Origin of the sequence: Zhongshania aliphaticivorans, from assembly GCF_001586255.1 — a bacterium.
GTDB lineage: Bacteria > Pseudomonadota > Gammaproteobacteria > Pseudomonadales > Spongiibacteraceae > Spongiibacter > Spongiibacter aliphaticivorans.
Genome location: NZ_CP014544.1, coordinates 2,682,989 through 2,913,674, shown reverse-complemented (window position 1 = coordinate 2,913,674; position 230,686 = coordinate 2,682,989). Strand labels below are relative to the sequence as shown.

Below are 230,686 nucleotides of genomic sequence, written 5' to 3'. Positions count from 1 at the left end.
TTCGTCGAACAATCACCGAAGAAAACTGACATGTTGTGGCAGGCGCAAAAGAACACATTAAAGCTGCCATTTCGGTTTGTTGGGCTTACTAAAGACGCCGCGCCGAGTTTATATCAAGCGGCCAAAGGAATAATTAGCGGAAAACTCAAGCGCGTCAGCGGTATTCCGCGCACGCGATTCAATAGGAATGTATCGCCTCATAGGGTCGTTGATGCCTTGCGGGTAAGCTTTGAAGATATTCGAAGTATTAAAGCGGCCTATGCTCCAGTGACAATTAACGATGTGGCGCTGACAATAGTGGGCGGTGCATTGCGCCAGTATTTACTGGCTAAAAATGAATTGCCTGAATCATCGCTAGCAGCCTTGGCGCCAATTAATATCCGCACGGCAGATAAGCAGGGCGCGGCTGGTAATGAAGTCTCGCAAATGACTGTTCAGTTACGTACAGATATTGCAGACCCTAGAGAGCGTTTACTTGCCGTCAATGAAAGCACACGTAATGCCAAAGAATTAACCAATGCCATTGGCGCTAAGACCATGACGGATTACCTGCAGTTTACGCCGTCGACCTTAACCGCTTCTGCTGCGCGGCTATCAAGTTCATTGAGTTTGGCTAACCGAATAAGCCCATTTTATAACTGCGTTGTTACCAATGTGCCCGGGCCGCGCATACCACTGTATTTTTGTGGGGCAAAAATGTTGGTTAGTTTTCCGACCGGACCAGCAATTGATAGCGTGGGCTTGTTTCAAGCGATATCCAGTTATTGCGATGAGTTTACAATTACATTTACGGCTTGCCGAGAGATGCTGCCCGACCCTGAAATGTACGCGCAATGTCTACGCGACTCATTAGCGACATTGCTTGACGCCGCAAGACAAGAGGCGAAGCAAACGCCAAAGCTGAATAAGTCCGGCGCGCCAAGAAAGGCGAAAAGCGCAGCCTCAAAAAGGATTCATAAGGGCGCTCAAAATGACAGCCAGCAAGGACTAACTGAGCAACAGTGAGCGTCGCCTTTTGCTGGTATGGCGTTGCGTGAGCTTGTTTATAATGCAGACTTTTTGAACGTTTTGGCGAGCAGAGAGCCTAAAATGTTCGGCATTGTGCGCGCGACATAGTAAAGAATGTGAGCGTCTATTCCTACTCGTAGTTGCTTACGATTTTTACGCGCTGCATGCAATATTTTGCCTGCAACCATGTCGGCTTCTACACCCCAGCGAGTCGCCAGCGCGTAGTTTTTTCGAGCTTGGTCCATATTGTCAGATTCTTGTAGGGTCGCTGTCATCATCTCGGTCTTTATTGCACCGGGGTGAATGGTGGTAACACCAATGCCATCTGCTGCCAGTTCGGCACGGAGCGCTTCACTGTAAGCCAGTACGGCTGCTTTACTTGAACTGTATGAGGCCTGACTTGGCAGTCCATAGTAGGCTGCCATGCTCGATAAATTGACGATCTGGGCTTTGTCGGATTGTTTTAGTAACGGTAGAAATACACTGCAGCAATTTACCGTGCCCCACCAGTTAACATTGAATACTCGCTGCCAGTCTGCGTGGCTGTGGTTTGCCGCGCTTTTTTGCAGAGTAATACCAGCATTGTTAATCAGCAGGTTCAGCTTGCCATGGTGGGCCGACACTTCCGTCGCTAAACTTTGAACGGCCTCTAAATCGCCTATGTCACAATTATGAATGCTGACATTAACTGGGTGGGACTTTAGTTCCTGAGCAAGTCCGTTGAGCTTTTCATCGTTGATGTCGACGAGCGCTAAATGACACCCGGACTTTGCAAGGGCTTTGGCCAGGGCTGAACCCAGGCCTCCGCAGGCGCCGGTAATGAGCGCGACTTGATCGTTATATTTGCTGTGAACCTTAGGCATTTTAAAATTCCTTGCGCAGCTCTATACCAAAGGTGCGTGGGTCGCCTAAAGCGCGGGTAAAGGTACCGAGGGATTCAGCTGTACCGACCGCGCCAATGTCGTAACGTTTGTCAGCTAGGTTTTTAACGTAGGCCGATACGCGCAGATCGCTCATTGGGTCATTCCAGCTCAAACGTGCGTCTACCAGGCTATAGGCTTCTGCATAAATTAACTCGGGATTGGTTTGTGCAACTTGCCAAGAGCCGGCGTCTAGCCCCATATAGACTTCACTTTTATAGCTAACATCGATGCGCGGCGTAAATAGGCCATAGTCAGTAACGATGGTGTATTGCGCGCCAAATGATGCCGAGGTTTCGGGTGATACTGCAAAGTCTTCTTTAGAACGGTCAACGGGAACAAATTCACCGCGCAGTGCAAGGGCCGCCAAGTCGTTATCCATAAACTCATCGTATTTATAATTATTATTACTATAGGTAAAACTGAGCATCATATTTTCACTAGGCAGCCATAACACTTCGAGCTCGCCGCCATCGATGGTCGACTCACCGGCATTCTGCGAGGTAACAACCAAGGAGTTCGCGGAGTCGACGTTGACGGTGATCAACTGCATATTGGTGAAGCTCATAGAGTACAGCGCAATGTTCATACGCAGTGAGCGTTCTAGTGCATCGATTTTTATGCCAATTTCGCGGTTTTCCAATTCCTCTGGTGCTACTTCTGTTAAACCGTCTACCCCGCTGGGCTCATGGAAGCCGGATTTAAAGCCAAAGCTCCAGGTACCATAGACCATTGCTGAACTTAGCAAACCGTCGTCGAACCACTGTTCAGGCATTATCCAGGCCGCGGAGGTCATGGGTGTAAATTGTCGGAAGGTGCTGTCTCTGCTGTCGTATTGTGGCGCGCCGAGGGGCGTCTTTATCTCCCCAGGGAAATAGCTATTAAGTGCATCATTTGCGATTTGAATCGGGTCCTCGCTCCAGGTGCCGGCATAAGCAGCAACACCCATGTCTGGAACAACGGGTATGAAGCGCGGGTCGATACTGTTCAAGATGCTTAGCATCGCGCCGAGATCGGCTGAAAGCGTCACTAGGTCAGATTCACGAATTTCTTCGGTGTAGCGCCCACCCAAAGTCCATTCAATATTATCGGTGAGATGCCAGGTCGCTTGGGTGAACGCGGCGTAGGTTTGGCCGTTAATGTCGAAATCTTGCAAGGTGGCTAACGGAAGTATACCCGCAATCAACGGTAATGTTCCGCCAGGTATTAGGGTGCCAAGGTTAGGCAGATTTAATCCCGACTGGCCCGCGGCCAATGCGATCAAGGTTGATGACTCCGCGCCGACCAGCGGGTTACTGGTAAGAAAGCGCTCAGACTTGTACTCGTCCTGCCAGAAAAAGCCGGCGGTATAGTCAACGCTGCCGTCGAAGGCGCTGCCATTAAGTTGGAATTCTAGGGTTAGCGATTCCTGAATACTATCGTCAAGTACGAGTGCGCGCAGGAAGGGCTGCGGGCCACCTTCATCCGCCGCGCTTTGGGGGCCAAACTTAGTGGCATCTCGATAGCCAATAATGGTTTTCAGGGTGTTGTTTTCGCTGATCTGCCATTCTAGTGTCGTGCCCAAGAGCAGAATGTCCTGCGCTTTGACGGCGCGGAAACTGTCACCTTGATTGGTGGTGAGATCCGGCAGATTTTTACGATTATTAGCGGCGCAGTTGTCGCGGTAGGCGGTGGGGTTACTTGGGTCGGTATCGCCAGCCCAGAGTACGCCAAGACCATTTACAAATAGCGCATCCTCGTTAATGAGCTCGCAGTGGTAAGAGGGGTATTTCTCGCGAACTTTGCCATAAAAGGCGAGACCGTCAACAGTCAAATTGTCGGCGGCTTCCCAGCGAATTTGGCCAATCGCAGAAAGTCGGTCGATACTTTGGTTGCTGTCTGAGCCTAGGTTTTGTAGGAAGCCGTCTCGGCGGCGGCTGCTTACAGAGACTCGGCTTAGTAGGGTGTCCGAAATCGGTACATCAACTGCAGCGCGAACACTTTGTTCATTGTAATTCCCCATTAGCCCTTCGACAAAACCACCGACGGTGTCGCCGGGCTTAGTCAAATTAAAGACCAATGCACCGCCAGTATTATTTTTGCCAAACAGTGTGCCTTGAGGACCGCGCAAGACTTGAACGCTTTCAATATCGATGGTATCCAGCAGCTGGCCATCTGGGCGGGGAATAAAAATACCGTCGATATACACACTCACGGATGGGTCGAAACGCGCCATGTGTGCGCGTTGGCCAATGCCGCGGATGAATATTTGCGGTGAGGTGCTGTCGTTAATTTGCAGGCTTGGTACCGATTTGCTGAGCTCCTGGGTGCTCATAATGCCTTGCTCGCGAAGGGCATCGCCGCTGAAGGCCGTAACCGCGACAGGCGTCTCTTGAATATTTTCAGAACGCTTTCGAGCCGTGACGATCACTTCTTCGATTTGGCGCCTTGACGTTGCTTCTTCACGGCCACTGTCATCCTGCGCATAGCTGGGAATAGCGCTAGCTGAAAGTGCTAACGAGAGTGCCAGTAATTTATTGTTGTTCATATTGCAGCAGTCCTATTGTTGCGAGTAATTATATTTTTGCCAATGCATAGGGCAATAGGCGATTTAAGAGTGGGCGTAGTGGCGTAAGTCCAATGCGTACGGGCCGCATACGGCACGCCATTTCCCGCTCGTAATCTTCAAATGAATGGCGCTGAAACTGTAGAAGGCGCTGCGCTTCCGTGGAGTCCATCCAGTGGGTGTAGTAAATGCCGGTGCCCTTGTCGTTGTAGGGCAGGGTCAAAGACAGCGCGCTGAATGCCGTTTTTATAAAACGGTAGTGATTGATTTGGCAGTACTTACCACCGCCAATTAACAGCACTTTTCGGTTAGCTGCCGCTGATTGCGCGGCGTTGCACATCGCCAGCGCGACGTCCTTGGGGTGTACAAATTCTATTGGCGATTCGGGATTAATGTTAAGTAATTCATGTAGCGTGGCGCGGTCAGCTTTTAGCGTGCGTGCATCTACAGAAACACCTACTCGCAAAATCACCCATGACAGAGGCGAACCTTTTAATGTTTTCTCGATTATTAGCTTGTGACGAGTGTAATTGTCGCTCGCTGTTACACGGTCTGAAATACATTTGGCGGCTTCCCCAGGCAGCGATTTCCCGAATACGGTCACTGAGGAGGGGAAAATTAGACGTGGTGATGTCGAGCTGGCTTCCATGCTTTTTATCAGGTTTTGGGTCGCAACGACGTTAATCGCTTCAGCCAGTTCGGGCTGGTTCTCCGATAGTGGCGGAAGTAGTGAGGCGTTGTGGATGACGGCGTCGACACCCTCCAACAACTTTGGGTGCAGCGTCGTGTCGCAAATATCACCTAAGATAACTTCACAGCGATTGTGGTAACGGCGTTTTAATTTTTGGTTATTAGCGTTGTCCAGATCGAAACAGCGCAGTTGATGGCCCTGCTTTAGGGCCTCTTCAATACACATCTGGCCGAGATTACCAAAGGCGCCGGTAATAAGAATATTCATAGTACTGAGGCATCTGTAAATTGAGGGCAGTGGATGCCTTGGGGGCTTTCAATTGTGCCTACGCACAGATTGCAGTGGGTGCAGCGACTTTTAAAACTTGGCTCGGCTGCGAGTTTTTGCGGCAGGTCGGGGTCGGCTAGAAGCGTGCGACCTAATTGGATGAAATCGAAACCGGCGTTCAGTATTTCGCTAAAGTTTTCGCCGCTCGTGGCGCCGCCAATATAGACAAGCTTGCACTTCACCACATTGCGAATGCGTTTGGCGTGCTCTAGTAGATACATGTCGTAGAAGGGCAGGCTTGGGAACATTTTCTTACCCATGAGCCGCAGTAAGAATCGCATGATTCGATTGCGTTCATAGCGTAATAGCGCGGGTAGAATGCTGTCACCGCGAAACATCAGCATTGGGTTCATGGTGCTGGTGCCGTTGCTGGGGATGATGGCGTCAATACCAGCCGCATCAAGTGCTTTGCAGATTGCTAGCGAGTCGTCGTAGTGAAGACCACCTCGGCGCCCCTCTGACATGGTTATCTTCGCGAGAATAGGGAAGTCGTCGCCGACCGCGGCCCTAACCGCCGCAAGCACCCGCAGGGGGAGTCGTAGACGGTTTTCTAAACTGCCGCCATAATTGTCTTTACGACGATTAGTGAGCGGACTAAGAAACTGGCAGAGGCCGTAGCCATGGCCGAAGTGAATTTCTAAAGCTTCAAAACCTACCGACTTCATGAATTTTGCAGCCTCTCTATAGGCCTCTACCATGTGGTCAATGTCGCTCAGTGTCATGGTGTCGCAAAACCACATACCCTCGGCAAAACCCAGTAGATTTACGCCACCACTGGGCCCTTTAGGGCGGCCTTTCAGCGTGTGATTTTTGGAGAACGCGCCGCAATGGCCCATTTGCCCAGCCACTTTGCAGTCGTGTTTTTTAATCTCTTGTACGAGCCGAGTTATGTCACTGCGGAAATCCTCATGCATGGTGAGCATGTCGGCATTCAGGCGTCCGGCGTTTTCTACCGCGCAATAGCCGATGGTTGTCATGGCGATACCGCCACGCGCGAATTGCGTGTGAAAATCGATCAGGCTTTGGCTAGGAATACCGTTAGGGCTTCGGTTTTCAAAGGTACCGGCCTTAATAAGCCGGTTCTTCAGCTTAAGCCCGTTCAGGCTCGCATTACTAAGCGCGGTGTTGCTGCTGTCTGACATAGAGCCTCTGGTCTTATTATTACTGGTGGTGTGGCGCCGGCGGCCCCGCACAATACTAAAATTGCATGTTATATAGTCGTATTATATAAGTCAATTATATGGAATGTGCAAAAGCCAATCTGTATACTTTGCGCTGGTTCATTTGAAGTGGAAGTTATCTTGGGAAAAAACGCCGCAAGTCCAAAAAAGCTCGGTGCCAGTGCGGCGGCCGCTAAGCCAAAGCGACAGACCCAAGCAGAACGCCGCGAAGCTACTCAAGCCATGGTGCTGGAAAGTGCTTGTCGAATTTTTGGTGAAAAAGGCTTCGCTGATACGTCTCTCAAAGATATAGCTGAGGATCTAGGGCTTACCATTACGCCGATCTATCATTATTTTGGCAATAAACAGGCACTTTTTCTGGCGGTTACTGAGGCGATGGAGCTTGAGTTCACCCAGCAGATCGAGGGATTTTCCTTTAGTTCTGAAAAAATAGATCTCATCGAAATTTGGGATATGCTGATCGAAATGACTCAGCGCCCGAATTTTGTCCGAATTGTATTGCGTGATGCGCCGATTATTCTAGGTCGTGAGCGCTGGGAAGATACCAGCGTTGTTCAGGCCGTATCCAGAATATTCCAAGACCAATTGTCGCTCTTATACGAGAGCGGCAGTTTAACCAAGCCCTTGTCCGAAAATGACGTCGTGCTACTGCAGCGAATGTTAATTGGCTGCTTTTCTGAGGCGGCACTAATGCTTGTCGCAAACCCGGATTATGATAGTCGGCCGCTGATGTTGCGGGTATTGACGCTATTCGGCGGTGTGGAGTCGCAATAAACACCGTTTATCATTGGTCCGCTGCAGTAACAGTGTCAGTTTGCGGTCTGCCCGCCATCAATCGCCAATGTTGTGCCGGTTATATACCGAGCTTCGGCTGATGCCAAATAAGCCACTGATGCCGCAATTTCGTCGGCCTCCGCCATGTCCATCAAGGGCATTAAACGCATAAACATATCCATATTCGCGTTATCGGGCATGGTAAATTTCTCAGTTAATGCCGTTTTCACTGCTCCGGGACAAATCGCGTTAACACGAACGCCTCTGTCGGCAAACTCAACTGCCATTGACTTGCTGAGCATCACTACAGCGCCTTTGCTGGCGCAATACGCGGCGTTATAAATTTGGCCAACCAAGGCAGCGGATGAGGCCATATTAACGATATTGCCCTTTGTCGCAATTAAATGTGGCATCGCCGCTTGGCTGAGGAAAAACACGCTGTTTAAATTGATGCCCATCATGCGTAGCCAGTCTTCTTCGCTTACCTCCGCTAGGTGTTTAGCAACGGCAATCCCCGCGATATTGCACAGAACATCAAGCTTGCCCCACCTCTCTACGGTTGCAGTAACGGCGGCGCGGCACTGTTCAGAGCTGCTCACATCCAACTTGATAAAAGCGGCGCTTTCCGAATTTGTAAGTAGTTCAATAGTTTGCTGTAAGCCGGCCTCATCAATATCAGCCAGCATCAATACCGCACCTTCGGCGGAAAGTCGCAGTGCGGTTGCTCGACCGATGCCTGACGCAGCGCCGGTGATTAAGGCGACTTTGTTATGAAACCGCTTATCGAAAACCTGCATGATTAATCTCCTCGCGGGGAATGCACAGAGGTGCTATTGATAAAGTGATCTTAATAAACAGGCCTTAAGATACCTGAGAGGGGAGATTTAGATATAATCCTAACTGCTTAGTTTTAATTTTTTGTTAGGAGTGAATTTAACTTTATGACTAATATTGCAAGGCATTGCAGAAATAGGTAAAAATATCGCTACCAATATCACTTGCTAAAGTTGTTAAACGTAGTAATCTCCTAGCATGGACAAACGATCTTACTCTATTCAGCAAATCTCCTTTGGCGCACGGGAACTCTATCCCGTTAGTGCCTTCCTCCCTATTGGCGGTTAAGCGCAGTATTGTCTTAATCGCCCGAAAATAATCTGCCATACAAGCGACTAGCTCGGAGTATTGTCAATGCTCGAGCCTTATTTCTATATGCACTGCTTTTGCTAGGTGAGGGTTTGTTATGCCTATTGAAAATGAATTGATTATTTCTGAATCTGACTACGAAAAATTGTCTCGGTTAATTAAAGTCAGTCGATCAGAGGCGACCGTCGCCCTTGATGCTGAGCTTATGAAAGCGGATGTTTGCCCCGATGCACTCATGCCCGCCGATGTCGTTTCGCTATACAGTAAAACACATTTCAAAGATGTTAAAACGGGGGCGAAGCGTGTCGTGACAATCGTTATGCCCTGGGAGTCCAGTATCACGGAAATGCGCATATCCATTCTGTCACCGGTCGGAATAGCACTTATCGGTGCGCGGGTGGGGGCGATAATTGATTGGCCGTTACTGAACAGCAGTTCGGTGAGCCTGAAAATAGAAAAGGTGTTGCGCGCGGTGCCAAAGGAATTGTCCAATGCATAATTTGGCATTCTGGAATAATGCTGTGGAGTTAATCGACAGCTTGGCGGGTATTGATGCGGGTAAACGTGAGGTATGTCTTGACGAGGTGTTGAACACATTTACAGAGATGTATCGTGGTCGCTTTGATCCCAGCGAAGACTTTGAAGAGTATGTGTTGGTGACTCTTGTCGATAGGTTTAGTCGAGCGCTGCCCGATCCGAGTGGTACCGCACCACTAACATTTAGTGATGGTATATTCCGATAAAAAATATTTGTTCTAAAAATGACGAATAGGGGCGTAGAAGTACAGACGAGGGCACTTTAGATTCTGGACTTCTACACATTTTCACTGCTGCTATTTAGCCTAAAAATGCCTGGCCGCCGTCCAGAGCGATGCTCTGTCCATTTACATAGCGGCTATCATCCGAGCACAAGCTCACTACGAACTTGCCGATATCGTCTTCGCAATCGCCAAGACGCTGCATTGGAATACTCGCTAAGTACGCAGCGGCTTCTTCGGGCCTGTCTTTTATCCACCATTCAAGGCCCGGCGATAAGGCGTGGGGAAGAATGACATTCGTGCGGATACCGTCTTTACCCCATTCACAAGCTGCTGCTCTCGACAGTGAGCGAATTGCTTCCTTGGTCGCTGCATAGCCGCCATAACCCGACATGTCCCAGCGTTTTCCGGCACTGCTAGCTAGGTTGATGATACAACCATCGCCTTTTAGGTGCGGGAAACAAAGCTTCATTAGACGGAAGGTGGCGATTGGTCCGGATTCAAAGCCAGCACTCAATGTTTCGTCTTCTATTTCGTGCAGGCTGCCTAAGGGGACTTCTTGGGCATTGTTTACCAAAATCTGAATGCCGCCATAATGGGCAACGGTGGTAGACACCAATGATTCCAGCGCATTGCGATCTTTGATGTCGCACTCTACGGCTAAGGCGTCGCCGCCCCGCTTGGTGATCTCTGCGCAGCTTGATTCAAGTTTCTTAAAGGTTCGCCCCGTTACCACCACTTTGGCACCTTCGGCGGCCAATGCGAAGGCAATACCTTGCCCTACACCCTGACCCGCGCCGGTAACGATCGCAACTTTGCCTTCAAGTCTTCTCATTGTAATATCCTTTAAAAATTGGTCTAAGTTTGTGGTCAATTAATTTGCTTTCGCGTGTAAATATTGTGATTAAGACTTTATGAATTTGCTCGCGAACTTATGCATTTGCTCAATTTTTTGCTCCGTACTGAGGGTGTCTGGTGTGCCATCGTAGGCGTTGCGGAAGGCGATGTGGCATTCGTTAATGCCGAGTTTGGCTAGCGTATCTTGCCCAGCTGTGGAGTAAGCATCGGCGGAACTAACATGAATAACGAAGGGAAGGTGGTCGCGCTGATACTGTTTGCGAAATTCATTTAATTTACCTATCAAAACGCCGTATTCTTCTATGCTCGCACCGGCGCCAATCCAACCGTCGCCAAGGCGCGCAGCGCGTTTTAATGCCGCGTCTGAGTGTCCGCCAATAAGAATAGGGATGGGTGTTGCCGGGCTTGGGCAAAGTTGCATACTTGCTATTGATAGCTGCTTGCCGCTATAGCTAAAAAACTCACCGCTCAGTAGACCTCGTATGATTGCTATCTGGTCGTCAAGGCGCTGGCCACGTGCCTCCCATGGCACATGGCAACCTTCAAAGTCTTCGGGCCACGGGCTGATTCCCACACCGAAATCAAAGCGATCTCCGCACAGGGCTGCCAGTGTCGCCAGCTGTTTAGCGACAACCAGCGGCTGGCGAACTGCGAGCTTGTACACCGAGGTGTTAAAGCGTAGCCGTTTTGTTTGTCCCGCCAAAAATGGAATCGTCACCAAGGGTTCAACAAAGGGCATATCTTTTAAGAACTCCCGCGAACCGTCGCCGTTGTAGGGGTAGTTTGCCGATGAGTGTTCTGGGTAGCAGAGGCTGTCGGGAAAAGCCATGCTATTGAAGCCGAGCTCTTCTGCCGCTAAGGCTAGGGCTACATATTGCTCTGGAGGACACATACTTGGGTTATAGCTAAATTTCATTTTATTTATCTCGTCGTCTACAGCCCGTTGGCTGCTTCGTTCTAAAGTCAGGTTCTTATAGTAAAGATCCCGCTTCAGCTTGCTTAGAACAAATACGTTCAAATTTAATAACGAAATACACCGTAGCAATATGTCTCGCCGCTGGTCTGGGCAATATTTTTCGGTCATTTCCGAAAATTTAGCTGCGCGGCGGGGGTGAAGAAATGTATATAAAATTAGATGTTTTTGTCGGCGGAACCATAGGAGGCAGGCGATACCATGCTTGAAACATGTGCATAGCCTGAAATTCTGCAGATCAGTTATCTTGCCGTTGGCAGCAGTATTGAATGGTCTTTGAGTCCACCGTGCACTTTATTTGTGTTTCAACAAGGAGAACAGCTATGGGGAAATTCATTGTAACCGGCTCCGCCTCGGGTATTGGTGCCGCAGTCTGTTCACGACTTGAAGATGATGGCGAAATGGTGATTAAAGTCGATCGCCACAACGCTGATATCGTCGCAGACCTTGCGACAGCAACAGGGCGCCGAGCCGCGTTGCAGGCTTGCTTAGCGCTTTGCAAAGACGGTTTAGATGGTCTTGTTTGCTGTGCTGGTATTGGTAGCACTAGTCCAGATGTGGCCATGATTCCACAAGTTAATTTTTTCGGTTCGGTCGAATTGTTACGCGGCTTAAAAGATGCATTAGCCGCGCGGCGCGGATCGGCGGTGTTGGTGTCGTCAAATTCGGCGCCGCAAGATACAGATCCCGATTACGTCAGTGCCTTGCTTGCAGATGATCAAGAGCAGCTGCAAGTGAGTTTAGCGAATATCTCTGGTCACGCAGCTTACAGTGGTTCTAAGCAAGCCATTGCCCTTTGGATGCGGAAAAATGCCCCTGAGTATGCTCGCTCCGGAGTGCGCTTAAATGCGGTTGCGCCGGGCTATACCCGGACGGCAATGACTGAGGCCACGGAAAACGATCCAAACTACAGCGCCGCGATTAAAGACTTTTTAGCGACAATCCCTCTGGGCCGTGCCGGTAATGTGAGTGAAATCGCAAATGTCATCGGTTTCCTGCTTTGTTCAGAGGCGAGCTTTGTTAGCGGTTCGCTACTTTATGTGGATGGTGGTCATGACGCCATGTTTCGCCCCAACGCAATATAGGAATAGATAATGGCAACAGCGAAAGAATATGGGCTTGGGCCCCATCAATTTCCCCGTGGCTGGTTTGTTATTGCTGAGGCGAGTGAGTTGCAAGAAAAGCCACTGGCGTTGAAATTCTTTGCCAAGGATTTTGCGTTATACCGAGGGCAGAGCGGCAAGCCGGTTTTACTCGACGCACACTGCCCACATATGCAGTGTCACCTCGCCGCTGATAGCGCGATTATCGCCCGTGAGGGCGCGCAAATTGAAGGTGATTCTATTCGTTGCCCCTATCACGGCTGGCGATTTGCTGCCGATGGTAGCTGCGACGATATACCGTATTTTGACGGCCCCAAGCCCCGTTCGGCCAAGCTGGAAAGTTATCTGGTGGAAGAGCGACTAGGCTGCATATGGATGTGGCATGACCCCGATGGCAAGGAACCGGATTACCCGGTGCCAGATTTGCCGCACTGGCAGAATACGAGCTGGGTAAAATGGCAGCTGGATCATTTGGGTGAGTTAGAAGTCCACCCTCAGGAAATCATCGACAATATGGCTGATGCCCGTCATTTAGGGCCAACCCATGGCGCGCCGTGTGAATATTTTGAAAACGAATTTAAGGATCATGTTTATATTCAGCGTCAGGGCGGCTTGCATCAGGAGTACCAAGCGATGCTGCGCACCACCACCTGGTACGAGGGGCCTGGGATCCTGCTTTCGCATCAGATTTTTGGTGACATCGAGAGTATCGAAATGATCGCCAACACGCCGGTGGAAGATGGCTGCGTAAAATTATGGCATGGCTTAATGGTCAATAGTGGCAAGGAGAATCCGACCATGGCGGATGTCGACCGGGCGCGGGAACTGCAGGCCGGCGCGCTGGCGTCTTTGGCTGCGGATTTTGGTATTTGGAAACACAAAAAGCCGGCATTTAGGGTTTTACAGCTTAAAACCGATGGCCCATTTTCTCTTGGGCGCAAGTGGTATACCCAGTTTTACATGCCTCGTGAGGCTGTGATCGCGGTGCAAACAATGGTTAATGGCGTGCATGGCGTCCTCGGTTTGGCCGAACCGCCTCCAGAGTCACTGTTGCACAGACAGGTGTTGGCTGATACGTAGTGTGCGCTTACTCGACAGACGCCGCCCTGACCACTTATGCGCATTATTGTGAACGATTATGTTCTACCTAATTTGTGCCTTCAGAGTACTGTGATTACCGTATCACTAAGCAGCGGAACCGCATTATAAAAAGGTCCGTATTAGTGATCTGCTAACAATATAATATTAATGAAATTGGAGTTATGGCATGAAGAGATATTCATCTACTGGTGACTTTAAGTTGAAGGCGCTTCCCCTGGCAGTTTCACTGATGAGTGCACCGCTATTTGTGCCCGTTGCTTCAGCTCAAGTTTTAGAAGAGGTCCTGGTGACGGCCGAGCGCCGGGTTGAATCTTTACAAGATACCCCGATTGCGATGACGGCAATGACCAGTGACAACATAGAAAAGCGTGGTATTAGTAATACCGACGATATGTTTGCCTCATTGCCTGGCATGGGTGGTTATTCAGCGCCTGGCTCGCGGGGTATTACCAGTCTTAGTATCCGCGGTATATCTGGTGGCTCGCCAGCGAATATCTCGCTTGATCCTGCGGTGGGCATGTATCTGGACGGCGTTTATGTTGGCAAGATGCTCGGCTCTGCCTTAGATCTCGCGCAGATTGAACGAATAGAGGTCTTGCGAGGTCCCCAGGGCACTTTGTACGGCCGCAATGCCACGGCTGGTGCAATGAATATTATTTCAAGAAAGCCGCTGGGTGAGTTCGCGGTAGACGTAACGGCGGGTATTGGCAATTACGGTCAGCAAAGCCTGAAGACCAATATTGATTTTGATTCGATTGGCCAAATTGGTGAGGGTGCCGGTAAGTTGAATGCGGCTGTGAGCTTTTTAAGCAAAGAACGCGATGGCTTCTATAAAAATTATTCCGGTGGCGAAGACTTCGACACCATCGACCGTCAAGCCTGGCGTGCCGCACTACGTTGGCAGCCTAGCGAGGCACTTACCGTTGATTATGTGTATGACCACAGCGAGTTGGATGAGGTGAATACGCTGCAAAAAACGGTTGGCTTTACTGAAGGGCCGACGCTTGGTGGTGATCGACTAAGCTTCCTGCGTAACACGGTGTTGCCTGCGGCCACCGGCTTGGCTTCGGCGCCGGGCGCTGACCCGCGTATCAGCGCTCGTTGGTTACCTTCAATTCAGAAAACGATTGACGCCTATGAACGGATATTGGCTGCCGGTGAAGGCCGGCCAAGCGGTGGCGGGGTAGAGGTCACGCCGACGACGCAAAGTGAGGTCGACGGGCACGCGTTAACGGCCGAGTGGCAGCTAGGTGAACGTGGCGCCTTGGGTGACGTCACGCTTAAATCAATCACTGCGCAACGCGAGACCGAAACCTATGTTGCTGGCGATCTCGATGATATCGATAGTAGCTTAGATGCCAATGGTATTGGTGTTTATAACGACGGTTTACACGCCGTTTTACTTCAGTATTACGGTGGCAGCAGCGGTGCTTCATTCCCGGGTGTAGATGCGCTCTGGACGGCGGTAGACCAGCTTGGCGCTGGTCACAGCATGCAAGATACGCTCTCGGAATATGAGCAGCTCTCCCAGGAGTTCCAAGTTGTCGGTGCAACCCAACAGTTTGATTACGCCCTAGGTTTGTACTGGTTTGAAGATGAAGCAAACTACGACCGCCGCGCTGCCTTTTCAATGCCACTCGCGGGGCGCGATGCCCAGCGATATACACTGGAAACCGAGGCCTTGGCCATATATGGGCAAGGTACTTACCGCTTTGCTCAATTAGAAGATCGTCTCGCCTTGACGCTAGGGATGCGCTATACCGAGGAGGAAAAGGCAATTGCCTATGACTTCGGTGCGGTGGCTACGCCATTTGGTAATAAGCCAGCGCAAGCCCTATCGCGCGATGAGAATTTTTACAATTTTAGCTACAACGTAACTGTGGCATACGATATCAGTGACGATATTAACAGCTTTATTCGCTATGCAACCGGCTACCGCTCGGGTGGCTTTAATGGCGAAGTTTTTAATAATAGTTTTGATGAAGAAATTATTGAACAGCTGGAAATAGGTGTTAAGTCCGACTGGTGGAATAATCGCTTGCGTGTGAACGCTGGTCTCTATACTTACCAGTACGACGACCTGCAAACGAGCGTGTTAGAAAGCTCTGGTGGTGGCGTAACATCCTCGACCATTAATGCCGGTAAGGCAGATCGTTGGGGTAGCGAGTTAGAGGTATCTGTAGCACCGATTGAAGATATGATAGTGAGTTTGGCACATACCTACATCAATGGTGATTTTGAAAAGTACCCAGACACCTGCGCTAATAACCAGTGTATTGATGGCACAAAGGAAGCTAAACGAGGTAACTCACCAAGCAATAAGGTCAACGCCAGTGTGGACTATACCTTTGCGAGTACCGCGATTGGCGATTTCAATGTGTTTGCTGATGCCAGTTGGCAGGACACCTGGGAGCAGGTTGCGCTGTCGCCCTCGGTGGTTGCTAATACGCCATTTTTGTACACGAATAGCTCAATGGACGCACGAACGGTCGTTAACGCGCGCCTCAGCCTAAGTAAGATTCCTGTTACTACTGGCGATTTGATGGTGTCGTTGTGGGTGAATAATCTTACCGATGATGACTATCCGTCTTATGGCGTTAACTTTCAGGGCTTGGGTTTGATTAGTGAGCAGTATGGTGCACCACGCACCTTTGGTATGGATATTCGCTACCGCTATTGATTTGGATTTGCCAGCAGCTTAACGCTGCTGGCAAAATTACCTACATCGTGTTTTTAATTTTAAGAAATCGAAATCCCAATTTTACTTCTTTTCTCCTTTTTGTCTCTTCGCTTTTCCTTCAAGCTCTTAAGTGGGGCTTTTTTGTCAGAAACTTTTAACTTATCCTTTTTCATTTAATCACCTTTCGATTATTGATTTATTAAATAAGCTTCACTAAGCCACTTTTTAGTGAATTTTTGATGTGAAATGATCACGCTTATAGTGGCAAATTAGAGACTTCAAGGTGCTAACCCTCCTTATTCCCCTTTATGGATTTTGATCCACTGAAATTAAGCAGAATAGGCTTTCTGTGTTTCCGAAAAACAATCTTACAATCTCGCCTCTTTTTAAACCCAATAGAGCCGAGCCCAATGGCGACAGGACGCTAATTTTTCCCAGCGCGGGGTCGCTGTGTTGTGGAAGTGTTACCACGATGGATAGCTCAGTGAAATCGTGCATGCTCATCAAGCCAACCTTAGAGCCGAGCAATACTGTGCAATCGCTTATTTTTCTTGTTGGTAGGTCATAAATGCCTTGCAATTTTTCCAGTAAGCCTGCGAGCTCAACCGGCCTCAGCGTAATAGGACGGAACGCGACAATCCTTTCAAAGTCATCTTTAAGTGACGAGATAAATTGACGGACATCTATAAAAAAATCGGTATTCACAAAACCTCACCCATAGCAATATATCTACTTTTGGCTGGCGCCAGAAGTACAAAAATATAGTTTTTTAAAAGTATTTTTCCCGGATGTGACTGAGTGTCACATCCGGTTAAATGAGGAAGGCCTGGGGCGGAATCACATTGGGGAGGGGTAAATTTTTCATAATAAAACCAAGGTCCTATTTGAATATTAACTAAAGAGTTTACCTCGTGCTGTATTTATAACAAGGCTATTAATATAATTTAATGACTTATATAGCCTTGCTATACACAGCGAAATTTCTAATTTCATTTTAAATGACACCCATCGCCGTCATCGCTCCCGCTACCTTAATGAAACCGGCAATATTGGCGCCGGTAACATAGTTACCTCCCGCACCAAATTCAGCTGCTGTTTCATAACACGAAGCGTGTATGTCAACCATAATGTCTTGAAGACGCTTTTGGGTGTATTCAGATGACCAAGAATCGCGACTGGCATTTTGCTGCATTTCAAGTGCGGAAGTAGCTACCCCGCCAGCGTTTGCGGCCTTGCCTGGTGCGAAGTAAACCCCTGCAGACTGAAACAGTTGAATGCCCTCTGGTGTTGTGGGCATATTTGCGCCTTCAGCGACTATCTTGCAGTTATTCTCTACTAAAGTCTTGGCATCTCGCGCGGTCAGTTCGTTCTGGGTTGCGCAGGGCAAAGCGACGTCACATGGCACCGACCAAATAGAGGAACCTTCAATGTAGCGCGCCGATGAGTGCGAATCTAAATAAGTAGCGATTCGCCGACGTTCCAACTCCTTTATACGCTTTACGGTCGCGATATCGATTCCGTTTTCATCATAAATATAGCCACTTGAATCTGAGCAGGCCACAACAATTGCGCCTAGTTCCTGGGCCTTCTCCATAGCGTAAATAGCAACATTACCCGAGCCTGACACAACGACCTTCATGCCATCTAGGGATTGCCGCTGGAATTTAAGCATTTCTTGAGCAAATAGCACCACCCCATAGCCGGTGGCCTCTTTTCGCGCGCGACTTCCGCCCCAGCCAAGGCCTTTTCCCGTTATTACACCCGATTCATAACGGTTGGTGATCCGCTTGTACTGCCCAAACAAGTAACCGATCTCGCGGCTGCCGACGCCAATGTCGCCAGCGGGTACATCGGTGTACTCTCCTATATGACGATATAGCTCAAGCATAAGGCTTTGACAAAAGCTTTCTATTTCGCTGTCTGATCGGCCTTTGGGATTAAAGTCGCTGCCACCTTTGCCGCCGCCTATAGGCAAGCCCGTCAGCGCGTTTTTGAAAATCTGTTCGAAGCCAAGAAACTTAATAATACCGAGATACACCGATGGGTGAAAACGCATGCCGCCTTTAAATGGCCCTAGCGCACTATTAAATTCTACGCGGAATGCACGATTTATATGGATCTCGCCTTTGTCGTCGCGCCATGGTACGCGAAATATAATTTGACGCTCAGGCTCACAAATTCGTTGAATAATTTTTTTATCCGCAAACTCCGGATATTTCGCCAGCACTGGACCTAAGGTCTCTAAGACTTCACGCACGGCCTGATGAAATTCTGCCTCACCTGGGTTTCGGTACAGCACATCTTGGAGAATGCTCTGCAGTTTTTCATCGAGCTGCGGTTTCATAGATCAATGCCTTACATATAAGTCGGATGCTTTAAAAGAAAGTGTGTATTGGCCGCTGCATTATTAGGACCTAGCCTTATATAGATGCATTTTAGCGGTCATTTGGTTTTATTGGTCGAGTTCCGCTTCTGGGTGCAGAACGTTGTTTACTTTTATTTCGGTGAGCCTAGCGCCGGGCATAAGCCAATGTATGGTTTTGCCATTTTTAAGCCCGATTAAGGCTGCGCCTAAGGGCGAAAGTACCGACACCTTCATCTCTTTAACATCCGCTTCGCTAGGCAGAACAATGGTAATTCGGCCTTCTTCTTTGGTCGTTAAATCAGTAAATTCAACAACAGAGCCTATGCATACGGCATCCTTAGGGTATTCATCATCGTTGTACACCAGGGCCCGCGCCATTTCATTTTCCAGGCTGTCGCGCACGTCAAGAGACGAGCTCATTATCAATTGTACAATTCGCTTGTAATCACTTCTTTTTACGACGATGTCGTCGGTATTGTCTAAAACCATATATCTTACCCGCAGCAAAACGCCTCCACGAGGGAGTTAACTCGCGGTGACTAGAATATTGTCTGGTAAAAAATTTTAGGCGCTTAAGGCTTTTTTAGCTCAAGCGCCGACAACATGTCGGGCACAAAAGACCACAGGCAGAATAGCCTGAAAGAGAGGAGAACGTGGGTGATTTTTTTTGCTCATAGTAAGCAAGTATCCCATCGATTTATTTTTTGTCAAGCCAGTATGGGGCGGTCTGATTTTTGTGTGTGGATAATATTGTGTGGGGCGTTAGCATTTATACTTAGGGAATATTATTTATAAAATCGATGTTTATGTCCGGCACTTTCGGCCATTTGTCGTGTTTTAGACGTTTAGTCGCTCGTTGTGGACTTAGCTTGATCAATGTCATCTAACTGATCACGAAATTGTTTTGGCGTTAGGCCAGCCCAATTTCGGAAAGAGCGGATAAACGAGCTGGATTCTAAAAATCCTAATTGCTCGCCGATTTCGTGTATTTTTAGCATAGGGTTGCGCAGTTGGCGCATTGCGATATCGCAGCGATATTGGTCTTTTAGTTCTTGGTAGCTGGTGTCTTCGCTATGTAGCCTGCGCCGTAAGCTGGAGGGCGACATGTGCAAATCCTCGGCCATTGCCTCAAAGCTCGGCAAGCTGCCTGTGCCGCTATTGGCAAGCAGGGAGCGTATTGCGGCACTAGTACTAGCAGGCCGTGAGTCTTGGGTAATGAGAGAATAAACCGCGTGTTGTAGAAAAGCTTCCAGTGACGTCGGCGTGTGTACTGTTCTGGCGCGTAAGGCACTGCTGTTGAAAAATAATGCGGTGTGTTCTGCATTAAATTTAGGGGTAATTCCTAACAGAGACGCCATGCTCGTGGTGTAAGCCTCGGATACTGCTGGGGCAGATATAGTAAGGCCTGTTAGTTGCAGTTCTCTTGCTGTTAGCCAGCCGATAAAAGCAAACCAAACTCGTAGCCCAGAGGCCTTCGCGACCGCGTCGGAATGTTCATTGCGATCCCAGGATTTTGGGGTAAATTGGCTTTTTGAAAAATCGCTATTAAATTCGTAGCGCAGCTCGGTGATGTCTGCGCTGGTGTTTACCGTAATTTTGTAGCCGGTGATGGGGTAGAGCATTTTTTGGTAACGAGCGGCGCGATTTAAGGCCTCTTCTAAATTTTGGCAATTGATGATGCTGTAACACATAAACCGAAATACATCACTGCCGATTCCCGCTCCCCACGGCACCGCAATATCCATTTCCTGCATGGCTTCTGCCGCATTTTCGTAAAGGGCAGAGTACTTGTAGCCTGGCAGCGTGCCTTGCTCGGGAGCTGATAATAGCTTTTTGGCATCGAGCCCCGCTTGCTGGGCAATTGTCTTAGAGTCAATGCCGACATGCTCAAGGTAGTCCAATAGTCGTTGGAATTTCTTGACCGGGATGTCATGCAATCTATTGATGTCCGTCATACCTTCTCTCTTAGAACTACTGTGCGTGACGCTAAATGTCGACGCTTATGAAAGATTATGTGCTTTAGCGAATTATTGTTTGGCCTAATATGACGGTACAGCAATAACAATGTCAATTACGCATAAGGAGTAGGGCAGATGCAGTCAATACGGAGCTATTTATTGCGGGAGTCCCTCGTCAGTGGCTTGAGCAATGCTGTTATTAATGGCGGGTTTGCGTGGTATCTGAGTGCCGGGCGGGATCGTCTGCCTATTCTGGGTGGTGAAGGTGTATTGGCAGACTTCATTGCCACCGCAGTAATTCTCGTATTTGTTCTTAGTTTAATTGTACTGCCATTGCAGCAGAAACATGCCATGAAAAAGGTCACGGTTGGGGCAGAACCGCCACTAATTTTTCTGAAAATATTTTCTCATATTGCCATTCGTCGTAATTCGATTAAAGCCCTAATGTTAGCGATTTATGCAGGTGTAATTGCCCTGCCCATCGTTTTTTTGGTGTTTATTGCTTTTGACGTCGACGGGCTGAGTCGAGTGCAGTATGTGTTGAGCAAATCATTGTTTACCGGGGTGTTAGCGGGGCTGGTTGTTATGCCCATTGTGTACATGGCGCTTTACCCGGTGCGCAGTCAGCCGGTAATGGGCGTAAAGGAGTCGTGAATCAGATGTTAAAAGATAAAGTTGCATTAATCACCGGTGGCGCAGCGGGTATTGGTCGCGCAATTTGCCAGCAGTTAGGCGCAGAGGGGGCAAGTGTTGCGGTAGTGGATTTTAATCGCGAGGCTGGCGAGGAGTGCGTAGCTCAGCTACAGGAAAGTGGTATTGAAGCATGCTTTATCGCTTGTGATGTCAGTAATGAAGATCAGGTTCGCGCCATGGTTGCTGCGGTTGTGGAGCGCTACGGTCGCTTGGATATCGCCTGTAACAATGCGGCGGTGAGCCGTGGTAGTGGCCCAATACACCAGTTTACTCGTGAGGTTTTCGATCAAACCTTGGAATTGTGCTTAACGAATACGTGGCTGTGTATGAAATACGAGATAGAGACGATGTTGGCCACGGGTGGCGGCAGCATTGTGAATATCTCGTCAAATGCCTCGCTGCGCGGCCAAGCCTTTAATACCGCTTACGCGGCGGCAAAAGGGGGGGTAAATATTCTCACCAAGAGCGCGTCTACCGAGTATGCCAGCAAAGGTATTCGCATCAACGCAGTCTCCCCTGGTGTTATTCGCACGCCAGGTTTAGAAAAGTACTTTGAAGAGCAGCCTAAAATGGAAGATCAGCTGCGCAAAGTTGCGCCCATGCAACGTCTGGGTGAACCATCGGAAATCGCTCATGCGGTTGCCTTTTTACTGTCTGAGCGAGCGTCGTTTATCACCGGTCAATTACTGTCGGTAGATGGCGGCGGCGCGGTGCGGGGATAATGATGAATAAGACAAACGACACCATAGCAAAGTCTCACACTCGCCAAGCACAGCGAGTTAATTTGCCCATGCCCTTTGGTTGGTTTCAGGTTTTGTATTCCCATGAATTGGCGGTTGGCACTTCGCTGCCGCTATCTTATTTTGATCGGGAACTGGTCATTTTTAGAACTGAATCCGGTCTTGCCAAAGTGCTGGATGCCCACTGCGCCCATATGGGGGCGCACCTAGGCTACGGTATACGCGACAACGCTGGCGGCGGCTCTCGCGTAGTAGGCGAGAGTATTGTGTGTCCCTTCCACGGCTGGCAGTTTAACGGCGAGGGCGAATGCACGGGCATCCCCTACGCTAAAAATTTACCGTCGCGGGTGGCGCGCTGCGAAAAGCTGATTCCCAGCTGGCACGTTCGCGAACTGAACCAGTGTATCTATGTTTGGTATCACCCAGAGAATATCGAGCCGCTTTTTGAGCCGCCAGTGATTTCTGAAGCGGCAGCAGACAACGGTGAGTGGGGCCAGCTCAAAATTCACCAGTGGGACATCGACACCCATATGCAAGAGATCGGTGAAAACGCGGTGGACGCTGCGCATTTTTGCTTTGTGCACGGCACCCCAGAAATTCCAGAGCCCACTCGCAGCGAGTTTGATGGGTTTTTACGCCACGGCTTATTTGAGTCTGAAATGGTCACGCCCAAGGGCACTATTCAAGGCCGTATAGAAAATAGCAGCACGGGGCCGGGCTTGTCAGTTGTGCGTTTTAGCGGTATTTGCGACACCGTGCTCATGGCCAATATAACGCCCATTGACGCCCATCGTTCTCGCGCCCATTACGCTTTTATCCAGCGCGACGGCGGCGGTAAAACCATGGGGCGTGTCGCCCAAGCCATTGTCGATGACATTTGTCAGCAAATGGAAGAGGACAAAATCATTTGGGCGCATAAGGTGTATTTAGAGAAGCCATTGCTGTGCGATGGCGACGGTCCCTTTGCGAAATTTCGGCGCTGGTATGGCCAGTTTCTGATTGCGGATAGTTGCAATGATTAAGCTTAAAGAGCTGCGCGAGTGCCGTCACCCTGAGTTGATGTCTGAAGCCGCTATTGGGCGGATGCAGTTGCGTAATCGCACCGTATTGGCGGCAATGGGCACTGAGTTTATTCTCGACGACGGCAGTATTGGCGAGCGCGCTATGGCCTATTACGAGGCGCGCGCGGCGGGTGGCGTCGGCTTGATTGTGCTGGAAACCAGCTCGGTCGCTTGGCCTTTTGGTATGTCGATGCCGAAAATGCTGGGCTTATCTAAAGATGAGTTTTTGCCAGGCCTTAGCGAACTGGCTCAGCGTGTGCAGAAACATGATTGCCGCATCGCCGCGCAGCTAAATCACAGTGGTAAGGTGTCTGCATTTGATGTTGCCGAAGGGCGGGAAATACTGGTTCCCTCGCGCCCCAAACCCGCGCCCAATGATATGGGTGAAGGCCTTACGATGGCGGAGATGGCGAATTTCGTGCGCTCCGCCGGGCCAGATGGTAAAGGCCCGCGTTATAAGGAAATGGATCAGCAGGATATCGACTGGGTGGTTGGCTGCTTTGCCTCTGCGGCGCGCTTGGTTGCCGATGCGGGCTTTGATGGCGTAGAAATTCACGCTGGGCATGGCTACTTGCTGTCGTCGTATCTTTCGCCTTACGCCAACCGTCGTGATGATAATTACGGCGGCAGTTTGGAAAATCGCGCCCGTTTATTACTTGAGGTGGTTGCTGCGATCAAGGTTGCCGTAGGCGATGACTTTCCGATTATGGTGCGCATAGACGCCCATGAATATCGCACTGAAGGTGGTATTACCCTTGGTGATGCTGTCGCAGTTTCCAAGATGCTAGAGGTGGCGGGTTGTCACGCCATCAATGTCAGTGCTTACTCAAATAACAGCGCAATCGGCTTTACTGAGGGGCCATTGGTGCATGAGCCCGGCGGCTATATTGGTTTTGCCAAAGCGGTTAAGGCGGCGATAGGTATTCCCGTCATTGCGGTTGGTCGTATTGAGCCCGACGTTGCTGAGCGCCATATCGCCGCAGGGGATTTTGACTTTCTGGCCATGGGTCGGAAGTTATTAGCGGATCCAGAGTTGCCCAACAAGTTGCGGGATGGTCGCCAGAGCGATGTCCGCCCCTGTATTTACTGCTATATCTGCGTTAGCCAAATCTTTATAAATCAGCCGTTGCGCTGCGCCGTGAACCCCGCGGTTGGTCATGAAAATGCCTTAGGGCAGATCGTTCCAGCAGAAACACCGCGTCGCATTTTGGTGGTTGGTGGCGGTCCGGGAGGAATGGAGGCTGCCCGTGTTCTCGCCTTGCGTGGTCATCAAGTTCAACTTTGGGAAGGGGACTCAGTGCTCGGTGGTACCCTGCGGGTTGCTGCGTTGGCTTATGAGCCCAATGGCCAATTGTTGAGCTATCTCAAAAACGCTATTACTGAACTGCCGATTGCGGTATCGCTAAATAAAATGGCAAGCATTGAGAGTATTAAAGCGGCGCGCGTCGATGCCGTGGTGTTGGCTACCGGCGCGAAGCGCAGTGCGCCACTTATCGTAGGTAAAGATTTGCCCCATGTACTGGACGGCGAACAGCTCCGAGATATGTTATTCGCCGGCCGCGCGCCGAGTAAATTAACCTGGTATCACCGCGTGATGCTGCGTCTATCTCACATGCTGGGGCTGAGCCGCAATATCGACGTGCTCAGAAAGCTTAGTCATGTGTATATGCCGCTGGGCAAAAAAATATGCATTATCGGCGGCGGCCTAGTGGGCTTAGAAGTGGCGGAATTACTGGCTGAACGGGGTCGTCAGGTGACGGTGCTTGAGGCGGGTCGCGACTTGGGTAGCGAGCTGAGTGTCGTGCGCCGCTGGCGCGTGCTCCACGACTTGAAATCCCACGGTGTGGATCTGCGGCGGGGGGCGAGTGTGAGCGAGATAACAGCCGGTTCGGTCTGCTATACGCAGGGTGAAAGCCATGGCGAGATAGCGGCCGATAATGTAATTATTGCGCTCGGTGCAGAGCCAGATACGTCGATATTGAGTCAGCTATCTGCAATCAATATCGACGCACATAATATTGGTGACAGTGCAGAAGTCACGTATATCGATGGCGCGATACGCACCGCCCGTGAACTCGCAATTAGGCTTTAATATGAAAAAAATTGTCGTGGGCTTACTTGTCTTCATCTTGTTGTTAGCGGCGGTAGTGTTGTCTGTTGGCTATTACTATTTACGAGGCGCAACGCCCGCTTTGCCGCCGCTCCAGTTGTTCATTCACGGTCAGATTTTAACGATGGATAATAGTAATCGCGTGGTCTCAGCGATGGCGGTGCGTGGTGAGCGTATTGAAGCACTGGGCAGCAATGATGAAATTTTGGCCCTGCGTCAGGCTGGTACAGTTGTATATGACCTTAAGGGCAAAACGCTACTGCCCGGGTTTATTGATGCCCACGGGCATTTTCCCGGTACGGGCCTTAGCGCGGTGGGCAGCGATTTAAGCAGCCCGCCATTGGGCGCTGTTCGCAGTATTAGTGATATTCAACAGTACTTAGCTGAGGCAGCAAAAACAGGCAAGGACGAGGATTGGCTGTTTGGCTTTGGCTACGATGATTCGCTCTTACTAGAAAAGCGCCACCCGAATCGTCACGACCTCGATGCGGTGTCTACGACGCGACCTATTTACCTCATGCACAGCTCTGGGCATTTGGCGGTGGTAAATACGGCGGGTCTGCGCCGTGCCGGAATTAACGCGGAGACAAGCGACCCAGAAGGTGGTGTTATTGTTCGCGAGGATAATTCCACCCAGCCCAGCGGTTTATTACTTGAACACGCGACCGATCTGGTGGCTGCCCAAGCCATGGATTTCTCGGGCCTTGATTTTCTTGCCATGGTGGACGCCGCCCGGGATCAATACCTTGCTGCGGGGGTCACCACAATCCAGAGCGGCGGGGTCGATTCGCGCTTGCTCAATGGTTTGTATTGGCTTTCTAAGTTGCAGCGTATACCTCAACGGGTGTTGGTCTGGCCCTTGGCCGACAAAGTGGAAGCGGAGCTAAATAGCGGCGCGCTGAGCCTAGACGATTTCCAGTCAGATACGTTTGCGGCCTCGGCAATAAAAATCATTGTCGACGGCAGTATTCAGGGTTACACCGCATTTTTGTCTGAGCCCTATTACCAGCAGCAAACCGGCAGCACTGATCCCGCGTATCGGGGCTTCTCTCGCTATAAGCAAGATGAATTGAACGCACAAGTGAAAAACCTGCACTGCAAAAATTACCAGTTAGCGCTCCACGGTAACGGCGATGCCGCAATCGACATGGTGTTAACGGCCATTGAATATGCTCAGCAAGCTTGTCCGCGCGCTGATGCCAGACCGATTTTAGTCCATGGCCAAATGGCGCGTGCGGATCAAATTACGCGCATGAAGCAGCAGGGCATTACCCCGAGCTTTTTTAGCGCGCACACCTATTTTTGGGGCGACCGCCATCGCGATCAATTCCTCGGGCCTGAGCGCGGGGCGCGTATTAGCCCACTCGCCGAGGCGGTGGCGGAAGATTTGCGTTTTACCGTGCATCTGGATTCGCCGGTCGTACCCATGGACATGGCCAGATTGCTGTGGACCAGTGTCACTCGGCAAACCCGCAGTGGCGAGGTGCTCGGTGCCGACCAGCGTATTAATACCCTGCAAGCGCTGCGCGCGGTAACCATTGATGCCGCTTGGCAAAGTTTTAAAGAGCAGGACATTGGTTCACTCGAAGTGGGCAAGTTCGCTGATTTGGTGCTGTTAGATCGCAGCCCTTTGGCTAGCGAAGATAATTTACTGAACTTCAAGGTAGATCAAGTTTGGATTGCGGGTCGCTGTTATTTTCAGCGCGGCCGCAATGAATGTGACGTGATTTCAAATGAATCACGCTAATAAAGTATTAGGAGCCGTTATGACGAACAGACTACAGGGCAAGGTTGCCATTATTACCGGGGGCGGTCAGGGCATTGGCGCGGCTACGGCAATTCGCTTTGCTGAAGAGGGCGCAAAGGTGGTGATCTGCAGTCGACGTATAGAGCCGCTGCAAACCGTTGCCAAAACTATTCAAGATGCTGGCGGCGAATGCCTGCCGCTGTCGGTGGATGTCAGTGACGAGTTGGCGGTCAAAAAGCTAGTTGAAGATACCGTCGCCCATTTCGGCAAAATCGATATTATCGTCAACAATGCGGTGTTAATGGTGCCGGGCATGTTGGCTAATCACAAGACCAAGGCTTGGCATCAAAACTTTCAGGTGTCCCTCGATGGCGCCATGTTCTTGATGCGCGAATCCTTTAAGCAATTGCGTGCCAATGGTGGCGCGGTGGTGAATGTATCGTCGGTATGCGGTCTGGCTGGCTCCATGGGCACCGCCGGATACAGCGCCGCTAAAGCTGCGATGATCTCGCTGACCCGCAACGCCTCAATCGAATGGGCGCCCAAAATTCGCTGCAATGCGGTGGTGCCGGGGGCGTTTTTAACGCCGTCGCTGGAATCGGTAAACCCCGATGAAGACAGCCAAAAAGCCACGGGAAAAACGATTCCCCTGCAGCGTATTGGCGATCCTCGCGAATGCGCGAATGCGATTCTGTTCTTGGCCAGCGATGACGCGTCCTATATCACTGGTGCTGTTCTTCCGGTAGACGGTGGTCGCATGGCTGAACTCAATACCGGCGCAGCGGCCTGGGGAGATTGACGATGACGACTTCGCTAGAGCAGCGTATTGATCGACTGGAATCCTTAGACGAAATTCGGCAATTGGTAGCCAAGTATTCTTTGTCTTTGGATATGCGTGATCTCGACGCCCACGTGAATTTATTTGCCGAAGACATTCGGGTGAGTAGGGAACACAGTGGCCGCAGTCATTTAAAAGCCTGGGTAGACGATACCCTGCGCCACCAGTTTACCGGCACGTCTCATCACACCGGCAACCACATTATCGAGTTTAAAGATCCAGATAATGCCATTGGCGTCTTGTACTCTAAAAATGAACATGAGTGCGGCGGTGAGTGGGTGATCATGCAAATGTTGTACTGGGATGATTACCAGCGCATCGACGGCCGTTGGTATTTTCGGCGGCGCTTGCCCTGTTACTGGTACGCCACTGATTTGAATAAGCCGCCAATCGGCGATATGAAAATGCGCTGGCCGGGCAGAGAGCCCTACCACGGCGCATTTCACGAGCTATTTCCTAGCTGGAAAGAGTTCTGGCAAAACAGCCCCGTAGATGCGCCGGAGGTTGCCGAGCCCGCACCGGTCGACGAGTTTTTAACGCGTATGCGCCGCGGCAGTCCCGCACCAAAAATTAGGGTGAGATAATGCAATTACTGAGTCCCGTAAAGCTGGGCAGAATGAGTTTGGCGAATCGTGTGATTATGGCGCCCATGACCCGCTCCCGCGCTGATGCGCAGGGTGATATGCCTAATCAGATAATGAAGGACTACTACGCCCAGCGTGCTGGTGCCGGTCTCATTATTACCGAGGGTTGCCATCCTAGCGCGGAAGGCAAAGGTTATTGTCGCACGCCAGGTATGTACACTCAGGCTCAGCAAGCGGCATGGGCGGAGGTTTGCGATGCGGTGCATGCGCGGGGTGGCAAAATTGTGCTGCAGCTAATGCACTGTGGCCGGGTGGCCCACAGCGATAACAAAGCGGCAGGGATAAGAACCGTCGCGCCCTCGGCGATTCCAGCCCAAGGTCAAATTTATACTGAAGCCGGTATGCAAGACTTTGTAATGCCGGTGGCAATGAGCCTAGACGATATTGAACAAACCATTGCCGATTATGTAAGCGCGACAAAGATGGCATTTGCCGCCGGATTTGATGGCGTTGAATTGCACTGCACCAGTGGCTATCTTCCCGCTCAGTTTCTTAGCACTGGTACAAATCACCGCGGCGACCAATACGGCGGCTGCTTAGAAAATCGCTTACGTTTCGTGCTTGAGTTATTAGCGGCAATGACGGCGGTAGACGGCGCTGATCGTGTTGGTATGCGAATTTGCCCTGGCAACCCCTTTAATGATCTGCAAGATGACGATCACTGCGCGACATTCGCGGCCTTGCTCGATGCGGTCGACCAAATGGGCTTGGCGTATTTGCACGTCATTCGCATGCCTAAAATTCAAGATAATATCGCCTTGGCGAAAGCGCATTTTAGTGGTCCGCTCATTGTGAATGACAGCTATAGCCGCGATGAGGCAGAAGCGGCGTTGGCAGATCCGCAGATTGCGGCGGTGTCGTTTGGGCGGGCATTTATTGCCAATCCAGATTTACCACATCGCTTTGCAAATGAATTGTCACTGGCTGAGATGAACCCGCGTTTACTTTATTCGCCGGGCCCCGAAGGCTATTGCGATTACCCTGTAAGTCAGTAATAACTATGGCTTATAGCAAGCGGTAATACTTGTGTGTGCTCAGCGGCAGAACTTATAAGCCTGTAGTTGGGTGACACATTAGGATTAATATGAGCATTAGCTTGACCGTTTTTGCTGTGTTTGCTGGAAAGTAACTTCTTTACTATCTCCCTAATATTCTCATTAACACCTTAATAAAAACTACATTTCATGGGAGTGAAACTATGAAGTCCCTTGCTCATTGCGCACTAGCGCTTGGTTCGGTGTTTGCTTTAGTGTCGACATCCAGCTTTGCCCAGCAAAAGAATATGATGCTAGAAGAGGTCATCGTTACGGCCCAGAAAAAGGCGGAATCTTTACAAGACACGCCAATCGCGATGGATGCATTTAATGAAGAGGCCCTGGCGCGTGAGGGTATCGGTAGTATTGGCGATTTGGCGAATAATGTCCCCTCGTTAAATATTCAGCCGTTTCCAATTAACACCACCACCTTGCGAATTTATATTCGCGGTATAGGACTTGTTGACGCCCAGATAACCCAAGACCCGCCGGTGGGGGTGTATATCGACGGTGCCTATATTGCGCGCTCCTCGTCCCTGGCAACTGAGATTGCGGACTTAAGCCGTATTGAGGTTTTGCGCGGGCCGCAGGGCACCTTATACGGTCGCAACTCCACCGGCGGTGCGGTGAACCTCGTCACTCGCCGTCCTGATCCAGATGCGCTGTTGCTAAAGCAAAGCTTGACCTACGGCGACCGTAATCTGTTTACCAGTAAAAGCATGTTAAACCTGCCGCTTTGGCAGGGCTCGGCATTAAAACTTTCCTATCTTGAAAAATCTGTTGACGGCTATATTGAAAACACCGGCTTGGGTGGTGACTTTGGTGATTCAGCAACCACAGGTTACCGAGTCGATTTTGGCTGGGATATCGGAGACACAATTCGGCTTGATTACGCCTACGACAAGGCCGATGTGGCCAACACCAATATGGCTTATTCTGCGGTATTGCCGTCGGAAGATATTCCAAACCCCGGCGCAAATTCTGGCATCGCCATTACCAATTTGATTAACTCTGGTGCCCGCCAGTTTTACGACTTTAATGTGTCGGGGCGCCGCCCAGATAAAATGCATTCTCCGGTCGATCTTGTCGAGGCGGATAATATTATTGACGGCCATCAGCTGAGCCTTAACTGGGATTACAGTGAGCATTTAGCGATTAAATATATCTATGCCCAGCGTTCGCTCTTTGACAGTACGCCTACCAATTTAGGCACTGGTGCTCGCACCGACGGCTATCGCCTTGATAATAATGCTCTGCTTGGCTTTCCTGTCGCGCCCCTTGCGGGTGGTACTGCGCCATGTACCCCTGTTTGCATAGGCCGAAGCGTTTTCTATGATGGCTTTCAGCCCGACATCACCCAAGAACAGTCGTCTCATGAGCTTCAGTTCTCTGGCGGCCTGCTGGACGATCGTTTGTCTTATATCGCGGGTTTATATTATTTTGAAGAAACTGCGCACCAGGGGGCAGACGAAGTCGGCCATTTACTTTCTGCGCCGCTAGGCAGTGCTCAAGACGGCAATAATACCGGCAACCGCATTGAAGTTATGACTCAGCAGAATGCCTATATAGAAAACACCGCAATGGCTGCTTTCATGCAGTTGGCTTGGCGGCCGCAGATACTAGAGAATCGCTTAAGCTTTACCTTGGGCTTTAGGCATTCGCAAGACAATCGTAAAGCGCGTCAGCAGCGGCGGCAGATTAGCTTTTTAGTAACCCCTGGTGACGGTGACAATACTGACCGGGATGATATGGATATTGCTACCCAGCTTCCGGAAGTGTTTTACGATGCCTACGGTGACCGCGATTTTGACGACCAGTCCTATAGCCTGGTTGCCGCCTTTGACCTTAGCGATGAAATTAACCTTTATGCCAAGCGTAATGAAGCCTATAAAAGTGGTGGCTTTAATACGCGAGAACCCGTCAACGCCGGCGGCGCGGAGCGTTTTAGCCAAGGTTTTGATCCAGAGAAAGTAACGGCCTATGAGCTGGGTATTAAGTCGCGCCTGTTTGAGAATAGAGTGCAAGTTAATGCCGATGTGTTTGTGCAAATTTTTGAAGGCCAGCAGCTTAATTTCGGTATACCGAACGCGGTGAGCGATACCACCGTTGCGAATTCCGATGAATCTACCCTACAGGGCTTTGAATTTGATACAACATGGTTGGCCCACGAAGATCTGGTGCTGATTTTTAATTATGCCTATCTTGCTGCCAGTATTGACCCTAGCGCTAACCCGCTGTCTGGGGAAATTGACGACGGCTTTGTGTTTGACTCAGCGCCACGTCACGCCTATACCGCGGCCATGGATTGGAGTATTTGGCAGGGTAATACTGGTCAGCGCCTGGCCTTTAATGCGACCTATTCCTTTACTGATGAGCGCAATGGTGGGGTAAGAAGAGATACCTCGACCTTCCAAATAGACCGTCAAGCCGCGTTTGCGGTGCTGAACGCTCGCCTTGGTTTATACGACCTGACACTGTTTGATGGCGATGTTGATATTGCGCTGTGGAGTAAGAATTTGCTCGACGAAGAGTACAGCATCAATAATATTCACAATTTGCCGGAAGCGGGCCGTTCGGTCATGTTTGGCGAGCCGCGTAGTGTTGGCTTGGACTTCATTTATACTTGGCAGCGGTAAAGTTTAAATAGAGAAGTGACGCTGGGCAATCCGATTGCTCAGCGTACACAGCTCCCCATACACACTATTCCCCGTTACAGCCCTGTAAAAAATTCATCACGGCAGTTTCAATATTGTCGAGATAAACCTCACTCTCAAGCCACTCGGGCCTGTCCTTTAGCGCTGTGCTTATTAAGCCTTCAATGATATTCGCGCTTATAAACGCGGCCTGATCGAGATCACTGACGATAATTTCGCTTTTGTATTTTTTTAATAGATCAGGTAACCAATCTTGCCATGACGGTTGGTGGAAAACCTCGGTCATGTGTTTGTTGACCTTGCCGTGAAAATCAAAAAAATCGTGATACTCCCGATAAAAGCTGCCGTGCAGTCGTAGGTAGCGCAGATGTAATTCCGCGGTGACGTGAATGAGCTCGTGGATGGTGGCGCGCAGGGAAATCCCAATCTGTGCGGCAACCCGGGGCGTCACTTCTCGGCAGACTTGGTCACTTGCCGCAGCAAATTCTTCGCTGAGCAGATTGGCGAGTATGGCCTCTTTATTTGGGAAGTATTGGTAAAGGGAGCCAATGGTCACTCCGGCAACTTCGGCGATGCGGTTGGTTGTAAGGCGCTCTTCGCCCTCGTCGGCCAATACCTGTTTGCAGGCTTGGATAATGGCGTCTACCAATACTTTTGAGCGGCTCTGACTCGGCCGACGACGGGGTTCTGGTGGTAATTTTTTCATTGTCGAAACCCATTGTGTATATGAACCACCCAACTGTAGCAAATCGTGGCTACTTTGCGCCCTGCATTCGGGGTAGCTGTTGCCGATTTAACAGAAGGCGTAAACGTGAGTAGTTTCTTATTTGCACGTTGAAAGAGCTTGAAGCTCCCGTATATCAGGGGTTTGTGATTGAAGTGAATGGTCATAAACGCGAGTTGTTGCAGTCCTGGCGGGGACGTAAAGTCAGCTGACAGCTCAATTTAACGGACCCTTTATTATGTACTTTGATATTGAATATTACTGGCGGGTGCTACGCCATGTGTGGTCGCTAAAAGTTTGGCGTGGGCGTCGACGCATGCTATTCCGGCTTGTCTTTTTAGTGCCGCTGATAACCCTTATTCACGGTCTTTGTTTTGTATTGGACTACCTTTTTTTTCCGCGCTTGTGGCGCCAAAAGATTCGCCAGCCGGTCTTTGTGGTGGGGCATGCGCGCAGTGGCTCCACCTTGATTCATCGCCTATTGGCCGCCGATGGCGAAACCTTCAGTTACTTTCTGTATTGGGAGACCTTCTTTCCCTCGCTGCTCCAGAAAAAAATTATTCGCGGTCTCGGCTGGGTCGATCAATATGTGTTTGGTGGTCCGATTAAAAAGCGGCTAATGGCCTGGGATGAAAAAACCTTTGGCAAATATCGCCACATTCACGATATGAGTTTGTGGAACTCAGAGGAGGACCAATTCGTGATGCGCGGCGCGTTTCTTACCCAGCAGTGGGCCTTGGATGTACCGATGATGGACGTGATTGACCTTTTCCATGTTGACGAAATGCCAGTGAAAAAGCGTCGTCGTTGGTTGCGTCACTATCGCGAGTGCGTTAAACGCCAATTATTACTCAATGGTGGTAGTGGTATTCATCTCAGTAAAAACCCGGTGATGAGTGGTTGGGTAGAGTCGCTCATCGAGACCTTTCCTGATGCCCGTATCGCAGTAGTGGTGCGCGATCCTCGTGAGTGCATACCGAGTGTACTGAAATTGGTTGAAGTCAGCTGGAGAGCCAAGGGCTGGCGGCGGGAGGATTATGACGCGTCGTTGCGAGCCTTAACTGAAGTGTCATTCGAGACCTTTCAGCATCCGCGACAGGTATTGGCGCGCCATCCGAATACCCCACAAATCGTGCTTGATTATCGCCAGCTTACACGGCAGCCCCGGTCTACGGTGTTACAGGTCTACGAGGCATTCAATATGACCGTATCGCCAGAGTTCGATCGTTATTTACTTGCTCAAGAAGATAAAGAACGCAGTCACAGTACCCGGTTTGCCTACAGCATAGACGACTATGAATTGTCGCCAGAGCGTATCGAGAAAGAGCTAGCGGTGTTTTTTGATGACTTCGCGTGGCCGCAGGCCACGCAATGACGCGTTTTTTTGTTGTTCAGAAAACTGAACAGGAGAATATTAAATGACCATGGATGCAAAGACAGCGCAGCAAGCCTTGCGCACGGCTTGGGATGAGATGATTGGGTCTTTACAGCAAGCCCGTGAGGCTATCGACAATCCCGATCTCATGCCGCCGCCGACAAGTGATCGCAATTTGGCCGAGGGTTACCGCTATCTAATGGGCTATATGCACAGTGCGGTAGAGCGCGCATTTCACAGTGATCCCCAGCGCCCCCAATTTCGCAATGCTTTGAGTGCGATTAATCGCGGCACTATTGATAACGCCGATGGTATTTATTTTTTCACGCCTATCGACGGCCGCGCAAGCTACCGGATTCACGGCGAAATGGGGGACTCTCAACATTGGCGTGGCGGAGAGTCAAAGGCGGGGGTGCGCAAGGCGCCTCACTATCTTATTTTTGAAGCCACTGCCGGTGGCCTAGCGGGGGATTCCGGTGAGCTGAGTGAATTGCGGCCGGGAATGAAGGCCCAGACCGGGCGTCTTGACTCCTCGTGCATAGCGGTCAATGCCGACGGCAGTTTTGATATTTTACTGGCGCCGGAAAAGCCCGCAGGGTATGACGGAAATTTTATCTCGACCTTAAAAATCGTCGATAGGCCCCACCCAGCAGACCCTGAACTTGGCCCAGAGCGTTACGCCAACTATGTAAGCGGCCGTCAGCTATTTAACGACTGGGAATATGAAGAGGCTATTCATTTTGAGATTACCCCTTTAGCGGTAGCAGGGCCGTCGCCAGCGTATTCGGCAGAAAGCGCTGCAGCGCAGCTGCGTGAGCTTGGGCAATTGGTGCGCAATCAGGTGCATTTTTGGAATGCCTTCTGGACTATTCCAATGGGCACTTACGGCGAGCGCCCCGGTTCAATTCCGGGGGTGGCGTTTAAACGCAATGCCTTCAATAACATCAATGTCGCATCCGGCGCGACAGGCGGCGGTATGAGCACCAATCTCTACGCGGGCGGGGTTTTTGAATTGGAAGAGGGGGAGGCGCTAATTATTGAGAATCGAATTCAGTTGCCGCCCAACTATATCGGCTTTCAGTTAAGTAATCTGTGGGGTGAATCTATAGATTACGCCAACCGTATCAGCAGTTTAAACGGCCATCAAATGACAGCAGATGCGGACGGCGTCATCCGTTTGGTGGTAGCGCACAGCGACCCTGGGGTGCCAAACTGGTTGGATACCAGCGGCCACCGCGAAGGCTTTCTTGCGCCGCGCTGGGCTTACAGCGAAACGCCCAAGCCTGAGCAGTGGCCCAGCCTTACCGTGCAAAAAGTGGCTTTTGACAAAATTCGAGAGTACTTGCCGGAATCTACGCCCGTTGTTAGTCAGGCGCAGCGACAACAGCAAGTGGCATTGCGCCAACGGCATGTTCAGCGGCGCTTTCGCGTGTTTTAAGGTCGGATGGTCGAGAAACCGAATAATTTAGTTTCAACAAAGGAATAAATCATGAAGGTATTAGTGGTAGGCGGTACGGGCTTAATCGGCGGCGAGATTGCACTTTACTTGCAAGAAAACGGTCATGCGGTAACGCTGATGTCCCGCAAGCCGACGACAGTGCCGGGGCTGGCTGATATGCCGTTTCTCCAAGGCGACTACATCAATGACGATTTTTCTGATGGCCGCCTGAACGGCTTCGATTGGCTGGTATTCTCAGCCGCGGCGGATATTCGCAATATTCCCCAAGACGGCTCTGTTTCCCCTCAGGACTTTTACACGAAGGTAAATGATGAGGCAGTACCCCGTTTCTTTGCCGCTGCTCGGGACGCAGGGTTTAGCAGGGCAGTGATGGTGGGGACTTTTTACCCGCAAGTTGCGCCGCAGCAGATCGGCGTTTGCCCCTATGTCACCTCGCGCCATAATACCGACGTGGCCGTCCGCGCGCTGAGTAATGAAAAGTTCTCGGTGTGCAGCATAAATGCACCGTTTGTCCTCGGTAATATCCCCGGCATGGACGTGCCTTATATCAGTGCGCTGGAGCAATACGCGCGGGGCAATATTCCGGGCCTACCGGTATTCGCGCCCAAGGGAGGCACCAACCACATCAGTTCTCGTTCGCTTGCACAGGCGGCGCTGAATGCTTTGAATAAAGGCGAGCCGGGCAAGGGCTATCTCGTTGGCGACGAGAATTACAGTTGGAAGGAATATCTTGAGTTGTGGTTTGAGGCAGTGGGAAATCCGCTGGAACTTGAGGTTAGAGAAGACGATCACCCCATGTTCCCCAATGTCATTATGTTTGCAGGCGCCGGAGCTACGGTGAGCTATGAGCCAGCGGCTGAGGATATGGCGGTACTTAGCTATGATCGTCATCAGATCAAAGCTTTAATTAAACGTATTGTTACGCCATAGCGATAGGCTGAATTGACGGGATTTTATCTCGGAGCGGGTAGATGTCGTGGCGGGCGTCTACCCTTCGATGGGCTTAGATAAAGGACTCGGCGTGATTAAGCTCCTAAGTATTATTCGCGTCCGCTTAAAACATCTTTTGTACTTATGTGTAATAGGTGTCGGGTTTTAAGCCGCGGACACGTTTTGTCATTTGCTGGAATGTCGCTTGGCGACACAGCTGACATTGCTAAACAATCCTCCTGTGAGACATTGTGACACCATCCTGCTCAATAATATCGATAAGGAAGGATTATGCTGAACAGCAAACTACGGAGTGGCGCCTTGGCGCTGATGGTGATCCCCGCTGCCGGATTTGCAGCTGGAGAAAGTGGCCGCCCGCAGCTCGAAGAGGTGATTGTTACGGCCCAGAAACAGCAACAAAGCTTGCAAGACGTCCCGGTCGCGGTAGCTGCAGTTGACGGTGCCAAGATACGCGATGCGGGTCTTCAGCGTATTGAGGAGCTGACTGCCTATGTGCCTAACTTTAAAATGGCGGTCACTGGACAAGGGAACGCGGTGTATATCCGTGGCGTTGGCTCAGGTGATAACCGCGGATTTGAACAATCGGTAGGTATGTTTATCGACGGTATTTACGCGGGACGGGGCCAACAATTTCAGGCGCCATTTCTTGATATTGCCTTGGTTGAAGTACTGAAAGGGCCGCAGGGAACACTTTTTGGGAAGAACACCATCGCTGGCGCAGTGAATATTACTACTAGCCGTCCAACTGAAGAGCTAAGCGGTGAGCTGAGCTACCAGCACAATTCGGAGCTGGGTGCGAATGAGATGACAGCGGTATTGAATATTCCCATGGGGGACAGCTTTTCTGCCCGTGCGGCGTACAAGCGGCTTGATGAAGAGGGCTATGTCGAAAATTTTATTCTTGATCGCAATGAGGCGCAGCGCGCTGATGAATCCCTGCGTTTAGCACTGCGCTGGGACGCGAGTGACAAGCTAGACGTGAATCTTAAAATGGAGCGATCTGATTTTGGTTTAACCGGTACCAGCTTTCAGCTTACCGATAATACCGGTACGTTTAATTTGTACCAATCAAATATTGCCTTGCCGATTGATTTACCTATTTCATTACCTCTGCCCTTGCTGTCGTTTAATTTGGAGGACGAAATAGACCCTCGCGAGGATGGTCAGCTTGATCGTCGAAAATCCGACAAGCAGTTTGCTTGGCAGCCAGCGATGACCCAAAATAACAGTGATGCTGCGGTACTGACCTTAGACTATGAGGTGTCAGATACAATTACTCTGACAAGTATTACCGGTTATTCCCAGTTTGATTTTACCTTTAATTTAGATGCTGATTTTACTGATCTGGAGTTTATCGGCACTGAAAATACTGAGGATTTCACTCAGCTGAGCCAGGAGTTTCGAATTGCGGGTAGCGCTGGCGAGCGCATCGACTTTATCGCCGGTGTTTACGCGCACACCCAAGAGCTAAACAGTACACTATGGCTTAACTTGGACTTTGCTGCGCTGGGCATACCAAGTACCTTGCCGATTCCGGGTTTAAGCTTGTCGTTGCCAACCCAGTTGGCGACCTATACCGAATTTGATCAGACCACCGACAGCGTGGCGGTATTTGGGCAAGCAACATGGAATATCACCGAGACGCTCAGCGCGACCTTTGGTCTTCGTTGGGGGCAGGACGAAAAAGTGGCGAGCAAATATTTAGATGTTGCCGAGTTTCGTTCTAAAGAGCGCACCGTCAATCCGCTGTATGCGATTATTGCTGGTGCGTTAAATAATTCAGAAAATCACAATATTAGCAATGCGCGCAAAGTGGCTAATGTCTCTCCGGCGTTTAATCTGCAATGGTATGCCGTCGAAGACGTAATGACCTATTTTCGTTACGCCAAAGGCTTTAAAGATGGCGGCTTTAATGCCAGCGATACCACGGCTAGCCAAGATGCATTTACCTATGAAGATGAAGAAGCCGACACTTTCGAGTTGGGCATAAAAACCACCTTACTCGATGGTGCGGCAACATTTAATGCGGCCGTATTCTATACTGAATTTATGGATCGCCAAGTCAGTAATTTTACCTTAACAGGCTATGTGGCTGGCAATGCGGCTGAATCTATTACGCAAGGTGTTGAGGCTGATCTGCGTTGGGCATTGAGTGAGCGCTTAACCGTGGGTGCCTCAATGGCGTGGCTGGACTCTTACTTCACCTCGTTTGTGGATGGGCCGTGTAATGCAGAGCAAACCGATGCTGCCTACCGGGCCGGTAATCCTGATTGTCGTCAGGATCTGTCTGGCGCCGGGACGGATTATGCGCCTGAAGTGTCGGCGAGTTTAACCAGCCAGTATATTCAGCCTATTGGCGATGCAATGGAATTGCGTGTGCAGCTGGACCTGAATTACAGCGATGAATACTTTTACACCCAAGATCGCGACGAGTCTGATTTGCAGGAAGCCTACTACAAAATCAATGGTCGCCTGTCACTGCTGAACTTTGCCAAGGGTTGGGAAGTCGCGCTGATTGCCAAAAACTTAACGAATGAAATGACCCGCTCAAGCGGCAATGATGTTCCATTATTTGTTGGTGCTCACTTTGCGGCAACCGATGCGCCGCGCAGTGTTGCGGTAGAGGGTGTATTGCGCTTTTAAGTACCGCCGTTTTGTTGGTTTAGCCCAGCTTTTGCTGGGCTTTTTTATGCCTGGGGCGCTAACTTGCGGAGCGTTGCATTGAAACTGCACAGGCAATGTTCGTTTTGATTGAGCGTGCCACGGGTAAAGCCCATTCTTCCTGTTTCTTTCATTAGTTCGATATCGGCGATGATGTCCTGGCCGATCTCGCCGCCTTGGAAAAATTGCATATTGAAATCAATGGTGACAACGCGACCGAGCGCAACGCAGCGATCGGTGTACAAGGGTAAGTAGAACGCCTGTTCGGCGCAGGCTGCGAGGAAACCACCGTGCAAACCGTACTGAATATTTCGACTGTCTTCATTGGTGCTGAACCGCGCCTGCGCTTTACTCGTGGAAACTTTACGAAATTCAAAGGCGCCCATTTGGGCGTCGAAAGAGCGTCCGGCCACCATTGGCATGGTTTGCCAGTCAGATTCAGAACAGTGTGGAAAGAAGGTGTTTGTCATGGGGTGGTGTCCAATAGTCGGGCAATAAAAAACGGCGTCCGTTACCGGGCGCCGCGATTCGTTTGCAAGCAAGTAGGTTTTACAAAGGTATGAATGTCACTGGTAAGCCGTCTGCGGGGAAGATGAGGGGCACCCAGTTGCGCGGCATGTCGTAGCCTTCTTTAACCTGTATTTGGTAACGGGTCAGCAGATGGAAAAGGAATAGTTTGGTTTGCACTTCGGCAAAATTCAAACCCAAGCATTTATGGGCGCCACCGCCGAAGGGCACCCATTGGAAAAAGTGCTTCTTGTCTTCGGCGCGCGCTTTAGAAAATCGCTCTGGATCAAACTTAGTGGGCTCGCTCCAATATTCTTCCATGTAATGGGTGAAGAGTGGGGATATCGCTACCGCAGTATTTTTGGGTATGTGATAACCGAAAAGCTCCATGTCTTTTAGGGTGCGACGCGGAATCGCGGGTACCGGCGGGTACATTCGCAGGGCTTCTTTGAAGACCAGTTTACTGTCTTCCAGTTGCCCTAGGTCGTCGTATTCTAATTGGGGTTTGCCAAGGGCCTTGTACTCTTCTCGAAGTCGCTGCTGCCACTCGGGATTTTTAGCTAAGGCGAAAATGATCGAGCACAGCGTACTTGTTGTGGTGTCGTGAGCGGCAAATAGTAAAAAGATAATATGGTCGCGAACAGCTTCGTCGGAAAAATGGTTGCCGTCTTCATCTGTGGCGTGACATATTTGGGAAAAAATATCGCGACCCTGCTCGCGGCGCTTGGTGTCGATGTGCGCCATAACAAAGTCTTCTAAGTGCTGCCGACCACGCAGTCCCCGGTGCCAAAGGGTGCCGGGTATCGGCAACTTTACCACCGCCATTGACGCCAACATGGTATCGACAAACGCCTGGTTGACGCCGCTGGCCTCTGGGCCCATTTCAACGCCGAGAAAAACTTCGGCCGCTACTTCCAGTAGTAATTTCTTTACCGTGTGCTGGAAATGAAATTCTTGGCCTTTTGGCCACGCTGCTAAGCCGCGTTCTAGCTGGGGGTTCATGGTGTCTAAATAGCCTTCAATGGCACTTTTTTTGAAAGCACCTTGAAGGATTTTGCGATCATAGCGATGTGCCTCCGCATCTTTAAGCATCAAACCATTCGGGAATAAGCGGTCAAGCAGCGGGTTCCATGCCAGCATGCTGGAAAATTGTGCTTCGCTGTTTTTGAGTACAACTTCATTGGCCTCGGGGCCGAGTAGAGTAAGGCTGTGCTGGAAGAGGGTGTTGCCTCTGGAAATTTTTCCGTATTTTTTGAAGCGCAGTTCAGTTAAGGCTTTGTAATTGCGCAAAAAGCTAAAGGTCTGGCCAAAGACAGGAAGCCCGCTTGTTCCAGGAATGTGGGAAAGGCTGCGATTTGGACGTCGTGGAAGCTCTGCTTGATCAATACTCTGGCTATTCATTTTTTTCCTCATTACTGACCGTCGCCATTGGGTGGGGCGTGTTCTAGCGGGCACACTATGGCAGTGGCGTAATGAGGTCTAGTCGGCGCGCGACGGCCTTAGTCGGTATGTGCCAACAACGCCAAGGACGCGGCTAGCCGCAGCTATAGATGTGTCGTAGCTTATGTTTTTGGTCGGGCGATGCCAACTTCAGGCACCCCAGGACTAACCCCTAATCCGAGACACTGATAGCCTAGCTCTGTTGGTTTTTGCTTACTTATTAATAATAAAAAGTGACTTTTATATCCGCAATTTTTCTTAATGAGTTTTTTAAACGTGTAATTGCTATCACTTTTTTACCGTCAATTTGCCGCTCGCGTAATGATACAAAGAGGAATGAATAGATGTTTGATAGTTTTATGGATTATTTGGCCTTTCAAGTGAAAATGCGGCCCGATGCATCATTTGGCAGTGACGCCAACGAGCAGCTGACTTATGCCCAAGCCTGGCAACAAATTGGCCGGGTGGCAGCCCGCTTGCAGACTGGCGGTGTTGCTAAAGGTGAGCGGGTGGCAATACTCAGTAAAAATTCGCTGAAAAATTTCTTGGTTTTTTTGGGCTGCGCGCGAGCGGGCGTGGTGCCGGTTGGTATTAACTACCGACTTACCGCTGATGAAGTGGGCTTTATCGCGGAAAATGCCGAAGCGCGCGTGTTGTTCATTGACGGTGAATTTGCGCCCTTGGTCGGCAGTTATCTCGCGGGAGTTGAGCAGGTTTCGATTGTTGGCGAACTCGATGGGGCCACACCTTTAGACCGCTGGATTGGGAATGCTGGTGAGCCTGCCCCATTAATTATTCACGGTGATGATGTTCTCTTTCAAATGTACACCAGTGGCACCACCGGTCTGCCCAAAGGCACTTTACTAACTCACCGTAATTTGATCTGCAATAGTATCCAAGCCCCGCTGACAACTGGTCGTGCGCCACGGGCAGGGGATCGTGCCTTAATCATTGCCCCCACCTTTCACGCCCTCGGTTTGGTTGGCGCCTTAATGGCGATTTATTACGGCTGCGATCTCGTCCTACATCGGGACTATGATCCTGTGGGTATGATCGAAACAATGGCCAACGAGAATATAAGCTATGTGTCGGTTGTTCCCGTCATGCTGCAATTCTCTCTGGCGTGTGTGCCGGATATAGAGAAATACGATTTTTCTAATCTCCGTTGGATTAACTATGGCGCATCACCGATTTCGGTGGATTTGCTAAAGCGTTGTTTGGCGGTCTTTGACTGCGAGTTTTATCAAGGATACGGACAGACTGAGTCCACCACGGCCTTGACCTTTTTAACTAACGAAGACCATATGCGCGCTTTGCAGGGCAAGCCTGAACTTCTGCGCTCATGTGGTCGAGCGGTGTTTGGCACCGAGCTGCGGGTGGTTGATGACAAGGGCAATACCCTGCCTATCGGCGAAGTCGGCGAAATATTAGGGCGTGGTCCACAGGTGATGAAGGGGTATTGGAAATCTGAGGAAGCAACCGCTAAGACGCTTGTCGATGGTTGGTTACACACGGGCGATGCCGGTTATCTCGACGAAGATGGCTATCTTTTTCTTAAGGATCGAGTGAAGGATTTGATTATATCGGGGGGTGAAAATATCTACCCTGCTGAAATAGAGAACGTACTTATGAGCCACCCTAAAATTGCAGATGTTGCTGTGATTGGTGTGCCTGATGAGAAGTGGGGCGAGGTTGCATTGGCGGTTATAGTGGCTGGTGATCAAGGCGAGATTAGCATTGAGGAGCTGACTAGTCACTGTCGAGAGTCGCTGGCGGGTTTTAAAACGCCCAAATACTTGGAATACGTGGCTGCGCTGCCAAGGAACCCAAGCGGCAAAATATTGAAAAAAGAGCTGCGGGCTAACATTGTTCCCAAATACCAAGGCGAAGTGGTCTAGTGGCCACTAAGACACCTTAGTTTGAGCAACTTGATATCGCAATAAGTGAAGTGGTTTTCGGTCATTGACCAACTGGAGTTTAAAATGAGTAAGTTTTTAAGAACTTTATTACAGCGCAGCTATTTAGCATTGATAGCTATCCCCTTTAAACTGATGCCGTCGCTGGCATATATGGCGTTTACTGGCCAAGGTAGCACGGCGCAGCTATGTCGGCACATTGCACGCCAGGGCATCCGGAAAGTGCTAGTAGTGAGTGATAAACCCTTGGTTGAGCTGGGTATCGTTGCCCGTGCCGTTGATGTTCTGACAGAGGAAGGCCTTGTCTGTACGATTTACGATGGAACATTGCCCGATCCGACTTTTTCTATGGTCGATGCTGGCTTGGCGTTGCAAGCCGAATATAACTGCGATGCGGTATTGGCTATTGGTGGCGGCTCGTCAATTGACTGCGCGAAAACTATTGCATCAGCGGCGACTAATGGCAGAGACGGCAGGAAATTAGTTGGCTACTTTAAAGTGAAGAAGGCGCCCTTACCGTTATTTGCACTGCCAACAACGTCTGGCACCGGTTCGGAAGCGACGATAGCCGCGGTAATTTCTGATCAGCAAAGCCATGAGAAATTTTTTATTGCCGACCCCAAAATGCTGCCAAAAGCCGTCGCGCTCGACGCCGATTTGCTGCTCGGCATGCCGGCGGCGATCACCGCGGCAACGGGAATGGATGCCTTAACCCATGCAATCGAAACCTATATTAGTCTATGGGGCACCGACAGTAGTAATGCCTACGGTTACGCGTCGGTAAAAATGATTTTTGAGTATTTGCCCCGCGCCTATCGTGACGGTAGTGATGCGGTAGCGCGTGAGCAAATGGCGATTGCAGCCTATTATTCCGGCATGGCAATCAACGATGCTGGCGTGGGCAATGTGCATGCAATTGCGCATCAGCTGGGTCGTCAGTACGGAACGCCTCATGGCTTAGCTAACGCATTAGTAATGCCTGAAGTTCTGCGTTTTATGGCGAAGGCTGCACAGGAGCCGCTGGCGAAATTAGGCCGACTTATCGACGTGGCTGGCAGTGGTGATAGTGATGAAAAAGCGGCTGAGAAATTCATTGATGCTATCGCTGACTTAAATCGACGCTTAGGTATTCCTGGCCAGTTAGATAGTTTAAACAAAGCGGATATTCCGGCTATTGCTGCCGCTGCGGTTAAGGAAGGCGCGGCTTATCCGGTGCCTATTCTGATGAGCCGAGCAGAGTGTCAGGCTATTTTGGCGACATTGCTAAGCACTACCGAGAGAGCTGCTGCATTCGCCTAGTGTTAGTGTGCTGAGCCATAAAAAAACCGGCAATTGCCGGTTTTTTTATGGCTCAATTTTGTGCTATTTAAAACGAAATAGATTGTGTTGCTCACCGCTGGAGACTACGCCGCGTTGGCCTATTACGTCTTCGCTCATCAGCTGTGCAAATAGCGCATCGTCTTGCTCAGTATGGGCGACGAAGCGGGCGCCACTGTCTAGGCTGCCAATAATAATACCCTGCTGTGGCCCGTTGTTGTCGCAGACCACAGTGAAGCTGTCGACGTGGCCATGGCCGCTGGGGGCGCCGTCGATGTGGTGGTGGGGCTGAGCATCAATCTGAGCTTGCAAGGCGGCGTCGTCCCCGCGCTGCCAGTGCATCTCGCTTGGCTTTGCGCTGTAAATACCGATAGATTCTTTGGTCATATACCAGCCGTTAGCCGTGATTAGCCCCTTGTCATTAGGGCGTTCACGAAGTTGCTCTACCAGCGTGACAACGGCATGCAGGCTATAGCCGTGACCGGGGCCGCCAAAATAAGGCAGGCCGCCGGTTATACTGAGGGGGCGTTGGCCGAATGGGTCTATATTTAAAGCATCGCAGGCCATTTCTACCGCACTGGGGAAGCAGCTATAAATGTCCATTAAGGCGATATCGTCAATATGGCATCCCGCACGTGCAAGTGCGGTTTCGCCAGCGAGAGCGACTGCGCCAGAGCGCGATAAGTCCGCGCGTTCGGCGACGTACCACACTTCGTTAACGTCCGCGCAGCCGTTGAGGTATATCCACTGATCTTCATTTATACCCAACTCGCGGGCGGTAGCAACCGTCGTCATGATGACGGCGGCAGCCATATCGATATTCATCTGCGCGCAGAGATATTTGTTGTACGGTAGTGCGAGACAGGGGCTGCGCTCTTCGAAGCTGACGAGTTGTTTAGCACTGCGTGGCCGCTGGTATGACCATGCATCTGGATTGGCGGCGGCGGTGTCGCTTAGGCCCTGCATAATTTTACCCATGTGCTCTTGGTGCTCGCTTAAGCTGTGTCCATAGCGATGGCGCAGGGCATTTTCAAACAACGCGTACATATGGGTAGGCAGCCATAAATTGTGGCGGAGCTCTTCCGAGTGGGTCCCGCTGCGCTCAGCCCAAGGTTGTTGAGTATCGCCTTTTACGTCGTTTGGCCAGTGGCTGATGTCGCCACCACCACCGAGTAGGCTTTTGAAACTGGCCGTCAGTTCACCGCCGCAAATAGCCACAGCGCGGCGCTGGCCTTGGTTTAACTCCTTGGCGAAATGGTTAATTAGCATTTGCGGGCCGTTTCCGCCATCGGGGGCTTTGAGGCAGCGCGCATCCTTGAGTCCAAGGCGCTTAACGAGTTCTGGACCGGGAAAACGGCTGATTAATGCACCGAGTTCAGCAGATACCTCGAGCAGACTCGGTTCAGTGCACAGGGTGTCGATGGCACCGCGCAGTGCTTCGCCGCGTCCGCTATTTTGTAGCGCGAGCTCTAGGGCGTCGTGCAGGGCATCAGTGGGCGTACGATTCGGGTTGCCGGTGTCGCGATAAGTACGCTGGCTGACGCCGACCAGGATGGGGGTGTTGTCGGCTGCATTCATAAGGAGTCCCGTTTCAATAATATAGCGCGAATAAGCGCAGAAATTGGCGCCAATAGGCTGCATATTGTGGGGTTTTGAGCGCGGCAGCAGTAGCGCTTGTGATGCCAATTATGTCGCGCTGCGCCAAGGCTATTTACACTTGTTGGAAGGCGGCGTGATTGGCTCGGCGCATCGCTTGAGGTGAGTTTCCGTAGTAGTCACTGAAAGCTCGATTGAAGTTACTAGGGTGTTTGTAGCCCAGCTGGTAAGCGATTTGCTTCAGGCTCATACGCGTGTTGTATAAGTATTCACGGGCTAGCTCCATACGCACGTCGAGGCAGATTTTTCGGAAACTGCTGCCTGACTGATCTAAATGCCGCCGCAGACTGCGCGGACTTAAGCGCAGTAATTTGGCGGTGTTTTCTAGTTTAAAGCGACAGTCCTGAGGTCTTGCCATTAACAGGCGTTTTACTTGAGGAACAATCCCTGCACTGCGATAGCTGTCGCCAAACATTTGTTGGACGTGGTGAGAGCAAGCAATGAGCGCCTGCTCATTGCCGCTGGGGATGGGGCGCGACAACCACGCTATTGGCAGCGCGATAGTATTTCTTGGCGAGTCAAAATGTACGGTACAGCCCAGCAGCTCGCTATACCGGGCGGCGTGATCTGGTGGGCTGCAACTGAGCTCAACATAGTCGGGCACGGCTGACCGCCCCTCAGGCAATATGGCTTGGACATAGCGCCATGCGGCGACGCTGCACAGCTCTAAAATGAGCTGCTCGATGGGGAGCGCATTGTCGGTAAGTTGAAACTGGATTAGACCATGTTGCTCGGCGCGCTCGAGCTTGACCCTTACTAGAAAACTGGCTTCGCTGAATGCGTGGCAACTAATATTCGTTGCTTGCTCGCAATTGGCGGCTGTCAGCATGGCATAGCCAAGCAAGCCTAGATCACTGAGTTCCGCGAGATCACCCAGCTCTAAGGCAATGGCTGGTGCGTCGTGACTGCGCAACGCGTTTAGCAGCACCAAGGTATTCACCAGCTTGTTACTGCTTTGGTTCTGCCACCATTCCTCGCCAAGATTACAGCGTCGGCCTAGCTCGGCGCAGTCGATCTCGGGGTAGTGTTGTTGCAATAAGCGCCACAGAACCCGTAGTAATCGGGCGCCGAGCTGCTCCATTTCGATTAATTGCACAATGAATAAACTATTTTGGCCATAAATGATAAAAATTGACGGTCACTAATGATAATACTTTAGGGGGCGGAGGGGGACAAGTTTATCTCTTAACTTGTTAGTCTGTGGGTGACAAAGGCTTGTTTCAGCCGCCTACAATAATAGCTGCGTGTTGGTATGGCCGCGGCAGCAGTCATACTAAAGGGAGTGGAAAATGCGAACGCCTACAGTGTGTAAAGATTATCTCGATAACCTATTAGCGTATCTTGGTGCCCAGGGTGTCAGTGCTCGGCAGTTGCAGTCAGTGCTGCGCTTAGATCCACTGGACCATCTCAGTGAGCAGGGCAGGGTGCCGCTGCGATTATTTGAATTAACCCTCGACGCCGGTGCAAGTTTGTTGAATGACCCTTGTTTAGGTGCTCATGCTGGTACAGATTGTTCGCGCACGCCATGGGGGATGGTGGACTATCTCGGCATGAGTGCGGCAAATAGTCGCGAGGCGGTCGATGCTATGCAGCGTTATTCTCGCTTATTAATTGATCATGGCGATATGGTGCTCAGCGAGATTAACAGCGAAACAGCCTGTTTGAGTTGGCTACTGCCTGCGCGTAAACAAGCATCTCGCCATGTCGTTGAGTTTTTCTTTGCGAATTGGTACCGCGTGAATAAACCCATGTTAGATAAAGGCGCAACACGTCGAGAAGTGCATTTTGCCCATAGTGGGGGCGGTCGTGAGCAGCAAATGGCTGACTTGTTTGAGGCGCCGGTTAAATTTGGCAAAAAAGTAAATGCGGTGCATTTTGGCCGGGCATTATTGGACCAGCCAACACTGTATCCGCACCCCGCAATATACAAATCGTTAGAGCAGGCTGCCCGCATTGAGATGTCAAATTTGCAGTATGAAGTCCGTTTAATAAAAGAGGTGCGCGACTGTATTATTGACCAGTTGGCAGACGGTGTGCCTCGTCTTGAGGATATCTCGGCGCAGCTTGGCATCGGGACACGCACATTGCAGCGACGTTTAAACAGTACGGCAACAAGCTATAAAAGCCTCGTTGATGCGACTCGTCGTGAGCGCTCACTTAGGCTGATGTCGCAGAGTGAATTGGCTTTGTTGGATATTTCTGCGGCGCTAGGGTTTAGTGATCAGAGTGCTTTTCAAAAGGCATTTAAACGCTGGTATGGTCAAGCGCCAGGTCGCTTTCGGGCAATTTTACAAGCTGGCTGAGGGCTGGGCTGTACTTGGTTGTGACCGTAAACAGATCAACAGCCTTGTTTAGTATGTGATTTGTGTTTGATGGTTTGCTTCGGGTAGTTTGGCGTGACCCTCTGCAATAGAGTCACGCCAGACGTTTTTAGGTTTAAACGGCGTCCAATATCTGCTTTGCCGCCTTATGCAGAGACGGGATCAAAGGTGATCGGCATTGATTTAATTGTGTTAATAAAAAAGGAACGCATATAGGTTACGTCGCCGGCAAATTTCGGATTGGGAATACGTGGAATCAGTTCTTCAAAAATAATATTTAATTCCATGCGGGCTAAATTCATGCCCAAGCAAAAATGTTCACCAATGCCAAATGCGCGCATTTCCCTGCGTAGTGTCGGCATTTTTTTGGCGCGGTGAATATCAAATTTCATCGCATCTTCGCCGAATACATCTTCATCGTGATTAACTGCATGGTAATGTAATACGACTTTATCGCCCTTCTTTATATTGTAACCGTTCCATTCAATATCTTGGGTCGCTGTCCGGCGCATCGCAATAAACGCCGTGTTGTAACGGAGCATTTCTTCAACGGCATCGGCGATATCTTCTGGGTGGTCTACGAGGTGTTGAAGCTGGTCCGGGTGCTCCATTAAGAGACGCATGCCGTGTGCCGTCGCAGTGCGGGTACTTTCATTGCCGCCAACCATAATCAATATGAACATCCAGGCGAACATTTCTTCGGTGACTTTCTGGCCGTCGACTTCCCCGTTTAATAAAGCCTCAACAACCTGACTAGTGGGGTTTGCGCGCTGCTTAGCGGCGAGTTCAGCGGCGTAGCCCATGACCTCAAAGCTCACTGTGTTGGCTTCGTCGCGACTGGTGGCGAGGTCTGGATCATCGGCGAAGGCCATGATGTTTGTCCACTCAAAAAACTGCTTACGGTCTTCTTGAGGAACACCAAGTAGCTCAAGAATGGCCATTAAGGGCAGTTCTGCGGCAATATCTTCTACAAACTCACATTCCCCCTTGCTGGCGACACGATCAATAATGGCGCGTGCGCTCTCGCGCAACCACGTCTCCATATTGTTCACCGCTTTGGGCGTAAAGGCATCTCTGACGATTTTGCGGTACTTCATGTGCTTAGGCGGATCCATGGAGATAATGATGTTCTCCTGCATAATCGCTTGGATCTCTTTCTCGCTTTCGTGTACTTCCATTGGGAAAGCACCCTGCAAGTTTGACGAAAATAGGTCTGGGTTTTGCGAGACAAAGTCCAGTGCGTCGCGTTTAACAACGGCCCAATATGGCACGCCATTCTCTGGATCTTCCATGTACATCATTGACCCTTGCGCTCGAATTCGAGCGAGCTCTTCGTAGGGCATTCCATTTTGATAGGTATCCAAGCTCAGTAGATTGGCAAATGGGCACTGACTCATAATATTTCCTCTGCTGTGTTGCCGGCACGCGCGGCCTTTATTTTTTGATCGAGCCAAATTCTTGTCGGCGATAGATTGCGAACTTTATCAATGAAAGATGCGATAAGAGAGGGGGAATTAGGTCAATGAGCAAGCCTAAACGGCCAGTTTTGCTGTGATCAGCCGGCGCACTTGGTGAGACGCAGCGAGGTATGGCTAGTACTAATGAAATAATGAGGGTGAGACGATGTTTTAGGCGCTTTAAATGGCCGTAATGTCGTCAGCTCACACGCGGAAGAAATTGCCTTAGATTTAATGAATTGTAGGCGTCTGGCCGCACGGCTTAAAGCGAGTTTTATGTTGCAATGGCTAGGCTGCCACGGGTATTCACGGCATTATAGGGCGCTGATATATAAATAATAAGGAGCCACCCGCAAATGAAGGTGATTCGTGTGCTTGCTGTGGCGCTGCTGACGCTGGCTTTATCGGTCTTTTTTTTGGTACGCAATATTGGTAGCGGTCTTGGGGCAATGAGTGTGCATAACGGTAATTGGGTCACTAATGTGAGCACAGGCTCAACTGACGCCGGAATCATGCTAAAAGCAACTATAGCTATGGGCGGTTTGCTGGCCTCTACTCGCGAAAATTCCATGTACTACCGGCTGGATTCGTTGGACGGACAGGCGCTAAGTTTGAATTGTCGCTATCGAATAGAAGGTAAAGACTACGACGCCGACTGGTGGAGTGTCACAGCCTATGGTTGGGACAACTTTCTGATACCAAACCCGCACAAGCGCTACTCCTTCAATAACGAGAATATCCTCCGCAACCCAGACGGCAGCTGGGTGATTTATGTGGGTGCCGAGGAGCAAACTGCAAACTGGCTACCGGTCGGGCCTTCGGGGGCGGCGTCTTGGCGTAAGCGTTCAGGGCACGATTTTGATTTGTTATTGCGCCTCTATACGCCTGGTAAGGCTTATCTTGAGCAACCGCACTCGGCTCCCCTACCTAGGGTTACGTTGGAGAGCTGCTCATGAAGTTTCTCAAGTGGTGTCTCGGTATTCTACTCTGTGGCTATCTTGGCCAGTATCTTCTCGCCCTTGCGCTACCGAATCTTGTGATGGAAGTTCTCTACCATCGCGGTGGCGTAAAGCAGGCTTACAACACCTTGTATATTAAACCTCGCGCTGACGAAGCCAGCCGTGAGGTGGTGCGGCCCAGTCCAGATCTATTCTATGGCAGTTGTATTTACAACTTGGCAGAAAGGCCGCTGTTGATTGAGGCTAAGGTGCCGGAGCGCTATTGGTCTATGCAGTTTGACCAGATGAATACTGATAATTATGCTGGTATGAGCAATCGCGGCGATGGCCGGTACCGCGCTGGTACGCATGTTAAGGTGACTTTGATCGGCCCTAACAGCAATCCTGAGGACTATTCCGGCGAAGTTATCCAGTCACCGAGTCAGCGGGGCATTATGCTGCTGCGGGCATCGGCAATAGGTGAGGCCTCTGCCGCCTTAGCGGCGCTTAAACAGAGCCGGTGTGGGCCGGTTTAAATCACGCCGCCGCAAGGCCTGAGTTTTTGCCTTTGTTAGTGGCTCCGCGAGCGCTATAGTCATCTTGCGCCTTAATATAGGTGTATTTTGTATGGTAACTGTTTGCAGGGCGTGTGCTTTTAGTGGGGAAAGGCGGGCAGCCATTTTTTACTTTGCTTAGCATACCCTAGATGTATTTCCTTAGGTGCGGTAGCACCCACTATTCGAGGTCTCATGAACACTGAAAAGCGCATAAAAGTGGGTGATATTGAGCTGGCTGTTCAAGAGTTTGGCGACGCCGGACACCCGGCGATGGTGTTGATTATGGGCTTGGGCATGCAGATGGTGTCTTGGCCAGAGTCATTCTGTGTGGCCTTGGCGGCGAAAGGGTTTAGAGTCATACGGTTTGATAATCGCGATGTGGGTCTGTCTCATAAGCTTGGGGGTGTACGGGCACCCGGCGTCGTTAAAATGTTGTTGGCCTCTAAGCTGGGCTTTCGCTTAGCGGTCCCCTATCAGTTGACGGATATGGCCAAGGATACGGTATTGCTGTTAGATGCCTTAAATATTGAATCGGCTCATATCGTCGGTGCGTCTATGGGCGGGATGATTGCTCAATTGCTGGCCGCCAACTACCCGGAGCGCGTACTGACGTTGACCTCGATTATGTCGACAAGCGGCAATCCTCGTTTACCTCAGCCCCGCGCCAAAGTGTTGCTGAGGCTCGCGGCGGCGTCGGCAAAAGATGAGGCATCATATCTCAATACGGCAATGCAAACCTGGCGAATTATTGGCAGTCCAGCATACCCGCCTAGCGATGCTGAGTTGCGCGAAAGGCTGCTCCTCGCTTACCGGCGCAGTTATTACCCGGCTGGAATTGCTCGACAATTGGCCGCAATATCGTCCTGCGGTAGCCGAGTCGACGCCTTAAAAACGATTACTGCGCCGACCCTGGTGATTCATGGCAAAAGTGACCCTCTGGTGCCGGTCGATGGCGGTATAGACACCGCCAAACATATTCCCGGTGCTCGTCTTGAATTGTTTGATGGCATGGGCCACGATCTACCAGTACCGCTTTTACCAAAGTTTGTTGCCTTAATAAGCGCTCATTCTCGCCTGCGTTAACCTTCGGCGGGTGATCTCTGATAAAGGGCATTCCGCCATCTGCTTGCAGCTGAACCCGTCTGTGTAGGGGCATCATCCGCCGAAATAGTGATATAGCGGGTGCGTCGTCTGTCTGAATTAATTAATGTCGTACAGATTACTGCGGCGATCTCCCAGTGTCGGTACAATACGCACAGCATACCAGCTGAATAGCGTTTCAAAATGTTTCAATTGTTCTAGTGGAAATAATCTGCTGGTGGCATATTTTTTAATCAGATACGTGTTCGATATTGATTGGGGGCCGAATTGCTGTCAATTATTTATAATGAGTGGAGTAAGTAATGGTTGATGTAAGTACTGCGCGATTAAGTAATATCGTGGTGCATCGAGTGGGTAATAAAGTCCGCGAAGAGGGTATGCGTCTCGCAGAAAGTGAGTCGGAAGTCAGTGAGTCATTGGCTGAACTACTTATTAAAAGCTACTTAAGTCCGCTCGCAAAGCAGAAAGAGATATACGATTTCTTTCATGAGTCTGACTTATCACTGAATACTGTCTCTAATATTACTGGAAAGCTATTTGCTGAGCAGAGTGATTTTGTACTGCAAACACAGGCGATAGCCAAGCATTTATACGCAACATCAACACATCAAAATATATCTTCTGGTGATCTTGTCTTTTTACTCTTTACTGGGCTTAAAGTTGACGATGTAGAGTCTAGCGGCCTTGCAATATTGAAAATAGAAAATAAAGATTATTTTCTTGAAATAGCGGAATCATCGGATTCATTTGACATTATTGAAAGATCGGGTATATCGCTGAATAAAATTCAAAAGGGAGCCTTAGTGCTTCCTAATGAACAAGGTGTTTTTGTTGTCGACAATCTTGGGCAGAAGACCAAATACTGGAAGGATTCCTTTCTAAAGGTATCGCCAAGAGCAACGTCAAAATCCTACGCAAAGATATGTGGTTCTATATTGAAGGGGATAAGTTCGAAAATTGAAGATTCTCAAGATGTTGCTGATTTGAACGAGAAAATCACCGAAAAAATAAACTCCTCAGAAATTACATCGATAGCAGAGATAAAGGATATTTCCTCTCAATACATTGATTCAGAGGCCTTGTCTGAAGTGATATCTGGTGTGGTAAGCAGCACCGGAGTTGATATCGCCGATGATTACGAAATTAAGTCTCAAGACTTCGCGAAGCAAGCAAAGCCAATAACCAGTCGAGTCAGAGTAAGAGCCGGTGTGGGTCTGGTGATAAGTGATTCAAAATACTCCGTGTCGGGGGTTTCCATTACCGATAACCAAGATGGATTTCAGGCGGTAGTCAACATAAAAGCACGAAAAGAAACGTAATGGTCCTGTGAAATCGCTTCCCGAGTTCAAGTTAACTGAAAAGCTGGCGGACTCGGTGTGCTGGTCTATACTCAGCTTTAATGTTGGATATGAGGCTTATAGTAACTATTCTGAAGCGAATTGTTGGCAATACGTTGAGTGGCAATAATAATAGGAAATTTGCTGACGTACTCAGCTGTCGCGAATCAGCGTCACTAATGCTAAGGTGGTGGGGTGTCAGCGTTGGCGCTTACTTTAGATATTGTTGAAAATGAGCGTAGGCGTATAGATCGTTAGAAGAATGGCTAGGCGAGTAAGTAGATCGGCGACGAGACCTAATAATGCTATTTCGTCGCATAAAAGCAAGTTTGTCAAAACATCACTAATGTGAATGTCGAATTAATATTATGGCGCAGAACAGTTGATTTTTGAAATGAAAAGCCATTGCGTCCATTATTTTCGCTGAACCAAAAGCGCATTTCTTATACTCCGCTAAATGAATTTAGAAGTGATAGCCGATTCGCTAGCTTAGTCCAATTTTTAATCGTAGGAAATAATCATGAATAAGCATCGTTTATTATCGATTTTGCTCGCCAGTACTTTTGTTGGTCCTGTTTATGCTCAAACGGTGTCCGTTTCCGCCGCAGAGTTAGATAGCCTCAAAGCCCAAATTTCTGCCCTGCAGGCTAAACTGGCCGAAATTGAAGAGCAGGCCAAAGCCAATACGACAAGTGTGGCGGTAAATGCTCAAACACTTGCGGAGCAGAAGACAGATAATAGCGCTGCGCCGGAGAAAGCGAAGTCTGAGGATGGCATCACGGTAGGGGGCGCGATTCGTACCAATTTCAATTATACGTCCTATAGCGAAGGCAATAAGGATCGCGGTGGCGATTTCGATTTCGATATCTTTCGATTGAATCTGCGAGGCGAAATCGGCGATGTGTCGCTCAATGGCGAAATTCGCTTCTTTGATTATATGACGGCGATTAAATACGCCTATGTAGGTTATCAATTTAGCGAGAACTGGGAAGTGAACGCAGGTATCACTAAGGTGCCCTTTGGTAATAGCCCCTATAATTCGCAAAACTATTTTTTCAGCACCAATTATTATCTGGGTTTGGAAGACGATTTTGATCTGGGTGTCGTGTTCAAGCGTAGTGTTGCTAATAATTGGCAGTTAGATTTAGGCTTCTTTAAAAATGATGAGCTCGGTGGCGTAGACGGATACGTTGATAATCGCTCAGATCGCTACTCCTACGATATTGTCGGCGCTCGTACGGCAGGTGAAGGAATTTATGATGAACCTGGCCAAGCCTTGGCTGAATACAACACCTTTAGTGGGCGCTTTGCCTATCATTTTAAACAAGGCGAGCTAAGGACAGAAGTGGGCGTGTCTGCGCTGAGTGGCGGTATACATGACGGTCAGAGCAGGGCGGGCGATTATCAGGCTTTGGCATTACACGCCAATAGCCAATATCAACGCTGGCATTTGCAGTTACAGCACAGTGAATATCGCTACGACATTGATCAGCTAGAGCAAATTGCCGTTGGCGCCTACTCCTTCTACGACACCATTGCTGCAGAAGCGACGTCTACCACGCTAAATGTCGCTTACGATTTACCCGTCAACTTTGGCGCAGTAACAGGTCTGCAATTTTATAATAACTACGGCGTTGTTTACGACAAGTCAGATGACACCGCAAATACGGTTATGAACGTTACAGGAGTGTCGGTCGCGGCAGGTGGTCTGTTCACTTACTTTGACTGGGTGCATGCTAAAAATCAGCCCTTTGTGGGTGGCAGTGGTGCCGGTGATAGCGGTGATTACGAGCAGCGCTTTAATATCAATATCGGATACTACTTTTGAGCCTAGGAAATGCATACACACATAAACTAACACACGTACTAAGGATAATCTGATGACAGATAATAAGGATCCCATGGTTCCTGATGGCCAGGTCACTCCAATAGATACCGACTATCAAGTAGGCCAAGACAATATTGTGTTGAATATAGGGCCATTTGGCTTAGATATACACAATAGGGTGTTTGCTATCTCTGCTTTCGCGGTAATTGCCTTTGTTGCGCTTACGCTGTTTTTTCAAGAGCAAGCCGAGCCGATGTTCAGTGGCGTGCGGAATTGGCTAACGTCTAACTTAGATTGGTTTTTTATTAGTGCAGCAAACGTTTTTGTACTGATATGTTTGGTGCTAGTGGTCTCGCCACTAGGGCGTGTGCGCTTGGGTGGTACGGAGGCTACGCCAGACTATAGCTATTTAGGCTGGTTTTCGATGCTGTTTGCCGCTGGCATGGGCATTGGTCTGATGTTTTACGGCGTATCTGAGCCGCTGACGCATTTCACGACCTCATTTGCAGGTACCGCAGCCGAGAATGGCGTGCGCAGTGACTGGGCTCCTTTAGGTGGCGCCGTGGGCGATGCCGAGTCAGCTGAACGTTTGGCGATGGCGGCAACAATTTATCATTGGGCGCTGCACCCGTGGGCTATTTACGCGGTAATGGCCTTGGGCTTAGCCTTGTTTTCTTTCAACAAGGGCTTGCCGTTAACGATTCGCTCGGTATTTTACCCGCTCTTAGGTGAGCGGATTTGGGGTTGGCCTGGGCATATCATCGATATTTTGGCGGTGTTGGCAACGATATTCGGCTTGGCGACGTCATTGGGTTTAGGCGCATCTCAAGCAGCCTCGGGCTTGAATTATTTATTTGGTATTCCCTTGGGCGGAACCACGCAAATCCTGCTTGTCATCGGGATCACCGCCATTGCGCTGATATCTGTGGTAAAGGGCTTGGACGCCGGCGTTAAAAGATTGTCTGAAATCAATATGATGCTCGCGATGCTGTTGCTGGCTTTTGTAGTGATTGTTGGCCCAACGTTGGCAATCGCCACCGGCTTTATTGACAACATCATTGCCTATTTCCGCTACTTGCCGGAACTAGCCAACCCGGTAGGCCGCGAAGACAGTAATTTTGCCTCCGGTTGGACGGCATTTTATTGGGCGTGGTGGATATCGTGGAGCCCATTTGTGGGGATGTTTATCGCCCGAGTTTCACGTGGTCGCACGGTGCGGGAATTTATTATTTCTGTGTTACTGATACCGTCTACGGCCTGTGTATTTTGGATGACGGCATTTGGTGGCACTGCGATAAAGCAAGTTGTGACTGATGGTTATCAAAAAGTGGTTGAAGCTGATTTACCCTTACAGCTATTTGGCATGCTCGATGTATTGCCGTTATCCAGCATCACGTCGTTTATTGCTATTGTGTTGGTAATCGTGTTTTTTGTTACCTCGTCTGATTCCGGGTCGCTGGTAATAGACGTGATTTCTGCCGGGGGCAAGGTCGATTCGCCAACGCCGCAGCGGGTATTCTGGTGCTTATTTGAAGGCTTGGTTGCCGTCGCACTTATTTTGGGTGGCGGACTGGTCGCTTTGCAGGCAATGGCCGTGTCGACAGGCCTACCGTTTACTCTGGTGTTGTTGGTTGCCGCATTTTCGATGATTAAGGGTCTGATGTCTGAGCCCAGATAATAGTAACTTGGTGGGGCTCGTCTGGAAGAATTTCTGGCCGAGCCTAATAGTCAATCACGGAGTAGGATAATGCTGGCCGAGCAATCCGAAGTATTGGATTTTTTTAGGCGTCACCCGCCATTTGCAAATTTACCGGATGACGTGCTGGCTACGGTAGCTGCAAATGTTGAGGTCGCGTATTACCGGGCGCAGTCGGCTATTTTGGCCTTGGGGCAAGATAATCATCAATGGTATGTGATCCGCAGTGGTGCGGTTGAGGTTTTTCGACGAGACGGGCAACTTTATAATCGCTTAGGTGTAGGTGAATTTTTCGGCGAGCAAAGCTTAATGTTGAATCGCCCAGTTCGCTTTCCCGTGACAGCCCTAGAAGATACCTTGGTATACCTCATTAGTGACGAGACATTTAATTATTTATTCGATAATTTCGAGCATTTTGCTGACTTTGTTGAAGTGGAAGACCAGACGCGTTTGCGTCAATCTATTGCCAAAGGCGAAGACGACGACTCCTTGCTTACCGCTAAAATAAGCACTTTAATCACCACCTTACCCGTTACGGTGTCGAGCACCACGACCGTGCATCAGGCCGCGATTCGCATGACTGAGGAAAACGTATCCTCGTTGCTAATCACCCTTGACGAACAGGACTCGTCAGGGCGGCCAGCTCAGGTGGTTGGTATTGTTACCGACTTGGATATTCGCGGGCGCCTAGTGGCGATGGGCTTAAGCAGCGACATTCCCGTGGCTGATATTATGACCACCGAATTGATTTATGTGCAAAGTCATCAGTTTGTCTTCGACGCGATGATGCTAATGCTTAAATACAAGGTGCAGCATCTGCCCGTATTGAAAAAGGGCGTACCGGTTGGCTTGATTAGTCATCTTGATATTTTGCGTTACGAGTCGCAAAACAGCTTGTTTGTTGTCAAAAGTATTTTTAATGCCCAAAGTGTTGATGAGCTTGCCGTGCTTCTGCCAGAAGCTCAAGCCTGTTTCGCGCGCATGGTTCATCAGGACGCTAATTCCCAAATGATTGGGAGTGCGATGGCGGTGATAGGCCGCAGTTTTAAACAGCGCTTATGCGAGCTGGGCGAGGCGGAGTTGGGCGCCCCTCCCGTGCCTTATTGCTTTTTAGCCTTGGGCTCAATGGCGCGGGGTGAACAGCTTATTGTTACAGATCAAGACAACGCCCTTATTCTTGATAATAGCTTTGTCGCTGAGCAGCACGACGCGTATTTTAGCGCCTTGGCGAATTTTGTTAGTGACGGTTTGGCACGCTGTGGCTACAGTTATTGCACTGGCAATATAATGGCCAGCAACACGAAGTGGCGCCAACCTCTAGCCGTTTGGCAGCAATATTTTAATGAATGGGTTGAGAAACCCACCGCGGAGTCATTGCTACACAGCGCTATTTTCTTCGATTTAGAAGGCGTGTGGGGGCAGTGCCAATGGGCGGAAGAGTTGAATCAGTTGATTCGCCAAAAGGCGCAAACCAATGCGCGCTTTTTAGCTTGTATGGCCCGTAACGCCTTGCTCAGAACGCCGCCACTGGGTTTCTTTAAAGATTTTGTGATGGAAACCGATGGTCGCCAAACGAATTCAATCAATATGAAGCGTCGAGGTACCGGCCCCATTGCCGACCTTGTGCGTGTGCATACCTTGGCGGTGGGGTCGTCGGCGCGTAATACCTTTGAACGCCTAGAAGATATTATCGCAGCAGGGATATTACCCCCCGGTAGGGGCCTTGATTTGCGAGATGCACTGGAATTTATTGCGATGGTCAGAATTCGTCACCAAGCTTTGGATATTGAATTGAAGCGTGAGCCAGACAACAATATTGAGCCTGAGCATTTGTCGGACTTTGAACGGAAAAATCTTAAAGAAGCGTTTCAAATACTAAGCAATGCCCAGCGTTTTTTAAAATTCAGGTATCAGCCGGGTAGGATAAGTTGAGAGGCTTTTGTGTTTTATCTCGCTAAAAATCAACTTTCCGGTCAAGCCCAAGCGATGCCGCAGGGCAAGCGATTGGATTGGTCTAGTCGTTTTGCTTTTTTGGCTGAGGCGAGTAAACATCCAAGCTTAAAGGCTTTTTATCAACACGGCGTTGTTGCCGCGTCTACCCCAATTGCCGATGTGTCTTTGGTGGCTTTGGATTTTGAAACAACAGGCCTAGATCCGCGTCGCGACAGCATAGTTAGTATCGGTTTAGTGCCTATGACTATAAGTCGGATACGCTGCAACGGTGCAAGGCATTGGGTCATTAAACCAGAAACACGCCTGCATTCAAGCTCAGTCATGATTCATGGCATTACGCATTCTGTTGTAGAAGATGCCCCTGAGTTTTCCACCATTATTGATACTCTGCTCGCACATTTGCAGGGCAAGACAGTTGTTGTCCATTACAGCGCGATTGAGCGACGGTTTCTGCATGCGGCATTGATGCGCCATATCCAAGAAGGAATTGAATTCCCCGTTATCGATACGATGGAAATTGAAGCGAGATATACTCGTACCTGGCGGCAGACTTTGTGGAATGGCCTAATGGGGCGCCAGCCTAGCTCGATTCGTCTCACGGATAGCCGCACTCGCTATCATTTGCCCTATTATCGACAACATCATGCCTTAACTGATGCCTTAGCTTGCGGTGAGTTACTGCAAGCGCAATGCGCAACGCACTTTACGCCAAGTACTCCGCTCAGCGCATTATGGAGTTAAAACTATGGGCTATGGTGAATTACCTTAAATAGTGATTCAAACCTGCTCAGTGTTTGCATAGTATTCCTAGCTAATCAGTCAGTGATAAATTAGCGCGAAAGCGTATAGTGTGGATTCACTTAAATCTGTGCTGGCGTCCTATTTTAATTAAGGTAGGTTTAATCGGAATTTTAATAGCGATGGAGAAAATAATAGTGCGATTGGTATGTGTGATATTGGCCAGTGCTATCTTGGCAGCCTGCGGCGGCAGTTCAAATTCGGGTAGTTCAAACGCTGGCGGTGCGGCTGAGGCAGGTAGTTTGGCGTCGTGGCCAGCGTCTCAGCAGGGTGAAAATCCGCCGCCAGCGCCTGAACAGTTTGAGCCCATTGTCAGCAATGGCGATGAACTGGCTAGCATGCTGCCGGCTAATATCGCTAATCGCCTATTTGATCCCGTCGCCTTTGGGTACACCATAAACGATATTAGCGATCCGATTATTGTCGAGCACATGGTGCGCTCTACCTTTGCCCAGTTGCAAGATGGCTCACGTCTCCAGCACGCCTATCACTGGTATGGCCACCCTTATGAGAATGCCGAAGTCGCTTTAATCCCTGTCGAATTTCTGAATCGCTATGGCACTAAATTATATGGTGAAATTGTTTTGCCTTACGCGGCAAAAGGCAGTCCTAAAGAGGGGCCATTTCCCGTTATTTTTGCACTGCAGGGTTTGAATACCAATGTGGGTATGTACCGCTGGTGGCATCGTTTATTTGCGGACAATGGCTATATGGTGTTTGCCTTTGATTTTAGTGGCCAAGGTCATTCTGACGATGAGGTTGAAGGTGATCCCGGCAATAATTTACATGATGCTCAAGACGCGATGAATTATCTGTTTAAACAGTCGTCGGTTGCCAGTGTACTGAATGCAGAACAAGTAGGTGTCATCGGCCATAGCATGGGCGCAGGTGCGGTTCTGCGGGTTCAAGAGCAGGAGGCGGCAAACGCCACAGAGCCCAACCCGGTGCGCATTAAAGCTGGCGTGGCGGCTGCACCCGTGGGTGAGTCGGTGAGCGCGAGCCCGATTCCCATCATGATCCAGACCGGCGACCACGACGGCCCCATAGCCCCTATTCCATTTGCAAACCCGGCGGTGGTTAGGCCGCTTTACGATAGCCTTGCCAGTGATCGGGCATTTATTGTGGCGGAAGCTTCCAGTCACGGCCAGCACACCAATTACCCCTTAATACCCACCGCGACCTGGGGGCGGGAAATAGCTGCTAGCTACTCATTGGCTTGGATGAATTATTACTTGCGCGGTGACACCTCGGCATTGGCCATTTTAGAAGGCGGTCACCCGCATCTCTCTTATTTGCACGATAGTGCAACACGAATTAATGGTCTTGAAAAAAATTATCGTGGTAATGGCGTCGTGCCGGACCCGGCCGAGTTTCAATAAGGCATATGTTGGTACGTTAGCGTTAGCGGGTACTAAAACGATGGCGTGAATGACGCAGTGTTATTTCTTGAGTTTAACGCGCAGATATCTAGCGGCCCAGTATGACTGCGTGTGACAAAGAGCTCTGGCTGAGCTCTTTGTCTATAATATGAGATTTTTTCAGCTTATAGCGAATGCGTCAGACTTTGATTCCGTTACGGGGATGGGCTCCTGCCTACGCAGGAGCGACATTAAATTTAATGCCTACTACGCTACTACGATGTTATAGCTGTTGCTACGGAGTCATACCTGCGTAGGCAGGTATCCATATGAGCGCAGCGAATGCCCTTGGGGGCTACAAAGCCGAATAAATTCTAAGCCAGCAACTCCTTCAGCATTCCCTCATACATTAGTGACAATTTATCTAAGTCTTCGGCCTTAACGCATTCATCCACTTTATGGATGGTGGCATTTACGGGGCCGAGTTCAACTACCTGCGCGCCAGTGGGGGCGATAAAACGCCCATCGGAGGTGCCGCCAGCGGTGGATAGAATGGTGTCTTTACCCGTCACTGCTTTAATGGCGTGTTGTGCCGCCTCCACCAGAGGGCCTTCTGAGGTGAGGAAGGGTTGGCCGCTCAAATTCCAGTCAATGTGGTAATCCACCCCGTGACTGTCGAGTATGGCGTGGGTGCGGTCTTTTAATATCTCAGCGGTGAGTTCGGTGGAAAAACGGAAGTTAAAAATCACTTCCAGCTCGCCGGGAATCACATTGGTGGCGCCGGTGCCGCCATTGATATTGGAAATTTGAAAAGAAGTGGCGGGGAAGAAGTCATTGCCCTCGTCCCACTGCTCAGCGGCCAAGGCGGCCAGCGCAGGGGCCGCTTGGTGAATGGGGTTGTTCGCCAAATGTGGGTAGGCAACATGGCCTTGAATACCTTTTACCGTCATCACTGCGCCTAATGAACCGCGACGACCGTTTTTAATGACATCGCCAACGTGGTCAGTAGAAGAGGGCTCGCCCACCAAGCACCAGGTGATTTTTTCATTTTGCTGTTCTAGCCACTCAACCACCTTTACGGTGCCGTTGACTGCGGGGCCTTCTTCGTCGCTGGTGATTAAAAAGGCGATGCGGCCGCTGTGGTCTGGGTGGGCGGCAACAAAGTTCTCACAGGCGGTAATCATCGCCGCGAGACTGCCCTTCATGTCGGCGGCGCCACGGCCCCGCAGCATGCCATCTTGAATAACGGCTTCAAAGGGCTGGGTTTGCCAATTTGCCGCTGGGCCGGTGGGCACCACGTCGGTATGACCTGCAAAACAGAATATTGGCCCGCTAGTGCCGTGCACTGCCCAAAAATTGTCAACATCGCCAAAGCGCAGCGACTGGCACTCAAAGCCAATCGCGCTCAGGCGCGCCATCATAATGGTTTGGCAGTCGGCGTCGGCAGGCGTTACCGAGGGGCGTTCAATGAGTTCGCAGGCCAGTTGCAAGGTGGGGGAGAGCGCTGTCATAGGGTGTCGACTTCTGTAGCGTAAATAGGTGTTGCGGCGGGCGCAGATGTAAGCGGCGTATTCTAACAGAACTTTGCTGACTGACCGAATCACTCACTGGCGGGGGAATTGAGTGGAAATGTCATAGAGCCCATTTTCTGGCTTGGTTAAGATGGCTTATCTGGTCGCGCTTACGCCACGCGGCTGCAGTTTAGTCAGTGCATACAAATAACAGAGGAAGGCTTATGAGCATGGATTTGGATATTGCGGTTGGCGCCGCCGAATTTGACTTTGCCGATCAGGATATTCCCCAGCGGCTGCGTCACTGGGCGCGAGTTAAGCCGGATCATCCGTTTATGATTTGGGAACCGCGCTCCGGCGAGGACAAGCGTTGGACCTATAGCGCCTTTGATGCTGAGACAAGCCGCATTGCGGCGGGCTTGTATGCCAAGGGCGTACGCAAGCACGACAAAATCATGATTCACGCGGAGAATTGCCCGGAAATGGTTTTGGCATGGTATGCCTGTGCCAAAATCGGGGCTGTTGGTGTCACCACCAATACCCGCTCGGTGGGTGGCGAAATCACCTACTTTGCCGGCCACACCGAAGCGGTGGGTGCAATTACGCAGCCCAAGTTTTACGACGAAATAAAGGCCCACGCCAAAGAGCTGAAGTGGATTGTGGTTACCGACGATAATTCCGGCGAGGCGGCGGACGCGCCAAGTGGCGGCGATAAATTCGGCAGTCTGTATGGCGATGCGGCAAGCCTGCCGACACGTGCTGCAGAACCGATGTTACCTGCCGGCATTATGTTTACGTCGGGAACGACCTCGCTACCTAAGGCGGTGGTGCATACCCATGCCAATGCGCTGTGGTCGGGCACCATGGGTTCCAGCAGCATGGGAATGAATGGCGACAGCGTCTACCTTGGCTTTTTACCGTTCTTCCATGTTAACTGCCAAAGCTGGGCATTCTGGGGTTCGCTAGGGGTGGGCGGCACGGCAGTGTTAATGCCCAAGTTTTCTGCCAGCCGGTTTTGGGCAGTGATTGAGAAATACCAAGTATCTCACTGTTCTATGATTCCCTTTGTCTTTAAGGCGATTGGTATGGAGGCGGTGCCGGAGCAACACAGCTTAAAGGTCATGCCAATGGGCATTATCTGGAAAGACATTGAAGGCTGGCTTAAGGCCAAGTCATTTGCCAGCTGGGGTATGACTGAAACCGTTACCCACGCAACGCGATCTGATTTTGTCAGTGACTGGCCCCAGGGTTCTATCGGTAAACCGACACCGGGCTATCATCTTGCGGTTGTGAATCCAGAGACCGGTGCTACCTGTAAAAAAGGCGAAATCGGCGAGCTGTGGGTGCAGGGTACACGGGGTGTGAACTTGTTTTTGGAATACTATAAAAATCCCGAGGCCATGGCCAAAGCGTTTACACCTAACGGCTGGTTTAAAACCGGCGATATGGTGCATGTCGGCGACGAAGGTAACTTCTATTTCAGCGACCGCGATAAAGACGCTTTAAAAGTGGGGGGCGAAAATGTCTCTTCGCGTCAGGTTGAAGAAGTGTGTATGCAAGTGCCTGGTGGTGGTATTGGCGAAGTTGCTGTTGTTGCAAAAGCCCACGACATGTTAGACATGGTGCCAGTGGCGTTTGTAATTAAAGGTTGGGGCGCGCCCGAAGATAATGCGGTGTTCGCACAAACTATTATCGACCACTGCAAGGCGAATTTGGCCGATTTTAAAGTGCCGCGCGCCGTGTATATTGTTGATGAATTTCCCCGTGCAACCTTAGATAAAGTGGCTAAAAACCTCTTGCGGGAAATGGCTGACGAGATGCCTGCCGTGTAGTCTTAGGCTTAGGTCATTCTGCTAATAAAGGTCGCATTGCGGCCTTTATTTTTTAAAGCTGTCATAAAACCATCCCTAAAATGTCATTTCTTCCCTATAGCATTCTCTTTGCCGCTGAGCAGGTGGCTTGTAGGCTAAATTGTTAAGGGGTTGAGGTATGGATCGTTATATAAAGCAACACGGCACCCATTCTAATCAATATCAGCAAAGCTTGAGAGCGGAGATCTCTCGGCAGGTCGATGAGTTTTTAAACGGCGGCGGGAAAATAGAACAGTTAAACGGGCCGCAGTTTCAGCCTCATCGTGCGGTTCGCATCAGTAATGCGTTAATTACCGAAGCGGTATAAAACTCAGCAAGATTGAATAATAAGAAAGCGCTGCTAAGCCCTGCCGCTAGGTGGGCTTAGCCAGCGCCTTTTGCTGTCTCCGTGTTTTAAGACTTAGTAATAGTGCCTTAAAAGATGAGCAGGCAGGCTCTGGCCGCCATAATAATTAGCGCGATCGAGGTTATGAAAAACAGGCTGAAGCGCACCATAACCACGTTGCTTGTTGCGTGAACAAGGCTGTGTACAATACGGCCGCCAACATAAAACCATGCCAGCATTAGGTTAAAACCTTCTCCCGCGCCGAGCAGCGCTAAGACGATGGCGGTTGCATAGAAAATGGTCGGTTGTTCCATCAGGTGGTTGTAGTTGTCGGCCTTCCACTGAATATGGGGCGGCATTTGTTTGCCCAGGTCGCTAGTGCGTTGGCCAGCATCGCGGCCCAGTTTAAGCTTTGGGATTGCGGGTAGGCGGGTCACTGCCATCCAAATCATCATGACAAAGCTCCACATGACCAAAACCATAATGGGCGCGAGAATTGCTGAGGGTTCAAACATAGTGATTTCCTTCTTATTAAAGTCACGAGTTTAGGTAAAAAGGTATTGTCGCCTGAGTTACAGGTCAATAACAATATCGCGGCAACAATAGCTTGGGAAATGGGGTAAATATACTAAGCCCGTGAGGGCTTGCTTAGTGAACTTTGCGTTCGCTAGCCGTGCCCTTGCGCTTGCCTTTGGGGCTGGCAAGTTCAAACTCGATCCAATTCATATTATTGCCGGGCAAATAGCCGACACTGCGAAGTTTGTCGCGAATTAACTGCTTTAAGGCTAAGCCCTCTGGGCTGCTGCTTAGCGTCTTAAGGTCCGCATCGGCATCAAATACACAGCGCACGGTCAAGCTTTGCTGGATGTTACTGTAGTCCAATTCATGGCTGAGCCAGCGGAAATCGGCAATGGTGCTTAAGGCTTCATCACAGGCTTGGGTTAACACCTCTATGATGTCGTTTTCAGCTTTTTTGTCTTTTTTGCGCATAGTTCAGCTTAATCTTGGCGAGGATGGCCGCCCAGTATAGGGGAAATGCCGATGGCGAGCTAAAATTCCAGGTGCAGGCCTTAATAGCACTTAGTTCGCTATTGATGGTCTGAGCTGTGATAGCGATTTTTTCGACGTTCAATGAGGTTGGATCATTATGAAAATAACAGCGATGTTAGGCATTATTATGGCTTCTGGTTTACTGCTGGCGACAACGCCAGCCATGGCCAAACAAGAGGGTAAGTCACTGCCACCGGGCTTACAGAAAAAGGTCGCGGAGGGCCGTTCTCTGCCACCAGGTTGGCAGAAGAAGTTAGCGGTGGGCCACCATTTGGATCGCGATATATACAGCCATGGCCATATAATCGAGCCAATTGATAACTACGGCTATGTCACTGTTGAAATCGAAGATCGGCGTCTGCGCTTGCTTGCGGCAACCTTAGAAATTATCGAAATATTGAACTAAGCGTCTAGGCACAGCTAGCCGATTAAACGAGGTGGTACATGAATACTCACGGCAAACTCAATTATGTCGAACTAGCGGCGGCGGATATTGAGGCCACCAAAGCCTTTTTTAGCAAGGCCTTTGGCTGGTCTTTTACCGACTACGGTGCAGATTATACCGCGTTTGCCGATGAAGGCTTAGATGGTGGCTTTTACCGTGCGCCACTAAGTGCCAAAGTGGAAAACGGCAGTGCTTTGCTGGTATTTTACAGTGCGACCCTAGAAGAAACCCGCAACGAGGTGGTGCGGGCTGGTGGGATTATTCTAAAAGAAATTTATGACTTTCCCGGCGGTCGCCGTTTTCATTTTGCTGAACCCAGTGGCAATGAATTTGCGGTGTGGTCCGAGCCAGCCTAGCTTACGATGGCCTGAGGTGTTCAGGCCTTTTCGCCCAGCCACTCCGTTTTGACTGCCTTGTTGGCATAGACTTCGTCCACCCATTCAGGGTGCTTGTACAAAATTCGTAAATCTTTATAACGCCACACGTCCTGCGCCAATTCTACCCAGCCGTGAGTCTGTAAATACCAGGGGTTATAGGGCTTAGCTGGCATGTGCGTAACACCGTATTTGATTTCTCCGGCATCGGCCTCGTCGCGGAAGGTGTTGAATATTTTATCCCAGAAGATAAAAATGCCACCGAAGTTGCGGTCGATCTGCGCAGGGTTACTGCCGTGGTGAACGCGGTGATGAGACGGGGTGTTCATGACTTTTTCGACAAAGCCCAATCTACCTACTTGCTCGGTGTGTAAAAAGAACTGATAGAGTAAGTTACCTTCAATTGCCAATAGCACCCAGTCCTTGTCAAAACCGACTAAGGCGGCGGGCAGCCACCACAATACCCAGGTGCCCGACAGGGCAAAAGTAAAGTTTTGGCGCAGTGCGGTTGAAAAGTTCATGTGCTCGGAGGAGTGGTGGGTTATATGGCCGCTCCAAAACCAGCGCACTTTGTGCATCATGACGTGATTTACATAAAAGCAAAAATCGATAAACACAATGAGCGCCGCAATACTCAATACCGACGCCTCGGGTTGCCACTGCAAACCCCACTCGTAAACGCTTAGGTAAAAAGCCTGAATGAACAGTGCGATGGCAATACCGTCGACCACCTTATAGGACAGGCCCGCGGTCAAGTTGGCCAGCGTCTCGCGGGGGTGGTAAACCCCGGTTTGGCCGGTTTTACGCACATAGAGGTATTCCGCGCCAATAATCGCGAGAAAGAGAGCGCCAAAGGCCGTGACAAAAAACAGGGCGTGGAAAACGTCTTGCATGAGAAAGCCTCGTTAATAAGCAAACAGCAGAGTACATGATCGCTGGAGTGTTAAGAATAGGCGGTCTGGACGGAAATAAATTGACTAAGCCAGACACCTTTTTGACATTTCCTGCCATTGTGCCGATGATGTGGACTATTCAGAGTAAATAGTGGGAGTGCGACGGGTGGCGGCATTACAACTAGCAGAATTGCAGGTCAGCGGCGATTTGGCCGGTTTGCTTCGCGATTTTATGCGCAGCGAAGGCGATATTCACTGCGAATTATATGCCCAGCTGCAAAGCTTTAGCCCCAGTAGTCGGATTAGCTTTGGTCAATGGTGGGCTTTATTAGATCGTCTGCAACAGCGTTTTCCTCGTCGGCATATTGGTTTGGACTTAGGCCAGCGCGTACAGCCCGCCCATTTGGGCATGTTGGGCTATTTGACCCTCGCCAGCGATACGGTGGCCGAAGCGCTACTGGAGTTTCAGCGCTATCAAGGCCTGCTGCACGACGGCGACAAGGCCAGCATTGAATTGCAGGGCGAGCGCATGGTCTTGAGTTGGAGCGCAAATTACGGGCCGTCTACCCGCTTGTCGGACGAGGTGCTGGTAGGCGGATTACTGCGCTTTTTGCGGCTAATGACTGGCCGGCCCGACCTGCGCCCTCTGGCGGTGAATTTTACCTTTGCGCAGCCCGACGATGGCCAAGCCTATATCGACGTTTTTGGCGCGCCGGTGGGCTTTGCGCAAAGCTGTACCGCATTGGAATTTCCCACGGCGTATTTAGATTTGCCGGTAAGTAATAGCGACCCCGGCTTGAAATTACTATTAGAGCGTCAGGCGCAAGCGGCACTCGCCGTGCTGCCCGATAGTGAAGGGTTTATTCAAGGCCTGCGCAAAGCGCTGCTGCGGGCCATGCAAAGTGGTCGCGCAAATTCTGCGCAGGTCGCCGCGACTCTGAATATGTCGGAGCGCACCTTGTTTCGACGCCTTAGTGAGCAGGGTTTGAGCTTTAAGGTGATCTTGGCGCAAACCCGCACGCAGTTAGCACAGGAGTATCTGCGGGATAAGCGGCTAACCTTAAGTGAAATAGCGCTATTATTAGGCTATTCAGAACAAAGCGCATTTAATCGCGCATTTAAGCGGGAAACCGGTTTGTCTCCGCGGCGTTATCAGCAACAAATCTCGACTTAAGGTGCGTGCCCGGCATTAAACTGCTCGCGCAGTGCTTCGATGCGTTTGCGATTAACCCCAAAATCGTAATAGCCAATGCGTGATGCGCTGCGCACATCGACGCGATTTTCATTTGGGCTATAGCGCAATTCAATATCATCTTTGTAGCGCATAATTGCACTGTGACTCACCGCGTGGAGGTATTGGGCTTGGCGCTCGACGGCCTCGGTGCGGGGCATGGCTAAGAGTGTTGTTTGCAGCCGCTGCCACTCCTGAGCTGAATTAACCGAAATGGCGGCAATGTGTTTACTGTCAGTTGCTAAGCTGGATACACAGTGTGGGGCGCTGGGGCAGGGAGCGAATTGCGTGCTGGCCTGGCTTTTCATCGGGGCATTGCTACAGGCAGTTAGTGCGCTGACACCAATGACTATTAAAAAACGAAACATGTGCGCTCTCCTGTGCGCTCTTTAAAAGAGCCTTGCATAAGTGATTGAAGACCCAGGCTCTACGTTAACACTGTCATTTTAGAGCTTGGGTATTCTCATGTTTTTTGTCTAGCAGCGCTTAATCAGTTGTACGTCAACATTGCTGGTGGCGTCAGAAAACCACACCGAGCCTTCGTCGATTGTGCACTGTAGTTTCATGGTGCGCTGAGCCATGGCGGTGAGCACGGCGGAGTCTTCTGGGTTCACTTCAATGACCCGAACATTGCCGTAACGATCAATTTTAGCGCCGTGTTCGTCCCACCACATTTGTGCCGTGCGGCCGCCGTAAATTAACAGTACAACTTGTTTGGCAATACCCCGGGCCTTGCGCATGCGCTTTTCGCTGGGCAGGCCGAGTTCGATCCACAGGTCTATTTCGCCGGTGAGCGACTTAAGCCATAAATCGGGTTCGTCGTCAGTGCTCAGGCCTTTGGTAAACTCCAGATGCTCATCGGCATAGAGCGCAAAGGCGAGGATTCGCAGCATCATGCGTTCATCGGTTTCTGAGGGGTGGCGTGCCACCGTAAACTGATGGGTTTGATAATAGTGACGACGAATATCACTGACATCGAGGGTGGTTTTGAACAGCGTGGCATTTAAGGCCATGGTCTAACTCGCGGTATTTCAGGAGGCCTTATTCTACGCTGATTTGCGCTTAAAAGGCGGCTAAACCAATAATTACCAGGGCATAACGCACGCCTTTGCCGATGCCGACTAAGATGAAAAAAGCGGGGGCGGGTACCTTCATCATACCGCCAACAACGGTGAGGGCGTCGCCGCCAATGGGCATCCACGACATGAGTAAGGTCCATTTACCGTAGCGGGTAAACCAGTTTTGGGCGCGCTGAATATCGGCTTTGCGGGCCGGAAACCACCGCCGGTCAGCGTATTGCACAAGTTTTGCGCCCATCCACCAATTCACGCCGGCGCCCAAGGTATTGCCGGTGGTGGCGGCTAGCCATAGCCAGCCGGGGTGCAGGCCTTCGCGCAACTGGCTTACCAATAAAATCTCAGAGTAAAAGGGCAGCAGGGTGGCGGCGCCAAAGGCAACCGCAAACAAGAGTAGATAAGAGGAAATCACAGGCAGGCGCTCGCAACTAAGTGGCGAAACAAATGCAATTGCCGTAATTGAAATGGCAGGTATTCCGGATGCCATTGCACACCGATGCGGCAGGGGTGCTCAGGGTCTTCTACTGCTTGAATAATATAGTCGGCGTCCCGGCCCGCAACCCGCAAATCCTGGCCTAGGTCTTTGATTGCTTGGTGGTGGAGGCTATTTATTTTGCACTGCTCTTTGCCAAGAATATCGAAAAGCTTGCTATAGGTTTCTAGGTGCAGGGTTTTGCGTGGTAGCAGCATGCGCTTATTCGAGGTAAGGCGGCGCATTTCGCTGAGGTCGCTATGCAAGGTACCTCCTAGCACCACATTTAATAATTGCGCGCCACGACAGATACCCAAAATAGGTAAATTACGGCTGAGGCTGAGTTCCAAGGCGATCATTTCAAAGCGGTCACGGGCGCGATTGATTGGCGCAATTTCGGGTGCGTCGGGCAGGTAAAGGCGCTGATCAATATCATCGCCGCCACTAATAATAATACCGTCCAGATTTTTGGGTATAGCGCTGTGGCTGGGGGTGAGGCGATAGGCCTCTGCGCCACAGCGCTGTAGCGCTAGGCGAATAAACCACCAAGCCAGCGGCAGGCGCGTGTCGTCGCCGGTAACGCCAATTAATGGTCGACTCACAGCAGCTCCGGTATCAACCATTGGCTAACGCTGTGCGACCAATTGGTGAATAAATTGGCGGTTGGGTTATCTAAATAATTGCGGTAAGCCCGACACACCGTTTCGAGGCGGGCTTTGTCCATGGCCAAATTGTCCACTTGCAGCCAGTCTCGGTAGGGATGAATTAAGCCCCATTGTGGATCGTCAATTAAACTATTAGGCAGGCGATAGTGCAGGGTCGGCCGCGCTTTCACGCGGTCGTCATCCACTTTGGCGCGCAGCCGTGGCTCGTCGATATGGGCGAACAGGGGCAGCATATCCAAGGCGCGGTTGCGGGTAGGATTAAACTCCAAGTAATCGTCAATTAGCTCTTCGATTGTAGGTTCATAGCTGGGCTTGAGAATCTTGCGTATATAGTCTTTGCCAAAGGGGTCGACATAGGAGGTTAGGCGGCGACTGAAGTCGACATCGCAGCGCATTTTTAACCACTCGTACAAACATAAAAAGGCGCGCAAATAATTGAGAATAGTGGCGGCCTCGCAATCTGGCATCTCGGGGTTGAGCTGTAGGCCAAAGGCGTTTTTAGCCGAGGCGTGGGTGCCTTGGGCATCGCTATTACGCAGCGTCAGAAAAAGGTCTTCTAGCTGCCATAAGTCCGTCATGTCGATTGGCGGCGCGACAACTTCAAAGGGTACTAGCTGTTTGGCGATAGCGCCCACAATGGCCTCGGCCAATTCTTCGAGGTCGTTGCTGTCGGCAGATTCATGGCGCTCGCGGCTGATACGCTTGATGTATGAAAAATCCAGTTCAACACCAAATTGACCCAGCGACGTCTCCACAACATTAATCTCGTAATCAGAAAGGGCCTCGGCGCGGCCGCCGTACTGATTAATAATGCTGTCGACAATGGCGTCTATTTCCATCCCGGTAAATTCAATTTCTACCCCAAGGCGACGCACGTCGCCAGCACGGGTGTGCAGTTGCATAGGTAGCGGCCAAAGTTGCTTGCGATAGGCATCTAAGGGCTTAGTCATTGGTATTCCCTATAATATGGGCGATGGGGAGCAGGCGCTCTGTGTGTTGGCAAACAACCTGGAAAAGCGTGAGTAGCGGCACGGCCAGTAATACGCCAGGTGCCCCCCACAGCCAGCCCCAGAAAAAAATCCACAGAAACACCACAATCGGATTGAGGCTGAAGCGGAAGCCGTGCACAAAGGGGTCGACAAACTGGCCAATGCCAGCGGTAAACAGCCCATAACTCACCGGCACCACGATCATGGCTGCGGCGGTCGGGTAGCTCACCGCGCTTACTATGCTCAACAGAATCAAGGTCATACTGACCCCAAGATAGGGGATATAGCGCAGCAGTGCCGCTACTGCGCCCCACAACGCGGGGTCAGGAAAATCTAGCACATATAATGCAAGCGCCGTTATGCAGCCTACTGACACATTGACGGCGGTAATCGTCATTAAATAACGCGACATCTGCGTTTGGGCGCGCTCGGCTATACGGGTGACCACGGCTTTGTCGCGCTGGGCGGGTAGGCTGTGAATAAAGCGCCGCATTAAAGCTTCCCCAGACGTTAGCAGGAAGAATAAGAGAATAATACTCAGGGTGCCGTAAACCCCAAAATTCTTTGCGGTTTCGCCCAGTTCTGAGCGCCAGCCCGCATCGCTAATCACTACCTTGGTTAAGCCGGGGCTGCCGGGGGTGGTGCTGAGCTCTTTGGCGAGCGAGTCGATGCTGCGGGTGGCCGCGTCAACGTCGGGGCTGTCGGCATTGACGTTGCTGAGTTGCTCGCGAACTATTTCAACGGCCTCTGGTACGCGCTGGAGCCATTGGCTGGCGGGTTTGGCAAGAGCGTAAATGCCAGCACCGGCTATGCCTAGGCAAACGCCCATCACCAGCAGTGCCGCGAGGCTGCGCGGTAGGCGCAAGGCCTGTAAGCGACTTACGGCGGGGCTTAATAGCAGCGAGAAAATGAGCGCCAAGGTAATTGGCAGCATGACATCCCTAGCCACTTGTAATGTGTAGAGTATGGCCAGAATAGCAATGATTTTAAGCGGCCAATCAGCCGGTTTTTGGGGCATGGTTTCCACGGGAGGTTTATTCCCTAGCGTTGGTATAGGCATTTAAGGGCGAAATTAGCGCGGGTCGCGAGGACCGGCAAACCACCAGATGGCTAGGCCTAGCACGGGTAAAAACAGGATTAAAACTATCCATAATAACTTGGTGGCGGAGCTTTCTTTGCTTTGCACAATATTGAGAATGGCCCAAATATCGGCGATAAAAATAAGAAACCCGAGTACACCAGTGATCTGAAGGTCCATGTTTTTCCCCGTTTGAAACGTAAAAACTGCCGCTGAGTGATCAATAACAGCCGATGGTGACAACGCAGGCTTAGAGTCGCTTTGCCGCTAGGAGTTCACTGTTTTCAATCAGCGCCGTCAAGCGCAAGGCAAATCACATTGGCAATAAGCCTGCATCGCGCTGTTGTTATAAGGTATAGCAGCTTTGTTAAAAAGATGCGTTCCGAGATAAGAAACTTGAATTTGCCATAGCGAGAGTCCGATTGTCCTCGCGCTATGTTCTGGGGATTTAGTTGCCGTTAAGCGACGCAGATTATGTTTGCTGTCTGCCTATAGTCCGTGTTGCGTCTGAATTATTTTTTTAGAACCTGCGGGCAGACTGAACGCCACACCATCTTCGCCAATGGTGTAATTTTTAAATATTTTGTCTGCGCCATTCAGGTAAAGCGCTTTTTGCCCAGGAATCACGAGTGGCGGCACAATATGGTAATACACTAAGTGCCCAACGTTCGCATCTCGGGCGGTTTCTGCGGCTTCGATGGGGCTGGCGTGATAATTCAAGATGTCATGTGTTATATGCTCCATAACGGTATTGCCGGTCTTATGGGCGACTTCGTTCATCATGGTAACTAAGTTGGGCGCTAGCGCTTCGTGCACCAGTAGGTCGATATTCTTCGCAAATTTTTCAATGTTGGCTGATTTTACGGTGTCGCCGCTAATTAGCAGTGTGCGTCCTTTATAGCTAAAGCGGTAAGCAACTGCAGGGTCAATTGGGGCGTGGTTAACGGCCAAGGCTTCAATGGTCAAATGCTCATCTGCAAGAAGCACCGTAAGTTCACCCTGCGCTGGTTTGCTAAAGCCTTGCGCCATAAGCCCAGCGCCGCTCATTGGCGCGACGACGTCGCCGTGGTGGGCGTGGCGGTAAAGGGCATCTTGGCTGTAGCTGAGATTGAAACCGTCGACGACATTGTCGACGCCTTCGGGGCCATAAACGCGCAGTGGCGATGCGTTTGCGCCGCTCGCCCAGCGCAGCGTAGCCATTTCACCTAAACCGTCGATGTGATCGGAGTGAAAGTGAGTGAGGAAAACCGCTTCAAGCTGGTTAATCGGGTAGCCCATGCGCGCAATATTTCTAACGCCATCGGTGCCCGCATCAACAACAAACATACGCTCGCCAGCAATAACGAGTACGCAGGGGCCAGACGCATTGGGCGCTGGCATCGGTCCGCCTGCGCCGCAAAGCGCAAGATGCAGGCCGTCGTCGAGTTCAGCGAGGGTATTGGCCGACATGCGCGCTGTGATGCCTTTTTCAAGAATCAGTTTGCTCAGGCCCGAGGGCATGCAGCCAGTAAGTGCGAAAAGAAATAGCAGGCTTATTAATTTATTGTATTTTTTCATTATCTATTCCGGCATCAATTGGCGTTTATTCATATTAGAATACTTGTAATGGCATTGTGAGTGTCAATACTTGCGGGTAACATGTCATTTGTAAAGAAAGGAGTCAATGGCCGACTTATGTGCTGTGTTAAAAGTTGCTTTTCGACTGAATAATAATGATTGTCGCGCTATAACGTGACAGTGGATGAAAGAGGTCGACCATGTCTGAAAATTTTAAAAATCAGGGCGGCGTATCAAGCTCTGAACCGAGCCGACTATATCGCTGGCTGACCTCAAAACTGTTTATGTCAAGGCTTGCGAGTTTGCGCTACCAAGCTAAACTGCGCGCTAAATTTGAGCGCCGTCGTCATAGCGCTGGCTCTCCACATATTGTGGAATATTTTCATCAAGTTGATGATGGCTACAGCCACCTCAGCGCGCAGTTATTGTCGGCAATCAGTAAGCGCTACGACGTGACGGTGGTCTGCCATTTGGTATCCGCGTCACAAGACGCAAATGCCCCTGAGCCCCAATTGCTGAGTGATCTTGCTCGGCAAGATGCCATTCACATTGCGCCACACTACGGTTTGCATTTTCCCCATGGCAACACCCAGCCGCCTAAGGCGCTTGTGGATCAAGCGCAGGCGATACTGGCTAGGCAAACTGCGCAGGGGTTTATTGATTGCCTCGTTGAGGTGAGCACAGCGCTATGGAATCACGATCAGACGACGCTGGCCGCCCTTGCTGAGAGGCTAGGCGCTGCAAGCCCTGAAGTCACCGCGGCGCGTATTCAGCAGGGTAATGCGCAACGCGCTGTGCTCGGTCATTATTCCGGCGCGATGTTTTACTATGGCAAGGAGTGGTATTGGGGTGTTGACCGTCTCTACCATTTAGAAGCCCGACTGGCGACGCTAGGAGTCGATAAGCAGCCAGATGCCGCGCCGTTAGCACCACGTAAAGCGGTAGAAATCGGCGAGCTAAAAGATAATGGCTCGCTGACCTTTGAAATTTACCCCTCTTTGCGCAGCCCTTATACCGCCATCATCTTTGATCGGGCACTAAAACTGGCCGCAGACAGTGGCGTTAAGCTTGTAGTGCGGCCGGTATTGCCAATGGTCATGCGCGGTGTTCCGGCAACGCGAGTCAAGGGGGCTTATATTATGACTGATTGCGGTCGTGAGGCGCGGGCGAGCGGCGTGCCATTCGGCCCTATTTACGACCCTATTGGTGACCCAGTGCGGCGCTGTTACGCAATCTATCCCTGGGCGTGTGAGCAGGGCAAGGGCAATGCTCTGCTCTCCAGCTTTTTGCGGTTGGCCTTTGCGGAAGGGGTGAATACTAATAAATTGAGTGGTTTGCAGGAGGTTGTTGAGCAGGCGGGACTGGACTGGCAGATGGCTAAGGAGCAATTGGCGGATACGCGCTGGGAAGCGATGGTCGAACAAAATCGGCTGGCTATGTACGAGGCTGGTTTATGGGGCGTGCCGAGTTTTCGTTTGTTAGATAAGGACGGTAATCAAGTGATGGCGCTGTGGGGTCAAGATCGCCTTTGGTTATTTAGCCGCGAAATTCAGCGCTTGCTCAAGGCTGGCTGAGTTTCGCCGCGCTTGTCACGGCGCGGCGAATCCCTTGCTTGTTTAAAGCGTTAGACCACCGTCAACAACAATGCATTCGCCGGTGGTATAGCTGCTGGCGTTGGATGCCAAATACAGCACGGTGCCGGCCATTTCCTGTGGTTCGGCGTGGCGACGCATGGGGATTTTTTCCATGGCGGCTTCGTATATTTTATCGTGAGTAAAGAGTGCGCTGGCGAACTTGGTTTTTGTTAAACCGGGCAATATCGCGTTGCAGCGGATATTGTGTTTCGCGCATTCTTTGGCAAAGGTCTTGGTCATATTGACCACGGCGGCCTTGGTAATAGAGTAAATGCCCTGCATATCACCGGGCTGTAGCGCGTTGACCGATGCGGTGTTAATAATGACGCCACCGCCATTGTCGCGCATGATTTTGCCGCCTTCGACGCTCATAAAGAAATAGCCGCGTATATTTACGTCTACCGTTTTATTGTAAGCCGCCAAGTCGGTATCGAGCACGTCGCCGAAGTAGGGGTTGGCGGCAGCGTTATTCACTAGGATATCGAGCTTGCCATGTTGCTTACGAATTGTTTGAAAAATATCGGCAATTTGTTCCATATCACCAACGTGGCAGGCCAAGGCTTCCGCGCGGTGACCTGCGGCAATAATACTATTGGCGACGGTGTGACAGTCGTCAATTTTACGGCTAGAGACAATAACATGGGCACCTTGCTCGGCCAAAAGTCGGGCAATGGCTTCGCCGATGCCACGGCTTGCGCCGGTAACCAGCGCCACTTTTCCAGTTAAATCAAACAGATTAGTGCTCATATTATATGATCCTTGTTTTACGATGAGGGCTTACACCTTACGACCAAATATTGCTAGTCGAGGTGTTTAAGCGCTTTGGGTCAGGTTTAGTAGCAGGCCGTTAATTATCTCTATACAGGTTTTGACGCTTAGGCCCTGATGTTCTCTAAGCCGGTGCCACATCTCAAAAGAGGCAATAGCATCTATGGCTTCGCGTTGTGACGAGGCAATGGTCTTGAGTTCGGGTAGCCAGTTATCAAGATCTTTGCGCAGGCCTTTTTGCACGCGGGCGTAGTTTTGCTGTAGTACTTCAAGGCGCCAGCGCTGGGCAGTCGTCGCTAAGATTATATTGTAGTTTTGCTCGTAGACCTCGGCGTGACGCTCCACCGCATGCAGAATACGCTCCTCAAGTGTGCCGCTGCGGTCGGCGTCGAGCATGGCCGCTTCGTATTGCCCGCGAATACTTTCATCAACTGCTTGGGCGAGGGCGCCCATGTCTTCAAAGTGGCGAAAAAAGGTGCGAATGCCGACGTTGGCGCGGTCGGTAATTTGTTGAGCCGTCGCGATCAGTACGCCTTCTTCGATTAATTCGAGGGCGGCATTAATGATGGCGCTGCGGCTGCGCTCGGTGCGTTGACGGCGGCCATCACTTTCTACTGGTGTTGCGTCTTTAGGCATAATTAATCGCTTAGCGAGTATGATTGTTGGAGCCGCGATAGGCGCAATGAGACGCTGTATTACTACGCGGGCTTTGAATTTAGGGCATTGTAACTAGTGGCATTGTTACTGTCTATTTGACTGAGGTATGCCACTAGTTTACCGGGTGCCTATTTTTGTAAGAGCTTATTTGCGTTGTCGGTAAATTTCTTTTGGGCGTCTTTGTCTTCTAATAAATTATCGAGACTAAACGGCACTTCAATGCCTTTTTGCATGCCGGGCTGCTCGCCCATGGTATTTAGCCAGCGTCCTAAATGATCGAGGCCGTCGATAGATACCCCAGACCATTTGTGGGTGCGTACCCAGCACCAATTGGCGATATCGGCTATTGAGTAATCTTTGGCAAGCCATTGGTTTTCGCTCAGGCGTTTGTCTAATACTTCGAATAAGCGGCGACTTTCATTTTGGTAGCGATCAATTGCCGCAGGTATTTTTTCAGGGAAATAGCGAAAAAATACATTCGCTTGGCCCATCATTGGCCCTACGCCGCCCATTTGAAACATAAGCCATTGCATGACCATTGCACGGCCTTTAGCGTCTGTTGGCAGTAAGCGTCCCGCCTTTTCGGCGAGGTGAATCATAATGGCGCCAGATTCAAAAATCGGGAAGTCGCCCAAGTCGCGGTCGACAATGGCGGGAATTCGCCCGTTAGGATTAATTGCTAAAAATTCCGGCTTTTTCTGTTCGCCCTCGGTGATGTTTACAAAATGGGTATTGTATTCAAAACCAAGCGCTTCCAAGGTGCAGGAGGCTTTGTGACCGTTGGGGGTGGGGGCGGTATAAAGGTCGATCATTATTGTGACTCCAAAATTGCGGGTAAATAACTTTTAGCTAAAATAATGGCGCTGCGCGTTTATTTTGCCGTGCAAACTGAGTGGAGGGGGTTACCCCACACTTCTAGATGATTGTGACGCTCAACGCGCCGTGTTACTCGCAGTGTGAGTAAGTCAGCTAAGCCGCAGGCTTTGAAAGCGTTTTGGATGAGGGCTTTATCTGTCTGCGGCGCCGAGTCAAAATGATCCTGCAAATTTTGTAATAAATAAAAGCGATATGGCAGTACCGCGGTGCGTAGCTTTATGCCCCGCCATGCAAATTCGGCATTGCCTATAAAGCGTTGGCTGGGCTTGTCGCAGCCATTGCTGCCTGATTTAAGATCTGGCCTTTCGGCAAGCCAGTTGTTGGTGAATTGAATATGTGCGGACATCTCAGGTAGGAAGTCCACGGCGATGTAATGCATTAGCGATTTGAGGGTATCTGGCAGTTCATTGTCGACTTCAAATTCCGCTTGGTCTGCACAGTGGTCTGCCCAGTTATTCTCTGGGGCATTCATCCGCTCTACCCAGCGCGCCACCAGCGGTGCATGCTGACGCATCAATTGGCCTGGCTTAGGGTCGCGGTACAAGTGAGCGTAGAGCGGCGCCATAAGCGCGTAGTCGCCCAGCGTCGGCTTAGCGCCGAGTAAATAGGGGTGTTGCCGCAAATGGGCTGAGAATAGATCTAAAAATTCGCGGTAGGAAGATTCAACAAGCGGCGCGCTATTTTCATTTACCCCAAAGGAAAGCGCGGCCTTGCGCATGAGGCCACTGCTGAAGTCAAAAATCTGTTGGTAGCTGGCATCGTCGGTGCCAGGTGGCGCCAAGCAAGCGAATTCTGAATGGAGGTAGTGTAAATTCACATCGTCAAAACTCCAGCGATAATGCATGGCGGGGCGGAGTAAACCCTCACCACCGTATAACTCAAAAAGATGGGCAACAGCTTGTAATAGCGGTGTTTTCGGCAGGCTTGGCGATAAGCTTGCGTGCACGTTTTCGAGGTAGCGAATAATGTCTGCGCTGTCTTGAATAATCTCGCCGTTAGGCGCTTCAAGTACGGGCATAATCATTCGCCCTAGCTGCGGAATAATGTTTTTTTGGTAGTACGGATCAGATACCGCATACTCCACAAAGTCGATTTTTTGCTTGCGCAAGTAGCTACGCGCTTTCGCGGTATACAGCGAGGCGGGGATGCCGTAAAGCTTATAAGGTGTACTCATGCTTGCGCCTTGTGAGCGATAATCGTCGCTGGAAAATAACATTGTGGCACATTCTGTGTCAATATAATGCGGGAGCGATGGCCGCTACCGCTTCAGCGCCGTTAAAAGCGAATTAACAATACGTTTATGGCATCTATCTGCAGTGACTATAGTGGTGCTAAGTTCGAGTGCGACAAAGCGACTGTCGCGTACAGAGGAAAAGGTCTGTTGAATACCCCTTGGTTACGATTAAAAATATTGTGTCTTTTCGCTATTTTATACGCGCCCTTGGCCGTGGCCGATAGCGCTTGTGGGGCTTGCCATGCAAAAGAAGTCGCACTCTGGGAACAGTCCCACCACGCCAAGGCCATGTTGCCCGCGACGCAGGAAACCGTTGCGGGGGTGTTTGACGGCTCAGTTACCCGCTATAAGGACTTAGCGTTTCGCTTTACGATTGGCGAACTCGGTTATCAAGTGAGTATCGGTGAGGGCGCAACAGCCGAAACCTATGCTATCGACTACGTATTTGGTTTCACGCCCCTGCAACAATATCTTGCGCGTTTGCCAAGAGGCCGCTACCAGGCGATTCCCGTTGCCTGGGATACGCGACCACAATCTGCAGGCGGCCAGCGCTGGTATGCGCTGGAATCCGATCTTAACTGGGATCACCCTGGTTTTACTTGGAATACCTCCTGCGCGAGCTGCCACTCCACCAATTTAGTAAAGGCTTATGATCCGGCCAGCGATAGTTTCGCAACGCGCTTTGATGAAGTGAATGTGTCCTGCGCGGCCTGTCATGGCGACGCAAAAGCACACCTCGCTTGGGCGGCTGGCGCTAAGCCAAATACGCTAAATGCTGGTTTTGCCGCCAGTTTAAAAGATGGGGGGCAGTGGGCTTGGCATCAAGACCAAGCCATCGCCAGTCGTGAATCGCCGCCGGTGGGCGCGCAGCTTTCAAGCTGCGCCCAATGCCACACTCGCAGTGAGCAAATTGGCAGCTGGCATCCTAAGGCTGAGCTCTTTGACCATGTTAGTCCGGTTTTACCGCACCAGCCCTTTTACTACCAAGACGGCCAAATTCGCGATGAAGTCTTTGAGCTAGGTTCATTCCTGCAGAGCCGTATGCATGCCGCAGGCGTCGTGTGCAGCAATTGCCACGAGCCCCACAGCGCGAAACTGCGAGCCGAGGGCGATGGCGTGTGCATGCAATGCCACAAGGCCGATACCTTTGCCGTGCCCAGCCATCACCGCCACCAGACTGGCTCGGCGGGTTGTGTTGACTGCCATATGCCGGCAACCGTGTATATGGGCGTTGATGCGCGTCGGGATCACCGCTTTGTGATTCCTGATCCGGCTTTAAGTAAATCATTGGGCAGTCCCGATGCCTGCCGCAGCTGCCATGCTGAAATGCCAATGGCGAAGTTGTCGGAGCGCTTACCCAAAGTCACGAGTCCATCGCAGAAAAAGACTCGGGACTTTGCCACATTGGCGGACGGCGGGGTGGCAAATATGGCACTTTACCAAAGCATTGTTGATACCTTGTCGCCAATACGTGAGGCCAGTTTATTAGCGCAGCTGTCACCCTACGACTATGCCCAGCAAAATGTGTTGCTCAGCAAACTTCAAAGCCCATCACCGCTGGTGAGAGCAGCTGGCGTTCGGGCATTTGCGCAAGCGCCAAGTGCGGAGCGCTGGCGCCGCCTGTCCGCGCTATTGGCAGACAACAGTAAAATGGTGCGAATGGAATTGGCTCCGGTGCTGGCCGGTACCGCACCCGCGCAGCTGAGTCAAGCGCAGTCGGCTCAGCTGGCAGCGCTGTTTACGGAGTATGAGTCGCTGATGAACACCCACCTGGACAGCCCCCAAATTGCCGCTAATTTTGCCAACTACCAATTAGCGCGAGGGCGTCTGGCGGAAGCCGCTGAGCTATATCAGCAGGCTATTAAGTTGGATGCGGCGTTTGTGTACCCGTATCTGCAACTGGCCATGCTGACAAGGGGCAGTGATGCGGAATTGAGTTGGTTGCAAGAGGCTCAGCAGGCAGATGTTAAATCTGCGGATGCGGCGTACCAACTTGGCTTGTATTGGGTTCGGGCAAAAGATTATGCGCGGGCGCTGGCCGGTTTAAAGCAGGCTTTTGATCTCGCACCCCATCGCCCTGAGTTCGCCTATGGCTATGCGGTTGCTTTGGAAAATCGCGGGCAACTCGACGAGGCCATTACCGTGTTAAAGACCGTCGCGAGTCGAGGCCATGCCTCGCCCTTAACGAGCGATTTGCTATCGCTTTACCTGCAAAAGCGCAGTGGTCGCGACGCCGGAAACGCCCTAATCAAATAGTGACGGATGATAAATTAGACGCTCGCCTCTGGGCGGATTTCTAGGGGTGTTTACAGTACTTGAATAAAATGACACTATAAGTGCCATAATAATGCTGTCGCTGTTTTAATTTAACGCCAAGCGTGGAGCAGATAGTCCTAAGTCACCAGTTCAAACTAAGGTTTAGTGGCATAGCACTGTTCGATTTGGCAAAAGGATCGCTCAATGAAAAAAATAATAATTGCCTCCTTTATCGTGATTCCCGCCGCATTGGGCATCGCATGGCTGAACCGAATCGACCTTATGTTGGCCTTGGTGAAGTTCCAGACCGCCAGAGCTTATGAGGTTGCGCCCAACCGCGACATACACTGGCAGCAGGGGCCAGCGCAGGCAGACGCGGCGAGCCAAGATCGTCCGCCCAATGTCATTGTGATTTTGGCCGATGACCTAGGTATTAACGACATATCTACCTATGGCGGCGGTCTGGCCAATGGCCAGGTGCAAACCCCCAATATTGATGAGCTGGCCGCCAGTGGCGCTAACTTTAGCCAGGCCTATTCCGGCGCAGGGACCTGCGCGCCGTCGCGGGCCATGCTCTTAACCGGCCGCTACCCAACACGTACCGGATTTGAATTTACGCCGACACCAGACGGTATGGGGGCAATGGCAACCATGATTGCCTCGTCCCATGATAACGGCCTGCCGCCGAGCATTTACAATAAAGCCGGTGCGGACAAAATCCCATCCTTTGACGAGCAAGGTCTGCCGAGTTCTGAAATTACCCTTGCCGAAATCCTGCGCGATCGCGGTTACTACACCGCTCATATTGGTAAATGGCATCTGGGTCGAGGCAAAGGTTTTAGCCCAGAAGAGCAGGGCTTTGAGCAAAGTTTATTAATGCACAGCGGCTTGTATCTGCCGGTTGACCATCCTGATGTGGTCAATGCCAAAGTTGACTTTGATCCAATCGACCAATTTCTGTGGGCAAAAATGCGCTACGCTGCCGCCTTTAATGATGGCGGTCCGGTCTTTGAACCTAAGAGCTACCTTACTGATTACTGGACCGATGAATCGATAAAAATCATTAAAGCCAATAAAAATCGTCCCTTCTTTCTCTACCTCGCTCATTGGGGTGCGCACACACCTTTGCAGGCAACTCGGGAAGACTATGAAGCCGTTGGCGACATTAAGCCTCACCGGGCAAGGGTATACGCCGCCATGGTACGGGCAGTAGACCGCAGTGTTGGCCGTATTTTAGCAACGCTGAAAGAAGAAGGCCTTTCTGACAATACCATTGTGGTGTTCTCCAGCGACAACGGCGGCGCTGGCTACATCGGCATACCAGATATTAATGCCCCGTATCGGGGGTGGAAACTCACCATGTTTGAAGGCGGTATTCGCGTACCCTTATTTATGCGCTGGCCAGCACATATAGCGCGAAACACCAGCATCGACACACCTGCCGCCCATATCGATTTTCTGCCAACCTTGGTCGCTGCCGCCCAAGCTAAGCTACCGGAAGATCGAATCATCGACGGCGCAAATTTATTGCCACTGGCAATGGGCGAGCATACCGGGGAGTGGGCTAGAGACACCTTGTTTTGGCAAAGCGGTTACTACCAAGTCGTTCGTCACAAAGACTGGAAACTGCAAGTATCTGAGAACCCGAAAAAACAGTGGCTTTTCGACTTGTCCGTAGACCCCACCGAGCAAATTAATTTAGCCGCTCAGCAGCCAGACGTCGTGGCTGAGCTCACCGCGATGCTGCAAGAACATCAAGCCGGTAGAACTCCAGTCCTTTACCCCTATGTTGCTGAGATACCGGTGGCGATTGATAAGACCTTGGATGAGCCTGTAACGCCGAGCGATGAGACGCTTTATTGGCCGAATTGATATTGGCGTAGATTTCTGCGACGGTGGTAAATTACCTGTTCGCTTTTTTAGGAAAATAAGTGCTATACCACCTTGCGTTAATCTTGATAGGCCCCGTTCTTTTTCTTCAGGGCAAGCACGTTAAGCGCGTGACACCTAAACTTCCGGAACCGGAGGGACATCGTTACGGGCAATTGGGACAGGGCAAAGGGCTGAGTCTACTCATTGTTGGCGACTCGGCGGCTGCGGGTGTTGGCGTTGACCATCAGCAGCAGGCACTGTCTGGTAGACTTGTCGCAGCGCTCAGCAAAACCAGTGCAGTGAGATGGAAACTTATTGCGCAATCCGGTGACACCTCTCGTCAATTACTGGACAGGCTCCATGCAATGCCTCAGGAAGAGTTTGATACCGCGGTGGTTTCTATTGGTGTAAACGATGTGACCGGGCTAAATAGGGCGAGCGCTTGGGCTGAAAATGTGCGGCTTATCGTTCAGCTGCTCACTGAAAAATTCGGTGTGCGTAAGGTCTATCTGTCTTGCATTCCACCTATGCATCTGTTCCCTGCGCTGCCAAATCCATTGCGTTGGTGGTTGGGTTTGCGAGCGAAGCAATTTAATGTGTTGATGAGCGCTGTGGCGGAAAGCGAGCGTTCGTCTATCTACGTGGCTATTCCGTATTCGGGTGATCTTGCTGGGATCGCGGCAGATGGCTTTCATCCAGGTGCTGAGGCTTACACGGTGTGGGGTGATTATGTTGCTGAGCTTATTCAACGGGACGTGGATGAACAAACCGGCTAAAGTCCCAAACTTTACATAGATGTAAAAGATGAGACCTGAGCCGTTCTAAGCAATCACCCTAATCCCAGGGCCTTAGCCTCTTTAGCCAATACCGCTTTAACCTGCGGTTGCTCTTTCACTCTTGCGATCAATCCGGCCACTGCAGGCCAACGCGTGGCATCGACTTGGTAGCCAGCGTAGGCGGCGTTTATAAAAGGACTGATGACGCTAAGATCGGCCATCATGAAGTCGCCAAAGATAAAACCGTCGGCGGGGATTTGCGATTCTAAATAATCGAGCATCGGCGGCAGGTCGCGGGCGATGATTTTGGCGACCAGTACTTCGTCGGCTTCTTGCTTGAGGACAAAGGGCCGCATAAAGCGCTGGAAGAATATACCAGAGGCAAGCTCGGCGACGCGACCGGCGCAGAGGTCTTCGTACCAGTGTGCCCGTGCCCGTTCTTTCGGATCTTTGGGGTAGAGTGCAACCTCGGGGTAGGCGTCTTCTAAATACTGGCAAATTACTTTTGAGTCGCAAAGTATGAGGTCGTCGTCGACCAGTGCGGGGACTTTACCGAGGGGGTTGATTTTGAGATATTCGGCGTCGCGGGAAAAGGGCATTTGCTGCACGACTTCATAGGGAATACCCTTTATGTCCAGCGCGATAAATACTTTACGCACGAAGGGCGAGCCGTGTACGCCATAAACTTTAATCATTATTTTCTCCTGCTATTAAGGTCTTTTGACTCATATTCTGTTTTTGCAAAATAGGAGCATTTTAGGGGCAATTGTTTAATTTAAAACACGATTGTCATCGCGATCTATTTTCCAAAAATTGCAGCACTTCTGTAACGGCTTTCTCAAATGACGCGCGCATTAGCGCTGAATCGACAAGTTGTGGGTCGATATGCAGAAATAATTGGACCTCGCCATTGTAATTCGACCAGGCAAATTTACTGCGTTCAAAAGGTACCATGGGCACTCTTAGCGCGTGACTGACGAGTTTTGCATCATGAATGGCCAGTGGGATGTCCGCCAGTGGGAAATAGTTAGAGATATAATCTGGCATGGCAATTTTACGTAGTATCGGTTCTAGTAACGAGAATTGCCGGGCGATTTTCATGCTTTTGCCTGCGGTATTATAGGATGAGTCGCTAGGCGCCAAGGCAATAATACGCGTGTACATATCCGCTATGTTTTCTTCGGGGAATACAAAGGGAAACTGCTTTGTTGCGCGGTTATTGCCTTCGTCAAGGTCTAGGGCACTTGTGCGCAGGCTGAGTGGGGTTAAGACGGGGACGAGGTCGACATGCTCGGCATCTCCTAAAGCGGTATGGTATTGGGTGACTGCGCGCAGGGTAATGAAGGAAAAAATATCACTCATAGACAAGCCCGCTCGCTGAGCAAGACGATTTAGCGCTTGATCTTGTACGGGCAATACAAACTTTTCGACCTCGAAGCCGCTACCCTTAAAGCCAAGGGAGCGGTTGGTATTTAGTAATTTGCGTAGGGGCTTTAAGGTGTCTGCGCTGCTAGCGGTTTTGGTGTTGGCGTCTATTTGGTAGCCAAAATGTGTGCGCTCGCCCTGTTCGGCGAATAGGTGTTTAGCGTGTTTGTTAAACATGCCTTCTAGGTCGGAGATTACATGATGCCATATAAAAATGAGCTGGCGGCGGTCAGCTGACAGATAGGCGCGAAACAGTGGCAGGCCCTCGCCGGGTTTTGCTGCTTTGGAGAGCCGCGCGTCGGTTTCGATTCTGATGGCCTCGATGTTATCGTCTGCATTGAGTACGCGAAAATTTTCGCTCCAATCGGGCTTAACTGATTGCCAGTAGGGCAGACCGTCGATCTCGACTACATTGCGCTGAAACATTTGGTAGGTGTTTGCGAGCTCTTGTATGCGCAGGCGCACGGTCGCTTCGTCTAGAGGCTGGTCGAAGTTGTAGTAGATCGTGCAGGGCATATTGCGATCGCTGGGGCCGCCCTGCATTAACCAAAAGTGAGCATCGCCATCGGCGACTTCTTGGAATCGGGCATCGCTAATTGTCGAGCTGATCCACGTCCGATAAGCCAATACGATACCCACGGCGATGGTACAGAGCGTCATTAGTAAAACTATTTTTCTTAACATGCGCTAGTGTTCTCTATTCATTTGAGTGCAGTTACTCAGCCAGCCCCAGCAAGTGTCGGATACCTGACTGCCTAGGCCAGAGACTATCCAATGGGCGCTTTAAGTTGTGGCCGTGTCACTAAGACGATCGTGTCTTTGAGCCCCGCATCGCGATGAACTAAGGCCTGTTGGTAGACAGGGTCTGCAATCATATCTAGAAAGGCCGCAATATTTGGGTATTCCATGGTGGCTACGCGATGCCAAGGACCAGAGGATCCAATCACTTCGAGTTCAACTGTATTTAGGGTGATGAGTCTTCCGCCGCGTTGAATAATTTGCGCAAGTGCGACGGCGCCGTATTTGTCGTAGGCGTCGCTGCCGCTGAGTTTAGCCTTTGCGAGTTTATGCTCCGCCGGATATTCAGCCTCGTCTTTAAAGGCCAGAAAATTCACAAAGTGAAATGGGCCTTCGGGGTCAATAGCTTGCAGGGCTTTTAGCTGTTCGGCGCTGGGCTCGATTGAGTCGACGTGCAGGGTTTCACTCATAGTGGTTTTGCCGATAAATTGCGTAGAAAGACGTCAGAATGATAAGGGTGATAATGCCGATAATAATCTGGGCGCCAAAGCGGTCGCGCAGACCATTAAGGGCCACTTGGCGGGCACCGACAAAACCGGCAGGCATTGCTTGGATGTCGTTACGCTTTTCGTACTGTTGATACAGATTAAGCATTCGTTGTAGGCGTGGGGCGTCAACGCCACTTAGGTCGGTGGTTTCACCGGGATCAGTAGCAATATTGTACAAATGCCATTGGTTGTCACCGACCGGCGGCTTGTTGAGCACCAGTTTATAGTCGCCAAGAAACAGCGCGGCGTGCCCGGCCAGTTCATAGCCCACGGCGTCTTCGTCGGCGTCACCGTAGTGACGCTCAACGTCGCCTCGTATTAGCGGCAATAAACTGCGACCAATCATGGCTTCGACTTCGCGGCCACCATAGCGCAGCTTGCCATGCTTTACTTGGGGTGGTGTTACCCCCGTTAACTCCAGAATAGTCGGAGTGATATCGGTAACAAAGGAAAAGGCATGGCTGATGTGCCGTTTGGCGGCAATGGGTTGACCGGCAATAATCAGTGGCACCCGCATGCCGCCCTCGCCAGTGTGAAACTTGTAATAGGCAAGTGGCGAGGCCGAGGCACTGGCAAAGCTGGGGCTCAGGGAATTAAAGCTGCCCTTGAGGCCGAGGGTGTCGTAGTCGTTGCTATACCCCTGTTGGCGCAGCGCAAAGCGCAGTGCTGCGGCTTGGGCATTGGCTGGGCCGGTTGCCTCGCTGCCGTTGTCGGAGGCAAAGATAAAAATAGTATTATCGTACTGGCCGGTCTGTTTTAAATAGGCCACCAAGCGCGCGATGTGGAAGTCCATGGCTTCGACCATGGCGGCGTAAACGGCCATGCGTTTGGCTTCATAGCGTTTTTGGTCTGCGCTGAGCTGCTCCCAGTCCTTGGTGGTATTCATCATTGTGGTTGCGGTGCTCTGGGGCACAATACCGAGCGCAACGGCGCGCTTTAGGCGCTGTTCCCGCAGGGCTGCCCAGCCCGTGTCGTATACGCCCATATAGCGGTCGATAAATTCTTGGGGGGCTTGTACCGGCATGTGTACCGCTTGAAAAGGAAGGTAGGCAAAAAAGGGCGCACCGTCATTAATATTACTGTCGATAAACTCAATGGTTTTGTCGACAATAAAGCGCGAAGAGTAAAAGTCGTCTGGCAGGGTGTAGCGCTCGCCGTCGGCAAACCAATTGGCTTTTTCGTAGATGGCTAAATAGGGCTTTTGTTCCCAGTTGTCGGCGCCGGAGTCGGCCATGGCGATGGTGCGTTCAAAGCCGCGACTGCTGGGCAGCAGATCGGGTGTGGCGCCTAAATGCCATTTGCCCACCATATACGTGTGGTAGCCCGCGTCTTGAAGCAGTGTCGCCACCGTCACAATATTATTGCCGAGGGTGCCTTGGTAGTGGGGGTGGCTTTGTAGTTCTGGGGGCACCATCTCTGGAATATTGGACACGCCCGCGCGATGGTTGTCGACACCCGTCAGGAGCATGGCGCGTGTCGGCGCGCAGTTGGCGGCGGTGTGGTAATTGGTAAATTTAATGCCGTTGTCGGCGAGCTCAGACAATGCCGGGGTGCTTATTTCGCTGCCATAGGGCGCGCTGTCGGTAAAGCCTAAGTCGTCGGCCAAGATCAGGACAATATTGGGCCGTTTGCTCGTGTGATCGGCCGCCACAGTCGCCCAGACTTGGGTGCTGAGTCCAGCGATAAGTACAGCAGCGACGGTATAGCGCAGCAAGGCCTTGGGTCGGGGCCGTATAGTGTTAGTAAACATGGGCTGACCTCACTCGGCGTCTGACGTTGCTTGGTTCGCGGCTTTACTGGGCGCAGCGGGCGCAGGTAGACGGCTGGCGGCAAATAGAAAAAGTGCGGTGAAAATAATCTCGGGGGCAATTAGGTTTATCGCCAGCGCGGCGTCGTGGAGCAGCCATGCCAGTATTCTGCCCATGGCGGTGATGCTGGTGAGCATCGCGGCGGGATGAAACCAAACGCGTTTGCCGGTACTCACGGCAATAAGCACACATAGCCCGCAGGTCAGGAAAAAGCCTGCCATATCACCGATTTGGCTGCTGCGGCCGACACCGTCTAATAGCGGCATGCCGAATTGCTTTACCGCTGCTGCCGGATCTAAGAGAAATTGCAGACCGGTGACGATAAAAATAATGGCGGGAATACACACAATTGCGCGCAGTATTTTTGAGCCTAGGGTGTTTTTCACTGTGATCTCCTAACAGATTTATTTTTTATCGTTATGCCTATTTTGGGCGAGGAGCATCAGCACTTTATGAGCTGCTTCCAAACCGGAATTTTGGTTCTGACCAGTGACAAAGCGTTTTTCATCGTCGATGACCACGTGGGTGGCAAAAAAGTCGCGAAAGGCGGTTTTAGCTTCAAATTGTGCACCCGCTTTTTTGAGTTCGGTTTCTGGGTGCATCGGCGTTATGGCAACGCCCAGTTCTTTTATCTGCTTGTCGGTCACGCCGGTCATTCGGCGGCCCGCTATTAGTAGCTGACCGTCGCGGTCTTTGGCATTGATGAGTCCGAGTACGCCGTGACAAACCCCGGCGATTACCGGCTGGTGGTCGGCGTAGTAGGCCTCGCTTATTTTGTTGGCGAGTACTGGCGAATAGCCGAGATCATAGGCGGCGCCCCAGCCACCCGCGATAAAAATAATATCGTACTGGCTAATATCAACGTTGCCGATGGCGAGGGAATTCTGCATTTTTGCTTGTAGCGTTGGGTCTTCAAGATAGCGCTCATCGTGCTCGCTGATAATAAAAAACTTGAGGCTCATTGGGTCGACCGGGATTTCACCGCCATCAATACTGGCGACATCAACCAGCATACCGGCATCTAAAAAGCTGTAGTAGGGGTGGGTCACTTCTGAAATTGCGACGCCAGTGGCATCGCCGTCGGTTTCGCCCGGTGCATTTAGCGTTGCGTGATTGCTGCCGATGATAAGGGCTTTTTTACCGGCGGCGATGTCATAGCGCGGGCCGTTGTAGTCTGGGTGCAGGCCAGCTTTGTGGAGGGCCGTGGGCAGCGCTAAACGGCTTAAGGCTGCGATGCTAATTAGTATTGCGACGGTAATAATTATTTTGTTTTTCATGATGTGATCCGTCTGGCTCATATAATGACACTTAATGTGCCAATATATAGCAGGTAGTCTCATTATGGAAGCGTGGCCGTCGACGAAAGTGGGGATTTTGCTTAGGCAATATGCTTGCTAATAAAGGCGGCTGACTGTTTTAGGGCTGCTCGCGCTTCCGGTAAAAATTGGCTCATTACGGGAAAGGCATGGGGTGGTTTTGGCCATTCCAGGTAGGTGCTATAACCGTTTTGACGTTCCACCATTTGCTGCAGGCGCGTGGCGTCATCCAGTAATACTTCGGCGCCGCTGGCAATAATGAATAGCGGTGGCAGCCCAGCGACATTGCCGAACAGTGGCGAAATACGGGGGTCATCTCGGGATATGTTGGGGGCGTACAAGGCCACGGCTTCGTCGAGCAGGGTTTTGTTCAGTAGTACATCGCTGTGCGAATTGCTCGTGAAGGATTCACTGTTATGGCTTAAATCTAACCATGGTGAATACAGTATGGCGCCGGCCGGGCTCGGCTGATCTTCGTTACGCAGCTTTTGCAGAGTGGTGAGCGCCAGATTACCGCCTGCACTGTCGCCCGCAATGATTATTTTAGCCGCTGAATAGCCCGCGTTGATCAGTGCCAAATAGACCGCGACGGCATCTTCAGTTGCGGCTGGGTAGGGGTGTTCGGGGGCGAGCCGGTAGTCGACCATGAGCACCGCGATATTCGCGTCTACCGCAAGTTGGCTGCACATTTGGCGGTGGCTATTCATGCCGCCCATAATAAAGGCGCCGCCGTGGTAGTAAACGCACACTGGCGCATGCGGGCTACTGTCGACCCCCTTGGGTACGAGCCACTCGACCGCGACGCCGCTGATCTTATCTGCCTTGCTGGTAACTGCGGGGTTGGGCTTGCCGATAGCCATCGCCATAAACTTTCTTTGACGCTTGAATCTGTGCTCCGGCGTTAATTTCATTGTGCCCCGTTGGCGGCGGCGGATGACAGCGCTGAGAATAAAATTCTGCCAGCTCATATTGAAACCTCAAGTGTCGAATTCGGGTATGGCCTACTACTGCCTGCGGCGGGTACGAAATATTCTTACTGTCAGCAAGAGTATTACTAGGGCGCTGATAACACTAGCGTAAAGCCCCAGATTGGGTAGTCGGGCGTTGATGCCGTTAATGATGGCTTGCCGCTCGTGGTCGTAGCCCGCGGGCATGTCTAAGACCTGATTTTCTTTGGCGTACTGCTGGTATTGAACCAGCATCGCGGCGCGTAGTTCCGGCATTGCCTTGCTTAGGTCCTTGGTCTCGCCGGGGTCTTCGGCAATATTGTATAAATGCCATTGGCCGTCGGCGATCTTGCCGTTGATTTTGACCAGTTTGTAATCGCCGCGAAACAGCGCCGCGTTGCCGCCTAGCTCATAACCCACGGCGTCGTCTGGGCCGTAGACAGTTTCGGCCTCGCCTTTAATATGGGGTAGCAGGCTCCGGCCTATGATGAGTTTCTTGGCGTCGCTAGCAATTTCGGTGCCGGCAATCTCGATAATGGTCGGTGTAATATCGGTAACAAAGCTGAAGCTAGTGCTGATGGTCTTTTGTTTTAATTGCAGAGGTTTACCGGCGACGATAAGCGGCACCCGCATACCGCCTTCTCCGGCGTAAAATTTATAGAAGGCTAGCGGTGAGGCCGCGGCGCTGGCAAAGCTCGGACCAATGGTATTCATGCTGCCTTTTAGGCCAAGGGTTTCGTAGTCGTTGCGGTAGCCAAGAAACTTAACCAGCGCGCGGCCGTAGAGGTTACGGGAGTTATTGTGGCCGGTGGCTTCGCTGCCGTTATCGGAGGTAAAAATAAACACGGTATTGTCAAATTCACCTATCGTTTTTAAATGCGCGACGAGGCGACCGATGTGAAAATCCATAGCGTCGACCATGCCCGCATACACGGCCATGCGTTTTGCTTGATAGCGTTTTTGTTCTTCTGTCTGCGCATCCCAGTCGCCCATAGTGCTCATTTGCACCATATTACTGTTCATTGGCACGATGCCCAGCGCCTTGACCTTTGCCTGCCGCGCTTCGCGCAGTGCTTGCCAGCCATCGTGGTAGGCATCCGCGTATTTGTCGGTGAATTCCTGGGGCGCTTGCACGGGGATGTGTACCGCCTGAAAGGGAATGTAGGCAAAGAAGGGTTTTGCATCCGCAATATTTGAGTCGATAAATTCTATGGCTTTATCCACCAGAAATTCCGATGAATAAAATTTGTCTGGTAGCGAGGCCTCTTTGCCATCGGCGAACCATTCGGCGCGGTCGTAAATCGGCAGGTAGGGTTTGTCCTCCCAGTTGTCGGCACCGGTTGCGCCAAGCGCAAAGCTTCGCTCGAAGCCGCGCTGGCTGGGCAATTGCTCGGGCGTATTACCCAGATGCCATTTACCCGCCATATAGGTGTGGTAACCCGCCGACTGCAATGCCTCGGCGATGGTAAGCAGCTTGGTGTCTAGGGTGCCCTGATAGTGGGGATGACGTTTTTGCTCCGGAGGGATGGTCTCTGGGATATTGGGCACGCCGTTGCGGTGGCTGTCGACGCCGGTGAGTAGCATTGCCCGTGAGGGCGCGCAATTCGCGGCGGTATGATAGTTGGTGAATTGCATGCCCATCTCAGCGAGGGCTGAGATAGTGGGGGTTTGAATTTCACTGCCGTAGGGTGCGGTGTCGCTAAAGCCGAGATCGTCGGCGAGAATAAGGACGATATTCGGCGGCGTGGTAGCAGCTGTGCTATTAAGTTCATCTATTTGCGCGGCGCGAGCGTTGGCTATGCCAATGCTAAAGCTAAGACCAAGCCAGGCTAAAGCGAGCTTGTTCGTGGGCCAGCGTGCAGGCTTCATCAGTGCTTCTCTATTTGGAATTCAGACAGCTTAATCTTGCTTAAACGGCGCTGCATTTTCATGGTTGTCCAGGGCCAATTGACGCTATTGCGGCCGGTCTTATCAATAAAATAACTGGCACAGCCACTGTTCCAAACCGTGCCTTGCAGGGCATTTTGTAGGTCTTTATTGAGTTTTGCGCTGGTGTCGCCATCAACAGAAATTGTCGCAATTTTCTTTTTGCGGGCCTTGGTGATGGCGCTGAGAATATATTTCACCTGGGCTTCAATAATCACAAAGGCCGAGGTGTAGGTGTAGAGGTTGGGGCCTAAGGTTAAAAACAAGTTGGGGCAGTCTTCGGCCATGGTGCCTAAGTAGGCCGACGGTGACCCCACCCATTGCTCAGACAGACTGCGGCCATTGCGACCATAGATAAGTTTGCCAATGGGTGGGTCGGAAACCTCAAAGCCGGTGCCGTAAATAATCACGTCGACTTCGCAGCTGGAACCGTCACTGGCAATGAGCTTATTGCCTTGGATTTCAGTGATGCCCGATACTACTTCGACATTGTCTTTGCCTAGGGCTTTATACCAGTTGTTTGACAGTAATATACGTTTGCAGCCGAGTGAATAATCGGGCTTCAGTTTTTTTCGCAGGGCCTCATCTTTGACGCCTCGGGCAATGTGTTTGACCGCCGCTGTTTCTAAACGTTGGGAGAACCATTTGTTTTTGAGATTGTGATTGAGAAATTCAAACTGGAAAAAAAGTATTTTTCTGAATAATTTTTGAGTAAAGGGGAGGCGCGTAAAAATAGTCCGCCAGCGATCCGATATCTTGGTGTCGACTTTGGGCAGCACCCAAGGCGGCGTGCGTTGGAATAGCGTGATTTTTGTTACCTTGCGCTGGATCGCGGGTAAAAACTGAATGGCCGAGCCGCCGGAGCCGATGACCGCAACGCGCTTGCCGCTCAAATCGTAATCTGCATCCCACGTTGCCGAATGGAATGAAGTTCCCGGAAAAGTCTCGATGCCCTTAATATGCGGTATTAAGGGTATGTGCATTGGTCCGCAGGCCATAATCACAAAGCGTGCGCGATACACGCCGCCGCTGGTTTCCAATTGCCAGCATTTATCGGCTTCCAGCCACTCGCACTTGCTAAGGGCACAGTTGAAGTGGATGTGCTCGTCAACAGCAAAGCGTTTTACGGTGTCTTGGGTGTAGGCCTTTATTTCTTCTTGGCTGGCAAAAACACGGCTCCAGTTCGGGTTGGGCGCAAAGGAGTATGAATACAAGGCCGAAGGCACATCGCAGGCGCAGTCGGGATAGATGTTCTCGCGCCAGACGCCACCGACTTCCTGGGCTTTTTCCAGCACAATAAAATCGACCTTGGCTTCACGGAGTTTGATTGCCGCGCAAATGCCGGAAACGCCCGCGCCGATAACAATGGTCTCGTGAAACGCAATTTTGTTCTCTGCAGAAGTCTTTGTTGTCGACGTATCCATTATTCTATCAATCCAATTCTGGCCCGCGTTATAGTCGTTTTAGGGCGTTATTTTTGAGGGTGTATTGCTAGCCCTTGTTGAGCGGCCGATAAAAGTAACGGTAGAGCACGCTGTTTTCTTCTTTTTCATTTTTGCGCCAGCCGTAGATTTTAGGGCGCTCAAATTCAATGGCGAGTTTTTTCCAGAGCAGCCAATCGTAGAGTGCCAGCATATTTTGTAGATTGCAGGCCGAGGTGGGGCTGCGGCTGTGATGGTGATGGTGCTGGGTGGGAAAGGTCAAAACATGGCATAGCGCATACATGGTTTTCGAGATGATCGGATTTGGGTGGTTGAGCAGTTTTAAATCGTAGTCGAGGTTGGCGTGGGTGTGGATTCCCCAAATACTCTTAATGGCAGTGCCAATCGCCCAGACATGGAATAGACCAAGATATAGGCACAGATAACCAAACCAGTAATTGGGTAGGGTAAAAGCCCAGCCCCAGCCGACCACAATGGTTTGGCTTACACCTAGCTCGCCGCGATTATCGGCGCCGCCGTGTAAATGGTGGGTTCGGTGGGTCACTTTATACCAGCGCTGTAATTTGGCGAGCATGGTGTTTTCTGGGGTGCGTGAGTGAGAAAAATTATGTACCCAGCCATGTAATAACTCATCAATCATGACAAAGCTAATAACACCGACGAGGAGGTACTGATCGTCAAGCCATGCCAAGGCGCCAGCATGGCCTGGCATGAATAAAGTGAAGAGGCCAAAACTACACAGGATCAGCAGCGGCCGCTCTATAAAATGTAGCCAGGTAACGGCGATGCCCAGCATCTGCCAGTCTTTGCCAATTTTTTTACCATTTTTGGTGGCGCCTTTGGCTATTTCATACAAGATGAAAAAAACAATCACCCCGAGTGACCAATTGGTATAGCCATTCTCCACATTGTCCATTTCGGGCCTCGGTCTCGTCTCAAACACTGTTGCCATGGTGAGACCTTAAGCAATTTGCTAATATTAGTACAATTCAATAAAAGCATAAGTGATATGCATGAAGCTTAATTTACGTTCGGTTGATCTCAATCTACTCACCATCTTTGACGCGATAATGAGTCACGGCCAAATGTCTAAGGCGGCGCAGCAGCTGCATATGACCCAACCCGCGACTAGCCATGCGCTTAAGCGACTGCGGCAGACCTTTGACGACGAGCTGTTTATTCGCACCCGCAACGGTATGAAGCCCACAGCGCGAGCCCTTGAAATAGCGGGGCCGATTCAAGAGGTTTTGCTTAAAATCCGCGACACGCTTGATTCGAATAAGCATTTTGAGCCGACGGAGTCTGATCGCGTATTTAAAATTGCCTTTGGCCGTTACGGTGAGTTGAATTTATTGCCGCGTATTCTTGAAAAAGTAAATCAGGTGCAAACCGATATCAGCATATACTCCCACTTAGATGACCAGGAAACCGGCCTTGAATCACTTAAGGACGGCAAGATCGATTTTTGTTTTGACTTTGTCTCGCCCCAGGACAAACGTTTGGATTACTGCGAATTCAAACCGGAAGAAATTGTGGTAATTGCCCGCCGTGATCATCCCCGCTTAGGCGCAAAGTTGTCGATTAGTACCAAGCAGTTTTTCGGTGAAAAGCACATCGTCATGAGTTTTGGCAGCGAGCGCCGTGAGCCGCTTCAGCAGTTTATGGAAGAGCAGGGCGGCATTCGCAAGATACTCACCGAAGTAAATCAGTATATTGCGGTGCCAACGGTGGTGATGCAGTCTGACGGTATTGCTATTGTTCCTAGGCCAATGGCGGAGTTCTTTTTGTATAAAGACCGGCTAAAAATATTTAAGCTGCCCCTCGACTTACCGTCGCTGCCAATCTATTTAATTTGGCACCGGGCCATGAGCCAAGACAAGGGCCACAACTGGCTAAAAGCATTGATCATGGAGTGTGTTTGACAGCAGGCAGCCGTAAGGCTGCCTGTGTTGTGATTGCTGACCGGTTTAGTAAGTGTAGCGGGCGGTTAGGCCCAGTGATAAGGGCTGGCTGGTAAAGGCTTGGTATGAGCCGACTGGCGAGCCAACGCGGGTGTCGATAGTGGTAAAGATATTGGCGGGGGCGACTTGGTCGATATCAATCTCGTCGGTGAGATTCCGTCCCCAGAAGGCGACGTCAATATTGCTATTTCGCCAGCCGAGTCTGAGGTTGAGGGTATTGGACGCCGGTTGGTCAAAGCGTGGGTCTAGCGCCGAACTGGCATTGGCGGCGCCGGAGTAGGCGTAGTCCATGCGGGTGTAGATGTCGCCACTGCCAAAGGGGTAGCGCCAGTTAATGGCGATATTGCCTTTGAGTTTGGTGGCGGAGGCCAGCTCCTCGCCATCTAAAATACACTGTCCTAAGTCGTTATCTGGTTCGCGGCCGTAGTAACACTGACCGCCATCGTAGCTGTCGAAGACAGTGTCGATATAGGCGAAATTGATGGTCGTCGACATGTTCTCGGTGAGGATGATGGTCGAGTCAACTTCGATACCGTCAACGGTAACGAGTTCAGCATTGTTGATGATGAAAACCAAACCGGCAAAACTGGCGTTCTGGAAATTCTTATATTCCGTGTGGAACACCGACGCGTTGACCCGTGCGCGGCGGTCTAAGAACTCGGTTTTGGCGCCCAGTTCAAAGTTGATAACTTCCTCTTCACCGAAGGGACGCATTTCGTCAGTCGCGGTGCCGTTTTGTAAGCTGAAACCACCCGCTTTAAAGCCGGTGGATATCACACCGTAAAACATGGTGTCGGCATTCACAAAATAGCTGCTGGATATGGAGCCGGTGATGGCGTCGAAGCTTTGGGAATCGTCGAAATTATTGCCGTCTGGGGTAACGAGACAGATTAGGTTGGTATTTAAAGGTGGAACACAGCCGAGCGCAGACAGCTCGGTGGTTTGAATCACCACGCCGGCTTTTTTCTCATAGGAATAGCGCAGGCCAAGGGCCGCCTTCCAAGCATCACTAAACTCGTAATCGAGTTTAGTGAATATGCCAAAACTGTCGGTGTCTTGGGTGATGTCATAATCGCCTCGATCGCCCTCGACACCGAGTAGTGGCAATGCGAGGGGGGAGAGATTAATGGGCAGTACACCTCTTGTGATCAATTCGCCAGCGAGTGCTGCGCCATACTCTTCAATGTCTTGTTGGGCGAGGAACTCAGGTAGGTCTTTGTCGCCGCGACGGAACTCATTAGTAAAAACAAAGGTACCCGCGAGCCAGCTGAACGGGCTTTCGGTGTCTGATGCGATCCGGAATTCCTGAGACAGTGACTCGCCCGCTTGGCGGTCGTTAAAATCGGCGAGGAGTAAGCTCGCCTGCTCGACATCACTGAGAATAGTCAGGCCGTCGTAGTCATCGTAACTGCTTATTGAGGTTAATGAATAGCCATCGCCACTGTATTCGAGAGTGAAAATAATGTCGTTGGAATCGCCAATATAGCCGCTGCCTTCGCTGTATTCGATGAGCCTGTCAGAGGGGTCGTTGGGGATGGTTAAGCTAGCGCCAGCGTTCCCTAAGATTCGCCTGCTGGCGTCACTCAAAAATACATCACCGGTTGTGGTGTTCATGTCCTTGTCGGCGTAACCCACAATGAGGCGGCCATACAGGGCGTCGCTAAAGTCCATGCGCAACTGGCCGCGAATCGCGTAGCCGTTCAAACCTTCGCTTTTCGGGCCCGCTGCGTTCTCAATTAACTCGCTTCGGCCGGTGTCGACGATGCTGAGTCGACCTGCGACTGAGTCGCTAAAGGGCCCGCTCACATAGGCTTTTATTTGTTTCAGGTTATCGCTGCCAAAGCTGACTTCCGCCATGGCTTCAAAATTTTCAGTTGGGCCCTGCGTTGCGACGCTAATCACTCCGGCGGTGACGTTTTTACCGTGCAAGGTACTCTGGGGGCCTTTTAAGACTTCAACGGAACTCACATCTACCAAGTCGCCCATACCAATGCCTGAGCGAGACCGAAAGGCACCGTCGATAAACAGGCCAGTCGCGGGCTCAAAATTGGGAATGTTACCGGCGTTGCCGATATTGCGAATTCTGAAGGTGGTGGCTAGCGGGCTAATATTGGTGAGTACGATAAGCGACGGCACTTGCGCGGCGATGTCGCTAATGTCGTTAAAACCAATATCGGCAAGTTGGTCGGCTGTTAGGGCAGATACCGAGACCGGGACGGTCTGCATGTCCTCGGCGCGCTTTTGGGCCGTGACGATGACCTCCTCGAGCTGGGCGGCTGAGGTCGCAGCCGCGGGTCCGAGTAAGGCAGCGGATATACCGAATACCAGTGGCCGTAGAGAGAAGCTAACACTTGGCTTATTTTTATACATATTGAGTTCCAGAAAAGGCGGTCTTAAGCGCGCCGGACTTATAATTTTTATATTTACCGAACAGATCTAAGATGCAAGCTACCACAATGGGGCAAGAAGTAAAGTATTGGCAGTAATTATGTTATATTTATGTGGTCGATGTTTTGGCCCTGAGCCTTTAGCGACGAATACCACTGGAATGTATGGCGCGGCGAAAGGCCGATAGAACATAGGAAACCTAGATATGAACAATGAAGTCCATTACCGTGCACTTGAATCAATGTATAAAGCGGCGCCGGTGAATGCCTTTTACTTGCCGGAAATAGGCGTTACCGAGGGTGAGTCTGAGATTTCGATAGCGGTGTCGGAAAAACTATTCCACTCCGCTCGAGCGGTGCACGGCTCGGTGTATTTTAAAATGCTCGACGATGCGGCGTTTTTTGCAGCGAACTCATTAGAGCCCGATTACTTTGTGTTGACGACGTCGTTCACCACCTATTTGACAAGGCCGGTGTCTGAGGGCCGTTTGAGATCCGTGGGCAAAGTTGTTAATCGCACTAAGTCGCAATTTATCGTTGAGGCGATTGTTTATGATAGTGACGATAACGAGGTGGGTCGTGGCAATGGCATATTTGTGCGTAGCAAGATGCGCTTAAACGATGCGATGGGCTATGGTGAGTAGTTGGCGAGGCTAGCTCTAGCGCCAAGGAGCGCTAGAGCACAGTGAGCCGCGCTTAGTTGTGCGCGTGAAGCATCTCGTTGAGGGCGATAGCGGATTTATTGGTTAACACCTCAACCGCGCCATTTTTAGAGTTGCGACGGAACAGTAGGTCAGACTGCCCCGATAATTCGCGCGCCTTCGTCGTGCCAGCAACCGCGCCATCGGCGTCGATGATGGTGAGTACCGATCCGGCAGTGATGTACAGGCCGGCTTCAATGGTGCAGCGATCACCCAGCGGAATGCCAACGCCAGCATTGGCGCCGATGAGGCATTCTTTACCCACAGAAATAATAATATTGTTGCCGCCGGACAGTGTGCCCATGGTGGAGCAGCCGCCGCCGAGGTCGGAACCCGCGCCAACCATCACGCCTGCGGAAATCCGGCCTTCAATCATTCCCGGCCCTTCGGTGCCCGCGTTAAAGTTGACGAAGCCCTCGTGCATAATGGTGGTGCCTTCACCGAGGTAGGCGCCGAGGCGAACCCGCGCGGTGTGGGCAATGCGCACGCCACTTGGCACAACGTAGTTTGTCATCTTGGGGAATTTGTCTACCGACATCACTTCGAGCATTTCACCGCGAAGGCGTGCATCGAGCTGACGGCTCTTGAGCTCGCTGATATCAACCGCGCCCTTATTGGTCCATGCCACATTGGGCAGTGCGCCGAAGAGGCCGGTAAGGTTAATACTGTGAGGCTTTACCAAACGGTGTGACAGCAAATGCAGTTTTAAATAGCCTTCAGGTACTGAGCTTGGCGCGTCGTCGGTGGCGAGCAGGGTAACGACTAAGGGTTGGCTGCCGCTGGCCAACTGCACCGCGAGTTCCGCTTGGTCTTTGTTGCCTGCAGCCTTCAGGGCTTCAGCAATCTGCGCCATTTGGTCTTTTGTTACTGCGCTGGCGGTATTGCCTTCGACAGGCTCAATAACGCTGAGGATGGCATCGACCATTTTGGCGGCTGGGGCGAGTACGGGCTGGGCATAGAAGGTATCTAACCACTCGCCTTTGCGATTTTGGGTGCCGAGGCCGAGGCCGAGTGCGAAGTGTGCTTGAGTCATTGTAAGGTCTCTTAAATGGCTTAAAGGGTGTGATGAGTGAACAGTGACTGATAATGCTCGGCCTTAAAGCCGAGATGTAGCTCGCTGCCGGTGTCGAGCAGGGGGCGTTTCATTAGCGTCGGGTGTTCCAATAGTAGGGCAATAGCTGTGTCTGGGTTTAGCCCATCGCGTTGCGCGGGGCTGAGTTGTTTCCATGTGGTGCTGCGTTTATTGACTAGCGCGTCTACGCCCAATGCTTGCAGCCAGGTTTTTAGCTGTGCTGCTGTTAACGGGGTGTCGCGAACATCTTGAAAGCTAAAGTCGACGTTGTGCGTCTCTAGCCAGCGGCGCGCGGCGCGCACGGTATCGCAATTTTTAATGCCGTAGAGTGTGGTGCTCATGGTTCTGCTCTTGTTGCATGTGGGCTGAAAAATTCAGCCGCTAAGGATAACAAATTCTGGCCGGTGGTTCACGGCGCCATGTCGTCTACTAAGGTTTGTACACTGTTGGTGGCTTTTTGCGCTTGGGGTACAAGGTGGTGCATATCTCGCATACCGTGCCGTCGCAGCCTCTTGCGCTGCAGTATTCGCGGCCATAAAAAATAATTTGCAGGTGTAGCGAGTTCCACTTTTCCTTGGGGAAGAGGGATTTGAGGTCTTTCTCCGTCTGCACCACGTTTTTGCCGTTTGTCAGGCCCCAGCGCTGGGCCAAGCGGTGAATATGAGTGTCGACGGCGAAGGCGGGCACGCCAAAGGCTTGGGACATCACCACACTTGCGGTTTTGTGGCCAACGCCGGGTAGGGTTTCCAGTGCCGCCATATCCTGAGGGACAACGCCGTTAAACTTCTCGACCAGAATTTCTGACAGGCGTTTAATGGCGCTAGATTTTTGTGGCGACAAGCCGCAGGGGCGGATAATTTGGCGGATAACTTCCACATTCTGCACGGCCATATCAAAGGGGTTGTCGGCCAATTCAAATAGTGCGGGGGTGATTTGGTTTACCCGCGCATCGGTACACTGGGCTGACAACAAAACCGCTACCAAGAGGGTATAGGGGTCTTTGTGGTCTAGTGGAATAAGCTGTTCTGGATACAGTTCTTGCAGGCGTTTTTCAATAAATGCGGCCCGTTCTTTCTTTAACATGCGCCACGCTCTTTTAAGCTTTGCACATAGGCTTTTACGCGGTGGGCGGCCTCTGCGCATTGGGCGGCCTCAGCCACCAGCGCCATACGCACGTAGTTAGCACCGGGATTGTAGCCGTCGACTTCGCGAGATAAATAGCTGCCGGGCAATACCGTGACATGCTGTTGTTCGAATAGGCCCTTGGCGAAATCGGTGTCGCTGATCGGGGTTTTGGCCCACAAATAGAATGAGGCATCGGGCTGACTAACATCTAAGCAGCCGTCCAGAATAGCCAGTACCTCGGCAAATTTCTGACGATAGAGGTCGCGGTTGGCTTTAACGTGAGCTTCGTCGTTCCACGCGGCAACGCTGGCCAATTGGTGCTGAACTGGCATCGCGCAGCCGTGGTAGGTGCGGTAGAGCAAGAAGTCTTTGAGAATATTGGCGTCGCCCGCCACAAAACCAGAGCGTAAACCCGGCAGGTTAGAGCGCTTTGACAGGCTGTGAAAGACCACGCAGCGCTGGTAGTCATTGCGGCCAAGTTCGGCGCAGGCTTGCAGTAGGCCGGGAGGCGGACTAGCTTCGTCAAAATACAGTTCTGAATAGCATTCATCGCTGGCAATCACAAAGTCGTATTGATCGGCCAGCGCGATAAGCGCTTTTAATTGCGCGCTGCTCATTACGGCACCGCTGGGATTGCCCGGAGTGCAGATAAAAAGTAGTTGGCAGCGCTGCCACACGTCGGGGCTGACTGCGGCAAAGTCTGGGATAAAATTGTTATCTGCGCGACAGGCTAGGAATTCGGGTTGGGCGCCGGCCAGCAATGCCGCGCCTTCATAAATTTGATAGAAGGGGTTGGGGCTGCACACGAGTGCGTCGGGAGTGGCCGCAACCACGGTTTGGGCAAAGGCAAATAGCGCTTCGCGGGTGCCATTAACCGGCAGTATTTCAGTCTCTGGGTCGAGCTTGTTTAAGCTAAAGCGCTGAGTTGCCCAATGGGCAATGGCTTGCCTTAGTTCGGGAATGCCTTTGGTGGTGGGGTAGTTGCTGAGCTTGTCGATATTATCCTTAATGGCATTGGCGACAAAATCTGGTGAGGCGTGCTTGGGCTCACCAATAGACAGTGCAATATGGGCCATTGCGGGAGTGCGTATGTCGGCAAATAAGGCGCGCAGTTTTTCAAAGGGGTAGGCTTGCAGAGCCGTTAAGTTGGGGTTCATAGGGGCTTACTACTCGCTTTTTCGTCCAGTTCCCGGCAAATGGCCTGCTGAATTTCTTCGCAGAGTTTGGGGTCGTCAATGGGGCGCTGGTTTTCGTCAGTAATAAAAAATACGTCTTCAACGCGTTCGCCGAGGGTGGCGATTTTGGCGTTTTGCAGGCGAATATCGTACTGATTGAATATTCGCGCCAAACGCGCCAGTAAGCCCGGCCGGTCTGGGGTGATGACTTCGAGCACCGTGTGACCTTTGTTGAGGTCGGTGGCCATACTGGTGCGTGTGGGTATTGAGAACAAGCGCATTTGTCGGGGCGTGCGGCGCTCAATGGTGGCAGGGAAGCGCTCGGGGTGTTCCAAGTGTTCCTGCATGAACTCAATAATGTGAGCGATCCGGCTGGGATTGTCGCCAATGGATTCGCCATCGGCGCCGAGCACATAAAAGGTATCTAGGGTGTAGCCGGTGCCACTATTGTAAATACGCGCATCTTGAATGCTGAGGTCGAGTTGCTCTAGTGCCTCTGCGAGCAGGGCAAAGAGGCCGAGCTTGGCTTTGGTGTGCACAAAGATTTGGGTGGCGCCCTCGTGGTCGAGCAAGCCGCCTTCTTTGACTAATACTACGCTCGCACTGGGTTTGGTGCGCTGAGCAATGGCGCGGGTGTGCCACACAATGTCGTCGATCTGCTCGCGAATAAAATAGTCTTCGCCGGTGTCGGCCCACAGGGTGCGGATTTCGGTTTCGGTGAAGCCGTAGTCTTCGAGCTTTTCGATGGCACCCGCTTGGGTTTCGTCAATCCACTCTTGTTTGTCGATGGGGGTTTCGAGGCCACGGCGCAGTGCGCGCCGGGTTTCGGCGTAGAGCTGACGCATTAACGAGGCGCGCCAGGACGTCCACAGGGTGGGATTGGTGGCGTTGATATCGGCTACGGTAAGGCAGAACAGATAATCCAAGTGCTGAATATCGCCCATGGTGAGGGCGAAATCGCGAATGACTTCGGGGTCTTGAATATCTTTGCGTTGGGAGACCGAAGACATCTCGAGGTGTTTTTCGACCAGCCATGCCACTAAATTACTGTCGCGTTTGTTCAGGCCGAGGTTTTCACAAAACTCGCGGGCGTCGACTGCGCCGAGGCTAGAGTGGTCGCCGCCACGGCCTTTGGCGATGTCGTGAAACAAGCCCGCGAGATACAGTAGCTCGTGCTTCGGTAGGCGCTGCATTATCCGGCAGGCCATGGGGTACTGCGCCACCATGCTGGGGTAGCGGAAGCGGCTAATATTTTTGATTAGCTCTAGGGTATGGGCGTCGACTGAGTATATGTGAAAGAGGTCGTGTTGCATCTGACCGACGATGTGGGCAAAGGCCGGAATAAACTTACCGAGAATGCGAAAGCGTTTCATGCGCCGTAAATTCAGGGCGACCCGATTGGGGGAGCGCAGTAATTCCAGAAAATAGCGCTTGTTCTTCGGGTCGGCGCGGAAACGGTCGTCTATTAAATGGCGGGATTTACGAATGAGCCGAATGGTGCTGGCTCTCACGCCGTCAATACCTTCGTGATTTGCCATCAGCACAAAGATTTCCATGAGTGCCGAGGGCGTTTTGCTAAAGACTTTGTCGTTAGCGACTTCTATATGCCCGTTGCGAATGCGGAAACGCGGGTTTATCTCGAGTACGGTTTCGGCCTCGCAGGCGCGCAGTATGGTTTCATCAAAGTGCTGCATGAGAACGTCGTTCAGCTCACCAAGGTGCATGGCCCAGCGATAGTACTGCTGCATAAACTGTTCAACGGCGAGCTTGCCATTGCCGTCGGTAAACCCGAAGGATTCTGCCAGTGTGCGCTGATGGTCAAATAAGAGGCGGTCTTCTTCGCGACCACCAAGGAGGTGCAGTGCAAAGCGAACGCGCCATAAGTAATCTTGGCCTTCTTTTAGCGTGTCTAATTCGTCTTGGCTGAGGAATTGGCGCTCTAATAATTCGTCAATTGATTGGGCGCCAAAATGCCGCTTTACTACCCAACCAATCATCTGGATGTCGCGCAGGCCGCCGGGAGAGCTTTTGACGTTGGGCTCCAGATTGTATTCTGAATTGGCGAATTTGCGATGGCGATGGATTTGTTCATCCCACTTGGCGCGGAAGAATTCGCTGCTCGGCCAAATTTGATCGGGTCCAACTAGCGCCATTAACTCGGTGTGCAGGGCGTCGTTACCCGCCAGCGGGCGTGACTCCATTAAATTGGTGGCAACAGTAATATCTTCGGCGGCGGTCTTGCAGCACTGGCTAATGGTTCTGACGCTGTGGCCGATCTCAAGATTAATATCCCACAGCAGGGTGATTAAGCTTTCAATGTTGTCGCGGTAGTCACCGGCGTCGTCGGTGGTCAGAATCAGTAAATCGATATCGGAGTAGGGGTGCAGCTCACCGCGACCATAGCCGCCAACCGCGATTAGGCTGATGTCATCCTGCCATTGGTAGCTGGCCCAAATGTTTTGCAGTAGCGCGTCGATGCGGGCAGAGCGCAGCGCCACGAGTTCGCGAATGCTCTCCTTGGCTTCAAAGCGCTCTTTAAGGTCCTTGGCTAATTCTTTTAGGTAGGTCTTGTATACCTTGATGGGTTTGCTGGTGCTGGGGTCTTTCTGGCTTAGGAGCTGGGCATCCGGTAGAACCAAATTACTCATTTGGACTCCTGGTAAAAAGGTTCGTCAGGCCGGGCAGTTAATACTTCTACGCCATCGCTGGTCACCGCCATGGTGTGTTCCCATTGGGCTGAAAGACGGCGGTCTTTGGTGGTCACGGTCCAGCCATCTTTCATATTGAGCTTGGTGTGTTTTTTACCCGCATTGATCATGGGTTCGATGGTGAAGGTCATGCCTTCCTTTAATACCAGGTCATTGCGACGGTTATAGCCCTCGCCATAATGCAGAACCTGCGGGTCTTCGTGAAAGACCAGGCCAATGCCATGACCGCAGTACTCTTCGACCACACTGTAGTGTTTGCCGCGAGCGTGCTTGGCGATAATCGTACCGATATCACTCAGTTTGCAGCCGGGGCGAACGATTTCAATGGCTTGATATAAGCATTCTTGAGCTACAACGCACAGGCGTTTGGCGTGCTCGGGTACATTGCCAACATAAAACATGCGGTTGGTGTCGCCGTGCCAACCGTCTTTAATGACGGTGACGTCGATATTCAGGATGTCGCCATCCTTTATTACCTTGCTGTCCGACGGTATGCCGTGACAGATCACCTCATTGAGCGAGGTGCACACTGACTTGGGAAAACCGTTGTAATTTAGGGGCGCGGGGATGGCGCCCTGAACATTGACAATATAGTCGTGGCAGATTTGGTCAAGCTCGCCGGTGCTAATGCCTGGCTTGACGTAGGGGGTAATCATTTCAAGGACATCGGCAGCAAGGCGGCCAGCGATGCGCATGGCGGCAATTTGTTCGGGGGTTTTAATGCTTACATTCATAAAAGAGTACCGATATACGCAAGTGTCAGGCGATCAAAGCACGGTATTGTAAACCATCGCTTATAGTGTGGCGAAGGTGGCGGGGAATTTTAGCGTCAAAAGCGGTTTTGGCTTTATGTGGCGAGGGCTCTGTGGTATAAATACGCGCCCCAATTATGGCGTCTGCTGTAATTGGTTAAATGACGCGCAGAAACCGACACGTAATCCCGGGTGCTCCAGTAAAGCTGGGGTTGGCTTACGGGGTCTCTGCAAGTTTGTAACCCGATGTTAATTAAGGAAAAATCATGTCACATATAAGCATGCGTGAAATGCTGCAAGCCGGCGTTCACTTTGGTCACCAGACTCGCTACTGGAATCCAAAAATGGCACCGTATATTTTTGGTGCTCGTAACAAGATCCACATAATCAACCTTGAGCATACTGTTCCTGCGATGAATAGCGCGCTGGATGCAATTGCCAAGATGGCAGCAAATAAAAACAAAATCCTGTTTGTTGGCACTAAGCGTGCTGCAAGCAAGATTATTGGTGAGCAGGCAGCCCGCGCTGGCATGCCTTTTGTAAGTCACCGCTGGTTGGGTGGCATGCTGACCAACTACAAAACTATTCGTCAGTCAGTACGTCGTTTGCGTGAGCTTGAAGCTCAGCAATTAGACGGTACGTTTGACAAATTGACCAAGAAAGAAGCCCTGATGCGTCGCCGTGATATGGAGAAGCTAGAGCGCTCCATTGGTGGTATCAAGGATATGGCTGGCCTGCCAGACGCCCTGTTTGTTATTGATGTTGATCACGAGCGGATCGCGATTCAAGAAGCCAATAAGCTGGGTATCCCAGTTTTTGGTATCGTGGATACCAATAGCAACCCAGACGGTGTTGATTTTGTTATTCCTGGTAACGACGACGCGATTCGCGCCATCAAACTTTATGTTACTGCTGTTGCTGACGTGGCTATTAACGCCGCCGCCAACGACGCTGTAGCAAAAGATGAGTTTGTTGAAGTTGCTGCAAGCCCAGAAGGCGAAAGCGCTGCCGAGTAATACTCGCCGCCAAGCAGTCTGCGAAAGGGGGCGCGGCCCCCTTTTTTTGGATATATATTGAGTAGGGTCAGTTTGACGGGCCGTGCTTAAGCTCAAATACGAGGATTTTAGGATGGCTGTATCAGCATCAATGGTTAAAGAATTACGCGATCGCACTGGCTTGGGCATGATGGAGTGTAAAAAAGCACTCAATGAGTCCAATGGCGACATCGATTTGGCAATTGAAGAGTTGCGTAAATCAAGCGGCATGAAGGCGGCTAAAAAGGCTGGTCGTACTGCTGCTGATGGCGTTGTGACGACTAAGGTTGCCGAAGACGGTAGCTACGGCGTGGTTGTTGAAGTGAACAGTGAAACTGACTTCGCTGCACGCGAGCCGGGCTTTCAGGCGTTTGCCGCGCTGGTTACTGATAAAGTGTTCGCCACTAAAGAAACCGATATTGCTGTGCTGATGGCCGGTGAATTGGAATCTGCACGTGAAGCGCTGGTTCAGAAAATTGGTGAGAACATTGGTGTGCGTCGCGCATTGGTCGTTACTGCTGAAGATGGCGTAGTTGATAGCTATGTTCACTCTAATAACCGTATCGCGGTATTGGTTGCCCTGAAAGGCGGTGACGCTGAACTGGCTCGCGATGTGGCAATGCATGTTGCTGCGGTTAACCCGCGCGTTGCTAAAGCGGAAGACATGCCTGCGGAAGAAATCGAGAAAGAGCGTGAGATTTTCACTGCTCAAGCGGCAGAAAGCGGCAAGCCTGCTGAGATCATTGAAAAAATGATCGACGGCCGTATTCGCAAGTTCTTGTCTGAAAGCTCACTGGTTGATCAGGCCTTTGTTAAGGATCCTGAAGTAACAGTAGGCAAGTTGCTGAAAAGCAGCAGTGCAGATATACAAGAATTTGTCCGCTTTGAAGTGGGTGAAGGTATAGAGAAAGAAGAAGTGGATTTTGCCGCCGAGGTGGCTGCTCAGCTGAAAGGCTAAGCCACTCAGTAAAACGGGGCCTACGGGCCCCGATTTACTATAGGCGATATACAAATCTTAAAAATATCGTGCAATGTGGTGGGGTAGGAAATGTCTAGCGTAAGCCGGGATAAGAAATACAAGCGCATACTTCTGAAGTTAAGTGGCGAGGCTCTGATGGGGAGTCTGGGGTTTGGAATTGACCCCAAGGTCTTGGACCGCATGGCGCTGGAAGTAGGGCAATTGGTTGGTATTGGTGTGCAGGTTGGTCTGGTGGTGGGCGGCGGGAATTTGTTCCGTGGCGCGGCATTGCAGACGGCGGGGCTCGACAGAGTGACCGGCGACCACATGGGCATGCTGGCCACGGTCATGAATGCACTGGCGCTGCGTGACGCGCTGGAGCGTAGTAATATAAAATCTTCAGTGATGTCGGCCATACCCATGAGTGGTGTCGTCGATCACTATGATCGTCGTAAAGCGATTAGGGCCTTGAGCCGTGGTGAGGTGGTGATTTTTGCCGCGGGTACCGGTAATCCGTTTTTTACTACCGACTCAGCGGCGTGTCTGCGCGGTATTGAAATGGATGCCGACTTGGTATTGAAAGCAACCAAGGTTGATGGCGTTTACAGTGCAGACCCAATGCTTGACCCAAGTGCGGTTAAATACGATTACCTCAGCTATGATGAGGTCTTGGATAAAAAGCTCGAGGTAATGGATCTTACGGCCATCTGTTTGTGCCGGGATCATAATATGCCTTTGCGAGTATTTGCGATGGAGCAGCAGGGTGCTCTTTTGAATATTGTTGTTGGTGGCGAAGAAGGAACGCTAGTGGCCGCCACTAAGCGCGAGGAGAAGACAGCGTGATTAATGAACTGAAAGAAGACGCCAAAGTACGTATGGCTAAGGCCGTTGAGGCGCTAGGCAGCAACTTTAACAAAATTCGTACCGGTCGCGCGCATCCGAGCCTGCTCGACGGTGTGCGCGTGTCTTATTACGGTACCGATACACCGCTATCGCAAGTGGCTAATATTGGTATTGAAGATGCGCGGACTCTAACTGTCACGCCCTGGGAAAAGAATATTGTTCCCGACGTGGAAAAGGCCTTGATGAAGTCAGACTTGGGTTTAAACCCGAGCACCGCCGGTAGTGTTATCCGCATTCCTATGGCGATGCTGACTGAGGAGACCCGTAAGGGCTATATCAAGACTGCACGCCATGAAGCAGAGAGTGCGCGAGTGTCGATTCGCAATGCGCGCCGTGATGTGTTGTCTGATATTAAAGACTTGCTTAAAGAAAAAGAAATTAGCGAAGACGATGAGCGTCGCGCTCAAGACGAAGTTCAGAAAATCACCGACCAATTTATTGCGGAAGTCGACAAGGCGCTTGCAGCCAAAGAAACTGACCTGATGGTTATCTAAGCGGCGAAAATCCTTGTCATGGCAGTATCTACGCGGCCAGCCGCATCTCCAAGTATTCCTCGTCACGTTGCCATCATTATGGATGGCAACAATCGGTGGGCCAAAGGCCAGGGGCTCAAGTCTTCGGCTGGGCATCGTGCTGGTGTTGAGGTCATTCGGCCGCTGCTGAAGCTGGTTCGCGAACGAGGCGTCGAGATCGTGACCTTGTTTGCTTTTTCCAGCGAGAACTGGCAGCGGCCGAGTCTTGAAGTGCAGGCTCTAATGCGCTTGTTTTCAAATTACCTAGACTCGGAAACTAAACAGCTTCACGCCGATGGTGTGCGCATTCGTTTTATTGGCAAGCGCGATCAATTCTCGGCAAGTCTGCGCAAGCAAATGGACTACAGCGAGCAATTAACCCGGTTTAATCGCGATACCCAGCTGGTGATCGCTGTCGATTACGGTGGTCAGTGGGATATTGTGAGTGCAGCGAAATCGCTGGCAGAGCAAGTGCAGGCCGGCACACTGGCGCTTGACGATTTTGATGTCGCATTGTTTGATCGGCATATGTCTTTGGCTGATGTCCCCAAGCCAGATCTTTGCATTCGCACAGCGGGTGAGCAGCGTATTAGCAACTTCTTGCTGTGGCAGCTGGCGTATAGTGAACTGTATTTCACCGATTGTTTTTGGCCAGATTTCGACGCGGCGGAGTTAGATCGGGCTTTGCGGGCTTACGCTCAGCGGGACCGACGTTTCGGTGGGCGAGACGAAGAATAATAATGCGGCCATTACAGATTAAGGGAGTCAAATTATGCTAAAGCAGCGGATCATCACTGCGGTGCTGATCGTATTAGCGCTTTTTGCGGCCTTGGCATATTTGTCAGTGCCAGCGTTATCTGGTGTTTTTGCGCTAGCGGTATTAATGGCTGCATGGGAGTGGGCGAATCTTAGCGGTTTTGCTAGCCGCACGGGTCGCAGCATATATGTTGCGGTGTGCGCGCTGGGCATGGCTTTGCTGGCCTGGCAGTCTGGTCTGTACGCCGAGCAAAACTTTTTGGTGTTGCGCGAGATATTTATTGCCGCTTGTTTGTGGTGGGCTATTGCTCTGTTGTGGGTTAAAGCTTACCCCTTAAGCTCCGGTCTGTGGGGTTCTAAAGGGGCGCGCAGCGTAATGGGTTTGTTGGTGTTGGTGCCCGCGTGGTTGGCACTGAGCTATTTGCGGAGTTTGTCCGAAGGCGTCTATCTCATTCTGGTGGTGATTGGCTTGGTTGTGGCGGCCGATGTCGGTGCTTATTTTACCGGGCGGGCGTTCGGTAAGGCGAAGTTGGCGCCTGCAGTGAGTCCAGGCAAGTCTTGGGCCGGGTTTTGGGGCGGTTTGGCCAGTTGCCTGACCCTAATGGCGATTTTGTGGCGAATTTGGCCCGATGGTATGCCAATAAGCTTGCCAGCGGCATTGGGCCTAGCTCTGGTCACCGGTTTGGCGTCAGTACTGGGTGATTTGTTGGAAAGTATGATTAAGCGCCATCGGGGCATTAAAGACAGTGGAAACCTGCTGCCCGGGCACGGCGGCATTATGGATCGGATCGACAGTATTACTGCCGCCGCACCGGTGTTTGCGCTTGGGCTTATTGTCGCGGGATGGGTGTAATGCAGTCAGTTACAGTGCTGGGCTCAACTGGCTCCATTGGTATTAGCACGCTAGATGTACTTGCCCGTCACCCAGATCGTTATTCTGTTTACGCGCTTACGGCCAATACCAGTGTGGACGAGCTGTTTGCTCAAGTTATGGCGTTTGCTCCACGCTACGCTGTTTTACGTGAAGAGGCTGTGGCTGGGGCATTCGCCGAGCGGCTTCGCGCCGCAGGTAGTAAGGCAGAAGTGTTGAGCGGCGAAACGGGTTTGTGTGAGGTCGCGGCTGCGGCTGATATCACAATGGCGGCGATTGTCGGCGCAGCCGGTTTGTTGCCGACGCTGGCGGCCGTAGAAGCCGGTAAAAAGGTCTTGTTAGCCAACAAAGAGTCGCTGGTGATGGCCGGGCAGCTGTTTATTGACGCGGTCGCTAAAAGCGGTGCCACCTTGCTGCCTATCGACAGCGAGCATAATGCTATTTTCCAATGCTTACCCCTAGCGGCAGAGGGTGGCATTAAAGCCCAGGGTGTCCAGCGGATATTGCTAACCGGTTCTGGTGGGCCATTTCGTGCTACGCCCCTCGCTGACCTTGCTAGCGTTACGCCAGACCAAGCGTGTGCCCACCCTAACTGGTCGATGGGGCGCAAAATTTCGGTCGATTCTGCGACCATGATGAATAAAGGTCTTGAGCTCATCGAAGCCTGCTGGCTGTTTCAGACCGACCCCGCCACCATTGAGATTATTGTTCACCCCCAGAGTGTCATTCACTCCATGGTGGAGTATGTAGATGGCTCGGTATTGGCGCAATTGGGTAACCCCGATATGCGGACCCCTATTGCCCATGCGTTAGCATGGCCACAGCGTATTCATTCTGGGGTCTCGAGTCTGGATATCATAAGTCAGGCTCGTCTCGATTTTGAAGCGCCAGACGAAGAGCGTTTCCCTTGTTTACGCTTGGCCAGAGATGCCGCTATTCGCGGCGGCACAGCGCCAGCAGTATTAAATGCGGCAAACGAAATTGCAGTGGCGGCATTTTTGGATGGTAAACTCGCCTTTGTTGATATCGCGCAGGTCATTGCTGACGTGATGGCGCAGACAAATATTGGTGAACCCCAGTCTTTGCTTGATGTCCAAGCTGCGGACTCCGCAGCGAGGGCCTTAGCTGTTGATCTTATTAGCGCTAAAATTCGGACTTAGTACGTAATATAATGAAATGCTTTTTACCAAGGCTGCTTACAGGCTCAGATAAGGGACGACAGGCGTGCTAGATATTTTGCAAACAATTTTGGTCACGATAGCAACCTTGGCAATACTGGTTGCTGTGCATGAGTACGGTCACTTTTGGATGGCGAGACGCTGCGGCGTTAAAGTCTTGCGATTTTCTGTGGGCTTTGGTCGTCCCTTGCTTACCTGGACTGATCGCCGCGGTACGGAGTTTGTCGTTGCCGGTATTCCGCTAGGCGGCTACGTCAAAATGTTGGACGAACGGGAAGCCCCGGTTCCCGCTGAGTTGCAAAGCCAGGCATTTAATCGCGCTACCCCAAAATCACGGATTGCGATTGCGGCGGCTGGACCGCTGGCGAATATCGTATTGGCGATTTTTGTATACTGGCTGATATTTTTAAATGGTGTGACGGGCGTTGCGCCCATTGTGGCTGAAGTTGAGGCAGGATCTCTCGCGGCGCGAGCTGGGATTGTTGCAGGGCAGGAGTTTATCGCAGTAGATGGCACGGCGACGCCGACCTGGGAGACCCTGCAAATGCAGCTGTTAGAGCGCATTGGCGAGGACGGCGATATTCATTTGTCGCTCAAGTATCCCGACTCGGATCTGGTTTACGAGAGCACGGTAGCGCTAAGTGGCTGGATGCAAGGTGTCGAGGAACCCAATCCCGTTCGGGAATTAGGCGTGACCCTGTATACCCCGGCGCTGTTGCCAACGCTGGATAAAATTATGCCAGATAGTCCCGCCGAGCGTGCAGGCCTTCAGTCGGGCGATGTGGTATTGGCTATTGATGGTAAGGACGTTGCTAGTTGGTCTGAATGGGTTGAATATGTGCGGGGCATACCTGAGCAAAGTGCTACGCTCTTGGTTGATCGCAATGGTCAGCAGCGCCAGTTACAGATTACCCCAGAACGCAAACTCGACGAATCTGCCAATGCATACGGCTATGTGGGCGTCAGTGTTGCGATGCCAGAATGGCCGAAAGAGATGCAGCGCAAGGTAGAATACGGTCTTTTGGGGGCAGCAGTAGCGGCAGTCGATAAAACTTGGCAGATGAGCGCATTTACATTGACATCTATTAAAAAGATGCTGACTGGGCTGTTATCACCAAAAAACTTGAGTGGGCCTATAACCATTGCTAAAGTGGCCAGCTCCTCAGTGCAGTACGGCTTTTTTTCTTGGCTGACGTTTTTAGCGCTATTGAGTGTTAGTCTTGCCGTATTGAATTTACTGCCAATTCCAGTATTGGACGGTGGACATATAGTTTACGCGCTTTTTGAATGGCTGACCGGTAAGCCCGTCGCTGAACAAGTTCAGATCTGGGCGAATCAGCTGGGCTTGGTGTTGGTAGTTTTTGTCATGGTATTTGCTTTATATAACGATGTGTTGCGGCTGTAATTTTTGGTCTATGCGATGCTTTTTATCTTACATATTGGCGCTGTTGGTTATGTTTTGGCAGTCGCCCCGAGCCTTGGTTTTTAGCTGTTGATGAAACGCCTTTTAGCACTTAGTCTTTTTCTGTGGTCGGCGAGCTTTTTCGCCTCGGCCCAAGATTCACTCGCAGTGACGGATATCCGTATTGAGGGTTTGCAACGAATTTCATCGGAAACGGTGTTTTCGGCGCTGCCCATCAGTGTCGGTGACCAAATTGAACCCCGGTCTTTAGCGAATGCATCGCGGGCCTTGTTCAATACTGGTAACTTCGACGATATTCAAATTGGTGTCGACGGCGATGTGTTGGTGGTGCGGGTGGTTGAACGGCCTGCAATCAGCGCGATTAGCTTGGAAGGCAACAAAGCGCTAGCGACAGAGGCCCTGATGGATGGTCTTAAAGGAGCGGGGCTGGCGGAAGGTCAAGTCTTTAAACGTTCGACGCTAGAAACCATGGGCATGGAGCTGACACGGCAGTACGTTTCTCAAGGGCGCTACGATGCCAGCATTGAAACCGATGTCGTTGCTGAACCTCGCAACCGCGTGTCAATCAGCATTATTATCGATGAAGGTAGCAACGCCACTATCGAGCACATCAATATTGTTGGCAACACCGTTTACGACGACGAGACCCTACTCGATTTATTTGAGTTGAAGACGGGCGGCATGTTTTCCTTCTTCAGCAGCGCAGACAAATACTCCCGCGAGAAGTTAAAAGGCGATCTCGAAAAACTCAATTCCTATTACTTGGATCGCGGCTATTTATTATTTAATGCTGACTCGGTTCAGGTGGCTATTAGCCCTAACCGCAAGTCAGTGTATATCACTGTAAATGTGGAAGAGGGTGAGAAATACACCGTTAGTGGTGCAGAACTGTCTGGCGATTTAGTATTGCCAGAAGACGACCTATCGCGGTTTGTTTTAGTTAAAGAAGGTCAGGTGTTCTCGCAAGCCTTAGTGACCAGCACCGAAGAGTTTTTGACGAAGCGCCTTGGTAATGAAGGCTACAACTTTGCTAAGGTTCGCGGTATTCCTGAACGCGATGAAGACGCGAAAACCGTTGCCCTCAAATTCTTTATTGATCCAGGCAAACGCACCTATGTGCGCCGTATTGATTTTGAAGGCAACGCGAGAACGTCTGACGAAGTATTGCGTCGGGAAATGCGCCAGTTTGAAGGGGCGCCAGCATCGGCGGATAAAATTGAAATGTCTCGGGTTCGCCTAGAGCGGCTCGGTTTCTTTAAAGAAGCTAAGGTCGATACCTTAGAAGTGCCAGGCACTGATGATTTAATCGACTTGCACTATAAGGTGGAAGAGCAGAGCTCTGGCAGCCTTGGCGCCAGCGTCGGCTTCTCCCAGGACAGCGGTCTCTTGTTGAGTGCCAATATTCAACAAAACAACTTTTTTGGTACGGGGCAGCAGGTTGGCTTTGGTGTGTCGCGCAGTGACTTCGCCACCAGCGTGAATTTCAATTATTTGGACCCGTACTTTACTGAAGACGGAGTGAGCCGTGGTTTCTCCGTGTTTTATCGCACCACCGACTACGAAGAAATTAACGTTGCGAGCTATACCACAGATACCTACGGCAGTAGCGTAAACTTTGGTTATCCTATTTCTGAAACTGAGCGTTTAGGATTTAATCTAGGCTTTAACCGCACATTGATTGAGGCGGGTGTCAGCGCGGTTAAAGAAATTAAAACCAGCCCGCGTCTTCTCGATATTATCGACAATTACTTTGTCAGTACTCGGGACGCAACGACCGGTAAATACACCGTAGCGGAAGTGCTGGAAAGTGTTGATTTGCTTCCTCCTGAAGCGTTAACCACTCCTGATGAGGAAGGCTTTTTAGATAAATACGGCGAGGAGTTTAATAATTTCACTGCTGGTATGTCTTGGCGCCAATCCACATTGAACCGAGGCTTATTAGCGACCCGCGGTGCGTCACAGTCGCTGTCGATTGAAGTTGCCGTGCCAGGCTCTGATCTGGAGTATTTCAAGTTAGGTTACGAAGGCCAGTTGTATGTGCCGATAACGAATAGCTTCACCTTTCGTTTCCGCACCCAGCTAGGTTATGGCGACGGCTATGGCGAGCTCGATCAGCTGCCGTTCTATGAAAACTTCTACGCCGGTGGTTTTGGTTCGGTTCGTGGCTATAAGAGTAATACCCTGGGGCCGCGTAGCTCGACCGCCGATATTTACCGTATCAGCCAAGCGGCAACCGCCATTGATGCAGATGGCAATGCCCGTGCTTTGTCGGCGCAAGGGGCTTATGTTTTAGACCCCGCTACCGGACTGCTTGTGATTGATAGTGCCAATTCCTATAATCGCGACCCTGACCCCTTTGGTGGCAATGTGTTGGTTGAGGGCAGTATTGAATTATTGTTCCCACTGCCTTTTGTGAAAGATCAGCGCTCAGTGCGCAGCGGCTTTTTCTTTGATGCCGGTAATGTGTTTAGTACGAGCTGTAGTACGAGTCAGCTCAACTGTACTACCCCCGGACTTTCGGATTTACGTTTTTCTGCTGGGGTGGGTGCAACGTGGATCACCGGGTTTGGACCGCTGACCTTCAGCTTGGGCCGAGCACTGAATCCAGAAAGAATTGACGATACTGAAATATTTCAGTTCTCATTGGGTCGTAGTTTCTAACTGATAGTAAAATAATGGATAGGAGTTTTTCATGAAGTTTTATAAGGTAGTTGCCGTTGCTGTTATGGCTCTTTGGGCTTGCGGTGCTGTTGCAGAAGGTCGGATCGCAGTATTTGATGTAGAAGCTGCGGTATTAAATACCGATATGGCGAAAAAGCGCTTAACCGCTATGCGCAATCAAGCTGACTACAAAAAGAATGTTTCTGAATTAGAATCTTTAAAGAAGAACTACGACAAGATTGTTGAGCAGTTCCAGAAAGATTTCGACATTCTTAGCGCAGAACAACGTCAAGCAACTAAGAACAAAATAGACGCCGCGCGCGCTGACGGCGAGCATTTAGCCCGTAAAATTGAAGGTGCTAATCAGCAGGAAGCTCAGTCTATTTTGCAAGAACTCGGACCAAAACTGCAGGCAATTCTGCCGCAGTTGGTTAAAGACGAAAACATCGGTCTGTTATTACCTCGAAAATCAGTACTTCACGCTGATAGCAGCTACGATATTACCGCTAAAGTGGCTGATAAGTTGAATAACGCTAAGTAATGTCCGGGGCGAAAACATTCAGCCTTGCTGAACTTGCGGCGGTCTTGGAATTAAATTTTCAAGGTGACGCCGCAACCAAGTTGGCCGGTATAGCGCCTCTTGCTACCGCCAACGCTGGTGATCTTAGTTTTTTATCAAATAGTAAATTTAAAGCTGCGCTGCAGAATAGCTCTGCCAGCGCGGTCATTCTTCATCCCGAACTTGCTGTCAATTATCGTGGTAACTGCTTGATTGCAGTCGACCCTTATCTCGCTTATGCAAAGGCAAGCGCCTTGTTTAACCCTTTGGAAAAGCCGCAGGCTGGAGTGCACCCCAGTGCGGTTGTTGTCGCCGAAGATGTCGATGACTCGGCGAGTATTGGTGCAAATTGTGTTGTTGAGAAAGGCGCGGTTATTGGGGCTGGCACCGTGCTGGGACCCGGTACGGTTATTGGTGCTAACTCACGAATAGGTAATAACTGTTATATTCACGCTAATGTGTCGATCTATCACGGCGTGAGTATTGGTAATGATGTTGTTATTCATTCCGGCGTGGTGATCGGGGCCGATGGTTTCGGTTTTGCGGCTAGCGTCCAGGGCTGGCAAAAAATTCATCAGCTGGGCGGCGTTAGAATTGGCGATCGAGTCGAAATCGGTGCTAATTCCTGCATTGATCGCGGTGCCTTAGAAGATACGGTTATTGGCGACGGTGTAATTTGTGATGATTACACGATGATTGCTCATAACGTTATTGTCGGGAATGGCACAGCAATGGCGGCGGCATGCCAGATTGCCGGTAGTACGGTTATCGGGGAGCGCTGTACTTTTGCCGGTAATGTGGGCGTGGTGGGGCATATAACAATTGCTGATCAGGTGCATATTACGGCCAGAACTTTAATTACTAAATCTATTACGAAGTCGGGCTCCTATTCTAGTGGCACAGGAATGATGGAGACGGGTGTTTGGCGGCGGAACGCTGCGCGATTTGCGAAGCTCGACGAATTATTTCGGCGAGTCATGTTTCTGGAAAAAAAGTTAAAAAAACAAGTAAAGGATGAAAGCTGAGTCATGCTGATGGACATCAATGAAGTTAAAGAATACCTACCGCAACGTTATCCGTTTCTTTTGGTTGATCGGGTACTTGAGCTTAAGCTCGGTGAATCAATCGTTGCCCTGAAAAATGTAACCGGTAATGAAAACCATTTTAATGGCCATTTCCCCGAGTTGCCAATTATGCCCGGTGTGTTAATTATCGAGGCCATGGCCCAAGCGGCGGGAATTCTAGGATTTAAAACCCTCGATAAAAAGCCGGCGGAAGGATCTATCTACATGTTCGCTGGCGTTGATAAAGCGCGCTTTAAGCGCCAGGTGGTGCCTGGAGATCAGCTTATACTCAAGGCGCAGTATGTGTCAGATAAAAGCGGCCTGTGGAAGTTTGAATGTCAAGCCTATGTGGAAGACAAGCTGGCGGCGTCTGCGACGATATTGTGTATCGACCGGAAGAGTAAGTGATTGTGACTGAAAATATCCACGCTACGGCTGTTATAGACCCACGTGCGATTATTGATCCCAGTGCGGTGATCGGTGCTGGGGTTAAAATTGGTCCGTGGACGATGGTTGGTCCCGATGTTGAAATTGGCGAAGCTTGCGAAATTCGCTCCCATGTTGTGCTAATGGGGCCGACGAAAATCGGTAAAAACAATCGTATTTTTCAGTTTTCGACTATTGGTGACGACACCCCAGACCTGAAATACAAGGGTGAGAAAACTGAACTCATCATTGGTGACGATAATGTGATTCGTGAAGGGGTGACGATACATCGTGGCACGATACAAGATCGCGGGAAAACGATAATAGGAAGTAAAAATTTACTGATGGCCTATGTTCACGTGGGTCATGACTCGGTGATTGGTGATAATTGTATCTTGGTAAATAATGCCTCGCTTGCTGGCCATGTTGTGGTCGGGGACTGGGCGATATTAAGCGGCTACACTCTTGTGCATCAGTTTTGCCATATTGGCGCCCATAGCTTTGCGGGTTTTGGCTGTGGTATCAGTAAAGACGTGCCAGCGTATGTTACGGTGAGCGGCACCCCAGCCCAGGCGAAAACAATCAATAGCGAAGGCCTAAAGCGCAGAGGCTTTACTGCCGAGAGCATTGCCGCAATTCGTCGCGCTTACAAAATTATTTATCGCCAGAATAATACGGTGGAAGAGGCATTGACGGCATTGGCGCCGCTGATCGCCGAATTTCCCGACGTGCAATTATTGGCGGACTCCTTGCAACAATCCCAGCGCGGTATTGTGCGCTAAACTGCGTTTTTCTGCTGCGTAACATGGCAATTCTATGACTGCATTACGAATCGGTATTATCGCCGGAGAAGCTTCCGGTGATATTTTAGGCGCTGATTTAATTCGCGCAATCAAATCACGTTACCCCAATGCTGAGTTCGAAGGCGTGGGTGGCCCGCTAATGATTGAGCAGGGTTGCCGCAGTCTCTGTGAAATGGACCGTCTGTCGGTAATGGGTATTGTCGAACCCCTTAAGCGCTTACCTGAATTGCTGCGCCTGCGTCGTTTCTTGAAATCTCATTTTTTAAGTTGGCAACCCGCTATAGTTATTGGTATCGACTCGCCGGATTTCACCTTAAATATAGAGCGCTATGTGCGTGAGCGCGGTATTAAAACACTGCACTATGTGAGTCCGTCGGTGTGGGCATGGCGGCAAGGCCGGGTAAAGGGGATCGCGAAGTCGGTGGATCATATGCTGACTTTGTTTCCTTTTGAAGAGCGCTTTTATCAAGAGCATGGTGTGCCGGTTACCTGTGTGGGCCACCCCTTAGCAGATCAGATTCCACTCACCGATCAGCGCAGTTCAGCCCGAGCGGAGCTGGACGTTGAAGACGGGCACCCAGTTTTGGCCATTTTACCCGGCAGCCGCAGCGGCGAAGTCGCTCAGCTGATTAGGCCATTTCTGGAGACCGCGCAATGGCTGCGCCGTGCCCAGCCCAATATTGAGTTTTTGATTCCCGCCGCCAATGCCGAGCGCAAAATCCAAATTTTGCAGGCGATTGGCGCATTCTCCCAAGACTTGCCGGTGCGGGTGGTGAGTGGTCAGTCGCGCACAGTGATGGCTGCGTCAGATGTCGTATTAATGGCTTCGGGCACCACTAGTTTAGAGGCACTGTTGCTGCAGCGTCCTATGGTTGTCGCGTATCGCTTTGGTAAGTGGTCTTATAAATTGCTGTCGCGCTTGGTTAAAACGCCGTTCTTTTCATTGCCAAACCTATTGGCTCAACGCGCGCTGGTACCTGAAGTCCTGCAGGACGAAGTGCGGGCCGAGGTCATGGGGCCACTGTTGCTGGAGCAGTTAAACAACGCCAATCATCGTGAAAGTTTGATTAATGAGTTTCAATGCATTCATCGCCAGCTTGCGCAAGCCGCAAGCGAACGGGCCGCCGATGTTGTTTTGGCCTGCGCCGGAGTGAGTAATGCCTCAGATTAATGATTTGTTTGCTGAATTTGATGTGCCCGAATTAACCGCCGGTGTGGACGAGGTAGGGCGAGGCCCTTTGTGTGGCGACGTCGTCACCGCCGCAGTAATTCTCGATCCGGCGCGACCGATCTCGGGTTTGAATGATTCTAAAAAGCTCACTGAAAAGCGCCGCGAAGCGCTTTTTGTTGAAATTCAGGAAAAGGCCCTGAGTTTTTGTATTGCCCGGGCTTCAGTGTCTGAGATAGATGAAATCAATATTTTACAGGCGAGTTTACTGGCGATGCATCGGGCCGTCGCTGGTTTGTCGGTTCAGCCGGAATATGTCTTAGTTGACGGCAACAAGGTGCCGAAATGGCCCTATAAGGCGGAGGCTGTGGTGAAGGGGGATAGCCGTGTTCCCGCTATTGCTGCGGCGTCTATCTTGGCAAAAGTGACGCGAGATCGTGAGATGGTCGCGTTTGACAGCGTTTACCCCGGTTACGGCATGGCTGGTCATAAGGGCTATCCTACTAAGGTACATATGGAGGCGCTGCAACGCTTAGGCGTGACCCCAATTCATCGCCGTAGCTACGCGCCTGTGCGTGCAATGCTGGAGTCGGAACAATGATGAATGACAGCTTTGTGCATTTAAGGGTGCACTCAGAGTACTCGCTTGTCGACGGCTTGGTTCGGGTTAAAGAGCTGACCAAACGAGTTGCCAAATTGGGTATGCCCGCGGTGGCGCTCACCGATTTAAATAATTTTTACGCTTTAATTAAGTTTCAAAAAGCGGCGATGGCGGCTGGGGTTAAACCCATTTTTGGCTGCGATTTGCTGATGCGCGATGACGATGACCCAGATCAGACCACGGTTATCTGTCTTCTGGCGCAAAATGAAAAAGGCTACCGCAATCTTACCGAGCTCATTTCTCGCGCGTATCAAGATGGCCAGTATTTGGGCAAGGCCTATGCGTACCGCAGTTGGATTGAACAGGCTAGCGAGGGCTTGATTGCCTTGTCAGGCGGTCGCGAGGGTGATGTTGGGCAAGCACTGCTCGCCGGGAAGGCTGATGTTGCGCAGCACAGCTTGTCGCGCTGGTTGGCGGTATTTCCCGACCGTTTTTATTTGGAGCTGCAGCGCACCGGCCGTCAAAACGAAGACGATTACATCCATGCGGCGATAGGCTTAGCTGAGCGCAATAACTGCCCTGTGGTTGCCACCAATGATGTTCGGTTTTTGGATGCCGGTGAGTTTGAAGCGCACGATGCTCGGGTATGTATTCGCGATGGCCGGGTTTTGGATGATCCGCGCAGGCCACGTAATTACAGCGACCAACAGTATTTGCGCAGCCCAGAAGACATGGCCGAGCTGTTTGCTGATATTCCAGAGGCGCTGCAAAACAGTGTGGAAATTGCCAAGCGCTGTAATTTGACTATTCAGCTAGGCACGTATTATTTGCCGGAATACCCAATACCTGAGGGCATGACCCAAGAGACTTACTTTCGTCAGCTGTGTCATGATGGTTTGGATCAACGTCTCGATTTTTTGTTTGACCGTAATTCGCCGGAATTTGAAGCGCACCAAAGCGAATATCGCGATCGTCTGGAATTTGAACTCAATGTTATCTTGCAGATGGGGTTTCCCGGCTATTTCCTGATCGTAATGGACTTTATTCAATGGGCTAAGGATCACGATATACCTGTTGGTCCCGGCCGTGGTTCTGGTGCCGGTTCGCTGGTTGCTTATGCGCTTAAAATTACCGATCTTGACCCTATTCAATACGATCTGCTGTTTGAGCGATTCCTGAATCCTGAGCGGGTATCCATGCCTGACTTTGATGTTGATTTTTGTATGGAAGGTCGGGATCGGGTTATCAATTATGTGGCGGATAATTACGGACGCGATGCGGTAAGTCAGATTATTACCTTTGGCACCATGGCGGCCAAGGCGGTGGTGCGCGACGTCGCTCGCGTTCAAGGCAAGGCCTATGGTCTGGCTGATAAACTTTCGAAAATGATTCCCTTTGAAGTGGGCATCACGCTTGAGAAAGCCTTTGAGCAGGAAGAGATTCTTAGAGAGTTTTTAGCCGCAGATGAACAAGCCCAAGAAATTTGGGATATGGCCACCCAGCTCGAAGGTGTGGTGCGGGGCGTGGGTAAGCACGCCGGTGGTGTAGTTATCGCGCCGTCTAAACTCACCGACTTTGCGCCGCTATATTGTGACGACGCGGGTGGTGGTTTGGTTACCCAGTTTGATAAGAGCGATGTTGAAGAAGCTGGGCTAGTTAAGTTCGACTTCTTGGGGCTGCGTACCCTCACCATCATTCACTGGGCATTAAAAATCGTGAACGCTCAGCGTGCCAAGCTGGGTGAAGATCCCCTCGATATTATGTCGATTCCGCTGCAGGATCGACCGACCTTCGAGATGCTAAAGCGCGCAGAAACCACCGCGGTGTTCCAGTTGGAATCCCGTGGTATGAAGGATTTGATCAAGCGGCTCCTGCCAGATTGCTTTGAAGATATTATCGCACTGGTGGCCCTGTTTCGTCCGGGTCCATTGCAGTCGGGCATGGTTGATGACTTTATTAACCGCAAGCACGGCCGCGCTGAGTTGGCCTATCCTCACCCTCAGTATCAGCACGAGTGTTTGAAGCCCGTGCTCGACCCAACTTACGGCATTATTCTGTATCAGGAGCAGGTTATGCAGATCGCCCAGGTAATGGGTGGTGTAAGTCTTGGTGGTGCCGACTTATTGCGCCGCGCCATGGGTAAGAAAAATGCTGCAGAAATGGATAAGCAGCGCAGCTTGTTTCAGACCGGTGCCGTCGAAAAGGGCTTCTCCGAAGAGCTGGCCTCCAATATTTTCGACTTGATGGAAAAGTTCGCAGGCTACGGTTTTAACAAATCGCACTCCGCTGCCTACGCCTTGGTCTCCTACCAAACTGCCTGGTTGAAAACCCATTATCCCGCGCCTTTTATGGCAGCGGTAATGAGCTCGGAATTAGACAATACCGACAAGATCGTTATCTTCATTGAAGAATGTCGGGAAATGAAACTGGACTATAAGCTGCCCTCGGTAAACGAAGGCGAGTATATGTTCACGGTGAATGATCGCGGCCAAATTGTATACGGGCTTGGTGCCATCAAAGGCTTGGGTGAAGGCCCAGTTGAAAATATCATTGCTGCTCGCAATGGCGGTGGGCCTTTTAAAAACCTTTTTGAATTTTGTGAACGCACCGATCCGCGCAAAGTGAATAAGCGCGCTATAGAAGCGCTTATTCGCTCAGGTGCCTTTGACGATCTAGGTGAAGATCGCGCGGTACTTATGGCGGCTATGCCCGATGCCGTGCAGGCTGCAGAGCAGGCGGCAAGTAATGCCGAAAGCGGCATGATGGATTTGTTTGGCGGTAGTCTCGCGGTTGAAGACGAGGGCGGTGATGTTTATGCAAGCTTCAAGAATGTAAGGCGCTGGACAACCAAAGAGCGTTTGCTAGGCGAAAAAGAAACACTTGGCCTTTATGTTACCGGACATCCGATTGATGATTACGAGGCTGAATTACGTCGCTTTGTGCCAAGGAAGATAGTCGACCTTAACCCTGAGAAGCATCCTCAGACCATTGCTGGCTTGGTGATGAGTACTCGCACCATGAAGAATAAGCGCGGCGATACTATGGCCTTTGTGCTGCTTGATGACCGCAGTGCACGAATTGAGGTTGCCTTATTCAGCGATGCCTACGATGAATGTCGGGAAAAACTCATAAAAGACACCGTAATTGTGGTTGAGGGTGTATGTAGCAACGACGAGTACAGCGGTGGCAAAAAAATGCGGGTGAAGGCGGTGCGCAGTATTGCCGAGGCGCGGGATCAGCACGCCCGAGAGCTGCAGCTGTCGGTGAGTGCGGATTTAGTAAATGACGACGCCATTGCCCGTTTAAAGGGCGCATTAAGTGTTGCCAAGGGCGGCCGCTGCCCAGTAGTGATAAATTATCAGCGACCTGAGGGTAGTGGTAAAATTCGACTTGGTGACAATTGGCGAATCCTGCCAAATGATGAGTTATTACTGCGCTTAGGTGAGGAGTGTGGCGCAAATAACGTGGTCATCAATTACGATTAACGTATAATCACACTATTAAATGAGCCTATTTACCTTTTGGATAGTTATAGGCTTCACTGACGACAACAAGTGAATAAGTGAGCGATGAATCCCAATTATCTTGATTTTGAACAACCCATTGCGGAGCTGGAAGCCAAGATTGAAGAGCTTCAGTTAGTTGGCAGCGATAATGACCTGAATATTAGTGAAGAAATCGCTAAACTTCGGGAAAAAAGCAGCAAGTTAACCGAAAAGATTTTTTCCAATCTCACGCCTTGGAATGTCGTTAAAATAGCGCGGCACCCCATGCGGCCTTATGCATTGGATTATATTCGCCGAATTTTTACCGATTTTGACGAATTACACGGTGATCGTCATTTTGGTGATGATGCCGCCATTGTTGGTGGTATTGGTAAAATCAACGGTATGCCCGTCATGGTGATCGGCCAAGAAAAGGGCCGAGGCGTTACCGAGAAGGTTAAACGCAATTTTGGTATGCCCAAGCCCGAGGGTTATCGCAAAGCCCTGCGTCTAATGCAGCTGGCTGAACGTTATAAACTACCTATTGTGACCTTAATTGACACCCCTGGAGCTTATCCGGGTATCGACAGTGAAGAGCGTGGTATCAGTGAGGCCATCGCGCAAAACTTGGCGGTAATGTCGCGGTTAAAAACCCCAATAGTGTGTGTTGTTATTGGTGAGGGTAGCTCTGGTGGCGCCTTGGGTATTGGCGTAGGCGATCATATTGCCATGCTGCAATACTCAACCTACTTTGTTATTTCCCCAGAAGGCTGTGCCAATATTATTTGGAAGAGCACCGAGTTTGCGCCTGATGCGGCTGAAGCAATGGGCTTGACCTCAACGATTCTCGAAGAGTTGGGCATTGTTGATGCGACTATTCCTGAGCCTCAAGGTGGTGCGCACCGCGATATCGACAGCAGTGCCGAGCGGGTTCGCGAACATCTGCTTACCCAGATCAAGCGTCTTCAGGCTCTGCCTGAAAAAGAGCTGTTAGATATTCGCTATGACCGTCTGATGTCCTACGGCACCAGCTGATTAAGGCGGTAACGTAGTGGGGGGCGGGGAGTCGGCAATGGCAGAACTGCTGCCCCTCATCAAAAAATCACTCGCGCCGTATTTAACTCGGCGAGTTTGGTGGCTAGCCTTTAGTGGCGGCTTAGATTCTCAGGTTTTACTGCATTTAGTTTGGCGTTTGCGCGAGCTGGCGCACTCCAGCGATACCTCCTTTCCAGAAATTCGTGCTATTCACGTTGATCACCAATTGCAGGCTGCATCGACGGCCTGGGCTGAGCAATGTGAGCAGCAGTGTGTCGCTTATAATATTCCGTTTACCCTAAACGTGGTGAATGTTGAGGGGCGACGTCGCGGTATAGAGGACTTGGCGAGGGATGCCCGTTACCGAGCGTTCGAAGCGGCGTTAGGCGCCGGGGATTTATTATTACTGGCGCATCACCTTGATGATCAAGCTGAAACGCTATTGCTGCGCTTGCTTCGCGGTGCAGGGGTGACAGGTTTAGCTGCAATGCCGGTTAGGCGCGTCCTCGGTGCGGGTGAGCTGTATCGGCCGCTGCTGTCGACTTCGCGTTCCGAGCTTGAAGCTTATGCGGCGGCTCAGAAGTTATCCTGGGTCGACGACCCCAGCAACCTCGATACGCATTACCGCCGTAATTTTCTGCGCCAGCAAGTCTTGCCCCGGCTCACCCGGCACTGGCCGGATTACCGTCAAAGTTTTGGCCGAGCGGCGGCTTTGCAGGCAGAAACTGCCCAGCTCTTGCATGGCTATATTAGCCAAGATCTAGCCAATTTGGGTGCAGAAGATGGCTCGCTGAACTTACAGAAGTTGGCGGCGCTACCAGAAATTCGCCAGCGCGCGATCCTTCGGCAATTTATTATTAATCGCAGTGAGCTAGCGCTGTCATCGGCCCAGCTGGGGACGATAGTTGAGCAATTTCTTTGCGCGGGTGACGACCGTCAGCCGCAATTTCGTTTGGCTGCCGGTGTGTTGTTGCGCGCCTATAATCAGCAGTTGTTTTGTGAGCTAGGTGCGGTCGAAGCGCCAAGCTTGCTGCCGGATGAATTGGAGTGGAACTTACCCGGCGAGCTGCTTATTCCCGGAATAGGTCGCTTATTTGCAACGCCAGGTGGATCCTTTATGCCTCGTGGCTCGGTGTCGATACGGTTTCGCCGCGGTGGCGAGCGCTGTCGTTTGGCGGGCCACGCCCATCGCCGGCCGCTTAAAAAGCTCCTGCAAGAGTGGCGCTTGCCGCCCTGGCAGCGCGAGGTGCTGCCGCTAATCTATTGTGGAGGCGAACTGGCGGCGGTTGCCGACTTGGCTGTTTGTGAAGGTTTTAGTGCAGCAGTGGGCGAGGAAGGCTGGAAGATCCAGTGGGTGCCGGAGACGCTGACCTAATCGCTCGGGTCTGCTAGAATGCGCAGCTCGTAAAAAGAGCGCCAGCCATGACTACTGTAGAACAATCCGCTGTAAATCCTCTAGACAATATCCGCATTGTGCTGGTGAATACCTCCCACCCCGGCAATATTGGCGCAGTTGCCCGCGCCATGAAAAATATGTGCCTGAGTCAGCTGTATCTAGTTGAACCTCGTAAATACCCCCACGATGAAGCGACCTGGCGCGCCGCGAGTGCCGATGATGTATTGAATTCGGCGGTGGTGTGCGAGACCCTGGATGAGGCGATTGCCGATTGTCAGTTGGTAATTGGCACCAGTGCCAGAGAGCGCACTGTGCCGTGGCCGCTACTTGACCCGAGGCACTGTATGGAGCGGGGTTACGCGGAGGCCGCGGCTGGGCATAAAATTGCGCTCGTGTTTGGACGTGAAGACCGGGGCTTAACTAATGAAGAGCTGCAGCGCTGTAACTTGCACGTGCATATTCCGGCTAATCCAGAATACAGCTCCCTTAATATAGCGATGGCAGTGCAGGTTTTGGCCTACGAAGTGCGCATGCAGCACCTCAGTGGTGAGCTTAATAATAATGATATGGCCGACTGGGACGTGCCCGTGGCTGGGGCTCAAGACTTAGAGCGCTATTTAGTTCATCTTGAGGAAACCTTGCGGGATATTAATTTTTTACGTCCAGAAGCACCTAAGAAGCTAATGACTCGCCTGCGTCGTCTTTATCAGCGTACTCGGCTCGATGAAATGGAAGTGAATATTTTGCGAGGCATCTTAACGTCTACCCAGTACTGGGTGCGTAAAGCTAAAGCCGATGAGTCTGCAGAGGCTGACGGTACTGCGGCGCCTAATAGTGGTGTTGATAGAGCAGAGTGATTATAATCGCCGCTCCCGCGCGTTTTAAACCCTACTAAATTCCTCGGCTATATAGTTGACCATTTTGCTAGGTTATTGCATAATTGCACCGTAGATTAAACGGGTATAGCTATGCGATTGACGACAAAAGGACGCTATGCCGTTACAGCGATGCTGGATTTGGCGCTGTACGGCGACCGAGGTCCCATAAGTTTGGCTGATGTCTCTAGTCGGCAGGACATTTCCCTGTCCTATCTGGAGCAGCTATTTGCGAAATTGCGCCGCAAAGAACTGGTTTCCAGCAGTCGTGGCCCAGGTGGTGGTTATCGCCTAAGTCGCCCCAGTGAAGAAATTTTCGTTGCCGATATTATTGATGCGGTCGATGAGCGGGTGGACGCCACGGGTTGTGCCGGCAGCAGCGATTGTCAGGATGGGCACACCTGCTTAACCCATAATTTGTGGACTGATTTAAGTGATCAGATCCACCATTTTTTAAGCGATATCAGCTTGGCGAGTTTGGTTGAGCGGCGCGATGTGCAATCGGTTTCGGCGCGTCAGTTACAAAAGGCGCGCAATGCGCAGTCAATTATTCTGACTGCGGTAGATTAGTTATTAGCTCGGTGCTGAGGTAGTCACACCGAGATTTTGGAGAAGTGTATGCAATTGCCGATTTATTTAGATTACTCTGCAACCACACCGGTTGATCCTCGTGTGGCTGAGCAGATGATGGCTTGTTTGACCACGACCGGTACCTTTGGTAACCCGGCCTCACGCTCGCATATGTTTGGTTGGAAGGCGGAAGAAGCCGTTGAGAATGCCCGTCGCCAAGTGGCCGACCTGCTCAATGCTGATCCGCGTGAAATTGTTTGGACCTCCGGTGCTACCGAGTCAAACAACCTTGCGATCAAAGGTGCTGCGCACTTTTACAGTAAAAAAGGTAAGCACATTATTACCTCCAAAATCGAGCATAAAGCGGTGCTTGATACCTGTCGCCAATTAGAGCGCGAAGGTTTTGAGGTTACCTATTTAGACCCAACTGAAAAAGGTTTAATTACCGCTGAGGCGATTTCGGCAGCTTTGCGCGACGACACAGTTTTGGTCAGCATAATGCACGCCAATAATGAAATTGGCACCATTAATGATGTCGCCGCGATTGGCGAAGTATGTCGTGCCAATGGCGTAGTGTTTCACGTTGATGCGGCGCAGACAGCGGGTAAGGTTGTTATTGATATGGCGACCATGAAGATCGACTTGTTGTCGATGTCGGCTCATAAAATGTATGGTCCCAAAGGGGTTGGTGCATTGTATGTGAGCCGCAAGCCGCGCATTCGCCTAGAGGCGCAAATGCACGGTGGTGGCCACGAGCGCGGCATGCGTTCAGGTACTTTGCCAACCCATCAAATTGTGGGTATGGGTGCAGCCTGTCAACTCGGCCGCTTAGAAATGGCCAAAGATGCTGAGCATGCTTTAGCATTGCGTAATCAGTTTTGGGACGGCCTAAAAGACATGGAACAGGTATTTGTAAACGGTGATTTTGAGCAGCGTTTACCAGGTAACCTCAACGTAAGCTTGGCCTTTGTTGAAGGTGAATCACTGATTATGTCGCTGAAAGATTTGGCAGTGTCATCGGGCTCAGCCTGTACTTCGGCAAGCTTGGAGCCGTCTTATGTGCTGCGTGCGCTGGGCTTGAACGACGAGTTGGCGCACAGTTCACTGCGTTTCTCTTTTGGCCGCTTTACCACGGCAGAAGAAGTTGACTACGCGATTAAGCAGGTACGCGCAGCAGTGGAAAAATTACGGGAATTGTCGCCTCTGTGGGATATGTACCAAGACGGCGTCGATTTAGACAGTATTGTATGGGCAGCTCACTAAGCTGTTCAGATTGAGAGGACGAGATCATGGCCTATAGCGAAAAAGTACTCGATCATTACGAGAATCCACGTAACGTCGGTAAGTTTGACGACAGCGCGGATGAAATCGGCACCGGTATGGTCGGCGCGCCGGCTTGCGGTGACGTAATGCGTCTGCAAATCAAGGTAAATGAACAGGGCATTATTGAAGATGCCAAGTTTAAAACCTACGGTTGCGGCTCGGCAATTGCGTCTAGCTCGCTACTCACTGAGTGGGTTAAGGGCAAGACCCTTGACGAGGCGGCGCAAATTAAAAACACCGAAATTGCCCAAGAATTGGCGCTGCCACCAGTGAAAATTCACTGTTCAGTCTTGGCAGAAGATGCGATTAAGGCTGCGGTTGCTGACTACCGTCAGAAACGAACCGTATCCTGATTTGATCGCTCGCATTAGATATTAGGGGAGAGTGCATGCCAGTTTCAGTAAGCAGTGCAGCAGCTAGTCACATTAAAAAGCAAATGCTCGGCCGTGGCCGGGGTTTGGGAATTCGCATTGGTGTGCGGACTTCCGGCTGCTCCGGTATGGCCTATGTATTGGAGTTTGTCGACGAACCTCAAGCCGAAGATCAGGTTTTTGAAAAAGACGGCGCTGCGGTGTATATCGACCCTAAAAGCATGGTTTATTTAGACGGCACCGAATTGGACTTTGTTAAAGAAGGTCTCAATGAAGGCTTGAAATTTAACAACCCCAATGTGTCGGCTGAGTGTGGCTGCGGTGAGAGCTTCACCGTCTAGCGGCCTGCTGGCTGGCCAATACCTATGTCTGTATTTAATCCCCAAGAAAATTACTTTGCGCTGTTGGCGGTGCCTCAGGCCTATGAGCTTGATATCTCGGCCCTGACCAGCAGTTATCGCGCGCTGCAGCGCGAGGCGCACCCCGATCGTTTTGCCAGTGGCTCCGAGCGTGATTTGCGCATGGCGGTGCAACAGTCCTCGTTTATCAATGAAGCATACGAAACCTTGGTGTCGCCCACGCGGCGGGCTGCCTATTTGCTGAAATTGGCGGGCGTGAACAGTGATATGTCCTCGACTACTTTTCAGGATCCGGAGTTTTTGATGCAGCAAATGCAGCTCCGTGAAGAGCTGTCAGAATTACAGGATGCAAAAGATCCTGAGCAAGCGCTAGATGTATTTTATCGCGACCTTGATCAGGCGGCGAAGAGTCAGAAAGAGGCTTTTTCGCAAGCGTATAATCAACAGCAGTTCGATTTGGCTTTGGCGGCTTACGCCAAGCTCCAGTTTTTAGAAAAACTGCGCAGCGAAGCTGAACTGAAAGAGAGCGAATTGCTCGACTACTGATAAAAGGCGTGAAAATCGCCGGGAGTTCAGAAACCACTTATGGCCTTGATGCAAATATCAGAACCTGGACAAACCCCTGAACCGCACCAGCGTAAGCTGGCGGTGGGAATTGATCTGGGAACCACCAATTCGCTGGTTGCCAGTGTCCGCAATGCCCACGCAGATACCTTGGCAGACCTCGGTGGCGAGCATCTATTGCCGTCGGCTGTGTATTACGCTGAGACCGGAGAAACCTTAGTGGGCGCGGCTGCCTTGGCCGGCGCAAGTGCCGACCCGAGTAATACCCTGATGTCCGTAAAGCGCTTTATGGGGCGCTCCTTTGCTGATTGCGCGGCGGCTTCCGGGGCAAAAATGCTGCCTTATGAATTGCTGGATCAGGGGCAGGATATGGTCAAAATTCGCACTCGTGCTGGTGATATATCGCCGGTGCAAGTGTCGGCAGAAATTTTAAGGAGTCTCGCCGCTCGGGCGGAAGAGACGCTCGGTGGCGAACTGACGGGTGCGGTTATTACCGTACCTGCATACTTTGACGACGCTCAGCGTCAAGCCACTAAAGACGCTGCTAAAATTGCCGGAATTCATGTCTTGCGGCTGCTCAATGAGCCAACTGCCGCGGCAGTGGCTTACGGCCTTGATCAGCAAGATGAAATGGCGATTGCGGTATTTGATTTGGGTGGCGGAACCTTCGATATTTCGGTGTTGCAGCTCACCAAAGGTGTGTTTGAAGTGCTGTCTACCGGCGGCGATTCTGCTTTGGGCGGCGATGATTTCGATCATGCGATTGCCGACTGGTTTGTTGCTGCAACAGGTTTAGAAAATCTCGACATGTTTCAGCAGCGCAGCTTATTAACTGCTGCACGTCAGGCTAAGGAAGCCTTAAGTGATGCGGAAACTGTAAACGTGGTGTTAGGCGATTTGAATCAAAGCCTTAGCCGCGAGCAGTTTAATAGCTTGGTTGACCCCTTGATCGACACGGCGATTCGCGCCTGCAAGCGCGCGCTGCGCGATGCCAAATTGCGCAGCGAAGACATCGCCAATGTGGTGATGGTCGGCGGCTCCACGCGGGTGCCCCGCGTGCGCGAGCGGGTAGCGCAGTGGTTTGGTCGCGAGCCCTTGGTCGATTTAGACCCTGACCGGGTTGTTGCTTTGGGTGCGGCCCTGCAGGCGGATCAATTGGTGGGGAATCGCAGTGGCGACGAAATGTTGCTGCTCGATGTGATCCCGTTGTCCTTGGGTATCGAGACCATGGGCGGCCTGACGGAGAAGGTAATTCACCGTAACACCACAATTCCCGTGGCGATGGCGCAGGAATTTACCACGTTTAAAGACGGTCAAACCGCCATGGCCATTCATGTGGTGCAAGGCGAGCGCGAGTTGGTTGAAGATTGCCGCTCGCTGGCGCGCTTTGAGTTGCAGGGTATACCGCCTATGGTGGCGGGCGCGGCCCGGATCAAAGTAAAGTTTCAGGTTGATGCCGACGGTTTGTTACAGGTGTTTGCCACCGAAGAGAGTACTGGGGTCGAAAGCCATATTGCGGTGAAGCCTGCTTATGGTTTGAATGACACCGATATTGCCGACATGCTCAAGTCTTCCTGGGAAGCGGCGGCAGACGACAAAGACGCCCGCGCTCTGCGTGAGCAGCAAATTGAAGCGGACTCTTTATTACAGGCTTTGTCAGCGGCGCTGTTGCAAGACGGCGAAGCCATGCTTAGCGAGGCGGAGCAGCAGGATTTATTGGCTAAAATGGAAACTCTGCACCACGAGCGTGAGCAGGGCACTGTGGCCAGTATTGCCAAGCATATTGAAATCGTTGGCAAGGCCAGTGAGTTGTTTGCCGAGCGGCGTATGGACGCCAGTATTAACCAAGCACTCGCCGGCCGGCGAGTAGACGAATTGTAAGGATGTCACGATGCCGCGCATCATAGTATTGCCAAACGAAGCACTGTGCCCTGAGGGCGACGTAATTGAAGCCACCAGTGGCGAAACCATTTGCGATGTTATGCTCGCCAATGGCATACACATCGAGCATGCCTGCGAGAAATCCTGTGCCTGCACGACCTGCCATGTCATTGTTCGCGAGGGTATAGAGTCGCTGAATGAGGCCGACGAGCTTGAAGAAGATATGTTAGATAAGGCCTGGGGCTTAGAGCCGGATTCGCGTCTCAGCTGTCAGGCTGTGGTAACCGATCGCGACTTGGTGGTCGAGATTCCTCGCTACACGATTAACATGGTGTCTGAACAACATTAATGGCCCGCAGGGCGTGTGCTTAAAGAGAGGCTGGGTATGGGCTTAAAGTGGACAGATGTACTGGATATTGGGATTGAGTTGGCAGAGAAATTCCCCGATGTTGATCCAACTTACGTTAATTTCGTCGATTTGCGGCAATGGGTGATTGAGCTCGACGATTTTGATGATGACCCAAAGCGCAGCGGTGAAAAAGTGCTTGAAGCGATTCAAACCGCGTGGCTCGACGAGCAAGATTAAGTTTAAAGGCGACGGCGTAGGGTTAATTCCGGTAGAAAAACCATTCTGGGCCGAAACCCATGCCATATCCCGCTGTCTGAGCCTCACTCGCGTACCTATTTGACTCTAATACGCGTATAATTCGACGATTTTTCGCGCCGGGTAAATTACCCGTTGTTATTGTTCTACTTTTTGGAGAAAGACCGATGGGCGTTCAACGCACCCTTTCCATAGCCAAGCCTGATGCTGTTAGCAAAAACGTTATTGGTGAAATTTACAGCCGTTTTGAAAAAGCCGGTTTACGTATTGTTGCAGCGAAAATGCTGCGTTTAAGCCGCGATCAAGCTGAAGGCTTCTATGCTGAGCACAAAGGTCGTCCTTTCTTCCCAGCGCTGATTGATTTCATGACTTCTGGTCCTGTAACTGTGCAAGTTCTGGAAGGCGAAGGCGCGGTATTGAAAAATCGCGATCTGATGGGGGCAACCAACCCTAAAGAAGCCGCTGCGGGCACTATCCGCGCTGATTTCGCTGAATCTATTGATGCCAATGCGGTACATGGTTCTGACTCAGAAGAATCTGCAGCGCGGGAAATCGCGTTCTTTTTCGCTACCAGTGAGCTGTGCGACCGCGTTTAATTAGGTTCACACTCATTGCAGGGCACGATAATGGCATCAGAAAATCAAACCGAAATCACCGAACTTGTGCAGCAGCCCCGAGTAAATTTACTCGGCATGTCACGCAAGAATATGGAGGCTTACCTCAGCTCTATCGGTGAAAAGCCATTTCGTGCCCAGCAGATCCTCAAGTGGATACACCACTCGGGGATCGACAATTTTGATGAGATGACCAATCTCGGCAAACCCTTGCGGGCCAAGCTTCAGGAGCTTGCCGAGATTCGTCCTCCCACGGTGGTTAAACAACTCGACTCTATCGACGGAACCCGTAAATGGGCGGTAGAAGTGGGTGGTAATAACCTTGTTGAGGCTGTTTTAATTCCCGACGGCCAACGCGGCACCCTATGTGTGTCCTCTCAGGTTGGCTGTAGTCTGGATTGCAGCTTTTGCGCAACGGGCAAACAGGGCTTTATGCGCGACCTTACTGCCGCCGAAATTATCGGTCAGGTGTGGTTGGCGATTAAATCCTATGACGGCTTTAATAATGGCAATAAGCGCATCGTGACTAATGTGGTCATGATGGGTATGGGTGAGCCGCTGCTGAATTTCGACAATGTGGTCGAAGCGATGAGCTTGATGCTCGACGACTTCGGTTATGGTTTGTCAAAGCGCCGGGTAACCCTCAGCACCTCTGGTGTGGTGCCCATGTTGGATAAGCTCGGGGATGTGTCGACTGTGTCGCTGGCCATTTCACTACACGCGCCCAATGACGAATTGCGCAGCCAGTTAGTGCCTATTAACAAAAAATACCCCATTGCCGAATTACTTGCAGCAAGTAAGCGCTATATTGCTAAACAAGATGATACCCATCGTGTTGTGACCATTGAATACACTTTGATTGCAGGTGTTAACGACGGTGTCGAGCATGCCAAAGAGTTGGCCGAGGTGTTGCGAGACTTGCCGTGCAAAGTTAATTTAATCCCCTTTAATCCGTTTTCGCTGTCGAACTATAAGCGTCCAAGCAATAATGCGGTGAATCGTTTTTGGCTGGTGATGACCGAGGCGGGTTATGTAACGACCGTGCGGACCCCGCGGGGCGATGATATTGACGCCGCCTGTGGCCAATTAGCCGGTCAGGTTCAAGATCGCACCAAACGCAGTGAGCGTCATCGCCAAAAGGCAGAGCTAGCGCAGCCAATTCGTCTAGTTTAAATTTTTAAGGGAGCGTACTGCATGTCGTGGTTAAGAATAAAAGGCATCACCGTATTAGCCCGGGTCTTGTTTGTCGTGGTCGCTACAGCATCGATACATGGCTGTGTAACGACCAAAAATGGAGGCTTCGCCTCTAAAAAAGACGAACAAAAGGCCTTTGATACATCTCTTCAGCTGGCACGGAATTATATTTCCCAGGGCAACTGGAATCAGGCCAAGCGACATTTGCAGTATGTCGAAGAAAAAGACAAAAACAACCCGGAAACATTAGAAGCCTTAGCGCTGGTATTTCAGAATACCGGCGAGCTCGAAATGGCAGAAAAATACTATCAGCGCTCAATTGCCACGGCGCCGAAAGTGTCTCGGGTTCGCAATAATTACGCGGCTTTTTTGTATGCGCGAGGTCGTTATGCAGAAGCGGCGAGCCAGCTCGAGATAGTGGTGCAGGAATTGCTCTACGAAAAACGGGTTGAGGCGTTTGTCAATCTCGGCCGCTGCTATATGCAGTTGAACGAACTGCCAAAAGCTGAGGAAGCATTCAAGCGCGCGTTTTTGATGCAGGGTGACGACGCCAATGTCCTGATGTCCTTAGCCGAAGTGTATTTTCGTATGGGCCGTTTTGCCGAAGCCCAGCGCTATTACGATGCGTTTCGCACTAAAAATGTCAATCAATCAGCGAGTGCGCTGTGGTTAGGGATCCGCCTTGCCGATAAATTTGATGACAAAAATACCCATGCGAGTTTTGCGCTGGCACTCAAGAATTTATACCCTAAGTCTGAAGAGTACCTATTGTATAAAGCGTATATGCAGCAGGGTAACAGTGAAAGCCGTTAAGGAATCTTAAATGCCGGGAAAAGATGATTACTACCCGGGGCCACCGGGTTCAGTTTTACATGATGCGCGGATGAGCGCAGGTAAGTCTGTGCTCGAAACGGCCGAAGCGTTAAATCTACTTAATAGCTATGTAGAGGCGCTAGAAAACAATGATTACTCGCGGTTTAACTCACCGCTGTTTGCGCGCGGTTATATTAAAAGTTACGCCCGCTATATGGGCTTAGATGAAGAGCCCCTGCTAAAAGATTGTGACCGAATTTGTCGGCGCGAAGAAGATAACAAAGACCAGACACCCACTCGTCCACAAGGTATTGCTAAGGCGCCGGGTAATGCGCCGCTGATATCAGCCTTGCTGATATCAATATTTTTGTGGTGTGTAGCAATATGGGTGTTTGGTGGTAAGCCCGAGCCGGAGTTGGCTATAAATGTCTTGGCTGAGCGCTTTGCCCCCCTAAGCGCAATTAAGGTTGAGCCCTCGTTGGGTGAAGTGCTATTGGGGTCTGAAGGTGACGAGCTCAGTGTCGAGACGCCCATTTCTCAGCACAGTGGTCCTGCTCAGGCCGCGGAATTGAAGTTTGAGTTTGTCGAGGCAGTTTGGTTAGAACTGCGTGATTTTCAAAATAATATTGTGGTGAGCGGCGTACAGGAAAAAGGCGAAAAATTGCGTTTTGATGTTCAGGGTCCCGTCACGATCAGTTTAGCGTATTGGCCTGCTGTAATTAGTGAATATAACGGCCAGAAAATTGAGTTGAAGTCTTTGGTAAATAGTAACGCAGTGCGTGTACAGGTAGGTGAATTATGAAAATGGCCTCTCCGATAAAACGTCGAGTTTCTCGGCAGATTCATATCGGTAATGTCGCCGTGGGTGGCGATGCGCCGATATCTGTGCAGAGCATGACTAACACCGAAACCTGTGATGTCGCCGCCACTGTGGCGCAAATTAAGCGCTTAGAAGCCGCCTGTGCCGATATCGTGCGGGTCTCAGTGCCCAGCATGGAAGCTGCTGAAGCGTTTCGTGAAATACGCAAGCAAGTGTCGGTACCCTTGGTTGCCGATATCCACTTTGACCATAAAATTGCAATTAAGGTTGCCGAATACGGTGTGGATTGCCTGCGGATTAATCCGGGTAATATCGGCCGCGAAGACCGAGTGCGCGCAGTTATTGATGCTGCCAAATACCACAATATTCCGATTCGCATCGGAGTGAATGCCGGTTCTTTAGAAAAAGAATTGCAGCGTAAATACGGTGAACCAACGCCAGAGGCTTTGGTGGAATCCGCCATGCGCCATATCGATATTCTCGATAAGTTGGACTTTCAAAATTTTAAACTCAGCGTAAAGGCCTCTGATGTGTTTATGGCTGTTGCGGCCTACCGTCAAATTGCGGCACAAATTGATCAGCCACTGCACTTGGGCATTACCGAGGCAGGTGGTTTACGCGGTGGTACGGTTAAGTCGGCGGTAGGCTTGGGTTTACTGCTGATGGACGGCATTGGCGACACGATTCGTGTGTCACTGGCAGCTGACCCAGTTGAAGAAGTCAAAGTCGGCTACGAGATTCTTAAAAGCCTGAAACTGCGTACTAAAGGCATCAATTTTATTGCCTGTCCGAGCTGCTCGCGCCAGAATTTTGATGTTATTAGCACCATGAATGAACTGGAAGCACGCCTTGATGACGTGACCATTCCCCTTGATGTGGCGGTCATTGGCTGTATCGTCAACGGTCCGGGTGAGGCGAAAGAAGCCGAGATCGGTTTGACTGGCGGCACGCCTAATAATTTAGTCTATGTGGCGGGTAAGCCTGACCACAAAGTGAAGAACGAAGGCTTGGTGGATCATCTCGAAAAATTGATTCGGGAAAAGATTGCCGTTAAAGCCGAACAGGAAAAAGACCTTATAGCGCGCAGCTAAGGCTTTTCACATTTATTTAGCAGTGCTGCAGCAGCGGCAAACAGGAATCAGTTTTGGCACGTATACAATCGATTAGGGGCATGAACGATATTCTGCCCACAGAAACGCCACTGTGGCAGTATCTGGAAAGCCGCATTCGCGATGTGCTTAGCCGCTATGGCTATAGTGAAATTCGCTTTCCTATCGTAGAGCATACCGAGCTTTTCAAACGCTCTATTGGTGAAGTGACCGATATCGTTGAAAAGGAAATGTATACCTTTGAAGACCGCAATGGCGATAGTTTAACCCTACGCCCTGAAGGTACAGCCAGCTGCGTGCGTGCCTGCGATCAGAATGGCCTGTTGCACAATCAGCTACAACGGCTTTGGTATGCCGGTCCAATGTTTCGCCATGAGCGCCCGCAAAAGGGCCGTTTGCGCCAGTTTCATCAGGTTGGCGTAGAGACCTTTGGCATGACAGGGCCAGATATTGATGCTGAGTTGATTCTGCTTAGCGCGCGTTTGTGGCGAGAACTCGGTATTAGTGATGCCCTGACCTTAGAGCTAAACAGTATTGGTAATGCAGAGTCGCGTGCCAATTATCGGCAAGCCTTGGTCGACTATTTATCTGGCTTTAAAGACGACCTAGACGAAGATAGCTTGCGCCGTCTTGGCAGCAATCCACTGCGTATACTCGATACCAAAGACCCCAAGACCCGCGAAATCTTGGGGGCCGCGCCGGTGTTGGCCGATTACCTTGATGCGGTCTCTAAAGCCCATTTTGACGGTTTGTGCGCGCGTCTTGACGCTGCAGGAGTGCCCTATAAGCTCAATCCGCAGTTAGTGCGCGGACTGGATTATTATGGCCTGACAGTGTTTGAATGGACCACTGACAAACTCGGCGCGCAGGGCACCGTATGTGCTGGTGGCCGTTACGACGGCTTGGTTGAACAGTTGGGCGGCAAGCCAACCCCGGCGGTGGGCTTTGCGATGGGTATTGAGCGCCTGTGTTTATTGCTAGAAACCCTCGCGGTAGCACCAGCCATGCCAGCCTTGGCCGATGTTTTTATCGTTTCTGTTGGTGACAGTGCCGAAATTGCGGCCTTAAGTCTTGCTGAAGCGATTCGCACTGCGATACCAACTGCGCGAGTATTAATTAATTGCGGTGGCGGAAGTTTTAAAAGCCAGTTTAAAAAGGCAGATAAAAGTGGTGCAGCGCTGGCGATTGTACTAGGTGAAGATGAGCTGGCGCAGGGGCACGCGGCTGTAAAATCACTGCGCGATAGCCAAAGTGAACAACAGTTTGTGGCTTTGGCCGAATTGCCTGATTATATTGGTAAACATTTTTTTACTAAGTTTTAACATACTATTTTAAGGCACTGCCTACGTCGGAGAGGAAGTTAAGTGGAAACGTTTCGTACAGAAGAAGAACAAGTCGAAGCCATTAAAAGATGGTGGCAGGAAAACGGTAAATCGACGGTTTTCGGTATTGCTCTAGCATTGGCCATTGTTTTTGGATGGAAGGGTTGGCAGGGGCATGTCAAAGATCAGGGCGCCGAAGCCTCCGCTATTTTCGACAATTTAATGATTGCTGACGCGGCAGTACAGCGCGACGGCACTAGTCGTAATACGGCAGAGCATTTGGCCAATACCTTAAAAGACCAGTACGGCAATTTGAGCTATGGCCAGTTTGCGGCTCTATATAAAGCAAAATACGCAGTACAAGATGGCGAGTATGACGCGGCGGCCAGTGAGTTGGAATGGGTGCTGGATCAAGGTCCGGAGCCCGTATTAATGGCGCAGACGCAGCTGCGTTTGGCGCAAGTGCGCTTTGCACTTGACGACTATGCCGCGGCTTTAGCTTTGTTAGAAGATGTTGCCAGCAGCGGTTACGCCGCTCAGGCCGCCGAACTACGCGGTGATATTTTGTTTGCTCAGGGCGACAAGCCTGGCGCATTAAGTGCGTATCAGCAGGCTAAAGTTCTGGCGCGGGAGCAGGAAGTGCCGAGCAATAACGCGTTGCTAGATTTGAAAATCAGCGACTTAAGCGTTGCCGCTACTACTGAAAAAGGAACTAACTAATGGTTTTTATTCGTAAGCTCAGCCTTGTACTGGCTACGCTGATGGTCGTTGCCTGTGCTTCCGACCCGACCAGTCGTGAGCCCGCTAGGCTCACTGATTTTCAAGCCGAGAAAAAACTGAAAGAAGCTTGGTCTTATTCCCTAGGTGACGGCCAAGCTGAGGCTTACCATAGAATTACCCCGGTAATTGATGGAGAGGAAATCTTTATTGCCTCATCCAATGGCAAGATTGCTGCGCTAAATAAAGTAACTGGCAAAAAAATCTGGAAAAAATCCCACGATTTAAGGATCTCGGGCGGCATTGGTGTGTCGGGCACTATGTTGTTCGTCGGCACCTCTGACGGTGAAGTGGTGGCTTTGGATCGTCTGACAGGCCAAATAATTTGGACGACACCCGTTAATAGCGAAGTGCTAAGTGCGCCGCAAAGTGACGGCGACGTTGTCGTTGCTCAAACCTACAGTGGTGAAGTTCACGCTTTTAGTATTAGCGACGGCAAGCCCCTTTGGAATTATATATCACAAGTACCGCGCCTTACTTTGCGTGGTACTAGCACCCCTAAAATTGTGCGCGGCGTGGTTATGGTTGGCTTTGCCAACGGCCGCGTAGTGGCTTTTGACATCGAAAATGGCGCAGTGCGCTGGGAGCAGCGAATCTCTGTTCCTCAGGGCAGCACAGAAATTGAGCGTTTAGTTGATGTCGACGGCCGTTTATTAGTCTTGGAAGACGACCAAACAGTCATTGCCACAGGCTACCAAGGTCAGATTATGGCAATCGATATTGGCAGTGGTCGGCCGCTTTGGGGCAAAGAAACCTCAAGCTATGTTGGTGCGGCAAGCGCCTTAGGTAATATTTATGTCGTTGCAGCCGACGGCAGTGTGAACGCCCTTGATGGCAATGGCCAGGGTGCACGCTGGACTCAAACGGTGTTGGCTCGTCGCGAGTTAACCGAGCCCGTGGCCTTTGACGGTGCGATTGGCGTAGGTGACTTTGAAGGCTATTTACATATGTTAGCCCAGGTTGATGGCCATTTAATTGCGCGCACCCGAGTTGATAGCGACGGTCTACGTGCACCCATGATTGCAGACGGTAAATTATTGTACGTTTACGGAAATAGCGGTGAGCTTGCTGCTTATAAACTGCAAGACCTTTAATTCTTTTGATTAGTTTTATACCGGCTTAGCGCCGAGCAGAGTTGTAAAATATTATGGTTCCAGTAATCGCCTTGGTAGGCCGACCCAATGTTGGCAAATCAACTCTGTTTAACCGGCTAACAAAAAGCCGCGATGCATTGGTGGCAAATTTTCCCGGTCTCACCCGTGACCGCAAATACGGTGAGGCCAGCCATGGTAGTCGTCGCTATATTGTGATCGACACGGGCGGTATTAACGGCGATGAAGAAGGCATAGACGGACCTATGGCCCAGCAGTCTATGCAGGCCATCGATGAAGCCGATGCAGTATTGCTGATGTTGGATTCTCGCGCTGGCTTAATGCCGGCCGACGAAGGTTTAATCAAGCACCTGCGCAGCTGCTCCAAGCCCGTGTTCTTTGTTGCGAATAAGGTCGACGGCGTAGATGCCGAAGTGGCCAAAGCGGAGTTTTACAAAACCGGCGCGGAGCACATCTACCCGCTAACGGCTACCCAGGGCAAAGGCGTGCGGGCCTTAATGGACGACGTGCTTGCCAAGTTTCCTCAAGAGGCCGAAGACAAGCAAGCGTCATTGGCCACCGGTAAAAAAATTGCGATAGTCGGTCGGCCAAATGTGGGTAAATCTACCTTGGTTAACCGCATGTTGGGTGAAGATCGGGTGGTGGTTTACGACCAGCCGGGTACGACCCGCGACAGTGTTTATATTAACTATGAACGCGAAGGCGAAGACTACACCCTGATCGATACGGCGGGTATTCGCAAGCGCAAGCATATTTCCGAAGCGGTAGAGAAATTCTCTATTGTTAAAACACTGAAGGCGATAGATGACGCGCATGTTGTCATTCTGGTGATGGACGGTCGTGAGAGTATCGTCGATCAAGATTTACACTTACTCGGCCAGGTGGTGGATTCTGGGCGTGCGGTGGTGGTTGCCATCAATAAGTGGGACGGCCTCACCGCCGATCAGAAAAATCATATAAAAAGTGAATTAGATCGTCGTTTACAATTTATTGATTTTGCCGAGATTCACTTCATTTCGGCATTGCACGGTACCGGTGTCGGTCATTTGTATGAGTCGGTTGAGAAGGCCTATGAATCGGCTACTCGACAATTACAAACCCGTATGCTCACCACCATATTAGAAGGTGCGGTTCACGGTCACTCGCCGCCAATGATTAATGGCCGCCGTATTAAACTGCGTTATGCCCACCCCGGTGGTCAGAATCCGCCAATTATAGTTATTCACGGCAATCAGACTGAAAAAGTCCCTGGCAGTTATACGCGTTACTTGGAGAAGGTATTCCGTCGTGAATTGAAGATGATGGGTACGCCAATCAAAATTGAGTATAAGACCTCGGAAAATCCCTTTGAAGGCAAGAAAAATGTGCTGACAAAGCGGCAAGTAGAGCACAAACAACGCTTGAAGAAATTTACCGAGAAGAAGTCGAGCAAGAAGAAAAAATAAGGTATTTGGCTATTGGTGAATTGCATTAGAGGCTTAAGCTGCGAATCTTATGCCTCTATGTCTATCTAAATTATGATGTCTGATTCCACTACTAATACTCCCAAGCCTGATCTCGATAGTCCCGAACATATTGCGGCTTTTGTCGATGCTTTCTATGCGCGTCTACTTGCCGACGCGAGATTAGCCCCTATCTTTACTGATGTGGCGAATATCGACATCAGTGAACACTTTCCCCGTATTCAAGCGTACTGGCAAAAGCTGCTATTAGGCGATAATGAATACCAACGCCATACGATGAATATTCATCGGCAGTTACATGATAAAAAGGCCTTACAGGCCAGTGATTTCGATCAGTGGCTGCACTATTTTATCGCGACGGCTGATGAGAACTTTAGCGGTGAAAAAACCGAGCGCGCCAAGCGAGTTGCCAGTAGCATTGCGGCGAATATGGCTAAGGCTTTGGACGTCTGACGTCGCAGGTCTGGCAGGAAGGCCTTTACGTCCGACGTCCGACCTCAGACACCCGACGCTTTTAGCGTCTTCCGTCCAGCGTCCCGCAGCCACCGTCACTCCTGGGGCTCGGGCAGCCTAACAATATAAATAGAGACCGCAGCGGCAATCACCATCATCGTTACTGAAACCCACATAATCTTCACGATTAAAAATGCGCTACTCAAAATCATAATCCACAGCATACAGAGTATGAGTACTTTAATGCGTCGTGGAATTCCCTGTCCGTCTAAAAAATAACAAATATACCGGCCCCACCAGGGATGCTCCGTCAGCCAAACATAAAAACGCGGTGAGCTGCGTAAAAAACAGGCGGCGCTGAGCAATAAAAAAGGCGATGTCGGCACCACCGGCAGTAGCAAACCAATCATACCTAACACAAAGGAAATCCAGCCTATGCTGAACAGCGCATAGCGAACAATGGGGTTGCGGTGTTGGTATGGGGCTTTCGGCGGCATTGTCGGTCCTATAAGAAGCGGCTGGGCATGATCGTTTTTGTCAGCGACTTGATCAGCAGCGACATTGTCTGATTTTGGCGGCCCAGAGATACTCCTTACAGAATATCTCATTCTGGGCGACGCTGTTGTAACAATCGTTTTGTTAACAATTAAGGCGCGCCTTGGAATTTACCGTATTTAACTGTGAAGGAGAAATCAGATGGCTGCATCGGCTGAAGTGCTTAGCCAGGCCTTTACCCTCGGGTACACGTATACCCGTTCGACAGGGCCTATTGTCGGTCAGTTCCTGACCTCATTGCGCAATCGCAAAATGGTGGGTATTAAAGCTAGCGATGGCAAGGTACTCATGCCTCCGGTGGAGTTCGATCCAGTCAGTGCTGCAGCCTTGACTGAATTTGTCGATCTTCCCGACAGTGGTGTGGTCAAGACCTGGTGCTGGGTTAGTCATCCTCGCAAAGCTCACCCTAGTGATAAGCCTTTTGCTTGGGCAATGATCCAGCTTGATGGTGCCGATACCCCCATGCTGCATTGGGTCGACGCCGGTGAAGAAGCGGCAATGAGCACGGGCATGCGCGTTAAAGTGCGCTGGGCCGAAGAGACCAAGGGGTTGATGGGCGATATCAACGGTTTTGTGCCTGAGGCCGTGGCCTTATTGGGCGAATTAAAACCGAATGACGCAACTGACACCATCACCGGTATGGAAGCGCCTATTTATCTTACCTATAACTTTACGGCAGGCAAGGCGACGGCCCTGTATTTGCACTCAGTTAAAAAAGGCCAGTTGGTAGGTCAGCGTTGCCCTAATTGCCGCAATGTCTATATTCCACCGCGCGGCTCTTGTGCGGCCTGCGGCGTGCCCACAGTAGAAGAAGTGGTGCTGGGCAATAAGGCAACGGTTGAGTCTTTCACCATTGTTTATATCCCAATTCCTGGCAACCCTATCAAACCTCCTTACGTTATTGCCAACCTCGTTTTGGATGGCGCTAATTTAAGCTTCCTGCATTTGCTTAGCGAATGTAAAAACGAAGATGTGCGCATTGGTATGCGGGTCGAGGCGGTGTGGAAGCCCGAGGAAGAGTGGGGTTATGCCATGGAAAATATTAAATATTTCAAACCGATTGATGAGCCAGATATGGCGGTTAGTGAAATCGGTAAATTAATCGACGGGGGCAAATAAGATGCGTGATGTTGCGATAGTTGCCTTTGCGCAATCTAATTGCCAGCGCGATGCTGGGGCGCAAAACGAAGTAGAACTGATTATGCCGGTGCTGCAAGAAGTCTATAAGCAGGCCGGGATCACCAATGCTCAAGATGTCGACTTTACCTGCTCTGGTAGCTGCGATTACCAGCAGGGCGCGGCATTTGCTTTTGTTGCGGGCGTCGACGCCTTGGGCGCGGTGCCGCCGATTAAAGAATCTCACGTTGAAATGGACGCGGCATGGGCGCTTTATGAAGCGTGGTTAAAAATTCAAATGGGCCACGCGGAATCCGCGCTGCTCTACGGCTTTGGCAAGTCATCGCCGGGTGAGCTCCCCATTGTCTTGTCCCAGCAGCTCGACCCCTACTACCTAGCGCCACTGTGGGTAGATACCATCGCCTTTGCCGCGATGCAGGCGCGCACTATGTTGGACTCCGGTGCTATTACCGAATTAGACATGGCTGAAGTGGTTGCCCGCTCGCGTAATAACGCGCTGAGTAATCCCTACGCCCAGCTAAAAAGTGACGGTGATGCGGCAAGTCTACTGGACGAACCCATGTATATGTCGCCATTGCGTCGCCACGATTGCTGCCCAATCTCCGACGGTGCCTGTGCAATGATTATTTGCACGGTAGAAAAAGCCAAAGAGTGGGGCAAGCCCTATGCTGTGATTAAAGGTATTGATCATCGCATTGAGACTCACCATATCGGGTCGCGGGATTTGAGCCGCTCAGTGTCGACCGAAATTGCCGGTAAAGCGGCTGGTGTGGCAAGCGGCCCAGTGGATGTTGCTGAGTTGTACGCACCCTTTAGTCATCAAGAAATTATTCTCAAGCAGGCGCTTGGTTTGAGCGACGACACCGTGATCAATCCTTCGGGCGGGGTATTGGCAGGCAATGTGATGATGGCGTCGGGCTTGTCTCGCATCGGCGAAGTTGCCATGCGTATTATTCGCGGCGAAGCCAAGCGTGGGGTTGCTCACGCGACTTCGGGTCCGTGCCTACAACAAAATCTGGTTACCGTATTGGAGGCGAAATAATGGCCCAGTTAGCAGCGGTTGTTGGCGTAGGCCAAACCAAATATAAAACCAAGCGTAAAGACGTTTCTATTGCCGGTCTGGTGCGCGAGGCGGCAGTGGCCGCACTGGAAGACGCAGATCTTACTTGGAACGATATCGACGCGGTTATTCTCGGTAAAGCGCCAGATATGTTTGAAGGCATCGTGATGCCTGAGCTGTATCTAACTGATGCTTTGGGCTGCAACGGTAAGCCAATGTTGCGGGTGCACACGGCGGGCTCCGTCGGCGGCTCAACCGCGATAGTGGCGGCATCCTATGTGCAAAGTGGCGTGTTTAAACGCATATTAACTGTGTCGTTTGAGAAACAGTCAGAGTCGAATGCCATGTGGGCATTATCCAATCCACAGCCGTTTTCACCGCATTTAAATGCCGGTGCTGGTGGTTATTTTGCGCCGATTATTCGCGAGTATATGCGCCGTTCCGATGCGCCCTATGACGCGGGTATTAAAGTCGCAGTGAAAGATCGTCTACACGGGGCAAAAAACCCCTTAGCCCATTTGCAGCTGCCTAATATCACTATGAAAGAAGTGGAAGACAGCCCCATGCTGTGGGAGCCATTGCGCTTTTTGGAGGCCTGCCCATCTTCCGACGGGGCCTGTGCCATGATTATTGCCAATGAAGAGTTTGCGACGAAATCACCCCGTAAGCCCGCCTGGATTCGCGGCACCGCCATGCGCTCGGAGCCGACCATGTATGCCGGGCGTGAGCAGGTTAATCCTCAAGCCGGTATCGATTGTGCAAAAGATGTTTATGCCCAAGCCGGTATTCATAATCCACGGAAGGACCTAGACTGCGCTGAAATTTACGTGCCGTTTTCATGGTATGAGCCAATGTGGTTAGAAAACCTCGGCTTTGCGGACGTTGGCAAGGGCTGGGAATTGACAATGAGCGGCGCCACGTCACTTGATGAGGGTGGTGATATACCTTGGAATTGCTCGGGCGGGGTCTTGTCATCAAACCCCATTGGCGCTTCAGGTATGATCCGCTTTGCCGAAGCCGCTCAGCAAGTCCGTGGCGAAGCTCACGGCCATCAAGTTGAGGGGGCAAAAACCGCACTTGGCCACGCTTATGGCGGCGGCGCGCAGTTCTTCTCAATGTGGGTAGTCAGTGCCGACAAGCCTTAATTGTTACTATTGGCACTGCCGGTCGCTGGCCTCGTCCCTTGGGAGGATGGCCAGTGCTGACAGCGATTGCTACATTGGGCGCTATCGAAAAAGGTCTAATGATCGTTAACTACGTCAGCAATGATGCACTTAGCGGTAACAATAGCAATCACGCAAAACTGCAGGGCGCGACGATGTATCGCCTTGAAAATAAGAAAGGACTGCCTTATGGGAATGCACTTTAATCTTGCCGATTTATTCGAAGCCGTCGCCGACAAAGTACCTGAGCGCGAAGCCTTGGTTTGTGGTGATCGGCGCAGCAGCTTTGCGGCCTTAGATGCCGGTGCCAATCAAATGGCGCATTATCTTGCGGCGCAGGGTGTAAAAGCCGGTGATCATGTCGGTTTGTATATGTATAACTGCAGTGAGTATCTGGAAGCGATGCTCGCCTGTTTTAAAATTCGCGCGGTACCCATTAACGTAAATTATCGCTATGTAAAAGATGAATTGCTCTACATATTTGATAATGCCGACATGGTGGCCTGTATCCATCATCGCGAATTTATCCCCGCCATTGCTGAAGTTCGCAATGCGGCTAAAAAGCTGAAAATTTTTGTCTCGGTGGCCGACGAGACTAATGAAGACCTGTCTCTTATTGGCGCGGTTGATTATCACAAGGCTACCGAAACCCAAAGTAAAGCTCGTGATTTTGCCGAACGCGCTGATGAGGACTACTTTATTCTCTATACCGGCGGCACCACAGGTATGCCCAAGGGCGTAATGTGGCCTCACAAGAACGTCTTTTTTGCTGCGATGGGGGGCGGTGGTCACTTCTCACCACTGGGGCCATGCGAAAAGCCTGAGGACATTCGCGAGCGGGTAATGGAAAATCCCTTGCGCGGAATCGCCTTGGCGCCATTGATGCACGGCGCCTCTTGGTGGTATGCCTGTATTCAATTGCTCGCTGGCAACACCCTGGTTCTCAATCACAATCGTTCCTTTGACGGCGATAAAGTGTGGCAAATTGTTGCCGATGAAAAAGTGCATGCGGTGCAGATTGTCGGCGACGCGATGGCTATTCCTCTGCTGGACAGCTTGGCGGCAAACCCAGATCGCTGGGATTTGTCCAATGTATTCAATGTTGGTTCTGGCGGCGCGATTTTTTCCGAGGCCAAACAAGAGGCCTTTAAAAAGTTTTTCCCCAATGTCTTTATCACTAATGCCTTTGGCTCCTCTGAGGGCGGCCAAATGGGGATGGACAACGGCAGCAAAAAAACCGCTTCCGGTTTAGGAAATGTTAGCCGCACCGATTATATGGATGTCATTGTTGAAGAAGAAGGTAAGGCACCGCGCCATGCTGAAATGGGTGAAACCGGTATTTTTGCTCGCGCGGGTTATATCCCTATGGGTTACTACAATGACCCCGTTAAAACGGCAAAAACCTTCTTGGAAGTGGATGGCAAGCGTTGGCTACTGACTGGCGACGCCGCCAAGCTCGAGGACGACGGCTCAATAACCGTATTTGGCCGTGGCTCTAACTGCATCAATAGTGGCGGCGAGAAAATCTTCCCCGAAGAAGTTGAAGTCGCGCTCAAAGCCCATGAAGGTATTTTTGATGCCCTTGTAGTCGGTGTTGCCGATGAGCGCTGGGGTAGCCGTGTTAGCGCCGTTATTCAGGCGCGTAAAGGCATAAAACTAGACCTCAATAATGTGCAGGAACACTGCCGTAAGCATATCGCGGGTTATAAAGTCCCCCGCGAAATTCACATTATTGAAGAGCTGCCACGTGCGCCTAGCGGTAAGCCGGATTACAAAACGGCCAAGGCTTTTGCCGAAAGCGGCAAGGGCGCAGTGGCCTAGGCGGGAGACGTTTGACGGGAGACGCTAATTTAAGAAGAAGCTCGCATGTCCGTCGGGTTTTGCGTCTCCCATCTCCCGTTCAGTATCGAGCAATAATAAAACGGAGCGAATATGCCAACAGAATTAAACATTAGCACCAAACACTGCCTCGTAGAACAGGAGGGCAATGTCTTAATTGTTACCTTGAATCGTCCTGAGGCTAAAAATGCCTTTAGCTCAGAAATGCTGCTCGGTATGTACAAAGCGTGGCGCTTAGTCGACGAAGACGACAATCTTTATTGCGCTATTATCACCGCCAAGGGCGATACCTTCAGCGCCGGAATGGATTTAAAAGTCGGCCCGGATGGCGACCAAGCCACCGCGGAAGAGTTTATGACCATTATGGCCACGGTACCCAATGTGCACTGGCAGGCGCTATTGCGGGAAAATCGCCCCTGTAAGCCTATTATTCTGGCGGTAGAAGGCTATGCGCTGGCGGGTGGCACCGAGATACTACAAGGCACCGATATTCGTGTGGCGGCGGAAGACGCCATCTTTGGCGTTACCGAAGTGGCTCGCGGCCTTTACCCTATGTCAGGCTCGACTATTCGCCTGCGCAAGCAAATTCCCTACTGCATAGCTGCAGAAATACTCCTAACAGGTGATCGTGTCAGCGCCCAGCAGGCATTGGAGTTTGGTTTAATCAACCGGGTGGTGCCCAAGGGTGAAACCCTGAATGAAGCCAAGAAATTTGCCGCTAAAATTTGCGCTAACGGCCCCTTGGCCGTGAAGGCTGTGGTGCGCTCGTTACGTGAGCACACCGAGCACCTAAGCGAAGACGAAGCCATGCAGAAATCCGATGAACTGGCAGGCCCAGTATTCGCGTCTAAAGATGCCAAAGAAGGTATGCGCGCTTTCAAAGAAAAGCGTCCAGCGGTATTTAAGGGCGAATAAAAATAGCTTAATGCGAGACGGGAGAGGGGAGACGCAAGGGCTCCTCTTCTCTGGTTTTAGCGTTTGCCGTCTCCCGTACAGCATCTCCCGTCATTTTGAGGTTTCCTATGTCCGGCCCCCTAAGCGGTATCCGCGTTATTGAAATGGCAGGCATTGGTCCTGCACCCTACGCCTGTATGTTATTGGCAGATCTGGGCGCCGAGGTTATTCGTATTGACCGCGCCAGCGGTGGCGGCATGGGCGCGAACCCCGGCGATGTCACAGCACGCGGGCGGCAATCTATTGCCCTCGATCTCAAAAAGCCCGAGGCGGTCGATGTCGTTTTACAGCTATTAGACAATGCCGATGTGTTAATTGAATGCTTCCGCCCCGGTGTAATGGAAAAACTCGGGCTGGGCCCCGAGGTTTGCGCACAACGCAATCCGCGTCTGGTCTACGGGCGAATGACAGGCTGGGGGCAAGATGGCCCGCTGGCTAAAATCGCCGCCCACGATCTTAATTACATTGCGATAACTGGATTGCTCGACAGCTTTGGCAATGCCAATGAGGCGCCGCCCGTGCCCCTCAACGTGATTGGCGATTTAGGCGGCGGCTCCATGTTTTTGTTGCTGGGAATATTGTCGGCTTTATTAGAACGTCACCAATCTGGGCGTGGCCAAGTTGTTGATGCCGCCATCTGCGACGGCGCAATTTCACTGCTCAGCACTATTCACGGCCTCAAGGGCATTGGCTTTTGGGAAAACCAGCGCGAGCAAAATTTACTGGATGGCGGCGCGCCGTACTACCGAAACTACCTCTGCAAAGATGGCCGCTCGGTATCAGTCGGCGCAGTAGAGCCGCATTTCTATGCGCAGCTCCTAGACAAACTCGAGCTTGATTTTGGCGCCACCGACTATTTAAACCAAATGAATAAAGCGGCGTGGCCAGAGCGCAGAGCGGCGATGGCGGCGCGTTTTTTAGAGAAAACCCGCGAAGAGTGGTGTGTGATTTTCGCAGGTAGCGACGCCTGTTTTGCACCGGTCTTAGATCTAGATGAAGCGGAGACCTATCCCCATAATCAACATCGCCAAAACCTAGTGCGCCGCGATGGCGTATTACAATCGGCGCCCGCGCCGCGGTTTTCCCGTACGCCGGGTGAACTCAAACACGGCCCCATCGCAGAGGGGCAAGACTCCCGCGCACTGTTACAACAGCTCGGCTTTGATACATCGACAATTGCCGAGCTATTGGCGAACGGCGCCGTAAAACAGGCAAATTAAGATGTCCGAATCAGCAGCAATATTTTCAGCAGTAGTGCAGCAGCGCCGCTCGGTGCGCAGTTTTTTGCCCGCGCCAGTAGACCGCGCAATATTAGAGGCAGTATTTGCCACTGCGCAACAGGCGCCCTCCAACTGTAATACTCAGCCCTGGCAGGTCGCTGTGGCGAGTGGTGAGAGTATTGAGCGCTTACGTAATAAAATTCCGCAGGCGTTTAATAGTGGTGCCTGGACCATGGACTTTCCTTATGACGGGAAATACGCCGGGGTTTATAAAGAGCGCCAATACGCTGCGGCCGCAACATTGTATGGCGCAATGGGTATTAGCCGCGACGACAAAGCGGCCCGTAGCGAACAGTTTGCTAATAATTTTACCTTCTTTGGTGCACCCCACGTCGCCTTTCTCTTTTTGCCCGAGGGCTTCGGCCTGCGCGAAGCCGCCGATTTGGGTATGTATGCTCAAACCCTCATGCTTAGCCTAACTGCCCATGGCCTAGCCAGCTGCCCGCAAACTGCCCTGAGTTTTAATTGCGACTTGGTGCGCGAGGAGCTGGGTATCGACCCGAGTAATAAGCTTCTGTTTGGTCTGTCATTTGGCTACGAAGACACTAGCGACTCAGTGAATAGCTGCCGAACTGAACGGGCGGCCTTGCCCGACTGCGTGCGATTTTATGATTAAGGCTGGCTTTGTCGGACGTCCGACGTCAGACGTCTGACGCAAAATTCAGTACCTGTGCGTTGTGATAACACGGCGCGATTTCATATTAAAATAAACCCAAATTGAGGCCCTCAATGAGCGACACCGTACTACAACAACTCGATGACGATGGCGTATTGCTGTTAACCCTCAACCGACCCAAGAGAAAAAACGCCTTTAGTAATGAGCAGTGGCTGGCGTTTCGGGATGCCTTAATTGCCGCTGGTGAAAATCCGGCAGTTGCCTGTGTGGTGATCACTGGGGCAGGCAGCGATTTTTCCTCCGGGGTCGATCTCAATGATTTTTCAGAGTCAGATGGCGAGCACCCTTTTGCGATATCGGCAAAAGCGCTGGTCGATTTCGATAAGCCTGTGGTCAGTGCCGCCTGTGGTGTTGCGGTAGGCGGCGGCGCTACTTTATTGCTGCATACCGATGTGATCTATGTTGGCGAGAGTCTGCGTTTACGCTTCCCGTTCACCGCATTGGGTTTGGTGCCGGAGTGGGGCAGTAGCTATCAACTACAGGCGATTATCGGCGCGCGCAAAGCCGCAGAACTGATGTATACCTCTGAGTGGATAAACGCCGAACGTGCAGTCAGCTTAGGTATTGCCGCGGCTCAGTTTAGTGATGACGAGGTACTTGCTAAGGCCATGGACAAAGCCCGGGAAATTGCCCAGTGGCCGGTTAACTCCCTGGTGGAAACCAAAAAATTAATGCGCAATGTTCACCGCGCAGCCATTCACTCCGTCATGGGCGGCGAGACCGAAGGCATGGCGCGCTTAGCCGGTAGCCCAGAAAATATAGAAGCGGTAATGGCCATTATGGAAAAGCGCAAACCCGACTTTAAACAGTTTAGAAAATAGGCTAAGTCATCTGCTGCCAGCGCGGGTGTTATCCTCAATTTCTACGGGGAGTAAATGTTTTTGAAGTTAAATAGCCTTGAGCAGGTGCAGAGTAGGGTTGGTAGCTTGCCTGCGCCTCGAGACCTTAAAGTCATCGATCATATCGACGAGCATGCTCAGCGCTGGCTGTCATATACCTGCTTCGGGTTTATAGGCTTTGGTAACGCTGGGTATATTGATCTCTCAGCGGCGGGCGGCGAGGGCTTTGTATCTGTGCTCGATGCTAAGCACTTGCAAATTCCCTTAAGCGCTTTAGATTCGGGAAGTATCGTCGAGAGTGGTTTGTCCTTCGGTGCATTGTTTATCGTAAGCGGTATGGATGAAACCTTGCGCGTTAATGGCAAGGTCGCGAATGTCGCTGACGGACTGCTGAGCCTAGAAGTAGAAGAGTGCTATTTGCATTGCGCCAAGGCCTTCCGTCGCTCAAATTTTTGGGCGCCTCGCTCATTAGAACAATCAAGCCACGAGGTATCGGAATTTATACAGCAGGTGCAATTTTTAGCGCTGGCCAGTATCAACAGCAGCGGGCAAGCGGATGTTAGCCTCAAGGGCGACCTGGAAAACTTCTTGATACAAGAGGAAGAGGGCGTCATTTATTTGGCTGATCGGCCCGGTAATCGCAGAATTGACAGCTTTCGTAATATTATCGAGCAACCCGAAGTTAGCATGATCGGGATAGTGCCAGGCTGTACCGACATACTGACGCTGCGCGGCAGCGCCGAGCTTCGTACTGATGGAGGTCTTCTGCAGCGCTTTAAGGTCCAAGGCAAGGAGCCAAAGCTTGTTACAAAAATCAATCTTAGCTCAATAGAAATAAAGCCTAGCATAGCCCTAGCGAAGTCTGCGCTGTGGTCACCGCAAATAGCGCCTAAAGATCTGATTCCATCAGAAATATTCAAGTCCCACATACAACAAAGTAATGCGCGTTCCATACAAGCAAAAATCGCCCGTGCAGCGGTGTCTTTGCCTGGTGCGATGAAGAAGGGTTTGGAGATCGACTATAAAAAGAATATGTATTGAGTCGCAGCTGTTGCGACTGGGGTTAAATGGCGTGGCTAAATAGTTGGGCGACCTAAATTTGGTACTGGTTTAGGTCGCCGCTATAGGTGATTGTAAACTGTTAATTGTTGTCGCTTGTATTGTTGTGGCGTTTTTTTAGCTACCGCGCTTCTTACGCATAATACCCTCTTGGGTACTGCTGGCTACTAATCTTCCAGCGCGATCATAAATCTTACCGCGCACAAAACCACGGCCGTTAGAAGCGCTGGGGCTGTCCATGTCGTAGAGCAGCCAGTCGTTAAAATCAAATGGACGGTGATACCACATGCTGTGGTCGATAGTGGCCATGCGCATATCCTCGGTCATAAACGACACATTGTGAGGGTGGCTCGCGGTAGATAAAAAACAAAAGTCCGAAGCGTAGGCTAAGAGGTAATTGTGTACACAGGGATTATTGGGTAGCGGTCCGTTTGGTTTCATCCACATGCGCTTGTGATTGATTGGCATGCTGGGGTCGTCATGACCGACTGCGCGAAAATCGATGGCGCGAACGGCATTAAATTTTGGCAGCCACTCTTCGGGTGTTAAGCGTATCGCCTCTGCTGATAATTCCATTTCCTTCGGTAGGTTTTCTGGTGGCGGCACGTCAGGCATTTCTGATTGGTGATCAAAGCTGTCGATATTGAGCTGAAAGGAACTGGTCATAAAAAAGATGGTTTGGCCGCGCTGCACGGCTTTAACGCGACGGTTGGAGATGGTGCCGGCATCGAGATTGCTTTCTACTTCAAAAATAATCGGGTAATCGGGATTCCCCGGCCGCAAAAAATAGGAGTGAAATGAGTGGATGTGGCGCTCGGGGTCGACCTGTTGGGCGGCGGCAGAAAGTGCTTGCGCAATTACTTGGCCGCCATATACCCGACCCCAATCCGTGGCTTCTGACTGTCCCCGGTAGAGGTTTTCGTCAATTTTTTCTAGGCCGAGTAGCGCGATGACTTGCTGCAGTGGGTCTGACATGAATAGCTCTCCTTGTCGTCTTAATTGACGGTAATGCTTTTTAATACCTTGCGGACGGGGTCCGGTATGGGCACGGGCCGATTCGTTTGGCGGTCCACATAAACATGAACAAAACGACCGAGGGCCGCGGCGTCTGTGTCGTTATTGCGAAATAGCGCGGTTTCATAGCGCACACTGCTATTCCCTAAATGGACCACCTTTAGACCGACACTCACTTTGTCAGGAAAACTCACCGAAGAAAAGTATTGGCACTGAGTTTCAATTACTAGACCAATCGCGGTGCTAGTCGCAATATCCAAAACGCCGCTGTTAATTAAATGTTCATTTACGGCGGTGTCGAAGAAAGAATAATAAATTACGTTGTTTACATGCTGGTAGACGTCGTTGTCGTGCCAGCGGGTTTGAATTTCGCAAAAATAGCGATAGTCGTCACGTGTAGGCAGGGGAGCTTTGTCGCTCATAAGGCCTCCTTGTATAGTGCTGTTGCATCGGCCAAGCTTATTTCCCTAGGGTTGTTAATGAGTAGTCGTGTTTGCTTCATCGCGTCTGCAGCCAAACTGTCGACATCTTGTTCACTAATGCCGACGTCGCTAAGGCGCGTGGCAATTCCTAGCTCAGCGGGGAGGTTTTGCAGGTATTCAATCAACATGGTGGCGCGGCGAAAGCTACTGCCGCTGGCCGCGGGGTAGACCACCTCGGCGAGTTCGGCGTACAGGGCTTCAGCCTCGCTCATATTAAAGTGCAATACCGGCCCTAGCATTAATGAATTAGACAGACCGTGGGGAACGTGGAAGCGGGCACCCACGGGGTAGGCTAGTGCGTGCACGCCGCCGACAGGGGCGTTGGCGAAGGCCATGCCCGCCAAGCAGGCGCCGAGCAGCATATTTTCCCGTGCTTGAATATTATTGCCGTGTTCGCAGGCGGTATGAATATTGGCGGCAAGCAAGCGCAGGGCATCTTTGGCCAAAGCGTCGGAGATGGGGTTTTTAAGGCGTTTGCTGGTATAGGCTTCTATGGCATGCACCATAGCGTCGATACCGGTGGCGGCGGTAACGGCGGGAGGCAAGCCGAGTGTTAGTCTTGCGTCGAGCAGGGCAACATCAGGTAGCAGCAAGGGTGACACTACGCCCTTTTTTTCATTTGCGCCGGTGGTGACAATGGCAATGGCGGTGACTTCTGATCCGGTGCCCGCGGTGGTTGGTACCAGTATTAACGGTAGGCGCGGGCCTTTGGCTTGATTGACACCATAGATGTCAGCAAGCGCTTGGCCGCCGTAGGCAAGCAGGGCAACTAACTTGGCAACGTCCATGGAGCTGCCGCCACCAAAGCCAATAATGCAGTCGGCATTGGCGGCTTTGGCGGCAGCGATGCCCGCAAAAATGACTGATTCGGGGGGATCCGCAAGTACATCGGAAAACACACTGACCGCGACATTATGCTGTTTAAAGCTCGCTAGGACCGTCTCGAGTAAATGGGCGGCCAGCACGCCAGGATCAGTAACAATTAATACTGAATGGCAGTGCATATCCAAGACCCGAGCCCCAATATTGGCAGCCGCGTCGCGCTCAACAATAATAGATTTAGTGGTGTGGAACTCAAATGTGCTCATGCCCAGATTCCCTCCATAGCAGTGAAATCGTTATTATGTGGCGCTCACCGCGATACGATGTTTAGTTAGAAACGGTAGCCGATACCCAGTTTTGCTACTGGGAAAAGCTCAAGAGATTCCATGTCTTTTTCCAATTCTCGTTCTTCATCATCGAGCTGGGCGCGACAGGCGCTCGTGTCATTGCAAGAACCTGAAGATTGAATGTCGACATCGGCTGCACCTAAATAGGCAATACCTAGGTCGGCATTAAAATACCATTGCTGGTTGCGCTGAAAAGCCCAGCCAATCCCAATATAAGGTGCAATGCTTGCTTCAAAGTCGATGGCAATACGCAGCTCTCCAATATCGCTGCCGGGTGCGCTAGCGCCGCCAATTTCGCAGCTATTAGCAAGCGGTGCACCGGCGGTATTCGTTTGGCAGTTGGTTTTGAGCCTAGTGCCACTATTGTTCAGTAGTACGCCTGCGGTGAGCCGAAACCGGCCCTTATAAGGATACCAATCTGCCAGCAGGCTGCCATTTTCCAGGTTTAAATCACCCTCGTAGCGCAATTCGTCGCCGGGTACGCCATTCTCGTCCTCGGGTTTAAAATCAAAGTCAGTCGCAAATTTCTGCCAACCAGCCCGCACACCAAAAGCGGGGCTTAATTTATAGCCCAATTCAATGCCTGGGCCAATGGTGGAAATGTGCGTCGATACACTGACTTCTGCCTGTAAATTACTGGCCGCAGCGAGCATGATTAGCGCTACGCTAAGCGCTTTTAAGACCGGTGACCGCGAGCGATGAGTGTTGTTTAGTGATGAGCAGCGCAAGAAACCTCCAGAGTAAACCGCGGAATGTTAGCAAGACAAACATTATAGCCGAGTGTCGGTTCAGGTCTATGCTTACGGGGCGGGCTGCGCTAAACGGCCATGTTGGCGGCGGCGTAGAATTAAGCCTACCCAGTAGCAAGCGCCTCGCATACACTTAGATTTTTGTGCAGTGTCCATCATAATGCCAGTGTCAGATTTGCCAGCAGCGTCGGAGCGAGCAGTAAATAGCTCGGCCTTTAAAGCCTTGTTTCAGGCGGCGGAAGCCTTGGGCGCTGATATTACGGCATTGTTCACTGAGATGGGCGTCACCCTAAGTGAACTCGAAGACAGCGATCGTCGTTACCCTGTGAGCGATCTTTTTCGTCTTTATGAACTGGTGGCCCATAAAGTCGCAAGCCCAGATATTGGCCTTTATATTGGTCGCATAGACTACGTCAACCGCTTGAATCTCCAGCTCTACGCCTGTTCCGCCTGCACTACCTTTCGTGAATACCTTAATGTCATGCCAAGTGTATTGCGAATAGTGGGCGATATTGGCGAGGTTAAGGTGCGTCGGGAGGGCGAGTTTATTCGTTTAGATTGGCAGCCATTGGCGCCAGAGAGCGCCGCCCAGCGCTACCTGAGTGATTCATCGCTGTCGGTTGCGGCGGCGATTGTGAATTCCGTGTGCGTGCGGCCAATACCGATACGGGCTGCACATTTCAGCTATGCCGAGCCCGCCGATCTGGATTTGTTAAAACAGCAGTTTGGTGACTGTTTACGTTTTGATCAGCCTACCAGCTGCGTGTATTTAGACCGCGCCTGTCTTGATTATGCCCTGATCAAATTGGATGCAAATTGGGTTCAAGCCCTGGCCCAGCCGATTCGCTATTTGTTCGAAGACAATAGCAACAATAATGACTTTGTCCTTGCGGTACGTAAAACGCTGCTGCGCCTGCTGCCCAGCGGCGATATGAACATAGACCGAGCCGCTGAAGCCCTCGGTATTTCTCGCCGCACTCTGCAGCGCCGTTTAGCGGCGCAGGGCACGCAGTTCTTACAGGTTTTGCAGGAATTACGTGCAGAGCTGGCGATCCAATATCTCGGTGATGAGCGCTTGAGCATTACCGATATCGCCTTTTTGCTGGGCTATATGGATCAGAGCTCCTTCTCTGGTGCATTCCGCAGCTGGCATGGCCAGTCGCCGCGCGATTATCGCAAACAATAAATAGCCCCGCGCCTGTCATTGGCACTCATTCCCGACTCCGCTGGCACCTTTGCCCAAGCCTAATTCTGCCGAGCCGCTAGACTAGCTGGTAGTTTTAAATAACAAACTAAGGTGAGTGAGCACAATGTCATTAAATTTTGATAGCGCGCGTCTGTATAACCCCTATTTGCGCCCCGAACATGAAGAGTGGCGTACTCAGCTGCGCAAATGGTTAGAAAAGGAAGTCGTGCCATTTCTAGATGACTGGGAAGAAGCGGGCAAAGTACCCGACAGCCTCTGGCAGAAAGCCGCCGACATTGGCGTGTTGCAACTGGGTTACCCCGAAGCCTATGGTGGTATTTCAGAGGGTATTGACCAATGGCACGTCAACATCACCAATGAAGAGTTTACCCGCGCCGGTTCGGCCGGTGGGCTTATCAGCAATCTGCTTATTCACGGCATTGGTCTGCCGCCAGTAATGAATTACGGCAGTGAGGCGTTAAAGCAAATGGTGGCGCCGCCGGTTCTGGCTGGCGAGAAGCGTATATCGCTGGGTATCACTGAACCGTCTGGTGGCTCAGATGTGGCCAATATCACCACTACGGCTGTTCGCGACGGCGACTACTATATTGTTAATGGCAGTAAAACCTTTATCTCTGGGGTGATGGGCGCCGACTGGGTGTCTACTGCGGTGCGCACTGGCGGAGAGGGTGGCCGGGGGGTGTCGATGCTATTAATTCCGACCGACTTGCCGGGAGTGGCAAGAACGCCGCTAAATCGAAAACAGGGCTGGTGGTGCGCCGACACCGGCACCATTTATTTTGATAATGTGCGCGTACCTGCCGAGAATTTACTGGGCGAAGAGGGCCAGGGCTTTTGGGTTATTATGACCAATTTCAATCCAGAGCGCTTAAGTTTGGCGGTGACCATGGAAGCGGCTGCGCGCGCCTGTTTAGAAGACGCCGTAGAGTGGGCGCAGCAGCGTAAAACCTTTGGTAAACGTTTGGCCGACCACCAAGTGATTCGCCACAAGATCGCAAGCATGAAGCAAAAAATAAATGCCACACAAACCTATTTGCAATACCTCACTCAGGCCGCCATTGAGGGTCGCTGCGATCCTGGCGATTTAGCTATGGCCAAAGTTCAAGCTAGCGAAACCATGGAGTACTGCGCGCGGGAGGCGAGCCAGATACTCGGCGGCGCCAGCTATTTGCGGGGCAATCGCGTAGAGCGCTTTTATCGCGAAGTGCGGGTTAACGCCATTGGTGGCGGCTCCGAAGAAATTATGCGCGATCTTGCCGCGCGCCAATATAAGCTTTAAGGACACCAATTATGGCAGCAATATTGAGCCCAAAAACCAAACCAAAATTATGGCATTGCTATACCTCACGGTCCCTGCGCGCGCTGTGGGCGCTAGAGGAAATGGGTATTGAACATGAGCTAGAAGTACTGCCGTTCCCGCCGCGGATGTTTCAGCGCGACTACCTCGACGTTAATGCGTTGGGCACGGTTCCGTATTTTGTCGACGGCGATACCCACATGACGGAGTCCTCGGCGATTGGTCTGTATTTGGTAGAGCGCTACCAGCGTTATGACTTTGGCTTAAAGGTAGACCACCCGGAATATGGCGACTACCTTAACTGGCTGTTTCACAGCGATGCCACGCTCACCTTTCCGCAAACCTTGGTTTTGCGCTATTCCCAATTAGAGCCGCCGGAACGCCGTCAGCCCCAAGTGGTGGAGGATTATTACAAATGGTTTTTAGCGCGACTCAAGCGCTTGAATAACCATATAGCAGGGCGGGAGTTTCTCTGCGCCGAGCGCTTTACGGTGGCCGATATTGCCGTGGCCTATGCCCTATACCTTGGTGATGGTTTAGGTCTGTCGCAGTTTTATGAACCGCAAGTGCTAGATTATTTTCAACGTATGACGGCGAGAGCCGCTTTTCAAAAAACTGAGGCCGTTGGCAAAGAGACGTCCTTGTTTTCGCCAACACCGTATCCGTTTGCGAATGTACCCAATTTGTTCGGCTAAACGCTGCACATACAAATAATATGGAGTCATCATGAAATTTACCGAAGAACATAATGCCATACGCGAAACCATCGCCCGTTTTATTGACACCGAAATTAACCCCTATGCAGATCAGTGGGAGGCCGAAGGTATTTTTCCGGCCCATGAATTGTTTAAAAAAATGGGGAATCTCGGTTTGCTGGGCATTGCTAAGCCCGTGGAGTATGGCGGTATGGGCTTAGACTACAGCTACCAAATCGTGTTCTCCGAGGAGCTGGGTCGCATCGCCAGCGGCGGAGTGTCGATGGGCATTGGTGTGCAAACCGATATGGCCACACCCGCCTTGGCGCGCTTTGGCAGCGACGAACTGCGTCGTCAGTTTCTAGTTCCCGCCATTGCTGGTGATGCGGTATTTTCTATTGCTGTGAGTGAGCCCCACGCTGGTTCCGATGTGGCGGCAATTAAAACCACAGCTAAAAAAGACGGTGATGATTACGTCATTAACGGTACTAAAATGTGGATTACCAACTCCACCCAAGCCGACTATTTGTGCTTGCTTGCCAATACCAGTGACGATAAACCGCACCTCAATAAATCCCTGATTATTGTGCCCACCAATACCCCCGGCGTGTCATTTTCTGAGCGCCTTAATAAGCTGGGTATGCGTTCGTCAGATACCGCTCAAGTTTTCTTTGACGATGTGCGAGTGCCACAAAAAAATCTGATTGGTGAAGAGGGCCACGGCTTTATCTATCAAATGCTGCAATTTCAAGAAGAGCGGCTATTTGCCGCGGCGGGTGGCTTAAAGGGTATGGAAGATTGCATAAACAAAACCATTGAATATACTCGCGATCGCCAGATCTTCGGTCAGTCAGTACTCGACAATCAAGTAGTGCACTTCCGCATGGCGGAGCTGCAAACCGAAGTCGAAGCCCTGCGCGCCTTAGTCTACAACGCCGTAGAAGGCTATATCGACGGTGAAGACGTTACCCGCAAGGCCTCTATGGCTAAGCTTAAAGTTGGGCGCTTGCTGCGCGAAGTCAGCGACAGCTGCATGCAGTACTGGGGTGGCATGGGTTATATGTGGGACAACCCAGTAGCCCGTGCCTACCGAGATAGCCGACTCACCTCAATCGGGGGTGGCGCCGACGAAGTGATGCTCAGCATTATTTGTAAGACCATGGGGATTTTGCCTGGCCGTAAGAAATAAATCCCGCACTCAAAGCACATGGCCTAGCCAGGGATGGCTAAGCTAAGACCGGCAGTAAGCTGCGCGCAACGATATGGTGTTATTGCTACTTCCCAAACCATAATGTTGTGCTTTTTTACGGATTATAAAAAATCCAAATTACACCTGCTTTTTACCGTTAAATAACAAGATCTGTTACAGTGTCGCGCAGCTATCAGCGGCAGTAATCGTTGCTGCGTTTAGTTTAAGGGGTGTTCCGCTAACTGATGTGTGGCGTCGGATATTGTCTTTAGCAATGATGCCGAGAATAAAATATATGGAAACAGCAGAAAGCGTGGCGGTGATCTCCGCAGGAGTATTTTTCCTGCTTGGTTTATTGTCGGGTATCTGGAAATACCAGCAAATTATGGCCTCTGAAAATGGCCAAGCACACCCCTATGTTGATATATGTCATCGTTCCTCATTGCTTTATGCGTTTGCTGCTATCTTGCTGGCGAAATTTGTTGAAATAAGTCAGCTACCTAGCATTGTGGAGATCGTGGCGGTAAGCGCGGTTTTGCTTTACTTTGCCAGCGCTATATTTACTTATTTTATTCATGGGCTTTTACAAGATACTGATAATCAACTAAAGCCACCTTTTCGCGTTGGTAAAACTAGCATATCGGCAAAACTTATTTCGGTGCATATGTGGATGCTTATCGCTGCAGAAGTGTTTGGTTTTCTTGTTCTGTTTTACGGTGTAATAGTGGCGCTTATCTAGCCGCTACACAGCTTTAAATAAGTCCGGCCTAGTGGCCGGGCATTCAGTATGAAATATTATCTATTGCGGTAAATATATGAGTAACACCCTGATTTATTCATCAGTAATGCTGGTCGCTGGATTGGGTATCCCTGTTATGGCTGCGCTTAATGGTGGTCTGGGCGCAAGGCTGCAGAGCCCTGCCCACGCGGCGGCCATACTGTTTTTTATAGGCTTGATTTTAGCAACGGCCTACCTACTTGTAACTGAAGGCCTACCGTCCACTTTGTTTGCTACAGATACTCCCCTTTACTTGTATTTTGGTGGCTTTTTTGTCGTGTTCTATATTTTGAGTATAACGTGGGTTGCGCCACGCTTTGGTGTATCTAATGCGATTTCCTTTGTGTTGCTTGGGCAGCTCATCGCAATGACTATTATCGATCACTTTGGTCTTCTCGGTGTTCAAAAATATGCCCTCGGTACTCAGCGAGGCGTCGGTCTAGTATTAATGGCATTGGGTGTGTTTATGGTGCTAAACAAGGCGCCAAAGGTATAGCGGCGCGCGATTTTTGTATTACTTAGCAGTGGCAAAGCAAAATCTGACAATGACTAAACAATCACTATACGGTAGCATTTTTGAAATTTAATAAGAGTTATTACTAAGGAGAGAAATAATATGAAACTAGAGTCAATCGCCCTGCACCAAGGTTACACCTCGGAAGCAACGACAAAAGCCGCGGCAGTGCCAATTTACCAAACCACCTCGTATACCTTTGATGACACTCAGCACGGCGCCGATTTATTTGATCTTAAAGTGCCAGGTAATATTTACACCCGTATTATGAACCCCACAACAGATGTGTTGGAACAGCGTATTGCGGCAATGGAAGGCGGCGTTGGTGCGCTTTGTGTTGCCTCCGGTATGGCGGCGATCACTTACGCGATTCAGTGTATATGTGAAGTTGGCGACAATATTGTGAGCACAAGCCAATTGTATGGCGGCACTTATAACTTCTTTGCACACTCATTGCCGCGTCAGGGTGTTGAGGCGAGAATGATCTCGCACGACGATTATGCGGGCTTTGAAAATGCCATTGACGACAAAACCAAGGCTATTTTTTGCGAGTCTATAGGTAACCCCGCGGGCAATGTTGTTGATATTGTTCGTCTAGCTGAAATAGCGCACAAACATGGCGTGCCATTGATTGTTGATAACACCGTTGCTACTCCTTATTTATGCCGGCCATTTGAGTTGGGGGCAGATATTGTGGTGCACTCACTCACCAAATACATTGGCGGCCACGGCACCTCGATTGGCGGCGCAATAGTTGATTCGGGTAAGTTTGACTGGGTGGCAAATAAGAAGCGTTTTCCGATTTTAAACGAACCCGACCCGTCTTATCACGGTGTTGTATACACCGAAGCCTTGGGTGCCGCTGCCTATATAGGCCGCTGTCGTGTTGTGCCATTGCGCAATACTGGCGCAGCACTCTCGCCAATGAATGCCTTTCAGCTTTTACAGGGCTTAGAGACACTGGGTCTGCGTATGGAGCGTCATTGCGAAAATGCTGAAAAGCTTGCCGCTTTCCTGCAACAGCATGAGAAGGTTGCGTGGGTTAATTATGCTGCGTTGCCCGATAGCCCTTATTACGCAAGCTGTCAGAAAATCACTAACGGCAAAGCCTCTGGTATTTTAAGTTTTGGTGTTACGGGCGGGATTGAAGCCTGCACGCGATTTATTGATTCGCTACAGATGATTTTGCGCCTAGTGAATATTGGCGACGCAAAGTCGCTGGCCTGTCACCCGGCCTCGACAACCCACAGACAGTTGAATGAAAAAGAACTCGCTTCTGCGGGGGTTAGTGCTGATTTGATTCGAATTTCAGTGGGTATTGAACACATCGACGATATTATTGCTGACGTTAGCCAGGCGCTCGATAAGGCTTAACTAGTTCCTATCCTCCCTCCATGGCAAGTTCGCTCTGGGGGGAGCGTAGTATTAGCCTCCCTAACAAAGCGCGAATGCTACGCTTGGATTTTTGCTTTAGTGTTTCTGCACTTAAAAGGTGATTCCTATGTTGGTGCTTGATCGCCAATAGGCGCTTAACTCCTTGACCAACTGCCACGCAGGCAAGCCTCCATTGCCACGCGTCCTCCTGAAAAATGACATAATCTATTTGCTGATGAATGGCGTATGCTAAGCATAGCGTCAATTACCCAGCCAAGGTCTTGTCTATGAATTTTCTTATTACTGGCGGTACCGGTTTTATTGGCAGCGCATTATGTGCTCATCTACGCCAGCAAGGTCATTACATTGTCATTAAGACTCGCCAACCCGAATTGATTACCGACAATATGGCGGGCGTTAAGCGCCTTAGCGAGATTAGCTCGGATGTCAGCTTTGATGTAGTCATCAATCTTGCTGGGGAGCCGATTGCGGATAAGCGATGGTCAGTCTCCCAAAAACAACAGCTTGTAGATAGCCGGATTGCGGTGACAGACGAAATTGTCACCTATTTAAGCGATGCCAAAATAAAGCCTGCCGTATTTATTAGTGCGTCCGCTATAGGCTATTACGGCACTGGCGTCACCGACGGGGTCATAGATGAAAGCTGTGCGGGTGATGACAGTTTCTCCAGTCGCCTTTGCGCACAATGGGAGGCCAGCGCTGTAGCGGCCGAGGCTCTCGGTGTTCGCACGTGCGTGTTGCGCATTGGTATAGTTTTAGGTCGCAAGGGTGGGGCGTTGCAAAAGATGATACCGCCCTTTAGCGTAGGCGTAGGTGGACGAATTGGCACCGGAAAACAGTGGATGCCATGGATACATTTGCAAGACCTCATCGGGATCGTTGACCATTGCATTGAGAATAAGCGCATTCAGGGGCCAGTCAATTGCACCGCGCCGAATCCGGTGAGGAACAAGGATTTCACCACTACTTTAGGGAAGTGTTTAAATCGACCGAGCATCTTGCCGATGCCGTCCTTCGTCATAAACCTGTTAATGGGCGAAATGGGGCGAGAGTTGTTACTGGCTGGCCAGCAAGTGCGGCCTGTTAAGCTTGAACAGCTGGGTTTTAAATTTAAATACGAATATTTAGAGACAGCGTTGGCAAGTGTATTGTGAGCGCAAGCAGGAGTATATCAAGGTCATTTGTGTGGTATGCAAAGCCTTGATTAGCCAAATACCCTAATTTTATTGAAGCAATTTTCTATTCCTCCCAATCTCTAAAATAATTTATTAAATGATCGATCGCCAGTCGCGCCCGCATGGGCAAAAATCGCCGATTTTGGTAGACGATCCAGCTGCCGGCACCTTGGCTCCAATAGGGTTCTAGCACCGGACACAATGTGCCTGAATTAATCGACTGCAAAAAATTGATCTTTGGCATGTAGGCGATACCGAGGTGTTGCTCGCAGGCGTTTACGACTGCGTGGGCATTATTGCTTTTCCAGCGACCGTTCACTTTCACGTAAAGCGCGGTGCCATCGTGCTCAAACTGCCAGTGATTGTTGTTGGACACGATGCAGTTATGCGCCTTAAGTTGATTGGGATGAGTAGGGGTGCCGTGTTGCTTTAGGTATTGGGGGCTGGCAACGGCCATTAAAGGGCGGGGGAGCAGGCGCCGCGCCACTAAGCCGGAGTCCTCTAATTTTCCGTAGCGAATGGCGAAGTCTATGCCGTCTTCAATGAGATTGATTTTGTGGCTATTAAAGTCAATGTCGACAGTCAGCTCTGGGTGCTGCTGGGCAAACTCGATCAGCGCTGGTACAACATAGCGCTCGGCAAAGGGACCGGCCGCGCTGACTCGCAGGGTGCCATTGAGCTGCACTTGCTGAGCGTTGATTTGTTCATTGGCTTGTTGCAATCCGTCTACTAGGTCGCGGCACTGGCGGTAATAGGCCTGACCGGCTTCAGTGAGGCTTACGCTGCGGGTTGTGCGCGCGAGCAGTGCGCTGCCAAGCCGGGCTTCAAGACGAGAAACCTGCCTGCTCACGTGGCTGGTGCTGCAGTTCATCTGCTTTGCCGCCGCGGAGAAGCCTTGGCTTTCTGCCACTGCGACAAATTCGATAATGCCGTCAAAATTATCCATACCCGACTCGCTGTTGCTATATGGCAATAGTGCTTTGCCAGATTACTATATTGTTGCTAAAAACGCAGTCTAATAAGATGGCTTCATGGTGTAAAGACGCCAGCTCAACACATATAAGGCAGGAGAGTTGCAATGAAGAAAATACTGATTCCCGTGACAAACCACACAACATTAGGCGACACAGATCAAGCCAATGGCACGTATTCACCCGAGCTTACGCATGCGCTACAGGTATTTTTGGCGGCGGGACTAGACTACGATATCGCATCGATTAAAGGCGGTAAGGCGCCGTTATACGGAACCGATATTGAGGGCGACAGCGTTAACGAGGCGATTCTAAACAATGAAGAGTTTCAAAACCGGATCAACAACACACTACCAGTCTCGCAGGTAAATATTGCGGACTACGCTGCGGTGTTTTATCCCGGTGGATTTGGCTTGCTGTCGGATTTAGCCACCAACGAAGACTTTGCAAAGCTCAGCGCTAAACATTATGAGAGTGGCGGTGTATTGGCGGCGGTATGTCACGGCCCCGCGGCCTTGCTGCCAATTACATTAAGCACGGGTGAAAGATTGTTAGCCAGCAAATCGGTAACGGGCTTTACACGCGAGGAAGAAATTGATTACGGAACAATTGCTGATGTTCCCTTTCTATTGGAAGAGTCTCTGGCACGCAGCGCAGCCCGTTACAGCAAAGTTCAGCCCTGGGGTGTGTTCGTTATTGAAGCAGATCGAGTGATCACCGGACAGAACCCAGCAAGCGCCCATGCGGTTGGCGCAGCGCTCGTTAGACAGCTGGCTTAATACTGGCTGGCTTAGCAAGCCACCGTGTGTTCTACAGAGCGCTTGTCGATGTAAAAAACCGGCAAGAGGTTTATATTGCTAAGAACGTATTTGCCGTTGCCAAGTTTGCAGCTATTAAATGAGCTCAACGGCGTATCAACAAATTGAGGGGTATAACGATGAGCGATATTAAACTGCCAGATTATTTACCATCGTGGATGAGCGATCATGTGAATGCCTATCTTAACGATGGTGAGGCGGCTCATCTGTGGGATGCGAGCTTGGGTGGCGGCAAGGGGATGTTAACTACCCTGTTGCTGACGACTAGGGGTCGGAAGTCAGGAAAGGCCTTAATTATCCCGCTAATTTACCGGCCAACGGGCGATGGCGGCTATTGTGTAATCGCCTCGAAGGGCGGCGCGCCCGCACACCCCGCGTGGTTTTTAAATCTGCAAGCGAATCAAGATATCACTGTAAAAGTGGCTAATGAGGAGTTTAAAGCGCGTGCGAAGGTCGCCGCAGGTGAGGAGCGCACACGGCTTTGGAATTTGATGGCAGACTACTTTGCGCCCTACGCTACCTATCAGGCGGCAACTGATCGTGAAATTCCGGTGCTTGTGTTTTATCCGGCCTAATTTATTGAGGTCTTTGCTTTGGCTAACAATTGGGCATTGCAATAAGACGATGCTTTCGTTTTGATTGAATACTCCTCTAACAAGAGCGTACTTAATTATGAAAAGCCGAGGTTCTTGTCTCTGTGGTGAAGTCGCCTTTGAATTTACTGGTGACTTCCAAAAATTCTTTCTCTGTCATTGCGAGTATTGTCGTAAAGGTTCTGGCTCCGCTCATGGGGCTAATCTATTTGGCCGTGGGGGAGAATTGCTATGGTTGCGTGGTAAAGACAGCGTATCCGCTTTTGCCTTGCCAAATACCCAGCATCAGCGCAGCTTCTGTTCCGTCTGTGGTTCGGCGCTGCCCTATATTTTAAGTAGCAAGGACGTGGTTGTTGTTCCTGCGGGTAGTTTAGACGGTGATGTCGCGCTTATGCCCCAAGCTCACCTTTTTACGGGGAGCAAGGCAAATTGGGATAATGCGCTAGAAGCGATTCAGTGCTTTGCGGGATTTCCGAACTAATAGTGTAGTCGATTTGCGCTATTGATTTTGCTTCTGCAGTAAGTAGATCGCCACAGGAGGCGACCTACTTACGCTATTTTTTTAAAACTCTTGGCGCAAATCAATGCCAAACATACGAGGTTCGCCCCAACCTTCGTTGTAAACCCCAGACGAGTCCGCTACGGCAACTACACCGATTCGGTAGCGCTCGTCACTAAGGTTTTTAACCCATGCCGAGACACTCAGATCACCTTCTGGGTTTTGCCAGCTAAGACGAGCATCCAGCAGTTGATAGGCGGGTTGACCAGCGGATTTGGCGTCGCGTTTAAAGGCGGCGTAAGACGCGGGATCGAAGCCGTAGAAAATCTCGCTTTTATAGCTAAGATCGAGTCGTGAGATAAGTGAGCCGTAGTCTCCAGACCAACTATATTGCACACCAACCGCAGCCGATTTGTCTGGCGATACCGGGAAGGTTTCGTTGCGACGGTCGACGATGTCTTGTCTGCCGAGAATAGCGCCTTGTAAGTCCAGTTCGCTGAAGTCTGTGTAGCGATAATTGTTGAGGCTTAGACTGGCGTTAATCTGTAGCTGAACACTCGGTAACCAAAGTAGTTCTAACTCGCCGCCGCGAATTTCAGATTGACCGGCGTTGCCAAATACCACCACCACGTTTTGGGCCGAGTCGGCGCCAACGGCGATGAGCTGCTGATCTTCAAAGTCCATAGCGTACACCGCGCCATTTAAACGAACGCTGCGGTCAAAGGCGTCGATCTTGAAACCGAACTCGTGGTTGGTCACCACTTCTGGTTCTACGCGCTGTAAGCCGTCAACGCCTCGAGGCTCGAAAAAGCCAGATTTGAAACCGCGGCTCCAGGTTGCGTACACCATCGCACTGTTCAGGGGGCTACTGTCTAGCCAATTGTCAGGTAGGTTGTAAGCCAATGACAGCATAGGCGTGCTTTGGCTAAAGGTTTCTTCACGCATTTCCGTGCGTTTGGAATCGGGGTCTAGCGGGTAGTCGATCAATGCGTCGCCATCTGCGTCGGTAAAAATTTGGTTGGCGAGGCCGACGGGGTCATCGAGCCAGCGCAACGGCCCCAAGTAGGGATAAAAGCCCGAGGCGCCGGGGCCAAAGACCGCAATATTGCTTGCCGCGCCAAACGGGCCGCCAGTAGTTAGCTGCTGACCAATCGCGTCCATATCCGCTTCGGTGGTGCTGAGCTCGGAGTGACGGCGCTCAGCGGTAACGCGATAACCGAGGGTGACCTCGAGTAGCTCCGTAATATCGAAAGACACTTGGGCGAATATTGCGCCAGTGCTGTTTTCCAGATCAAAATCAGATACCACCAAGGGCGCGCCGATAAAGCCAACAAGTGGAACCGTTCCGCCGGGTAGCGGTTGCGTTGGATTGGTGCTGGCGGCGATCTCGGCGAGGGTTTGGCTGTCTATGCCGCGAAAGGCATTGGAGATTGAGAAATTCTCGGTATTGCTTTCTTGCATGGCGAACAAACCTGCGGTGTAGCGTAAACGCTGCCCCATGGCGTCGCCATTCAGCTGAATTTCAAAGCTGTAAGAGCGCCGGTCGCTATCCTCAGTATTCATGTAGCTACTCCACAGCGCTGGGCCGCCGTCTGGGTCGCTGGCGTGGATGGGGCCTTCTTTTTCGCCCCTCAGGCCCAACACGGTTTTAAGATTGAGCGACTCAGATAACTGCCATTCGGCGGTTGCGGCCAGTAACAGGGTGTCTAGATCTTTGGTTAGCCGAGGCGCGTCCCCGAGGTTGGTCTTTAGGTCGCCAAGGCGCGCGCGGGAGTTAGACTCGCAGTTTTCCTTGAACGCGCGCGGGTTAGACGGATCGGTGTCGCCGCTGTGAGCAACCCAAAGGCCTTTGTAATACAGCGCATTCTCATTAGGCAGGCTACAGGTGGTGCCGGTCATCATTTCGCGAATTTTACCGAGAAAGGCTTGGGTATCGAGGGTGAAGTTTTCATCTGGTTCCCAGCGTGTTTGCAGTAACAGAGATTGGCGGTCGTTACTCGGCGTGTTCCCGCTGGGGCCGATATCTTCGAGATAGCCTGCATCTTTAGTGATATTGATGGCTGCGCGGCTATAAAAATGATCGTTGATGGGGACGTTGATACCCGCTTTTAGCCGGTTCATCGAATAGTTACCGAGTCCTAATTCGAGATAGGCGTCGTCGCTGTCATCGGGTTTAAGTAGGCTGACAACCATTGCGCCGCCGGTGGTGTTTTTACCAAATAGTGTGCCCTGGGGGCCACGTAGAACCTGAATACTGCGAATATCAACGGTATCGAGCAGTTGGCCGTCGGAGCGCGGCAAGAATAAGTCGTCAAGGTAGACGCCCACAGTGGGGTCTACCCGGGCAAAGCCGGTGCGCTCGCCAATACCACGTATATAAATCTGGTTGGCTTGGCCTTTGCGAATTTCTAAGCTGGGAACGGATTTAGTGAGTTCGCTGGTGTTGCTTATACCCCGGTCTCGAAGGTCTTCAGCGCTAATTGCACTTACGGCAATAGGGATGTCTTGCATGCTTTCACTGCGTTTTCGGGCGGTAACGAGTACTTCTTCAAGCGTGCCGCTGGCGGCGTGGAGGTCGCTGCAGTTCAGCGCGCTCAGCACTAACAGTGTGATGAAACCCTTGCCGGGTAATGCTTGTCGGCTAATCACGGTGGTAATACCTCTCTGGCGGCTGTGGCGCAACAGCCTTTTGTTATTTTTAAACGCGAGGCTATTATTACACTAAGGTGTATTTATTGCGCAATAGCTGAGCGATAAATGGCGATTATTTAATTTGGCCATGTGGCGAGAGTTTGGTCGGAAAGCCCTTAAGCTAGCTGTTTGTATGCCGGTTTTAGTGTAAACCTTATGACATGGACGTTTATTGACCACTGTGGCGGTGGGCGCTGCAGTAACAGCGCCGCTTGCTGTGTATCTAGCAATGCTTAAATTATAACTTGGGCTGTGCGCAGGGCGCGGCGTAGCTGTGCGTAGTCACTCGATTGGGGGAGGCTTGGGGGGTGTCCGCCTTCGGGTATGGAGCCCATCTCGGTCAGAGCCCATGTTACAGAGTTAGCGCTGGGGTCTGTCATTAGTGCCTGAGTCAAGGGCCGCAAACGGTCGTTAAGGCTCATGGCGAGCGCCCGGTTATTTTGTTGCGCCGCACTAATCATATCGTTAACAAGGGCGGGGGCAATGTTTCCGACCAGTGAAATACCGCCCTGATAACCGGCTAAAACCCATTGGCAGGCATCAGTGTTGTGACCGGCGTAAAGTGCAAAGCCAGATGGCAGCTCGGAAATATTAATATTGTCTTCTGGTGTCGGCTCCGATGAATCATTGATTAAGCCAATAATGCCCTCGATTTCGGCTAGCTTCGGCAGCGTGGTGGGCGATAGTAAATTGGGATGACTGAAATCATCGCGAAGAATTAACGGTAATTTCGCAAATTCCGCGAGCTCGCGTACATATTCGAACAAATCGACTTGTGATAAGCCCATCGACGTGGGTAGCGTGAGAAGACCCGCGTCGGCACCAAATTCATCCGCCGCGCGAGCAAGCTCAAAAAAGCCGTCAGGGTCTCTTGTGTCGAGGTTAGCGATTACCACAATGCGACCGTCAGATTGCCAAATTGCGCGTTTTAGTAGTTCACCGCGTTCCTCATTATTGAACTCAGAATGCTGACCCGTCGCGCTGCCAATAAGAAGCGCGGCACTGCCATTGTCTATATGCCAATCAATCAAGGTTTCCACGGTTTCGTAATCGGGTGAACCGTCGCTAGCAGTGGGGATGATTAGGTCGACAATACTGCCATTGATCATAAATGAGCTCCTTATCCTTAATATGAGATCAGCTGATAATCATCTGCGGACGCGCGTCTAGTCAGCTCAATACCGCTGAGGATTTACTTTGAATCACCCCGTAGACAAGCCTAAGAATATACTAATATAAAATATTTTTTCTACTTGAGGCCCCCCGTCTTGAATCTTATTTAGTATTGCTATGTTTTGGTGCAGAGTAGGGCAAAAATAGCGTGTATCGTCCTCAATGGACAGAATGTATGGTCGTGCTATGATGAAGGTCGCCTATGTTTTTCAGGATTCTCATGCTTCGTAGTCTGCTCATCATTGTCGTTCTTTTGCTGTGCAATAATGCACTGGCAGATCGGCATCACGTGGCAAAAAGCTACTTGGCTGGGGGCATCATTGATGCGGCGGAGTGTCGTATTAGCGCTGCCGATGATGACGACTTACCCCTAAGCCTGCCCAGTAAGTCGGCGTATATCACCTTGCCGAATTTTGCGATCAATAGCATTGTTTATCATCAGCAGGTTGACGGACCGCAACTTACCTCTGGCGCCAGCCCTATTCGCGCGCCGCCATACACTCTTTGATTCAAACATTTTTCCTGTGTTGATGTTTAAACAAAGAGAGTAAATCGAATGAAACAGTTTAGTTTATACGACGCAGATCGCGTCGATCAGTTAGTGCGTCCTGCGTATTTTGAGCAACTTAGCGGTGACTCGTCGGCGATGGTGGTGTTTACCGATTTCCGCGTCTATGAGCCCTTGGTTATTGATGGCACGACAACTGCCATAGAAACCGAAAATATGATGAAGCGCTCCCATGTAAGATTGAAACTCGTTATCGATTCCCAGGGAAGTTTTCAGGGCGTTATTGCCCTTGACGATCTCAGTAATAGTGAAGTCATTAAAAAGGTCGCCGAGGGTTATAACCGTGAAGAGCTTCAAGTAGCGGATATGATGCGCAAACGTCAGGACTTGAAAGTGTTTGACTTTCACGAGCTGGAGACAATGACCGTGTCTGACGTACTTGAGGTATTGCGGCAATATGGTCATCAGCATTGTTTAGTGGTTGAGCGTGAGCATCACCAGATTCGCGGTGTTATTTCCGCGAGCGATATTGCCCGCAAATTGAAAATGGATATTTCGATTCAGCGTCCGCCTAAATTTGCTGAGTTGTATCTTTCTTCACTGCATCGTTAGTCATAAATTGAATTAGGGGGCTTCGGCCTCCTAATTCAATTTAATAGACGTATGCCGGAGAATCTGGCTGAATTTCTCCCCACAATTGCCCTCTATGGCTCGTCGTGGTCGCAGATTTAAAGAGCGACAGATTCATTGGTCCGGCCTTTGTTGCGGGGATGGGCTCCTGCCTTCGCAGGAGCGACGAATACGTGCGGTCGAGCCTTACCTGCCCAGGGGCGATGTAACCCCTAGCGTGTAACGGTTATTGAGCCATGCCTGCGCTATTTGTGAGTGATGGATACAACAAGGCTTCTCAATGTTGGGCACCACTCTCATTTATCGGCTAGCAGCGAGGGCGACTTTTGAGCCACTTTGTCGATTTAATTTTTCACTAATGAACTGATCCGCCGCGATGAGTTTGTTGAGATCCACACCGTGCTGAATGCCCAGGCCATTGAGCATATAGACGAGGTCTTCCGTCGCAACATTGCCTGCTGCGCCTTTGGCATAGGGGCAGCCACCCAGCCCTGCAATTGAGCTGTCGATGACCGCTATGCCCCTTTGCAGTGAGGCGTAAATATTGGCTAAGGCCTGGCCGTAGGTATCGTGAAAATGCACGGCGAGTTTGTCGGCCGGTACAATTTTTAACACGGCATCTAGCATACGAGTCACCGATGCGGGTGTCCCGGTACCGACGGTATCGCCGAGGGATATTTCGTAACAGCCCATTGCCAGCAAGCGCTCGCTGACCTCTGCGACCTTTTGTGGCGAGACTTCACCGTCGTAGGGGCAACTGATAACACAAGAGATGTAGCCGCGTACCGGAATGCCCGCGGTTTTGGCTGCGCTCATTACGGGCTTGAAACGCGCAAGGCTTTCTTCAATGCTGCAATTGATATTCTTTTGGCTAAAACCTTCTGAAGCCGCCGCAAAAATGGCGACTTCATTGGCGTTTACACTGGCGGCGCGCTCAAAGCCTTTGCTATTTGGTACCAGTGCCACATAACGAACACCGGGAAGGCGGTTAATTCGGCTGAACACGTCCTCGCTACCGGCCATTTGCGGTACCCACGCTGGGTTGACAAAACTGCCGGCCTCAATAGTATTGAGACCGGCGGCGCTGAGCATATTGATTAGCTGTACACGGGTGGCGATATCAATAGGCTGCTTTTCGTTTTGCAGGCCATCGCGGGGACCTACCTCGACAATACGGACGCTGCTGGGGATATTGGTATCCATTATTCAGCGGCCTCTAACTGCAGTAATTCAGCGCCGCCGCTGACCAATTCGCCGGGTTGGTAATAAAAGGCCTTGACTGTGCCGTCGCTTGGCGCGCGGATGGTGTGTTCCATTTTCATGGCTTCCATAATCAAAAGCGGATCGCCTTTTTTCACGACACTGCCCTCGGCAGCCAAATGGCTGACTACGGTGCCGTTCATGGGCGCGACTAATTGATTTTCGGTGGCGTCGCCGCTGTTGTCGCCTAAGTCTGGACGTTTGATATTGAAGTGCACAGCGCGCTCTGCGCTGTACATGCTGTAGCCGCCATCGTGTTCAGACACGCTGACGCTCTGGCGGTGGCCGTTAATATCGGCCAGCAGCACTCGCCCCTGCAATTCACCGCTGACTGTAAATTCGGCGTCGCCGCTGCGAACCACAAAGCTGGCGTCAGAATTGGATGACTGTGCGGTGGCGCTAAGGGCAATGACTTCGTCAGCAAACTGCAGATCAAATCGATGCTGGGCAGGCTGGTTCAGGCGCCAGCTGTGGGCATTATTCCACGGCGAGTTGGCATCACTGCTGTTTGCCGCGCGCTCGGCAATGATTTGCTTTTGGCGCAGGATCAAATAGAGCGCCGCTAGGGGCAGCGTGTCGCCAAGCTGGCTGGCGGATTTACTGAATAAGCTGGCTTCGTGTTTACCAATAAAGCCGGTGTCGAAATCGGCGCTGCAAAATGCGGGGTGGCGAATCAGGGTGTAGAGAAAATCGATATTGGTGGTGACCCCGTTTAGCCGATAGTCTTTTAATGTAGTACTTAGTCGGCGCAGGGCTTGCTGGCGATTGCTGTCCCAGACAATGAGCTTGGCAATCATTGGGTCATAAAAAACACTGACTTCGTCACCTTCAATAACACCGGTGTCGATGCGCACATACTCGGATTCTGCGGGGGTTTCTAAAAAGTGTAGCTTACCAGTTTGCGGTAAAAATTCATTTTCTGGGTCTTCGGCGTAAATACGCACTTCAATGGCGTGGCCATTGATTTGCAATTCGTTTTGCTTAAGGGGCAGGGTGCCGCCAGCAGCAACGTGCAGCTGCCACTCAACCAGGTCGAGGCCGGTGATCATTTCGGTGACTGGGTGTTCAACCTGTAGGCGGGTGTTCATTTCCATAAAGTAGAAGCTGCCATCAACGTCGAGGAGAAACTCAACGGTGCCGGCGCCAATATAGTCAATGGCCTGTGCGGCGCGTACGGCGGCTTGCCCCATTTCCGCACGAAGGGTTTCGGTCATGCCCGGTGCGGGCGCTTCTTCTACCACTTTTTGGTGGCGGCGTTGGATAGAACAGTCGCGCTCGAACAAATACACCGCATTGCCGTGACTGTCGCAGAACACTTGAATTTCAATATGACGGGGCTGGGTAAGGTATTTTTCGACCAGCATGGTGTCGTCGCCAAAGCCGTTCATGGCTTCGCGCTTGGCGGCGGCTAGGGCAGAGTCAAATTCTCCTGCGCTCCATACTTGGCGCATACCTTTACCACCGCCGCCTGCGGTTGCCTTGAGCAATACGGGGTAGCCCATATCGTTGGCGGCTTTGCGAATAATCTCGGGGTCTTGGTCGTCGCCATGGTAGCCGGGCACCAGCGGAACGCCGGCCTTTTCCATGATTTGCTTGGCGGCGGATTTCGAGCCCATGGCTTCAATCGCTGGTGTAGGTGGGCCAATGAATACGATATTCTCGGCGGCGCAGCGACGGCAAAAAACGGCGTTTTCAGATAAAAATCCGTAGCCGGGGTGAATCGCTTGGGCGCCGGTTTTTTTGGCGGCAGCAATAACTTTATCAATATCTAAATAGGAGTCCCGCGCTGCGGAGCCACCAATGTGAATGGCTTCGTCGGCCATGCTCACGTGCAGGGCATTGCGGTCGGCGTCGCTGTACACCGCCACGGTGCGAACACCCATACGGCGGGCAGTTTTAATAACACGGCAGGCAATTTCGCCACGGTTAGCAATTAAAATTTTATCAAACATGTTTGCGTTTCCACTGTTTGGAATACGGAATATACGGTTGTGTCGCTTTTGGCGTGGTAGTTAATTTACATTCTGAATACGCCAAATGTGCTGTCTTCAATTGGTTTGTTCAAACTGGCCGACAAGCTCAAACCCAATACCATGCGGGTGTCGGCGGGGTCGATCACGCCGTCGTCCCACAGTCGCGCCGAGGCGTAATAGGGGTGACCTTGCTTTTCATACGTGTCGAGAATGGGCTGTTTAAAAGCCTTTTCTTCGTCTGTCGGCCAGTCTTGATTTTCACGCTCGTATTGGTCGCGTTTTATTTGCGCCATTACCCCAGCCGCTTGCTCGCCGCCCATAACGGAAATACGGGCATTGGGCCACATAAACATAAAGCGCGGGTCGTAGGCGCGGCCACACATGCCGTAGTTGCCGGCGCCGAAGGAGCCGCCGATTAAAACGGTAAGTTTGGGGACTTTGGCGCAGGCCACGGCCATCACCATTTTGGCGCCGTGCTTGGCAATACCGCCGGCTTCGTATTGCTGGCCGACCATAAAGCCGGTGATGTTTTGTAAGAAAATTAGCGGGATTTTGCGCTGGGCACACAGCTCAATAAAGTGCGTGCCTTTTTGGGCCGATTCAGAAAACAGAATGCCGTTATTGGCGACAATGCCTACCGGGTAGCCAAAAATGCGGGCGAAGCCGCAAATTAAGGTGGTGCCGTACAGTGCTTTAAATTCATCAAAGTCTGAGCCGTCAACGACGCGGGCAATAATTTCGCGCACATCATAGGGCTTGCGGCTGTCTTTGGGGATAATGCCGTAGATCTCGTCAGCGGGGTAGGCTGGCTCTTGGCTTGGAGCCACGTCTAAAGACAGGGGCTTGCGACGGTTTAAACGCTTCACTGCATTGCGCGCCAATTGCAGGGCGTGATGATCGTTTTGGGCGTAATGGTCGGCAACGCCAGAGGTGCGGCAGTGCACATCGGCGCCGCCAAGATCTTCGGCGCTGACCACTTCACCTGTTGCGGCTTTGACCAGCGGCGGTCCGGCTAAAAAGATGGTGCCTTGTTCGCGCACAATAATTGATTCGTCAGCCATGGCCGGAATATAGGCGCCACCGGCGGTGCAGCTGCCCATGACCACAGCAATTTGGGGAATGCCCATGGCTGACATATTGGCTTGATTGAAAAAGAAGCGACCAAAGTGTTCCCGGTCTGGAAAGACCTCGTCTTGGCGGGGTAAATTGGCGCCGCCGGAGTCCACCAAGTAAATACAGGGCAGGTGATTTTCCTGGGCAATGGTCTGGGCGCGCAGGTGCTTTTTAACAGTCAGCGGAAAATAACTGCCGCCTTTTACCGTGGCATCATTGGCGATCACCATGCATTCCTGCCCGCAGATTCGGCCGATACCGGTGATGATACCTCCTGCGGCAAGCTCTTCCTCATAGACTTCGTAAGCGGCCAATTGCGACAGCTCCAGGAATGGTGTGCCAACGTCCAGCAAGACGTTGATGCGCTCGCGAGGTAACAGCTTGCCGCGCTCGGTATGACGGCGCTGAGATTTTTCACCGCCACCTAAGGTGGTCGCGGCAACGATCCTTTTTAAGTCGTCGACCTGAGCTTGCATATGCGCCGCGTTTTCAGCAAAGCTGGGGTCGCGGCTATTGATATTGGATTTGAGTACGGTCATTTCCCTTGTGCCTTTTGTTCGCTGGGCGGTTATTAGTTGTGCGTAATTGATTTAAACGGTTTCTTTAAATAATTCGCGACCAATGAGCATGCGGCGAATTTCTGAGGTGCCTGCGCCAATTTCATACAGTTTGGCGTCGCGCAATAATCTGCCCGTGGGAAATTCATTGGTGTAGCCGTTGCCGCCTAAGGTTTGGATGGCCTGCAGCGCCATTTGCGTGGCTTTTTCTGCGGCGTAAAGAATGACGCCAGCGGCATCTTTACGGCTGGCTTCGCCGCGATCACAGGCCCGAGCGACGGCGTATAAATAGGCGCGGCTGGCATTGAGCTCGGTATACATATCGGCGAGCTTGCCCTGCATAAGCTGGAATTCACCAATGCTTTGGCCAAATTGTTTGCGGTCGTGAAGATAGGGTACGACCACGTCCATACAGGCTTGCATAATGCCAGTGGGGCCGCCGGACAAGACGGTGCGTTCAAAATCGAGGCCGCTCATTAAGACCTTAACGCCTTCACCTTCTTTGCCAAGAATATTCTCAGCGGGGACTTTGCAATCTTCAAAGACGAGTTCGCAGGTGTTAGAGCCGCGCATACCGAGTTTGTCGAGCTTTGGCGAGCGGCTAAAGCCGGGGTAATCGCGCTCAACAATAAACGCAGTCATGCCGCGTGGGCCTGCGTCTACATCGGTTTTGGCGTAGATCACATAGGTATTGGCGTCGGGGCCATTGGTGATCCACATTTTATTGCCGTTGAGCACATAGTGATCGCCCTGCTTTTCGGCTTTGAGTTTCATGCTCACGACATCGGAACCGGCATTGGGCTCAGACATGGCCAGCGCGCCGACGTGTTCACCAGAGCAGAGCTTGGGCAGGTATTTTTCTTTTTGAGCTTGGTTGCCGTTTTTGTAAATCTGGTTTACGCAGAGGTTGGAGTGGGCACCGTAGGAGAGGCCCACCGACGCTGAGGCGCGGCTGATTTCTTCCATGGCGATAACGTGAGCCAAATAGCCCATGTCGCTGCCGCCGAATTCTTCGCTAACGGTGATGCCGAGCAATCCCATATCGCCCATTTTGCGCCATAAGTCCATGGGAAAGGCGTTGTCTTTGTCGATGCTCTCGGCGCGGGGCGCGATTTCCGCCTGGGCAAATTGGTAGGTGGCGTCGCGCAACATGTCGATTTCTTCGCCAAGGCCAAAATTCAATGTGGGGTAGGAGTTGCTCATAAGTAGGGTGCCCTTTAATTGAGTATTTTATGTATAGCTGACTTAGCCAGTTTTACTTTGTGTGTTTTGCATTTCTGCGAGTGCCTGAACGCAGCGTTCTTCGGCGTCGTCCAGTTCGGCGAGCATGGCTTCGACGTCGCGCAATTGCTCTTTAAGCAGAACTTGGCGCTCTCGAATCTTATTGATGAGTTTGATGAGCTGGGGGCTGTTGTCGTGCTCGGGCTGGTACATCTCAATAATGTCTTTGCTGTCTTCCAGCGATAAGCCCAGGCGCTTGCCCCGAATAATTAGCTTGAGCTTAATACGGTCTGCGGCGCTGTAAATTCGGGTTTGACCCCTACGCTCAGGATTGATTAGGCCTTTTTCTTCGTAGAAGCGAATGGTGCGAGTGCTTACGTCGAAGTCTGAGGCCAAATCAGAAATGCTAAAAGTCTGCTGGGGCATAAATTAGTTGGCTTTGTGGTTGCGATTTGCCAACTTTACTTCTAGTTTACGTTAACGTCAACTGTGTTGATCTTTTGCTTTGATTTTATTTAGGAAGCAATCAATAGCCCCAAGTGCGCCTGGCTCACTGAGCAGTGGCGCATGTCCGCAGTTTGGTACTTCAATAAACTGCATGTCTGCTTGCTGATCTTGCATTTTGGCGACACAGTCCGAGCTTAAAATATCGGATAATGCGCCGCGAATTAATAATAGGGGGGTGTCGTGAATAAGCCTAAACAGTGGCCATAAATTCGCTGGGGGGGCGTCATTTTGCTGTTGTAAGAGCAGGGCAATACTCGGATCGTAGCTGAGCTCCGGTTGACCCTGGGCGTTCTCGCGGTAAATATTCTTTGTAAATTGTTGCCAGTCGTCGTCGCTAAAGTTTGGGTAGGCGTGGCCAAGCGTCGATTTGGTATTCGCTGCGGCCTCTGCCCAGTTGCGGGCTGAGTTCGGGTTGCTGACATAGGATTTAATACGATCTAAGCCCGCTTGATCGGCCTCGGGGCCGATGTCGTTGAGGGTGGCGGCCACAACGCGTTCTGGCGCCGTGGCAGCTAATACAATCGAAACCAGGCCGCCGAGGGAGGTGCCAATAAATATGGCCGAGCTCAGCTTAAGATCGTCGAGTAAGCAAATCATATCGCTGGCGTAGGTGGCGGGGTGATAATTTCTGGGGTTGCTGTCGTAATCGGAATTGCCGCGTCCGCGCAGATCAACCGCAATAATGCGATAGCGCACAGCTAAGTGCTCGCACAGCGGCGCGAAGTCGGCGGAATTGCGGGTGAGTCCCGGAATACAGATGATGGTTTGCTCGGCGTTGGCAAGGCCGTATTGGCGGGCGTAAAGACGCAGGCCGTCGCTGCTTTGATACCAGTAGTCGCTGTAATTTTGCATTGGCTATGGCTCGGAAAAAGGTGAGTCAGGGTGCTTAAAAGTAAGTTATGGGGTCTTGGTCACTACTGGCCAAGACCCTTTTAAGCTTGCTTTAAAATGCGTAGGCCAGGCTGGCGGTCCAGGTTCTTGGCGCGCCGTAAAAAGCGAGTTCACCAGAGCCGAGGTTATAACCGCCGGTTTTGTATTCCTTATCTTCAATATTTTTTACGTGCAGGCCAACTGTCCAGTGCTCGTCAGTGGAATACCAGTTGGCGCCTGCGTCGAGCAAGGTGTAAGACTTATCTTGGTCACAGCTGCACACCACATTGTTAAAGTTTCTGGAGGCGTCGCGGTAAGAAGCGGCGGTGTTAAGGGCAATGCTGCCGGCGTCACCGAGGTCGCGCTCGTAATTGATCGCGAACTGGCCGGTCCAGTCAGGCGCATTGAGCATTTCCCAGCTGTCGGACACATCTGTGCCGCCGGAAATAACCTCGGTTAGCTCGGCGTTCATGTGGCCAACAGCGAGTGAGGTGCTGATGTTACTGGTGACTTGGAATAAGGCTTCCAGTTCAGCGCCCTGGATTTCTGCGGTACCGGCGTTAACCACGTCAGAGGAGAAGAATACCGGTGCGGGTTGGGCGGTTTGTACAGTCAGCTGCATGTCGGTGTAGTCCATGCTAAACACGGTGAAATTTAGGCGCAGGCGGTCATGCCACAGCTGTGATTTTATCCCGGCTTCAAGAGTTTCAACGGTCTCAGGGTCGTAGCCCTGGGCGACATTGGGGTTGGTGGTGGCGTTGCCGCGCATATCAAAGCCGCCAGACTTAAAGCCTTCGGCGTAGCTAATATAGAGCATTACGTCGTCGTTCATGCGCCAGTCGAGTTTGATGGAGGGGCTGAGTTCGCTCCAGTTTTTATCGGCTTCTTTGTCGCTAATATCGGTGGCTATAGATAGCAGGGTATCGTTGCTGGGGGAGCCGTAGGTAAAGCTACTACCTTGGGTCTGGGTATAGGGTGAGGAATTAGTGGTGTTATAGGCGTAGCGCTTGATATTGGAGTTTTTGTCATCCTTGGTTAAGCGTAGGCCTGTGGTGAGGGTCAAATCGTCGAGAATGTCGTAGCTAATATTGAAGTAGGCGGAGCTGCTTTCGGTGTCGACGTCGCCGCCAATGGCCAGATCATAATGCTCACCATCCATATAGGGAGTGCCGCCCAAACCGTTTAACACCACATCAAAAGCGCCCGCTGAGTTACCGGTAAAGTAGTACAAGCCGGCAACCATGGCGATGCGATCAATGCTGTAATTGACTTGCAGCTCATGGGACTTTTGATCGTCGGTGTATTTGGCGGGTACGTCAAAGGCGTCGAGGGGAGTGCCGTCAAAGTCGATGAACTGCTGGGTTTCACCTTCGCGCTTAGCAAATACATATTTCAAACTAGTATTGTCGTTTAGCTGGTATTGGGCTGTGAGCGAGAAACCGCTGTTTTCGACGTTAGAGAGATGCGTTGTGCCGCAGGCGCCGTCAAAGGGATTGCTCGACCGCGTAAAAGGCTGGCCGTTGGCGGGGTGAGTTAAGGTGCTTGGGTTAGACTGCGAGCCACAGGGCTGATTGGAGTTGTCGTCGGTGCGATCGCCAGCAAGACGAATAAACAGCTCATCGCTTGGGGTGTATTCCATGCTAACGCGCGCGACTAAAACGTCTTTATTGTAATTCTCTTCACTGGCACTGTAGTTGCCAATATTAATGTCGTAACCGGTGTCGACGCTGCCGTAGCCGTCGCGTTCCATTCTGGCGATGGCGGCGCCGATATAGAGTTCATTATCAATAATGGGAAGTTGCGCTGAAATGTTCACATCTTGTTGGTCGTAAGCGCCGGTCGCGACGGTGATTTTACCCTCGGCTTCGCCAGTCATTCGGCGAGTAATGTATTTAATTGCGCCACCTACAGTGTTTTTACCGTAGAGCGTACCTTGAGGGCCGCGTAAAACTTCAATACGCTCTACGTCGAATACATCCATTACAGCGGCTTGTGGCCTGGCGTAGTAAACGTCGTCGACATAGACCCCAACGCCGGGTTCAAAGCCCCAGAGCGGATCTTGCTGGCCAACCCCGCGAATATAGGCGGTGAGGGTGGAGTTGGTGGCGCGACTAGCCCGAAACTGCGTGTTGGGCACACTCTTTTCCAGTTCTGTAATAGTGTTAATACCCTTGCTTGCCAGTTCTGTGGCAGTAAAGGCGGTGATGGAAACCGGTACTTCTTGGAGGTTTTGTTCTCGTTTTTGAGCAGTAACCAGTACTTCTTCTAAAGTTATTGCTGCGCCTTGTTGCGACCACGCTGGGTTGTGGTATGTGGCCGCCGCGCTGCTTATCGCGATTAACATAGCTATCCGCTTTTTGTCATTTCTTATATTTATCATGGGGCACCTGCGTTAGGTTTATGATTATGAATTAGTGCGGTGTAGATTTCTCAGCTTTAACTCAACAAGTGTTGAATTTGCAGTTGAGGTTATTCAACATTTGTTGAAAAGTCAATATGGCTAAAGCGAAATTATTTTTTTCTTTGGAGGAAATGGAGCAAGCCGAGTCCTGTGAGGGTGTATACGCAGGAACCAATAATCGCGTAACTGGCTGACACCGCAGGGTTGGCGACGCCGCCAAATAAGTTGAAGTAGAAGTGGCTTAGCAGCGCAATAAACGAGGCGCTAGCAATCAGTGGCAAGGGTAGCTTTTTACGTATCAGTACACCGAATAGCATTGGCACCAGAGATGCAGCCGCAAGGCCGTACACACCCTTTTGCGCGAATAATCCAATAAGTGGCGGCGGATTCCACGCTAATAGTAGACCGATGATACCCACCGCGATTAGCGTCCATCGCGACCAGGCGAGTCCGTTATTTTGGCTCTTGCTCAGTGGTGTGACAATGTCATTAACCACCATTGCTGACAGAGACACAAGAATGCCGTCTAAGGTGCTCATGCCTGCCGCGAGTAGGGTAATAAAAATAAATACTAAGGTGATTTCGCCGAGGGGGCTGCCGGTGAACTCATGTAACAAGTATTCTCTTACCACGGTGTCTTGAGTGGGGATCTCCAGGCCAGCGAGACGGGCGTAAAAGCCGACCATTAAAATTAAAGTAAAGAGGGTGCCGACAATAACGGTGGTGCCAATAAATTTACCAATGTCGGCTTCGCTGCGTAAATACAGCACCTTGGTTAAAATATGAGGCTGGAGCATTAGCGCAAAAGTAACAATAAAGCCGCCGCCAAACACCGAGAAAAAGTCGTAGTAAAGATTGCTTTCTGGATTGAGCGCGGCGCCGTAGCCTGGGCTGATGCCGCGCAAGGCGCCTAAAATATCGCCATTAAAATAGTGGAAACCTTGAATAAATAGTAACAAGGTCACGATGATCATCATGATTCCCTGCAGAGTGTTCGTATAGGCATGGGCGTAGGTGCCGCCCATTAATACGTAAGAAAATACAAACACCAGTACCACGATCAGGGCGGGCTTTTGTTCAATTGGGAATATACCCGTCATGAGCAGGCTGCAGCCAACTAAAATCAACACTACAAAGCTGATCGATAATAAATTTATAAAGGCAAAGAACAGACTAAAGCCGCGATGGTGATAGCGATGGTATATCCACTGGGGAATAGTCAGCGCCTTGCTTTCCTCGCCTAAGCGCAAAAAGCCTCGGGACAAAACAATAAACGCGGTAAGTATTCCCGCCGAGCCTGCGACGCCGTAGTGGAGGTAGGCAGACAAACCGTGGGCATAGACAAAGCCAGGGTTAATAACAAAGGTTGCCGTTGACGCGATGGAGGCGGCGAGGGTAATGCCAATGAGGTAGGGGCTCATGTCTTTATTGCCAATGGCGAAACCACTGATGTCTTTTGTGCGGCGCATCCCTATCCAAGAGAGTCCATAAACCAGTATCACGTAAGCGCCAGTCAGCACATATTTAAAGACTTCTGCCGAATTCATGTAATATCCGTCTTGTATTTTAATTATTCGTGAGCCACTATATTCAACGCTTGTTGAAAAAACAAGCGCGGCTTTTAAAACAGATTTATTTGCAGGCCAGTGGCGTAAGACACGTCGTTTCAAATAGACCGAATTGTCGCTGGTGCTTGGGGTGTAACAATGAATAAAAAAGACAGCGGGCTAAAAAGCGAGCGCATTCTTGATGTGGCGGAAGAGCTGTTTGCCCTGCATGGCTTCGATGGCGTAACCATGCGCCAGATTTCGACGGGCGCCAATGTCGATGTTGCGCTGGCCAGTTATCACTTTGGTAAGAAGCTGGATTTGTTCTACGCGGTGTTTCATCGCCGCGCAGAGTTATTGGGCAATACCCGTCGCGAAGTCCTACGCAATAGCCTGCAAGCTGCCAGCGGTCAGCCGCAAACCTTGGAGCAAATTATCGAGGCTTTTCTCTTGCCATTGAAATTTGCGCAGGAGAGCGGCGACCCCGGTTGGAAAAATTACATGGCGCTATTGGCTTATGTAATGACCTCGCCGGTTTGGAGCAAAACCTTGATGAAGGATAACTTTGATAAGCATGTCGGCGAGTTTATTGAGGCATTGAAAGTAATTTTTCCTAAGGCGCGGGAAGCGGATCTGCACTGGTGTTACCACTATGTGTCTGGCGCCCTTGCATTAACCTTGGCCCAAACCGGGCGAATTGATCGCCTGTCTGGGGGTAAGTGCCAGTCTTCCGATTTTGAAACAGCGTATCAACGCATGATCCCCTTCATGGCAGCGGGTTTTAGGGCTGTGTGCGGTAAAGAGACAATAATTAAAAACAGGTGAGCAATGAGAAAGAGAACCGCGTTAGTCACTGGCGCCGCCAGTGGTATAGGCTTGGCGATATGCAGTGATTTAGCCCAGCGAGGCTATGCAGTGTGGCTGAGTGATAGCCAGTATGAGGCGGCGGAGGGCGCTGCAAAAAACTTGCGGGGTCAAGGCTTTGCTGTAAACGCCTTAAAGCTTGATGTAACGAGCGAAACGGATATAGCGCAGGCGGTGGCGAGTCTTGAGGCCGCCGGTGGCTATGCCGATATATTGGTGAATAACGCCGGTATTCAACATGTGGCTAGGCTAGAAGACTTTCCGGTAGATCGCTGGAAACTAATCACGGAAATCTTGCTTATTGGCCCTGCAATGCTCAGTCGCGCCCTGCTGCCCTTAATGCGTCGCCATAATTTTGGCCGCATCATTAATGTCGGTTCCATTCACTCCTTGGTGGCATCTCCCCACAAAAGCGCCTATGTTGCAGCCAAGCATGGTTTGCTGGGCTTTTCTAAAGTTGTGGCGCTGGAAACCGCAGATCAAAACATCACCATTAACACGCTGTGCCCTTCCTATGTAAAAACGCCGCTTGTCGAGCGTCAAATTGCCAGCCAGGCCAAGGTTCACGGTATTTCCGAAGCCGACGTCATCAACAAAATCATGCTTGAGCCAATGCCTAAAAAGAGTTTTATTGAAATGGATGAGCTAAGCGGCGCGGTAAATTACCTTATTAGTGATGCTGCGAGAAATATGACTGGCCAAGAGTTGGTCTTGGATGGCGGGTGGACTGTGAAGTAGCTATCTGTGTTAAGGGCTGAATAGCGATGTTAACGTCGTGACGCGAATATCATGCCACCTCAGATCACACCGTTTAGTGACGGTGACAAGATAATTGCCCTAGAAATGCGCTATACTGGTCGATCCAACTCCCGTTTTATTGATAACAGAGTTAATCAGCTCGCAAGGGTGGACACTTTGTCGCATATTAGCTTTGTAAGGATCCTATTGTAATGCAAGATAAAATCACCCTAATACTCGATTATCTGAACGAAAATCAGACCCGTTGCAGCAATAGTGCCGCAGCTAAAGCATTAGGTATTACCGCCCCTGAATTAAAGAAGCTGTTGGGTACGCGCAGACCTGAAACCTCTTGGCTCGTTAACGCCGGAACAGGCGAGCCTGCAGGTTATTCTGATGAAGAAAAACACGATGAGCTTTACCGTGTTAGCCGTATTATTAAATCTGCAGAAGTGCTGACACGGAATTTAGATTTATAAAAAGAGCGTCGCTAGGAGTCTTTCACGGCGCCTACAGCTCGCAGTGGCTCGCGATGGCTTTCCAGGAAAATTTGAAATCGTCGAGCTGCTTAGTGTAAATGGCGTAGACAAAAGCCAATTAATTTTTCGTCGTTGTGTGCCGCGATATTACCGAAGCCACGGCTTTGCGTAATTGGGTGGCGACGATAGCAGGCAATATCCGCTGTAATCTGCACCGCACGCTCAAACATTTATGCCGCACTACGCCGCAGAGATGGACTCCTGCCTTCGCAGGAGTGACGATATAGTCACGCCCAGGATCCACGTGCGAGTCATACCTGCGTAGGCAGGTATTTATTCGCAATGTCTAAGCTTTGTCGAGTTTGAATACTACTGTTCAATTCACGTGATACAGCGTTGCAGCGATTCTAATTTTTGTGAGGCTACGAATTTATTCGTGCGTCGCGGCGCCCCCCTAAAATACGCTTGTGCACCGGTAAGAATTCGACGCTGCCGATAAAATAGCGTGTGAGGAGGCCTGTATAGGCTTTGTCGTCACCGAGGGAGCGGTTCACCGCTTGCGCGCAAGTCGACGCGGTTGACAGGCTGCCTTAGCGCCCGTCTGGGATAGCGATGTCTAAGCCCAGCAAATCAATCGCGACCGCTTCCGCAACCTTGATGCCGTCGATCCCCGCCGACAAAATTCCCCCCGCATAACCTGCGCCTTCACCAGCAGGGTAGAGGCCTTTGGTATTGAGGTTTTGGTAGTCGCGGCCGCGTTTAATGCAGATTGGCGACGATGTGCGGGTTTCAATGCCGGTGAGAATCGCGTCGTTCATGGCAAACCCCTTGATCTGTTTGTCAAAGGCTGGAATGGCTTCGCGAATAGCGGCATTGGCAAAATCGGGCAGGGCGAGGCTTAAATCGCCGAGGCTCACGCCGGGTTTGTAGGAAGGAATGACTTTGCCCAATTCGGTAGAGGGCGTGTTGCGTAGATAATCGCCCACCAGTTGAGCGGGCGCATTATAGTTTTCGCCGCCCAATTGATAGGCTAAGCGTTCGAGCTTGCGTTGCAAGTCGATGCCCGCCAGTACGTGCTCGGGATAGTCTTTGTCAGGTTCAATGCCCACCACAATCGCAGAGTTGGCATTGCGTTCGTTGCGGGAGTATTGCGACATGCCGTTGGTAACCACGCGGCCTTCTTCCGATGTGGCGGCAACCACGGTGCCGCCGGGGCACATGCAAAAGCTGTAGACGCTGCGGCCATTTTTACAGTGATGAACCAACTTGTAATCGGCGGCCCCAAGTATAGGGTTGCCAGCGTTGTCGCCAAAGCGGGCGGCGTCGATTACCGATTGCGGGTGTTCAATACGAAAGCCAATGGAGAAAGGCTTGGCTTCAAGGTAAACCCCCTGCGCTAAGAGCATTTCAAAGGTGTCGCGGGCGCTGTGACCCACTGCCAAAATAATGTGGCGGCTGGCGAGGTGACTGCCGTCGGCAAGCGTGACGCCGCTGACTTGGCCTAACTCACCATCGCTTGTCTCGCGATGTAGGGCTTCTACCTTGCTATTAAAGCGAATCTCGCCGCCCAGGCGGGTGATCTCGGCGCGGATATTTTCCACCATTTTGACGAGCTTGAATGTGCCTATATGGGGCTTGCTGACCATCAGGATTTCTTCTGGCGCGCCAGCCTTAACAAACTCGGTCATTACCTTGCGACCGAGAAAGCGGCGATCTTTAACTTGGCTATAAAGCTTGCCGTCTGAGAACGTGCCTGCGCCGCCTTCGCCGTATTGCACATTCGACTCGGTGTTGAGCTTGCGTTCCCGCCACAGTCCCCAGGTGTCTTTGGTGCGCTGGCGCACATCCTGACCGCGATCAAGCACAATCGGTTTTAAGCCCATTTGCGCTAGGACTAACGCTGCCAAAATTCCGCAGGGGCCAAAGCCAATCACAATGGGCCGCTGTTGCTCGGGGCCAGGAAAGTTGCTGGGGGCATGACCCACAAAGTGATATTGGGTGTCGGGGCTGGGGCCGATAAAGGATTTGCCAGAAAACTGGGCCAAGACGCGTTGCTCGGCGGCCGGGCTAAGCTCAATGTCTAATAAATAGATAAGTAGGATGTTGTGCTTTTTTCTGGCGTCGTAGCTGCGCTTGAATATATGGAGGCGGAGTAGTTCATGTTCCGCCACAGCCAGCTTATTGAGTACGGCGCTGCGTAGTTCGGTGTCATTGTGGTGTAGGGGCAGTTTGATGTCGGTGAGTCTGAGCATGAACGCAGTGTATTTCCGGTTTTGTCTTTAAGCGCGGGATTTTATCACGATTGTGGGTTTGACGTGCTTGAGCAATGGCTCAAACTTAATTACGTGCAATGAATTAACAAACGAGGCCAGCGCTATACCCTGATGACCACGCCCACTGGAAGTTGAAACCACCTAAATGACCGGTCACGTCCAATACTTCACCAATAAAATACAGGCCAGCTTGGGATTTCACTTCCATGGTTTTGGAGCTGATCGCATCTGTATCTACGCCGCCGCGGGTGACTTCGGCGGTGCGATAGCCTTCTGTTGCCGAGGGCTTGAGCCGCCAAGTGTGAAGTTTTTCGGCAATGGCTGAAAGCTGTTTGTCGCTGTAGCCGGCGAGAGCCTGGTCGGCGCTATCAGCCCACCAGAGGGTTTGCAGTTCTGTTACCAAGCTTTTAGATAGCTTTTGTGCAAGCACCGTGCGCAATAAGCTTTTACCTTGCTGCTGCTTTGCGCTGAGTAGCCAGTCTGCGGCGTTGATGCTGGGCAGTAGATCGATGACTATTTCGTTGCCGGGGTGCCAGTAATTAGAGATTTGCAGTATCGCGGGGCCACTGATGCCGCGATGGGTAAAGAGCAGGTTTTCGGAGAAACTACGTTGATTACAGCTCACCTCGACTTCTAGTGCGAGCCCCGAAAGGCGCTCACATAGAGGCTTCATTGCATCGCTGAACATAAAGGGCACCAAGCCTGCTTGGCGTTCAGTGAGGGCAATACCGAATTGATTCGCAATGTCGTAGCCTAAACCACTACCGCCGAGGCTGGGGATGGATAGCGCGCCGGTGGCGACGACAAGTGAGTGGCACTCGAGCTTTAATGGCGTTTGGCCTTGGTGTAGGGCGATTTGATAACGGCTGCGTCGGTCCTCGGGCTGATGCTTGTCGGAGTGGGCACGTTCGGGCAGTGGCGATATTTTATCGATGCTGCAGTGACTGCGGATTTCTGCACCAGCATGCGCGCATTCATCCAACAGCATATTAAGGATGTCTTTGGCGGAATCAAGGCAAAATAATTGGCTGTGCTTGCGCTCTTCATAGGGGATGCCGTAACGCTCGACCATGCTGATAAAGTCCCACTGGGTGTAGCGGGTAAGTGCGGCCTTGCAAAAATGGGGGTTGGCAGAGATAAAGTTGTCGGCTTCTACAAAGTGGTTGGTGAAATTGCAGCGTCCGCCGCCGGACATCAGGATTTTTTTGCCGACTTTATTGGCTTTTTCTAAGACTAATACCCGTCGGCCACGCTGGGCAGCAGTCAGCGCACACATTAAGCCCGATGCGCCTGCACCAAGAATGATCACGTCGAAGTGGTTGGAGGCAAATTGCACGGCAGCGGTGTCACTTTTATAGAGGGTATTTTGGCGCGCAGTATAGCGGGAAATAAGGCAGCGGGCATAACTGTGGCCTAGGCTGCTATTGTCTGGCTAGTATTTGCGGCCACTAGCGCTATACTGCGCCGGTTACAGCGCTGGCCTATTAATTTTTTATCAATTTAGTCGGAATTGCGCTAAGCTGGTGCAATTATTGCTAGCACAACGGCAGTCATTTCAGTTTCTGAATCTCAGTCAGCTCAAGTGATACCCATTACTTAAATATTCTATAAGGCGAGGTCACCTTAATGAGTCGCAATCAAGCGCGCGTTCAAGCTATTTCCCAGATTACTAATCGTACGCCTAAAGCCGTTACGATGCCTGAGCCACTCAGTAAAATCTGGGCAAGCGATGTTTTCAATCTTGCAAAGATGGAGCAGTGTCTTTCTAAGAATGCTTTTAAAGCAGTGAAAAAGACCGTGCAAACCGGCGCACCGCTTGATGCGGCGACGGCAGATGTAGTTGCCGCGGCTATGAAAGACTGGGCGACCGGCAAAGGTGTTAAGTTTTTCTCGCATATTTTTTACCCGATGACCAACGCCACGGCTGAAAAGCACGACGGCTTTATTATTACCAACTCTGAAGGTCATGCGATCACCGAGTTTACCGGCAGCTTGTTGATTAAGGGTGAGCCCGATGGCTCCTCTTTCCCCAACGGCAGCTTGCGGATGACCAATGCGGCGCGTGGTTACACAGCGTGGGATCCAACGAGCCCAGCGTATATCATGCACACCGAAAACGGCTCTACCTTGATGATTCCAAGCGTATTTATGAGCTGGACCGGTGAAGCATTAGACAAGAAAATCCCTTTGCTTCGCTCTAACTCGGCCTTGGATAAGGCCGGTCAGCGCGTGTTGGCGCTGATGGGCGAAACGGAAATCGCGACCTTGAATTCCAGCTGTGGTGCTGAGCAGGAATACTTCCTGATCGACGCTAACTTCGCCGCTAGTCGCCCTGATCTGAGCATGGCAGGCCGCACCTTATTTGGCGCTTCACCTGCTAAAGGTCAGCAGTTTGACGACCACTATTTCGCTGCAATCCCTGAGCGTGTCCAGGTTTTCATGCAGGACTTGGAAGACAAGCTTTATAAGCTGGGCATTCCGGCAAAAACGCACCATAACGAGGTGGCACCCGGTCAGTTTGAAATCGCGCCCTATTATGAGGCAGCGAACATCGCTTCTGATCATCAGCAAATGCTGATGACCCTGTTAAAACTGACTGCTAAGCGTCATGGCTTTGTATGTTTACTGCACGAAAAGCCCTTTGCTGGCGTAAACGGCTCAGGTAAGCACGTAAACTGGTCGGTTGGTAACGCAACTCAGGGTAATTTGCTGGATCCAGGCAGCACGCCACACGACAATATTAACTTCCTGCTCTTTTGTGGTGCAGTAATTCGCGGGGTGCACCTTTATGGACCACTTTTGCGTGCCGTTATCGCTTCTGCGTCGAACGATCACCGTTTGGGTGCCAACGAAGCACCTCCAGCGATCCTTTCTGTTTACTTGGGTGACCAGCTTGAGCGTGTTTTTAATGACATCAAAGAAGGTAAGTTACTGAAGTCAGAAGTGGGTGGCCTTATGGATCTGGGTTTGAGTCAGATTCTGAAGTTTGAGCGCGATCCTGGTGACCGTAACCGCACTTCGCCATTTGCCTTCACCGGTAACCGTTTTGAGTTCCGTGCTGTGGGTTCTTCTGCCTCGGTTTCGGGTCCCTTGGTTGCTATGAATACCATGCTGGCCGACTCACTGAACTGGATTGCGGATCAGTTAGAGACTGAATTAGCTGCGGGTACCAATGTCGCTGAAGCGGCGATCAAAGTACTTAAAGTGCTGATGGAAAAACACAGCAATGTTATTTTTGGTGGCGACGGTTACTCTGCTGAATGGCACCGCGCTGCAGTAGAAGATCGTGGCTTGAAAAATCTGCCAACGACCGCTGATGCGCTACCGTACTTGCGTGACGAGGCGATTGTTAAGCTGTTCTCAAGCACCGGTGTATTCACGCCTGTTGAGCTAGAAAGCCGCTTCGAAGTTTACTCAGAGCAGTACCTGCTAGCGATTGAGGTAGAGGGTAAGTTAGTGGTTGATATGGCCACAACGAGTATTTACCCCGCGGCTGTCGAGTACCTGTCGCAGCTGACGACCACCAGCACTGCAATGTCGTCCTTGGGTATCAAACTAGATAACAGTGTGGCGACCGCAGTAGCGAATGAAGCCAATGCCATGATGGCTGCAGTAGCGACGTTGAATGCCGCTTTGGCTGTTCATGACTTTGAGTCAACTGAGGCGCATATGCAGTATGCGGCGGGCACTTTGCGCAGCTTAATGTTAGAAGTGCGCGAGCATGCTGACGCCCTTGAGGGCTTGGTTGCAGATGATCTTTGGCCGCTGCCTAAATATGCCGAAATGCTGTTTGTGAGATAAGTGTTTCCGTCACTGCGGTGGCGGTTTTACACTGATAAAAAGCCCTCGTACGAGGGCTTTTTTGTATCTGGCGTTTGGGCCGCTTTACTTTAATAATTTAGGTGTGCGAATAATGTGTCGCAGAGTATGCGCGCATTCGTCGCATCTGAGCCATTTTGCCGGGAGATTCTAAACACTTCTATTTAGCGGCGATTTATTATGAAAATAATTATAAAAAACAGATGATTACAGTGATTTCTCAGGTCGTCTAAACGGAGGATGGTGCGGCGTGGGGGCATGTGTGAGAATTTTTCACCATGCTAAGTCCATTGCGATCAGAGTTTAATCAGGAGAATTACCATGAGTCAGCCAGCGCCAGTGTCGCGTCAGCCGCATATTATTGAAGCGGCAGAATTACCTGACCGCTATGCGCGTGGTTGGTATTGCCTCGGCTTGGCCAGTGAATATACCAGCACACCCGTTAAGCTCAACTATTTTGGCACGCGTTTGGTTGCCTATCGCGGTGAAGATGGCGAAATGCATGTGCTAGACGGCTATTGCCCGCATATGGGGGCAGACCTGAGCGAAGGTTGTGTCGAGGGTAATTCGATCCGCTGCCCATTCCATGCTTGGCGCTGGGGTGCTGACGGCGTCTGTGATGATATTCCCTACGCTAAGCGTATACCTGCCAAGGCCGTGATTCGCTCATACCCCACCTTGGAAGAAAATCACTTGCTGTTTATGTGGTTTGATCCTGAAGGGAATCCGCCGATCGAAGAACAGCGCCCGCCGCGTATTGATGACGTATTCAGCGACGAGTGGACAATTTGGCAAATGGATGTGATGAGCATTAATACTAATGCGCGTGAGCTGATTGATAATATGGCTGACGTCGCCCATTTTGGCCCAATACATGGCGCGCCAATTAAAGAGTTTAAAAATATTGTTTACAAACACACCTACTGCCAGCAGTTAACCGGTGGTTCTGAGTTGCTAGCTGAAGATGGTGAATTGCAGTCAGAGGCGACTTACCACGGCCCCGCGTATATGAACACGTATATGACTGGGCAGGTCGAGGGTATGGAGGTCGCGTCACGTTTGCTAGTGACGCATGTGCCGATTGATCTGAATAGTTTTGATTTGCGGTTTGGTGTTGCCGTGAAGAAAATTGCGGGCATGAGCGATGAACAAAATAATGAAATGGCGCGCCAGTATACGGAGCAGAATCGCACGGCCTTCTTTCAAGATGTACATATATGGCATACCAAAACGCGAGTCGACAATCCGGTACTGTGTGATGGCGATGGCCCGATAAATCGCCTACGTCAGTGGTATCAACAGTTTTACGTTAATGTTGCTGACGTGCCGGAAGTATTTGCCGAGCGTCGTGAATATGTGGTGGATTACGCGCTGCGCAATACCTAAACAGCGTGGCTCGCCAGCTTTGATAATAAAGGAATAAATGATGGATGTTCGCAGCTTAGGTTATGTTGTTATTGAATCGACTAATCCCTCGGAATGGCTGGATTACGGTACAAATATACTGGGGTTGATGAACGTGCCGAGTGACGACGGTAGCGTCTACCTTAAGATGGATCAGCGGCCTTATCGCTTTGCCATAGTGAAAGCGGAACAAAACCGCCTTCGTTACTGCGGTTGGGAGCTAGCCGACGAAGCCGGCTTTAAACAAGCAAAGGAAGAATTGCAGGCCGCGGGTATTGAATTCACTGAAGGATCTGCTGCCCGTGCCAAATCGCGTCGCGTGCGCGGTTTAATTCAGTTGCAAGACCCCTCCGGCAACGAGCTAGAGTTGTATTGGGGTGGCGAGCTGGATTACGGCAAGTTTATTTCACCCCAGGGAATCTCTGGCTTTGAAACAGGCTTTAACGGTGATATGGGCTTTGGTCATGCCGTATTGCCAGCGTCCAAGCTGGCTGAGACCCACGCTTTTTACACCGACGTTTTGGGTTTTGGCGACAGCGATTACATGCATTTTCACTTTTCGCCTGACCCGAACGATCCGGGTCAAGGCTTGAATTTTATGCATGTTAATAATCCGCGTCACCACAGCTTAGCGCTATATGAAGATGCGGCGAACCCAGTTGCTTGTGTGCATTTGATGCTCGAAGTTACTGACGTAGACGAAGTTGGGTATTGTCTTGATCGCGTTCAGGCAGCCGGTATCCCGATAGTGTCTAGCTTAGGCCGACACACCAACGACAATATGCTGTCCTTTTATATGGCGACGCCTGCTGGGTTTGCAATGGAATTCGGCACCGACGGTCTACAAATGAATTGGGAAGGCTTTACGCCAACGGTAACGAGCTTGCCGAGTTTGTGGGGTCACAAATTTAATATGCCCGACGCTTAAACCACAAGTATTAAGGCCTAGCGAAAGCAGCACCCTGTGGTGCAATTGAAGATAATGACAGGAGATACAGTATGGGCGAAGCGCAAGCTAAAGACGCAGCCAAGAGCTCAATCGTTGCCGAGATGATGGCTGCTATAACCGCGATGCAACCGCGTTTGCGCGAGCGCGCGGCAGAGACTAAAGCATTGCGCAAAGTGCCGCAGGCTTCAATTGATGAATTGCAGGAGCTGGGCTTTTTCTTGGCTTTACAGCCAAAGCGTTACGGCGGTTTGGAATTGTCTCCCCAAGATTTTTTCCGTATGCAAATCGCGCTCGCAGAAGCCTGTATGTCGACGGCTTGGGCCAGCGGTATTATCGCGGTGCACGCGTTTCAAATAGCGGTGATGGATGATCGTGCCCAGCAAGCTATTTGGGGCGATAATATTCATACACGCGTTTCATCGTCTTATGCGCCAATGGGTAAGGTCACTGTTGTCGACGGCGGCTTTAAACTGAGTGGCCGCTGGGGTTGGTCTAGTGGTAGCGATCACTGCACATGGGCGCTATTGGGCGCGATAATTCCTGGCGACGGTTACCGCACATTCCTTGTTCCCAAGGGGGATTATCAGATTATTGATACCTGGCGGTCGATGGGCTTAGAGGGTACGGGCAGTAATGACATAGAGGTGAAAGATGCCTTTGTTCCCGATTATATGACCCATAAACAGAGCGACGGCTTTGCCTGTACGAATCCAGGACAGGCGGTAAACACAGCGCCTTTATATCAATTACCCTGGGCTCAAACCTTTATTCGCGTGGTTTGCACGCCAGCGATTGGCGCGTGTAAGGCCGCGGTTGAACTGTATAAACATGCGGTACTGAACAAGGCCAGCGGCGACCCAACTAAGCTCGCCGGTGATACTCAGGTGCAAGAGCGTATTGCTGCAGCGGTGAATGGCATTGACGAAATGGAAGCGCTGTTATTCCGCAACTTCGATGCCATGATGGCCTTAGCCGAAGCCGGGCAGCCGGTGCCCGTGGAAGATAGGGTGCGTTACCGCTACCACGCCTCTTTAGTGATTAGTAAAAGTATTGCCATTGTCGACTCCCTGTTTGAAGTAGCTGGCGGCCAGTCAGTATTTCTAGGTAGCGAGATCCAGCAGCGATTTTTAGATATCCACACTGCTAGAGCGCATGTTGCCAATAACCCCACCAGCTTTGCGCGTAATTTAGGTGGCGTTGATTTGGGCATGGATAACGGCGATTACTTCGTTTAAACCTGATGTGAGTTAGTTTTAAAACCCGGCATTGCCGGGTTTTTTTATGTCTGAATAAACGGCGGTATGTCTTTGCTGCTAAAACTGATCGTGCGATATGTCGCTGTCGCAAGGTGAGGGGTGTAACATAGGGCTTTAACTTACTATTTATTTAAAGGATAGCGGTTTTCATGCGTCGTACTAAAATTGTGGCCACGGTCGGACCCGCTTGTGATTCTCGCGAAGTGCTCGCTGAGATGATTAGCGCCGGGGTGAATGTATTTCGGTTGAATTTCTCCCACGGCAACGGCGATGAGCATCGCGCGCGGGCGCTGTTAATCCGTGAATTGGCAGAAGAGGCTAAGTGCTTTGTGGGAATATTGGGTGATTTGCAAGGCCCGAAAATTCGGCTGCGCAAATTAGCCGTTGATCCCGTGGAGCTGAAAAAGGGCACGGAAGTGATTTTGGACACCGAGCTGGCCGACGGTGAGGGCAGTGACTATCACCTCGGTGTCGATTACGAACCCTTGGCGCGCTCGGTGACGGCGGGTGATACGCTGCTGCTAGACGATGGCCGCTTGCGTTTGCTGGTAGATCGGGTTGTCGGAGAAAAAGTACATTGCCGCTCCGAAAGCGTAGGCAAGCTGCATTCCCGTAAAGGCATTAATCGTTTGGGCGGCGGCCTGTCGGCACCCGCGCTGACCGACAAAGATATGGAAGATATTAAACTTGCGGCTGATATCGGCCTCGATTTTATTGCGGTGTCCTTTCCCAGTAGCGCAGAAGATATTATCGATGCTCGTCAAAAGCTTGAGGCGGCGGGTTGCTTTGCCCATATTATTGGCAAAATCGAACGCGCCGAAGCGGTGGCAAATGACGAACATCTCGATGATCTGATTCGCGCCTGCGACGGTGTAATGGTGGCACGGGGTGATCTGGGCGTAGAAATTGGCGACGCCAGTTTAATTGGCTTGCAAAAGCATATTATCAAGCGGGCGAGGGTTTTGAATCGGCCGGTGATTACTGCAACGCAGATGATGGAGTCTATGATTAGTTGCCCGGTTCCAACCCGCGCCGAAGTGTTTGACGTTGCCAACGCGGTATTGGACGGCACTGACGCCGTTATGCTGTCGGCCGAAACGGCTTCCGGTATGTATCCGGTAGAGACGGTTAAGGCAATGGCGCGCAATTGCGAAGGCGCGGAATTGTACCCCTCGGCGAGGAAATCAAGTTATCGAATTGAGCGTAAATTTGATTCTGTAGAAGAAACTGTGGCTATGAGCGCTGTTTACGCAGCAAACCATCAGGTCGGTGTAAAGGCGATTGTGTCGATGACAGAAACCGGGCGCACGGTTTTGTTGATGTCGCGCTTAACCTCGGGAATTCCTATTTTCGCTTTTAGCCGAAACCCGGCAACCTGTAATCGCGTGAGTTTGTATCGTGGCGTATATGCGATATCCAGCCCGGCCGCGGGAATTGAAATTGCAAGCTGTGTTGAAAAAATTCAGGCGCGGGGCCATGTGGAAAGCGGTGATTTAATTCTTGCCACTACTGGCGACGAGGTAGGTGTTGACGGTCATACCAACACCATAAAAATTGTCAGAGTTGCTTAGTGCCAGCGATTCGCGATTTAAGGCGCTCTTGTGGCGCCTTTTTTTTGCCCGAATTATTGTGCTTAGCTGACCACGGCTAAGGCAATAGGAATTTCTTTACCCCAGGGGCAGTGTTCTAAGGTGGTTTTTGCAGCGGATTCGCTGATTGTTTCCAATAGCAGTGCGCCGCCTGCAGTCCAGGCGGCGGCAACGTCGCCGGTAAATTCATCGCCTAGGGCTATTTCCAGTGTTTCAAGTAATGCCTGACACATTAGTGCGAAGTGGTGGTCACCCAAGCCTTGAGCGGCATAGCGGCGGCCCAGACTGCTGACAACAACTTTTAAGCCGTCAATATTGTCGAGTGAGCGAACAGCGGTGCCGAGCAGGGCGACAAGTTTGCGACCTTTATAATCGGCTTGGCTGTTAACGTGTCGTTTTAGCTCAGGCGACAATTGAAATAGGCGCAGGTAATAGAGTCGGGCAAAGGGGCGGCTGACGGCGCTTATAGTGTGGAAGCTTTTTTGAATGCAGCTGATTTGTTGCGGTGTCATGGCTAGCGCCTCACGGTCGCGTATTGATGCCAAAAAGCAATTAATAAAGAGAGATTGCAGGGCTGGTACCTCATCTTGGGTTTTAATCTAGAGGATTTAGCAGTAGATGATTATTAGAGCTAACCGAGGGTGGTATAGCTAGTTACCGTAATGAAGTGTGTGTAGGCCGATTTGTGGCTTGAACCCGAAGAGAGTGATGGTTGGCGCTGGTCACCTATATAAAAGGCGCCAGCGCCAGTTTAATCACTCAGCGTTTGCTGCGCCTAAAAAAGCGGGCTTTTCGCCGCCGCCGTGAATTGTCAGTGTTGAGCCGCTGATATAGCTTGCTAAATCGCTGGCTAAAAATACACAGGCATCGCCAATGTCCTGGGGCATCGCTAAGCGGCCGAGCGGAATAGTGTCCGCTATGGCGTCTATTCCTGCTTCATCGCCGTAGTGTAAGTGCGATTGCTCAGTGCGAATTAAACCGGCAATAATCGCATTTGTTCTTACTTTCGGCGCCCATTCTACGGCGAGGGAGGTGGTAAGGCTGACTAAGCCGGCCTTGGCCGCGCCATAGGCTGCCGTACCTGGTGAGGGTCTCACTGCGCTCACTGAGGCAATGTTAACGATCGCGCCGCCACTGGCTTGTTTTTGCATCACTGTGTTACAGGCTTGGGAAAAATTTAACGGGGCGAGCAAATTAAGGCGAATAATAGACTCTGAAAAGCGGGGTGAAACAGTTGCCGCTTCGGCGGCGGGTGCGCCGCCTGCATTGTTGATCAGCACATCTATGCGGCCGTGAGTCGCTGCGATATGTTCTACAAAGCTTAAAATGGCATCGACATCGCGGACATCAATACTGTGGAAAATCGCGATATTCCCGCCTACTTGAGGTAGTTTTTCGGGCGTCGTGCGCCCGCAAATAAAAACGGTGGCGCCTAGGCTCAAAAAGCGCTCGCTAATGCCCCTGCCAACACCTTTGCCGCCGCCGGTGACAATGACAACTTTGCCGCTGTAGTCAAGTGATGCTTGCATTCATACTCCAAGAGGTATTTTGTTTAATTATTAGAGAAGAGCGTATTGTAACGTGCTCAGCCATACTTTTTTATACACTAAATTGACTAGTTGGCAGGCGCTAATGGCAGCTAGGGATGACCGATTTTGCCTAAAGTTAGACTCATTTGACAATGTTCACCTATAACTAGGCGAGATACACTGGAGTGAAAAATGGGGAATGCTTGAGCGAGTTTTGAGGATTAACACATTGTAAGAATAGGATATGATCTTCGAGGTTGTTGTCGCGACTTGTAAGCTGTTAGTTTATGGCCGTAATTCAGACAAAGTATCGAATAAGTAAAGCGTGGCTAGCGCGAATTCAACAGAAAAGGGTGTATCGAAAATGAGCGAGATCAAACCAGTTGTTGCGATTTTAGGCGGAACCGGGGGCTTGGGAACGGGCTTGGCTCGGCGCTGGGCCGAAGCGGGCTACCAAATTATTATTGGTTCCCGTAGCCAAGATAAAGCCGAGGAAGCCGCTGCAGATTTGCGCACCCTTATGCAGGCGCGCGGAGCTGGGCAAGTGCAGGTGTTGGCGATGGATAATGTTGCCGCGGCAAAAGCGGCAGACATCGCCGCCCTTACGGTGCCGTTCGCTCACCACGCCAGTACTCTGTTAAGCGTCAAAGAAGCTTTGCAGGGAAAAATTTTAATCGATGTTACCGTGCCGCTTGTGCCGCCGAAAGTGGCGAGAGTACAGCTACCTGCAGAGGGCTCCGCTGGCCAAATTGCGCAAAATCTATTGGGCGAAGGGGTTAATGTGGTGTCTGCATTTCAGAATGTTGCTGCGGTGCATCTGCAAGATGGTCAAGGCCTGGAATGCGATGTTCTCGTCTGCGGTGATAATAAAGAGGCGCGCGCGGCAGTAATCGAATTGGTTGAAGCCGCTGGCTTGCGTGGCTTTCATGCCGGCAGTATCGCCAATGCGGCGGCAGTGGAGGCGATGACCTCGCTGCTCATTTTTATCAATAAGCAGTATAAGTGTCACGCCGGAATTAAACTAACAGGTCTGGATCGCTGATTAATATGACGCAAGGCGCTTTGACATTACATGCGGTGCCGGGTATTCCCCTGGTCGAACCTGGCGACGATCTTTGCGCGCTGGTACTAAGTGCGCTAGATCAAGCAAACTTGCCGCTGCAAGACGGCGATGTCTTGGTACTCGCTCAAAAAATTGTCTCGAAATCTGAGGGACGCTACGCCTTTTTAAATAGCGTGGAACCCAGCCCCGAGGCGCATGCCTTAGCGCTTGAGTGTGATAAAGACCCTCGTCATATGGAGGTTTTATTAAGCGAGTCGCGTGCAGTTCTGCGTCGTCGACCAGGGGTGGTTATTGTTGAACATAAGTTAGGCTATGTTCATGCTAACGCCGGTATTGATCGCTCTAATATTCAAAATGATGACGGCAACCCTCGTTTGCTGCTGCTACCAGAGAACCCGGATGCCAGCGCCCAGCGCCTGCGCGAGGCACTGGCTGAGAAAACGGGTGCACAGCTTAATATTATTATTAATGACAGCGCAGGGCGAGCTTGGCGCAATGGCAGCCTCGGCTTTGCCATAGGCACGGCAGGTTTTGAACCGGTAGAAAATCGTATTGGTGAGCAGGATCTCTTCGGTCGTGCCCTCGAGATTACCGAAGTGGCGGTTGCCGATGAACTCGCCGCCGCGGCATCTTTTTTGATGGGGCAGGGTAGTGAGGCAATGCCATTGGTATTGATTCGGGGCGCTAAATTGCGTCCCTCAAATGGTGGTTCGGCCTCATTAATTCGCGACCGAGATAAGGACATGTTTCGCTAATGAGTACTCATCGCTCAGTTGATTCTGAATTTCAGGGCCCAATACTGGCATTAACCGGCGGCGTGGGTGGTGCTAAATTGGCGCGTGGCCTCGCTGGCGTGCTCAAGGGCGGTCAACTCACTATTGCTGCAAATACCGCAGATGATTTTGATTACTGGGGCCTGCGAATATGCCCAGATCTTGATTCTGTCATGTATGCCTTAGCCGACCTCAATGATGAAACCCGGGGTTGGGGGCTAAAGGATGAAAGCTGGCGGACAGGAATTGCCATGCGCCGCCTTGGCGGTGACGAATGGTTTCAAATCGGTGACCAAGACGCCGCAACGCATATTTTTCGCAGTCAAATGCTGGCGGCTGGTTCGAGTTTAGCTGAGGTAACGGAGAAGCTGTGCTGTGGCTTAGGTATTGCGCAGACCTTATTGCCGATGAGCGAAGATAAAGTCGCCACTAAAGTTAACACCGATCAGGGCTGGCTCGAGTTCCAAGAATATTTTGTTCGCGACAAATGTGAACCAGAGGTGCGTGGCTTGGCCTTTGATGGCATCGACACTGCACAGCTGCACCCGGCTATTGTTAATCTCCTGCAAGGTGACGAGCTCGCCGCAGTAATTATTTGTCCGTCCAATCCCTTTGTGAGTGTTGATCCTATTTTGTCGATTCCAGGTTGTCGGGCGCTATTAAATGCGACTAAAGCGCCTGTTATCGCCGTGTCGCCGATAATTGCTGGTCGTGCGGTAAAAGGCCCCGCCGCTAAAATGATGCGAGAGTTGGCGATGCCAGCCACAGCGACGGCGGTGGCTCAGTATTACGGTGATCTACTCGACGGCTATGTTTTGGATGAGCAAGATGCAGACTGCGCAGACGAAGTCGCATCGCTGGGAATCGACGTGTGTGTTGCGCCCACGATGATGAGTGATGTGAGCAGTAAAATGCGTTTGGCCGAGATTGTTTTGGATTTTGCCGCGGGAATTGCGCTGCGAAATTAAAATAAAAATTATCTATAAAGTGAAAAATTGTATGTGGGCACTGCTGCCATTAAAAGATTTTGTTCAGGCCAAACAGCGCTTGTCAGGTAGCCTAACGGTATCGGAGCGGCGCGGTTTATTCCATGCAATGGTCGAAGACGTGTTAACGGTGATGTCGGTCCACCCCAGCTTAGAACGAGTGGTGCTAGTCTCAGATGACCCCGCCGCGCAGTTATTAGCGGAGCATTATCGCGTTGAGTGTTGGTCTGAGCGCAGTTTTGCAGTGCGCGGCTTAAGTGCAGTGGTCACCGCCGCGTTGGCGAAAATACAGGCTATTGCAGTTGGTGAGCAAAATACGGTGATGGTGGTACATGGTGACTTGCCATTACTCTGCGCCAGCGAACTCGATACGGTGATTTGTGAACACCAGCAGTTGCTCGATGCGGGAAATTCCGGCTTGAGCATCGTTACCGATCGCCATCAGCGCGGTAGCAATATCTTAGTGTGTGATCCCGCGCGGCCGTTGAATCTCGCCTATGGCGCTGATAGCTGTGCATTGCATTGCGAGGAAGCCCGTCGAATAGGGATTCCCGCTCAGGTCTTACAACTGCCCGGCATCGGTCAAGACATTGATACGCGCGAGGATTTATTGCGTTTGTTGGCATTGCCTAGAACTGGCGTTGCCACCCATACCCTGACATTTTTGCATGACACTGGCATCGCGCAACGGCTTAATACCATGAACACTGAAGCCAATGTTGATGCCTTGATTACCCATACAGAATCGGCATTGTCCGAGTGGAATACCTTATGACAGCGACGGGCTATTTACCAGAAGTGGCGCCTGAGGGGTTAAGTGAGGCAGATGCCTTGCGCCTAGCCGAGCTTAGCGACAGCCCTGCCTTGATGCAGGCCGCCGCGCAGCTACGTGATCGCGGCTTTAATAACGGGGTGAGTTATTCGCGTAAAGTGTTTATTCCACTAACACATTTGTGCCGGGATGTTTGCCATTACTGCACTTTTGCGAAAACGCCCAAAAAGATCGAACAAGCGTATTTGCCTGCCGAGCAGGTGCTAGCGCAAGTGAAAGTCGCCGAGAGTATGGGCTGCAAAGAAGCGCTGTTTACCTTGGGTGAAAAGCCTGAACTACGCTACCGTGCGGCGCGGGAAGCGCTGGCGCAAATGGGCTTTTCGACCACATTAGAATATCTCGCTCATGTCGCCGGCAGAGTCCTGGCCGAAACCAATGTCCTTCCCCATATTAATGCCGGTTGTATGAGTGATGAAGAAATCGCCATGTTGCGCCCCGTGTCGGCATCCATGGGCATTATGTTGGAGTCCGCATCGGCCCGCCTTTGCGAGAAAGGCATGCCGCATTACGGCTCTCCTGACAAAGACCCCGAATTGCGTTTGGCGACAATTGAAAGGGCGGGGCGCGCGGCGGTGCCGTTCACTTCAGGTATTTTGATTGGTATTGGTGAAACTCGTTTGGAGCGGGTGGAATCACTACTGGCATTGCGCGCGCTACACCGCCGTTACGGCCATTTGCAGGAAGTGATTGTTCAAAACTTTCGCGCCAAACCGAATACCAAAATGGCCACTGCGCCCGAGCCCGATTTAAATGAACTGCTGTGGACAATTGCCGTTGCACGGCTTATTTTCGGGTCGCAGATGAGTATTCAGGCGCCGCCGAACCTCAGCCCGGGTGTTTTGCCGCAGCTCGTTGCGGCGGGTTTAAACGACTGGGGCGGGGTGTCGCCTTTAACCCCGGATTTTGTTAACCCTGAGGCGCCTTGGCCGCACCTAGAAACCCTTGCGAGAGAAACGGCGGCGGCGGGCAAGCACCTACATGAACGTTTAACTATTTATCCGCGCTATGTACAGGACTACTCGCGCTGGCTTGATCCTGCCCTGCACACCAAGGTTTTGCACTATAGCGATGGCCAAGGCTTGCCGAAAGAAGATAACTGGGTGGCCGGGCAAGACTTTGAAGCGCCCGCAGCGGATCTGGCACTGCTCACCAGTGAAACCAATAAGCAGGCAGCTGCAGTGGCCATTTCTGGCGACATACAAAATATCATTGCGGCGGCAATGCGCGCCGAGGCGCTGAGTGAAGACGATATTATTCGCCTTTTCACTGCCCGTGGCAGCGATTTTGCTGCGGTGTGCCGCGCCGCGAATACCTTGCGAGAACAGCGCTGCGGTGATCGTGTTAGTTATGTGGTTACGCGCAATATTAATTACACCAATGTCTGCTATTTTAAATGCCAGTTTTGTGCTTTTTCGAAGGGGAAATTGAGCGAAAATTTGCGCGGTCGACCCTATGATTTGTCCGGTGAAGAAATCGCCCGACGGGCCAAAGAGGCTTGGCAGCGCGGTGCTTCTGAAGTTTGTATGCAGGGCGGGATTCACCCTGAATACACCGGGCAAACCTACCTAGATATTGTTGCCACCTTGCGCGCCGCGACGCCGGATATGCACATTCACGCGTTCTCGCCTTTAGAGGTTTGGCAGGGAGCGGAGACTTTGGGCTTGGATCTCGAGACGTATCTCAGGCAGCTTAAAGAGGCTGGGTTACACACTTTGCCAGGTACGGCTGCAGAGGTTTTAGACGACGAGGTGAGAGCGGTTCTTTGTCCAGATAAAATCAATACTGAGCAGTGGCTCGCCGTTATGGTGGCAGCCCATAAAGTTGGGTTGCGTTCTACGGCAACGATTATGTATGGTCATGTAGACAACTACCGGTCGTGGGCGCGGCACCTATTGCGGGTGCGGAGCTTGCAAGAAAAGACCGGCGGCTTTACCGAGTTTGTGCCGCTGCCCTTTGTGCCGCCAGAAGCACCTATTTATTTGAAAGGACGCGCTCGCCGTGGTCCGAGTTTCCGCGAAGCTATTTTAATGCACGCCGTGGCGCGCTTGGTGTTTAACGGCTTAATCGACAATATTCAGGCGTCGTGGGTCAAGATGGGCGAGCAGGGGGTCGAAGCATTGCTCAATGCCGGTGTTAACGACCTGGGCGGCACCTTGATGAATGAAACCATTACTCGTGCAGCGGGTGCTGTTCATGGTCAGGAGGCCGCGCCCGAGCTGATGGAAGCGCGTATTCGACGGGCGGGCCGGCAAGCCTTTCAGCGCAATACCTTATACGGCCCAGCCGACCCCCAGCAGAGTTTGCGTTCACGCAGTGCCGCACCGCTTAGCGAGGTGGAGAACACCCCTGCGCATAAATATGAGCGCAGTAAGCAAATTAGCACCGAGGACGTTATTGCCACGAGCTGAGAGCCTTAATCGACCGCTGCTTGATGCAGCGGTGTTGCTATCCAAGGAAAATAAAAATAATGGGAATTTATGCTTTAACGGGTGGCGCCACCGGAATTGGTGCGGCCATAAAAACGCAGCTTAGGGCTTTGGGTCACGAGGTTATTGTGGTCGATCTGCACGAGGGCGATGTTTGTGTCGATCTTGCCGACGCGTCGGGGCGGCAAAAAGCCATTGATGGAATCCGCGCGCTCGCTCCAGCGGGCTTAGACGGCTTTATACCCTGTGCAGGGCTTGGCCCGTCGGTGCGGCCACTGTCGCTAATTAGTCAGGTGAATTATTTCGCTGCGGTTGCGGTTACGGAAGGGGTTTTAGATCTACTGGTGCGGCGCAAGGGCAGTGTTGTGATGATTTCATCTAACTCTGCCGTCATGACCGCTCACGACGACTACGTGAAATTATTGCTGGCTGATGACGAAGCTGCGGCCTGCGAGATGATTGCGAGTAAAGATGCTCACACGGCCTACGCGGGTTCTAAACACGCGTTGAGCTGTTGGTTGCGTCGCAATGCGCCAGATTATGCCCGTCAGGGTGTACGGATTAACGCGGTAGCGCCGGGTATTGTCAACACACCGTTGAGCGACAAAGTGCTAGCCGACAAGGATTTAGGGCAGGTTATGAGGGATTTTGGCGACAGCGTACCCCTGGGTGCCATTGGTCAGCCAGCTCAAATAGCCGAGGTGGTGTGCTTTTTACTCAGTAACAAAGCCAGTTTCATGTCTGGCGCCATCGTATTCGTTGATGGTGGTCATGACGCCATGCTGCGTCCAGACCAATTTTAAGCATTGGAAAGCGGGGATTACTGCCAGCCACAGAGCCACTGGTTGGCATCGCGTAGTTCTCGCCACTGTAAAGTGTAGCTGCGTTTGCTCATCACCGCTTCGATCATGCAGTGGTAGAGGGTTTGGTATTCATCGAACTCGACTTCGGTAATGACAAAATGTTTGTCCTTGTTTTGCGGACTAACGGCAGTCCATTTACTATTGAGCAGTTTCTTGGGGTTAACGGCATTCATTTTGAGAACCTAGGCAATCTGAGTTAGTAGTGTTTACGTTGTAAGGTGAGGAATGGATGAGTTGCAGCGCCTTGGAATTTGCGCGTGATGCCGTGATAATGCATTTTCCTTAGTTACACAAACTCCAGCTCTCGTCGGAATTCCATGTCTTTAGTCTCGCCTTTAGTGCCGGTTGTTCTGCCGGTTATATTCTGTGCTGCCATTGGTGTGTTTTGGGTGCGTTTTAAACAGCCCTTCGACCACGAATTTGTGCGTCGAATTGTGCTGTGGATTGGCGCGCCAGCGCTGATTGTCGGTACGCTTAGTAAAACCGCTATTTCGGCCGAGTTGCTGGCGCAGGTCTTGCTCGCCAGTTTTTGCATGCTGGGCTTTAGCGCCATTTTTGCCGCCACCGTGTGCGTGTTGTTCCGGCTGAGTGTGCGCGATTTCTTGATCCCGCTGATCTTTGGTAACTTCGGCAATATGGGCCTGCCGTTGTGTTTGTTTGCCTTTGGTGAAGAAGGTTTGGCGATCGGTTTAGGCATTTTTTTGGTGACCACTATTTCGCACTTCTCGTTTGGCGTTGCTGTACTCAGCGGCAAGGCAGTGGTGAAGGGTATGCTCAGCTCGCCGATTATCTACGCTGGGGCACTTGCCTGCATTTTGATTTTTAATCACTGGACCTTGCCGCTGTCGATACAAAATAGCTTGAGTTTACTGGGTGGCATGTCGATACCCTTGATGTTAATCACCCTTGGGGTTTCCTTGAGCAGCTTGCGTCTGCAGGGGGCCGGAAAGTCGCTGGGCTTGGGGTGTTTGCGGCTGCTGGTTGGCTTGGGTGGCGGCGTGGTGACGGTATACGTCTTGGAGCTAGAGGGTATGTTGCGCAATGTGGTATTGCTGCAATCGGCAACGCCGGCAGCGGTGTTTAATTATTTGCTGGCCATGCAGTATCGGCGGGAGCCAGATACTGTGGCGGGGATGGTGGTTAGCTCCACGCTGATTAGCTTTGTTAGCATCCCCGTTTTACTTTATTTTCTCGGTGTGCGCTGAAGGGCTTATTAGCGGACAATTATTTTCTTTTTGGCGCGGACAATTTCGCTCTCTAAGCGTTCGTAAATCGCTTTAACGTCAACATCTGCGCCCACCGCAGCGCGGCTAGAAATTTGGGTGACGGGAAATATGGCCTCGTCTTTAAAGGGGACTTCCAGCGCGCGACTGCGGCCGACGCGATCAATATATATCACCCACTTTAAATTGTGCTCTTTGCGCAGATGATCGCCTAGCACTATACCCATGGCCTGTAACAGGGCTGTTTGATCACCTTTAACCAGTTTGCGATCAAGCAGGGTTTGTATCAGCCTCAGGTCGCTGTCGCGGCCTTCGCCAAAGCTACGGCCCAATTCAATTCGGGCAAGATCGTTGAGCTCCTTGCGGCTGTTGTCCATGTAACGCTCGTCCATGGGCGTGAGCGGGTCGGTGCGCCAGGGGTCGGCAATACTCATTGGCGCCAAAATAAGCAGAAATACTATTACTAGGAAACGCATTGGCTTTTCTCCTGTCTCACATGGGCAAAACGCGGTGCATTATAGGTCTTAACGCCACCAAGACATATGTTATAGACCATGTTTGCATGGATTCGTTCGAGATTCCGCTGGCTTACAGTGATTTGTCCCTTGAGCTGCGTGGCACAGGCCAGTACCATTGGCGGCTTGCACCATTTTTGGAGATACAGGCATGATTTCGGGTAGCATTGTCGCCCTAGTAACACCGATGCACAGCGATGGCAGCATAGACTGGCAGGCCTTGGCACGCTTAATCGACTGGCATGTCGAGCAGGGCACTGACGGTATTGTGGCAGTCGGCACCACCGGCGAGTCCGCAACATTGGCCATGGATGAGCACAAAATGGTGATTAAAGCCTGTGTTGACCAAGTGGCTGGGCGGATAAAAGTGATTGCCGGTACTGGCGCCAACTCCACGGCTGAGGCCATTGAGTTGACTGAAGTTGCCCGAGAAGTGGGCGCTGATGCCTGTTTGTTGGTGACGCCTTACTACAATAAGCCGACCCAAGAAGGTCTTTATCAGCACTATATGGCCATAGCCAATGCGGTAGCCATTCCCCAAATTCTCTACAATGTGCCGGGCCGTACCGCCTGTGACATGGCCAATGCCACGACTATCCGTTTGGCTGAGCACCCGAATATTATTGCAATAAAAGATGCGACGGGTGATATGGCGCGGGGCAAAGCGCTTATCGACGCCGTTGGCGACAAACTTAGTGTCTTTTCTGGCGACGATGCGACCGCTGCAGAACTGATGCTCCTTGGCGGTAAGGGTAATATTTCCGTTACCGCTAATATTGCGCCAGCTGCGGTAAAGGCGGTTTGTGTGGCGGCCATGGCTGGCGACCAAGCGGCAACAGAACAAGCAGACGCACCCCTGCGAATTTTACATGAACGCCTGTTTGTGGAGTCAAACCCCATTCCGGTGAAGTGGGCCATGCTTGCTATGGGCCTGATGGAAGATGGTATTCGTTTACCGTTAACACTGCTTAGCGAAGCCGCTAGACCCCAGGTGGCCGAAGCCCTGAAACAATCGGGATTATTAGACTAAATGAGCGAAACTATGCACAGCACCGTATTTCGATTGATGACAGCGAGTCTCGGGCTGGTGGTATTGTCCGGCTGTATGTTTGGTGATAATGGCGCTTTTCGTGATCGTGGAGACGACTACCGCCAAGCAAAATTAAGTGCGCCACTGGAATTGCCACCTGAAATCAGTTCAGCCTCGCTGGACGATAAATATGTCGTGCCCGGTTTACAAACCCACACGGTATTACCAGGTAAATTTGATTTGCCACGCCCTGAGCCACTCACTAAAAATGTGGGTACTGCTGAAGTTAAAATTCAAACTTTAGAAGGTAAGAGCTGGATATTACTCGACGGTGACCCGAATCAAGTTTGGCCGCGGATGCGCGTGTTTTTGGGCCGTGCTGGTTTGAAAGTGGCCCGTGCTGACGGCGCTACCTCGACAATCGAAACCGAGTGGCGCGACCCGAATGGCGACGGCAGCACGCGTGAACGTTTTCGCTTTCGTCTCGATCAAGGTGTACAGAAAGGCACCAGTGAAATTCATATACTCACCCAGATCAACGGCGGCGATGCTTGGCCGGCGACGTCCGACTCGCTAGAGCGCGAGTCGCAGATGGTGCGGGTGGTTGCCCAGTATTTGGCCGATAGCGAGGCCGATGCGTCAGTGTCGATGTTGGCTCAGCGTAGTGATGGCAAGGGTAAAATCTTTCTTGAAGGTGCGGAAGACGGCGCTGATGGCCGCTATTTACGCCTTTTGTTGCCAGAAGATCGCGCTTGGGCGGCCTTGGGTTTAGCATTGGTTAAGGCCGGGTTTGAAATAGAAGACGACCGTCGCGAAGTGAATAAATATTGGCTCACTTATATCGATCCCGAGGCAGAGGAAATGGGCTGGTTTTCGCGTATTTTCAGTGCCCGCCGCCCAGATTTGAGTCGCTACGTCGTAGAATTGCGCCCAGTTGGCGAAGGCAAGGCTGAGTCGCTGATCTTCCTGAACTACCAAAAAGGTCGCCGCTTGCGGGAAACTGAACGCGAAAATCTCCTTAAGCGCATTATGGGGTATATGTATTAGTGCGCTTCGCATCTCTGGGTAGTGGCAGTAAAGGAAACGCTACCCTGCTTGAAACTGAGCAAAGCTGTATTCTGATCGACTGCGGTTTCAGTATAAAGGAAACCGAGCGCCGCATGGCCAGGCTTGGTAGGGCGCCAAGTGATTTGACCGCTATCCTGGTTACCCATGAGCACAGCGACCACATCAAAGGGGTGTTGCCCCTGGCGCGTAAATACAAGGTGCCGGTGTATTGCAGCTACGGTACTGGCGAGCACGGTCAATTGCGGCTTTCGCATCACTGGCGGCATTTGGAGTTGGGCACGGCAATCGACATTGGTGGAATTTCAGTGATGCCGGTCGCCGTTCCCCACGATGCCCGTGAACCCTGCCAATTTGTGTTCAGTTACCGAAAAAAAACGTTTGGGCTGCTCACGGATTTAGGTAGTATTACGCCCGTCGTTAGAGAGCACTATCAACGCTGTGATGCGCTCTTACTTGAGTGTAATCACGACGTAACTATGCTCGCCAATGGCCCGTACCCCTATTCGCTGAAACTGCGCGTTGGCGGGGATTGGGGACACTTGAATAATCAGCAGGCGGCTAGCCTGCTAGAAGACGCCGAGGTTGCCCGGCTTCAACACGTGGTCATTGCCCACCTGAGTGAAAAGAACAACACGCCCGCGCTGGCGAGAATGGCGATTGAACCGATGTTGGTAAACAGTGACGCGCTGCTGTCTGCCGACCAAGAGGCTGGTTTCGACTGGCTGGATATAGCGTGATCTTTTTGTGCTAATGAGGCAAACCATGGAAAAACGCGAAGAGTTGTATTCCGGTAAGGCAAAGTCAGTTTTCAAGACTGACGATCCAGACCGTTATATCCTCAATTTCAGAAATGACACCTCGGCCTTCGACGGTCTGCGGGTAGAGCAGCTGGATCGCAAAGGCATGGTGAACAATAAGTTCAATGCCTTCATTATGAACGCCTTGCAGGCGGCTGGTATCCCAACCCATTTTGAAAAGCTGTTGTCTGACAACGACGCGCTGGTTAAAAAATTGGATATGCTGCCCATAGAATGCGTGGTGCGCAATATTGCAGCGGGTTCTATTGTAAAGCGTTTAGGCGTAGAAGAGGGCTTGGAGCTCAATCCGCCGACCTTCGAAATGTTTTTGAAGAACGACGCCCTGCATGACCCGATGATCAACGAATTCCATATTCGCTCCTTTGGCTGGGCAAACGATGCTCAGCTTGATCGCATGAAGGAATTAACCTTTAAGGTTAACGACGTGCTGCAAAAGATGTTTGCGGACGCTGGCATGCTACTAGTTGACTACAAGCTGGAGTTTGGCGTGTTTAGCGATGGCGAAATCCATCTTGGCGACGAATTCTCGCCAGACGGCTGCCGCCTATGGGACAAAGACACTCGCGAAAAGCTCGATAAAGACCGCTTCCGCCAAGGCCTTGGCAATGTGGTTGAGTCCTATGAATTAGTTGGTCGCCGTTTGGGTATCGATTTCGACGCCTAAACTGTTAGCGCGTAACTCCTTGCTCAATCTCACCGCCCTGCGTTAGCATAGCCACTCGCTTGTTAACGCAGCATTGCGCCGCTCCCATGAAACTTAGTCTTCAGCATAAACGCCTATCACTGGCGGCACTGTTATTACTGTGCCTCAGTTGGTCGCTATGGCTGCAAGGTAATCATATTCATGTGGCAGAGCACAGCCCACTCAGTGAATGTGTGGTTTGTCATTACAGTGGCGTTGCGGCCACGAGTGATCCCTTTAGCCCCTATATTCCTGCGGCACTACCAAGCCGTCATGACTTGGCGCTACCCAGCGTTTTTCGCGCAAGCATTGTGCTGCGCCCGCCCGCTCGGGCACCTCCGGTATTTTTTGTCTAAATCGCATTACGCGAAACATCAGCTCGCCTCGTAAATTTATTGCGCTTGTGAATTGGCGCAATGCGCCTGTGCATTTATTTCACTGTCGGGCCTGATGTTTTCTGCGGCACTAATTTGCGCAGCTATTTTGCCGAACAAGGTGTTTAGCCTTGTGCAAATAGCTTTTAAGACATTCGATATTTAGGAACAACACAATGAACTGGAAAATGAAAATTGCTCTGGCGGGCGTCTGCGCCCAGCCACTATCCGTATTCGCAGAAGACAATCGCCATATGGAACATGTCTTAGTGACCACTTCTATTCATAAAAACGAAGCGCAGACCGCCTTGCCTTTAACAGTGTTGAGTGGAGAGGAGCTGCGCCGGCAGGCAGCAGCGACGATTGGCGAAACCCTAAATCATTCGCCGGGATTGAGCAGTGCCAGCTTTGGGCCTGCAGTAGGGCAGCCCGTAATACGCGGACAGCAGGGGCCGCGGGTACAGCTACTGCAAAATAGCTTGTCGAGTTTAGATGTATCTTCTAATAGTGCCGATCATGCCGTTTCGGTTGAGCCAATACTGGCCGATAGTATAGAAATTCTGCGCGGCCCAGCGACCTTGCTGTATGGCGGCGGTGCAATTGGTGGGGTAATTAATGTCTTGGATGGCCGAGTGCCCAGCAAGGCGATTGACGGTGTTAGCGGCGCGGCAGAGCTGCGCCACAGCAGTGTCGATGACGGTCGCAGCGGGGTGTTTAGGGTCGACGCCGGTGATGGCAACTGGGCGGTGCATATCGACTCATTGTACCGCGACTGGGGCTACCCAGAAATTCCAGGCTTAGCGATTAACCCGCGTAACATCGAGGACACCGATGAAAGCAGTGAGGGCTTTATTGCCAATGCCGACGGTCGCACCCGTCGCACGACTTTAGGCAGTGCCTACCATTTTGAAGATGGCTACTTTGGGCTAAGTTATAGCGAGCTAGACAATGTCTATGGTATTCCCGCAGGCGTGCATCATCACCATGATGAGGAAGACGGCGTGGGGGCAGTAGAAGAAGCTGAAGAGGGTGTTAATCTCGCGGTAAGTCAAAAGCGCTGGGATCTTGCCGGTGATCAACATTTTGATGGTTTTTTGGAGCTACTGCGCTGGCGCCTGGCGTATAGCGATTACCAACATCAAGAGATAGAAGCCAGTGGCGACGTTGGCACTACATTTAATAAAGAGGCGTGGACGGGGCGGCTGGAATTGGCGCATCAAACGTTTAGCTATTGGGGTGGAGACTGGCATGGTGTATTCGGTGCGCAGTGGCTAGAGGCCGATTTCTCGGCGCTTGGCGAAGAATCCTTTGTGCCCGTAAACACCACTCGTCAGCTGGGTTTGTTCTGGCTAGAGGACTATCACGCTAAGAATTGGTCGCTTGAGGCGGGCTTGCGTGCCGATATGGATCGCCTTTCTGCAGAGCAGGACACTATAAAAGACCACGATACCGACAGCATCAGTGCTTCATTGGCGGGCTTATATGAATTGAATAATAGCTGGACGGCGTCATTATCGCTTTCGAGCTCGCGTCGAGCGCCGACAGCCGAGGAGCGTTTTTCAAATATCGGCAATACCGCCGGCAGCTACGTTGTGCATGGCGCCACTGGTGCCGTTGAGCTTGGTGATGAGCAATTGGACAGCGAAGAGGCGCAAAATATCGACCTGAGCTTGCGTGCTGAGTATGAAATGGTCAGCGCTAAAATTACCGCGTTTTCGAATCAATTTAATGATTTTATTTATTTAGAAAATACTGGCAATGAGGTGGATGGCGTAGACGTCCTCGCGTACCGGCAACAAGACGCGATCTTTCAAGGGCTTGAGTATGAGCTTGATTGGTCGTTTTACAGTAGTGCTAAACAGACTTATCGCCTAGGCCTATTTGGTGACCGTATAAAAGGTGAACTGGATAACGGCGATAGCGCCCCTCGTCTGCCGCCGGGACATGACGGTGTGCGCCTTAATTGGCAAGCACAGAACTGGCAGGCTGATTTAAGTGTGGTTTACGCTCACGCGCAGACCAAACCAGGGGCCAATGAGCTGCCTACCGCGAGTTATAAGCGCATTGATATGACTGTGTCGCGGGCCTTTGATCTTGCCGACGTGCAATACACGATCATGCTAAAAGGCCGAAACTTAGGTGACGACGAAATTCGCAGTGCCAGCTCCTTTATTCGCGACTACGCCCCCGAAGCAGGCCGAGGCATTGAGCTGGCATTGCAGATGCAGTTTGGCGATAACTGAGAATGAATGGCCATTTTATTCGACAAGGCGTGTTGGTATTAATGCGGATTGCGAAAAAAAATGGCCTAACTCAGGAACATAGCGCTGGGTAGCGCGGTCATAAACTCCGAATGCAAACATTTCGATGCGAGCTAATTTGTGATCGCGTGTTGTATTTCAAACTTACTTTATAGGGAGCTGCTAGGTTGAATGTCAGGCTGAAAGAAATCGTATAAGACGATATTAATTTCAGTGGAAGTAAGTTTTTTCAGTACGAAAATCCCTAAAACTGAATCTACTCATGGAGAGTATCAAACATGAAAGCATTACTTGAAAATTTAAAATCAACGCAAAGCAGCAAGCTTTTGGTTGCCTTTTTTATTGTGGCCAGCGCAATGTTCGCGATTAGCGCTTGTGAAAAAGGACCTGCTGAGAAAGCGGGCGAAAGTATCGATCAGGGTATTGAAGACACCAAAGATGCTTACAACGAAGGTGTCGAAGAAGTGCAAGACGAAATAGACGACCACAGCTAATTGTAGGTCGCCTATTTTGACGTCGCAGCGCAGCTTACCGCGCTGCTAATCGGGCTGTGTTAGGGCGTTATTGCGCAAAACACAGCCCGATTTTTTTGTCTGTGATATTCTGTGCCTCGGGAATAGCGTTGATTGGGGGGAGAATGCCAAAATTTATTTGCCTAGCCTTATTGGCTTTTTTGGCGGCTTGCACCAAATTGCCCAGTGGCGTGACGCCGGTGCACGACTTTGATAAAGACAAATATCTGGGTAAATGGTATGAAATAGCCCGTTTAGATCATCGTTTTGAGGCCGGCTTGAGTCAGGTGACGGCGGACTATAGTTTGCGCGATGATGGCGGCATACGGGTAATTAATCGTGGCTATTCCGCAGCGGATGGGGAATGGCGCGAGGCAGAAGGTCGGGCCTACTTTATTGATGATGAATCGACAGCCCATTTAAAAGTATCATTTTTTGGCCCGTTCTACTCATCGTATGTGGTCTTTGGTCTCGGGCTTGCTGCAGACAAAACGCGTTATGAAACGGCGTTTGTTAGCGGTTATAACAAATCCTATCTCTGGCTCTTGGCCAGAACGCCAGTGGTGAGCGACGAATTGATTAGTCGCTTTGTGAATAAGGCACGATCACTGGGTTTTGACACCGGCAGCTTGCTTTACGTCAAACACCCAAAATCAATTGAAGAACGCTAAATTGGCCCTCATTTGTCCTCTTCTAAGTCAAGGCTAGACCGCTTTATTAGCCGCCAAACTGGTATTAAGCGCGGCGATGTTAGGTCGGTTCTCGCGCAGGGGCGGGTGCTGGTAGACGGCAAAGCGGCGCGGGATATTGCCCAGCAAATCGATCAGTTCTCCCACGTTACGTTTGACGGTCGCAGCCTCCAAGCGCAACAAGCTTTGTATGTCATGCTCAATAAGCCCGCAGCGGTGGTCAGTGCGACTAAAGATGCAGAACATACTACCGTTATAGACATCCTACGCCGTGATGACCGAGAGCAACTGCATATTGCCGGCCGCTTAGACTTCAATTCCACGGGCTTGATCTTGCTCAGTAATGATGGTGATTGGTCTAGGCAGTTAAGCTTGCCGGAGCGTCAAATACCAAAGGTATATACCGTGACGCTTGCGCAGCCGTTAAATACTGATTATGTTGCGGCCTTTGCGGCGGGCATGTACTTTGAGTATGAGAACATCACCACCCGTCCCGCGCAGTTAAGGATTGTGTCTGACTATGTGGCGGAGGTCAGCTTATGCGAGGGCCGCTATCACCAAATCAAACGCATGTTTGGGCGTTTCCAAAATGAGGTTTTAACATTGCATCGCCACCGCATTGGTGGCCTAGATTTGGATGAGAGCTTGGCCCCGGGTGAGAGCCGCGATTTAACCCGCAGTGAACTTGCTCAGATAGCTCACTACTAAAATACGAGTCGGTTTTCACTCGCGTCTTCTGTCTCCCATCAAGTGTCTTCCGCCAATCCTGCCGTAAACTGCATTATACTGCCAAGCCAGAAAAACCTGTATTCCCAGCTTGGAGTCTAAGCCGCACATGGCTGACCTACCGATCGAAAGCCTAATCCCTGATATTCGTTTAGTCTTGGCAAATCACCACGAATTGGTTCTGGAAGCACCACCCGGCGCTGGTAAAACCACGCGGGTGCCCTTGGCCTTGCTAAATGAGCCGTGGTTGGCTGGCCAGCGTATTTTAATGCTGGAACCCCGCCGTATTGCCGCGCGGGCCGCCGCTGAGCGCATGGCCGAGGTGATCGGAGAAACAGCGGGGCAAACCGTCGGCTACCGCATGCGGATGGACAGCGCAGTAAGCAAGCACACCCGTATTGAGGTGGTCACTGAGGGCGTACTAACAAGGATGTTGCACGACGACCCTTCATTGGCGGGTATCGGTCTCGTTATTTTTGACGAATTCCACGAGCGTAGTCTTGATGCAGATTTGGGCCTCGCGCTCACCCTCGAGGGTCGAAGCTTGTTTGGCGAGCTGAGGGACGCCCCGCTAAAAGTGTTATTGATGTCGGCGACATTAGATGGTCAGCGTATTGCCGATTTATTTAACCGCGACGACGCGGCTCAGGCCACGGTGTTACGCAGCGAGGGCCGCCAGTATCCGGTTAGGCTGCGCTATGGCAATGCCTACCGTCATGAACAAAACACCGTTGACCGCGTTTGTGCGGCCGTGCATGAGGCCTTGCGAGATGAGACGGGCAGTATCCTCGTATTTCTACCGGGGCAGGGCGAGATTCGCCGCTGTGCGATGAGCTTGGCAAATAGCGTGGCTAAGGATGTGATTATTGCGCCACTGTATGGCGATTTAAGTCTGCTTGAACAGCGCTTGGCGATCGCACCAGCGCCGCTAGGCCAGCGCAAAGTGGTATTGGCAACTAGCATTGCCGAAAGCAGTTTGACCATTGAGGGCATCCGCGTGGTGGTGGACAGCGGTTTGGCGCGCCTGCCAGCATTTGATCCGCGCACGGGGATGACTCGCCTCACCACCAAGCGTTTGTCCAAGGCCTCGTCTCAGCAACGCGCTGGGCGGGCTGGGCGATTAAGCGAGGGCGTGTGTTACCGCTTGTGGAGTGAGTCGCAGCAAGCCGAGTTGGCGGCTTACAATGAGCCAGAAATTTTACAGGCGGATCTAAGCGCCTTTGCGCTGCAGCTACTGCGTTGGGGTGTTACTGACCCGAGTCAATTAACGTGGTTAGATTCGCCGCCAGACGCGGCTTTTCAGCAGGCGCTGGATTTGTTGTTGGCCCTAGGCGCGCTGCGTCGCGACGAGAATCGTCTGCAAATTACCACGCATGGCGAAGCGATGGCGAGCTTGCCGGTACACCCGCGTTTAGCGCATATGTTGTTAAAAGGCGGTGAATTTGGTGCCGCGCCACTAGCCTGTGCAATTGCTGCGCTGCTCAGTGAACGAGATTTTGGTCCCCGCGATAGTGCCGACATTCAATCACGGCTTGCCGTGCTACTCGGGGAGCAGCGTGCGGATCGTCAGCAACAAGGTATTGTTGCTCGCCTGAAAAAACAACAGCAGGCATACATGCGAATCTTAGCGCAAAGTGCCGATATCAAGGGCGGCGCTAAGGATATTGATGCTGGCGTCTTACTGGCTTATGCCTATCCAGATCGTATTGCCAAACAGCGTCGCGAGCGTGGCCGCGATTATGTGCTGAGTAATGGTCGCGCCGCGAGCTTAAACGAGGCCGATGCCTTGAATGCGTCGCCTTGGTTGGTCGTGGCGAGCTTGGGGGGCACGGCGGGGGGGCGCAGTGATTTTATTCAGCTCGCGTCGTCGCTGAACCCTGCGCATTTTGGTGGGCTGCTGGCGAACCAGGTAAAAACCTTTGAGCAAGCAGATTGGAACGACGACAAAGGCCGCTTTATTGCCGAGCGTAGTGACCTGGTTGGCAGCTTGGTATGGCGGCGGCAGATTTTGAATACGATTTCTGCCGAGCAAAAGATTAGCGCCTTGCTTGCTTTTGTACAGCGCCGGGGTTTGGCGGTATTTGATTGGCCTGAGTCGCTCGTCCAGTGGCGGGCAAGGCTAATGCTGGCGGCTAAATTAGATTGTCAGCCCGGTAACTGGCCTGACTTAAGCGATGAGGCGCTAATGAATACGCTTGCAGTATGGCTTGCACCGTATTTGGCTGGCGTCAATTCATTGCATGATTTTAAGCGTTTAAATTTGGGTGATATTCTCGCTGCAAGCCTAGACTGGCCCCAACGCCAAGCTTTGGATACGTTGTTTCCCGAGCGCTTTGCGGTGCCATCGGGTTCACATATCAAAATTGATTACAGCCAAACGCCGCCGGTACTGGCGGTAAAACTGCAAGAAATGTTCGGCTGCACGGTAAACCCCGCAGTGGGCAATGGACGTCAGCCCTTGCTTTTACATCTGTTGTCGCCAGCGCGGCGCCCCCTGCAAGTAACGCAAGATTTGGCGGGCTTTTGGCAGGGCAGTTATCATGATGTAAAAAAAGAAATGAAGGGCCGATATCCCAAGCACCCCTGGCCAGAAAATCCTTTAGAAAGCCTGCCCACTGCGCGGCTTAAACCGCGCGGGACCTGATATGAAAAAACCGCCGGTTTCGCGGCGGTTTTCAGGGTAGTGACAAGTGATTTTAAATTAGAAGCGCATAGCGGCGCCAAACATGATGCCGTCTGAATCCACGTCAATATTATTAAACTCGGTGCTTGAGTCAAAGATCGACAGGGTAAGCTCAACTTGCTCACTGGGGAAGAAACTCGCATCAATGCCAACTGTGTCGCGAGTTACATCACCGACGTCAGCAATGCCCGCGTTCAAGCCGATACCGAACATGGTGTTGAAGTAATAAGTACCGCCTACCGCAATTTGGTAGCCGCTATCGTCGTCAGTGTCGATATAGCCAACAGCCACGTCAAAGGCAACTGAAGCACCTTGGTTCAGTGGGTTTACACCGTGGAAGGTAACGTCGAGGTAATCTACGTCGGCGTTATTGTCATCTTCAGTGGTATAGCTAACTACCACGTCGGTATTGTCGTTTAAGTAGGTACCCACACCAACGCGGATCGTGTCGGTGTCTGAATTACCATCGTCTTCTGTTGTCCAGTCGGCTTCAATAATGACGTTGGTTGCGGTAACAAAGCGGCCGCCGATACTAGTCGTTTCTTCTTCGTCAGCATTTGCAACGTCGTCTTCTTGGCTGAAAAAGATAAAGCTTAGGGATGAGGATTTGTCGAGAAAACTGGCTTCGGCCAGCGGGCCTTTGCTGGTATCTACTTTGTCGAAATGAAATTCACCACCGATACCAAAACCGTCGTAGTCGGTGTCAGCACTTTCGCCTTGGGCGTAAACAGCGCCAAGCTCAAATTGATAGTCGGCATAGGCATGGCTGGTTGCCACAATCGCGATGGCGCTGGCTAATAGAGTCTTTTTCATTTTTACATCCCCGTTATGAACAGTTGTCAGCCAATGTAGTCTTGGCTAATGACAGGCTCTTTATGATTATGTGACATTTTAAAGTGCACACATTTGCACCAATATCGATCTGTATTATGTTTATGCTCGATATTGGTGCGATTGAGGTTAGCACAGGGTTTTTGAATTGAATACCACGGTGAGCTTGAATTTTGGAGGTAAAATTCACAGTGTAACTAGGTGGGAAAGGGCCGTGCTTTAGGCTTAATTTTGTTGGCCGTAATCGGCGTAACGGCTTAACACGTCGGCCATTTCTGCCTCATTGAGAATCACCGGTTCACCGCCCTGTAGGCTTAAATAGTAGTTGGCGGCTAATTCTTCAATGTCTTTCGCCAATGCGAGTGCGCGCAGGGGATCTGCGGCATAGGCAATTTGGCCGTGATTGGCCATGAGGCAGGCGCGGCGCTGTTGCAGTGCGGTGCTAACGTAATCTGATAATTCCTGGGTGCCGTAGGCGGCGTATTGAGCGCAGGGGATCGAGTCACCGCCCGCGATAGCAACCATATAATGAAACGCGGGGATCGCGCGGCGTTGGCACGCCAGCACGGTAGCGTAGCGGGAGTGGCAGTGGACAATGCCACCCGCTTCCGGGTGATCGAGATAAACCTGCCAGTGCATACGCCATTCGCTTGAGGGCTTGCGCTGATTCTTGGGAATGTCACCATCACTGTCGATATAGACCAAATCGCCGGGGCGAGTATTACCCGCCAACTGGCCGCTGGCCGAGATTAGCATGCCGCCGTCAGCGGTGCGTACCGAGGCGTTGCCGCTGGCGCCGGGGCTTAGGTTGCTATTGCTCATGCCATGTAGCGCGGCAACCAGTTGCGAGCGCTCTACGGTAAAGGCCATTACAGGCTATTCCGTAGGGCTTGAATGCGCTTTTCGAGTGGTGGGTGTGAGCTGAATAGCGCGGCTAAATCTGACTTGGTCTGGCTGCTAATACCAAAGGCGCTCATTTCGCCGGGTAGGTCTGTGGGCAAGCCCTGTTGAGCTTGCAAGCGCTGCAGCGCGGCGATCATGTCGTCGCGGCCGGCAAGGCTGGCGCCCGCGGCGTCGGCGCGAAATTCCCGCCACCGTGAAAACCACATCACAATAGTCGATGCCAAAATGCCCAAGACCATTTCGGCGATAAACGTGGTGACATAAAACGCAATGCCGTGACCACGCTCGGTTTTAAAGACCGTGCGATCCACAGTGTGGCCAATAATTCGAGCAAAAAACATCACAAAGGTGTTCACCACGCCTTGAATTAGGGTCAAGGTAATCATATCGCCATTGGCGACGTGGCCAATCTCGTGGGCGAGTACCGCGCGCACTTCATTGCGGCGCATTTGTCGCAGCAGGCCTTCTGATACGGCAACGAGCGCTGCATTGCGGTTCCAGCCGGTGGCAAAGGCATTGGCCGATGGCGATGGGAATATCGCGACCTCCGGCATACCGATACCGGCTTTTTGAGCCAGCTCGGCAACTGTTTCGAGTAACCAGCGCTCTTCGCTGGTATTGGGTGTGGTGATGACTTGCGCATGCGTGGCGCGTTTGGCCATCCATTTGGAGATAAGCAGGGAGATCAGCGATCCACTCATGCCAAAAACCGCGCAGAAAACCAGCAGCGAGCTGAGATTTAGATCAATGCCATTGCTGGCCATGATACTTTCTACGCCGAGTAGGCTCAGGGTAATACTCGCAACGAAAACGACCGCCAAGTTGGTGGCAAGAAATAACAGAATTCGCATCATGACGCAGACTTCCAATGTTTAAGGGCAGAACTTAGATGGAGGCTTAGTCGTTGAGTTTCAAGTCATGCACCCAAAATATCATCTTCGTTCGGCGCAATATCGCTACTTGCTGGCGTGGCCGAGTCATTTTGCTCTGTCGTGGCTGTTTCGTCATCAAATAGTGAGGGTGTGTCGCTCAGGATCGGCGGCCCCGGTTTAACGATGGGTTGATTATTGTCATCAAGTTCGCAGGCTAAAGCTTGGGCGCGCAGATGGATATCTTTACTGCTTTGCTCAAAAATAACATTTGCCACCTCGTCGCTGTGGACGGTTCGGAATAGCAGGCGCCTATCGCGCCCATCTAACCACTGCTGCTGTTTGCCGAGGTAGTGTCCGTGCTGGTTTTGGATGACAAAAATAGTAGCCATTGAATCCCTTGTTTGGATAAGCGGTTGTCGAAACGGGGCGAATTTTAGCGCGTTTGAGCGAGCAATTGAATTGGGTTTCAGCTGCCGCGTTTGCCCAGCAGCACATCTTTAGCATCGTTTATTTGACTGGCGAGAAAGTCATTGCCGCCGCGATCAGGATGGAATTTCTGCATTAATTGACGATGCGCGGTAATGATTTCTTCGTCACTGGCCCCGGGTTTAAGGCCGAGTACATTGAGGGCCTGCTGCTGATTCATATTGCTGCTGGGGCGTTGCGGGGGTGCCTGTTCATCTTGCGCGCTGCCCTTGGTTTTGCCGCTGATGCGATGGTATATGTGCTTAAGAATATACTGGCGGACAAAGGGCAGGGCGCCGCCAACGAGGCCCGCAATCCAATGAACTCTGCCGGTTACTGACAGCAGTACCAGCGCAGCCGCGCCTAAGCCAATAATTAGGCTGGTATAGTAGCCTCGGCGCTCATTGGCAGGTTTGGCTTGTACGGTTTTTACAAAACGATACAGGCCGTAGAGAACAAGCACTGCAAAAAGTAAACGAATGATCATGCTAAGTCCTTGAGGGGTGTAATTGCCTGTGCAGGCGCTACCCGTGAATTAAGCTGTGTTAAAGTATAAAGCCTTGTGGGCGATAGACCCACCAATAGTATTCAATGGATTTGTTCATGGTTTCAGGATCTAGCCCCGCGCAACGTTTTGTCTTATTTCAAGCACTCTATCAAGCCAGCCAATCTGGCGAAAACAATTGGGATCAGGTTGTCGCCTTATTGAGCAAGGGGCAGCGCGCTGCTCAGCGGGCACAATTAGATGAACTTGCTGATCAGTTTGCCAGTGGGCAACGCATTGTCTTGGACGAACTCCGCGAGGGCGGCATGTTCACCCCGTGGGAGCTGCAATTTATGCGACTGGGTTTGGCGGTGGGCAATTTAGCAAAAATCTATTTGCGCCTTGCTGAACACTATCGCTTGCAAAGCGAGTTTAGGCGTAACCTGCGACGTCATTTGTGGGGGCCGGTTTTGGTGTTGGTGGCTTGTGCCTTGGGCCTGCCGTTGATGGTGCTGAGCGGGGGCTTTATAAGCATGCCGCAGGCGGTCGGGCTGGCGATGGCCGGCTTATTGCCGTTAGGCGCAGCCTATGGACTTTGGCAAGTGGCGCAGTATTCAGCGTGGTTTAGGCGCGTCTGTCTCGGTGTGGCCTATCGTTTGCCGGGATTAGGTTCCGCGCTAACGCAATACCAAAATTACCATTATATGAATCATTTGGCTGATTGTATCAGCGCTGACTTTTCACTACCCCAGGCTTTAAAGCAAGCCGCACGGCGTTTACCCGAGGCGCCAGTGAATAGCCGCTATTTTAAGTTGGCGAGTGAAGTTGAGGCCGGGGGGCGATTTTCGAGTGCTTTGCTAAGCAGCGGGATTCTGGAGGGTGTGGCTATGCCTCCAGTGTCAGAAATGCGAGATGCAAAACAAGTGCCGGCCCTATTGGGCCTGGCGATTCATCGAGCGTGTGAGGAACAATTGTTGTTTTGGGCGGGATGGTTGCCCTGGCTGTTGCTGGGCATGTTACCGTTTATAGTCGTGCTTAATGCATGGTTTCTCGGGCAGTAAGTTGCTCGAGTTCCTTTATGTAGTGACGACGACCGGATAATTCTCGCTCAATTGCAAAACGCTCAGATTTGTCCTGCCATTCGGCGTTCTTTAATAATTCCCACAATTTGCGGCTACACAGATTTTTAACATTCACTTCTTGATTCTGTTTGTTCATTGTCTTTCTCCATTGCGCTTCTGCGCCTTCTTCCATTGCCAAATGTTGTTTCATTTATTGTTTTGCTGTCGGTCACTATCGCTGCTTGCGATGACAAATGTATGACAGCATTCAGTTTTCGACACTATTTTTGCGATTTATGCCGTCGTAAAATTTTGACGCTTAGAATTTAAGCGACACCAAATTACATGGCGTATTATTTTCGGTAAAAACAATGTCGGGTCTTGCCGATTTGGCCAAATACACGCTGGCCATTGATTTGTTCTCAGTATGCAGCGAGGTGTTTTGCTGCTAACTGCTTTTCCGTACGTGGGTGTTTACTACGCGGTAAAAGCTAATCCTGATACGACTAATCTCAACTATTGATCGGACACCTTGAAGCTAGCAAAGTTCACGCCAGTAAGCAAATATTAAATGTGTATCCTAGTGATATATCGTCTAATTGTGATGTGGCGGGCTCAAAACCCTCTTGAATTGGGGCTTTGCGAGGATTTTGGTCTTAATTGGCAATATGTAAGCAGGCTGCTTTTACTGAGTAATATTGAGTCTCTGTGGCACTCAGTGCTGTATCAAATTGGTGCACGCTCCTGAATCGTGCCGCGTTGTGAAAATGGCCTGTTAATGTCAATTCTGGTTTACCGGTTCGGGGATTAATAAGTAGAAGGTGCGGTTAATGTCGAAATATGCACTGATGTTTCCCAGCGGTTACCTTGCTAGCGCGTATTTTTCGGCAGGGAGTTTAAGTACGGTGATGCTTTTCTAGGGCCAAAACACAATGGGCACGCTGGCAGGTGCCCATTGTCAGTGGTTTGTGATTTAAAAAGTAAGACGGATGCGCCAGTAGAAATCGGCTTCTAGGGCGTTTAAGCGCTGTTCGTCCATAACATCGTCGTAAACCGGTACCGCAGCGACAAGCTCTGTATAGAGGCTTTCACCGTAGCTGAGGCTGAGGCTGAGGCCCGCATCGGCTATGCTGTCGTCATTTTTTTGCGCAGACGAGGTGTTTTTGTACCAGCTACCGGCGTATTCGCTAAAGATTCCGGGTGTTAATTCAAATTGATCAAATTTGTATCTGCGCTCGATTTTTGCAGTGAGTAGATAACCCTCATCACCAACTAATACGCCTGGCAGGTAGGCGCTGAGGCTGCCCATGCCACCCAGTACAAATTGCTGCTGCTGCGGCAATTGCTCGTTGGTGAATTGGCCGCTGGCATTGAGTTGCAACGACGTGTCACTGAATAACCGAGTTTGGTAGCTTGCGCTTGGCAGCAAGGTAAAGAAATCAGCACTGCGTGCCGCGGGGGCGACTTCAGGCACAACTGAGTTTGGATTTTCGGCGATATACCGCGCTTTAAATGATTCGTAGTCCTCAAGTGTGCCGCTACCCCCTAAACCTGCTCGTGCGCTGAGTGCTAAATTAAGCTGGGATGCGGTTGTAATTTGTGAGTCGTATTGGGTTCTTGAGTATTCCCCGCTAATTTCTAGTGTTTGGTATTTTTCTTCCAGTAATTTTTCGTTCTGACCTGTGCGCTGGACCTTGGAGTCGATGTGCTGCAGCCTTTCTTTCAGAACAAATTGGTTTCTCGTGGTGCTATAGAGTATTTGCTGTCCGTGAATACTGGCTTGTAATATTTCCGCATCGATATCAATTTTGCTGGTGGTGCTTGTACTTGTGCCGGGCAATAGGCAGAGCGCCCCGAGTAGGCAGGAGGCGCTGCTGTTCTGCTCTGTACTTGGGCTGCGCTCATACTCTACATAGCTGAGCTCAACACCATAAAGTCCGCTAACAAACGGGTGGTCTATGCCGAGGCTGAATTGATCAAGGTTTTCGCCGTCTCTAGATTCGCCCAAATCCGCGAAAGCCGTCTGGTAGGCTACAGACAATTGCGTACCGGTTTGAAAACGGTGGTTAATTCCCGCCAAACCAAAATACCGGCCAAGGAAGCGATTGCCTTTGTTGTTGGCTTCTAAAATGTAATCAGTGGCATCGTAATTCTCGACCGCTTTTTGATTAAACACCATGACGAGATCGTTGTTACTTTGCTCTTCGTAGGACACGCTATAGTGGTAACCCGCGCGTTTGGCCTGTAAGTCGGCGATAACCCGAGCGCTGTAAAACTCTTCCATTGTAAGATCGCTGTCGCCCACTAAATTAGTAAAGTGGTCGGTGACTTGGCTTGCGCCGCGTAGTTCGGCTAAACGCAGCTGATCGACATAGACATATATGGCGTCCAAGCTGCGGTAGTAGCGAATTTTCATTAGCAGGTGGCCTGCTTCGTAATAGCGATTAGACAGCCGAATAATCGCATCCGATGGCGTTTTGGATGATTCGATCAATTGGACGATTTCGTCGTTACCGAGGTAAGTATCGCCGAATACTTTCAGTTGAATGTCGTTTATATTTGCTGTGATTGCACTCGCTGGGCTGCTAGCGTAATTTTTTACTTGTACTTCCGTTGCTTGTACCGGTGGTAATGTTGGTGGCAAATCTATCGCCATTGTGTATCTCCCCGAAAGATAATTGTGTAAAAAATTATTTGATTATTGTGAAGTCAACGCGACGATTTAGTTCGGCTTGATCCTTGTCTTCAATCTTTGCAATTAAAGACTGGTCGCCACGGCCAACTATTTTTATGCGATTAGCGTCTATGCCATGCTCAATAAGGTAATCCTTTACATTACTCGCACGTCGCTGGGATAAGCGCAGATTGTAATCTTGCTTGCCAAAGTGGTCAGTGTGGCCATTAATTTCGATTGTTTTATATCCGGATCGTTGTAACAAGGATATGGCTTCGTCAAGCGTCGCCTTTGCCTTTGGGCTAAGGCTGTCATCGTCAAAGCTAAAGTTAACGCCTTTGAGGCGAGCAGGCTCGATGTTGCCGAGATCGCAACCATCTTCTAGAACAAGACTCGTCTTGGGCGTATTTTCACAGCGGTCTTTTTGGTCGCATACACCATCTGCATCCTGGTCGACACATTGCTCGCTGGTCGCTGCGGTCGCGATGGCTAAGTCCAGCGCGCTTTGAGTAAGTCCTGCTTGGTCTTGACGAGCAACTACAGTGAATTCACCCGAGGCGCCATCGTCAATACCGTCGTTGTCTGAGTCGTTTGGATTTGGATTACTGCTCCCTGAATTTGCATTGCGGTTGCCGAGTAAATCATTGACCACACCGTCACCGTCGTCAGTATTGGCGTCGGAGTTAGTGAGGGCGTCAGATACGCTGCCGCCAGTGAGTTCGCGAACTATGGCGTCAACCGGAGTAATGATGGGCTCAGCGCCTGTGATGACGGGCTCGGTGACTGGAGCGAGAGCGTCGAGTAAGGGCACGCCAACTTCGCTGTCGACGGTGTCAGTAACCGGATCTAAACCGGCATCAAGCGCGTCAATAACTGGCGCAAGGGCTTCGCCTAGCGGCACGGTGACGGGCGCTAATGGTGAGCCATCGCTAGAGGCAGGGGCCGGAGCGGCACTGCCACCGCCGAGTAGGTCATTCACCAAGCCATCGCCATCCGCCGTATTTGCATCGGAATTAGTGAGGGCATCAGACACACTGCCGCCAGTGAGTTCGCCGAAGACGGCATCGACCGGAGTAATGATGGGCTCAGCGCCTGCGATGACGGGCTCGGTGACTGGAGCGAGAGCGTCGAGTAAAGGCACGCCAACTTCGCTGTCGACGGTGTCAGTAACCGGATCTAAACCGGTATCAAGCGCGTCAATAACTGGCGCAAGGGCTTCGCCTAGCGGCACGGTGACGGGCGCTAATGGTGAGCCATCGCTAGGGGCAGGGGCCGGAGCGGCACTGCCACCGCCGAGTAGGTCATTCACCAAGCCATCGCCATCCGCCGTATTTGCATCGGAATTAGTGAGGGCATCAGACACACTGCCGCCAGTGAGTTCGCCGAAGACGGCATCGACCGGAGTAATGATGGGCTCAGCGCCTGCGATGACGGGCTCGGTGACTGGAGCGAGAGCGTCGAGTAAAGGCACGCCAACTTCGCTGTCGACGGTGTCAGTAACCGGATCTAAACCGGTATCAAGCGCGTCAATAACTGGCGCAAGGGCTTCGCCTAGCGGCACGGTGACGGGCGCTAATGGTGAACCATCGCTGGGGGCTGGGGCCGGGGCGGCGCTGCCACCACCGAGTAGGTCATTCACCAAGCCATCGCCATCCGCCGTATTTGCATCGGAATTAGTGAGGGCATCTGACACACTGCCGCCCGTGAGTTCGCCGAAGACGGCATCGACCGGAGTAATGATGGGCTCAGCGCCTGCGATGACGGGCTCGGTGACTGGAGCGAGAGCGTCGAGTAAAGGCACGCCAACTTCGCTGTCGACGGTGTCAGTAACCGGATCTAAACCGGTATCAAGCGCGTCAATAACTGGCGCAAGGGCTTCGCCTAGCGGCACGGTGACGGGCGCTAATGGTGAGCCATCGCTAGGGGCAGGGGCCGGAGCGGCACTGCCACCGCCGAGTAGGTCATTCACCAAGCCATCGCCATCCGCCGTATTGGCGTCGGAATTCGTGAGGGCATCAGACACACTGCCGCCAGTGAGTTCGTTAACAATGGCGTCGACCGGGGTAATGATCGGTTCAGCGCCGTCAACCACGGGCTCAGTGACCGGGGCCAGAGCGTCGAGTAAAGGCACGCCAACTTGGCTGTCAACGACGTCGGTGACTGGGTCGAGACCTGTATCTACCGCATCAATGACAGGTGCGAGGGCTTCGCCTAGCGGCACGGTGATGGGCGCTAATGGTGAGCCATCGCTAGGGGCAGGGGCCGGAGCGGCACTGCCACCGCCGAGTAGGTCATTCACCAAGCCATCGCCATCCGCCGTATTGGCGTCGGAATTCGTGAGGGCATCAGACACACTGCCGCCAGTGAGTTCGTTAACAATGGCGTCGACCGGGGTAATGATCGGTTCAGCGCCGTCAACCACGGGCTCAGTGACCGGGGCCAGAGCGTCGAGTAAAGGCACGCCAACTTGGCTGTCGACGGTGTCGGTAACCGGATCTAATCCGGTATCGACCGCGTCAATGACCGGCGCAAGCGCTTCGCCAAGGGGCACGGTGACGGGCGCTAGTGGTGAGCCATCGCTAGGGGCCGGAGCTGGGGCAGCGCTGCTACCACCGAGTAAATCATTCACTAAGCCATCGCCATCCGTCGTATTGGCGTCGGAGTTAGTGAGAGCGTCAGACACGCTGCCGCCAGTGAGTTCGCCCACAATCGCATCGACTGGGGTGATGATGGGTTCAGCGCCGTCAACCATGGGCTCAGTGACCGGGGTCAGAGCGTCGAGTAAAGGCACGCCAACTTGGCTATCGACGGTGTCGGTAACCGGATCAAGACCGGTATCCACCGCATCAATAACTGGTGCAAGGGCTTCGCCAAGGGGCACAGTCACGGGCGCTAAGGGCGAGCCGCTGCTGTCACCGGGGGCGGGCTGGGGTGCTGGTGCGCTGCTGCCACCACCGAGTAAGTCATTCACTAAGCCATCGCCGTCGGCAGTATTGGCGTCGGAGTTAGTGAGAGCGTCAGACACGCTGCCGCCAGTGAGTTCGCCCACAATCGCATCGACTGGGGTGATGATGGGTTCAGCGCCGTCAACCATGGGCTCAGTGACCGGGGTCAGAGCGTCGAGTAAAGGCACGCCAACTTGGCTATCGACGGTGTCGGTAACCGGATCAAGACCGGTATCCACCGCATCAATAACTGGTGCAAGGGCTTCGCCAAGGGGCACAGTCACGGGCGCTAAGGGCGAGCCGCTGCTGTCACCGGGGGCGGGCTGGGGTGCTGGTGCGCTGCTGCCACCACCGAGTAAGTCATTCACTAAGCCATCGCCGTCGGCAGTATTGGCGTCGGAATTGCTCAGGGCATCAGACACGCTGCCGCCAGTAAGCTCGCCGACAATCGCATCGACTGGGGTGATGATGGGTTCAGCGCTGTCAACCACGGGCTCAGTGACCGGGGCCAGAGC

209 protein-coding genes (2 of these 209 cut by a window edge) are annotated in these 230,686 nt (G+C 51.2%); 129 read left to right on the top strand and 80 right to left on the bottom strand.

The window, feature by feature from the left end; genetic code table 11:
• Positions 1-1,005: the 3' portion of a WS/DGAT/MGAT family O-acyltransferase gene (locus AZF00_RS12960; protein WP_008248693.1), read on the top strand. It extends 534 nt beyond the left edge of the window; only the last 1,005 of its 1,539 coding nucleotides appear in the window; the start codon falls outside the window, past its left edge; the stop codon is at positions 1,003-1,005.
• A gap of 38 nt (positions 1,006-1,043) precedes the next feature.
• Here the strand turns inward: AZF00_RS12960 and AZF00_RS12955 are convergent, their stop codons facing one another.
• The 4 genes from AZF00_RS12955 to AZF00_RS12940 are packed head-to-tail and all read right to left on the bottom strand — an operon-like array spanning position 1,044 to position 6,633.
• Complete coding sequence (locus AZF00_RS12955) at positions 1,044-1,871, bottom strand: SDR family NAD(P)-dependent oxidoreductase (RefSeq protein WP_008248694.1); 828 nt, start codon at positions 1,869-1,871, stop codon at positions 1,044-1,046.
• 1 nt (position 1,872) lies between these two features.
• Positions 1,873-4,455, bottom strand: coding sequence for a TonB-dependent receptor (locus AZF00_RS12950; protein WP_008248695.1), 2,583 nt, complete (start codon positions 4,453-4,455; stop codon positions 1,873-1,875).
• Positions 4,456-4,483: 28 nt separating this feature from the next.
• On the bottom strand, positions 4,484-5,431 hold the full coding sequence (locus tag AZF00_RS12945) for an NAD-dependent epimerase/dehydratase family protein (RefSeq protein WP_008248696.1): 948 nt from the start codon (positions 5,429-5,431) through the stop codon (positions 4,484-4,486).
• Positions 5,428-6,633, bottom strand: coding sequence for an NADH:flavin oxidoreductase (locus AZF00_RS12940; protein ID WP_008248697.1), 1,206 nt, complete (start codon positions 6,631-6,633; stop codon positions 5,428-5,430). Before AZF00_RS12940 ends, AZF00_RS12945 begins: the two co-directional genes overlap by 4 nt.
• A 159-nt stretch (positions 6,634-6,792) precedes the next feature.
• Between AZF00_RS12940 and AZF00_RS12935 the strand changes: the two genes are divergently transcribed.
• Complete coding sequence (locus AZF00_RS12935; protein ID WP_143829363.1) at positions 6,793-7,446, top strand: TetR/AcrR family transcriptional regulator; 654 nt, start codon at positions 6,793-6,795, stop codon at positions 7,444-7,446.
• A gap of 35 nt (positions 7,447-7,481) precedes the next feature.
• On the opposite strand, the gene AZF00_RS12930 is transcribed toward AZF00_RS12935, so the two are convergent.
• Entirely contained in the window at positions 7,482-8,243 is a 762-nt protein-coding gene (locus tag AZF00_RS12930; protein WP_008248699.1) for an SDR family NAD(P)-dependent oxidoreductase, read from the bottom strand.
• A 443-nt stretch (positions 8,244-8,686) separates the two neighbouring features.
• On the opposite strand from AZF00_RS12930, the gene AZF00_RS12925 reads away from it, so the two are divergent.
• Together AZF00_RS12925 and AZF00_RS12920 are read left to right on the top strand one after the other, a co-directional pair.
• A complete protein-coding gene (locus tag AZF00_RS12925; protein ID WP_008248700.1) occupies positions 8,687-9,088 on the top strand; it encodes a GreA/GreB family elongation factor in 402 nt (133 codons plus the stop codon).
• A complete protein-coding gene (locus AZF00_RS12920; RefSeq protein ID WP_008248702.1) occupies positions 9,081-9,332 on the top strand; it encodes a hypothetical protein in 252 nt (83 codons plus the stop codon). The genes AZF00_RS12925 and AZF00_RS12920 overlap by 8 nt, the downstream gene beginning before the upstream one ends.
• Positions 9,333-9,426: 94 nt before the next feature.
• Here AZF00_RS12920 and AZF00_RS12915 read toward each other — a convergent pair whose 3' ends face one another.
• A complete protein-coding gene (locus tag AZF00_RS12915; RefSeq protein ID WP_008248704.1) occupies positions 9,427-10,182 on the bottom strand; it encodes an SDR family NAD(P)-dependent oxidoreductase in 756 nt (251 codons plus the stop codon).
• A gap of 69 nt (positions 10,183-10,251) precedes the next feature.
• Positions 10,252-11,121 carry a TIGR03619 family F420-dependent LLM class oxidoreductase gene (locus AZF00_RS12910; RefSeq protein WP_008248706.1) on the bottom strand — a complete coding sequence of 290 codons (870 nt, stop codon included), beginning with the start codon at positions 11,119-11,121 and terminating at the stop codon, positions 10,252-10,254.
• Between the two features lie 380 nt (positions 11,122-11,501).
• Between AZF00_RS12910 and AZF00_RS12905 the strand changes: the two genes are divergently transcribed.
• The 3 genes from AZF00_RS12905 (at position 11,502) to AZF00_RS12895 (ending at position 16,062) form a co-directional block, all read left to right on the top strand.
• On the top strand, positions 11,502-12,263 hold the full coding sequence (locus AZF00_RS12905; protein ID WP_008248709.1) for an SDR family oxidoreductase: 762 nt from the start codon (positions 11,502-11,504) through the stop codon (positions 12,261-12,263).
• 9 nt (positions 12,264-12,272) lie between these two features.
• Entirely contained in the window at positions 12,273-13,361 is a 1,089-nt protein-coding gene (locus AZF00_RS12900; protein ID WP_008248710.1) for a Rieske 2Fe-2S domain-containing protein, read from the top strand.
• 187 nt (positions 13,362-13,548) lie between these two features.
• Entirely contained in the window at positions 13,549-16,062 is a 2,514-nt protein-coding gene (locus AZF00_RS12895; RefSeq protein WP_081482632.1) for a TonB-dependent receptor, read from the top strand.
• 306 nt (positions 16,063-16,368) lie between these two features.
• On the opposite strand, the gene AZF00_RS12890 is transcribed toward AZF00_RS12895, so the two are convergent.
• The 4 genes from AZF00_RS12890 to AZF00_RS12875 form a co-directional block, all read right to left on the bottom strand.
• Positions 16,369-16,767, bottom strand: coding sequence for a GreA/GreB family elongation factor (locus tag AZF00_RS12890; RefSeq protein WP_008248714.1), 399 nt, complete (start codon positions 16,765-16,767; stop codon positions 16,369-16,371).
• A gap of 289 nt (positions 16,768-17,056) precedes the next feature.
• Positions 17,057-18,406 (bottom strand): NADP-specific glutamate dehydrogenase, encoded by a 1,350-nt coding sequence (gdhA, locus tag AZF00_RS12885; RefSeq protein ID WP_008248716.1) that lies wholly within the window; start codon positions 18,404-18,406, stop codon positions 17,057-17,059.
• Between the two features lie 108 nt (positions 18,407-18,514).
• The gene (locus tag AZF00_RS12880; RefSeq protein WP_231856158.1) at positions 18,515-18,847 is read right to left on the bottom strand and encodes a GreA/GreB family elongation factor; all 333 of its coding nucleotides are present in this window, start codon (positions 18,845-18,847) and stop codon (positions 18,515-18,517) included.
• 425 nt (positions 18,848-19,272) lie between these two features.
• On the bottom strand, positions 19,273-20,382 hold the full coding sequence (locus AZF00_RS12875; protein WP_008248732.1) for an AraC family transcriptional regulator: 1,110 nt from the start codon (positions 20,380-20,382) through the stop codon (positions 19,273-19,275).
• Positions 20,383-20,520: 138 nt separating this feature from the next.
• Here AZF00_RS12875 and AZF00_RS12870 point away from each other — a divergent pair, with 138 nt between their 5' ends.
• From AZF00_RS12870 to AZF00_RS12830, 9 genes are all read left to right on the top strand, one after another.
• Positions 20,521-21,039, top strand: a complete 519-nt coding sequence (locus tag AZF00_RS12870) for a hypothetical protein (protein WP_008248733.1) — start codon at positions 20,521-20,523, stop codon at positions 21,037-21,039.
• 5 nt (positions 21,040-21,044) lie between these two features.
• Positions 21,045-21,800 carry an SDR family NAD(P)-dependent oxidoreductase gene (locus AZF00_RS12865; RefSeq protein ID WP_008248734.1) on the top strand — a complete coding sequence of 252 codons (756 nt, stop codon included), beginning with the start codon at positions 21,045-21,047 and terminating at the stop codon, positions 21,798-21,800.
• Positions 21,800-22,840 (top strand): Rieske 2Fe-2S domain-containing protein, encoded by a 1,041-nt coding sequence (locus AZF00_RS12860; protein WP_008248735.1) that lies wholly within the window; start codon positions 21,800-21,802, stop codon positions 22,838-22,840. Before AZF00_RS12865 ends, AZF00_RS12860 begins: the two co-directional genes overlap by 1 nt.
• Entirely contained in the window at positions 22,833-24,971 is a 2,139-nt protein-coding gene (locus AZF00_RS12855) for an FAD-dependent oxidoreductase (protein ID WP_008248736.1), read from the top strand. The genes AZF00_RS12860 and AZF00_RS12855 overlap by 8 nt, the downstream gene beginning before the upstream one ends.
• A gap of 1 nt (position 24,972) precedes the next feature.
• Entirely contained in the window at positions 24,973-26,736 is a 1,764-nt protein-coding gene (locus AZF00_RS12850; RefSeq protein WP_008248737.1) for an amidohydrolase, read from the top strand.
• 19 nt (positions 26,737-26,755) lie between these two features.
• Positions 26,756-27,535, top strand: coding sequence for an SDR family NAD(P)-dependent oxidoreductase (locus AZF00_RS12845; RefSeq protein WP_008248738.1), 780 nt, complete (start codon positions 26,756-26,758; stop codon positions 27,533-27,535).
• Positions 27,536-27,537: 2 nt separating this feature from the next.
• Positions 27,538-28,158, top strand: a complete 621-nt coding sequence (locus tag AZF00_RS12840) for a nuclear transport factor 2 family protein (RefSeq protein ID WP_008248740.1) — start codon at positions 27,538-27,540, stop codon at positions 28,156-28,158.
• A complete protein-coding gene (locus AZF00_RS12835; protein ID WP_008248741.1) occupies positions 28,158-29,213 on the top strand; it encodes an alkene reductase in 1,056 nt (351 codons plus the stop codon). The genes AZF00_RS12840 and AZF00_RS12835 overlap by 1 nt, the downstream gene beginning before the upstream one ends.
• Before the next feature lie 203 nt (positions 29,214-29,416).
• Positions 29,417-31,888, top strand: a complete 2,472-nt coding sequence (locus AZF00_RS12830) for a TonB-dependent receptor (RefSeq protein WP_008248742.1) — start codon at positions 29,417-29,419, stop codon at positions 31,886-31,888.
• A gap of 64 nt (positions 31,889-31,952) precedes the next feature.
• On the opposite strand, the gene AZF00_RS12825 is transcribed toward AZF00_RS12830, so the two are convergent.
• Positions 31,953-32,612: a TetR/AcrR family transcriptional regulator gene (locus tag AZF00_RS12825; RefSeq protein ID WP_008248743.1), complete on the bottom strand. Its 660-nt coding sequence runs from the start codon at positions 32,610-32,612 to the stop codon at positions 31,953-31,955.
• Positions 32,613-32,868: 256 nt separating this feature from the next.
• On the opposite strand from AZF00_RS12825, the gene AZF00_RS12820 reads away from it, so the two are divergent.
• The 4 genes from AZF00_RS12820 (at position 32,869) to AZF00_RS12805 (ending at position 39,058) form a co-directional block, all read left to right on the top strand.
• A complete protein-coding gene (locus tag AZF00_RS12820; RefSeq protein ID WP_008248744.1) occupies positions 32,869-34,005 on the top strand; it encodes a sulfotransferase in 1,137 nt (378 codons plus the stop codon).
• A 43-nt stretch (positions 34,006-34,048) separates the two neighbouring features.
• Complete coding sequence (locus tag AZF00_RS12815) at positions 34,049-35,443, top strand: hypothetical protein (protein WP_008248745.1); 1,395 nt, start codon at positions 34,049-34,051, stop codon at positions 35,441-35,443.
• Positions 35,444-35,494: 51 nt separating this feature from the next.
• A complete protein-coding gene (locus tag AZF00_RS12810; protein ID WP_008248746.1) occupies positions 35,495-36,394 on the top strand; it encodes an NAD-dependent epimerase/dehydratase family protein in 900 nt (299 codons plus the stop codon).
• A gap of 291 nt (positions 36,395-36,685) precedes the next feature.
• Entirely contained in the window at positions 36,686-39,058 is a 2,373-nt protein-coding gene (locus AZF00_RS12805) for a TonB-dependent receptor (RefSeq protein WP_008248748.1), read from the top strand.
• Positions 39,059-39,102: 44 nt separating this feature from the next.
• Here the strand turns inward: AZF00_RS12805 and AZF00_RS12800 are convergent, their stop codons facing one another.
• Entirely contained in the window at positions 39,103-39,546 is a 444-nt protein-coding gene (locus AZF00_RS12800; protein WP_008248750.1) for a PaaI family thioesterase, read from the bottom strand.
• A gap of 79 nt (positions 39,547-39,625) precedes the next feature.
• On the bottom strand, positions 39,626-40,984 hold the full coding sequence (locus tag AZF00_RS12795; RefSeq protein WP_008248753.1) for a cytochrome P450: 1,359 nt from the start codon (positions 40,982-40,984) through the stop codon (positions 39,626-39,628).
• Between the two features lie 383 nt (positions 40,985-41,367).
• Between AZF00_RS12795 and AZF00_RS12790 the strand changes: the two genes are divergently transcribed.
• Both AZF00_RS12790 and AZF00_RS12785 read left to right on the top strand, forming a co-directional pair.
• Positions 41,368-42,921 (top strand): long-chain-fatty-acid--CoA ligase, encoded by a 1,554-nt coding sequence (locus AZF00_RS12790; protein WP_008248755.1) that lies wholly within the window; start codon positions 41,368-41,370, stop codon positions 42,919-42,921.
• A gap of 84 nt (positions 42,922-43,005) precedes the next feature.
• Complete coding sequence (locus AZF00_RS12785; RefSeq protein ID WP_008248756.1) at positions 43,006-44,238, top strand: iron-containing alcohol dehydrogenase; 1,233 nt, start codon at positions 43,006-43,008, stop codon at positions 44,236-44,238.
• A 63-nt stretch (positions 44,239-44,301) separates the two neighbouring features.
• On the opposite strand, the gene AZF00_RS12780 is transcribed toward AZF00_RS12785, so the two are convergent.
• The gene (locus AZF00_RS12780) at positions 44,302-45,834 is read right to left on the bottom strand and encodes a TLP1 C-terminal extension domain-containing protein (protein ID WP_143829365.1); all 1,533 of its coding nucleotides are present in this window, start codon (positions 45,832-45,834) and stop codon (positions 44,302-44,304) included.
• A 133-nt stretch (positions 45,835-45,967) separates the two neighbouring features.
• Complete coding sequence (locus tag AZF00_RS12775; protein ID WP_143829366.1) at positions 45,968-47,008, bottom strand: helix-turn-helix domain-containing protein; 1,041 nt, start codon at positions 47,006-47,008, stop codon at positions 45,968-45,970.
• Positions 47,009-47,201: 193 nt separating this feature from the next.
• Here AZF00_RS12775 and AZF00_RS12770 point away from each other — a divergent pair, with 193 nt between their 5' ends.
• Positions 47,202-48,215, top strand: coding sequence for an AraC family transcriptional regulator (locus AZF00_RS12770; RefSeq protein ID WP_008248763.1), 1,014 nt, complete (start codon positions 47,202-47,204; stop codon positions 48,213-48,215).
• A 164-nt stretch (positions 48,216-48,379) separates the two neighbouring features.
• On the opposite strand, the gene AZF00_RS12765 is transcribed toward AZF00_RS12770, so the two are convergent.
• On the bottom strand, positions 48,380-49,630 hold the full coding sequence (locus AZF00_RS12765; RefSeq protein ID WP_008248764.1) for a cytochrome P450: 1,251 nt from the start codon (positions 49,628-49,630) through the stop codon (positions 48,380-48,382).
• Positions 49,631-50,046: 416 nt separating this feature from the next.
• Between AZF00_RS12765 and AZF00_RS12760 the strand changes: the two genes are divergently transcribed.
• The 9 genes from AZF00_RS12760 to AZF00_RS12720 all read left to right on the top strand — a co-directional run bounded on the left by AZF00_RS12760 (position 50,047) and on the right by AZF00_RS12720 (position 61,277).
• Complete coding sequence (locus tag AZF00_RS12760; protein WP_008248765.1) at positions 50,047-50,646, top strand: DUF1214 domain-containing protein; 600 nt, start codon at positions 50,047-50,049, stop codon at positions 50,644-50,646.
• A complete protein-coding gene (locus AZF00_RS12755; RefSeq protein WP_008248766.1) occupies positions 50,643-51,164 on the top strand; it encodes a DUF1254 domain-containing protein in 522 nt (173 codons plus the stop codon). Before AZF00_RS12760 ends, AZF00_RS12755 begins: the two co-directional genes overlap by 4 nt.
• A 213-nt stretch (positions 51,165-51,377) precedes the next feature.
• Positions 51,378-52,268 carry an alpha/beta fold hydrolase gene (locus tag AZF00_RS12750; protein WP_008248774.1) on the top strand — a complete coding sequence of 297 codons (891 nt, stop codon included), beginning with the start codon at positions 51,378-51,380 and terminating at the stop codon, positions 52,266-52,268.
• Positions 52,269-52,588: 320 nt separating this feature from the next.
• Positions 52,589-53,605, top strand: a complete 1,017-nt coding sequence (locus AZF00_RS12745) for a nucleoid-associated protein (protein WP_008248776.1) — start codon at positions 52,589-52,591, stop codon at positions 53,603-53,605.
• 538 nt (positions 53,606-54,143) lie between these two features.
• A complete protein-coding gene (locus tag AZF00_RS12740) occupies positions 54,144-55,451 on the top strand; it encodes a porin (RefSeq protein WP_008248779.1) in 1,308 nt (435 codons plus the stop codon).
• A gap of 52 nt (positions 55,452-55,503) precedes the next feature.
• Entirely contained in the window at positions 55,504-57,129 is a 1,626-nt protein-coding gene (locus AZF00_RS12735; RefSeq protein ID WP_008248781.1) for a BCCT family transporter, read from the top strand.
• 69 nt (positions 57,130-57,198) lie between these two features.
• Positions 57,199-59,079 carry a DUF294 nucleotidyltransferase-like domain-containing protein gene (locus AZF00_RS12730; protein WP_008248783.1) on the top strand — a complete coding sequence of 627 codons (1,881 nt, stop codon included), beginning with the start codon at positions 57,199-57,201 and terminating at the stop codon, positions 59,077-59,079.
• Between the two features lie 9 nt (positions 59,080-59,088).
• A complete protein-coding gene (locus AZF00_RS12725; RefSeq protein ID WP_008248785.1) occupies positions 59,089-59,841 on the top strand; it encodes a 3'-5' exonuclease in 753 nt (250 codons plus the stop codon).
• Between the two features lie 194 nt (positions 59,842-60,035).
• Positions 60,036-61,277: an alpha/beta hydrolase family protein gene (locus AZF00_RS12720; protein ID WP_197465653.1), complete on the top strand. Its 1,242-nt coding sequence runs from the start codon at positions 60,036-60,038 to the stop codon at positions 61,275-61,277.
• A gap of 353 nt (positions 61,278-61,630) precedes the next feature.
• Here AZF00_RS12720 and dapE read toward each other — a convergent pair whose 3' ends face one another.
• A complete protein-coding gene (gene dapE / locus AZF00_RS12715; protein ID WP_008248789.1) occupies positions 61,631-62,767 on the bottom strand; it encodes a succinyl-diaminopimelate desuccinylase in 1,137 nt (378 codons plus the stop codon).
• Between the two features lie 224 nt (positions 62,768-62,991).
• Here dapE and AZF00_RS12710 point away from each other — a divergent pair, with 224 nt between their 5' ends.
• Complete coding sequence (locus AZF00_RS12710; protein WP_008248790.1) at positions 62,992-64,599, top strand: class I adenylate-forming enzyme family protein; 1,608 nt, start codon at positions 62,992-62,994, stop codon at positions 64,597-64,599.
• A gap of 157 nt (positions 64,600-64,756) precedes the next feature.
• Complete coding sequence (locus tag AZF00_RS12705) at positions 64,757-64,945, top strand: hypothetical protein (protein ID WP_008248792.1); 189 nt, start codon at positions 64,757-64,759, stop codon at positions 64,943-64,945.
• Positions 64,946-65,052: 107 nt separating this feature from the next.
• Here the strand turns inward: AZF00_RS12705 and AZF00_RS12700 are convergent, their stop codons facing one another.
• Entirely contained in the window at positions 65,053-65,478 is a 426-nt protein-coding gene (locus AZF00_RS12700; RefSeq protein ID WP_008248794.1) for an MAPEG family protein, read from the bottom strand.
• A gap of 133 nt (positions 65,479-65,611) precedes the next feature.
• Positions 65,612-65,953, bottom strand: coding sequence for a hypothetical protein (locus tag AZF00_RS12695; RefSeq protein ID WP_062383889.1), 342 nt, complete (start codon positions 65,951-65,953; stop codon positions 65,612-65,614).
• A gap of 157 nt (positions 65,954-66,110) precedes the next feature.
• Here AZF00_RS12695 and AZF00_RS12690 point away from each other — a divergent pair, with 157 nt between their 5' ends.
• Positions 66,111-66,419: a hypothetical protein gene (locus tag AZF00_RS12690; RefSeq protein ID WP_008248798.1), complete on the top strand. Its 309-nt coding sequence runs from the start codon at positions 66,111-66,113 to the stop codon at positions 66,417-66,419.
• A 38-nt stretch (positions 66,420-66,457) separates the two neighbouring features.
• A complete protein-coding gene (locus AZF00_RS12685) occupies positions 66,458-66,814 on the top strand; it encodes a VOC family protein (protein WP_062383886.1) in 357 nt (118 codons plus the stop codon).
• Between the two features lie 20 nt (positions 66,815-66,834).
• Here the strand turns inward: AZF00_RS12685 and AZF00_RS12680 are convergent, their stop codons facing one another.
• Positions 66,835-67,725, bottom strand: a complete 891-nt coding sequence (locus AZF00_RS12680; RefSeq protein ID WP_062383883.1) for a sterol desaturase family protein — start codon at positions 67,723-67,725, stop codon at positions 66,835-66,837.
• Positions 67,726-67,891: 166 nt separating this feature from the next.
• Between AZF00_RS12680 and AZF00_RS12675 the strand changes: the two genes are divergently transcribed.
• Positions 67,892-68,899, top strand: coding sequence for an AraC family transcriptional regulator (locus AZF00_RS12675; protein WP_062383880.1), 1,008 nt, complete (start codon positions 67,892-67,894; stop codon positions 68,897-68,899).
• Here the strand turns inward: AZF00_RS12675 and AZF00_RS12670 are convergent.
• From AZF00_RS12670 to AZF00_RS12635, 8 genes are all read right to left on the bottom strand, one after another.
• Positions 68,896-69,324: a DUF1499 domain-containing protein gene (locus AZF00_RS12670; RefSeq protein ID WP_062383877.1), complete on the bottom strand. Its 429-nt coding sequence runs from the start codon at positions 69,322-69,324 to the stop codon at positions 68,896-68,898. The genes AZF00_RS12675 and AZF00_RS12670 overlap by 4 nt on opposite strands.
• Before the next feature lie 108 nt (positions 69,325-69,432).
• The gene (locus tag AZF00_RS12665) at positions 69,433-69,969 is read right to left on the bottom strand and encodes a YaeQ family protein (RefSeq protein WP_062383873.1); all 537 of its coding nucleotides are present in this window, start codon (positions 69,967-69,969) and stop codon (positions 69,433-69,435) included.
• A 49-nt stretch (positions 69,970-70,018) separates the two neighbouring features.
• Positions 70,019-70,444 (bottom strand): YqaA family protein, encoded by a 426-nt coding sequence (locus tag AZF00_RS12660; RefSeq protein WP_008248804.1) that lies wholly within the window; start codon positions 70,442-70,444, stop codon positions 70,019-70,021.
• Positions 70,441-71,106 carry a gamma-glutamyl-gamma-aminobutyrate hydrolase family protein gene (locus tag AZF00_RS12655; protein WP_008248805.1) on the bottom strand — a complete coding sequence of 222 codons (666 nt, stop codon included), beginning with the start codon at positions 71,104-71,106 and terminating at the stop codon, positions 70,441-70,443. Before AZF00_RS12655 ends, AZF00_RS12660 begins: the two co-directional genes overlap by 4 nt.
• Positions 71,103-72,119, bottom strand: a complete 1,017-nt coding sequence (locus AZF00_RS12650) for an amidoligase family protein (protein WP_008248807.1) — start codon at positions 72,117-72,119, stop codon at positions 71,103-71,105. Before AZF00_RS12650 ends, AZF00_RS12655 begins: the two co-directional genes overlap by 4 nt.
• Positions 72,112-73,176 carry an AI-2E family transporter gene (locus tag AZF00_RS12645; protein WP_231856217.1) on the bottom strand — a complete coding sequence of 355 codons (1,065 nt, stop codon included), beginning with the start codon at positions 73,174-73,176 and terminating at the stop codon, positions 72,112-72,114. Before AZF00_RS12645 ends, AZF00_RS12650 begins: the two co-directional genes overlap by 8 nt.
• 54 nt (positions 73,177-73,230) lie before the next feature.
• Positions 73,231-73,416 (bottom strand): PLD nuclease N-terminal domain-containing protein, encoded by a 186-nt coding sequence (locus AZF00_RS12640; protein ID WP_008248811.1) that lies wholly within the window; start codon positions 73,414-73,416, stop codon positions 73,231-73,233.
• A gap of 309 nt (positions 73,417-73,725) precedes the next feature.
• Positions 73,726-74,793, bottom strand: a complete 1,068-nt coding sequence (locus AZF00_RS12635) for an MBL fold metallo-hydrolase (RefSeq protein WP_062383864.1) — start codon at positions 74,791-74,793, stop codon at positions 73,726-73,728.
• Positions 74,794-74,993: 200 nt separating this feature from the next.
• Here AZF00_RS12635 and AZF00_RS12630 point away from each other — a divergent pair, with 200 nt between their 5' ends.
• Positions 74,994-76,367, top strand: a complete 1,374-nt coding sequence (locus AZF00_RS12630) for a DsbA family protein (RefSeq protein WP_062383862.1) — start codon at positions 74,994-74,996, stop codon at positions 76,365-76,367.
• 42 nt (positions 76,368-76,409) lie between these two features.
• Here the strand turns inward: AZF00_RS12630 and AZF00_RS12625 are convergent, their stop codons facing one another.
• The 4 genes from AZF00_RS12625 to AZF00_RS12610 form a co-directional block, all read right to left on the bottom strand.
• Positions 76,410-77,174: an SDR family oxidoreductase gene (locus tag AZF00_RS12625; protein ID WP_062383859.1), complete on the bottom strand. Its 765-nt coding sequence runs from the start codon at positions 77,172-77,174 to the stop codon at positions 76,410-76,412.
• A gap of 66 nt (positions 77,175-77,240) precedes the next feature.
• Positions 77,241-77,831 carry a TetR/AcrR family transcriptional regulator gene (locus AZF00_RS12620; protein WP_008248819.1) on the bottom strand — a complete coding sequence of 197 codons (591 nt, stop codon included), beginning with the start codon at positions 77,829-77,831 and terminating at the stop codon, positions 77,241-77,243.
• Positions 77,832-77,980: 149 nt separating this feature from the next.
• Positions 77,981-78,664: a glutathione S-transferase family protein gene (locus AZF00_RS12615; RefSeq protein WP_008248820.1), complete on the bottom strand. Its 684-nt coding sequence runs from the start codon at positions 78,662-78,664 to the stop codon at positions 77,981-77,983.
• Between the two features lie 59 nt (positions 78,665-78,723).
• Entirely contained in the window at positions 78,724-79,902 is a 1,179-nt protein-coding gene (locus tag AZF00_RS12610; RefSeq protein ID WP_040803346.1) for a glutathione S-transferase family protein, read from the bottom strand.
• 207 nt (positions 79,903-80,109) lie between these two features.
• Here AZF00_RS12610 and AZF00_RS12605 point away from each other — a divergent pair, with 207 nt between their 5' ends.
• From AZF00_RS12605 to AZF00_RS12595, 3 genes are all read left to right on the top strand, one after another.
• Positions 80,110-82,218, top strand: coding sequence for a tetratricopeptide repeat protein (locus AZF00_RS12605; RefSeq protein ID WP_008248823.1), 2,109 nt, complete (start codon positions 80,110-80,112; stop codon positions 82,216-82,218).
• Between the two features lie 204 nt (positions 82,219-82,422).
• On the top strand, positions 82,423-84,090 hold the full coding sequence (locus AZF00_RS12600) for a sulfatase (protein WP_008248824.1): 1,668 nt from the start codon (positions 82,423-82,425) through the stop codon (positions 84,088-84,090).
• A gap of 128 nt (positions 84,091-84,218) precedes the next feature.
• On the top strand, positions 84,219-84,866 hold the full coding sequence (locus AZF00_RS12595) for an SGNH/GDSL hydrolase family protein (RefSeq protein WP_197465652.1): 648 nt from the start codon (positions 84,219-84,221) through the stop codon (positions 84,864-84,866).
• A 53-nt stretch (positions 84,867-84,919) separates the two neighbouring features.
• Here the strand turns inward: AZF00_RS12595 and AZF00_RS12590 are convergent, their stop codons facing one another.
• The 10 genes from AZF00_RS12590 to AZF00_RS12545 form a co-directional block, all read right to left on the bottom strand.
• The gene (locus AZF00_RS12590) at positions 84,920-85,561 is read right to left on the bottom strand and encodes a glutathione S-transferase family protein (RefSeq protein ID WP_008248826.1); all 642 of its coding nucleotides are present in this window, start codon (positions 85,559-85,561) and stop codon (positions 84,920-84,922) included.
• A gap of 94 nt (positions 85,562-85,655) precedes the next feature.
• Positions 85,656-86,975: a hypothetical protein gene (locus tag AZF00_RS12585; protein ID WP_008248827.1), complete on the bottom strand. Its 1,320-nt coding sequence runs from the start codon at positions 86,973-86,975 to the stop codon at positions 85,656-85,658.
• An 83-nt stretch (positions 86,976-87,058) separates the two neighbouring features.
• Positions 87,059-87,499 (bottom strand): DUF1330 domain-containing protein, encoded by a 441-nt coding sequence (locus AZF00_RS12580; RefSeq protein ID WP_008248828.1) that lies wholly within the window; start codon positions 87,497-87,499, stop codon positions 87,059-87,061.
• Positions 87,492-89,327 carry an arylsulfatase gene (locus tag AZF00_RS12575; protein ID WP_008248829.1) on the bottom strand — a complete coding sequence of 612 codons (1,836 nt, stop codon included), beginning with the start codon at positions 89,325-89,327 and terminating at the stop codon, positions 87,492-87,494. The genes AZF00_RS12580 and AZF00_RS12575 overlap by 8 nt, the downstream gene beginning before the upstream one ends.
• A 9-nt stretch (positions 89,328-89,336) precedes the next feature.
• Positions 89,337-89,771, bottom strand: a complete 435-nt coding sequence (locus tag AZF00_RS12570) for a hypothetical protein (RefSeq protein WP_008248830.1) — start codon at positions 89,769-89,771, stop codon at positions 89,337-89,339.
• Between the two features lie 18 nt (positions 89,772-89,789).
• Positions 89,790-90,662, bottom strand: coding sequence for a type 1 glutamine amidotransferase domain-containing protein (locus tag AZF00_RS12565; RefSeq protein WP_008248831.1), 873 nt, complete (start codon positions 90,660-90,662; stop codon positions 89,790-89,792).
• 101 nt (positions 90,663-90,763) lie between these two features.
• Positions 90,764-91,669, bottom strand: coding sequence for an alpha/beta hydrolase (locus AZF00_RS12560; protein WP_008248832.1), 906 nt, complete (start codon positions 91,667-91,669; stop codon positions 90,764-90,766).
• Positions 91,670-91,705: 36 nt separating this feature from the next.
• Positions 91,706-93,517, bottom strand: coding sequence for an arylsulfatase (locus tag AZF00_RS12555; protein ID WP_008248833.1), 1,812 nt, complete (start codon positions 93,515-93,517; stop codon positions 91,706-91,708).
• Positions 93,517-94,998 carry a flavin-containing monooxygenase gene (locus tag AZF00_RS12550; RefSeq protein ID WP_008248834.1) on the bottom strand — a complete coding sequence of 494 codons (1,482 nt, stop codon included), beginning with the start codon at positions 94,996-94,998 and terminating at the stop codon, positions 93,517-93,519. The genes AZF00_RS12555 and AZF00_RS12550 overlap by 1 nt, the downstream gene beginning before the upstream one ends.
• Before the next feature lie 67 nt (positions 94,999-95,065).
• Complete coding sequence (locus tag AZF00_RS12545; protein WP_231856157.1) at positions 95,066-95,968, bottom strand: sterol desaturase family protein; 903 nt, start codon at positions 95,966-95,968, stop codon at positions 95,066-95,068.
• A gap of 61 nt (positions 95,969-96,029) precedes the next feature.
• Between AZF00_RS12545 and AZF00_RS12540 the strand changes: the two genes are divergently transcribed.
• Complete coding sequence (locus AZF00_RS12540) at positions 96,030-96,938, top strand: LysR substrate-binding domain-containing protein (protein WP_008248836.1); 909 nt, start codon at positions 96,030-96,032, stop codon at positions 96,936-96,938.
• Between the two features lie 45 nt (positions 96,939-96,983).
• On the opposite strand, the gene AZF00_RS12535 is transcribed toward AZF00_RS12540, so the two are convergent.
• Complete coding sequence (locus tag AZF00_RS12535; protein WP_008248837.1) at positions 96,984-99,347, bottom strand: TonB-dependent receptor; 2,364 nt, start codon at positions 99,345-99,347, stop codon at positions 96,984-96,986.
• Between the two features lie 223 nt (positions 99,348-99,570).
• On the opposite strand from AZF00_RS12535, the gene AZF00_RS12530 reads away from it, so the two are divergent.
• Positions 99,571-100,008 carry a PaaI family thioesterase gene (locus AZF00_RS12530; RefSeq protein WP_008248838.1) on the top strand — a complete coding sequence of 146 codons (438 nt, stop codon included), beginning with the start codon at positions 99,571-99,573 and terminating at the stop codon, positions 100,006-100,008.
• Between the two features lie 52 nt (positions 100,009-100,060).
• On the opposite strand, the gene dapD is transcribed toward AZF00_RS12530, so the two are convergent.
• The 6 genes from dapD to map all read right to left on the bottom strand — a co-directional run bounded on the left by dapD (position 100,061) and on the right by map (position 106,879).
• Positions 100,061-101,098, bottom strand: a complete 1,038-nt coding sequence (dapD, locus tag AZF00_RS12525; protein WP_008248839.1) for a 2,3,4,5-tetrahydropyridine-2,6-dicarboxylate N-succinyltransferase — start codon at positions 101,096-101,098, stop codon at positions 100,061-100,063.
• A gap of 20 nt (positions 101,099-101,118) precedes the next feature.
• On the bottom strand, positions 101,119-101,478 hold the full coding sequence (locus AZF00_RS12520) for an ArsC family reductase (RefSeq protein WP_008248840.1): 360 nt from the start codon (positions 101,476-101,478) through the stop codon (positions 101,119-101,121).
• Between the two features lie 88 nt (positions 101,479-101,566).
• Positions 101,567-102,220, bottom strand: coding sequence for an endonuclease III (gene nth, locus AZF00_RS12515; protein ID WP_008248843.1), 654 nt, complete (start codon positions 102,218-102,220; stop codon positions 101,567-101,569).
• Positions 102,214-103,419 (bottom strand): succinyldiaminopimelate transaminase, encoded by a 1,206-nt coding sequence (dapC, locus tag AZF00_RS12510; protein WP_008248846.1) that lies wholly within the window; start codon positions 103,417-103,419, stop codon positions 102,214-102,216. Before dapC ends, nth begins: the two co-directional genes overlap by 7 nt.
• Positions 103,416-106,085, bottom strand: coding sequence for a [protein-PII] uridylyltransferase (locus AZF00_RS12505; RefSeq protein ID WP_008248848.1), 2,670 nt, complete (start codon positions 106,083-106,085; stop codon positions 103,416-103,418). The genes dapC and AZF00_RS12505 overlap by 4 nt, the downstream gene beginning before the upstream one ends.
• Positions 106,082-106,879, bottom strand: a complete 798-nt coding sequence (gene map, locus AZF00_RS12500) for a type I methionyl aminopeptidase (protein WP_008248849.1) — start codon at positions 106,877-106,879, stop codon at positions 106,082-106,084. The genes AZF00_RS12505 and map overlap by 4 nt, the downstream gene beginning before the upstream one ends.
• Before the next feature lie 284 nt (positions 106,880-107,163).
• Between map and rpsB the strand changes: the two genes are divergently transcribed.
• From rpsB to AZF00_RS12315, 37 genes are all read left to right on the top strand, one after another.
• Positions 107,164-107,913 (top strand): 30S ribosomal protein S2, encoded by a 750-nt coding sequence (gene rpsB, locus AZF00_RS12495; protein ID WP_008248852.1) that lies wholly within the window; start codon positions 107,164-107,166, stop codon positions 107,911-107,913.
• Positions 107,914-108,025: 112 nt separating this feature from the next.
• Positions 108,026-108,889 carry a translation elongation factor Ts gene (gene tsf / locus AZF00_RS12490; protein ID WP_008248854.1) on the top strand — a complete coding sequence of 288 codons (864 nt, stop codon included), beginning with the start codon at positions 108,026-108,028 and terminating at the stop codon, positions 108,887-108,889.
• 90 nt (positions 108,890-108,979) lie between these two features.
• Complete coding sequence (pyrH, locus tag AZF00_RS12485; RefSeq protein WP_008248856.1) at positions 108,980-109,732, top strand: UMP kinase; 753 nt, start codon at positions 108,980-108,982, stop codon at positions 109,730-109,732.
• Positions 109,729-110,286, top strand: a complete 558-nt coding sequence (gene frr / locus AZF00_RS12480) for a ribosome recycling factor (RefSeq protein WP_008248857.1) — start codon at positions 109,729-109,731, stop codon at positions 110,284-110,286. The genes pyrH and frr overlap by 4 nt, the downstream gene beginning before the upstream one ends.
• Before the next feature lie 18 nt (positions 110,287-110,304).
• On the top strand, positions 110,305-111,042 hold the full coding sequence (gene uppS, locus AZF00_RS12475; RefSeq protein ID WP_008248859.1) for a polyprenyl diphosphate synthase: 738 nt from the start codon (positions 110,305-110,307) through the stop codon (positions 111,040-111,042).
• A gap of 34 nt (positions 111,043-111,076) precedes the next feature.
• Positions 111,077-111,913, top strand: a complete 837-nt coding sequence (locus AZF00_RS12470; protein WP_008248864.1) for a phosphatidate cytidylyltransferase — start codon at positions 111,077-111,079, stop codon at positions 111,911-111,913.
• Positions 111,913-113,091 (top strand): 1-deoxy-D-xylulose-5-phosphate reductoisomerase, encoded by a 1,179-nt coding sequence (gene ispC, locus AZF00_RS12465; RefSeq protein WP_008248865.1) that lies wholly within the window; start codon positions 111,913-111,915, stop codon positions 113,089-113,091. Before AZF00_RS12470 ends, ispC begins: the two co-directional genes overlap by 1 nt.
• A gap of 64 nt (positions 113,092-113,155) precedes the next feature.
• Complete coding sequence (rseP, locus tag AZF00_RS12460; protein ID WP_008248866.1) at positions 113,156-114,514, top strand: RIP metalloprotease RseP; 1,359 nt, start codon at positions 113,156-113,158, stop codon at positions 114,512-114,514.
• A 90-nt stretch (positions 114,515-114,604) separates the two neighbouring features.
• On the top strand, positions 114,605-117,193 hold the full coding sequence (gene bamA, locus AZF00_RS12455; RefSeq protein WP_008248868.1) for an outer membrane protein assembly factor BamA: 2,589 nt from the start codon (positions 114,605-114,607) through the stop codon (positions 117,191-117,193).
• Between the two features lie 31 nt (positions 117,194-117,224).
• Complete coding sequence (locus AZF00_RS12450; protein ID WP_008248870.1) at positions 117,225-117,734, top strand: OmpH/Skp family outer membrane protein; 510 nt, start codon at positions 117,225-117,227, stop codon at positions 117,732-117,734.
• A complete protein-coding gene (gene lpxD / locus AZF00_RS12445) occupies positions 117,734-118,777 on the top strand; it encodes a UDP-3-O-(3-hydroxymyristoyl)glucosamine N-acyltransferase (RefSeq protein WP_008248873.1) in 1,044 nt (347 codons plus the stop codon). The genes AZF00_RS12450 and lpxD overlap by 1 nt, the downstream gene beginning before the upstream one ends.
• Before the next feature lie 6 nt (positions 118,778-118,783).
• Complete coding sequence (gene fabZ / locus AZF00_RS12440; protein WP_040803356.1) at positions 118,784-119,224, top strand: 3-hydroxyacyl-ACP dehydratase FabZ; 441 nt, start codon at positions 118,784-118,786, stop codon at positions 119,222-119,224.
• The gene (gene lpxA, locus AZF00_RS12435) at positions 119,221-120,024 is read left to right on the top strand and encodes an acyl-ACP--UDP-N-acetylglucosamine O-acyltransferase (protein WP_008248876.1); all 804 of its coding nucleotides are present in this window, start codon (positions 119,221-119,223) and stop codon (positions 120,022-120,024) included. The genes fabZ and lpxA overlap by 4 nt, the downstream gene beginning before the upstream one ends.
• Positions 120,025-120,058: 34 nt before the next feature.
• Positions 120,059-121,216, top strand: coding sequence for a lipid-A-disaccharide synthase (gene lpxB / locus AZF00_RS12430; RefSeq protein WP_008248877.1), 1,158 nt, complete (start codon positions 120,059-120,061; stop codon positions 121,214-121,216).
• Complete coding sequence (gene rnhB, locus AZF00_RS12425) at positions 121,203-121,814, top strand: ribonuclease HII (protein ID WP_008248878.1); 612 nt, start codon at positions 121,203-121,205, stop codon at positions 121,812-121,814. The genes lpxB and rnhB overlap by 14 nt, the downstream gene beginning before the upstream one ends.
• A complete protein-coding gene (dnaE, locus tag AZF00_RS12420; RefSeq protein WP_008248879.1) occupies positions 121,814-125,299 on the top strand; it encodes a DNA polymerase III subunit alpha in 3,486 nt (1,161 codons plus the stop codon). The genes rnhB and dnaE overlap by 1 nt, the downstream gene beginning before the upstream one ends.
• A gap of 84 nt (positions 125,300-125,383) precedes the next feature.
• Positions 125,384-126,334: an acetyl-CoA carboxylase carboxyl transferase subunit alpha gene (gene accA / locus AZF00_RS12415; RefSeq protein ID WP_008248880.1), complete on the top strand. Its 951-nt coding sequence runs from the start codon at positions 125,384-125,386 to the stop codon at positions 126,332-126,334.
• 37 nt (positions 126,335-126,371) lie between these two features.
• Complete coding sequence (gene tilS / locus AZF00_RS12410; protein WP_008248882.1) at positions 126,372-127,709, top strand: tRNA lysidine(34) synthetase TilS; 1,338 nt, start codon at positions 126,372-126,374, stop codon at positions 127,707-127,709.
• 47 nt (positions 127,710-127,756) lie between these two features.
• Positions 127,757-128,587 carry a tRNA (cytosine(32)/uridine(32)-2'-O)-methyltransferase TrmJ gene (gene trmJ / locus AZF00_RS12405; protein WP_008248885.1) on the top strand — a complete coding sequence of 277 codons (831 nt, stop codon included), beginning with the start codon at positions 127,757-127,759 and terminating at the stop codon, positions 128,585-128,587.
• 111 nt (positions 128,588-128,698) lie between these two features.
• Positions 128,699-129,175: a Fe-S cluster assembly transcription factor gene (locus AZF00_RS12400; protein WP_040803085.1), complete on the top strand. Its 477-nt coding sequence runs from the start codon at positions 128,699-128,701 to the stop codon at positions 129,173-129,175.
• Between the two features lie 48 nt (positions 129,176-129,223).
• The gene (locus AZF00_RS12395; protein ID WP_008248892.1) at positions 129,224-130,438 is read left to right on the top strand and encodes an IscS subfamily cysteine desulfurase; all 1,215 of its coding nucleotides are present in this window, start codon (positions 129,224-129,226) and stop codon (positions 130,436-130,438) included.
• Positions 130,439-130,464: 26 nt separating this feature from the next.
• Complete coding sequence (gene iscU, locus AZF00_RS12390) at positions 130,465-130,851, top strand: Fe-S cluster assembly scaffold IscU (protein WP_008248899.1); 387 nt, start codon at positions 130,465-130,467, stop codon at positions 130,849-130,851.
• Between the two features lie 35 nt (positions 130,852-130,886).
• Positions 130,887-131,210, top strand: coding sequence for an iron-sulfur cluster assembly protein IscA (gene iscA / locus AZF00_RS12385; RefSeq protein ID WP_008248901.1), 324 nt, complete (start codon positions 130,887-130,889; stop codon positions 131,208-131,210).
• A gap of 24 nt (positions 131,211-131,234) precedes the next feature.
• Positions 131,235-131,774: a Fe-S protein assembly co-chaperone HscB gene (hscB, locus tag AZF00_RS12380; RefSeq protein WP_008248903.1), complete on the top strand. Its 540-nt coding sequence runs from the start codon at positions 131,235-131,237 to the stop codon at positions 131,772-131,774.
• Between the two features lie 39 nt (positions 131,775-131,813).
• Positions 131,814-133,673 carry a Fe-S protein assembly chaperone HscA gene (gene hscA, locus AZF00_RS12375; RefSeq protein ID WP_008248904.1) on the top strand — a complete coding sequence of 620 codons (1,860 nt, stop codon included), beginning with the start codon at positions 131,814-131,816 and terminating at the stop codon, positions 133,671-133,673.
• A gap of 10 nt (positions 133,674-133,683) precedes the next feature.
• On the top strand, positions 133,684-134,022 hold the full coding sequence (gene fdx, locus AZF00_RS12370) for an ISC system 2Fe-2S type ferredoxin (protein WP_008248905.1): 339 nt from the start codon (positions 133,684-133,686) through the stop codon (positions 134,020-134,022).
• A gap of 36 nt (positions 134,023-134,058) precedes the next feature.
• Positions 134,059-134,259, top strand: coding sequence for a Fe-S cluster assembly protein IscX (gene iscX, locus AZF00_RS12365; protein WP_008248906.1), 201 nt, complete (start codon positions 134,059-134,061; stop codon positions 134,257-134,259).
• A 185-nt stretch (positions 134,260-134,444) separates the two neighbouring features.
• Positions 134,445-134,873, top strand: a complete 429-nt coding sequence (ndk, locus tag AZF00_RS12360) for a nucleoside-diphosphate kinase (protein ID WP_008248907.1) — start codon at positions 134,445-134,447, stop codon at positions 134,871-134,873.
• 30 nt (positions 134,874-134,903) lie between these two features.
• Positions 134,904-136,064: a dual-specificity RNA methyltransferase RlmN gene (rlmN, locus tag AZF00_RS12355; RefSeq protein WP_008248908.1), complete on the top strand. Its 1,161-nt coding sequence runs from the start codon at positions 134,904-134,906 to the stop codon at positions 136,062-136,064.
• A 21-nt stretch (positions 136,065-136,085) separates the two neighbouring features.
• The gene (gene pilW, locus AZF00_RS12350; protein ID WP_008248915.1) at positions 136,086-136,898 is read left to right on the top strand and encodes a type IV pilus biogenesis/stability protein PilW; all 813 of its coding nucleotides are present in this window, start codon (positions 136,086-136,088) and stop codon (positions 136,896-136,898) included.
• A gap of 10 nt (positions 136,899-136,908) precedes the next feature.
• The gene (locus AZF00_RS12345; RefSeq protein WP_008248916.1) at positions 136,909-137,700 is read left to right on the top strand and encodes a helix-turn-helix domain-containing protein; all 792 of its coding nucleotides are present in this window, start codon (positions 136,909-136,911) and stop codon (positions 137,698-137,700) included.
• On the top strand, positions 137,697-138,809 hold the full coding sequence (ispG, locus tag AZF00_RS12340; RefSeq protein WP_008248917.1) for a flavodoxin-dependent (E)-4-hydroxy-3-methylbut-2-enyl-diphosphate synthase: 1,113 nt from the start codon (positions 137,697-137,699) through the stop codon (positions 138,807-138,809). The genes AZF00_RS12345 and ispG overlap by 4 nt, the downstream gene beginning before the upstream one ends.
• Before the next feature lie 53 nt (positions 138,810-138,862).
• Positions 138,863-140,149 carry a histidine--tRNA ligase gene (gene hisS / locus AZF00_RS12335; protein WP_040803091.1) on the top strand — a complete coding sequence of 429 codons (1,287 nt, stop codon included), beginning with the start codon at positions 138,863-138,865 and terminating at the stop codon, positions 140,147-140,149.
• A gap of 42 nt (positions 140,150-140,191) precedes the next feature.
• Positions 140,192-140,869: a YfgM family protein gene (locus AZF00_RS12330; RefSeq protein ID WP_008248919.1), complete on the top strand. Its 678-nt coding sequence runs from the start codon at positions 140,192-140,194 to the stop codon at positions 140,867-140,869.
• Positions 140,869-142,020, top strand: coding sequence for an outer membrane protein assembly factor BamB (gene bamB, locus AZF00_RS12325; protein ID WP_008248920.1), 1,152 nt, complete (start codon positions 140,869-140,871; stop codon positions 142,018-142,020). The genes AZF00_RS12330 and bamB overlap by 1 nt, the downstream gene beginning before the upstream one ends.
• A gap of 53 nt (positions 142,021-142,073) precedes the next feature.
• On the top strand, positions 142,074-143,483 hold the full coding sequence (gene der, locus AZF00_RS12320) for a ribosome biogenesis GTPase Der (RefSeq protein WP_008248921.1): 1,410 nt from the start codon (positions 142,074-142,076) through the stop codon (positions 143,481-143,483).
• 72 nt (positions 143,484-143,555) lie between these two features.
• Positions 143,556-143,954, top strand: a complete 399-nt coding sequence (locus tag AZF00_RS12315) for a group III truncated hemoglobin (protein WP_008248922.1) — start codon at positions 143,556-143,558, stop codon at positions 143,952-143,954.
• Positions 143,955-144,049: 95 nt separating this feature from the next.
• Here AZF00_RS12315 and AZF00_RS12310 read toward each other — a convergent pair whose 3' ends face one another.
• Positions 144,050-144,451 carry a YbaN family protein gene (locus AZF00_RS12310; RefSeq protein ID WP_008248923.1) on the bottom strand — a complete coding sequence of 134 codons (402 nt, stop codon included), beginning with the start codon at positions 144,449-144,451 and terminating at the stop codon, positions 144,050-144,052.
• Positions 144,452-144,650: 199 nt separating this feature from the next.
• Between AZF00_RS12310 and AZF00_RS19630 the strand changes: the two genes are divergently transcribed.
• From AZF00_RS19630 to AZF00_RS12260, 10 genes are all read left to right on the top strand, one after another.
• On the top strand, positions 144,651-145,628 hold the full coding sequence (locus AZF00_RS19630; protein WP_008248924.1) for a Zn-ribbon domain-containing OB-fold protein: 978 nt from the start codon (positions 144,651-144,653) through the stop codon (positions 145,626-145,628).
• Between the two features lies 1 nt (position 145,629).
• Positions 145,630-146,688, top strand: a complete 1,059-nt coding sequence (locus tag AZF00_RS12300) for a thiolase family protein (protein WP_008248925.1) — start codon at positions 145,630-145,632, stop codon at positions 146,686-146,688.
• Complete coding sequence (locus AZF00_RS12295) at positions 146,688-147,851, top strand: thiolase family protein (protein WP_008248926.1); 1,164 nt, start codon at positions 146,688-146,690, stop codon at positions 147,849-147,851. The genes AZF00_RS12300 and AZF00_RS12295 overlap by 1 nt, the downstream gene beginning before the upstream one ends.
• Positions 147,852-147,904: 53 nt before the next feature.
• Entirely contained in the window at positions 147,905-148,075 is a 171-nt protein-coding gene (locus AZF00_RS12290) for a hypothetical protein (RefSeq protein WP_156474863.1), read from the top strand.
• Positions 148,059-149,690 (top strand): acyl-CoA synthetase, encoded by a 1,632-nt coding sequence (locus AZF00_RS12285; protein WP_143829367.1) that lies wholly within the window; start codon positions 148,059-148,061, stop codon positions 149,688-149,690. The genes AZF00_RS12290 and AZF00_RS12285 overlap by 17 nt, the downstream gene beginning before the upstream one ends.
• Positions 149,691-149,801: 111 nt before the next feature.
• Entirely contained in the window at positions 149,802-150,623 is an 822-nt protein-coding gene (locus tag AZF00_RS12280; protein WP_008248928.1) for a crotonase/enoyl-CoA hydratase family protein, read from the top strand.
• 107 nt (positions 150,624-150,730) lie between these two features.
• Complete coding sequence (locus AZF00_RS12275; protein WP_008248929.1) at positions 150,731-151,882, top strand: CaiB/BaiF CoA transferase family protein; 1,152 nt, start codon at positions 150,731-150,733, stop codon at positions 151,880-151,882.
• Between the two features lies 1 nt (position 151,883).
• Positions 151,884-152,558 (top strand): nitroreductase, encoded by a 675-nt coding sequence (locus tag AZF00_RS12270; protein ID WP_008248930.1) that lies wholly within the window; start codon positions 151,884-151,886, stop codon positions 152,556-152,558.
• A 113-nt stretch (positions 152,559-152,671) separates the two neighbouring features.
• Positions 152,672-153,439 (top strand): enoyl-CoA hydratase-related protein, encoded by a 768-nt coding sequence (locus AZF00_RS12265; protein WP_008248932.1) that lies wholly within the window; start codon positions 152,672-152,674, stop codon positions 153,437-153,439.
• 54 nt (positions 153,440-153,493) lie between these two features.
• A complete protein-coding gene (locus AZF00_RS12260) occupies positions 153,494-154,498 on the top strand; it encodes a pyridoxamine 5'-phosphate oxidase family protein (protein ID WP_008248934.1) in 1,005 nt (334 codons plus the stop codon).
• A gap of 135 nt (positions 154,499-154,633) precedes the next feature.
• Here the strand turns inward: AZF00_RS12260 and AZF00_RS12255 are convergent, their stop codons facing one another.
• The 4 genes from AZF00_RS12255 to AZF00_RS12240 all read right to left on the bottom strand — a co-directional run bounded on the left by AZF00_RS12255 (position 154,634) and on the right by AZF00_RS12240 (position 157,909).
• Positions 154,634-155,491 carry an acyl-CoA thioesterase gene (locus tag AZF00_RS12255; RefSeq protein ID WP_008248936.1) on the bottom strand — a complete coding sequence of 286 codons (858 nt, stop codon included), beginning with the start codon at positions 155,489-155,491 and terminating at the stop codon, positions 154,634-154,636.
• Positions 155,492-155,511: 20 nt separating this feature from the next.
• Positions 155,512-155,952 carry an acyl-CoA thioesterase gene (locus AZF00_RS12250; protein ID WP_008248938.1) on the bottom strand — a complete coding sequence of 147 codons (441 nt, stop codon included), beginning with the start codon at positions 155,950-155,952 and terminating at the stop codon, positions 155,512-155,514.
• A complete protein-coding gene (locus AZF00_RS12245) occupies positions 155,949-157,100 on the bottom strand; it encodes an iron-containing alcohol dehydrogenase (protein ID WP_008248939.1) in 1,152 nt (383 codons plus the stop codon). The genes AZF00_RS12250 and AZF00_RS12245 overlap by 4 nt, the downstream gene beginning before the upstream one ends.
• A gap of 65 nt (positions 157,101-157,165) precedes the next feature.
• The gene (locus AZF00_RS12240) at positions 157,166-157,909 is read right to left on the bottom strand and encodes a hypothetical protein (protein ID WP_143829368.1); all 744 of its coding nucleotides are present in this window, start codon (positions 157,907-157,909) and stop codon (positions 157,166-157,168) included.
• Positions 157,910-158,090: 181 nt separating this feature from the next.
• On the opposite strand from AZF00_RS12240, the gene AZF00_RS12235 reads away from it, so the two are divergent.
• The 8 genes from AZF00_RS12235 to AZF00_RS12200 all read left to right on the top strand — a co-directional run bounded on the left by AZF00_RS12235 (position 158,091) and on the right by AZF00_RS12200 (position 166,159).
• The gene (locus AZF00_RS12235; RefSeq protein ID WP_008248941.1) at positions 158,091-159,116 is read left to right on the top strand and encodes an AraC family transcriptional regulator; all 1,026 of its coding nucleotides are present in this window, start codon (positions 158,091-158,093) and stop codon (positions 159,114-159,116) included.
• 124 nt (positions 159,117-159,240) lie between these two features.
• Positions 159,241-160,416, top strand: a complete 1,176-nt coding sequence (locus tag AZF00_RS12230; protein ID WP_008248942.1) for an acyl-CoA dehydrogenase family protein — start codon at positions 159,241-159,243, stop codon at positions 160,414-160,416.
• 11 nt (positions 160,417-160,427) lie between these two features.
• Positions 160,428-161,129 carry a glutathione S-transferase family protein gene (locus AZF00_RS12225; RefSeq protein ID WP_008248943.1) on the top strand — a complete coding sequence of 234 codons (702 nt, stop codon included), beginning with the start codon at positions 160,428-160,430 and terminating at the stop codon, positions 161,127-161,129.
• Positions 161,130-161,160: 31 nt separating this feature from the next.
• Positions 161,161-162,318 carry an acyl-CoA dehydrogenase family protein gene (locus AZF00_RS12220; RefSeq protein WP_008248944.1) on the top strand — a complete coding sequence of 386 codons (1,158 nt, stop codon included), beginning with the start codon at positions 161,161-161,163 and terminating at the stop codon, positions 162,316-162,318.
• A gap of 295 nt (positions 162,319-162,613) precedes the next feature.
• Complete coding sequence (locus tag AZF00_RS12215) at positions 162,614-163,057, top strand: hypothetical protein (protein WP_008248946.1); 444 nt, start codon at positions 162,614-162,616, stop codon at positions 163,055-163,057.
• 76 nt (positions 163,058-163,133) lie between these two features.
• Positions 163,134-163,592, top strand: a complete 459-nt coding sequence (locus tag AZF00_RS12210; protein ID WP_008248951.1) for a DMT family transporter — start codon at positions 163,134-163,136, stop codon at positions 163,590-163,592.
• Positions 163,593-163,712: 120 nt separating this feature from the next.
• On the top strand, positions 163,713-164,984 hold the full coding sequence (locus tag AZF00_RS12205) for an O-acetylhomoserine aminocarboxypropyltransferase/cysteine synthase family protein (protein WP_008248952.1): 1,272 nt from the start codon (positions 163,713-163,715) through the stop codon (positions 164,982-164,984).
• A gap of 287 nt (positions 164,985-165,271) precedes the next feature.
• Positions 165,272-166,159 carry a TIGR01777 family oxidoreductase gene (locus tag AZF00_RS12200; RefSeq protein WP_008248953.1) on the top strand — a complete coding sequence of 296 codons (888 nt, stop codon included), beginning with the start codon at positions 165,272-165,274 and terminating at the stop codon, positions 166,157-166,159.
• A gap of 85 nt (positions 166,160-166,244) precedes the next feature.
• Here AZF00_RS12200 and AZF00_RS12195 read toward each other — a convergent pair whose 3' ends face one another.
• On the bottom strand, positions 166,245-167,126 hold the full coding sequence (locus tag AZF00_RS12195) for a LysR family transcriptional regulator (RefSeq protein ID WP_008248954.1): 882 nt from the start codon (positions 167,124-167,126) through the stop codon (positions 166,245-166,247).
• A gap of 132 nt (positions 167,127-167,258) precedes the next feature.
• Here AZF00_RS12195 and AZF00_RS12190 point away from each other — a divergent pair, with 132 nt between their 5' ends.
• The 3 genes from AZF00_RS12190 to AZF00_RS12180 all read left to right on the top strand — a co-directional run bounded on the left by AZF00_RS12190 (position 167,259) and on the right by AZF00_RS12180 (position 169,043).
• A complete protein-coding gene (locus tag AZF00_RS12190; RefSeq protein ID WP_008248955.1) occupies positions 167,259-167,930 on the top strand; it encodes a type 1 glutamine amidotransferase domain-containing protein in 672 nt (223 codons plus the stop codon).
• 158 nt (positions 167,931-168,088) lie between these two features.
• Entirely contained in the window at positions 168,089-168,544 is a 456-nt protein-coding gene (locus tag AZF00_RS12185) for a nitroreductase/quinone reductase family protein (protein WP_008248957.1), read from the top strand.
• Between the two features lie 97 nt (positions 168,545-168,641).
• Positions 168,642-169,043 carry a GFA family protein gene (locus AZF00_RS12180; protein WP_008248959.1) on the top strand — a complete coding sequence of 134 codons (402 nt, stop codon included), beginning with the start codon at positions 168,642-168,644 and terminating at the stop codon, positions 169,041-169,043.
• An 81-nt stretch (positions 169,044-169,124) separates the two neighbouring features.
• Here the strand turns inward: AZF00_RS12180 and AZF00_RS12175 are convergent, their stop codons facing one another.
• The gene (locus AZF00_RS12175) at positions 169,125-171,710 is read right to left on the bottom strand and encodes a TonB-dependent receptor (RefSeq protein ID WP_008248961.1); all 2,586 of its coding nucleotides are present in this window, start codon (positions 171,708-171,710) and stop codon (positions 169,125-169,127) included.
• Between the two features lie 275 nt (positions 171,711-171,985).
• Positions 171,986-172,861: a dihydrodipicolinate synthase family protein gene (locus AZF00_RS12170; RefSeq protein ID WP_008248978.1), complete on the bottom strand. Its 876-nt coding sequence runs from the start codon at positions 172,859-172,861 to the stop codon at positions 171,986-171,988.
• A 284-nt stretch (positions 172,862-173,145) separates the two neighbouring features.
• Here AZF00_RS12170 and AZF00_RS12165 point away from each other — a divergent pair, with 284 nt between their 5' ends.
• The gene (locus AZF00_RS12165; protein WP_008248981.1) at positions 173,146-173,433 is read left to right on the top strand and encodes a hypothetical protein; all 288 of its coding nucleotides are present in this window, start codon (positions 173,146-173,148) and stop codon (positions 173,431-173,433) included.
• A gap of 48 nt (positions 173,434-173,481) precedes the next feature.
• Positions 173,482-174,045, top strand: a complete 564-nt coding sequence (locus AZF00_RS12160) for a CBS domain-containing protein (protein WP_008248983.1) — start codon at positions 173,482-173,484, stop codon at positions 174,043-174,045.
• Positions 174,046-174,363: 318 nt separating this feature from the next.
• On the opposite strand, the gene AZF00_RS12155 is transcribed toward AZF00_RS12160, so the two are convergent.
• The 8 genes from AZF00_RS12155 to AZF00_RS12120 form a co-directional block, all read right to left on the bottom strand.
• Positions 174,364-175,266: a hydroxymethylglutaryl-CoA lyase gene (locus AZF00_RS12155; protein ID WP_008248984.1), complete on the bottom strand. Its 903-nt coding sequence runs from the start codon at positions 175,264-175,266 to the stop codon at positions 174,364-174,366.
• Entirely contained in the window at positions 175,266-177,275 is a 2,010-nt protein-coding gene (locus tag AZF00_RS12150; protein ID WP_008248986.1) for an acetyl/propionyl/methylcrotonyl-CoA carboxylase subunit alpha, read from the bottom strand. The genes AZF00_RS12155 and AZF00_RS12150 overlap by 1 nt, the downstream gene beginning before the upstream one ends.
• Before the next feature lie 65 nt (positions 177,276-177,340).
• Positions 177,341-178,948, bottom strand: a complete 1,608-nt coding sequence (locus tag AZF00_RS12145) for a carboxyl transferase domain-containing protein (RefSeq protein WP_008248988.1) — start codon at positions 178,946-178,948, stop codon at positions 177,341-177,343.
• Positions 178,949-178,999: 51 nt separating this feature from the next.
• A complete protein-coding gene (locus AZF00_RS12140; protein WP_008248990.1) occupies positions 179,000-180,169 on the bottom strand; it encodes an isovaleryl-CoA dehydrogenase in 1,170 nt (389 codons plus the stop codon).
• A gap of 42 nt (positions 180,170-180,211) precedes the next feature.
• Entirely contained in the window at positions 180,212-180,613 is a 402-nt protein-coding gene (locus AZF00_RS12135; protein ID WP_008248993.1) for a MerR family transcriptional regulator, read from the bottom strand.
• 57 nt (positions 180,614-180,670) lie between these two features.
• A complete protein-coding gene (locus AZF00_RS12130) occupies positions 180,671-181,546 on the bottom strand; it encodes an alpha/beta fold hydrolase (protein ID WP_008248995.1) in 876 nt (291 codons plus the stop codon).
• Positions 181,547-181,637: 91 nt separating this feature from the next.
• Positions 181,638-183,944: a TonB-dependent receptor gene (locus AZF00_RS12125; RefSeq protein WP_081482636.1), complete on the bottom strand. Its 2,307-nt coding sequence runs from the start codon at positions 183,942-183,944 to the stop codon at positions 181,638-181,640.
• 131 nt (positions 183,945-184,075) lie between these two features.
• Positions 184,076-185,512: a sodium:solute symporter family protein gene (locus AZF00_RS12120; RefSeq protein WP_008248998.1), complete on the bottom strand. Its 1,437-nt coding sequence runs from the start codon at positions 185,510-185,512 to the stop codon at positions 184,076-184,078.
• 159 nt (positions 185,513-185,671) lie between these two features.
• Between AZF00_RS12120 and AZF00_RS19355 the strand changes: the two genes are divergently transcribed.
• The 3 genes from AZF00_RS19355 (at position 185,672) to AZF00_RS12105 (ending at position 187,593) form a co-directional block, all read left to right on the top strand.
• The gene (locus AZF00_RS19355) at positions 185,672-186,337 is read left to right on the top strand and encodes a TetR/AcrR family transcriptional regulator (RefSeq protein WP_008249000.1); all 666 of its coding nucleotides are present in this window, start codon (positions 185,672-185,674) and stop codon (positions 186,335-186,337) included.
• Positions 186,338-186,340: 3 nt separating this feature from the next.
• Positions 186,341-187,114 carry a 3-hydroxybutyrate dehydrogenase gene (locus AZF00_RS19350; RefSeq protein WP_008249003.1) on the top strand — a complete coding sequence of 258 codons (774 nt, stop codon included), beginning with the start codon at positions 186,341-186,343 and terminating at the stop codon, positions 187,112-187,114.
• A 212-nt stretch (positions 187,115-187,326) separates the two neighbouring features.
• Positions 187,327-187,593, top strand: a complete 267-nt coding sequence (locus tag AZF00_RS12105) for a hypothetical protein (RefSeq protein WP_008249006.1) — start codon at positions 187,327-187,329, stop codon at positions 187,591-187,593.
• A gap of 590 nt (positions 187,594-188,183) precedes the next feature.
• Here AZF00_RS12105 and AZF00_RS12100 read toward each other — a convergent pair.
• Both AZF00_RS12100 and AZF00_RS12095 read right to left on the bottom strand, forming a co-directional pair.
• Positions 188,184-189,845 (bottom strand): NAD(P)/FAD-dependent oxidoreductase, encoded by a 1,662-nt coding sequence (locus AZF00_RS12100; RefSeq protein WP_008249008.1) that lies wholly within the window; start codon positions 189,843-189,845, stop codon positions 188,184-188,186.
• A gap of 103 nt (positions 189,846-189,948) precedes the next feature.
• Complete coding sequence (locus AZF00_RS12095; protein WP_008249014.1) at positions 189,949-191,202, bottom strand: BaiN/RdsA family NAD(P)/FAD-dependent oxidoreductase; 1,254 nt, start codon at positions 191,200-191,202, stop codon at positions 189,949-189,951.
• 290 nt (positions 191,203-191,492) lie between these two features.
• Here AZF00_RS12095 and AZF00_RS12090 point away from each other — a divergent pair, with 290 nt between their 5' ends.
• The 5 genes from AZF00_RS12090 to pyk all read left to right on the top strand — a co-directional run bounded on the left by AZF00_RS12090 (position 191,493) and on the right by pyk (position 198,865).
• Positions 191,493-193,667: a glutamine synthetase III family protein gene (locus AZF00_RS12090; protein ID WP_008249016.1), complete on the top strand. Its 2,175-nt coding sequence runs from the start codon at positions 191,493-191,495 to the stop codon at positions 193,665-193,667.
• 339 nt (positions 193,668-194,006) lie between these two features.
• Positions 194,007-195,071: a 3-ketosteroid-9-alpha-monooxygenase, oxygenase component gene (locus tag AZF00_RS12085; RefSeq protein WP_008249018.1), complete on the top strand. Its 1,065-nt coding sequence runs from the start codon at positions 194,007-194,009 to the stop codon at positions 195,069-195,071.
• 37 nt (positions 195,072-195,108) lie between these two features.
• Entirely contained in the window at positions 195,109-196,017 is a 909-nt protein-coding gene (locus tag AZF00_RS12080) for a VOC family protein (RefSeq protein WP_081482637.1), read from the top strand.
• 71 nt (positions 196,018-196,088) lie between these two features.
• Positions 196,089-197,273 (top strand): acyl-CoA dehydrogenase family protein, encoded by a 1,185-nt coding sequence (locus AZF00_RS12075; protein ID WP_008249022.1) that lies wholly within the window; start codon positions 196,089-196,091, stop codon positions 197,271-197,273.
• 170 nt (positions 197,274-197,443) lie between these two features.
• Positions 197,444-198,865 carry a pyruvate kinase gene (gene pyk, locus AZF00_RS12070; RefSeq protein ID WP_062383852.1) on the top strand — a complete coding sequence of 474 codons (1,422 nt, stop codon included), beginning with the start codon at positions 197,444-197,446 and terminating at the stop codon, positions 198,863-198,865.
• A 62-nt stretch (positions 198,866-198,927) separates the two neighbouring features.
• On the opposite strand, the gene AZF00_RS12065 is transcribed toward pyk, so the two are convergent.
• Positions 198,928-199,395: a globin domain-containing protein gene (locus AZF00_RS12065; RefSeq protein WP_062383849.1), complete on the bottom strand. Its 468-nt coding sequence runs from the start codon at positions 199,393-199,395 to the stop codon at positions 198,928-198,930.
• A gap of 243 nt (positions 199,396-199,638) precedes the next feature.
• Positions 199,639-200,412, bottom strand: a complete 774-nt coding sequence (locus tag AZF00_RS12060) for an SDR family oxidoreductase (protein WP_062383846.1) — start codon at positions 200,410-200,412, stop codon at positions 199,639-199,641.
• Between the two features lie 364 nt (positions 200,413-200,776).
• On the opposite strand from AZF00_RS12060, the gene npdG reads away from it, so the two are divergent.
• From npdG to AZF00_RS12030, 6 genes are read left to right on the top strand one after another with little or no spacing between them, the layout of a single operon-like run.
• Positions 200,777-201,454, top strand: coding sequence for an NADPH-dependent F420 reductase (gene npdG / locus AZF00_RS12055; protein ID WP_008249030.1), 678 nt, complete (start codon positions 200,777-200,779; stop codon positions 201,452-201,454).
• A gap of 5 nt (positions 201,455-201,459) precedes the next feature.
• Positions 201,460-202,230, top strand: coding sequence for a coenzyme F420-0:L-glutamate ligase (gene cofE, locus AZF00_RS12050; RefSeq protein WP_062383843.1), 771 nt, complete (start codon positions 201,460-201,462; stop codon positions 202,228-202,230).
• Positions 202,230-203,216: a 2-phospho-L-lactate transferase gene (gene cofD, locus AZF00_RS12045; RefSeq protein WP_062383840.1), complete on the top strand. Its 987-nt coding sequence runs from the start codon at positions 202,230-202,232 to the stop codon at positions 203,214-203,216. Before cofE ends, cofD begins: the two co-directional genes overlap by 1 nt.
• A gap of 31 nt (positions 203,217-203,247) precedes the next feature.
• Positions 203,248-204,009, top strand: a complete 762-nt coding sequence (gene cofC, locus AZF00_RS12040) for a 2-phospho-L-lactate guanylyltransferase (protein WP_156474862.1) — start codon at positions 203,248-203,250, stop codon at positions 204,007-204,009.
• Positions 204,006-206,474 carry a 5-amino-6-(D-ribitylamino)uracil--L-tyrosine 4-hydroxyphenyl transferase CofH gene (gene cofH, locus AZF00_RS12035; RefSeq protein ID WP_062383836.1) on the top strand — a complete coding sequence of 823 codons (2,469 nt, stop codon included), beginning with the start codon at positions 204,006-204,008 and terminating at the stop codon, positions 206,472-206,474. Before cofC ends, cofH begins: the two co-directional genes overlap by 4 nt.
• A 59-nt stretch (positions 206,475-206,533) precedes the next feature.
• Positions 206,534-207,295, top strand: coding sequence for an SDR family oxidoreductase (locus AZF00_RS12030; RefSeq protein ID WP_062383833.1), 762 nt, complete (start codon positions 206,534-206,536; stop codon positions 207,293-207,295).
• 17 nt (positions 207,296-207,312) lie between these two features.
• On the opposite strand, the gene AZF00_RS12025 is transcribed toward AZF00_RS12030, so the two are convergent.
• Entirely contained in the window at positions 207,313-207,528 is a 216-nt protein-coding gene (locus AZF00_RS12025) for a TIGR02450 family Trp-rich protein (protein WP_008249038.1), read from the bottom strand.
• A 144-nt stretch (positions 207,529-207,672) separates the two neighbouring features.
• On the opposite strand from AZF00_RS12025, the gene AZF00_RS12020 reads away from it, so the two are divergent.
• On the top strand, positions 207,673-208,560 hold the full coding sequence (locus tag AZF00_RS12020; RefSeq protein WP_062383830.1) for an AEC family transporter: 888 nt from the start codon (positions 207,673-207,675) through the stop codon (positions 208,558-208,560).
• Between the two features lie 8 nt (positions 208,561-208,568).
• On the opposite strand, the gene AZF00_RS12015 is transcribed toward AZF00_RS12020, so the two are convergent.
• Entirely contained in the window at positions 208,569-209,054 is a 486-nt protein-coding gene (locus AZF00_RS12015) for a DUF3806 domain-containing protein (protein WP_062383827.1), read from the bottom strand.
• A 190-nt stretch (positions 209,055-209,244) separates the two neighbouring features.
• Here AZF00_RS12015 and dapA point away from each other — a divergent pair, with 190 nt between their 5' ends.
• From dapA to hrpB, 10 genes are all read left to right on the top strand, one after another.
• Entirely contained in the window at positions 209,245-210,123 is an 879-nt protein-coding gene (dapA, locus tag AZF00_RS12010) for a 4-hydroxy-tetrahydrodipicolinate synthase (RefSeq protein WP_062383825.1), read from the top strand.
• Positions 210,124-211,170: an outer membrane protein assembly factor BamC gene (gene bamC, locus AZF00_RS12005; RefSeq protein ID WP_082793671.1), complete on the top strand. Its 1,047-nt coding sequence runs from the start codon at positions 210,124-210,126 to the stop codon at positions 211,168-211,170. It abuts the gene before it with no gap.
• Positions 211,170-211,928, top strand: coding sequence for an MBL fold metallo-hydrolase (locus AZF00_RS12000; protein WP_062383821.1), 759 nt, complete (start codon positions 211,170-211,172; stop codon positions 211,926-211,928). The genes bamC and AZF00_RS12000 overlap by 1 nt, the downstream gene beginning before the upstream one ends.
• 25 nt (positions 211,929-211,953) lie before the next feature.
• Positions 211,954-212,673, top strand: a complete 720-nt coding sequence (purC, locus tag AZF00_RS11995; protein ID WP_008249045.1) for a phosphoribosylaminoimidazolesuccinocarboxamide synthase — start codon at positions 211,954-211,956, stop codon at positions 212,671-212,673.
• 86 nt (positions 212,674-212,759) lie between these two features.
• Complete coding sequence (locus tag AZF00_RS11990; protein WP_008249046.1) at positions 212,760-213,047, top strand: hypothetical protein; 288 nt, start codon at positions 212,760-212,762, stop codon at positions 213,045-213,047.
• A gap of 194 nt (positions 213,048-213,241) precedes the next feature.
• Positions 213,242-215,308, top strand: a complete 2,067-nt coding sequence (locus AZF00_RS11985) for a TonB-dependent receptor (RefSeq protein WP_008249047.1) — start codon at positions 213,242-213,244, stop codon at positions 215,306-215,308.
• Between the two features lie 296 nt (positions 215,309-215,604).
• Positions 215,605-215,820: a hypothetical protein gene (locus tag AZF00_RS11980; RefSeq protein ID WP_008249048.1), complete on the top strand. Its 216-nt coding sequence runs from the start codon at positions 215,605-215,607 to the stop codon at positions 215,818-215,820.
• 143 nt (positions 215,821-215,963) lie between these two features.
• The gene (locus tag AZF00_RS11975) at positions 215,964-216,509 is read left to right on the top strand and encodes a lipocalin family protein (protein WP_008249062.1); all 546 of its coding nucleotides are present in this window, start codon (positions 215,964-215,966) and stop codon (positions 216,507-216,509) included.
• Between the two features lie 12 nt (positions 216,510-216,521).
• On the top strand, positions 216,522-217,235 hold the full coding sequence (locus tag AZF00_RS11970) for a pseudouridine synthase (RefSeq protein WP_008249063.1): 714 nt from the start codon (positions 216,522-216,524) through the stop codon (positions 217,233-217,235).
• Between the two features lie 127 nt (positions 217,236-217,362).
• Positions 217,363-219,897, top strand: a complete 2,535-nt coding sequence (gene hrpB, locus AZF00_RS11965; protein WP_008249064.1) for an ATP-dependent helicase HrpB — start codon at positions 217,363-217,365, stop codon at positions 219,895-219,897.
• 57 nt (positions 219,898-219,954) lie between these two features.
• On the opposite strand, the gene AZF00_RS11960 is transcribed toward hrpB, so the two are convergent.
• The 5 genes from AZF00_RS11960 to AZF00_RS11940 form a co-directional block, all read right to left on the bottom strand.
• A complete protein-coding gene (locus AZF00_RS11960; protein ID WP_008249065.1) occupies positions 219,955-220,749 on the bottom strand; it encodes a putative porin in 795 nt (264 codons plus the stop codon).
• 243 nt (positions 220,750-220,992) lie between these two features.
• Complete coding sequence (locus tag AZF00_RS11955) at positions 220,993-221,637, bottom strand: class II aldolase/adducin family protein (protein WP_008249066.1); 645 nt, start codon at positions 221,635-221,637, stop codon at positions 220,993-220,995.
• The gene (gene htpX / locus AZF00_RS11950; RefSeq protein ID WP_008249067.1) at positions 221,637-222,524 is read right to left on the bottom strand and encodes a protease HtpX; all 888 of its coding nucleotides are present in this window, start codon (positions 222,522-222,524) and stop codon (positions 221,637-221,639) included. The genes AZF00_RS11955 and htpX overlap by 1 nt, the downstream gene beginning before the upstream one ends.
• A gap of 62 nt (positions 222,525-222,586) precedes the next feature.
• Entirely contained in the window at positions 222,587-222,931 is a 345-nt protein-coding gene (locus tag AZF00_RS11945) for a hypothetical protein (RefSeq protein ID WP_008249068.1), read from the bottom strand.
• 77 nt (positions 222,932-223,008) lie between these two features.
• On the bottom strand, positions 223,009-223,494 hold the full coding sequence (locus AZF00_RS11940; protein ID WP_008249070.1) for a DnaJ domain-containing protein: 486 nt from the start codon (positions 223,492-223,494) through the stop codon (positions 223,009-223,011).
• Positions 223,495-223,610: 116 nt separating this feature from the next.
• Here AZF00_RS11940 and AZF00_RS11935 point away from each other — a divergent pair, with 116 nt between their 5' ends.
• On the top strand, positions 223,611-224,552 hold the full coding sequence (locus AZF00_RS11935) for a type II secretion system F family protein (protein WP_008249083.1): 942 nt from the start codon (positions 223,611-223,613) through the stop codon (positions 224,550-224,552).
• Here the strand turns inward: AZF00_RS11935 and AZF00_RS11930 are convergent.
• The 3 genes from AZF00_RS11930 to AZF00_RS11920 form a co-directional block, all read right to left on the bottom strand.
• Positions 224,527-224,709: a hypothetical protein gene (locus AZF00_RS11930; RefSeq protein WP_008249084.1), complete on the bottom strand. Its 183-nt coding sequence runs from the start codon at positions 224,707-224,709 to the stop codon at positions 224,527-224,529. The genes AZF00_RS11935 and AZF00_RS11930 overlap by 26 nt on opposite strands.
• 816 nt (positions 224,710-225,525) lie before the next feature.
• Positions 225,526-227,208, bottom strand: a complete 1,683-nt coding sequence (locus AZF00_RS11925) for a ShlB/FhaC/HecB family hemolysin secretion/activation protein (RefSeq protein WP_008249085.1) — start codon at positions 227,206-227,208, stop codon at positions 225,526-225,528.
• A gap of 34 nt (positions 227,209-227,242) precedes the next feature.
• Positions 227,243-230,686, bottom strand: the 3' portion of a protein-coding gene (locus AZF00_RS11920) for an OmpA family protein (protein WP_156474861.1). The gene runs 1,329 nt beyond the window's last position; only the last 3,444 of its 4,773 coding nucleotides appear in the window; its start codon lies beyond the right edge, outside the window; it ends in the stop codon at positions 227,243-227,245.

Bases quoted from the DNA above. Each gene is read 5' to 3' on its own strand.
- accA (WP_008248880.1), top strand. From the start codon at position 125,384: ATGAATCCCAATTATCTTGATTTTGAACAACCCATTGCGGAGCTGGAA.
- AZF00_RS12245 (WP_008248939.1), bottom strand. From the start codon at position 157,100: ATGAGCACATTTGAGTTCCACACCACTAAATCTATTATTGTTGAGCGC.
- AZF00_RS12020 (WP_062383830.1), top strand. From the start codon at position 207,673: ATGTCTTTAGTCTCGCCTTTAGTGCCGGTTGTTCTGCCGGTTATATTC.
- AZF00_RS12255 (WP_008248936.1), bottom strand. From the start codon at position 155,491: ATGTCAGACCCACTGCAGCAAGTCATCGCGCTACTCGGCCTAGAAAAA.
- AZF00_RS12945 (WP_008248696.1), bottom strand. From the start codon at position 5,431: ATGAATATTCTTATTACCGGCGCCTTTGGTAATCTCGGCCAGATGTGT.
- AZF00_RS11925 (WP_008249085.1), bottom strand. From the start codon at position 227,208: ATGGCGATAGATTTGCCACCAACATTACCACCGGTACAAGCAACGGAA.
- hrpB (WP_008249064.1), top strand. From the start codon at position 217,363: ATGGCTGACCTACCGATCGAAAGCCTAATCCCTGATATTCGTTTAGTC.
- AZF00_RS12625 (WP_062383859.1), bottom strand. From the start codon at position 77,174: ATGAGCACTAATCTGTTTGATTTAACTGGAAAAGTGGCGCTGGTTACC.
- AZF00_RS12670 (WP_062383877.1), bottom strand. From the start codon at position 69,324: ATGTTTCGTTTTTTAATAGTCATTGGTGTCAGCGCACTAACTGCCTGT.
- AZF00_RS12765 (WP_008248764.1), bottom strand. From the start codon at position 49,630: ATGAGTCAGTGCCCATTTGCCAATCTACTGAGCTTGGATACCTATCAA.
- AZF00_RS12855 (WP_008248736.1), top strand. From the start codon at position 22,833: ATGATTAAGCTTAAAGAGCTGCGCGAGTGCCGTCACCCTGAGTTGATG.
- AZF00_RS12930 (WP_008248699.1), bottom strand. From the start codon at position 8,243: ATGCAGGTTTTCGATAAGCGGTTTCATAACAAAGTCGCCTTAATCACC.
- AZF00_RS12950 (WP_008248695.1), bottom strand. From the start codon at position 4,455: ATGAACAACAATAAATTACTGGCACTCTCGTTAGCACTTTCAGCTAGC.
- iscU (WP_008248899.1), top strand. From the start codon at position 130,465: ATGGCCTATAGCGAAAAAGTACTCGATCATTACGAGAATCCACGTAAC.
- AZF00_RS12540 (WP_008248836.1), top strand. From the start codon at position 96,030: ATGAAGCTTAATTTACGTTCGGTTGATCTCAATCTACTCACCATCTTT.
- AZF00_RS12230 (WP_008248942.1), top strand. From the start codon at position 159,241: ATGTCATTAAATTTTGATAGCGCGCGTCTGTATAACCCCTATTTGCGC.
- rpsB (WP_008248852.1), top strand. From the start codon at position 107,164: ATGTCACATATAAGCATGCGTGAAATGCTGCAAGCCGGCGTTCACTTT.
- AZF00_RS12120 (WP_008248998.1), bottom strand. From the start codon at position 185,512: ATGAATTCGGCAGAAGTCTTTAAATATGTGCTGACTGGCGCTTACGTG.
- AZF00_RS12295 (WP_008248926.1), top strand. From the start codon at position 146,688: ATGGCCCAGTTAGCAGCGGTTGTTGGCGTAGGCCAAACCAAATATAAA.
- AZF00_RS12705 (WP_008248792.1), top strand. From the start codon at position 64,757: ATGGATCGTTATATAAAGCAACACGGCACCCATTCTAATCAATATCAG.
- AZF00_RS11990 (WP_008249046.1), top strand. From the start codon at position 212,760: ATGAAACTTAGTCTTCAGCATAAACGCCTATCACTGGCGGCACTGTTA.
- AZF00_RS12185 (WP_008248957.1), top strand. From the start codon at position 168,089: ATGAGCGATATTAAACTGCCAGATTATTTACCATCGTGGATGAGCGAT.
- AZF00_RS19355 (WP_008249000.1), top strand. From the start codon at position 185,672: ATGAATAAAAAAGACAGCGGGCTAAAAAGCGAGCGCATTCTTGATGTG.
- AZF00_RS11985 (WP_008249047.1), top strand. From the start codon at position 213,242: ATGAACTGGAAAATGAAAATTGCTCTGGCGGGCGTCTGCGCCCAGCCA.
- AZF00_RS12940 (WP_008248697.1), bottom strand. From the start codon at position 6,633: ATGTCAGACAGCAGCAACACCGCGCTTAGTAATGCGAGCCTGAACGGG.
- AZF00_RS12745 (WP_008248776.1), top strand. From the start codon at position 52,589: ATGGTTGATGTAAGTACTGCGCGATTAAGTAATATCGTGGTGCATCGA.
- AZF00_RS12135 (WP_008248993.1), bottom strand. From the start codon at position 180,613: ATGCCCCAGCAGACTTTTAGCATTTCTGATTTGGCCTCAGACTTCGAC.
- AZF00_RS12830 (WP_008248742.1), top strand. From the start codon at position 29,417: ATGAAGTCCCTTGCTCATTGCGCACTAGCGCTTGGTTCGGTGTTTGCT.
- iscA (WP_008248901.1), top strand. From the start codon at position 130,887: ATGCCAGTTTCAGTAAGCAGTGCAGCAGCTAGTCACATTAAAAAGCAA.
- AZF00_RS12450 (WP_008248870.1), top strand. From the start codon at position 117,225: ATGAAGTTTTATAAGGTAGTTGCCGTTGCTGTTATGGCTCTTTGGGCT.
- AZF00_RS12535 (WP_008248837.1), bottom strand. From the start codon at position 99,347: ATGTATAAAAATAAGCCAAGTGTTAGCTTCTCTCTACGGCCACTGGTA.
- bamC (WP_082793671.1), top strand. From the start codon at position 210,124: ATGAGCGAAACTATGCACAGCACCGTATTTCGATTGATGACAGCGAGT.
- tilS (WP_008248882.1), top strand. From the start codon at position 126,372: ATGGCAGAACTGCTGCCCCTCATCAAAAAATCACTCGCGCCGTATTTA.
- AZF00_RS12195 (WP_008248954.1), bottom strand. From the start codon at position 167,126: ATGGATAATTTTGACGGCATTATCGAATTTGTCGCAGTGGCAGAAAGC.
- cofC (WP_156474862.1), top strand. From the start codon at position 203,248: ATGTGGGCACTGCTGCCATTAAAAGATTTTGTTCAGGCCAAACAGCGC.
- AZF00_RS12650 (WP_008248807.1), bottom strand. From the start codon at position 72,119: ATGACTAAGCCCTTAGATGCCTATCGCAAGCAACTTTGGCCGCTACCT.
- AZF00_RS12685 (WP_062383886.1), top strand. From the start codon at position 66,458: ATGAATACTCACGGCAAACTCAATTATGTCGAACTAGCGGCGGCGGAT.
- AZF00_RS12800 (WP_008248750.1), bottom strand. From the start codon at position 39,546: ATGACAAACACCTTCTTTCCACACTGTTCTGAATCTGACTGGCAAACC.
- AZF00_RS12085 (WP_008249018.1), top strand. From the start codon at position 194,007: ATGAGTCAGCCAGCGCCAGTGTCGCGTCAGCCGCATATTATTGAAGCG.
- npdG (WP_008249030.1), top strand. From the start codon at position 200,777: ATGAGCGAGATCAAACCAGTTGTTGCGATTTTAGGCGGAACCGGGGGC.
- rlmN (WP_008248908.1), top strand. From the start codon at position 134,904: ATGGCATCAGAAAATCAAACCGAAATCACCGAACTTGTGCAGCAGCCC.
- AZF00_RS12615 (WP_008248820.1), bottom strand. From the start codon at position 78,664: ATGATCGACCTTTATACCGCCCCCACCCCCAACGGTCACAAAGCCTCC.
- AZF00_RS12275 (WP_008248929.1), top strand. From the start codon at position 150,731: ATGTCCGGCCCCCTAAGCGGTATCCGCGTTATTGAAATGGCAGGCATT.
- AZF00_RS12880 (WP_231856158.1), bottom strand. From the start codon at position 18,847: ATGAGCTCGTCTCTTGACGTGCGCGACAGCCTGGAAAATGAAATGGCG.
- AZF00_RS12865 (WP_008248734.1), top strand. From the start codon at position 21,045: ATGTTAAAAGATAAAGTTGCATTAATCACCGGTGGCGCAGCGGGTATT.
- AZF00_RS12815 (WP_008248745.1), top strand. From the start codon at position 34,049: ATGACCATGGATGCAAAGACAGCGCAGCAAGCCTTGCGCACGGCTTGG.
- AZF00_RS12920 (WP_008248702.1), top strand. From the start codon at position 9,081: ATGCATAATTTGGCATTCTGGAATAATGCTGTGGAGTTAATCGACAGC.
- AZF00_RS12730 (WP_008248783.1), top strand. From the start codon at position 57,199: ATGCTGGCCGAGCAATCCGAAGTATTGGATTTTTTTAGGCGTCACCCG.
- AZF00_RS12530 (WP_008248838.1), top strand. From the start codon at position 99,571: ATGAACAATGAAGTCCATTACCGTGCACTTGAATCAATGTATAAAGCG.
- purC (WP_008249045.1), top strand. From the start codon at position 211,954: ATGGAAAAACGCGAAGAGTTGTATTCCGGTAAGGCAAAGTCAGTTTTC.
- AZF00_RS12680 (WP_062383883.1), bottom strand. From the start codon at position 67,725: ATGCAAGACGTTTTCCACGCCCTGTTTTTTGTCACGGCCTTTGGCGCT.
- AZF00_RS12545 (WP_231856157.1), bottom strand. From the start codon at position 95,968: ATGGCAACAGTGTTTGAGACGAGACCGAGGCCCGAAATGGACAATGTG.
- ispC (WP_008248865.1), top strand. From the start codon at position 111,913: ATGCAGTCAGTTACAGTGCTGGGCTCAACTGGCTCCATTGGTATTAGC.
- AZF00_RS12755 (WP_008248766.1), top strand. From the start codon at position 50,643: ATGAAGTTTCTCAAGTGGTGTCTCGGTATTCTACTCTGTGGCTATCTT.
- AZF00_RS12810 (WP_008248746.1), top strand. From the start codon at position 35,495: ATGAAGGTATTAGTGGTAGGCGGTACGGGCTTAATCGGCGGCGAGATT.
- rnhB (WP_008248878.1), top strand. From the start codon at position 121,203: ATGCCTCAGATTAATGATTTGTTTGCTGAATTTGATGTGCCCGAATTA.
- AZF00_RS12225 (WP_008248943.1), top strand. From the start codon at position 160,428: ATGGCAGCAATATTGAGCCCAAAAACCAAACCAAAATTATGGCATTGC.
- AZF00_RS12760 (WP_008248765.1), top strand. From the start codon at position 50,047: ATGAAGGTGATTCGTGTGCTTGCTGTGGCGCTGCTGACGCTGGCTTTA.
- tsf (WP_008248854.1), top strand. From the start codon at position 108,026: ATGGCTGTATCAGCATCAATGGTTAAAGAATTACGCGATCGCACTGGC.
- ispG (WP_008248917.1), top strand. From the start codon at position 137,697: ATGAAAATGGCCTCTCCGATAAAACGTCGAGTTTCTCGGCAGATTCAT.
- AZF00_RS12210 (WP_008248951.1), top strand. From the start codon at position 163,134: ATGAGTAACACCCTGATTTATTCATCAGTAATGCTGGTCGCTGGATTG.
- AZF00_RS12215 (WP_008248946.1), top strand. From the start codon at position 162,614: ATGGAAACAGCAGAAAGCGTGGCGGTGATCTCCGCAGGAGTATTTTTC.
- AZF00_RS12505 (WP_008248848.1), bottom strand. From the start codon at position 106,085: ATGAGTAATTTGGTTCTACCGGATGCCCAGCTCCTAAGCCAGAAAGAC.
- dapA (WP_062383825.1), top strand. From the start codon at position 209,245: ATGATTTCGGGTAGCATTGTCGCCCTAGTAACACCGATGCACAGCGAT.
- AZF00_RS12080 (WP_081482637.1), top strand. From the start codon at position 195,109: ATGATGGATGTTCGCAGCTTAGGTTATGTTGTTATTGAATCGACTAAT.
- AZF00_RS12695 (WP_062383889.1), bottom strand. From the start codon at position 65,953: ATGCGCAAAAAAGACAAAAAAGCTGAAAACGACATCATAGAGGTGTTA.
- der (WP_008248921.1), top strand. From the start codon at position 142,074: ATGGTTCCAGTAATCGCCTTGGTAGGCCGACCCAATGTTGGCAAATCA.
- fdx (WP_008248905.1), top strand. From the start codon at position 133,684: ATGCCGCGCATCATAGTATTGCCAAACGAAGCACTGTGCCCTGAGGGC.
- AZF00_RS19350 (WP_008249003.1), top strand. From the start codon at position 186,341: ATGAGAAAGAGAACCGCGTTAGTCACTGGCGCCGCCAGTGGTATAGGC.
- AZF00_RS19630 (WP_008248924.1), top strand. From the start codon at position 144,651: ATGGCTGCATCGGCTGAAGTGCTTAGCCAGGCCTTTACCCTCGGGTAC.
- AZF00_RS12065 (WP_062383849.1), bottom strand. From the start codon at position 199,395: ATGACACCGCAACAAATCAGCTGCATTCAAAAAAGCTTCCACACTATA.
- AZF00_RS12750 (WP_008248774.1), top strand. From the start codon at position 51,378: ATGAACACTGAAAAGCGCATAAAAGTGGGTGATATTGAGCTGGCTGTT.
- AZF00_RS12345 (WP_008248916.1), top strand. From the start codon at position 136,909: ATGCCGGGAAAAGATGATTACTACCCGGGGCCACCGGGTTCAGTTTTA.
- AZF00_RS12170 (WP_008248978.1), bottom strand. From the start codon at position 172,861: ATGATCAATGGCAGTATTGTCGACCTAATCATCCCCACTGCTAGCGAC.
- AZF00_RS12925 (WP_008248700.1), top strand. From the start codon at position 8,687: ATGCCTATTGAAAATGAATTGATTATTTCTGAATCTGACTACGAAAAA.
- AZF00_RS12840 (WP_008248740.1), top strand. From the start codon at position 27,538: ATGACGACTTCGCTAGAGCAGCGTATTGATCGACTGGAATCCTTAGAC.
- AZF00_RS12150 (WP_008248986.1), bottom strand. From the start codon at position 177,275: ATGTTTGATAAAATTTTAATTGCTAACCGTGGCGAAATTGCCTGCCGT.
- map (WP_008248849.1), bottom strand. From the start codon at position 106,879: ATGAATGTAAGCATTAAAACCCCCGAACAAATTGCCGCCATGCGCATC.
- AZF00_RS12180 (WP_008248959.1), top strand. From the start codon at position 168,642: ATGAAAAGCCGAGGTTCTTGTCTCTGTGGTGAAGTCGCCTTTGAATTT.
- AZF00_RS11930 (WP_008249084.1), bottom strand. From the start codon at position 224,709: ATGAACAAACAGAATCAAGAAGTGAATGTTAAAAATCTGTGTAGCCGC.
- uppS (WP_008248859.1), top strand. From the start codon at position 110,305: ATGGCAGTATCTACGCGGCCAGCCGCATCTCCAAGTATTCCTCGTCAC.
- dapE (WP_008248789.1), bottom strand. From the start codon at position 62,767: ATGACAGCGCTCTCCCCCACCTTGCAACTGGCCTGCGAACTCATTGAA.
- AZF00_RS12030 (WP_062383833.1), top strand. From the start codon at position 206,534: ATGGGAATTTATGCTTTAACGGGTGGCGCCACCGGAATTGGTGCGGCC.
- AZF00_RS12850 (WP_008248737.1), top strand. From the start codon at position 24,973: ATGAAAAAAATTGTCGTGGGCTTACTTGTCTTCATCTTGTTGTTAGCG.
- AZF00_RS12740 (WP_008248779.1), top strand. From the start codon at position 54,144: ATGAATAAGCATCGTTTATTATCGATTTTGCTCGCCAGTACTTTTGTT.
- AZF00_RS11980 (WP_008249048.1), top strand. From the start codon at position 215,605: ATGAAAGCATTACTTGAAAATTTAAAATCAACGCAAAGCAGCAAGCTT.
- AZF00_RS12520 (WP_008248840.1), bottom strand. From the start codon at position 101,478: ATGAGCACCACACTCTACGGCATTAAAAATTGCGATACCGTGCGCGCC.
- AZF00_RS12160 (WP_008248983.1), top strand. From the start codon at position 173,482: ATGAAACAGTTTAGTTTATACGACGCAGATCGCGTCGATCAGTTAGTG.
- AZF00_RS12105 (WP_008249006.1), top strand. From the start codon at position 187,327: ATGCAAGATAAAATCACCCTAATACTCGATTATCTGAACGAAAATCAG.
- cofD (WP_062383840.1), top strand. From the start codon at position 202,230: ATGAGTACTCATCGCTCAGTTGATTCTGAATTTCAGGGCCCAATACTG.
- htpX (WP_008249067.1), bottom strand. From the start codon at position 222,524: ATGATGCGAATTCTGTTATTTCTTGCCACCAACTTGGCGGTCGTTTTC.
- lpxB (WP_008248877.1), top strand. From the start codon at position 120,059: ATGACTGCATTACGAATCGGTATTATCGCCGGAGAAGCTTCCGGTGAT.
- AZF00_RS11940 (WP_008249070.1), bottom strand. From the start codon at position 223,494: ATGATCATTCGTTTACTTTTTGCAGTGCTTGTTCTCTACGGCCTGTAT.
- AZF00_RS12580 (WP_008248828.1), bottom strand. From the start codon at position 87,499: ATGAGTGAAACCCTGCACGTCGACTCAATCGAGCCCAGCGCCGAACAG.
- hscA (WP_008248904.1), top strand. From the start codon at position 131,814: ATGGCCTTGATGCAAATATCAGAACCTGGACAAACCCCTGAACCGCAC.
- AZF00_RS12165 (WP_008248981.1), top strand. From the start codon at position 173,146: ATGCTTCGTAGTCTGCTCATCATTGTCGTTCTTTTGCTGTGCAATAAT.
- AZF00_RS12060 (WP_062383846.1), bottom strand. From the start codon at position 200,412: ATGCAAGCATCACTTGACTACAGCGGCAAAGTTGTCATTGTCACCGGC.
- AZF00_RS12190 (WP_008248955.1), top strand. From the start codon at position 167,259: ATGAAGAAAATACTGATTCCCGTGACAAACCACACAACATTAGGCGAC.
- AZF00_RS12665 (WP_062383873.1), bottom strand. From the start codon at position 69,969: ATGGCCTTAAATGCCACGCTGTTCAAAACCACCCTCGATGTCAGTGAT.
- iscX (WP_008248906.1), top strand. From the start codon at position 134,059: ATGGGCTTAAAGTGGACAGATGTACTGGATATTGGGATTGAGTTGGCA.
- AZF00_RS12915 (WP_008248704.1), bottom strand. From the start codon at position 10,182: ATGAGAAGACTTGAAGGCAAAGTTGCGATCGTTACCGGCGCGGGTCAG.
- AZF00_RS12565 (WP_008248831.1), bottom strand. From the start codon at position 90,662: ATGAAAAACAAAATAATTATTACCGTCGCAATACTAATTAGCATCGCA.
- AZF00_RS12125 (WP_081482636.1), bottom strand. From the start codon at position 183,944: ATGATAAATATAAGAAATGACAAAAAGCGGATAGCTATGTTAATCGCG.
- AZF00_RS12265 (WP_008248932.1), top strand. From the start codon at position 152,672: ATGAGCGACACCGTACTACAACAACTCGATGACGATGGCGTATTGCTG.
- AZF00_RS11955 (WP_008249066.1), bottom strand. From the start codon at position 221,637: ATGGCCTTTACCGTAGAGCGCTCGCAACTGGTTGCCGCGCTACATGGC.
- AZF00_RS12025 (WP_008249038.1), bottom strand. From the start codon at position 207,528: ATGAATGCCGTTAACCCCAAGAAACTGCTCAATAGTAAATGGACTGCC.
- AZF00_RS12280 (WP_008248928.1), top strand. From the start codon at position 149,802: ATGCCAACAGAATTAAACATTAGCACCAAACACTGCCTCGTAGAACAG.
- AZF00_RS12845 (WP_008248738.1), top strand. From the start codon at position 26,756: ATGACGAACAGACTACAGGGCAAGGTTGCCATTATTACCGGGGGCGGT.
- AZF00_RS12395 (WP_008248892.1), top strand. From the start codon at position 129,224: ATGCAATTGCCGATTTATTTAGATTACTCTGCAACCACACCGGTTGAT.
- AZF00_RS12805 (WP_008248748.1), top strand. From the start codon at position 36,686: ATGCTGAACAGCAAACTACGGAGTGGCGCCTTGGCGCTGATGGTGATC.
- AZF00_RS12735 (WP_008248781.1), top strand. From the start codon at position 55,504: ATGACAGATAATAAGGATCCCATGGTTCCTGATGGCCAGGTCACTCCA.
- AZF00_RS12270 (WP_008248930.1), top strand. From the start codon at position 151,884: ATGTCCGAATCAGCAGCAATATTTTCAGCAGTAGTGCAGCAGCGCCGC.
- AZF00_RS12235 (WP_008248941.1), top strand. From the start codon at position 158,091: ATGCCAGTGTCAGATTTGCCAGCAGCGTCGGAGCGAGCAGTAAATAGC.
- AZF00_RS12710 (WP_008248790.1), top strand. From the start codon at position 62,992: ATGAGCATGGATTTGGATATTGCGGTTGGCGCCGCCGAATTTGACTTT.
- AZF00_RS12610 (WP_040803346.1), bottom strand. From the start codon at position 79,902: ATGAGTACACCTTATAAGCTTTACGGCATCCCCGCCTCGCTGTATACC.
- AZF00_RS12260 (WP_008248934.1), top strand. From the start codon at position 153,494: ATGTTTTTGAAGTTAAATAGCCTTGAGCAGGTGCAGAGTAGGGTTGGT.
- AZF00_RS12200 (WP_008248953.1), top strand. From the start codon at position 165,272: ATGAATTTTCTTATTACTGGCGGTACCGGTTTTATTGGCAGCGCATTA.
- AZF00_RS12100 (WP_008249008.1), bottom strand. From the start codon at position 189,845: ATGCTCAGACTCACCGACATCAAACTGCCCCTACACCACAATGACACC.
- AZF00_RS12560 (WP_008248832.1), bottom strand. From the start codon at position 91,669: ATGAGCTGGCAGAATTTTATTCTCAGCGCTGTCATCCGCCGCCGCCAA.
- AZF00_RS12300 (WP_008248925.1), top strand. From the start codon at position 145,630: ATGCGTGATGTTGCGATAGTTGCCTTTGCGCAATCTAATTGCCAGCGC.
- lpxD (WP_008248873.1), top strand. From the start codon at position 117,734: ATGTCCGGGGCGAAAACATTCAGCCTTGCTGAACTTGCGGCGGTCTTG.
- AZF00_RS12155 (WP_008248984.1), bottom strand. From the start codon at position 175,266: ATGGATACCAATATCCCCAGCAGCGTCCGTATTGTCGAGGTAGGTCCC.
- AZF00_RS12620 (WP_008248819.1), bottom strand. From the start codon at position 77,831: ATGCCTAAAGACGCAACACCAGTAGAAAGTGATGGCCGCCGTCAACGC.
- AZF00_RS11975 (WP_008249062.1), top strand. From the start codon at position 215,964: ATGCCAAAATTTATTTGCCTAGCCTTATTGGCTTTTTTGGCGGCTTGC.
- AZF00_RS12575 (WP_008248829.1), bottom strand. From the start codon at position 89,327: ATGTTTACTAACACTATACGGCCCCGACCCAAGGCCTTGCTGCGCTAT.
- ndk (WP_008248907.1), top strand. From the start codon at position 134,445: ATGGGCGTTCAACGCACCCTTTCCATAGCCAAGCCTGATGCTGTTAGC.
- AZF00_RS12015 (WP_062383827.1), bottom strand. From the start codon at position 209,054: ATGCGTTTCCTAGTAATAGTATTTCTGCTTATTTTGGCGCCAATGAGT.
- AZF00_RS12310 (WP_008248923.1), bottom strand. From the start codon at position 144,451: ATGCCGCCGAAAGCCCCATACCAACACCGCAACCCCATTGTTCGCTAT.
- AZF00_RS12600 (WP_008248824.1), top strand. From the start codon at position 82,423: ATGAAAAAAATAATAATTGCCTCCTTTATCGTGATTCCCGCCGCATTG.
- AZF00_RS12630 (WP_062383862.1), top strand. From the start codon at position 74,994: ATGTCTGAAAATTTTAAAAATCAGGGCGGCGTATCAAGCTCTGAACCG.
- bamA (WP_008248868.1), top strand. From the start codon at position 114,605: ATGAAACGCCTTTTAGCACTTAGTCTTTTTCTGTGGTCGGCGAGCTTT.
- AZF00_RS12905 (WP_008248709.1), top strand. From the start codon at position 11,502: ATGGGGAAATTCATTGTAACCGGCTCCGCCTCGGGTATTGGTGCCGCA.
- AZF00_RS12145 (WP_008248988.1), bottom strand. From the start codon at position 178,948: ATGACCGTACTCAAATCCAATATCAATAGCCGCGACCCCAGCTTTGCT.
- pyrH (WP_008248856.1), top strand. From the start codon at position 108,980: ATGTCTAGCGTAAGCCGGGATAAGAAATACAAGCGCATACTTCTGAAG.
- AZF00_RS12770 (WP_008248763.1), top strand. From the start codon at position 47,202: ATGCGAACGCCTACAGTGTGTAAAGATTATCTCGATAACCTATTAGCG.
- AZF00_RS12860 (WP_008248735.1), top strand. From the start codon at position 21,800: ATGATGAATAAGACAAACGACACCATAGCAAAGTCTCACACTCGCCAA.
- AZF00_RS12790 (WP_008248755.1), top strand. From the start codon at position 41,368: ATGTTTGATAGTTTTATGGATTATTTGGCCTTTCAAGTGAAAATGCGG.
- dapD (WP_008248839.1), bottom strand. From the start codon at position 101,098: ATGACTCAAGCACACTTCGCACTCGGCCTCGGCCTCGGCACCCAAAAT.
- AZF00_RS12780 (WP_143829365.1), bottom strand. From the start codon at position 45,834: ATGAATGCAGCCGACAACACCCCCATCCTGGTCGGCGTCAGCCAGCGT.
- AZF00_RS12090 (WP_008249016.1), top strand. From the start codon at position 191,493: ATGAGTCGCAATCAAGCGCGCGTTCAAGCTATTTCCCAGATTACTAAT.
- AZF00_RS11945 (WP_008249068.1), bottom strand. From the start codon at position 222,931: ATGGCTACTATTTTTGTCATCCAAAACCAGCACGGACACTACCTCGGC.
- AZF00_RS12910 (WP_008248706.1), bottom strand. From the start codon at position 11,121: ATGAAATTTAGCTATAACCCAAGTATGTGTCCTCCAGAGCAATATGTA.
- bamB (WP_008248920.1), top strand. From the start codon at position 140,869: ATGGTTTTTATTCGTAAGCTCAGCCTTGTACTGGCTACGCTGATGGTC.
- AZF00_RS12645 (WP_231856217.1), bottom strand. From the start codon at position 73,176: ATGCCCCAAAAACCGGCTGATTGGCCGCTTAAAATCATTGCTATTCTG.
- AZF00_RS12835 (WP_008248741.1), top strand. From the start codon at position 28,158: ATGCAATTACTGAGTCCCGTAAAGCTGGGCAGAATGAGTTTGGCGAAT.
- cofH (WP_062383836.1), top strand. From the start codon at position 204,006: ATGACAGCGACGGGCTATTTACCAGAAGTGGCGCCTGAGGGGTTAAGT.
- AZF00_RS12955 (WP_008248694.1), bottom strand. From the start codon at position 1,871: ATGCCTAAGGTTCACAGCAAATATAACGATCAAGTCGCGCTCATTACC.
- pilW (WP_008248915.1), top strand. From the start codon at position 136,086: ATGTCGTGGTTAAGAATAAAAGGCATCACCGTATTAGCCCGGGTCTTG.
- AZF00_RS12550 (WP_008248834.1), bottom strand. From the start codon at position 94,998: ATGGATACGTCGACAACAAAGACTTCTGCAGAGAACAAAATTGCGTTT.
- AZF00_RS11935 (WP_008249083.1), top strand. From the start codon at position 223,611: ATGGTTTCAGGATCTAGCCCCGCGCAACGTTTTGTCTTATTTCAAGCA.
- AZF00_RS12640 (WP_008248811.1), bottom strand. From the start codon at position 73,416: ATGGACCTTCAGATCACTGGTGTACTCGGGTTTCTTATTTTTATCGCC.
- trmJ (WP_008248885.1), top strand. From the start codon at position 127,757: ATGACTACTGTAGAACAATCCGCTGTAAATCCTCTAGACAATATCCGC.
- AZF00_RS12285 (WP_143829367.1), top strand. From the start codon at position 148,059: ATGGGAATGCACTTTAATCTTGCCGATTTATTCGAAGCCGTCGCCGAC.
- AZF00_RS12690 (WP_008248798.1), top strand. From the start codon at position 66,111: ATGAAAATAACAGCGATGTTAGGCATTATTATGGCTTCTGGTTTACTG.
- AZF00_RS12400 (WP_040803085.1), top strand. From the start codon at position 128,699: ATGCGATTGACGACAAAAGGACGCTATGCCGTTACAGCGATGCTGGAT.
- AZF00_RS12075 (WP_008249022.1), top strand. From the start codon at position 196,089: ATGGGCGAAGCGCAAGCTAAAGACGCAGCCAAGAGCTCAATCGTTGCC.
- AZF00_RS12825 (WP_008248743.1), bottom strand. From the start codon at position 32,612: ATGAAAAAATTACCACCAGAACCCCGTCGTCGGCCGAGTCAGAGCCGC.
- AZF00_RS12820 (WP_008248744.1), top strand. From the start codon at position 32,869: ATGTACTTTGATATTGAATATTACTGGCGGGTGCTACGCCATGTGTGG.
- AZF00_RS12875 (WP_008248732.1), bottom strand. From the start codon at position 20,382: ATGACGGACATCAATAGATTGCATGACATCCCGGTCAAGAAATTCCAA.
- dapC (WP_008248846.1), bottom strand. From the start codon at position 103,419: ATGAACCCCAACTTAACGGCTCTGCAAGCCTACCCCTTTGAAAAACTG.
- AZF00_RS12590 (WP_008248826.1), bottom strand. From the start codon at position 85,561: ATGATTAAAGTTTATGGCGTACACGGCTCGCCCTTCGTGCGTAAAGTA.
- AZF00_RS12795 (WP_008248753.1), bottom strand. From the start codon at position 40,984: ATGAATAGCCAGAGTATTGATCAAGCAGAGCTTCCACGACGTCCAAAT.
- AZF00_RS12785 (WP_008248756.1), top strand. From the start codon at position 43,006: ATGAGTAAGTTTTTAAGAACTTTATTACAGCGCAGCTATTTAGCATTG.
- hscB (WP_008248903.1), top strand. From the start codon at position 131,235: ATGTCTGTATTTAATCCCCAAGAAAATTACTTTGCGCTGTTGGCGGTG.
- AZF00_RS12585 (WP_008248827.1), bottom strand. From the start codon at position 86,975: ATGTTAAGAAAAATAGTTTTACTAATGACGCTCTGTACCATCGCCGTG.
- AZF00_RS12205 (WP_008248952.1), top strand. From the start codon at position 163,713: ATGAAACTAGAGTCAATCGCCCTGCACCAAGGTTACACCTCGGAAGCA.
- AZF00_RS12470 (WP_008248864.1), top strand. From the start codon at position 111,077: ATGCTAAAGCAGCGGATCATCACTGCGGTGCTGATCGTATTAGCGCTT.
- AZF00_RS12250 (WP_008248938.1), bottom strand. From the start codon at position 155,952: ATGAGCGACAAAGCTCCCCTGCCTACACGTGACGACTATCGCTATTTT.
- dnaE (WP_008248879.1), top strand. From the start codon at position 121,814: ATGAATGACAGCTTTGTGCATTTAAGGGTGCACTCAGAGTACTCGCTT.
- AZF00_RS12635 (WP_062383864.1), bottom strand. From the start codon at position 74,793: ATGAAAAAATACAATAAATTAATAAGCCTGCTATTTCTTTTCGCACTT.
- AZF00_RS12700 (WP_008248794.1), bottom strand. From the start codon at position 65,478: ATGTTTGAACCCTCAGCAATTCTCGCGCCCATTATGGTTTTGGTCATG.
- pyk (WP_062383852.1), top strand. From the start codon at position 197,444: ATGCGTCGTACTAAAATTGTGGCCACGGTCGGACCCGCTTGTGATTCT.
- AZF00_RS12315 (WP_008248922.1), top strand. From the start codon at position 143,556: ATGATGTCTGATTCCACTACTAATACTCCCAAGCCTGATCTCGATAGT.
- AZF00_RS12870 (WP_008248733.1), top strand. From the start codon at position 20,521: ATGCAGTCAATACGGAGCTATTTATTGCGGGAGTCCCTCGTCAGTGGC.
- AZF00_RS12555 (WP_008248833.1), bottom strand. From the start codon at position 93,517: ATGAAGCCTGCACGCTGGCCCACGAACAAGCTCGCTTTAGCCTGGCTT.
- nth (WP_008248843.1), bottom strand. From the start codon at position 102,220: ATGTTAAAGAAAGAACGGGCCGCATTTATTGAAAAACGCCTGCAAGAA.
- AZF00_RS12130 (WP_008248995.1), bottom strand. From the start codon at position 181,546: ATGCAAAATTACAGCGACTACTGGTATCAAAGCAGCGACGGCCTGCGT.
- AZF00_RS12220 (WP_008248944.1), top strand. From the start codon at position 161,161: ATGAAATTTACCGAAGAACATAATGCCATACGCGAAACCATCGCCCGT.
- AZF00_RS11960 (WP_008249065.1), bottom strand. From the start codon at position 220,749: ATGAAAAAGACTCTATTAGCCAGCGCCATCGCGATTGTGGCAACCAGC.
- gdhA (WP_008248716.1), bottom strand. From the start codon at position 18,406: ATGAAACCGCAGCTCGATGAAAAACTGCAGAGCATTCTCCAAGATGTG.
- AZF00_RS12140 (WP_008248990.1), bottom strand. From the start codon at position 180,169: ATGAGCAACTCCTACCCCACATTGAATTTTGGCCTTGGCGAAGAAATC.
- cofE (WP_062383843.1), top strand. From the start codon at position 201,460: ATGACGCAAGGCGCTTTGACATTACATGCGGTGCCGGGTATTCCCCTG.
- AZF00_RS12900 (WP_008248710.1), top strand. From the start codon at position 12,273: ATGGCAACAGCGAAAGAATATGGGCTTGGGCCCCATCAATTTCCCCGT.
- AZF00_RS12895 (WP_081482632.1), top strand. From the start codon at position 13,549: ATGAAGAGATATTCATCTACTGGTGACTTTAAGTTGAAGGCGCTTCCC.